Origin of the sequence: Pseudonocardia sp. TRM90224 (assembly GCF_021245725.1) — a bacterium.
Taxonomy (GTDB): domain Bacteria; phylum Actinomycetota; class Actinomycetes; order Mycobacteriales; family Pseudonocardiaceae; genus Pseudonocardia.
The window spans coordinates 1-230,686 of record NZ_JAJGSX010000001.1; the positions used below are offsets into that span (position 1 = coordinate 1).

Below are 230,686 nucleotides of genomic sequence, written 5' to 3' on the forward strand. Positions count from 1 at the left end.
GTCGACGTCGTCGGAACCGGGGTGGTCGGAGTCGTCGTCGGCACCGGCGTCGTCGGAGTCGTCGTCGGCACCGGCGTCGTCGGCGTCGTCGTCGGAACCGGCGTCGTCGTCGGAACCGGCGTCGTCGTCGGCACCGGCGTCGTCGAAGTGGTCGGCACCGGCGTGGTCGGCGCAGGCGTCGACGTCGTGGTCGACGGCGGCGGGCTCGTCGGCTGCGCCCTCGCCGCCGGCGCGAACCACAGAGCAAGGATCGCCACACCGGCCACAACCGCGGCAACCACCAAGCCTCGCCGCACCGGCGAACCGCGGATCCCACCAGCCCGCACGAACTCCCGCAACCGCCACGCACCCGCGGCCAGCACCGACCCACCGGCCAGCAGCATCAGCGCCGGCCCGAGCCACCCCCTCGAAGCGACAGCGCCGGACCCGTCATCCGCACTCGCCGAACCGGCGAGGATCACCAGCAGCGCCACCGCGGTGCCCACCAGCAGCGCCCACCGGCGAACGCGAGCCGACGTCACCCAGCTCCACACGCCGGCCGCGATCAGCCGCAGCGGGTGCACGTTCGCCCGGCCGGCGGGACCGGGGCGGGTCGTCCCGCCGCCGGACGGCGGCCGGCGCCCGGTGACACCCCAGATGACGGCCGCAGCTGCGCCGACGGCAGCGCCGAACGGAGGCACCGGGATGGCGGGCCGCAGCACGGCGAACCCGACCACCGCCACGACCATCGCCACCGTGAGGGCCCGGTCCGGCCCCCGCCCGCCGGGCAGGAACCACCAGCCGTCGAAGGGGCCGCCGGACAGCAGCCGCTTGGCGCCGGGGAACAGCGGCGCGCGGCCGGTCGTGCGCCGGATCGTCGCGACGGCGGCCAGTGTGACCGCACCGCCGGCGACCGCATCGGCGATGAACGCCGAGTACCCGAGCGCCATCGGCACCGACCAGGTCATGACCACGCTGGTGGCCAGGGCGCCGGCCATGGCGACCAGCACCGCGATCCGCACCTTCGACCCGACGGCCGGCCGCGCTGCCCCGCGGTCCATGCCGAGCACGACGAGCGTCGCGCCCAGCGCGAGCAGGCCGGTCACGCCGATGTGCAGCGACGCGCCCGACCAGGCCGCCAACCCGTAGATCACGTGACCGAGCTCGGCGCCCAGCGCCCAGCGACCGACCGATTTGAGGATCTGCAGCGCGTCCTTCGCCGCGGTCTGCTTCTCCTCGTTACCGGGGTAGAGCTTCTTGACCACGGCCATGATCGCCAGGATCAGCCCGGTCGTGCCGGCCTCGCCGAAGACCGCGTTGACGCTGATGCCGAGCACCGGCGCCCCCAGCAGGTGCTGGGACACCACAACCGCGAGCGAGCCGAAGGCGAGGAACGCGCCGACCGTGACCAGGAAGCTCATGGCGTTGCGGGTGAGGAAGTCCTCCTGCTGCTTGCCGGCGGCGCGGGCCTTGCGGGTCGCGCGGTCGCCGAAGATCGCCAGGCCGAGCAGCACGAGGTCGCCGGTGACGAGGCCGTAGTTCAGGCCGAGCTGGACGATCTGGGCCGCGTTCTCCTGCTTCACGACGATGGGCCACAGGTCGTCGAAGACGCCGAGCATCGCGGCGCCGGAGATGTAGGCGACGGCGGTGACGGCGATCCGCGGGTCGCGCAGCGCCTTGGCCGGGTCACGCACCGCACCCCAGGCAGCTTTCCGGAGGCCACCGGCCTCCGCGATCGTGCGGATCGGCACCCCGGGCTGCGACGGCACGGTCAGACCGAGCACGACCGCACCGATCACGGCTAGCCCCGCACCGGTGAGCGCCGCAACGGCCAGCCCCTGGTGCATCAGGACCGTCAGCACCACGAGCATGGTGGGCAGCAGCGCCATCTGGCCGACCCCGATCAGCGCGATCATCGTCGTCGGGTAGGACACGGCCTCGTTGCGGGCCCGCCGCATCAGGTTGCTGACATCAGCCCACGCGTCGGACTGGTCGAAGACCTTGAACCACGCCGTCGACGCCAACCCGAGCGCGAACGCCGCCGCCTGGTAGCCGAACGGGGTCGAGACGAACGCGAACGTCGAGAACGCGGCGGCCGTCAGCAGCAGCGCCGCCACCGCCCGCGCGCGACGCGGGAGGTAGTTCAGCGCCTGCGCCCACAGCACGATGCCGACCGCGTCGCCGGCCAGTGAGCGGGCGAGCAGCACCCCGTCCGCCACCCCGGCAGCACCCTCGGCGAACACCCGCGGTGCGTAGAGCGCGCCGAGGTTGATCGCCGTCCCGTACGCCACCGCCAGCAGGTAGGAGACCCGGTGGCCGGCGGTGTACTGCTCCCGCGGGCCGACCCCCGTGGCGCTGTCGACGGCCGCACCGAGCTTGGCCGGGCCGGCCCCGGCGGCCGCCGCCTCGTCACGGGCAGCCGCAACCGCCAGCTCGAGAGCGCGGCGGGCAGCCGCAACCGCACGCGCCACCTCGGCCAGCTCGGCCTCGGTCGCGTTCCCGGCGAAGAGCAGCTCCGCCTGCTCCTTCTCGACCTTCGTCAGCGCGACCAGCGGCTCCAGGATCTGGCGCACCGCCTGCCGCACTGCCTGCCGCACCGCGCGGCCGCCGCCACGACCGGTCGCGAAGGCCAGCACGATCCCACGCAGGACGGCCTGCAGCGCGCGGGCCTGGTCGGCCAGCGGCACGCCTGCGGCACCCACCAACCCGACGAGGGCAGCCGGGTTGCGCAGCAACGCCTCGACGGCCGCCGGCGGGGCGCGGGCCAGCAGCGCTCCGAGGATCCCATCGAGCCGGAACCTGCCCTCGCCCGCCGCGTCGAGCATGCCGGCGGCGGCAAGGGCGGTCAGGTGGCCGCCGATCTCCGCCTCTGCCCGGGAACGGCCGAGCCCGTGCGCGCGCAGCTGCGCGACCAGCGCCACCATCCAGGCCGGCGACCCGGCCGGGAGACCGGAGCGGACGACCGTGGCGACCGACGCCGCGGTCACGGTGCCGGCGCCGCGCAGCAGGAGCCCCACCGCGAGCCGCCACACCGCCCACGCCACGGCGGCCGGCGAGCCGAGGCTCGGCAGCGCTGCGGTCTTCACCTCCTCGAACTCCACGGCGAGCTCGTCCCGCCCGGTTGCCGGGCCGCTCACGCGCGTGTCCGGGGCCAGCACGTCGGCGATCACGACGGCGCGGGCGAGCAGCTCCGCGCGCTCGGCTGGACCAGTGCCGGCGCCGGTGCCGAACACCGCAGCGTCGTTGCGGATCGTCGGGTTGTCGAACTGCCCGGTGGTCTCCGCGAACACCGACCGGTACCAGGCATCGAGCAGCTGCGCGAGCTCGGCGTTCGGGTTGCCGGCCAGGATCCGCTCGATCCGCAGGACCGTGGCGAAGGTGTCGCGGTCGACCGCGACCCACCGCTCGCCGCTGCTCACCCACGCGTACACGTCGAGGGTCGCGACGCCGATCCGCCGCGCGGCCCACCGCACCAGCCCGCGCACCGGGTGCAGCACGACCGTGCCCACGACCCCGCCGCTCTCGTCCCGGACCGCGCGGGGCAGGACGACCGTCTCGCCCTTGCGGTACCCACCGCGCAGCCACCGCTCGAGGCGCCCGATCCGCCAGATGGTCACCTTCGTCGGCTTCGTCGAGGCCGTGGCGGAGCGGCGCTTGAGGACGAAGGTGACAACACCGGCCACGGCCAGCACGCCACCCGTCCCGAGCAGCACCCACACCCCGACCGACGGCCCGCCGGGCTGCCCGACCTGCGCGGTCTGCTGCACGGCCGCGCTCGCGACGCCGGTGAGCACGAGCAACAGCACGACGGTCGTCACCGCCACGACGGCGATCCGCAGGAGGGTTCGGGCGCGGGTGGGCCCGCGGATGGAACCCGCACCGTGCAGCGGGCCGGGCAGGAAGCTCGTCGCGCCCCGGCCGAGCAGGTACAGGCGGCCGCCGGCCAGCAGGACAGCCGCGGCGGCGAGCGAGGTCAGCGCCTGCGTCGTCGTCGGGGCCGCGCCCGTCATCAGCGACGGAGCCAGCCCCAGCGTCGCCACGACACCCATCAGCACTGCACCGCGCACCATCAACCGGACGGCGGGGACGGTGCCCCGGGTGGTGTTCGAAGGGGTGGGGTCGTTGCTGCCCATGGGGGTCGACGCGGAATCGGGTTGGCGCGACAGTGCTACCGCCGCCCAGACGGCCAGCCCGGCAACAACGGTCATCAGTGCCGCGACACCGCGCCAGCCGGCCGCGTTGAACACCACCGCGGCCGCCGGTGCACCCACCATGCCGAACAGCGCGGACGTCACAACCGTCGCGGCCAGCGCCGCCGCCCCCTGCTTCCCGAGCTTGGCGTCGGCGAGCCCGTTGACCCCCAGACCGACCCCCGCGTTGGCGAGGTTGAACATGAGGGCGGCGGCCCCGATCCCCCACACCGCAAGGCCGGCAACCGGGACGAGCGCGGTGACCAGGACGCTCAACGCGCCCGCCCCCAGCACCACCGCCATCGTCACCAGGAACTTCCCGGCGCGATCGCCGAGCAGGTCGGCCTTCTTGAACTCCGCACCCGATCGGAGCGCCTCGATGCGCCTCGCGTGGTTCTTCCGATCCGCTGGGATGAACAGCATCAGCAGCAGGAGGTTCCCGATGACGACGCCACCGTTGAACAGCACCAACAACGCGTCGTTGTACGAGCCGGTGGCGAGCAGCGCCTCCCGCCAGACGGCGTTGAACGCGTTCTGGACGAACGCCGTGAAGCCGAACACCAGCGCCGCGAGCTGCACCAGCTTGTTCCTGAGCGACACGGGGACGGATCTCAGCGAGTCCTTCGCCTTCCTGGCCATGCGCGTCACCGGATTCCCGGCCGTTTCGCTTCCGGTCCGCTCGGCGGGCGGCAGCATCGGCGACCTCGGGAGTGCAGGCGGCATCGTCAGCCACAACAGACCCGCCCCGACAACAACCGATCCCGCCGTCGCCCAGGCGCTGAACGTCGCCGACGTCAACGCCGGAAGCGACAGCGCCCCCCACGTCAACAGCCCGGCGAGGGTCCCCACCACTGCGATCACCGAGTCGAGCCAGCGCGGCTTGTCGCCGTTGTCCCAGCGCGCCTGCGTGGTGTCGCCGACCCACCTCTTCACGTTGCCGTTCAGCATCGGGAACGAGCTGGTCGCAACCCCGAGCAGGAACGCCGCACCGAACACCAGGACCGGAGCCCAGCCGACCACCACCGCGAAGACGACGTACGCAGCCGCCGACAACATCGAGAACCGCAGCGCCAGGGTCCGTCCGGGCAACCGGTCCCACAACGGGCCGAACAGCAGCGAACCGGCCAAGAACCCGGCCGACACCAGAGGCATCACCAGCCCGGCGTCCATCGGGGAACCAGCCAGCAGCGCCGCCAGGCTCGAGTAGCCGGTCGCGATCGCACCCAACGCCCAGGCGGCACCGAACCCGAACGCGAACCGGAGCGAAGCGCCGAGCTGGACCCGCCACCGCGCCACCCGCCCCGGTGGCACCCACCGATCGAACCCGACCAGCAGCTCGAACGCCGACGCCAGCAGCTCCTCCTGCCGCGCCTCGCCGGGGTTACCGTCGAGCTCCCTCAGGATCAGCAGCAACCTGGCGAACAGGAAGGTCTGCGCCTGGACCTGCGCCGGCATCCACCGCTTCCCACTGTTACGCAGGATCGGCAGCAACGCGCGGTACAACGACAGCCGCACGTCCCGCTGCTGAGACGCCTGCACGCCCGCCCCAGCGCCCAGGATCCGCGCGCTCAACTCGACCAGCGCAGACTCCAACTGGGCCGCATTCCGCGGCGGTGACCGCGCCGAACCGGCGCCCACCGACCGCGCCCGCAACGACCGCACCATGAGCACGACCGTGACGGTGCCTGCCACGGCAAGCAGACCGCCCGTCCCGAGCAGCACCCACACCCCGAGGGACGGCCCGCCGGGCTGGGCGATCGGTGTGGTCTGCAGCGTGGCCGCGCTCGCCATGTCGACGAGCACGAACACCAGCACGATGGCGGTCACCGCCACGACGGCGATCCGCAGGTGGGTCCGGGCGCGGGTGGGCCCGCGGATGGAACCCGCACCGTGCAGCGGGCCGGGCAGGAAGCTCGTCGCGCCCCGGCCGAGCAGGTACAGGCGGGCAGCGGCCAGCAGGACGACCGCGCCGGTGACCAGCGTCAAGATCGGGGCCGCGCCCGTCGTCACGAACGGCGCCAGCACCATCGCCGCCACCACACCCATCGCTGCGGCACCCTGCGCCACCCGCCGGACGACCGGACGGACGCGAGCGCCTCGGCCGCCCTGCTTCGTCCGCGGAGCGGCCCCGTAGCGGCGCTGCAGCAACACCGCGACGGTGACGGCTGCGAGCGAGCCCACGGCCAGCTGCACGGTCACCGCCGGCCAGCCGCCCGCGGCGTAGAGCAGGGTGCCCAGCTGCGTGCCGCTGTACTGGCCGGCCGCCTTGGCGATGCTGGCCAGCCCGAACACCACACCGACCTGCGCCGGGGTGATCACACCGCCGCGGGCGGCGATGACGGCGACGAACGCACCGATCGCCATCCCCATGCCGGTTGTGCCCGCTTCGCCGAAGAAGGCCGCCGCCACGATCCCACCGGTCGGATCGAGCAGCACCCACTGGGTGAACCATGCGGCGAAGCCACCCGCGAACAACACACCGGCCAGAGCGATCATGAACATGGCCGGCGCCTTCTCCACGAGGTTGCCGGCAACGGCGTTGGAGCCGACGGCCGCGCCACGCCGTCCGGAAAGCCGGTTCCGCAGCGCCGCGACGATCTGGCTGCCCTGCTCGGCGACGACCAGCACCAGCCCGCCGAAGACCAGACCCAGCGGCAGCAGCCAAGCGATGCCCTGCGCGGACGCAGGGAGCGCGGCACGCCACAGCGCGTCGAACGGCGCGATCGTGAACGCTCCCAGGAACGAGTACACCGCAACCGTCTGCGCCAGGCGATGACGTGCCATCTGCCACGGAGCGGCCTCGATCTGGACCACGCTGCGGCCGGCCCGGCTCCCCGGCAACCGCGGCGCCACAACGGCCAGCAGCACCGCCGCAGCCGCCACCAACAGCGCCGACACCGCAGCCGCGGTCCCGACCGAGGGCAGCAGCGCCGTCTGCAGGGTCTGCATACCGGACTGCACAACGGTGATGCCGCCCCACACCACCGTCACCATGAGCGCCGTGCGCCGAACCGAGCCCGGATCGCCGGCGCGCGTCGCGTTCAGCCACCCCTGCGCACTGCTGGCCAACAGGGTCCAAACCCCCGCCGCCGCGCCGAGCCCGAACGCGCCGATCCACAGCAGGGCCGTGCTCGGCGCGACGGCGAACAGCACGAACGCCGCCGCTGATGCCCACAGCGCCCCGACCCCGAGCCGGTTGGGTGCCACCGGCATCCACGGCGCCGCGACGAGCACCAGCGAGAGGAAGAACCCGAGGAACGTCGCCGAGGCCAGCACCCCTTCGCCGACCCCGTGGATGCCCGGGGCGAGCGTGGCGGCCGTGTAGACACCCGAGGACACCATCCCGGCCGCGAACGTCGCCACCGCGACGAACGTCCAGCGGTGTGCCGGTGACCCGCTCTCCCGCCAGTCCCGAACGCTGTCGGCCCGGTGCCCGACCTGGCGCCGGAGCTCCTCGATCCCCCGCCGCAGCACAACCTGCAGCCCCAGCGCGCGCCCCACCCCGACCACCAGCACGGCGCCGGCCGCCCCGAGCGCGACCACGATCGGCACCGACCAGCCGAGGATCAGCCCGGCCGACGCAGCGAGCACGACCACCGGGGCAGCCACCGCAAGCGCCACCCGCATCGGCACCCCGATCCGGCGACCCGGCACCGCAAGCACTCCGGCCACCGCGAGCACGGCGCCCACCCCGGCCAGCAACCACACCCCACCCGGCGTCCCACCGGCCTGCGCCACCTGCTGCAGCTCCGGCGTCCGCACGGTCACCGCACCCGCCTCGCCGGCGAACCCGACCATGACGGCCGGCGGGATCGCCGCTACCAGCAGCACGCGGATCAAGGTCGGCAGCGACCTGACCTTCGCGAGCACAACTCCGAGCAGGGCGGCGAGCCGGCCGCCCCGACCGCTCTCGACGTCATCGGCGATCGTGCTCAGGGCCGTGACCACGGCGGCGAGCTGCTGCGGGCTGAGCTTCTTCTTCGCCAGCTCCTTCCGCCGGTCGATCTCGGCCGGGCTCAACACGTGCACGACCCCGACCTCGGCGATCTCGGCCTGCTCCTGCGCGTTCTGCACGACCGTGTCCATCAACCGCTGGTGCAGGTGCTCCTTGCCGGCCCTCGGCGCCTGCACGAACGCGGCGATCATCGACCCGATGTCGCCGAAGCCGGCGTTGCGCAGCGCTTCGAGGATCGCCTTCGCCCCGGCCTCGGGCAGCAGGCCCTCCAGGGCGCGCCACGGCGCGATCCGGTACCTGCGGAACCCGACCGCCCACACGATCTGGACCGCCGCGACCCCGACGGTCAACCAGAACAACCGCTGCCCGGAGTCGCCGACCAGCGCCCACACCGCCTCCGGCGGAGCACGTGCCGAGATCGCGTCCGTGACCCGCTGGATCGGCCCGGACATCACCAGGTTGCCCAGCGACACCCCGACCCAGAACGCGCCGCCCTTGGCCGCGTTGATCAACGTGGTCGTGGACGAGTTCGGCGCGTACGCGCTGGAGGGGACGCGGCCCCATCCGGTGTAGACGGCGCCGTTGACCCACAGGACCAGCAGCGCCGACAGGGCCGGGGTCGCCCAGAGCCACGCGGCCGGCGCGATGACCATGACCGCGCCCAGCACCGTCATCGCAATCAGCATGCGCGTGTGCCCGGTCCAGTCCTTGCGTCCATCACGCGGCTTGCCGATCGCGCCCAGCGGCTTCTCCAGCTTCGGCCAGATCGAGCTGGTGAACACCGCGATCGCACGGGGCAGGAACACCATCGCCGCGACCAGCGACACCCCGATCGCCCCGAGCACCAGATCCAGCGGCCACACCGCAGCACCGCCGGCGCCGGACGAGAACAGGCCGACCATCGGCTTCACCATGCCGCCGCCCAGCGCGTAGAGCGGCAGCCCCGTCAGCAGCACACCCAGCGGGTTGGAGAAGAACAAGAACCGGACCCAGCCGCTCTTGGTGGAGCGGACCTTGTCCGACGCCCGCACCACGGACTCGGGGATGCTCGGCGGCTCCGCGGTCTCGACGGTCGGGTCGACCGACCGCACCAGGAAGACGAACACGCCGATCGCGTATATGCCGACGACAACCGCCGCGATGACGGACGTCCCGCCGACCCCGATCAGGCCGTAGCCGACGAGCATGAGCTGGATGAACACCATCTGACCGGTCTTCAACCAGGTCTGGATCGCTGCCGAGCGCTGCGCCGCCAGCTCCTGCACGACCGGGTTGTAGATCTCGAATCGGGCCCGCATCGGACCGACGGTCGGGATCCACGTCGCGATCAACACCGTCGACAGCAACAAGCCCAGCAGGCCACCGCCGAGGCTGACCAGCGAGAGCCCGATCAGCCCCGCCGCCGTCGTGATCATGACGACGGTCAGCTTCTTGATCAGCTTGTCGCCGAACAACGCGTAGACGACGTTGCCCAGCGGGTCCAGGATCGCCAAGCGGCTGCCCCAGTCGGTCACCCACTGGCCGCTCTGACCGTATTGACGGCCGATCACCTCGGGGTCGGCGGTGAACGTCTTCGACGCCTCGCTCGGCAATGCCGAGTACAAGCCGAAGATCTTCGCGAAGTAGTGCCCCACGACACCCAGCGACGCGATCCCGGTTGCCGTCTCCGCCTGCTTGCGGCTGAACCCGGCCAGCACCGCCGCGCTCAACGCCGCCCGCAACGCCGCCGTCTGCCGATCGACGACATCCTTGACCAACTTCCGGATGTCCGTCGGGTAGTTGAGCTTTTCGTCCAGCAGGCGCAACCGCTCGGCCAGCTCGGCATCGATCGCCGCCAACCGCGCACCGATGTCACCGCCGCGCCGGGCCGCGATCCGCCGCTGCCACCACGTGCCGGACGACTGCCAGGTCCGCAGCCGCTCCAGCTCGACCCGCTCGCGCAGCTGCTCCTGCAATGCCCTGATAGCAGCGCGAGCCGTCCGCAGATCGCCCATCAACGCCCGCAGCTCGCGCAGCCGCGCCGGCTGCAGGAACAGCGGCACCAGCGCGCGGAAGCCACGACCGCTGGTGCGTGCGTGCTGCCACCACAACCCGCGCAGCGCCTTGAACAGCTCCCGCGACAGGTCCTTGGTCTCCGCCTTCGCCGCGTCGAGCTTCGGCAGCACGAACGTCGCATCCGCGACGAACGCCGCCTCGACACCAGGCGGACCCCGCGCCAACAGCGAGATCAACATCGGCGACGGCGACCACGACACCCCACCATCACCACTGACCAGCAACGGCTCCACATCCGCCGCCAACTTCGCCGCCAACTCCGCAACCTCGGTCGGCGACCCGGCACCCGAACCACCCACGATCCGAGCCGCAACCTGTTCCACAGTCGCCGGTCGGCCGCCCGTCGCCTTCCACCACAGCGCGTACACCGCGTGCACCACAGCCAGCCCGGTCACCACCGACCCGGCACCCGCCGGGGCCATCGCCCGCGCCCGATCAGCCCAACCCGCCACCTGCTTCTTCCACGCCCGCGCCCGCAGCACCCGCCGGCCGAGCGAGACCGCCCACAGCACACCGACGGCGATCAGCGCTCCGCGGACCGTGACCACCGCGTTCACGACGTCGCCCAGCAGCGGCCCGGCCTGCGCCCACACCGCCGTCCGCACCGCCGGGAACACCACCAGCACCGCGGTCGCGGCGATCACCGCAACCTGCGCGACGCTCCACACCGTCCGCAGGCCCAGCACCCGACCCACGCCGACGACCAGCAGCGAACCGGAAACACCGAGCGTCGCCACGACGGGCACCGACCAGCCGAGGATCAACCCTGCCGAAGCAGCGAGTACAACCACCGGGGCCGCCACCGCGAGCAGCATCCGCGGCAGCACACCCACCCGTCGACCGGTCGCTGCGAGGACCCCGGCCAGCGCAAGCACCGCGCCGACCCCGGCCAGCAACCACACACCACCCGGCGTCGCACCGGACTGCGCCAACTGCTGCAGTTCGGGCGTCCGTTCGGTGACCGCACCGGCATCACCCGCGAGCGCCACCATCACCGTCGGCGGGATCCCCGCCACCAGCAGCACACGGATCAAGGTCGGCAGCGACCTGACCTTCGCCAGCACGATCCCCAGCCACGCGGCGAGGCGGCCGCCCCGACCGCTCTGGATGTCGTCGGCGATCACCCGCAGCGCCGCGATCACCGCTGCCAGCTGCTGCGGGTCGAGCTTCTTCTTCGCCAGCTCCTCCCGGCGCTTGATCTCCGCCGGGCTCAGCACATGCACGACCCCGACCTCGGCGATCTCGGCCTGCTCCTGTGCGTTCTGCACGACCGTGTCCATCAACCGCTGGTGCAAGTGCTCCTTGCCGACCCGCGGCGCGTGCACGAACGCCGCGATCATCGACCCGATATCGCCGAAGCCGGCATTGCGGAGCGCTTCGAGGATCGCCTTCGCCCCGGCCTCGGGCAGCAGGCCCTCCAACGCGCGCCACGGCGCGATCCGGTACTTGCGGAACCCGACCGCCCACACGACCTGCACCACGGCAACACCGACGGTCAACCAGAACAGCCGCTCCGCCGCGTCACCGACCAGCGTGTGCACGACCTCCGGAGGCGCCCGCGCGAGGATCGCGTCCTTGACCCGTCCGATCGGCCCGGACATCACCAGGTTGCCCAGCGACACCCCGACCCAGAACGCCCCACCCTTGGCCGCGTTGATCAACGTGGTGGTCGACGAGTTCGGCGCGTACTCGCTGGACGGAACCCGTGCCCAACCCGTGTAGACCGCCCCGAGGACCCACAGCACGAGCATCGGCGGCAGCGCGGGGTTCGCCCACAGCCAACCGGCCGGTGCCACGACCATCACGGCGCCCAGCACCGTCATCGCGATCAGCATCCGCGTGTGCCCGGTCCAGTCCTTGCGATCCGCGCCCGGCTTCCCGACCTGCGTCAGCGGCTGTTCGAGCTTCGGCCAGATCGAGCTGGTGAACACCGCGATCGCCCGCGGCAGGAACACCATCGCCGCGACCAGCGACACCCCGATCGCCCCGAGCACCAGATCCAGCGGCCACACCGCAGCACCGCCAGACCCGGACGAGAAGAGCTCGACCATCGGCTTCACCATGCCGCCGCCGAGCGCATAGAGCGGCAAGCCGGTCAGCAGCACACCCAGCGGGTTGGAGAAGAAGAGGAAGCGCGCCCAGCCGCCCTTCGTAGAGCGGACCTTGTCGGACGACCGCACCACGGACTCGGGGATGCTCGGCGGCTCCGCGGTCTCGACGGTCGGGTTGACCGACCGCACCAAGAAGACGAACACACCGACCGCGTAAGCGCCGACCACAACCGCCGCGACAACCGACGTACCGCCGACCCCGAGGATCCCGTAGCCGACCAGCATCAGCTGGATGAACACCATCTGACCGGTCTTCAACCACGTCTGGATCGCCGCCGAACGCTGCGCCCTGAGCTCCGGCAGGACCGGGTTGTAGAGGTCGTACCGCGCCCGCATCGGGCCGACCGTCGGGATCCACGCCGCGATCAACACCGTCGAGAGGAGCAGGCCCGGCAGCCCGCCGCCGAGGCTGACCAGCGACAGGCCCAGCAGCCCGGCCGCGGTGGTGATCATGACCGCGGTCATCGACTTGATCAGCTTGTCGCCGAACAACGCATACAGGACGTTGCCCAGCGGGTCCAGGATCGCCAGCCGGCTGCCCCAGTCGGTCACCCACTGACCGCTCTGACCGTAATGACGACCGATCACCTCCGGGTCGGCGGTGAACGTCTTCGACGCCTCGCTCGGCAAGGCCGAGTACAAGCCGAAGATCTTCGCGAAGTAGTGCCCCACCAAGCCCACCGACGCGATCCCCGTCGCCGCCTCCACCTGCTTGCGGGTGAACCCGGCCAGCACCGCCTCGCTCAGCGCCGCCCGCAGCGCCGTGACCTGCAGCGCGACGACCTCGTCGACCAGCTTCCGGACGTCCGCCGGGTAGGTGAGCTTCGGCCCCAGCAGGCGCAGCCGCTCGGTCAGCTCGGCGTCGATCGCCGCCAACCGGCCCACGATGTCGCCGCCGCGGCGCAGCGCGATCTGCCGCTGCCACCACGCCCCGGACGTCCGCCACTGCTGCATCCGCTCCAGCGACGCCCGCTCCGCGAGCTTCGCCTGCAGTTCCCTGAGCGCGGCGCGCGCCGTGCGGAGGCCGGCCGTCGCCACGCGCAGCTCGCGCAACCGCGCCGGCTGCAGGAACAGCGGCACCAAGGCGCGGAAGCCACGACCGCTGGTGCGTGCGTACTGCCACCACAACCCGCGCACTGCCTTGAACAGCTCACGCGACAGGTCGCTGGCCTTCGCACCCGCCGCGTCGAGCTTCGGCAGCACGAACGTCGCATCAGCCAGGAACGCCGCCTCGACCCCGGGTGGGCCGCGCGCCAGCAACGAGATCAACATCGGCGACGGCGACCACGAACGCCCACCGTCACCGCTGACCAGCAACGGCTCCACATCCGCGGCCAAGGCCGCAGCGAGCGTCCCGACCTCGGCCGGAGAACCGGCACCCGAACCACCGACGATCCGAGCCGCGACCTGGTCGGTGCCCACGGGCGCGCCGGTCGCCTTCCACAGCTCGTACACCGCGTGCACCACGGCCAGCCCGGTCACCGCCGACCCGGCACCCGCGGGCGCCATCGCCCGGGCCCGATCGGCCCAACCCGCCACCTGCTTCTTCCACGCCCGCGCCCGCAACACCCGCCGGCCGAGCGAAATCACCCACAGGGCCCCGACCCCGATCAGCAGCGAGTCGACCGACGACACCGCGTGCACGACGTCCCCGAGCACCGGCCCGACCTGCGCCCACACCGCCGTCCGCACCGCCGGGAACACCACCAGCACCGCGGTCGCGGCGATCACCGCAACCTGCGCGACGCTCCACACCGTCCGCAGGCCAATCATCCGGCTCACGCCGACGACCACCACGGCACCGGCCACACCGAGCGTCACCACAACCGCGTTCGGCCAGCCGAGCACCAGCCCCATCGCCGCCGCGAGAACGACCACCGGCGCCGCCACCGCGAGCACCACCCGAGTCGGCGCCCCGACCCGGCCGCTCGGTACCGCGAGCACCCCGGCCACCGCGAGCACCGCGCCCACCCCGGCCAGCAACCACACGCCGGGCGGCACGCTGCCGAACGCCGCGAGCACGTCGCGGACCAGCTCGCCGATCGCTCCCGGCTCCAGCCCGACCGCCGGGCCGAACAGCGGCACGAGCATCAGCAGCGCGACGACGCTCAAGAGCGGGTTCATCTGCAGGCTGCGCAGCCGATCACCGGCATCCCGCGCGGGCGCCAGCAAGGTGGCGGCCAACCCCAGCACCGCGGAGACGATCATCGCCACGGCGGCGGCCAGCGCAAGGCCGGACGAACCCGGCATCGCCAGCACGATGGTCCCGGCGAGTACGAGAACAGCTGTCGCAAGCGCGACCAGCGGTGGCCCGCGCGCCCGGGCCAAGCCCGGGAAGGCGAAGACGAGCGCGAAGGCGGCACCGGCGAGACCGACGAAGAGGAACGCCGGGCCCGACCCGCCGCCGAAGATCACACCGATCCCGCCACCGAACCCGAACCCGCCGGCGATGCCGCCGAGCGCGCGGGCCAGCGGACCGCGGGAGCCGGGTCGCCTGCCTGCGGCCGGGGCCACCGCACCGGGCTCGACGCCCTTCGGAGCGGGCGGAGCAGGAGCAACTGGAGCCGGAACTGCCGGAACCGCAGGAGCGGTCGGAGCCGTGGGATCGGTCGGCTCCTCACCCGCGCCCGTCGTGGGCCCGCCCGGTGTCCCGGGCACAGCCGGCGCCCCGGCGTTCTGCACCAGCGGCACGGTCGTCCCGGCGTCGTCCGTCGTGGCCGTCGCCGTGGTCGTGCCGGTGGTCGTGGTCGTGCCAGTGGTCGTTGTCGTGGTCGTGCCGGGCTCGCCGGCAGCCGTGGCGCCGCCCGTCGCGGACGTGGACGTCGTCTGGCCGCCGCCCACGTCGTTCGAGCCCGTGCCATGGCCTTCGCGCGCGTCACCGGTCGGTGCGCCGGTGCCCGGCTCACCCGTGGTCGTTGCAGCAGCGGAGCCGGTGGCGTCGCCCGGTGTGGTCGCCGCTGTTGCGGAACCGGCCGTGGACGTCTCACCGGCGTTCTGGGTCGTCGTGTTCTGGGTCGTCGTGTTCTGGGTCGTCGTGTTCTGGGTCGTCGTGTTCTGGGTCGTCGTGTTCTGGGTCGGCTCGTCCGTGGCCGCGGTCGCATGCGCCTCGGCGGAGGACGTTCCGGACGGGAGTGTGCGGGAGGTGCCCGCGCCGATCCCGTTGCGCTTGTAGAGCTCGTACAGCCCGCGGACGGTCAGACCGCCGACCACCACTCCGGCGATCACCGGTGCGACGTGCAGGCTCGGGTCGGACCCGTGGAGGCTGTTGGTCGCGAGCACGAAGGCGGCGACGACCATCGGCAAACCGGGTGCCGGTGCCATCAGCGGGGCGAAGATGGAGTTCTGCCCGTCCCGTGGTGGGCCGCGCAGCCTGCCCAGCTTGACCATCGCGTTGGCCAGGCCGATGCCGGCGACGAGCGAGATGCCCGTGAGGCCGGTCGTCAGCTGGTCGGGTGCGTCGAGGAGCGCGCCGGCGAGGAGACCGCTCAGGGAGGCCAGCAGCGCCGTCATGGCGGCCGCACGGGCCGTCCGGACGGCCCGGACCGCCGCGGCGCGCTTCTCCGTCTGCTCCACCACGGTCGCGGCGGGGTCGTCAGCCTGCTCCTCGGGCGCGACCTGCTCCGCGTGCAGCTCGGCCTGGATCTCGGAGTCCTCGGCCAGCGCGCGGAGCGCGGCCAGCTCCTCGGGCGACCGGGTGTTGTTCTCCTCGGCGTCGGTCACCATCTCGTTGAGCATCGCGGCGCGGTCCGCCCAGTACGCGGCGGCCTCTTCCCGGTGCTCGGCGACCTGCTCCTCGGTGGGCTCCAACGAGACAGCCGCATCGACGGGCAGCGCATTCAGCACCCCGACGAGCGCGCCGATGGCCGCGTGGAACCGGACGCGGTCGGTATCCCCGTCAACGCCGGCATCCTGGGCTGCGGCGAGCCGTTCGAGCGCGGACGCGGCGCTCATCGCCGTCATCCGGACGAGCCCGCCACCAGGCCATGCTCCGTTGTCGTCGACGAGCGCGGCGCCGGCCCCGGCGAGCCTGCGCAGCTCCGCCGCCGCCTCGCCGAACCTGCCGCCGGCGGCGAGCGACACCACCGTGCGGACGTTGCCGCCGGTCAGGCCTGCCTCGTGTGCCGGAGTGGTCGGTCGCAGGGTCGGGACGTCACCCAGCTCGCCCGTGACAGCAGCGAGATCGGTGGCGGCGACGGTCTCCGCCGACGGCGGACCGGTCGCGCCCACCGCGGCGAGGTAGTCCGCCAGCGCTGTGCCGAGCTGCTGGGACGTCTCGGCGAGCGTGGTGTAGGCCGCTGTGCGGGCGGCACCAGGCAGCGCGCCGGCGATCTGGGCCCGCACTTGCGCGATCCGCTCGTTCAGCGCGTGCACGACGTCCGCCGCGTCGCGGACCTGGGTCGCGGCGGGACCGGTTGTGCTCCCGCCGCCGTCGCCGATGCGCGGGCCCGCCCGGCCGGTCTGCACGACGACCGTGTCCGACTTCGTGGGGTTCGCGAGCACCCGCTTCAGGGTCTCGAACTGGTTCTTCTCCGAGTTGCGCTGGGCGTCGAGGAAGTACTTCTCGACCACGGGATCGCCGTCGATGCTCTTCGTCGCGCCCTCGTACTTGGCCAGCAGCTGCGCCCGCACCTTCGGGTCACCGAACTTCATGGACAGCTCGCCGGTGAGGGAGGCCGTCGCGACCGCGTCGCCGGGGTCGCCCTGGCGGCCGGCCCGCCCGTCGTGCTGGCCACCGATCCGGCTCGACATCGACATCGTTCGCACGACCCCGAGACCGCCGGCGTCGACCGCGGCCTGGCGGTCCGCGGCCAGGACGATCACCGTCTCGCCGTCGTAGCTGCCGCCCAGCTTGATGTCGGTGCCACGACCGGCGGTCAGGTCGGCCAGCGTCACCGCACCGACGCGCCCGGCCTCGCCGACGGTCTCCGGCCGGATCATCATGTCGTCGGCCGACGCGGTGACGGTCTGGTAGCTGATTCCGTACTCGTCGCGCAGCAGGTTCGCGAGCGCCGTCGTCTCGGCGATCGAGCCCGAGATCGCGAGCACCGGCCGGCCTTCGCGGTGCGACTGCGCGACCATCTCGGCCGTCGCCGCGAGCTCCGCGCCGTCCGATGCGTAGTAGAGGACCTTGGTCGGGCCCTTGCTCCCGTGCGCTCCGGGGACCGTCGCCACGTCGAGCCCGTACAGCCCGAACGACTTCACCGTGTAGTCCGTCGCGCCCTTCTCGGTGGGCAGGCCGCTGCGGGCGGTGCCGGTCATCCCGGAGACCGAGCCGTACCGCGCGTAGTGCTGCTGGCGGGTGAGCGTCAGGTCGGTGTTCTGCTCGGGCTTGATCGTCACACCCTCCCGCGCCTGGATCGCCTGCTGCTTACCGTCCCGCAGCGACTGTCCTGGCAGCTGGTGCCCGGTGATGCGGCTGAGGAGCACAACGGTGTCGCCCTCGACCAGGTAATGCTTGCCCTTCACATAGCCACTGATGCTCAGCGCCTGCTGCACCTGGTACTGCGTCGCCCCGCGGGTGTCCTCGGCGACCAGCCGCCGACCGGCCGCGCTGAGCTTCACCCGTCCGAGGAACTTCGAGTAGTGCTGGCCCCGGACCATGTTCTCCGCGATGTCGTTCGCCGCGTAGTAGGTCTCGTCGCGCCGGACGAGCGCCTGGTCGGGGCGCGAGGAGATGAAAGGCGACGGGCTGTCGACGAACGGCGAGTCCGCCTCGTCGACGTTCACCGCGTCGCGGCCCTCCTGCACCAGCTGCTGCGCGGCGAGCTCCACGTCCTCCGGCGAGAGCCGCGAGCCTTCCTCACCCGGCTTCGGCCACGGCTGGGGCTCCAGGCCGTTGCGCTCCGCGAACTTCGCGGACTTCTGCTCGGCCTTCGCGTCGGCCGCCACCCGCTCCCGCGCCGCGAGGATCTGCCGGTCGTGGATGCCGTCGAAGACGAACGGGTTCTCCGCGCCGTAGGTCTCGGACATCCGGTATTGGGCGTTCTGGTCGGCCACCGAGTACTCCGGGTCGCTGACGTCGCGCAGCAGGCCGACCTCCTCGCCCTGCCGCTGCGCGATCCGGCCGCCGACCTCGGCGCTCGCGCGGGCCAGCTCGCCGTCGGGTGCGACGTGGTGCACGCCCCGGCCGGGCTGCACGGTGCCGTCGGGCTCCATGGACCGCAGGCTGGCCCACCGGCCCCACACGACGTCGACGAACGTCTTGCCCTCGCCGGGCGGCAGCTCGACGACCGTGCCCTTGCTGCCGTTGCGCTTGTTGAACAGCTCGAACGCGGCCCGGAGCTGGGCGTCGGTGAGCACGGCCCGGGTGCCCTCTTCGCGGCCGGGGAACTCCCGCCGGATGCTCTCGAGGGCCAGCCCGACGGATTGGCCCAGCTCCGCCTTGTGCGCCTCGGTCGTGCCGCCGGCCTCGTGCACCCGGGCGATCTGGGCCCGGCGTTCCGCCGTCTCCTGTGCGATCTCCTCGGCCCGGGTGAACGGTGTCCCGTCCTCGTGGAAGGCCTCCGCCCGCAGACGCTCCCCCACGGAGCGGGCCTCCGCGATCTCCGACGTCCACTGGCCGGCTTCGCGGGTCTCGCGCGACCCCCGCGAGAAGATCCGCGACCAGAATCCGCCGGTCGACGCCGACGGCGTGGGCGCCGGGGTCGACGGTGGGGACGCCGGCACCGCGGGCGACACAGGGGTGGTCGGTGCGGCCGGATCGCCCGTGCCGTCGGTGGCGCGGACCTGCGGACCGTCCAGGCCGCCGCTCTTGGTCGTGCCCGCCGCGGAACCGCCCGCCTCGTCGAGCGGCTTGCCGTCCAGGCCGAGGCCGTCGACCCCGAGCTCGTCGAACAAGGCTGCCATCTCGTCCCGGCCCGCTGCCGCCGCGGCAGCGCCTTCGCCGTTCTCCTGCGGGGTCGACGTGCCCCGCTCGCCGTCGTGCGCCGCGACCATGCCGAGCTCGCCGTCGGGCCGCTGGTAGGTGAGGCGCCGGGACTCGAGGCCGTTCCAGGTGTCCGTGACGACGTTGAACTGCGCGAACTCCTCCGGGTTGGCCGCCATGGTCGCGGCCAGCTCGTCGACGGTGACCCCGAGTTCGTTCGCCACCGCCTGGGCATCGCGCGTCGGCTTGCCGTCCATCACGGTGTGCACGTCGGCGGCGGTGAGGGGTTCGGTCCGGGCGGGAACACCCTCGCCCGGTCGGGCAGGCACGGGCACGCCGTCGACCGCGGTGGTCGGGGCGCCGCCCTGCTCCGGAACGACCCGCAGGGTCGGGGCCGCAACCTCGGGTGCGGCGCCCGTGCGAACCGGCGCAGTGCCCGGCTGACCGTCGGTGGGCAGCGGTTCGACGACCCGCAGCCGCGGCCCAGTGCCAGGCCGCCCGGCGCCCGGCTGCCCAGTGATCGGCGCAGCGGTCGGATCGTTGGTGGTCGGCCGGGCCACCGGGGCCAGCTCGCTCGGTACCGGTGCGGACGTCTGCGACCGCGACGGGGTTCCCGGCTCCTCGACGACCGGCTTCACGGCCCGGCCGGTGCCGGCCGGCGCCGGCTGGCCCGTCACGGAGACCTGACGGTCGGTGGGTGCGGCAGCAGGCTGCCCGTCGCCCGCCCCGACCGCACGCTGGGTGCCGGAAGCCGGAACCGTCGTGCCGGTTTCGGTCGCCCCGACGCGGACGGTGCCCGCACCGACGACGTCGTCGGTGCCACGCCCGGTACTCGGGCCGGTGCGCTCGTCGCCCATGCCGAGCGGCGTGTCCGTCGTGCCGGCAGGGAGTGTGGTCTCCGGTTGCCCGGCGCCCTGCCCGCCCGTGCCGTTGCCCGACGGCTTCCCGCCGGCTCCGCTGGATGCGCCGGTGCCGGTGCCACCGCCGCCACCGGTGCCGCCACCGCCCTGGCCGGCCGGTGGTCTGGCCGGAGGCTGCGCGGGGACGGGGTTGCCACCGCCACCGCCAGCGCCACCACCACCGACGGTGGGCCCTTGCGGCCCGCCTTGGGGCGGGGGCGGCGGGCCGCCCGGAGGCGGACCCATGCCGGCGTTCTTCGCGTTCATCCGGTTCTTGAGGATGGTCGGCCCGACGAGCATGGCGATGTTGAGCGCGATGCCGCCGACCGCCTCGATCTTCTCGCCGGTTTTCATGTCGTGCCAGCGGTCGACGGTCTGGTTGATGGTGTCCACGGTGGCGACGGCGAAGGTGCCCATCGCCGGCACGTTGACGATGTTCGCCGTCGTCGCGAACCGGCTGGCCATCGTGAACCGGCTGGTCGCGCCGAGCGCGTTGCCGGCTGCCGCCATCTTGGCCGCACCGCTGGCCAGTTTCGCGCCGATCCCGGCGGCGCCGAGCGTGACGACCGACAAGCCGTTGCCGACGAGTGTGAAGACGGCACCGCGCGCCGCGGGCGACTCGAAGATGTCGTTGCTCTGGCCGTGCGCGCTGCGTGCGCTCAACGTGTTGTACGCGTCGATGCTCGACCCTGCGATCCCGCCGGCGAGCAGGACGCCACCGATGATCGGTGCCGCCGTGCCACCGGATCCGATGATCAACGCACCGGTGCCGACGACCAAGAGGCCCGTGAAGACCCATCCCTTCGCCTTGTCCCAGCCGGAGACGTACTTGCCCGAGACGTTCTCCAGCCGGATCTCCCCGGCGGCCGTCTTGGACCAGTCCGCGGCACCCAGCAGGCGTGTGTCCTCCCTGAAGAGGTCGTTCTGGACCCTGAAGTCCCACTTGTTGTTGAAGTAGGAGCCGTCCGGGGCGAAGAACCGCTCGCTGCCGTCGGTGTTGGTGACCCGCTGGATCGGCATGCCGCTCAGCTCGCCGGTTGTCGGGTCCACGTACAGCTCGATCAGCTCGTGGATCTTCGCGCCGTCCTTCGCGAACCCCTTGATGCCGTTCCTGATCGTGTTGCTGCTGAGCGCCTCGAGATCCTTCGGGGTGAGGGTCCGCTCGGCCAGGCGTTCCCCGATGACCAGGTCCGGCGCGCCCTGGGAGGCGAACTGGGCGCGGCGGTCGGCCGGGGTGCGTCCGATGAACGGGTCGCCGGCCAGGCCGCCCTGGTCGAGGAACTTGATCTTCAGCGCGTCGGTGACCGCGTCGTACTGCGGCTTGAAGTACGCCGACCGCATGGCGAGGTAGGCATCGGGCCGGCCGGTGCTCGGCAGCGCCATGTCGTCGAGCAGGCTGGTGGGCGCGCGGGCGCCCCGATCCCGGGCGATGGTGTTGTAGTTCAGCTCGGCGAGGCCGGTGAGCTGCTTGTACTGATCGGCCAGCTTGACCTGGCGCGGATCGCCGGACGCGGCCATCTGCTCCTGCAGCGCAGTGGCCTCGGTCAGCAGCCCGCCCCACTGGCGCAGCCGCGCGGCCATGGCGGGGTCGCCCGCGGAGTCGGCGAACTCGAGGTCGGCGTTGCGCCGGTCCTGCAGGGATGTCGTACCGAGCTGGACGGGCTTCGGCAGCCGCCCCTCGACGCCGGCGATGCCGTCCTTGATGGCCGTGATGGCCGCGAGCTCCTGCTCCATCCGGACGACGTCCGCCAGCTGCACGTTCTTGCTGTCCTTGAGCCTGCCGACCTCGGCGTTGTAGGCCGCGGTGCGCTCGTTGATCGCCTTGCGCCGCGGGACGAGGCTCAGGCTGGCGATCTGGGCGGCGTCGGCCTTCGCCTGGTCTGCGGGCGACAGCGGCGGCGCCAGCGGCTTGCCCCGCTCGTCGAACCCGAGCCCGTTCAGGCCCTGCTCGGCGGCCTTCTTGCGGTCCTCCGGGGTGTTGCCGGGGGCACCGAGCCGGCCGGGCAGGGTCGGGTCGCCGCCGAGCTGCTGCTCGCGGGCGCCCGTCAACGTCTGCTGGGAGAGGGTCGTGATGCCGTCGATGACCGCGCGCGCGTCGCCGAAGCCCCGGCTCTCCGCCGCCGCCTTGTCGATCACGTCGAGGTAGGGCTTGAGGTCGCGCTCCTCGGTCGCGGTGAGGCCGCCCTCGTTGGCCGCGCGCTGCTTGGCCAGTGCCTCCTGCAGCTGCGGGAACTTCTGCTGGAGCTGCTGGCTGGTGACATCCAGCTGGCTCAGCGTGCTCGTCACCTTGATCGAGGACAGGCCACGCTCCAGCGAGCCCATCGGCGTGCGCTTGTCGAGGTACTCCTTCGCCTTCGCCGGGTCCTGCTTCTGCAGCTCGCGGAGGGCGGCGTTGCTCAGCTCGGGCAGCGGCGCACCCGCCGGCAGCCCGAGGTAGTTGGCCAGCTCCTTGTCGACCTGCGTGTCCTGCGCGGGGCGGGTCGCGGTGGGGTCGAGCACGATCCGCCACGACTCGTCCGGGTCGCCGATCCAGCCGAGGTCCTTGACGGTCGGGTCGCTGCTCTTGCAGCTGCCCAGCCCGCCGCGGCAGCCGATGCCGCTGTTACCGGTGATCTTGCCCGCGGCGTCGACGGTCGGGAACAGCTGCACACCCTCGGTGCTCGGGACGGTCTGGCGCTGCTTGGCATCGGCCTCGCTGACCGGCTCGATCGTCTGGCCGAGCACGTTGCGCCCGGTGCAGCCCAGCTGGTCGCCGCGGCAGTCGGAGCCGCCGCCGGGACCGAACTGGAACACGACGTTGCAGTCGATCTTGCCGCACTGCCGCTCGTTGCCGAACGGGTCGACCCACTTCTGCGTGGTGCCGCCGAGGTTCGTCATCGCGCCGCCGAGGCCCTGCCCGTTGGTCCCCGCCGGGGCGACCTGCTCGACGATCCTGCAATTCGGGCAGTCGGGGGGCTGGACCATGCCCTTCGGGCGGGTCAGCTTGCAGTCGCCCTCACAGGTGATCGTGCCGGGCTTGGTGGGGTCGGCCGAGCCGACGGCCTCGATCCCGTTGGCGGTGCCGGCCTCGAGGTCGGGGATGTGCACCCCGTTCAGCTTCGCGCCCGCCCGGTCGAGCAGATCACCCTCGATGGGGATCGGGATGCCCGCCTTCTTCATCGCGAGGATCTGCTCGGTGGTGAGCATGACGGTGTGGCTGGCCTCGCGCTGCTCTATCCCGTAGCCCTCCGGGCCCAGCCAGATCGACCCCGTCTGGCCGCCCTCGACCTTGAAGTCGTAGAAGTTGTTGAACGGGTTGCGCGTGATGATCGTGGTCCAGGTGCCGTCCGGCTTGATGCCGTTGCCCGCCGCCTTGATGACGTCGCCCTCGGCGGTCGTGACCTCGCCGAAGCCCTTGAACGAGAGGTTGGCGGCGTGGCCGAACCCGTCGCGGCCGGTGAGCGCCTTGTTCGTGTCGGCGATCTTGATCGTGTCGGTCCACACGCCGTGGCCGATGTCGGGGTTGCTGACCTTGCCGGCACAGCCGCCCGCGCAGGTGAACTGGAACGGCGCACCCATCGGGTTGGCGAACGACCCGCTGTTCGTGACGGGGCCCTTCGGCAGCGGCGCGTTCGGCACCTGCGGCTCGAACTTGATGGTGGAGCCGCTGCGGCCGTCGTACACCTCGCCGCGGTACGGGTTGCCCGGCGCACCGACCACCTTCCAGTAGCCGCGGCCCTGCTCGTCGCGGTACGAGACGGCTTCCTGGGTGCCCACGACCCGGTCGGTGGCCGGCTGGCCGATGACCACCGGGTTGGTGACGGTGATGTCCTTGGTGCCGGTCGGCCGGGGGTTGCCGTTGCGCTCGCCGTAGGTGGCCGTCACCGTGATCTGCTGCCCGTTGGCGCCGGTCACGGTGCACGGCGCCCTGCACGTGGTGGTCTTGCTGCCGGCATCGCCGTTGCCGGGGCCCTTGACCGTGATGGTGCAGTTGCCGGCGGCGTCGCACGCGCCCTCGCCGCCGTGGATCTGCCCCTGCAGCTTGCCGTCCGGGCCGACGACGCCGGGGCCGTTCCCGCTTCCGGGCCCGCCCTCGGGAACCCACACCACCACCGGCTGGAGCGGCGGGACGGTCGGGGTGAACGTCGAGTCGCCGTCGCCGTGGTAGTGCGAGCAGTCGCCGAAGCAGCTGCCGACGCCGCCCTGGGGGTGGCCCGGGATCGCCTGCGAGGAGACGCCGCAGCCGGTGCCGCTGGTGCCCGAGCAGGTGTCCTGGCGCCACGCCGACAGGATGCCGCCCCACACCCCGATGTCCGGGGGCAGGAACTGGCTGGCCTCGTCGCGTGAGACGGCCTTGTACCGGCGGTCGCAGTGGGAGAGGTCGGAGCAGCCGATGTTGGCCTGCGCGAACCCGGGGCCGGCCACGGCCTGCGCCCACACCCAGCCCCCGCCGCCACCGATCCCGCCGGTCCCGGAGTCGTGCGCGTACGCGTTGGCGTACGAGCCCGACGGGTCGCGTGCGGAGTCCCGTGCCGTGACCTCCCACTTGTACGAGCAGCCGGCGTTCTCGCTACCGGCGCAGGCCGCATAGGCCTCGGCGATCCCGTCGGTGGCGGAGGCGAAGGCGCTCGTGCCGCACCAGCCGGCGCCCGCCGCGCCGCTCGTGCCGCAGGAGGCGTCGGCCGTGGCCGAGTTCTTGCCCGCCGCGCTCTTGGACGTGCTCGCAGCCGAGAACTTGAACGTGCAGGTGGAGCCTTCGGCGGCCGCGCAGCTGGCCGCCACCTGGGCGCCGGTCTCGTTCGCGGCCGCGCGGCTCGAACCGGCGCACTGCCCGTCGGTGCCGCCGACGCAGTCGGTGACCGACCGGGCGGTGTTCGTGCCGACCCCGCCGACACCGGCGTGGTCCGCTGCGGCTTCAGTGTGCGTCCGGCACGCGGTCCCGTTGCAGAGCGCGTTGGTCTCGGCGATGAACTGGCCTGCGAAGCCACCCGTCGCGGCCTCGCAGATCCCGGCCGCCTCACAGGTGGCCGTGGCCGATGCCGTCACCTGCGGGGCGCCGACGGCCTCGCTCGACGAGGAGGCGCGCGTCGCGCAACCGCTCTCGGTGCCGTCGTCGCAGCCGGCCGAGACGTACGCGTTGGTCATCGCGAACTGCTGGGCGGGCTCGCCGCCCGGCGCGCTCGCGGCGGCGCTGCTGCCCGCGGTGATCTGCGCCTGGCACGGGGTGGTGCCGTCGCAACGCGTCGAGCCTTCGGCTGTGCTGCGCGCCTGCTGGCCGGCCGGCCCGGCCACGACGTTCGCGGAGCCCGTCAGCGAGCCCGTGCAGCCCTTGTCGGGGCACTGGATCTCGGACGTCGTCTGTCCGCTGCCGGAGTAGCCGGGCAGGTTCGGCGCGTTCGCCTCGGCGCCGGCCGGCTGGCCGGAGTCGCGCTCGACGACCGCCGTCACGTCGCTGGCGGCCACGCAGCCACCCTTGCCCGCCGTGCACGTCGCCGCGGTCTTCGCGTCGCCCGCAACACCCGAGGTCGAGCCCGTCGTCGCCGCCGTGCACCGCGGACCCGCGCACGCGGCCTGCGCGTACGACTTGGACATCGCGGCCGGTACGTCCGTCACCGGCTTCGCGGCCAGCTCGGCAGCCTGCTTCGCCGCCTCGCCCGCCTTCTTCGCCGTCTCGGCCGCATCCGCGGCCAGCTTCTTCTGCTCGGCGGTCGCGCCCGTGCGGGCGGCCACCTGTGCAGTCTTCTTCGCGTCCTGCTCCGCCTGCTTCGCCTGCTCGGCGAGTGCATCGGCGGTCTCGTTCTGCTGCTCAGCCACGATGTCGGCCACAACCTGGCCGGCGCCCGCGCTGGAGCTCGTCTGGACCTGGCAACCACCCGTGCCGGTGCAGCTGCCGCTGGAGTTCGAGACACCCTCTGGTGGGCCACGGGCCCCGTTGGCCCCTGCCACCGCCGTCGGGCCGTCCGAGCCGGCCGCGCTGCTGCGCGCCGTGCCCGTGCACTTCTGACCCGACGCGCAGTCCAGCGTCGCATCGGCCATCGACCAGCTCGACGCGCCCTGCACCGTCGGGGCGCCGGAGTTCGCGGACGAACCGGGCGCGGTCGGCGCCGGCGGGACGGCCGGCTGCTCGCCCTGCTTGCCCTGCACCGGCTCCTCGGCCGGCGGGCCGGTCTGCTCGCCGGTCTGCTCCGAGCTGACCGTCGCGTTCGCGGTCGACTTCGCCGCCACCACCGGGACGATCACGTTCGCGTCCGGGCCCGTCGAGGCACCCGAGTTCGTCACCGCCTGGCACACGCCGCCGCTGACTCCCTCGCAGGAGCCCTCGGAACGGGAACCGCGTGCGTCGGGCGAGACGCTCGGGTCGGTCGCGGACGCCGAGCTGGTCACCTTCCCGGAGCACGTCGCCGTGCCCTCGCAGAGCATCGCCGCACCGGCGACCGATGCCGCCGACGGGCCTGCCGGCAACCGGGCCGCGTTCACCTTCGCGTCCTCACCGGCGAACGCCAGCGCGGCGCCCGGGCCGGTCGTCGCGTTGGATGCCGCCTTCAGCTCGCAGACGCCGTCGCACGTCGCCGTGGCCTCCGACGTCCGCGGCACACCGGCGTTGATCGCCCCGTCCCATGCCGTGCTCGTGGTCTTCACCGAACCGGTGCAGGCCTGCTCGCACGAGATCGTCGCGTTGGAGGAGGACGTCGACGTCGGCCCGCTGAGCGGCTGGCCCGCGAGCGGCTTGCCGGTCGCCGGGTCCGTCACCACGAAGTCGGGAGCGCTGGACGCCTTCGACGACGACTCCCCGAGGCAGTCTCCGCCGTCCACAGCGCACTCGGCCGAAGCCGACGTGCCGCGCGCCTCCGGCGAGACCGCCGTGTCGCGTGCGCTCGTCGCCGCGGTCGCGGTGCCACCGCAGCCGCGACCGCCCTCGCAGCGGATCGTCGCGTCCGCCGTCGAGACCGCGACCGGGCCCGACACCGCGACCACCGCGGCGGGGTCGGTCTTCTTCGTCGTGCTCACCGGGGCCCGATCGGCAACTGACGTCTCGCCGGCCAGGTCGCACCCGCCGCCGACCCCCTTCGTCGAGCAGTTCGTCGACGACGTGCTGTCGCGCACCCCGGTGATGTCGCCCGACGCCGCACCCGACGTGTTCGCCGCGCCCGTGCCGGTGCAGTCGACGCTGTTGCAGTCGACCCGCACCTTGGTGGTGCTGCCGGCGGTCAGCGCCCGGGTCGCCGGCTTCTCCGCGGTGCCCGCGCTGGCCGCCGTGAACAGTGCCGAGGTCGTGCGCTCGCTCCTCGGGGCCGGCTCGTCACCGAGCTTGGAGCCCGACTCGGCGCGGCAGTCGCCGCCGGCGGTCGTGCAGTTGGTGCTGCCGGCGGTCTCGCGGACCGCGGCGCCGGCAACCGTCTTGCCGTTGGTGCTCGTGGCGCCATTGCCCTTGCAGGTCGCTGCGGCGCAGTTGACCTCGACCGCCGCGCCGCCCTCGCCGGAACCCTCGGTGCGCCCCTCGGCCGCGTCGGCGCCACTGACCGCCTTGCAACCACCAGCGGTCACCGCGCAGTTCGCCGCACCGCCGGCGACGACCTGCCGGTTCTCGACCGTCGGGGCGGGCGTCGCGGGGGCCGCAGTTGCCGCCGCGGCCGGCTCGCCGAGCGCCGGCGCGGTCGCTGCCGTGTCACGGACGACAGGAGCGGGGGTGGTGACGGTGGCGGTTGCGTCGGCCTTCGTGTCGGTGCCGGCGGTGCCCGTGCAGTCGGCAGCCCCGCCGCCGCACGTCACCTCGGCCGTCGCCAGGGCCTCGTTGCGGCCGCCGGAGTGGGTACCGCCGTCCACCTCGACGCGCACAGCGGTGCCGCAGCCGTCGGTGGCCGCATTGCACGTGGCCGTCGCCGCGCCGGAGTGCTTGTCGGTACCGGTCACTTCGGGGCCGGTCATCGTCACCGCACGGGTCGTCGTCCCGTCGAGCGCGGCCTTCTCGGGATCGGTCTCCCCACCGCCGACGCCGTTGCCCGACGTGCGGCAGGAACCTGCCGAGGTGCGGCAGTCCGCCTCGGCACCGGACAGATCGGCCCTGCTGGACTGGGAACAATCACCTTGGCCCAGCGAGCACCACCCGTCGGCCTTGTTCTCACCCGCCGAGGCGTTGCTCCCGCAGCCCTGCTCGGCGCCGCTCAGCACACAGGAGGCGGAGGCCTTGTTCTCACCGGATCCGGTGGACGCACCACACCCGCTGGAGACCCCGGCCAGCGCCATGCACCGGTCGGATTCCTGCTCGTGGTCGGCCGAATCGGTGACCGAACGGCACTCGACGAACGCCCCGCTCGATCCACACCCGGCGGCGGACCCGTCCTGCGGCGCCCACGTGGGCAGCCCGGCCGGACGGTCGCGCTCGGTCATCGCACGCAGCTCGTCCGTGGACTTGTAGAGCTCGCTCCGGTCCTCGTCCAGCTGCGCGGCGTTGCGGTCGTACACATCCTTCGCCAGCGTCCCGGCGGCAACCTGCTTCTCCTCGGCAGCCAGCGCGGTCTCACGGGCGGAGATGTCGCGGTGGCCGTCGACCACCTCGTCGATCAGGTCGGCGCGGTTGCTCGAAAGCTGCGCCTTGTCCGCTTCAGCCTGCGCGGAAAGTTCGTTGTGCGCGGTCTCGCGCTTGGCCAGCTCGTCGGCGGTGATCGTCCCGGCAGCAGCCTGCTTGCGGGACTCCTCCAGCTCGGTGGCGGACTTGTCGGTGTTGATCCGGCCTTCGAGCGCCTTCTCGGTCTGCTCGGCGTACCAGGACCGGTACTGCTCGGAGTCTTCGTCGCCGGCTGGTGGGCCGCGACCCGACAGCATCGACGCGAACCGGGTGGTCGGTTCGTCCGAGACGCCGGTGCAGCTCTCGGAAGCCGCGCACATCTGCCGCTTCCCCGAAGGCTCCAGGCCGGCCGGGGCGCCACCACCGGTCGGATCCGAGCCGAACCGCTTCCGCAGCTGCTCCACCGTCGCCGGGTCGCCGCCGTCCGGCAGCCGGCTCAGGATCTCGCGAGCCTGGTCGATCGCACGATCCGCGTCCTCGGCAAGCCCGGCCGCCCAGTCGGTCACCCGCTCGATCAGCTCGCCACCGGGAGTCCCGCCCAGCCACTCGGCCAGCCCGGAGCGGTCGCGCCCGCCGTCCTGCCCGGCCTCCCGCCCGGCTTCCCGTGCGGCCTCGCGCAGCCAGCTCGCCACGTCGCCGTCGAGCTGCTCACGCAACGCTCCTGCCCGCTCGGCGACGTCCGCCGCCCAGCCGTTCGCCTGCCGGACCAGCTCGGCGACCTCACCGGATCGATCCGAGCCACGGCCGCTGTCGGCTCCCCAGCCGTCGGCCTGCTCGTCCCCGATCCAGCGGGCGAGCTCGCGCCCGTCCATCCCGCCGGTACCGCCCTCTCCGAATGCACCAGCACCGAACTCACCAGCACCGCGTTCCTGCAGCCGCTCGGCCCACTCGGCGGCGCGCCGACCCATGTCGAACGCGTCGTCCGGGCCGTCGGCGCCCGTGCCGATCCGATCCGAGATGCGCTCGGCCCACTCGCCGGCCCGCTCGGCCCATTCGGCCATGCGGTCGCCGTCCCCGTCGCGTCCGGTGAAGCTCTTCGCCCAGTCGACCACCCGGCGGGCGAGCTCCGCACCGCCGGCGCCGCCACGAGGCGCATCGGCGTCGGCGCCGCGGTCACCCGCCAGCTCCTCGATCCGCCGGGCGAGATCGGCGCCCTCACCGGTCAGCCGATCACGCAATTCCTCGGCCTGCTCGGTCAGCTCCGCACCCCGACCCTCGACCCGCTCACGCAACCGATCGGCCCACTCCGCGCCACCGGGCGACTCCCCGTCGGCACTGAACTTCCCATCGACGCTGTGCTTCCCGAGCCACTCGCCGACCCACCGCGCGAGTTCGTCGCCGCCACTTCGGTCAGCGCCGTCACCGCGGTCGCCCGCCAGCTCCTCCATCCGCCGAGCCAGATCAGCGCCCTCACCGGTCAACCGGTCACGCAATTCCTCGGCCTGTGCGGTGAGTTCCGCAGCCCGACCCTCGACACGCTCACGCAACCGATCGGCCCACTCCGCACCATTGGACTGTGCTTCCGGATTATGGGCGTCCGCATTGTGTTCCCCGAGCCACGCCGCAAGCTCGTCCCCGCCACGGCGGTCAGCACTGCCGCCTTCGTCGCCCGCCAGCTCCTCGATCCGCCGGGCGAGATCAGCACCCTGTCCCGTCAGCCGATCACGCAATTCCTCGGCCTGCTCGGTGAGTTCCGCAACTCGGCCCTCGACCCGCTCGCGCAACCGATCGGCCCACTCGGCACCATCGGAATCCGGGTCACCACGGTGCTCCCCGAGCCACGCCGCGAGCTCATCGCCACCACGGCGATCGGCGTTGTCACCGTCGTCGCCGCGATCGCCCGCCAGCTCCTCCATCCGCTGGGCGAGATCAGCGCCGTCACCGGTCAACCGGTCACGCAATTCCTCGGCCTGTTCGGTGAGCTCGGCAGCTCGACCCTCGACCCGTTCGCGCAAGCGGTCGGCCCATTCCGCGCCGTCCGACGAATCCCCGTCCTCGTCGCGGTCACCGGCCCACCGGGAGATCTCGTCCCGGATCCGATCCGACAGATCCGATTCGACATCCGAACGCCCGCGTTCGGTGGCGGTCCGGTCGTCAGTGTTGGAGTTGGAGTCGGAGTCGGAGTCGCGTGACCCGGCATCCCGAACCCATTCGGGAAGGCGCTCGTCGATGTTGTTGCTCAGCGCGGCCCGAATTCGCTCGGCCCGATCGCCATTGGCCGAGTCAGCAGTGGCCGAGTCGTCGCCGTTCGAGTCCGAATCCTCGTCGGTGCTCGCCCAGCGGTCCGTGATCCGCTTGTCGAGCTCCGCGCGAATGCGCTCCGCGAGATCGCCGCCGCGCTCGGTTTCCTGCTCGCCGTCGCCGTAAGCCGCATCGCGCTTCCGGTCGGCGCCGTTGTCCGCGCCGTTCTCCGGGTCGTTGGCGTCGTTGTCCGCGTCGTCACGTTCGGTCGAGCGCGCCCATTCGGTCGCGTCGTCCTCCGATTCGGGCCGCTGCTTCGCTTCGACGTTCGACTGCTCGTTGTCATCGGGCTGCGAGTTGTTGTCGGCGGCCTTCGCGGAACGGTCGGAGCGCGCGCCGCGGTCCTCCCGCGGCTCGTCCGCCTTCTCGTTCCAACGCTTCTCGCTCGATTCCTCGCCGGACCCCTTGTCACCCTTGTCCGCGTTCGAGCTGTACTCGTCCGAGCGCTCATTGTTCGGGCGATCGTTGTTCGAGCTGCTGCCGTCCGAACGGTTGTCAGCGGCCGAACCGTTGTCATCCGAGCCGTTGTCGTCCGACCCGTTGTCCGAGCCGTTTTCTGGGTCGCTCTTGTAGTTCGTGTCGTCGCCCGAGTCGCCCGCACTCGAGTAGTTCTCGTTCGAACCGTTGTCGTTCGAACCTTCGTCGTTCGAGCTCGAGCCTTCCGACTCGTTCCCGTCCGACCCGTTGGACGACCCGCCGGAATCGCTTCCGCCGGAATCGCCACCTCCCGAATCGCCGCCCCCGGAATCGCCGCCCCCGGAGTCGCCGCCCCCGGAGTCGCCATCGCCGGAATCGCCGGAATCGTCCCCGCCCCCGCCGTTCCCACCGCTGCTTTCGGTGCCCGCGATCGGCATTCCGGCGGCGCGCTCCTTGCTCGCCTTCAGAATGCTTTGGGTGAACGACACGGCCGGTGCGGCCGCGGCTGCGGGAGTGGCGAGCAGTGCCGCTCCGGCCCACAGCGCGGCGACCGCAAGGGCGAGCCCGGCGGCCCACCGCAGGACTTCCAGCACAACCTCGACGGGGCGCATGCGCAGCCGTACGACGCGGACGGACACGGCAGGGCTGGCGCCCTCACCGTGTTCGACCTGGCGTCCGTACATGCTGTGCTTCTCCCTGTGGTTTGCCGCTGCTGCCCGGGTGGGCGGCGACGGACCGCTGAACCTGCTGGTGGAGGCGCCGTAGCGCGGAGACGAGCGTGAGACATCGGCCTGCGGCACCAATGGGCGATTGCGCGGAATCAGCAATCGTCGGGCAAGCCGAGGCAGGCTCGCCGGGCGGCGAGCCGAGTTTCGGGACACGCGTCGCGTCTGAGACACAACCCGTGTTCCACGAGCATCACGCGGCCGGTTGCGAAGCGACAGCAATCAACCGATCGAGCCCATCCTTGGCGGCCCGACGCAACGATGATGCACCTTCTGGCCGCTCAAAGCCAGTCCAATCGGTACTCAACTTCGCGTCACCGATGGCCACTTTCGGCCACCACCACGTCTCGCCGCCGACCGGTCAGGCGGCGCCGGCGCCCTCCGGGGCGCTCGGTGCCCGGCCCCGCGGACCGTCGGACGGGTGTCGATCGGGGGCGTCGGCAGGACGGTGCCGAGCCGCCGACCCTCCTCGGGTGCGGGACCCGAGCGCGCTCGCCGGCCGGGCGTCGACGGATCGTGGCCATGGTCCGTCTTGTCGCTCGGAATCCTCGCTTACGGACGAATGAGCGCCGCCGCACGAGCATCGTTGTCCCAATTTTCCAAGACCGGGCCGCCGGCCCGCTCGTAGCCTCGGTCGACCCCGAAAGGATGGTCGGACGTGCCTGGAATTGAGGTGAGGGACCCTGTCTGGTCAAACACGGAACGACGCGACGCCGGCTCGGTGCCGCACCGCGTTCGTGCAGATGAAGATGCATATCGAGGCGATGAGCAGCGTCCACGAGGACCTGCTCGCAAAACTGCTGCAGGCGGGCTCCGATCGGGACGAGCTCGAGCGCGCGCCGACCCGCGTGCTGGAGAGCGTCGACAACGGCGACATCACCGACATCGCGGCTCTCCGCTCCGCGGTTCGCGACACGGTCCGCACCGTCGCAGGTATCCCGAGGAGCCGAACGTGAACGCTGGGCCGACTCCCTTCCGGATCCTGGAATGCGCGCCCTGCTGATCGCCAACGACGATCGGGACCGGGGCCCTCTCGCCGAGTCGTTGATCCGGCACCGGCTGGATCTGACGATCGTCCGTCGTGGAATGCACACGCTGGACGACATCTCCGCGACCGACGTCGTGCTGTTCGAACTCGGGCTCCCCGACTTCGACGGTCTCATGGGTTGCCGGGCCATCAGGGCCGCGAGCCGCATCCCGATCGTCACGTTGACGGTTCGGTCCGGCATCGACGAACGCAACCGCAGCATCCGCAACGGAGCCGATTCCTTCGTGGTGGGCCCGTTCGCAGTCGGTGAATTGATCGCGCGCATCGTCGCCGCCCGGCGACATCCGCCCCGGCCGCGGATCGAGACGGTGTGCCGCCGTGACGATGTCGTCGTCCATCTTCTGCGACAACACGTGACGGTGGCCGGAACGCCGGTGCTGTTGTCGAGGAAGGAGTACCAGATCCTCGCGATGATCTGCGTCGAGGACGGCGCGATCTGCAGCAGGGAACGGATCGTCGCCGAGAACTGGAATCCGGGGTGGCTCGGCGTGGACAACACGCTGAACGTGCACGTGGCAACGATGCGCTCGAAGTTGGGTCGGCCCGGGCTGATCGAGACCGTTCGTGGATCGGGCTATCGACTGGCCGGCACCCGGCCCGGACCTCCGCTCGGGCCCGAAAGGAGCAATGGCAGCGCGGCCAGGATCGGGCATCCCCGGCTACACGACCTCGCGATCCGCGGTCGGCAGATGGCCCAGGAGCGCTGGCGCAGAGAGATGGCGCAGAAGAGCCGGCCTGCTGAGTCGCGGGACGTCAGCAACGAGCAGGCCGGCTCTTCTGGTGGGAACGAACCGGGTTGCGCGTGTTCAGCAACCCGGGTACGTCGACCACGAAACGAAGTTGGCGATCGGGAAGCACTGCGAACAGGCGGTCCTTAAATCGAATTCCGGCAACGCGACGTCGCAGAAACGGTCGAGCGATTTGCCCCTGTTGCACCCCTCGACCTGGGAAGACAGAATCGGCGGATGGTGAGGGCACCGGCCCGGAAGGCGCTCCGCGTCCATTTCACGGCCGCGGACCTGGCCCGGACGACCGTGGCCACCGGCCACGACGCGGTGTGGGAACTCGTTCTCAGCGTGCAACGACTGCAGCACCGACACCCCGTCGGCAGCCGCCTGGCGCCCATTCCGGGGGAGATCCTCGACTGGCGGTCGAACGTCGTCACGAACCTGGCCGGGCAATCACTCGGCCACACGGTCCGCGACCACCTCCTGCCCCTGCTCCCGCTGTCGACGTACCTCCCCGATTTCCTCACGCCGCACAACGCGGAGCCCGGGTTCGGCGGCTTCCCGACCGGGATCGACACCGTCCTGTCCACGCCGCGGCTGCGGATAGCTCATGAGCTCGATCGCCTGACGACCCGCAGCGGAGCGCCGAGCTGGGGTGCCGAGCTCGCCACCGGGGACCAGGCGGCGCTTCGGGTCCTGCACGAGACGACGCAGTCGTACTTCGCCACCGCGATCGCCCCTTACAGGGCGCATATCGAGCAGCGGGTCGCGATGGAGGCGACCCGGCTCGCGGGGATCCATCGCCATCACCCACGGCACCACCACCGCGGAGATCCGACGACGGACCGGGATCTCCCCACCGCAGATCTCCCGGCATGCCGCCGTGCTCCGCGACAACAACCTCGTCGTCGAGGCCCGCCACGCCGGCCGGCTCTTCTACTCGCGCACCCCGCTGGGCGAGATCCTCATCGGGGACGTCTCGAACTCGGGCCGATCGGGCCGGTGAGCGAGAACTCGACGCCGCTGCGCGGCGTGAGCAGGCTCGGCGACCGGCCGGTCAGCTCGACGAAGTCGTTGTGGAGATGCGGTTGGTCGTAGTAGCCGCAGCGCATCGCGGTCTCGGCCATCGACGTTCCCCGGTTCAGCAGCAGCATGGCCTGCTGAACCCGCAGGAGCCGGCTCATCCGCTTCGGGGAGATCCCGATCTGCTGTTGGAACGCCCGCGTGAGGTGCCGGCGGCTCAGGCCGACCTCGTCGGCGACACGTGACACCCGGGCGCGGCCGTTGCTCGCGCGCATGCAGGTCGACGCGTACGTCAATCGCGGATCAGCGGGCGCGCCCGTGAGCACGGCGCGTTCGACGCTCGATCGCAGCAGCGCCACTCGCATGCCCTCGTCGGCGGCGGCGACCCGTTCGGCCAGCCGGCGGCCGCGGGCGCCGAGAACGTCGCCGATGTCGGCGATCGTGTCCGTCAGCTCCGACATGGGCATGCCGAACGCCGCAGCCGCCGCGAGCGGCGTGAGGTGGACGAACACGCAGTGGTGCAGCCGGCTCCACTCGGTCGCGGCCGGGACCGTCGTCGGACCGACGACCCACGCGGTGGTGTCGGCCGATGCGCGCCAGAGCCGACGCGGTTCCAGTACCTCGATGGGACTGCCGAAGTTGATCACCAACTTGACCAGACCGGACGGCACCCTCCACTGCCGGACCGGTTGCGGGAGGTGCGTGCGGATCCCCGCCGCGCGCACCACCCCGGGGACCGTCGACGCGGAATGCTCGTGCCCACCGGCCAGCTGCATGTCGCCGCGCAGCACAGCGACGTCGATCTCGTCCACCTCGGCCTCACTCTGCACCGCGGCGCTTCTCCTCAGCGAGGGCCCGAGTAGCGAGAGTCACGTCGTGGCCGGGACCGAACAGCCGCTCCGCTTCGGTGTGGAGCTCGTCGGCCGCGGTCGCGGCACCGGTCGCGTCGGCCGCCCGTGCGCACCAGGTCACGAGTCCTACCCGCGCGTGGAAGGTCAGCGGGTCGTCGGGTCCGAGCACCCGGAGTGTGTCGGCGAGCAGCTCTTCGAACCTGGTGGCGGCGCCGGCCGGGTCGCCCGCCTCGCCCCAGGCCGAAGCATGGAACAGCCGGGCGACCAACGTCTCGGGATGGTCGGCCGGGTACTGCCGCAGCCGGGCGGCGAGCACCTCCTCGTTCGCGCCGAGCGCACCGTCCAGGTCACCGGCCCGGCCCCGCCGATGGGCGACCTTCCCCCAGAGATCGACGGTCTCGCGATCGTCGCGGCCGTGCAGACGCACGTGAGCGGCGAGCAGCTCCTCGTACGCCGCCGCGGCGCCGGCCGCGTCGCCGGCCCGGCCCCGCCCGTGAGCAACGGTGTTGCGGGTGGCGAGGACGTCGGGGTGGTCCGGCCCCAGCAGCCTCAGCGCCTCGACGAGCAGCTCCTCGTGCACAGCGAGAGCGCCGGCTGGGTCACCCGCACGCTCCAGGCAGAACGCGAGGTCGTTGCGAGCCTGGAGCGACCTGACGTCATCGGGACCGTGCACCCGCAACACTGCGGTGAGCAGCGTCTCGTAGTCGGCGAGCGCGCCGACCACATCCATCGTCCAGTGCCGCTGGCTGGCCAGGTCGTGGCGGGTGACGAGGGTGTCCGGATGATCGACGCCGAGCACCCGCAACCGATCGGCGAGCAAGCGCTCGTAGGCGTGGACCGTGTCGATCCCACCGACCGTCCGGCCCAGCCAGTGGCAGAGGTTGTGGCGCGTGGCGAGCGTCTCGGGATGATCGGCTCCACGCAGCCGCACGACGTCCGCGAGCAGTTCCTCGTACGCGGATCGAGCGTCGTCTTCGTCGCTCGACATGCCCCTGCCAGTGGGCGAGGTTGTTACGGGTGGCAAGGGTCTCGGGGTGATCCGGCCCCAGCACCCGCCGCATGTCGTCGAGCAGCTCCGCGCAGTCGCCGGCAGCGCGGAACTCGTCACCTTCCTCGCCCATCCGGTAGGCGAGGTTGTTGCGCGCGGCGAGCGTGAGGAAGTGGTCGGGGCCGAGGTGTTCCTCGGCCTGTGAGCGGATGACCGTCCAGCGCTGCACCGCGATGGAATCGCACTCCGACTCGGCGAGGCAGCGCCATGCGTGCCACAGCGCCGGCCGCCACCGCGGAGCCGAGGGCGGGCTGGCCCACCGCGACGGGGCCGGCTCAAGCGGCATGGGAGAAGCCCCTCCCACCGCGCACCCGCACCTCGCTCGGCGACCGACCGGTCAGCTCCCGGAACTCGCTCTCGAGGTGCGACTGGTCGTAGTACCCGCAGATCGCTGCCGTCTCGACCGGCGAGGCACCGCTGCTCATCATTCCCAACGCCCGCCCCACCCGCATGATCCGACCCATCTTCTTCGGCGGCAGCCCGACCAGCCGGTGGAACTCGCGGGTGAGGTGCCGCCGGCTCACCCCGACGTCCTCGGCGAGCGGACCGACCCGGACGTCACCGTGGCTGGTGTACATCCGGCGCCACGACTCCGCGAGCCAGCCGTCGACCGCCGGCCCCTGCAGGACGGCCTGCTCCGCCATGAAGCGCAGCATCGGCACGCGGTCGCGCTCGGGCGCGTCGGCGATCCGCTCGACCAGCCTGCGGCCGCGCTCCCCCATCACGTCACGGATGTCGGTCATCGCGTTCGTGAGCTCCGCCATCGGCACCCCGAACATCGCGTACGCCCCGAGCGGCGTGAGCTGGAGCTGGACGCCACTCTGCGAGCCCGACCATTCCCGCAGCGACGGGCTGTCCATGGGGCCGGCGATCATCGCCGGCGCGTCGGCACCCGCCCGCCAGTCCAGCGGCCCGCCGCCGATCACCCGTGGCAGGTCGCCGAAGCTGATGATCAGCTTGACGTTCGCTCCGGGCACCTTCCACTGCCGCCGGACCCCGGCGAGCTGCGCCTGCACCCCGACTGCCCGGACCACACCCGGGACCTGCGAATCCGACCACCAGACACGTGCTCCGTCCACGTGCATGTCACCGCGTAGCTCCATCGTCCGCACGCTGTACATCGCGATCCCCCCGATCGCTGCAACCAGGCCGAGCAGCTTTTCCGGCCCACGACCGGAAATCATGGGAAGGCGCACGCCCGACGTCCACGGACTTGCGCCCAGACGCAAACCGGCACGCAGGAGCCGCAGCGCGGGCTTAAGGAAGGCCTTCTGGAATCGGTGCCGATGGATCTAGCCTCCGCTGGAGGGCTTGAGCCGAATCGGAGGGCACTGCCGCTGAGCGCCACGCACCGAGACGATCCGGCGCCCGCCAGGTCCGCCGGGTCGTTCACGCTGCGCATCCACTTCACCTCGGACGACCTCAGGCGCACACACGTCAGCTCCGGTCCCGATCCGCTGTGGGAACTCGTGCTGAGCCTGCACCGCCTGCAGCACCGGCGCCCGCTCAACCACAACGGGCCACCCGTTCCGCTCGACATCCAGGAGTGGCGTGCCACCACCACATCGCTGCTCGCCGGTCAGCCGCTCGGCCGCGCAGTGCGGGATCACGCCCTGCCGCTGCTCCCCCTGGCGGCGTACTTCCCCGACTTCCTCACCCCGCACACCGCAACCGCCGGATTCGACGAGCTCGAATCCGGGATCGACGACGTGCTCTCGACCCCCAAAACGCGGATCTCCGACGAGCTGGGGCTCCTCTCGACGCGCAGCCCGGCGCCGGGTTGGGGCGCCGATCTGGCCAGCGGACGCACGGATGCGCTGCGGACGTTGAGCAGAACGCTGCGGACGTACTACTCGACCGCCGTGGCACCGCACCGCCGCTCGATCCACCGGACCGTCGCGGCCGAGTCGGCCAGGCTCTCCGGGATCCGGACCGAGCTCGGCATCGACGCGATGCTCGCCGGGCTCCCCCCGCCGAGCATCTGGCACCAAGCCGAACGAGTGCTGGAATCGGCCTACCCGTTCGACGCCGACGTCCACCTCGACGGTCGCGGCATGATCTTGGTGCCCTCGTGGTTCTGCTACAACATGCCCGTCAAGCTCGCCGATCCGGGCCTGCCTCCGGTGCTGGTCTACCCGATCCCGCGGGAGCCGCCCCGGCCGCCCGACCCGGAAGCGCTGGCCAAGCTGATCGGCCGGACCCGCGCCCAGATCCTCCTCGCCGTCACCCACGGCACCAGCACGGCGGAGATCCAACGCCGGACGGGCGTGTCGGGCGCACAGCTCTCCCGCCACGCCGCCGTGCTCCGCGACAACGACCTCATCGTCGAGGCCCGGCACGCCGGGCGGGTCTACTACTCACGGGGCCCGCTGGCGGACGACCTGACGTCACAGCCGCCGGGCACTTGACCCCGGCCTGCCCTCCCCACCCGGCGTGCGCGATGGCGAGATGGGTGCGGGACGCACACGTTGCCTGGAAAGCCACGTTCCCAGCACTCCCCGACCCAGCCGCTGGCGCCGGGCAGGCCGCGTACCCGGCCGGCGCCCGTGGCGAACGGGATGCGTGCTTTCCGCACGCGGTGCCAGGAAAGCCACTTTCCTGGCACTCCGGTGACACCTCCCCGGGTGCGCCGGCGGGGTGCCCTGGGAAGGGCACCCTTCCTTGGCCCAGTCCCGGCCGAGCTTGGTCGGATCCCGGTCTGGCTGGATTGAGGATCCAGCCGCCCGCTGCCCCTGGGTCAGGAAGTGAACGAACGGCACTTTCGTCCACTAGGTATGGACGAAAGTGCCGTTCGTTCACCGACCCCACCGCGCCCGGAGAACAGGTCGTGCGTCGGCCACGCGTCACCTTGCCGGCGGCGGTCCAGAGGAGGCCGTCGACATCAACCGAGAGCACTGCCACCTCGACGCCGCTCCCGGGGAGCTGCGCAAGCAGGACGCTACGCAGGCGACGGCCGACTGAGGAGGTTTACCTTAAGTCGGGATCGACCCCGTTCGAGGCGACGGACGATTCGGGCTGCGCAGCCTCCGCGGCTGTGGCCGCTCCGGATCGATAGCCCAGCCGTCCCCGGGTGGCGACAATGCAGACGACGGCCAGCACCATCGACGCGATGAGCAATGCGGTCAGCGAGTCGCGGCCGGCATCCATCGTCGGGAACATCGGCGCCCACACGAGCGACGCGACGCTGTTGAGGCTGCAATGGAAGAGCATCACGATCGGCAGGCTCTCGCCGGTTCGATTGAACAGCCAGGTCATCACGATGCTCAACGCGATCGCGGCGAGCATGAACTCGCCGAATTGACGAATCGTGACATCCGGCCACCCGGCCCACCCCGTGAAGAAGAGCGGGAGGTGCCAAGCACCCCATAGCGTGCCGACGACGAGGGTACCGGCGAATGGACCGAACCGGCGTTGCAGGAGCGGCAGCGCAAAATCCCGCCAGCCCGGTTCCTCGGCAAGGCCCGTCGTCGCCAGCTGCGCCAGCAGCATCGGGACATACGCGAGCAGCAGCCCGAGAGTCGGCGGCCGCAATGCCTCCCAACCGCCCGGCAGGAGCAGCGTCGCGAGCACGTATACGACGGGCACACCGACCAGCACCGCCGCGTACCAGTGCCATCCGACCCGCAATCGAATCAGCCGAGCACCCCACCTGCGCAACGCCGGGCGACCGCCGGAGAGCGCTGTCACGAGGAACGCCGCACCGATGGGGCCGACGAACGAACCCGGCATGACACCGAGCGTCTGCGCGCTGCCCCATACCTCCGGGACGCGGATCGGCACGATGCCGAGCCCGGTGCCGCCCAGCACGAACGGCGACCAGGCGAGCCAGCTGAGCAGATAGCTCAGCGCGAAGAAGGACAGGAGCGGGTGTCGACGGATGAGCACGGAACGATCACAGCAGCGGCTGCGGCGGCCGACATCCTCGCCAGCACCCCGATGCGTGGTAGCGCCCGGGCTACCGCTTCTGGACGGTGTAGGTCAGGTGCGTCACCTTCGGCGAGGACACCGTCCGGACCGGTTCCAGCGCGATCCGGTCCGCGTCCACGCCCTCGAACAGGCGGGTGCCGGCGCCGAAGAACACGGGCGACAGCGTGATCGAGAACTCGTCGACCAGGCCGGCGTTGAGGTATTGCAGGACCGCCGCGCCGCCGCCGGCGATGCGGACGTCGCGGTCATCGGCGGCCTCGCGAGCCCGGTCGAGAGCCTGCTCGATGCCGTCGTTCACGAAGTGGAACGTGGTGCCGCCGGGCCGCTCCCACGGGTCACGCTCGGTGTGGGTCACGACGAAGACCGGGGTGTGGAAGGGCGCCTCATCCGGCCAGGCCAGCTCGCCGGCGTCGAACATGCGCTTGCCCATCACGTTCGCGCCGGTGCGCTCGTGGGCTGCCCGCACGATGTCGTTGTCGACTCCTTCCTCGCCGCCCTCACCGATCTTCAGGTTCTCCCGCATGAACCGCTGCGGGAAGGCCCACGCCTGCAGCTCCGACCACTTCGTCCGCCACCGCTGGACCTTCGGGTCGTCCTGACCAGTGGACGAGAAGACGTCCTCGAAGGGCACGTCTTCGGGCGCGATGAACCCGTCGAGCGACATCGTCACGCTGAAGAACACCTTGCCGCCCATCAGCCCTGCTCCCCCTTCTGAAGGGTCTCGGCGACGTAGGCGGCCAGGTTGTTCAAGGTCTGCTTGCCGGCCTCGATCGCGCGGTACTTCTCGACCGCCTGATCGCGCTGCTGCCTGGTGGCGAACACCGTGCGCATCTCGACCCGGGTCGTCGCGGCGTCCGGTTCGAGGGTCAGCACCGACTCGAAGGCGTCCGGGTCATCGCGGGACTCACCGTGCATCAGCACGATCCGCTCAGGCGGCACGATCTCGGTCCACGTGATCCACTCCGGGTAGTCGGTGCCGTCCGGCCCGTGCAGCACGAAGTCCCAGACCCCGCCCTCGCGGAACTCGAAGGACCGCGTGGTGGTGGTGAACCCTTCCGGACCCCACCACCGCGACAGGTGCCGAACCTCGGTGAACGCCTCGAACACCAACTCCCGCGAGGCGTCGATGACCCGGGAGACCATGATCTCCCGATCGGCCGGCGCCGACTCCCGCGCTTCCTGCCTTGCGCTTGCCACTGTTCACTCCTCCTGCCGTGTCCGCTTCAGGTCCTGCACGTAGGTGTCCAACCGGTCGAAGCTCTCGGCCCAGAACCGCTCGAACCCGCCGGTCCACTCATGGATCGGCCGCAGCCCGCGGGCGTCCAAGCCGTACAGCCGCTGCTTGCCCGCTCCACGGACCCGCACCAACCCCACCTCACGCAGCACCCGCAGGTGCTTGGACGCCCGCGGCTGGCTCATCCCCAACTCCACGGCCACCTCGGTCACCGGCCGCTCACCCGCCCGCAACAACACCAAGATCTCCCGACGCTGCGGCTCAGCGATCGCGTTGAACGCATCCGACGTCGTCGCAGCCCGTGCCATGCCACGATCATATTCCCATATGGGCATGCGTCAAGCCCTGCCGGTGAGCGCCGGGTCCGCGGCCACGGGCAGGCCGAGGCCGAGGGTGGCGAACGGGTGGGCGGCCGGCGCTCCATCGTGCGCGCATGAGGCCGCGCGACCTTGCCTGCTTCGATGTACCGGATTGCCCTGGGACTGACCCCAGCGCGCTCCGCAAGTTCATGCTGTGAGAGGCCCAGAGTCAGTCGCGCTGCTCGCAGCTGCGTCCCGAACATCCTTCTCCTACTCCTTTCCAGGAGAGACTTTCCGGAGGCAAATTCGGTCCCGCTGCGTCGACGACTACCCGAGCTCGACAACCCCGACGATCACCGAAGATGAGGATGTACGTCCGTCCTTGCACAGCGATTGAAGCTCGCTGCAATCGCCTGGGCAGTCAGCCGCGACCCCGCGACACGTCGCTCACCGTCCACCGGCGACGGCTGTTGTCGCACCGGTGACGTAGGACGCGGCGGGCGAGAGCAGCCAGAGGATCGCCTCGGCGACCTCGGAGGCCGTTCCGGCACGGCGCAGGGGGATGCCAGAGGCAAGATCCCGGGCTCGGGTGGGCTTACCGGCCTCGGCGTGCAGGTCGGTGTCGATGAGGCCGGCGGCAACACCGTTGACGCGGATGCCTTCACCAGCCACCTCGCGCGCCAGCCCAACGGTCAGGCTGTCCAGCGCTCCCTTCGACGACGCGTAATGCACCCATTCCCCGGGGCCGCCGAGCCGAGCAGCCCGCGACGAGACGTTGACGATCGCACCGCCTTCGCCTCCGGCGAGCGTCGACATCCGCCGCACGGCCTCTCGGGCGCACAGGAACGCACCGATGACGTTGACGGCGAAGACCCTTTCGACCACGTCGGCGGACAGTTCGCTCACGCGCCCGAACCCGCCCGTGATGCCCGCGTTGTTGACGAGCGCGTGCAGGGTCCCGAACTCGCGCTCCACGGTCGCGAAGAGGCGCATCACATCCGCTTCGACGGAGACGTCGGCCTGCACCGCGATCGCCGCACCGCAGTTGTCGCGGATATCGGCGACGACCCGCTCGGCTGCGGTCGCGTCCTTCGCGTAATTGACCGCGACCACGTATCCGCGTTCAGCGGCGAGCCGTGCCGTAGCGGCGCCGATGCCTCGCCCTCCACCGGTCACGAGCAACGCTCCCGGAACCGTCATTCGAAGCTCCCATCCCCGTCGGCGAAATCAACTCGAGCGATCGCCCGTCGGATCACCGCGGCGACCTCGACGGGCACCTCGCGCTGCGGGAAGTGCCCGATGCCCGGGAGGTCGACCCGGTGGTAGGGCGCGCTGATCCGGCCCTCGAACTGAGACGCGGTCTCGGGCCGGGTGCAGAAGTCCGCACCTCCCTGGATGTGGGTGGTGGGAACGGTGATGTCCGGCATCGACTCGACGTGGCGTTGCGTCTCGACGTAGCGGCCGGCGGCCGGCGCGCCACCCCACCGATACCGGTAGTAGTGCAGAACGGTGTCGACGAACTGCGGGTTCGCGAAGGCGGTGGCGGCAGCCTCGAACTCCGCATCGGAAAAGCTCCACGACGGCGACCAGACCCGCCAGAGATGGCGGCAGAACTCCGTCGTGCGCGCCCGCAGCAGTTCCTCGCCGTGCGGCGTGTTGAAGAGCCACTGGTACCAGAAGGACGACACCTGCGGCATCGACAGGTCGGTGATCGGCGTCGCCTCGTTGTAACCGGTACCGACGGTGACCATTGAACGCACCCGGTCCGGCCACAGTCCGGCCAGCGCATACGCGGCTCGGCAGCCCCAGTCGCTGCCGACCAGGTGGAAACGGTTGATGCCGAGGTGATCGGCGAGCTGGACGACGTCCTGGGCCAACGCCGAGGTCTCCGCGGTGATGGGGAGGCCCTCGTGGACCACCGTCGGGCCGTGTCCGCGGATGTAGGGCCGCACGATCCGCAGCCCAGGGTCGTGCCGCAGGAGATCACCGACAACGCCGTCCCACGTTGCGACCGCGTCCGGGAACCCGTGCAGGAGCATCAGCGGCCGACCATCCGACGCGCCGTCGCACTCGAAGCCGACGGTCACGGATTCGAGGCCCACCACATGGACCTGATGACCGGGCCCGGCCGTCGACGAACTCATCGCTCTCCCCCTCACCGCAGCTCGAGTTCGCAGAATGTAGAGCTGGCCTCGATATCCGGGAACCAGCAGACTCACTCAATGAGTCACGACGGGGTGCTGGCCCGGGCGCTGTCGGTGCTGCAGGCCGTGGCATCCGGCGACGGCGCCGTCTCCCGGGCAGCGATCGCCGAGCGGACCGGGCTGCCGAAAGCGACGTCGAACCGCATCGTCGGGCAGCTCGTCGCGCAGCGGATGCTGCAGCCGACCCGGGGCGGAGTTCGCCTGGGGATGCGGTTGTTCGAGCTCGGCAACCTCGCCGAGCAACGTGGTCTCGGCCTGCGGGACGCCGCGACGCCCTACCTCGCCGACCTGTACGAGGTCCTGCGGGAAACGGTTCAGCTCGCCGTCCTCGACGGCTTCGACGTCGTCTACCTGCAGAAGATCTCCGGCCGCACCAGCACCAAGATCGACACCCGGGTCGGTGGACGGATGCCGGCCACGTGCACCGGTTCGGGCAAGGTGCTGCTCGCCTTCGCCGACCCGGAGTTCCGCCAGCAGCTGATCGTCGAGCGCGGACTGCCCGCCAGAACGGCCCGGTCGATCACCGACCCCGATGTGCTCAACGCTGAGCTCCAGCTCGTCCGCCAGCGCAAGTACGCGGTCGACAAGGAGGAGTTCCAGATCGGCACGACGTCCGTCGCCGCACCGATCTTCCACGACTCCGTGGTCGTGGCGGCCGCCACCATCTCCATCCAGGCCGACCGGCTTGCGGTGCAGGCCGTTGTCCCGACGCTGCTGGCAACAACCGCCGCCATTTCGCGGGAACTCCTAGACGGCAAGCCTGGTACTTCGTCGTGGAATTTGGTCCGGGTCGACCCATTTGGGCGGAATGAACTCCGGTAGCCCATCAACTATTCGCACAAACCATTCCGTGGCATGGACTTCTCGGTGATGCATCCTGCACAACATCACCAGATTGTTGATTTCGGTCGGTCCACCGTTCTGCCATTCGATGATGTGGTGGATGTCGCACCAACTCGGCGGACGGCCACACCTCGCACATCCCCGGTCACGGGCGGCGACGGCTCGTCGCATTCCGTCGGGAATCACGCGGTTTGCGCGGCCGATGTCGAGTGGTTGGCTGTCGCCGTTCATGACGATCGGGATGACAGCGGCGTTGCAGGCGAGCAGCCGCAGATCCTTGGTGGCGATGGCGCCGCCGAAGTCGAGGACCGCGGTCCGGACCCGGGTTTCCAGCTCTGCGAGTGGGATGTGCACGTTGAGGTGCGGGCGGTGCCCGCCGGCACGGGGGACGTCGCCGTGGTCAAGGACATACCCACAGACGTCAGCCAACGCCTCAGCCTGACGCTGCCCAGCACTGCGCCGATCATCGCTGGTGGTCGGCTTCGACTTCGCGTCGATCAACGTCGCGATGCTGGCGAACAGGACCGCGTTGTCGAACCGACCCTTGATGGTTCCGCCGGCCCGGTCGGGGTGGCGGGTGATGGTCAGCTCGTTGACCTCGGACTCCGGTCCGTCGTCAGGTTCGGGTCCGTCCTGGTCGAACGACCGGACCACCCGCATCCCCAGGGTGTAGAGGCCCTGCGGGTCGAACACAGCCGCCTGGTCTGCGAGCTGGATCTCGACGTACGCGCACGTCGCCGGTGTCAACCGCCCGGCTTCCTTTGAACCGAGGACTTCGACGATCTTCTCCACGTGCCGCAGGCTCATCGCCCCCGCCTCGAACGCCGCCGCACTGGCAGGCAGCCGCGGCGGCAACACCTGACCGCCCAGGGCGATCCGAGGACAGACATGCTCGGCGGCGGTCACGTACCGCCTGGCATCGTTGCGGTCGAGATTCCACAGATCCCGGATCGCGTGGATCGGCGACGTGTACCCCCGCGCGTGAAAGCCGCCCTCACGAACAAAAGCACTGATCGCGCAAACCTTCGCAAAGTCCACCCGCCGCCCCAGAACCTCTAACTCACGGGTCGCGGCGCACCGTTCTTCGAACGCCCCGACCAGGGTGTCTGCCTGCAGTTGTGCCACCCCGTCGAGGGCGGTCTGCAGGTTCTCGGACATATCTCCATTTTAGACGCGGTGAAGATCCATAGCCACTCCAATTTCGACTTCTTCCCTCTTCTTGAGGTGGCTGGGTTGGGTGAAGAGCGTATTTCCTGGTTGCGTCGCCTGCCGTCCCCGACCTGCACTCCAGTCCCGACGATCAGCCTGCGGGTAGTGGGTGGTCCTCTGTCCTGTGGTGCCGTCCAAAGACGATTTTCACACCGCGCAGACCCTGCTGAGGTCTACAAGGTCACCAAAACCGGCGTGCCGTCACCCGCACACCGACGGGGAGACCGTCGACAACGACGTTCTGGTCGTTTGTGAGCGCTAACAACAGCCAAAACGTCGTTGTCGACGCCCAAGCCCGGGCCGGCCGAAGGCGTGCCCGCCACCCACAGGTGGAGCAAGAGTGCCATCCCGTCGACCTGGTGAAACCCCCACCACACGGCCGCCCGTGGGCGGCCCTCAAACCAACGCAACACAACGGACGAAGCTCCGCCCACGGGCGGCCGTGTGGTATCCCCCAAGAGGTCGACGGGATGGCACGACCCAACCCATCCCGGAGACTTGCCCGCCCGGCGAGGGCCCCCTTGAAAAACGCAACCACCAAGACCAACGCGGAAGAGCTGCATTTCGGCCGGACCGCGGAACGGCTCGGCATCTCGGTCTCGTACGTGAGCCAGCGCATCAGCTCGATAGAGCGCCGGTTGGCCGCCAAGCTGTTCGAGCGGACGAGTCGACGGGTCCACCTCACCGTGGTCGGCCCGATCTTCGCTCAGGACATCGCGCCGATCGTCGCGCAACTGAACAGCACCCTCGCCGCCGCAACCGGCATGGCTGCCGGCATGAGCGGGGTGCTGCGGGTCGGACACGTCATGACCGTCGACGGTTCGGTGGCCGTCAGGAGACTCGTCGACGAGTTCCGGGCGCGAGTCCCCGGCACCTCTGTTCGTCGCCTGCGGGTCGACATCATCGACTACGTCGACGCGCTCCACCAGGGCGATCTGGACGTCTGGTTGACGTGGTGGCCGAGCCCGGCACCTGGTGGCGACCCGGCCGAGGGGCTGCGTTGCGGGCCGCCGATAGCCCGCGAGCGACCAGCGCTGCTCATCGGCCGGAACCACCCGCTGGCAGCGATCATCGATCGGCATGGACGACCTGACCGAGCACCCGATCATCGCGCTGCCCGAGTTCGGCCCGCTGCTGTTCCGACAGCACTGGAACCCGACCACCGCACCGAATGGTCGACCGATCGCCCAAGCCGCGTTCCCGGAGTGGCAGGGCCATTTCCACGAGCTCGCCCCCGTCCTCGATCAAGGTCGGCTCGGGTGGTTCACGATCACCTCGTCCTCGAAACCGTCTCCTTGCGCCACGACCCGGTCACCGTTCCGATCGAAAACGGAGCCGACTTCGTCCTGCTCCCCTGGTGGTCCGCGGAACACGAGAACCCCTGCGATCAGAGCTTTTGTCAACCTCGGCAGCGAGTCGGCGGAAGAGGCCGACTGAGGCCCTCTATCGGGAGAGGGCGGCAAGAACAGCGGCAAGGCTGTGCGGGTCGCGGCGGGCGATGTTGTGCCCCACAGGGATTTCGTGGACCTGCCAATCCGGCTCGTTGCGCAACCGCTCGGTCAGGGCGACGAACGGGCTGCCCGGCCAGGCGCCTCCGCTGATGTACGTCCGCCCGAAGGCGGGTCCGGGGTTGTCGGCCAGCCTGATCGACTGGACGAAGCTCGGCAACGGGTGCGCCCGGGCGCGCGGGTCGAGCCCGTCGGGGACCGCGACCCACCGACCATCGGCGCCGACGCCGGCGATGAACATTTCCCGGAAGCTGTCGCTGGTCAGGCTCCAGCACGAGTCCCCATCGGCCGGGACGTAGGCGTCGATGTAGACGAGCTGGTCGAGATGCTCGCCGATCCGGTCGGCGACGCCCGCGATCACCATCCCGGCGTAGCTGTGTCCGCAGAGTGCGATGGGAGTTCCGGCGCTGTCGTCGACGATCTTCGCCACCTGGTCGATGTGGTCGTCGAGGTTCGGCGGCCTGCTCGCATCGGTTGGGCTGTCCGGCGCCAGCCCCGCCAGCGTCACCGCCTCCACCTGGTGGCCGTCGCGGCGCAGATCCGCGGCCACCTCGTCGAACACCCATCCGCCCTGCCAGCCACCCGGCACCATCACGAACTTCATCGCCACCTCCGGTTCGAGCTGGATCCACGATCACCGACTCGGGCGCCACGGCCCGCGCTCATCCCGCCGAGCCTTCCATCTCCACCGCCCACCATTCGGCCGCCGCGCGCGGGGTCACGCGGCCGCCGCACCGATCGGTCGCCACCGCGGCGGCGACCCGGTGGTGCCCGTCTTCCACGAAGTGCAGCCCGCCGACCCGGATCAGCTGGACCGGCGGCAGCACCGCACCCGCGGCCTGCAGCCGGGCGATGCGATCGGCGTGCCGCACAGCCCGCGCCGTGAGTGGCCGGAACCCGCGGTCGAACTGACCGGGACGCGCGACGGTGCCCACGATCGACGCCACCGGGACCAGCGTCCCGGGCACGGGGGCGCCGGCAAGTCGATCGCATCGGCCCCACCGTGGTCCGGCCGCGGTCACCACTTCGTCCAGGACGAGCGCAGGCTCATCCATCCCCGACCTCCGACGCTCCCGTTCGCGGCATCGCCAGCGCCGCGACGACCCCAGCCAGCACCACACAACCGGCGCACACCGCAAACGCTACGGAGTACCCGTGGGCGAGCGCAGCACGAGGATCGGAGTCGCCGGAGCTCGCGACGATCGTCACGACCGCGGTGAGCGCAGCCAGCCCTGCGGCGCCGCTGGTCTGACGAACCGTGTTCAGCACTCCGGCCGCCACTCCCGCACGTGAGGAGTGCACACCGGCGGTGGCGGACACCGTGAGCGGGGTGAACGCGGCCGCCGTCCCGAACCCGAAGGCGATCACCGGCCCGGCGATCGCCACCAGCGAACCACCACCCCACAGCACGGGTGCCAGCCCGAGCAGCCCGGCGGCGCCGATCGCGGTGAACAGCACGGTCGCGCGCCGCGGCCCGAGCCGGACCGTCAGCCCGCCGGCAACCCGTGCGCCCACGAACATCGCCACCCCGACCGGGAGGTAGCGCAACCCGGCCACGAGCGGCGACCAGCCCAGGAGGGTCCTGAACAACTGGGGCCGTAGCGAGCGGCGTCCAGGTGGTGCCCTCGCAAGGCGCGCGGATTCGGCGATACCGCTGTTGTATCGACGTATTCGCGCAACGCCGCGAGGGCGCCGCCTGGGCGCCGCGCAGTAGGTCCCAGTTGTTCAGGGCGCTCCAAAGACGTCCTGCATGTAGAGCGAGAGCAGCACCGGGCTGGCGAAGAACCCGAGCCCCACCAGGAAGATGACCATGTTGCCGGCCCGCACGGCGCGCACGGCGAACAGGTCCAGCGGCAACAGCGGCGCGCTCGCCCATCGACCCTGGTGCACCAGGAACAGCGCAAGCAGGGCGACGCCACCCAGCAACCAGAGCCAGAGCTGGCGCACGGAATCGCGTTCTGCATGGGGAAGGCCATCCTGCAGGTCGCGTTGTGCCGGGCCGTCGGGATCCCGGCCCGGATCGCCTTCCAGGTGCTGGACTCACCCGACAAGGAGTTCCTCGATCCGGCGGTGCGGGCCGTCTGGGGCGGTCGCCCCGGCCGGCCGCTGCCCTGGCACTCGCTCGGTGAGGCACGGCTGGGCGAACGCTGGCTCAAGCTCGACGCCACCATCGACGCACCGACCGCCGCCGCAAAGGGCCGGCCCTACCAGCACGAGTTCGACGGGATGCGCGACATCCCCACCGTCGAGGGGCCGATCCTGCGCGACAACGGCAGCTACCTGGACTACCCGGCGGAAGTCGCAGAGTGGTACGAGCGGCTCGCCGTCGAGGTGGTCGGCGCACTCGACGCACCCTCGGCCCGCCGCCGGCTGGCCGACGACGACGCGCTCTGGGCCGGGCCGGACCCCACCGCCGTCCGGCGGGCGGCCGTGGGGTGAGACGGGGGCCGCACGCGCGCGCCTGGAAAGCCACTTTCCCGGCGTGTGGGGACGGGAAAGTGGCTTTCCCGGCAACGATGGCCCTCCCGCGGCGGTCGTGGTCGGTCGAACGTGGCGGCCAGCACCGATCCGCGCCGGCGCCCCTCTTCCTAGCCTTCGTTCAGGCCTGGCGATGTTCGGGGAAGGACCTGTGATGACGCTGCTCGTGAGTGCCGTCCGATACCCACCGAGCGCGCCCCGCTCGACCCTGTCAGTCAGGGTGCTGGGCTCGCTGGAGATGAGGGACGAGCGCGGTCGTCCGATTCCGCTGCCGGGGCGTCAAGTGCGGCGGCTCGTCGCGGTTCTGGTCGCACATCATGGCCATCCGGTCGATGCTGTTGTCGAGCTGGAATCCCTGATCCGCGAGAACCCCTTTCGGACCATGCGCGGGCGTCCCTCATGCGGGCATTGTGTGCCACCGGGCGGCAGGTCGAGGCCCTTCGCAACTTCGCCGAATACGCGAGGCTCGTCACCGTCGAACTCGGCCTGGAGCCGTCCCCGTCGCTCCGTGACCTGCAGCGCGACATCATTCGCCAGAACGCAGGGCGGACCGCGGCCACGGCAGACGCGTGAAAGCTGGCAGACATCCCACTCTCCGATGCTTCGGGAGCACCGCGCTCCCCCGGCGCAGAAGGAGAGAGATGAACCTCGACCAGCGTGCCCGATTCCGGTCCGCCCTCGTCGCCACCGCGCTCGCGGTCGCGACCCTGCTGCCTGGCGGCACGGCGGCCGCTCAACCGAGCCCGGCCTGCCAGGTGGATCCAAGCTGCGACGACTTCCGCCCGATCTTCTACCAGGATCGCGTGCCGGAAGACAGCTCGCCGCAGCAGCGCGCCATCTTCCGCATCAATCCCGACGGAACCGGCCGCACCGAGATCATCCGCAACGCCACCGCCCCGTCGGTTGATCGGGACCGCAGCCGGATCGCCTTCGTCCGCGACTCCGAGATCTGGATCGCCAACATCGACGGCAGCGGGCAACAGCGCGTCACCGACCGCAGCAAAGGCGGCGCGGTCGACGTCAGCCTCAGCCCCGAGGGCGACTACGTCGCCTACCACGTCGACTCCTCGGGCAAGATCGTCGTGCAGGGGTTGACCAACTCGAGCCGTTGCGATCGCATCACCGACTCGGAGGACACGAACGCGCCCATCGGGCTCTTCCCGCGCTGGTCGCCGGACGGGCTGCACCTGGCCTTCATCCTCTTCGGCGAGGAGCCGGGCATCGGCGTCATGCGCTGCGACGGCGGCGATCGTCGAGTCCTCCTCCGCGGGGCGACCGGGGCTTACCTCGACTGGTCGGCCGACGGACGGAGCGTCGTCTACGAGGGCAGCTCCTTGATGCGCTGGGTCGAGGTGCAAGCTCCCGGGGCCGCGCACGACATCCCGGGCACCGGCTCGATCAAGGACGGTGTCAGCGCGTCGCCCGACGGGAAGCGGATCGTGATCAGGCGGAACACGGCCGCCAATCGCGGCCTGTGGGTGCTCGGCATCGACGGCACGGGCCAGGTGCGGATCGCCGACATCCCCGATCATTCCGGCCGACCGGACTGGGGCTACCCGAGCGCGCCTGTCGTCTCGAACCCGACTTCCTGATTTGCGACGCACGCGTTGCGCACGCGAGGGCAGGGACTGCGCGAACGGCACTTTCGAACGATAGGTTGGCCTGAAAGTGCCGTTCGTGCGCATACGGTGCTCGCCGAGCGGGAGGTACTCGTAAGGCCGGGAATCGGCGACCTCGCAGAGCGGTCATGCTCGGTCGCACGCGGCCGGGGCCGGGCTGGGTGCGATTCGGACCGGTCCGGACCCCGTATGCCGTTCGGGAGACGCGACGGCCGGCGGAGGTTCATAACGTCGGGCGGGTGAACCTGAATCCGATGATCGGCCTCCTGATGGCCGCGGCCGTGACGGTGTCATCCGGTCTGGAGCTGCCGGACCGGTCAGCGGCGGTGTGGCGGCCGTGTGCACAGCCGGACCTACCGGCGGAGCTCGAATGCTCGACGATCTCGGTGCCGGTGGACTGGAGCGACCCGGTCGGCCGGACGATCACGCTCGACATGGCGCGGGCGCCGACCGTCGGGGCGAACCGGGCCGGGTCGGTCGTCATGAACCCCGGCGGTCCGGGCAACTCCGGCATCCAGGCTCTCGGTGCACAGTTGTCGAAGTTCGCGGGGCTGCGCAAGCAGATGGACGTCGTCACGTGGAACCCGCGGGGCACCGACGGAACGGTGCTTCCTTACGAGAAGTGCCGGGGCGGGCCTTCGTTGATGGCCTTCCCCGCCGATCGTGCCGAGTACGACGCCGCCGCGGAGGCCGGGCACCTCGCGATGCAGCCGTGCCGCGACGTCGACCCGGTCCTGTTCGACCACATGGATTCCGCGACGCAGGCACGTGACATGGAGGCGATCCGCGCCGCCCTCGGCGACGGCGACCTGAACTACTTCGGGAACTCGTACGGCGGGGTGCTCGGCGAGTCGTACGCCCGCCTGTTCCCGGACCGGGTCAGGACGATGTTCCTCGACAGCATTGTCGACCACGTCTCGCCGGTGCGGGACTACGGCTTCGGCCAGTACCGGGCGGCGGAAGAGCTGTTCGACCGCTTCGTCGCATGGTGCCGGGAGGCGCCAGAATGCCTGCAGCACGGCGCGGACCTCAGCCAGGTGTGGCTCGACCTCCTGGCCGACGCCGACCGGAAACCGATTCCGATGGTGGGCGCGAACCCCCCGATCCAAGTCGATGCCGACGGGCTGAAGTTCTTGGCCATGGGACTTCTCATCGTCACCGAGTGGCCCGAGTTCTCCAAGGCCATCGCAAGCGCGCAACGTGGCGACGCGGCATCGTTCGACTGGACCGGACAGCTGGTCGTACCGCACTTCGCCGCGATCGGTGTGGCGACGCAGTGCGCCGACGGCTTCCGTTTCGACGACTTCGACGACTTCGCCGCCGCCAGGGCGCAGGCAGCGACGATGTCACCGCATTTCGCCGGGGAGAGGGAGTACTACGCCTCGCTGTGTGCTGCGTGGCGCATTCCCGTCGCCAATCCGAGCGGCCCGCTCCCGGGTGACCGGCTGCCGCCGTTCCTCGGCGCGGCACCGATCGTCGAGCTGGCTGCGGTGCGTGCGGCGGTCGATCAGGTCCCCGGTTCGTCGCTCATCCGCTTCGACGATGTCGGGCACGGCCTCTATCTGAACGAAGGCAACCGGTGTGTCGTCGAAAAGGCCGACCGGTACCTGATCGATGGTGTGCTGCCGCCCTCGGACACCGTCTGCCCGCCCAACGAGTCCTGATAATGGGCCGATGAACGGGGTGGCGGAGGCGTGGCGCTCACGGGCGCCGCTGACCTGGGACGCGCTGACGGCGCTTGCGCTCGCGGCCGTCCCGGTGCTGCTGGTGCTGCCTCAGGAGCGGCACCTCACGGGCGGCACCTGGGCGCTGTGGCTGCTCATCGTCGCCATCGCGGGGCTCGCGCTCGCGTTCCGCCGCCGCGCTCCACTGGTCGCCGTCGCCGTCTCCGCAGTGGCGACGACATCGGCGGCCGTCCTCTCCGGCACCGACGTCACATCGCCGGTCACGCTGGTGGCGATCGTGTCCGCGGCCTACCGGATCCGGCGAGGACACCTGTGGCTGGCGCTCGGTGCGCTGGTGTGGTTCACGGCGCACGCCGTGCTCGGCGGCATCGGCGTGGATCCGCTCGGGCTGATGATGGTCGTCCTGATCCCGTTGGCATCGGTGGCGCTCGGCTACGCCTTGCGGTTGCGGACCGACCGCGCCGCAGACGCCGTGCGGCTCGAACGTGCGCGCGCCGCGACCGCGCGCGCCGACGAGCGGACCCGGATCGCGCGCGACGTGCACGACGTCGTCGGCCATCACCTGAGCGCCATCCGTCTGCAGGCGGTGGGTGGGCGGCGCAGGCTGGCCACGGCGCCCGGTGATGCCGACCGCGTGCTCGAAACGATCGCCGATCTCGCCGTCCGCGCCCTCGGCGACATCAGGGACCTGCTCGAACGGCTTCGGGAGACGGCAACCGACGAGCACGGGCTCGCCGATCTGCGAGAGCTGGCCGAGCGGCTCGGCGGCGACGAGCTGCGGATCACCGTCACCACAAGCGTGCACCGGGAGATCGCGCCGCCGGTCGAGTCGTGCGTCTACCGGCTGGTTCAGGAGGCCCTCACCAACGTCGCTCGGCACTCGCGTGCGCGCTGGGCGGCGGTGCGGGTCGACGGCGAGGCCGAGACGCTCGCGGTGAGCGTCGACGATCCGGGACCCGCGCGCGGCGAACGTACCAGCGGCGGTGCCGGCCTGCGCGGTATGCGCGACCGGGTGCTCGACCAGGGCGGCAGCTTCGAGGCGGGACCGCACGGCACGCGGGGCTGGCGGGTGCGGGCCGAGCTGCCGGTGGGCACACCATGATCCGGTTGCTCATCGGTGACGACCAACCGGAGGTCCGCGAGGGACTGCGCATGCTGCTCACCGACGAGGACGGCATCGACATCATCGGCGAGGCCGTCGACGGCGCCGATCTCGTCGCGCTCTGCACCCGCAGGCGTCCCGATGTGGTGCTGACCGACATCCGGATGCCGCGGATGGACGGGCTGACCGCGATCCGGCAGCTCGTCGCGCTCGACCCCGCGCCGGCCGTGATCGCGCTGACGACCTTCGACATCGACGAGTACCTGTTCGGTGCGCTGCAGGCCGGTGCGGTCGGGTTCTTGCTCAAGGACGGCGATCCCGCGCTCTACGCCGACGCGGTCCGCGCCGCGCACGAGGGGAACGGGCTCATCGACCCGCAGGTCACCGGGCGGCTCATCGCACGGTTCGCCGCGACCTCACCCCGGCCGCCGACCAGGGCGATGGCGGAGCTGACCGCTCGTGAGACGGACGTGCTGCGCTGCCTCGCCGAAGGGCAGAGCAACGCCGAGATCGCCGACGCCCTGCTGATCTCGCCGGGCACCGCGAAGGTCCACGTTGCACGGATACTCGCGAAGCTCGACCTCGACACCCGGGCGCAGGCCGCCGTCTACGCCTACCGCCACGGCCTGGTCACCTGGGCCGATCCCTGATCGCGATCCGTGGTGTCCCGTCGACAACGACGTTTTGGTCAATGTTAGCGCTCACAAACAGCCAAAACGTCGTTGTCGACGCGGTCTGGCTCTTGGGCACGAGCCCGGATGAACCCGTACCAGCCCGAGCTCGCGCTCCTAGGTCCTGGCCGGCACCTCGGCGTAGTCGGGCAGCTCGACACCGTTGATCGCACGCTCGACCAGCGCCATGAGCGCCTCCATGTCCGGCTCCGGAGCCGGCTCCGCGTCCGCCGCCGGAACCTCGCGGCTCTGCACGTGCATCCGGCCGATCTCCTGGTTGGCCTCGACGAACGGGCGCATCCGCGCCTCGTAGGCGGCGAACCCGGCCTCCGGGTCCCACCCGGCGGCGGCCAGCTCGCCGGCCAGCAGGTAGGCGCCGACCAGGGCCAGTCCGGTGCCGCCCCCCGACATCGGGGACGAGCTGAACGCCGCGTCCCCGAGCAGCGCCACCCGCCCACTCGACCACCGGTCCATCACCACCTGCGCGACCTGGTCGAGGTAGAAGTCCGGGGAGTCGTCCAGGTGCGCGAGGATGCGCGGGGTCGACCAGCCGAGGCCGGCCATCTGCTCGCGCAGCAGCCGCTTCTGGGCTTCGACGTCGCGGTAGTCGACATCGAACTCGGCCGAGGTGAACGAGAGCATGGCCATCGCCCGGGTGAGGTCCGGGAGTGGCCGCAGGCCTGCGGAGCGCCCGGACGCCGGGTCCTGGTAGTCGATCAGCCAGCGGTCCACCTCGAACTCGTTGGGCACGGTGTAGAAGGCCAGCACCATCCCGAGGTGGCGGATGTACTGCTCGCGCGGCCCGAACACCATCGCGCGCAGCGCCGAGTGCAGCCCGTCCGCCCCGATCACCAGCTCGAAGCGGCGCCGATCGCCGCTCGCGAAGGTCACGTCGACGCCGTCCGCGTCCTGGGTGAGCTCGGCGATCCGGTCACCGAACAGGTACTCGACGTCGTCGCGGGTGTTGTCGTAGAGGACCTGGGACAGGTCCCCGCGCAGGATCTCGATCTCCGCGATATACCCGTCGCCGCCGTGGTCCTCGGCGCTGAAGGTCTCCAGCACGTTCCCGTCCACGTCCACGGTGTACGCGCCCGCGGTGTCGGTGCAGGCCGCGCGCACCTCCGCGTCGAGCCCCATGCGCCGGATGACCTCCTTGGCCACCCCGCGCGCGTCGACGGCCTGGCCGCCGGGACGCAGCTCGGGCGCCCGTTCCACCACGGTCACCTCGGCACCGCGCCGGTGCAGCCAGTGCGCCAGCGCCGGCCCCGCGATGCTCGCCCCTGCCACCAAAACCCTGATTCCGCTCACCGTTGCTCCTCGCTTGTCCGATTCGTGTCAATGGTGTGGAATCGGCCGAGGCCGCGGTCCGCTCCATCCAGACGGTCAGACCCGGGCATCGCCCGGAACTCATCGCTGCGCCGTCTTCGGGATCAATATCAGACCGCGCTGGAGCCCTCGTCGAGAAACGGCTCACCTGGAACCCTTTGGCCGATGCTGGGCCGAAAGGTTCGAACGAACGGCACTTTCGTCCAATAGGTGTGGACGAAAGTGCCGTTCGTTCGACCACCCGGCAGCCGCGGCGCAGACGTGGGCGGGACGATCTCAGCCCACCAGGCCACCACCGGTCTCCTGCCCGCCGACCACCGTTCGCAGGACCCGTGCGTCGAGGAGCGCCTGCGGGCCCTCGGTGAACGGGTCACGGTCGAGGACCACGAGGTCGGCGAGCATGCCGACCACCAGGCGACCCTGATCGGCGGCCCGGCAGGACCATGCCGCGTCGGCGGTGGCGTGGCGGATCGCGTCGACGAGCGGGAGCGCGTAGCGCGGCACGTTCGGGGGCAGCGCGGGGTCGATCGCGGACCGCCTGGTCGCGGCGACGTACATGTTGCGCAGCGGGTGATAGTGCGCCGTCGGGGTGTCGGTGCCGAGCGCGAGTGTCGCGCCGGCATCAACGAACTCGGGCCAGGGGAAGCCGCGGTCGACGCGCGAGTCGCCGAGCATCGCGCGCCAGTTGTCCTGGATCGCGGGGTCGGCGTGCACCGGCTGCACGGACGCGGTGACACCGAGCCGCGCCAGCCTGGGGACGTCGGCGGGGTCGGTGTACTCCAGGTGCTCGATGCGATGCCGGCGTGGACGCGGACCGTTGCGCTCCGCAGCGTGTTCGAGCGCGTCGAGCGCGATCCGGACCGCCTTGTCTCCGATTGCGTGCATGGCCACCTGCAGCCCGGCGGCGTCGGCCGCGGCAACGACGGGCGCGAGGGCGTCGAGGTCCCAGATCGGCTCGGCGTTGTTGCCGTTCGCGTACGGCTCGGAGAGCGCGGCGGTGCATCCGTCGATCACGCCGTCGACGATCAGCTTCACCCCGGTGACCCGCAGCCAGGGGGACCGGTGCCGCTCGGCGAGCGCGGCGGCCTCGGCGACCTGCGCCAGGTGGTCCGCCGCCGAGCCGCCGCGCGGCACGAGCCAGTGCGCCGCGACCCGGACCGTCGAGGCGCCGGCCCGCTCCGCGCGCGCCATCGCGGCGAGACCGTCGCCGTCGAGCGCCATCTCGACGGCCCCGGTGACACCGCAGCCCGAGTACGCGGCCATCGCCGCGGCCAGGTGCGCGTCGCGGTCGGCGTCGGTGGCGATGCCGGCGAGAAAGGGCCAGACCAGCTCCAGCCCCGCCGTCTCGACCAGGTGTCCCGTCGCCTCGCCGGAGGCGTCACGAACGATCACACCGCCGACCGGGTCCGGGGTGGCCGCGGTGACGCCGAGCTCGCGCAGCGCCGCTGTGTTCACCCAGACCGAGTGGTAGTCGGCGGCGTCCAGGTACGCGGGCCGGTCGGGGACGATCGAGTCGAGGAGCTGCCGGGCCGGCCGGCCGTCGGGCACCGCGGAGAACGACCATCCCTGCCCCAGCACACGCGGCGCGTCGAGGTGCTCGTCCGCCCACGCTCGAATCCGGCGCGCGATCTCGGGCATGTCCGGTGCGCCGTGCAGGTTCGCCCGCAGCTCCGCCGCACCGCTCATCAGCAGGTGTGCGTGCCCGTCGACGAACCCGGGCAGCACCACTCCCCCGTCCAGCTCGACGATCTCGGCGCCGGACCCGGCAGCCTCCCGGGCGCCCACCTCGTCCCCCACGTAGGCGATCCGCTCCCCGACAACCGCGATGGCGTCCGCCCATGCCGGCTCGCCGGCGGTGAACACCCGGGCGCCGACGTAGACGGCCCTCACCGGTACCCACCCTTTCCCGCGGGCACCACGACCAGCCGCGTGAAGGCGTAATGCAGCACCCCGGCGACGAGGAACGCCGGCACGGAGGCGCTCGTCCAGCGGAACAGCGACGACGACTCGTACGTCAGCGGGTTGAGCAGCAGGTAGTAGGTGAGCGCCCCGGCACCGACGGCGACCAGTGCGAAGGGGTTCACGCCGCGCCAGTACGAGTACCGCGACACACCATCCGGCTCGTACAGGCCACGAACACACAGCGTGCGGCGGCGCAGCAGGAAGAAGTCGACGAAGTGGACCCCGCACAGCGGCGCGAGCACGAGCGAGATCCAGGCGATGAACTTGAAGTAGTTGTCGTACAGCGCCCCGGGCCAGAACACGACAACAGCCGCAGGCAGGAACAGGAGTGCGGCCAGCACCGGCCAGGGCAGGCGGCGCGCGGGACGGCCGCCGACGCGCAGGAGCGCGAGGCTGCCGGAGTAGGTCTGACCGACCATGCTGGTGAGGTTCGCAAACCCGACGAACAGCAGCGCCAGCACGCCGAGCAGCGCGCCGCCGAGCGGCACCATCCAGACGGTCGGGTCGGCGTTGCCGAGCACGAGCGCGGCGAAGGTCCCAGCCAGACTCGCCACCAGGCTGGCGAGGAACAGCCCGATCAGGTTCGGCCAGAACGCAACCCGTTGCGTCGTCGTGAGACGAGCGAGGTTGCCCATGATCGTCCACCAGGAGAAGCCGGTGCCGAGGCCGAGCTCGATGGCGATCATCCAGTCGAGCCCCGGGTCCCCGAACGGCTGCAACGGCGGCGCCGCAGCCAGCTCGCTCCAGGGGTGCTGCACCAGGATCAATGCGAGCATCGCGACCGACATCACCGCGAGCAGTGGCGCAACGATCTTGTTGACCCACTCGATGGATACCGGCCCCTTCACCAGCACCACCCAGGCGGCGACGATCGCGAGCAGCGCCATCGTGATCACCAGCCCGCCGTTCGGGTCGAACCCGGTGCCGGCGACCGCATTGATCACGTTGACCATCGCCCGACCGCACATCACGGCGAGGATCGCGTTCCAGCCCGCCGCGACGAGCGGGAACAACACGAGCACGAGCGCCCGTACACCGTTCGCTCCGAACACGCTGCGCAGCCCGGTGAACTGCTCGACCCCGTACTTCGCCGACGGGATGCACGACGCGAGCGACACGAGGACGACCGCAATGAGACCGCCGATCACGCCGGTCGCGATCGCCGTCCGCGCCCCGGCGAAGAGGGCCACGGTGCCACCGGTGAGGAACGACCAGGTCGCGATCGCCAGCCCGACGTTCACCGAGGTGAACGACCAGAACCCCCAGATGCGCTCGCCCGGGAGCGAGGGCAGCGCGCTGAACGCCGCGTCGCCATCGGCCGGCGTCGCCTGTTGCGGTGTGGTCATGCCGGGTACCCCCAGAGCCACATCGCGACCACGACGACCACCACGCCCACCGCGAGGAGGATCCGGTCGGCGCGCGGCAGATCCGCTTGCGCCGGGTCGTCGTGCGCCGGGCTCTCGATCATGGCGAGCCGGCGGCTCAGTTCCGCTTCGTACCAGTCGGAGTTCATCGTCGAACCACCCGTCTCCAGCAAAACTATCTAAGATAGTTTGCGACTGTAGCCAGCAGCCGAGCGATTCGGAAGGGCCGGCCAGGAGAGGATCGATCGCATGGGACGCAGAACCGATCTCGCTCTGAGCCGGGAGAGCATCGCGCGCGCCGCGCTGGCGATCCTCGACGAAGGCGGCGCCGCTGCCGTCACCCTGCGGAACATCGCCACCCGGCTCGGCGTCCGATCACCGTCCCTCTACAACCACGTGACCTCGAAGGACGACATCCTCGACGCCGTCACCGAGCTCATCGGCCGCGAGATCGACGAATCCCCGCTCGCCGACCCGGATCTGCGCCGCGGCCTCACCGGGTTCGCCCGCTCCTACCGGCAGGCGTTCCGCCAACACCCCGACGCGCTTGCTGTCATCGCGCAGCGCGCCGTCGAGACCGACGTCGCGCTGGCCGCGTACGACACCGCCATCGGCAGGCTGCAACGCGAGGGTTGGCACCCCGTCGCCGCGTTCGAGACGATGGCCGCGCTGGAGTACATCGTGCTCGGATCCGCACTGGTGCCGTTCACCAGGGGTTTCATCCGATCTCCCGCCGAGTACGCGGACCGCTACCCGGCCCTGGCCCGATCCCTGTCCGCCGCCGAGCTCGACGCCGTCGACGACCGCGGCTTCGAGCTGGCCCTGGACCTCTTCCTCGACGCTCTCATCGCCCGCGGCCCGGCATCCTGAGGGCCTGGCTCCGCCGATTCATCAGCTCGAACGCGTGAGTGGTGGCCGACCGGCGGAGGCTCGGCAGCTCCGGGCGCGTCGACCGACGTCGAGCAGTAAGGACGGGACTGGTCTCGTCGGCGGGCGGGTGGCCATCTCCCATCTGGCGGGAATACCTTCGAGCATGCACACGACACGGCGGCGGATCGGGCGTGGTCACGTCTTTCCGCCGCATGCGCATCCGGGCTGGTCGGTGGCGGTGGTGGAGGCCGGGAGCGGATACATCCGCCTGCGACGTGGCTCGGTGGCAGCTGGTCGTGGGGCCGTGACGGTGCTGTACCCCGGCGAAGCGCACAGCAGCACCGTGCACCGCGAGGACGGACTCGGCTACACCGTGTTCGACCTCGACGAGGCCGAGGCTGCCGCGATCCACGGCAGTACCTCGACCCCGGCATTCGACTCGGCGCTGGTCGACGACGCCGGCATCGCACGTGGACTGCGCAAGGCGGACCGGCTGCGCCGTGCTGGCGAGGACCTCGGTGCGGATTCGATCCTCGCCCTCGCATTGCGTGCGCTCTTCGCCAGGCATGCCGGAGCCGACCAGGCGGATCCGGCGCCGAGCTCAGCGGGTGTCCGGGCTGCGCGGGATCTCCTGGACACCGTCCCAGCCGGACCGATCACCCTCGCGGAGCTGGCAGCGGCCGCGGGCGTGAGTCCTGCGACGCTGGTGCGGCGATTCGTAGCGGAGACCGGGCTCACCCCGCACCGCTACCTCGTCTCCCGACGCGTCGATCGAGCGAAGATCATGCTGGCGGGCGGAATGCCGGCGGCCCAGGTGGCGGCACTCGCCGGCTTCGCCGACCAAAGCCATTTGCACCGGCACTTCACCCGTGACGTCGGTGTCACACCGGGCCGGTTCCAGGCCGCCACCTGACCAGATCGTCCAAGACGCATGCCCGGACCGGCGTTTGAATGACTGCATGGATCTGCCTCCGCTCCGCCTGACCTCCGAGGAGATGCGCGCTCTCGGATACCAGGCGGTCGATTCCGTTGTCGAGCACCTCACGACGATGCCCACCCGGGCCGTCGGCCGACCGCCCGACCCTGCCGAGCTGGCCCGCCGGTTCGACCCGGCGCTGCCGGCCGGGGGCAGCGACCCGGCCGAACTGCTCACGCGAACGATCGACGACCTGATGGCAACGATCGTCCACACCGACCACCCGCGGTTCCTCGCCTACGTGCCCGGCCCCAGCAACTACATCAGCGCACTCGCCGACTTCCTCGCCGCCGGGTTGAACGTCTTCGCCGGCCAGGGCCTCGTCGCCGCCGGGCCCGCGGTGATCGAGCGGATCACCGTCGACTGGCTGCGTCAGTTGTGCGGCCTGCCCGCCGGCGGCGGCCTGTTCGTGAGCGGCGGCACCATGGCCAACCTCGTTGCGCTCCACGCCGCCCGCGTCGAACTCGGCGCGGACCTCGCCGTGTACATCACCGACCACACCCACCGCTCGATCCGCAAGGGTCTGCGCTTCCTGGGAATCGACGACGCCCGCGTCCGGACCATCGCGCTCGACACGGCCTTCCGCATGGACGTTCGCGAGCTCGACCGTACGCTCGCGGCCGACCGCCGCGCCGGAACCCGGGCGCAATGCGTGATCGCGACCGCCGGCACGACCGGCACCGGAGCGGTCGATCCGCTGAACGACATCGCCGACGCCTGTGCGGCTGACGCGGTGTGGCTGCACGTCGACGGTGCCTACGGTGCCGCGGCCGTGCTCTCCGAGCGGCAGCATCCGCTGCTGGCCGGACTCTCCAGGGCCGACTCGATTGCGCTCGACCCGCACAAATGGTGGTTCCAGCCCTACGAGATCGGATGCGTGCTCGTCCGCGACCCCGCGCTGCTGACCAACGCCTTCTCCATGGAGGCGGAGTACCTGCGCGAGACCCGCTCCGAGTCCGTCCCGCTCAATTTCTACGACCTCGGACCGCAACTGACACGCAGTTTCCGGGCACTGAAATTGTGGATGTCCGTACACGCGTTCGGCATCGATGCCTTCCGGCAGGCGGTGGAGCACGGTATCGAGCTGGCCGAGCACGCCCAACGCGTCATCGAGGCCGCCCCGGAATGGGAGCTGGTGACGCCGGCGCAACTCGCAGTCCTCACCTTCCGGCCGCGAGTACCGGACCGATCGAGCGACGAGATCGCGCAGCTGACCCGGCGGGTCGCCGCCGCAACACTGCAGGACGGGTACGCGCTGGTCACAACCACCGAGGTGGACGCGGAACCGGTCCTGCGACTGTGCACCACGCACCCGCAGACGACGGTCGCCGACATCGAGAGCACGCTGCAACGACTCGGCCGGTCGGTGGCGAATCTCTGATGTCATCAGACCTCTCCCACGGCATCTCGGCGACGAGGGGCCAACGTTCCTGCATGCCGTAGGCGTTCCACGGGTGCGGGAAGCCGTCCTCCACCTGGATCTCCGGGATCAGGCGTCAGCAACGGTACGTAGGCGGATACGAATCCCCGCAGAGGCATGAGCGGAGCCGCGCCAGGCCGGACGGTCGATCGTCGTACCTGCCACGATGAAGAGCATGACCATCGATCGACGAAAAGAGTTCAAGCCTGGTGACATCTACGAGGACTGCTCCTTCCATCCTGTCCTCTGCACGTACATAAACGACGGCGATGAGATCGGCGGCATCTCATTGATCGACGCGAGCTATCCACGCGCATGTTCGCTGTCGGGCTGCGCGGTCATCAAACTGTCGATCGAAGACGTGATCGCCGCCCACTCGGACTGGCCTGCATACCTCGCGCGACGCAAGGAAGAGTTCGCAGCCGAACAGGACTCCTGACGGGCGGAGTGGCCACCGCGACCCCGGGCAAAGTGGCCTTCCAGGCACCCTCGCCCGCGCGGCCGGCCGTACACCCGAGCCGCCGAGCCGCCGGCCATCTCGGAGCCGCCCGACGATTGCCGACGCCACCACGCCGTCGGCCAGCTCTACCGCACCGCGCGCAAGATCGACTCCAGCTCGTCGGTCGTCTGCCTGGCCGCGACCTGATCCGCCGTGGTGCTCCAGCCCTGATGCCAAGGGCCGTCAGGACCGCCGACCACGGCGAGCGCATCCAGCGCGACCGCTGCCAGCGCCGACGTCGAGGTCGGCAGTGCTGCCGCGCTCGCCTCGGGAACGGCGTCCAGCAGGTGTCCCCCCGCAGGCGTGGCCGCGGCGACCAGCGCTACCGCTGCGACCACCTCATCGGGGAAGTAGTCGACCGACATCGCCGCGGGCTCGTCGAGCACACGGATCAGCAGCCTCTGGATCTCCCGCTGCCGCTCGTCGGGCGGCCGACGAGCCCAGCCGGCAAGGGCGTCGCAGGCCCCGTCGCTGCCGAACGGCCCCGTGCCCCACGTGCCCATTCCGTCCTCCTTCGACCGCCGGGCCTGCCACGAGCCGATCTCGCCATCATCGCTCCCCGGTCCGAACGAGTCGTGACTGCATGGGCGGATGCGCTCGGATTCCACTACGGAACGGGCGACGTCGAGGACCCCGCGCTGCCCTCCGGCGCCCCGGGCACGCGAGCGGCGCACCTGCGTTTGCGAGACGGTCGCAGCAGTCTCGACCTCATCGACCCGACCTCGTTCACCACCGTCGACCTGAGTTCGGACCAGGTCGTGACCGACCACCTCGACCGGTGGCGTCGCGTCTACCAAGGCGGCATCGTCGTGCGACCGGACGGCGTCATCGCCTCACGTGGCATCCCGCACGACGAGCAATCCGGCGTGAACGGTCGTCCTGCTCGACGGAGGTTTCCTCGGTGACCAGGGCAGAGGTGCTCGGCGGTGGCGGCCACACCGGATCCGGGTCTGGCCGCTGGGTCGCCCGCTGTTCGTGCACCCACCTCATCCCACGGCGATATCACCTTGGTGTGGGCGACGTCCCCAGGCCGAGATCAGTGGAGCGAGGGTGAGGTCGAGCTCGCCGGCGCCGACGGCCGCGATGTGCGCGTCGATCTCGGCGTCGTCGGCCAGCCGGGCGGTGATGAGCTCGGTGCGGATCTGCCGGATCGTTGCGAGCTCGAGGCGATTGCAGACCGCGCCGCCGATGGGGAAGCTGCCCGCCGCCGCGACGTCGACCAGGCCGGCCTCGCGCAATGTCGTGGGCAGCGTGCGGCCGTAGCGCAGGTCGGCGCCGCGGCGTGTCATCAATTCTCGGAAGGCGCGTCGTAGCCGGTTGGCGCGCTGCTGCGCCGGTCCGGTCTCGTCGAGGCACACCAGCGGCTGCAGCTCGGTGTCGGCGTCCTCCACCAGGAGCCAGCCGCCGGGCCGCAACGCCGCCACCATCGTTGCCAGCGCACGGGCGCGGTCGGGTACGTGGACGAGCACGAGTCGGGCGTGCACCAGGTCGAAGGTGCCCGGTGGCGGGTCCGCGGCGATGTCATGCCGGCGTACCTCGTAGGCGCCGTCCGGGTTCAGCCACGCGGGATCGATGTCGGTCGCCAGGACGTACCCCGTCGGTCCGACGGCCGCGGCGAGCGCCTCGGGGATGTTGGGCCCACCGGCCCCCACTTCCCAGCATCGCCATCCCGGCCCCACCCCGAGGCGGTCGAAGTGCCCGCGGGTGCCGTCGTCGAACAGCTCGGCCAGCGCGACGAACCGCTCACCCGCCTCGGCCTGGGCGTTGTCGAGCAGGTAACGATGATCAGGACCGGGTTCGGCGTCGGAGGTACGAGCCTGCGGCGAGGAGTCCATGGCCCATCTTCCCCTGCCTTCCAGGTCGTTCCGCTGGGGTGTGTGCGGCAGCGCGCCACATTGTCAGGAACGGCAGCACGACGGCCGACGACGACGCCCGGGGGCGTCGAGGGGGGTCGGGGCCGTCGGCCGTCGTGCTGCCGCTGCTCTTCGGGGATCCATCACCTCCTCGCGGAGCTGGGAGCCGCATAGGGCCAATGGATTCGTATCTCGATTGTTCGGCCGCCGGACGAGGCGGGCATCGGGGGAACCCGCAGTCCGTTCGTGGTGGCGGTGATCGCCGACGTGAGTACTTCCACCCCTGCGATGAGCGATCTTGGGGCGACGTTGTGGTTTCCACCGATGTCTCCGGCGCTCCGGAGCGCCGACCATCGCGGTGGCCAACCGCCGACCGATGCTGGGAGCACCTTGTGGTCGATCCGCCGCGCCGCCGAGCGCGCACCGGGATTGCGTCGCCCGACTGGTGGCTGCGGTTGCCGTTCCTGCCACTCGTCATCGTCTACGCATTCGTGCTGCCGGAACCGGTGAACTTCTTCTGCCTCCCGCTCGGCTGCTGGACCCTGGCTGCGGTCGGAGTGACGCTCGGTAGGTACCACGAGTCCCTGCGCTGGGAAGGGTTCATCTTCGTCGCGGTCGGGGTGTGCTTCCTCTCCGGCACTATCACCTGGTTGCTGACCAGCAGCGTCGGGCTGACCCTCCTTTGGACGTTCGTCATCCCGTTCGGCGTGACGATGCTCGGGTTCGTCGTGTTCGGCGTCGTGACCGGGGTGCGCAACAGCCGCACCTGAGTCGGCGGAACCCGCCGCCGCAGATCACGAAAGGTCCGCACGGATCGGCGGGGCATCTCCCCCGAGCTCGTGGTGCCACATCCAGCCGGCGATCCGCGCGACGGCTCGGTCGCGGTGCCGCCGGTAGGTGTTGTAGGGGATGCCGAGCTCCGCGGCCGCGCGTTCGTGGGTCCTGGCCGGCCGCAGATATGCCTTGTCGACGCAGCGGAACAGGCCCTCACTGCGAGGTTCGGTCCTGAGCACCTCCGCTGCGGATCTCAGAAGGGCCTGAACCGCGGCCACCGGGCTCCCCTCACCCGTGACCTCCTCGACGATCTTCGTTCGCACGAGCGGGTTGCCGGCCAGTCGTTCCCGGACATGGAAATCCCGCAGCGCGCACCGAACCGCTTCCGCGAACTGCGCTTCCGAGAGGACCTCTTCCGCTACCGCCTCCGATCGGGGCGGCGAACGGCGGCCGAGCTCGCCGCCGGAAGTCCGTTCCAGCCAGTCGTCGAGCGAGGCACGCCGCCAGTCCCGCCCGAAGACGGAGTACTCACGTCCCGCGGCGGCGTAGGTGGCGCCCACGTCGTCGAAGTCCAGCTGCTTCATGAGTGGCCCCCAGGCCTCGACCTCGTCGATGAATCCGACGAGCTCCCACGCGCAGCGACGGCGCAGGCCACGTTCGATGCGCCAGGCAACGGCCAGGGGCAGCACCGGCGATTCTGCGTCGAGGCGCCTCTCACGATCGACGAGGAAGCGCCACGCCAATACCTCCTCACCCGGACGAGGAGGACGGCTGCGGGTCGCCTCGAGCCACATCGCACGGGCGCCCTCGTCCCTGTGCAGATCGTCCGCAGAAACGGCGTGCAGATCGAGGACACAGGCGAAACCGACGGCGTCCCCGGCCGCGTCCCGGAAGACCCGAACCGTTTCCGGGCGACGTTGCACCCAATGCGCAACGAGTTCGGTCTGTTCCCGTCCGAGGTGCTGAAATGCCATGTCGAGTAGGGCGGACCGGTCCCGTGGTCGGAGCTCGTCGTGGGACAGCTCGTGCTGGATCGGTCCCCGATGGCCGCCCACGGCGTGGTGCCAGCGGGCGGCGAAGATCGCGTCCTGGATGCTTCGGCGGGTTTCCCCGGCCTCGGAGCTGCGACGCGCCCGGTCCACGGCGTCGCGCCTGACCCGGCGGTGCAGCGCGGCGTACCCCTCGACATCACGCCACCGAAGGTCGGCATCCACGACGGCCCGCACGAGCGGGTTCGGTTGCAGACCCGACGGACCCTCTTCGATGAACGGGAGCGTCCGGAGCCAATCGAACAGCAGGTGCACGTCCTCTTTCGCATCGAGCGCGGAGCGCAATCTGCATTCCGTGGTGGACCGCATGTGTGCGCACGCCTCGAGCGCCGCCCGGTGATCAGGAGAGGGCAACGTGTCGACGACCCGTTCCAGCAGCTCGCGGACGACACCCGGGAACTCCGCCAGCGACGCCGGCTCCACCGTGCTGCGGCTGTTCCGCCGTGATGCATCCACCAGCAGCGACAACGCCAGCGGCTGTCGACCACTCAGCTCGACGAACCGGTGCCGCATCTCCTCGGGCACCTGCTCCGCCGCCAGGTAGGCGACCGCGTCCTGCGGCGACAGCGGCCCCAACCGGATCGTGGTCAGGAGTTCCCGCCACGCCGGATCGGCCGCCCAACGTGGGCCAGGAGGCCTCCGGCCGGCGATCACGACGACCGTCCGCGCCGGGAGCAGCGTCGCCAGCTCCTCCCGCAGGCGTTCGTCGGCGTCGTCATCGACGAGGTCGTAGCTGTCGACGAGGAGCACCGTTCGGCTCGAACGCTCCGGCTTGGAGCGGAGCCCCGGGTGGGGCAGGTCGGTGCCCGCGGAGTCGCGGATCGCGGACAGCACCGACTCCGGCGTCGGGCCCGACCGGCGGACGTCGACCCTGACGACCGCGACGTCCGCGGCCTTGGCCGCAGACGTCGCGGCCATTTCGTCCAGCAGCCAGGTCTTCCCGGTTCCGGCCAACCCGTGCACGAAGAGGACCGACGTTCGCTCCGTCGCGGCAAGAGCCACCTCGAAGCGGGTGATCTCCTGGCCGCGCCCGACGAATCGGCGCCTACGCGTTTCCCGCAGCAGATCGCTGAGCGACCTCACGACCGAGACCCCCTCTCGCAGCAGTGGTCGATGCGGGCCGAAGGACGATCCGAACTGCCGCGCAAAGAGCCGGTGAGCATGTTCAGCGTCATCCGCCTGCGTTCACATCCGCGGAATCCGCAGATCGAGCCGTTCCGATACCCAAACCACCACGTGGGTGCCGCCGCGGCGGGCCGCGGAACCCGGCCCGACCCTGATCACGGGGCGCACACTGGCATCCTGCTCGTGAATCGTGCTGCGTTCAGCAGCGCGGGAAATGTCCATGTGGATGGCGGGGGCGTGACACATGAGCACCATCGGCAAGGCTCGCACGCTCTGGCGTGCTGCCGAGCTGACGAGCCTCGTCGGGCGCGACACGCTCCTGCGCGACGCCGAGCGCCTCCTGTGCACAACCCGGTTGCTGACGCTGGTCGGCCCCGGTGGGGTCGGCAAGACCAGGCTCGCGATCGAGGTGGCGCGGCGCAGCCCGCACGACCTCTCCGTGGCGTACCTCGCGGACGTCGACACACCGGTCGGCCTGCACCGGGAGGTGATCCGCGCAGCGGGCATCATCGACCAGTCGAGCAAACCCACCATCGACGTACTGGTCGAACACCTGAAGGACCGCCGTCAGCTGCTCGTGCTCGACAACTGCGAGCATCTCTGGGACGACGTCGGGGAGCTCATCGACGTGCTGCTCCCGGAGGCACCCGGTCTGCACATCCTGGCGACGAGCCGGCGGAGCCTGGATCTCGTGGGCGAGCACGTTCTCCGCGTCGAGCCGCTGAGGGTGCACGCCGACGGGCCCGAGCCCGGTGCCGGGCCGACAGAAGCCATGATCTTGCTGCTCGACCGCACTGCAGCCACGGGCCGGCCGGTCGATGTGGGCGACCCGCACGTGCAGCAGCTCGTCGAATGGTCGGGCGGGCTACCGCTGGTGCTCGAGCTCATCGCCGTGCGCATCGGCGGCGGGCTCGCGCCGAGCGCGATCCTCGATCGCCTCGACGGCGGCCGGCTCCTCACCGCAACCGCTGGGCCACGCCTCGTCCAAGCCCACCACCACACGCTCCAGCACGTGCTCGACTGGTCCTACGAGCTGTGCTCCGAAGGAGAGCAGACGTTGTGGGCGCGGGTTTCGGTGTTCGCCGGTGGCTTCACCCTGAACGCCGCCGAGGAGGTCTGCTCCGACACCGACGGCGCGATCGCCGAGAGCGACGTGATCAACCTCCTCGACGGGCTCGTCCGACAGTCGCTCGTCGTCGCGAACGAGGACGGCCGCTACCAACAGCTGCAACCACTGCGCGAGTACGGCCGACACAAGCTCGACGAACACGGCGAGGAGTGGCTGGCACGGGAGCGGCACTGCGCCTATTTCCAGAGGGCGGCGGCCGAGGCCGCGCGGCAGTGGTACAGCGGCGAAGAGCTGACCCGGATGCACGAGGCCGCCGATGAGCTCCCGAACCTGCGCGCCGCCCTCAACCACTGCGTCTCAGCACCCGAACTGGCCCAGACCGGTCTCGTGATCGCAACGGATCTCGTGCGGCTGCGGTTCTGCTTCTTCTTCTCGTTGATGGGCGAGTTCGGCGACTGGATCGAGCGGCTGCTCTGGCAGGCGAAGGGCGACGCGACCCCGGCCCGCGTCAACGCGATGATCATGCTCGGCTGGATCCGGCTCAACCAGGGCGACCTGGGCCAGGCCGCTGAGCTGCTGGAAGCCTGTCGCCGGCTCACCATGGAAGCCGCCAACGGCGAGCACCCCGGAATGTATTTCCTCAACGGAGCGCAGAACCTCCTGCACGATGCCTCCGCCGACTCCGTTGCGCTGCTGGGCCGGTCCCGCGAGCTCTTCGCCGCTGCCGGCGCCGAGTACGTCGGCGATCGGGCGATGGCCGGATTGATCCAAGCGGTGGCCGCGGCACTGTGCGGGGACGAGGAGTCCGCGAGCACGCTGAGTCGCGAGATGCAGATCGACACCGAGGCCGCCGGCGCCGTCTGGACCGCGAGCTGGGCGAACTGGGCCACCGGCCTCGTGGAGCTGCGCTTCGGCGAGCCGTCGGCCGCGACGAAGCGCTTCCAGGAGACGCTGACCCAACAGTGCACGATGGACGACGAGTGGGGAACGATCTGGAGCATCGAGGCCATCAGCTGGTCGCTCGCGGCCGTGGCCGAGGCGACCGCGGCACCCGGATCGGAGGGTCTCGCCGAGTGGGCGGCCGAGATCCAAGGCGCTGCCGAGAGGATGCAGGACACCACCGGCGTCAACATCGCGGGCCTCAAGCCCCTACGCGATTTGCACGACTCGGCCCGCGACCAGCTGCGCGCGATACTCGGCGAGACCCGCTACGACGACGCCAATCGCCGTGGAGCCACGCTCGCCCGCCCCGCGGCCTACGCCCTCGCCCGGCGTGCCCAGGAAGCCGCCGTACCGCACTTCCGCCACATCACCGTCGGCGCGCTCACCGAACGCCAGCAACAGATCGCCGAGCTCGTCGCGGCCGGTATGCGGAACCGCGAAATAGCCGAGAAGCTGTTCGTCTCGGTCCGCACCGTCGAACACCACCTCAGCGACATCCTCACCAAGATCGGCGCCACGAACCGCGTCCAGCTCGCCCGCTGGGTGGCCGAGCAGCCGTTCGGCCACTGAGCTGGGCCCCAGCGCTGTTCCGACAGCGCTCGGACCCATCTCGCGGCCAGCGCCCGCCTACCTACCAGCAGGCGGTTCGAACGTCCACGACGCCGTCCTGCCCCGTTCCATGTCACCGGCGAACGCGGTGACGTAGGAGGGGCCGACGCCGACCACCGGTACGACGAGCGTCTCCTCGTACGCACCGTTGCGCGCCTCGCGAACCACGAGGTCGTAGACGACGCGGTTGCGGACGGTGGGCGCGGTGCCCCGCTCGAAGAGCGATTCCTCCTCGCGCAACCCGAACTGCGCCCCACGCCGGACGGAGTCCGGCGCTGCTCCTGAGAACCCGATCTCGACACCGGACGTCGCCCCACCGTCACGTCCGAACGGTCGCTGGCGGGTGGAGGTGCGGGCGGTTGCGGTGAGCCACTGCGTCCGGGACACCGAGCGGATCTCGACGTTGCCGCGGCCGGCCACCACCGTCTCCTCCTCGAAGGGGTGCGCACGCAGCGCGAGATCGATCTGCACGTCCCGGCCCATCCTGTTGTGCACGACGAGCGGTGCCATCCCGGCCCCATCGGGTGTGGCGAGCCCGTGCAGGAACGCGGTGAGGGCATCCGGCTCGAACATCCGGTGGACCCGTGCGCGGTTCCGGTTCGCCTCGGCCTTGGTCAGCACCCCGTGGCGCACGAGCTCGGCGAGCACGTCGGTGACGAGCTGGTCGACACCGGGGGCCGCTCCCGGCTTCGTCGAACTCGCACCACGCGCGTCGGCGTAGGCGTGCAGGGGGATCCGGCCTTCGCGCGACCCGGCCAGCCGAGCGGACGAACCGGTGTCCGACACAGCCGGTGCCGCCAGGCCGTTCGGGATCAGCCGCAGCGCGCTGCCCTCGACGGATGTGGTCCGCACCTCCGTACCGGGCAGCGGCCGGCCGTGCAGCGACGCGCTCAGCCACGTCGAGATCTCGAGCGTGATGCCCTGCCGGACGAGTTCGACGCCGTCGAAGGAGGCCAGCCCGCGCAGGTCGGTCTGCTGCAGGGTGTCCTCCGCCGACCGCCCGCCGCCGACCGTCGAGCTGATCGAACCCTTGCCGATGCCCGTAGCCGCGATGCCGACCCTGCCCCCGATCGCTCGGCTGCGGGCAGCTCCGGCCGTTTCCTGGCCGTACCCGTACGCCTGCAGCAGCAACAGCACCGAGTTGTCATGCCCTTCGCGGACGGCGGTTCCGACGTATCGGAAACGGAGTCGCTGCACGACGAACCGGTGGCGGTACGCGTCGGCGACGGTGTTGCCGAGGCGGACGGGGATGCTGGTGACCATCCCGTCTTCGGCGAGCATCCGGTCCCGGTGACCCCACACCCGGTTCGTCGCGTAGAGGTTCGACAACGTCGTGTGGACGACGGGGTCGCGGTCGCTCAGGCCGGGCACCAGCTCGTCCAGGTGGCGCAACGCCTCCGGCAGGACGACCTGGTCCACAAGCACGACCGGGAACCCGTACTCGGCGGTGTAGTGCCGCTGCAGCTGCGGGGTCAGCACGACGGAGTCGTCCTTCGAGTCGGCTGCCCCGTTGCGGTACTGCTCGGCGAGCTGGACCTCGACCGGCGCGAATCGGACGGCCGCGAAGGCGAGCACGTCGTCGAGAGCTGGTGGGACGGAACCGGCGAGGAATCCGACGGCCTCGGCCAGCCTGGCGGCGAGCAACTCGGGAGCGTGCTCCTCGGACAGCTGCGGAGCCGACCCGCCCGCGGCCTCGCGGTCAGCGGCATAGCGGCCGTACAGCCCGGCGAGGGTCGGCTCGTCCACCACGAGGTCGTACTTCTTCTTCCCGCTGTCGTCGAGGTGGAACCGCAGCGTGCGCTCGACGGCGTCCGCGATGTGTCCCAGCGGGACGAGCACCGCTTCCCCCGCCGCGTAGGCACGCAGCACATCCCGTTCGGGCGTCACCAGCACCGCCGTGCCGTCGACGGCGTCCGTGCGGGTCCGGTCCTCGACCCGGACCGCGACGGTCGTCGTGAACCGCAGCAGACGCAGGACCTGCTTGCCGAGCTCGACCACCAGCCGCTCGATGCCCATGATCCGCAGCAGCCCGGTGGACCAGCTGCGCCCACGTGACCACGACCCCGACGGACTCGCTGCGAACCCGAGATCGCTCTGCTGCCGGAAGGCGCCGCCGAGCCCGAAGCTGAACTTGTGGCCGCGGGACCGCCCCCGGCTGCTCCCGAGGCTGCCCATGGTGAAGTTGATGAACCCGTGCACCATGTCGAGCAGGGCGACGACCTTCGACTTCCCGGCCGTGGCGCGCAGCGTCACGACGACCTCGACCGCTCGGCCGCCCGCCCCGCGCGCCACCACGGTCAGCCGCTGCTCCACCTGCAGGAGGTCCAGGAAGGACGACTGGACGGTCTCGACGCTGGTCGCCTCGATCAGCTCCTGCTCGACGGCCGGGTCGAGGCGAAGGCCCTGCGCGTCCAGCAACCGGCGGACGGTACCCAGCAGGTCGCCGGGATCGACGGCGTAGGGGTTCGCCCGGTACAGGAGCGTCACCGGCGTGTCCTGCCATTCGGCGTCCACGAACGGATCGGCGACCCGTCCGGTGTCGACGGGCAGCATGTCGCTCGGGAACAGGACGTCGAGGGTGATCGCGCCCCGCGCGATCTCCGTCGTCCCACTGCCGTCCGGCGTGAGCGCGACGACCATGTCGAACCGGCTTGAGAAGGCCGCGGTGTCCGTCGTGGGTTCGGTGAGCGAGACCGCGTTCCCAGTCGCTCCTTGTGAGTCCCCGGCGTTGCGGCCGCGATCCTGCGCGAACCCGCCCTCCCCCGACATCGCGGTGTCGGTCTGATCGCCGTCGAGCACCGGGTCCCTGTCCTCACCGAACAACACCGTGCGCGCCATCGAGACCGCCCAGCCGAACCCGCGCGACCGCGACCTCGACGTCACCGACGTCGCGGACATGATGCTCAGCGCAACCGGGACCCTGGCGAGGCCGCGGCCGCGGTAGGAGAGCTCGCCGTCACCCTCCAGCCGGACGTCCAGCCGGAATCGGCGCGCGACAGCGTCACGTCCCGGCACCCGCACCCGATCGGTCGCCGCCGCCGGCACCTCCAGCACGACCGTGCGGCCCGCCCGCCGCATCTGTCCGGTACCGGCCGCAACACGAGCCGGCGACACCACATCGCGGACCCTGCGCCGGTTCTCCAGCTGGGCGACGATGACGTTCTCGTCGGTCGACCAGTCCTTCGGGTCCTCCGCCGGCAGCAGTCCGAAGGCAACAAGATCGGCCTCGACCCGCGCCCGGACGTCGTAGACGCCGTGCACGTTGCGGGTCGCGGCCATCCCGGTGTCGGCGACCTGCTCCGAACCGCTGCCGTGCCAGCTCGGCGCCAGTGGCAGCCGACCCGGCGGCGCCGACGGGTCGAGTGCACCGGCGACGACCGGTGCCCCGTCCGGGCCGGGCGAGACACCCGACGCGTCCACCGGGAACCCGAAGGTCCACGCGTCGTGCTCGTCCATCCGGACCAGGAAACCGACCACCCGCTCCACGGCGATCGGCGTCCGGTCGCCCGACACCGGCGTGACGACCACGCGGACCCTCGTGTGGATCTCGTACCCCTGGGTCTGCGGGCTGCGGTGCACCTCCGGGCTGATCGCCTCGCGGTAGACACCCATCGAGACACCACGGCTCCGCGACCAGGCGCCCCGCATCGACACCCGCAGCCGGAACACGTGCAGGACCGCGGCCACCACGGCAACCAGCACCGACGCGGCGGCGAACGCCGGCCCCGGCAGCGTCGTCAGCCAGAGCGCCCCGAGCACGGCCTCGGCGAGAACGGCGACCGCGACGCCGAGGGAGATCCCGCGCGAGCGCGAGCTGCTGCTGGTGGTCCCGACCTTCGAGAACCCGACGTAGAGGTCCTCCACCTTCTCGTGGTCCGACCGCGGGCCGGTCGGCCGCGGCTGGTGCGCCGGGTCGGACCGGCCGTCGAGGACGTCGGCGGTGACCGTGATCTCCCCGAGGGCCGTCCCGTCGTCGGTGGTCAGCAGCTCGGGCAGCAGCCCGGCCGGGTCGTTGACCGCACGGGGCAGGTCGCCTCGCAGCACACCCTCCACCTGCGCGAACACCTGCTTCCGGGTGCGGTCACCGCTGTCCGGACGCTGCTCGCGCAGCGCAGCGTCCACCTCGCCGGCCAGCTCGTCCAGGCCGGTCGCGCCGACGACCACACCGGAGAACGCGGCGTCCGCGGCGCGGCCACCGGGGGCCTGCGCCGTGCCCGGCGGGCCGCGCTCGATGCCTGCGTGCGAGACCAGGAAGGACACGACCTCGGCAGCCGCCTGTCCGCTCACGCCGCCGATGACCCGCGGTTCCGACGCCGTCGCTCCTGGAACGTCGAACCAGACCGTGGTGGAGACCTCGCTCTCCCAGACCTCCGAGGAGCCGCGGTTGTCCTGGACGCCACCGCCCTGCCAGCTCTGGTTGGCCTCGCTCGTGAGGCTCGCCGACGACCCGCCGTCGATGTTCACGGAGATCGACGCCGGTCCGACGTCGAACGCGCCCCCGAGGCTCATCCCGACCACCCGGGTCTGCGTCGCGGACGCGCCGGCCCCGCCCTGCACCATGTTGCCGGTCATCGTCTCCGACGCAACACGCTCGGGCGCGGGGACCTCCGCGGCTGGTCCGGCGACCATCGAGACCCGCATCTCCTGGCCGTCGGCCAGCGGGATCGACACGCCCGACGGCGAGAACAGCCGCGACACCTGCGCCAACAGGTGCTGCCGGATGTCGTGCTCCGAGTAGCGGCGCCGCGAGCCGAGCGCGCTGAGGCGCTCGTTCGCCAGCTCCGTGATTGCAGCGACCCCCGGGAGCGCGCCCGTGACCTTCGCGTTGGTGTACGCGTCCCGCGCCGGTGCGGCGCCGGCCAGCACAGCCTGGTACCTCGTCACCTCCGCGGTGGCCGCGACCACTCGCGCCTGCAGCGATCTGACCCGCTGACGGCGACCGGCCGGGGGGCCGCGCAGCTGCCCGAGCAGCGCGCGGATCTCCGCGTACGCCCGCAGCGCCTGCTCCGCCTCCCGCCGCACCGCGACGTACGCGTCCGCCCGGCGCTGCATGCGGGCGGCGTCCGACTTCCGGGCAACGGCCTCGGCCGCGTGCTTGCGGGCCCGTTCCGGCGCCCCGACGTCGCGGCCGGACGCGGCATCCCCGGCGAGCCGGAGGGCCACGGCTCGTGCCTTCCGCGCCTTCCGCGCCTCCGACTTCTTGACCTTGACCAGCGCTGCGGCCGCGCGGGAGGCGAGCCGCAACCGACGCTCCAGCACCACGATCCGGCGCTCCAGCGCATCCACGCCGGCCCTGAACTCCGCCGATCCCGGGTTCAGCGCGTCCGCCAGCGCGAGCACCCCCGACGCCAGGCCGGCCATGTCCCGCCTGAGCGCGGCTCGCCGATCCGCCTCGTCCACCGCCGCGGTGGCGACCTCCGCGACCAGCTGTGCACCGCGGACGGAAAGGCCGCCGCGGTCCGCGTGGAACTCGCCGTCCCGGAGCACGTCCTGCGCGACCGCGACCGCCACAGCACGACGGGACGGTTCCCACAGCGCGACGGCGGCCAGCTCGTTGATCGCGCCGACGATCGGCGGCGTGCCGGCGCCGATCGCGCGCAGGGCACCCAACCAGGCGACCGCCTCGACCTCGACCCGCGCGTGCTCGACCTGGTCCCCGATCCGGATCGCGAGCCAGTGCGCGGCCGCGAGCACGCGTTCCGCCGGCAGCTCGCGACCCGGCCGGTCCCGTCCGCTGATCAACACCGTGCCCCGGCCGGTCCACCGCAGCTCGACGCCGAGGCCGGCGGCGACGCGGCGGAGCAGGTCGTGGCCTTGCCACCCGCCGTCGCTCAGCGCAACCAGCTCGGCCAGCAGGGCATGCGCTTCCGCGGACGCCTCGCCGGCGCGCCCGGCCAACGCCCCCAGCTCGGCGAGCACTCGTTCGTAGGTGGCCTGGCGAGGCGCGGCGTCGACCGGCGCGGGCTCCCTGGCCCACCGCTCCTGCACGCCCGCGGCAACCACCGCCGCCTGCACCACGACGACCGGCAGACCGGCCCGGCGGGCGATCCGACGGGCCGACCACCCAGCCGTCGCGGCCGCCCCGACCGCGCTGACCAGCTCGGGCAGCTTGGCCGCCCGCTCGACGGCGTCGGCAGCCGCACGGACCGCACGGCCGGCCGCAACGACGTCGTGCCCGATCCGGAGCCGCAACCGCAGTCGGCCGGGCGGTGCGCGGGCCAGCACCGACCGCACGACGTGCACGACCACCAGCGCACCGACCACCGCGCCGAGAACCCACGTCGCCGGCTGGCCTGCCACGAGGTCGAGCAGGGTGGCCCACCACGATCCGCCATCCGCCACGGCCGTACCGCCCACCGGACCGCCGACCGCACCGGCCTCCCCGACTCCCGGCAGCAGCGTGTTCGACGCACCGAGGCCCGTCGCGAGCAGCCCGATCACCGCGAGGCCCCTGCCGAGCCATCCGACCGGCCGAACGCCCGCCTCGGTGTTTTCGACCTGCACGACCTCCGGGAAGCCGGGCCGGACCCGACGCAGGAGCTGCTCGGAGCGCGACATCGCCGCCCACGTGCCGGGCAGGTTGAGCGGGGTGGTCGACGGGCCGCCGATCCGGACGACGAACCGGCCTCGCCCGACGAGGTCGAACTCCAGCACACGCATCGCCGGGTTGCGGTCCAACGCGATCTTCAACGCGGAGATCGCCGCGATCTTGGGGCGGGACGCGGCTTCGGCGCGGCCGCCGAGACCGCGGTTCCAGATCTGGAACGCGAGCCAGGAGATGCGTCCGTACGCGCGGTGCACGACCCCGGCCGTGGCCGGGGATCCGTCCCACGGGGCATCGCGGTGCGTCGACGGTCCGTCGGGCCGGGTGATGTCGGCCGGGCTGCCGGTCACGATCCGGGCGATGTTCCGCAGCCCGATCGAGCCCCGCACGAAGTAGCCGCTGTGCGGGAGCACCACTCCGCGGCCGCCGGTGCCGGAGTCGAACACCCGAGCCCCGAATCGGGTGGCGGTGGGCACGACGTCGTGGAACCGCGCGGAAACCCGCCCCACGAAGTCGCGGTCCGTGGCACTCGCCCACACCTGGCCAGGACGCATGCGCAGCACCGAGACGTGCCCGGCGCCCACGCCGGGGCTGCCGACGAGAACGAGTGCGTCAGCCGGGAGGCCGAAGCGTTCGTCGGCGGCGGTGAGTCCCGCCGTCAGCGATCCGTAGCTGTGCGCGACCACGGTCAGCTGTGCCGTGGAGTGGACGCGCAGCCCGCCGAGGAACCGGTGCAGGAGCGGTGCCGCGGCGCGCGCGGTCGTGCGTGCTGCCGCACGGGCGAACCCGGACGGCGGCTCGTAGCCGAGCCACACCACCGCGGCGAGGTCGCGCTGCCCCTGCGACCCCGCCTCGTCCACGAGTGCGTCGATCCACTCGATCATGACGTCGGCGGTGGAGAGGTCGTTGCCCATGCCCGGGATGTAGACCGCGACGTGCCTGGCGGTGTCGGGATTGCCGATCGAGACCGCGAACCGGCCCTTCCCGGCGAGGTCGAACGCGAGCAGCAACGCTGCGGGGTCGGCGTCCAGCCGGGCCATCAGCGCGTAGATGCCCGCGAACTTCAGCCGTGCGTTGCGAGCCGCGACGTGCCCGAGCCGCTGCCGGCGGACCTCGGCGGCGAGCCAGGGGATCCGGTTGTACGCCCGGTTCAACGCTGCTCGGTTGACCCGGTCCCGAACCTCGACGGGGATCCCGTCGAGGTTGCCGATGTCGAACAGGCTCCCCTCGATGACGGCCGCGCGCTGGACGTCGTCGAGCCGCTGCCACCAGCCGGCGACCTCGGCCGGCGCGGCGCCGGCCGGCGGCCCGCGCGGATCCGCGTCGTGCGCGCCGGAGCGCCCGGACCGACCGGCCGGCGTCGGACCCGCCCGCTTCGCCGAGAGCCCGGCCCGCCCCACGACGATCACGGCCGTCGCGGCGACCACGAGCACCGCGACCCACACCATCTCCGGCCGCGCCGCCACTGCGTCGAACGCCCTCGCCCCGACGTCGCTGCCGCCGATCCGCGCGGCCTCCTGCGCGCCGGCCGGCCGGACGCCGCCGAGCAGAGCGGGGAGCGCCAGCATGGCGCCGACCAGCCCCACCACGGAGGCACCGCGCCGCAGGACGTCGGCGGATGGCTTCCGGGCAGCGCGACGGTCGGAACCACCCCGCTCGCGCAGCTGCTGCTCCAGCCTTGCGACGGCCGCGTCGTTCGCCGCGGCAGCCATGTCGAGCAGCTTGAGCAGCCGTTCCAGCCGGACCCGGGCACCCTGGTCGCTGGCCGGGTCGGCGAACGCGGGATCGATCCCGAGTAGCTGCAGCCGGACGCGCAGCTCCAGCTGCTCGGGGGTGCTCCGGTCGGTCCAGGCGGCGAGTGCCGCGCGCACCGCAGCGCGCAGTGCCGCGTTCCGCCGGCCCGCGTCCGCGTACCGGGCGAGCGCACCGCGGATCTGCCGGTCGCTCGCGCGCCACGGGAGCATCGCGAGCAGCCGGTTGCGGGCCTTCCGAACCGGTTGCGATCCGACGATGCGCGGCGCGGGAGCTGCCGCGGGCCTGCGGGCCGCTGCGCGTTCCGCCATGAACAACTCCAGTGCCGCACGCAGCAGCTCCAGCTCGTGCGGCTCGAGGCCCAGCGCGGCGATGCGTCGCTCCCGCCACTGCGGCGCGGACCGCAGGAACCACGGCGCCCATTCGCCCGCCTGCAGCAGCGCCCGCACGGAACCGAGGTCGTGCAAGCCGTTGGCCCGCAGCGCGCCCGTGATCTTCGACGGCGCCGCCTCGTCGGCACCCGCCCGTTTCAGCACGGGACCGAGCTCGTCGAGGATGCCGAGCCGCAGGTGCGCGACGACGTGGCCGACCACTGCGGTCAGCGCTCCCGTCACGATCGCCAGCACGAGCAGGGATCGAGCGAGCGAGCCGGCGGCCGCCACCAGCACGGCCACGGTGGCGCCGAGGCCGACAGCCGCGATGGAGGCTCCCATGACCAGCACCGAGACCTTGCTCCCGACGACGAAACTGCTGGTCTTCGCGATGTTGGTGAGGCTCGCCGCCGTCGCGCCTTCCGCCCATCGGCGCAGCGCCAGCCGCGGCAGTGCGACGACCACGCTCCCGACCGTGAGCAGCAGGGTCACGGTCACGAGGTTCTGCGCGTACGCGAACGCGGCGGCCGGGAGGATCACCAATGAGGGCAGCAAAGTCGCCGCGCGCAGCAGCCTCGACTCCTGCACTCCGCCGACCGCACGCTTCCCACCGACCGCAGCGGCGATCGCGCCCTTGCGCGCAACCAGCGCCTTGAACGCCTCGTAGCGGCTGCTCAGCAGGATCGTCGCCACGCCGCGCACGAACGCGACGACGCCGGAGGCGATCCCGAGCGCGGCGAGGGTCGCGATCGGGTCGCTGACCCGCACCATCGTGTCGAACAGCGCCCCGCCGAGCAGGACACCCGGTAGCCCCGTCAGCAAGGTGACCAGCGGGATCGACATGACGGCTCGCAGCAACCCGCGAGGGGTCGCGAGGACCTGCCGGAACCAGCCCTTCAGCGCGGCCGGCCGCGACACCGACACCCCCGGTTCGAGGCCGGGCTTGCGGCCGCGGAGCACCAGGAGGGTGAGCGACGTCAGCGCGGCGGCGACCACCGACATCCCGATCAGCGTCGTCGGCACGCCGAAGGCCTGGACGCTGCCGGTGACGGCGAGCGGGAACACCAGCGCCATGACCCGGTTCGCGAGCTCGTTCCGCCCTGCCCGCTGGTCCTTCAACTCCGGCGCCGCCGGGTGGTTGCGCTCCGTCCACGCCTGTGCCAGTGCTGCGGAGGTACCCATGGAACCGATGGCGGCGAGCGCAGGCATGAATGCGTCTTGCGTCGGCGAGAGGCCGAGCACCAGCAGAGCTACCGCGCCGGCCGCACCGAGCAGCGCCATCGGCCACATGGTCTTGATGCTGCGGTCGCCCAGCAGCGCGAAGAACCCACCGACCAGCGCAGCCGCGACGGCGGCGTTGGCGCCCTCGTTCGCGACCCACCCCGCCTCGACCCCGAGCGTCGCCGCGATCGCCATTCCCGCGATGGAGGCGATGCTCGTGGCCTGGCCGGGAAAAGCGCCGAACAGCCCGACGACGGTCGGGATGAACCGCTTGCCGCCTTCCCGCGCGCGGGCCTCCGCCTTCTTCGCCTGCTTGCGGCCGACCCCGGCAGCGGCGGCAGCGTGCGACGCCGCGACCGCGGCACAGGACTCCGCATCCGCCAGCCCGGCGAGGGATGCTTCGACGGCTGCGGCGCGATCGGTCAGTGCGGCGCGGACCGCCTCCGGCGCCGTCCGGCGCAGGTCCGGCGGGAGCCTGCGGGTCAGAAGGTACAGCGCCGCGGTCCGGACGAGCGCCGGCACGAACGCCACCATCCGCGCGGGGAAGGAGCCCGCAGCCCGCCAGCGCGCTGCGGCACGTGCCTTCGCGGTCAGGCGGGCACGCAGCACCGGTTCGATCTTCTCGAGCGCGCTCAGCTGCGTGCGGAGCCGGTCGAGCCTCGCCACCGCTGCCAGGTACGCCCGCGCGGCGGTGCGGGTCGGGCCGTAGAGCTGCTTCGGGCTCGCCTTCGCCGAGCCGCGCCCCGCCGGCGCGGCCCACACCCCGTCCCGCAGCGCGACCAGCACCGCTGCGGCGACCTCGGAGGCCGGGAGACCACGGCCGCCGATGACGGCGCCGAGGTCCCGGCCCATGGCCGCCAGCAGGTCCGGCGGTGCGCGGGCCAGCAGCTCGGCGAACGCACCCGACGGTACGAGCAGCCTGCCGTCCGTCCCGGTCTCGACCCGGATCAGGCCGGCGGCGACCAGCTCGGCCACCAGCTCGGCGACGGCACCGTCCCCGTTGGACAGGCCGGTGCGGAAGGCATCCAGCCGCGGATCGCCGAGGTCGGCGCCGTCCAGCCGGGACATCCGGACGCCGCGCGGGTCGAGGGCCAGCCGCCCGATCAGCCACTCCACGAGCGCAACCGCACCCGACACCCGGCCCTGCCCCCGACCGATCCCACGCCACGTGACACGCAGCTGCGCCCACGCCTTCGCGCGCTTCGCCGCCGCGCGCCAACGGGCCAGCACCAGCAGCCCGATGGTCGCCGCCGCGCCCCCCAGCCACGTCCGCCACCCCGGGGTGACCCCGTTGTCGGTGACCACCGGCACCGGTGGCGGTGGCACCTGGGACTGCTCCACGTCTGGCTGTGGCGCAGGAGCGGGGTCCGGCAGCCGGAGCCGTTCACCCGCCCGGATCCGGTCCTGGCTCTTCCGGGTCGGGAACCGATCGGGGTTGGCTCCGACGAGCGCCTTGCGCGTCGTACCGGCCCGCTCGGCGACCTCGCCCAGCACCTCACCCGGCAGGACGACCACCGTGGCCGCACCGGGCTGGACGGGCGCGCCCGATCCGGACGCGTCCGCATGGCCCGAGAGCAGCACGCCGAGCCCGAGGACGCCGGCCGCGATCGCGCCCACGACCACCCGGCGGACCGCACCGGGATCCGGCGGCCCGCGGATCCTGATCAGCGCGGCCACCGTGCGGACCGCCGCCACCGTGATCACGACCCCGGCAGCCCACGAGAGCACGGGTGCGGCCGCGCCGACGGCCATGACGCCGAAGCCGTCCGACGACGCCGTGTTGTGCAGCAACGGCCCGGCCACGGCAGGAGCGAACCCGAGCAGGGCCGGCAGGACCATGCCGACGACGGTCGACCCGAAAACGATCGCCGCGGAGCGCCAGCGCCGCGAGGGCGGGGTGGCGGGTGCGGATTCCAGCCCGCCCGGGATCGTGCCGAGCGTCCGGCCAGCGCGCTCCAGGTCTGCGAGGAGTGTCCGGATCCTGGCCTGTTCGGTGACGAGTGCCCGGATCCGGTCCGCTGCGGGCACCTTCGCCGACCGCTCGATCGCGAGCGCCGCGTCCAGCTCGGCCAGCGCCGCCCGCAGTCGCGCCTGCCTGGCCAGGTTGCGTGCCACGGCCCGGTCCAGGTGCCGGCCGCGGTGCAGCCGCGGAACCACCATGCCGCGCCCCGCCGCCCGGACGCGGTCGAGCTCCGCGTCGAGCCTGGCCCGCCGCCGCCCGGTGGCGGCCGCAAGCTTCGCCTCCAGCCGCTCCTGCTGGATCCTGTTGCGGGCCTGCATCCGTTCCTCGAACGCACCTGGCAACGCCTCGATCGTCGCGCGGATCCCGGCGCGGTTCACCGCGTTCACGGAGAAGTCTGCGAGCAGCCGCAACCGTGCCCAGAATGAGCGGGCCCCGCCGCGCCGTTCGCGCTGCGACGCCTGCTCGGCCATCGTCCGCACCAGCATCCGCTGCGCGTGGTTCAGCCGCTGCACGAACGCGCGGGCGATCCGCCGCTCCGGCATCCCGCGCAGCCAGCGACCGGCCCCGCCGGGCAGCAGCCGCGCCACGCCGCGCGACACCCAGAACAGGACCCTGTACAGCTGCCGGCCGGGGCCCATCAGCAGGTCGAAGGTCAGCTTCCGCTCGCGGACCTTCGCCTCGGCATCCTTCCCCGAGAGCCGGAGGTGGGCGGCCCAGACGTTCCCGAACCCGACCGCGAGGCCGATCTGCCAGAACACGAACAGGTCGAGGCTCTTGTCCGCGGTCCCCTTGTAGTAGGACGCCAGCCAGTACAGGAGCCGCTGTCGCAGCCGCGGTCCGGTCACCTTCGGCGCCGGCACCCCCGGCATCGGTGTGAACCCGGTTCCCAGTATCTGGTACGCCTGCGCGAGCAACGCGATCCGGACGAATCCGAAGAAGGTGAACCCGGCGAACACCTGACCGTCGGCCACCACCGTGAACGGGTACTTCTCCCGGTTCGCCGATTCCTCGCGCAACCCCTTGCTCATCGACGTCGAAAGGACCCCGAGCAGCAGCGCGCCCGCACCGACGACCTCGAACGCGAGGAACGCCAGCAGGGGCCACGAGACCAGCGGAACCTGCCACAACGGCACGGTCAGCGCGAGCATCCACGCCCGCTCCCACCGCAGTTCCTTGAGGTACGCGACCAGGCCACGGCCCTCCCGCGGCCCCAACTTCGCGTGCGGGAACAACGCGATCAGCGGCAACAGCAGGGCCGCCACCACCGGACCCACCAGCCACGCCACCGCCGCGAGCACCAGGACAGGCACGATCGGCAGGTAGATGCGCCGCTCGGCCCGCTCGATCGCCGAACGGACCGCGCCGGGGACGGCCCGGACCGGTGGCGGGGCCCGCGCCCACACCGCCCCGACCGCCTTCAGCACCAGGGGCACCGCGGCGATCAGCACCAGCTCCCCGATCCCCGGACCGTTCGCCGCGAGGAACGCCGCGAGGTCGCCCCAGAGACCGCTGTTCAGCACCGTCTCCAGCCAGGCGGGGGTGGCCGACGCGTCGACCGGCAACGCCTCACCTGCCGGCGCGAACACCGAGTTCGAGAGCCCGAGCCACCCGAGCGCCAGGCCGACCAGCGAGAACGCCTTCCCCAGCCACCCCTTCTTCTGGTGGATGGACTGCAGGATCTCCTTCTGCGCCTGCGACGCCCAGGGCAGCATCTTCTCGATCAGCGCCCGTCGCTCGGTCGGGCCCATATGGCTGAGCAGATCGCTGATCCGCTGCTTGAACGCCTGCCGCTGATCGGGGTGCCGCTGTGCCTGCGCCCATTCGGACATGACCAGCTTCGCGAACACACCGGGCAGGACCTTCGCGAGACCGCGCGCCGACCGGCCGGCGGCTCGGACGGCCTCGACCCTGCTCCGGTCGTCGAGCCCCTTGATCATCGTGACGAACCTGCCGATGGCGGCCCCTTCCAGCCTCGGCCGCTTGCCGACGACACGGGCGTTGTGGGCGGACCGCCACTGGTCGAGGACGGCCGCGAACTCGACCGGATCGACGCCGGCAGGCAGCCCGCCGAAGGGCGCACCATCGCCTCCCGGCGTCCCCCGAACGCCCCCGAGCCCGTCGATACCGGACTCCCGCAGCAGCAGCACGTGCAGCAGCGCACCCATCTCGCTGCGATCGATCCGGTCGCCGTACGTCGCGAACAGAACGGACCGATCTGTCAGCCCCAACTCGACGAGCAACCGCTCGGCAACCTCGTGCCTGCGGACGAGCTGCTCGCCGTACTCCTTGCCCTTCGGGACGTCGAGGACGGCTCGTGCGGCGGCCCGCAGCCGGTCGACCGCTGCACCCGACGCCGCCGGGGGTTCCGATGTCGTCGTCTCCTGCAGGTACCGGGCGGCGAGCCGGCGCACCGACGCGATCAACAGCGCGTCGATCTCCGCGGGGGTCCACTCCATCTCCCGGCCGTCCCCTTGGCCCTTCGCGGTGATCAGGACGATCGGGTTGGTGGGGTCGGCCTGCCGAGGATGATCGCGGGAGAACTGCTCGAACGGGATGTCCGCCGCACCGTTCGACCTGATCACCGCACGGACGACCCGGTCGAGCGTCGACCGGCCCACGTCCGGCTTGATCTCGCGATAGGCCTGCCGGAGGCTTTCCGGATCCGACCGGGTGGCGAAGACGAACCGGCGATGCTGCTCGTCCTTCTTCCGCTGGAACAGCTTGCGCTTGACCTTGACACTCACCACCGTTCCGCCGACCAGGTAGTCGATCTCCGCGAGCTCGCCGAGCACCTCGTCGTCAGCCCCGAGCAGGAGCAGGCGTGCGTTCTTCAACACCCGCTCACCACGACCGGCCAGCGTCCTCGCCTCGTCGAGCGCCAGGTCCTCCGCGACGAAGCCACGGGCCGTGCCCGCCCAGCCCTTCTTGACCAGTGCGGTCGCGGCGGCCCCGCTCACCTGCAGCCACAGTTGCGCGTTCCGGCGGATGACGTCCCCGCCGTACCTGCGCAGGTGCGCGTCGACCTGCTCCTCCTGGGCCGGCGTCAGCTCCGGCCCAGCGCGAACCGGCGGCCCGCGCGGCACGATCGGCGACGCCACACCGGGCGGTCCCACCCGCACCGCACCCGCCAGGGCCGTGCGTGTCGTCAGCACCGGCGGCGCCGGCACCTCGAGCATCGACCCCGAACCGTCGGCCTGCATCCAGCGGCCGCCACCGGTGACCCAGGAGATGCCGTTCTCGTGGTGCACCCATACGTCCGAATCAGGCGCCACGACGAGCGCGTTCAGATCCCGCTGCAGGCGCGCCATCTCGACGCTGCACCCGCCCAGCCCGCAAGCCGGGATCACCACGCGCGCCCGCTCACCGGCCCGCGCCCGCCACTTGCGGAACTCCGGCAGCGCGTTCAGCAGCGCAGCCAGCTGCCCGGCCCGCAGCCGGATCGTGATGCCTCCTTCCACGACGTAGGCGCCGTCCTGATCACCGTGCAGGACCACCACGAAGTCGGATCCCCCGCCACGCAGGTACCACCCGCGCGCCCGCAGCGGATCACCTTCCGCGGCCAGCACGACACCGGCTCCGTCAGGGTTCACCACCATCCGACCTGCGATCCACCGCAGGTCGCTCCTCTTCGCCAATCGCACGGCGGGTGGACCGCGAGCGCGAGCGAGGTGAACCGCGACCACGACCGCAACAACCAGGGCCGCCACGACCGCGAGCACCTGCGGCACCGGCGAGGACCACAGCCACTCCATGATCCCGTCGATCGGGCCGCTGTTGCCCACAGGCGGCACCCCGAGCAGCAGCCCCGCCTTGCCCGTCCCGTTCCGGCCGTCCGGCGGCCCGCTCGTGCCGGATCTGCCGCCATCGCCACCGCTGTTGCCGCCGCTGCCGCCGCCGTTCCGATGCGGTCCACCGTTGGCCGGCGGAGTGGCCGGCGGGGCAGCCGGCGGAGTGGCCGGGGACGGCGGTGCGGGGAGGCCCGACCCAGGAACCGGGCGACCGGCCGTCGCCATGCTCCAGCCGGGCGCGCCACCGGTTGCAGCGGCCGTGGTCGAGCCCGGTCCCGGCAGCACCGAGGTCGCCGCAGCGGCGCCGGCAGGGTCGGCGGGGCCGACTGCGGGCACCGGGTGGATCGAGGCCTGCGCCGTCAACAACACGCCGAGCGAGGCCGGCTCGTTCTGCGCAGCAGCTCCGATGACCGGTGTGCCCGTCGAAGATCCGGCCGACACCGTGGATGCGGACTGCGTGCCGATCGGTTCGGCCGATGCCGCCAGGGAACCGAGCAGCGGGTTGCTGGACGGGCCGGACGTGCTGGACGGAAGGCCACTGAGCCCGGCCAGCGGATCGGTCGACGCAACCGCGGGCGCGGTGCCGGTGCCGGACCAGGAGTTGGCCGCACCATGGCCGACCCTTCCGGGCACGATCAGCTGCGCGCTGCTGTGCTGGACCACCGGCACCACACCGGTCTGCAAGGCCATCGAGCCGGTCGGTGCGAACGCCTGCTGACCAGTGGTCACCGCCGGGCCGGCTACGGCGGGCGGCCCGTTCCGGGGCTGTGTCGCCGACGATGATCCGGTCGCCGACGATGATCCGGGAAGCACCAGTGCCGAGCTGCCGCTCGGCGCGGGCCCCGGGTTGGTCTGCGCGATCGACGACGGCACCAGCAGCCCGGTCGAGTTCACCGCCCATCCCGCAGGTGGTGGCGTCGACCCGGGCGGGAGTGCCGACCCGGGCTGCCGCAGCGGCGCCGGGTTGACCGACGGCGGCACCAGCAGACCCGACGACGTCGGCACCCACCTAGCCGGCGGGGCCGGCGGCACGGCTCCCGGTGCCGTGATCGGTGGTACCCCCTGAGCGGCGGCCGGCAGCAGGTACGACGGGAACGGCAGTGGGCCGTCCATCCAGCCGTCGTTGAGCGGGCTCAGGGCCAACCCCAGGTTCCCCCGGAAGGCGTGCGCGGCGTTGTCCATGGCTCGGCGGGCCACCAGCCCGGCCGGGCGAGCGGACAGCATCATCCCGCCGAGCATCAGGCCCTCCATGGCGCTGGCCCGGGTCGCCGGAGTCATGGTGTTCCACTGCGAGTAGGTCTGGTAGACGCCCGCGGCGTACAGGCCGACGTCGCCGACTTCGCCCGCGACGTCGAAGCTGTGCACGATCGCTCTGTGCGCCTTCGCCCCCTTGGCGGCCAGTCCGGCGAGTCGGCCGACGAAAGGCAGGGCGGTGACGGCCATGTCGGCCCAGATCCAGCCCGCCGTCGGGTCGTCGAAGGCGATGCTCTGGTTGCGTTTCGCCCGGTTGTACAGCGTTATCCCGGAACGCGTGAGATCGACGGCCGTCGCCGCGCCCGCAGCGAAGGCCCCCGCGGCCGCAACGCCGCCGGACCCGACGGTCATCACGACGAGCCCGCCGGTGACGACCACAGCGGTGCCGATGTCGAGCACCCGGTCCAAGGTGGACGTGTAGCGGGCGGCCTCGGTCACGGAGCGGATCGACCCCGATGCGTCGTCGGCCAGCCAGGTGAGCTTCCCGTCCTCGGCGTAGAGCTCGTTGTTGTTGCGGAAGTTGTCGATCGACGGGTAGACGGCCCCGGTGCGGTCGACGTAGACCTCAGTGCCATCGGCCTTCTTCACCCGGAACAGCGTCGAGTCGTCGAACCTCGCGTCCTTGCTCGACCCCGGGCCGGGGTCCGAGTACATCATCGGGATGGCCGTGACCACGCCGCCGGCGTCGGCGATCGCCTTCGCAGCCTTCGCCACGGCCGCCTCGTCGACCTTGCCGCCCGCGCCGGTGTTCTCCTGTCGCAGCCGCTCGACGACCTGGTCCTGCGACATGTCCCCGCGCCGCATGTTGTCCTTGAGCCACTGGTCGGCCGTCCTGGTGGCCGCGGCACCGGCGAGCACGTCGGCGTCGTACCTGACCTGGAACTGATCCCGCAGGCCCTTGTCGGGGTGGTACAGGTACGACGGCATGTTGATCGCGGCCTGCTGGTCGTACAACGTGTCGCGGCTCATCGTGGATGGCAGTGCCCTGACCCGGCCGAGCCGGACCTGCGGAAGGACGGGGTTCTCCCGCGCATGCGCGTAGGCGAGCTCGGATGCTGTCGCGTAGCGCCCGATCGTGGGTGCATAGGGCACCTGGTTCGGGTCGCCGGAGGCGGCCATCGTCCTCGACAACGAGTCGAACCGCCTGATGTCGGCATCGATCTGCGTCATGCGGCCGGCCCACGCCGGATCGCCGGCACCGGACACCATCGCCATGTCGGCGCCGCGCAGCGCGGCGTCGGCCGCCGTGACCCGGTCCTGCACGGAACGGAGGTTCCCGTTGTAGGCCTCGGTCGCCGCGTTGAGGCTCCGGATGCCCGCGTTGAGCTCGTTGGCCCACTTCTGCGTCTTGTCCGGTGAAGCGTCGAACGCCGCCCTGTCCTTCGCCAGCTGGGTGGCGAGCCCGTCGAGCCGCGCCCGCTCGCCACCGAGGCCGAGCGCGGCGTTGTCCGCGAGCGCGCGTTCACGCTGCAGGTTCTGGAGGTTCCGCTGCGCGATGTCGATCAGGTTCGGGTCGCTGTCGCGCTCCTTCGCGGACAGGCTCGGGTTGATGTCGACCAGCTTCTGGACGACCTGCGGGTTGCCCTGCAATGCGATGTCGGCGTTCTTGGGGTCCTGCGGCATCTTGACGGCCCGGTTGACCCCGTCGATCACGCCCCGCGCGGCAAGCCATTCCTGCAGCGCGCCGGCCTTCTCCGTGCCCATCTCGGCATCGATCTCACGCATCGTCGGCAGGATGCCGCCGAGCTCCTTGGCATCGATCTTCTTGTCGTTGCGGCGGCCGTTCTCGAAACCGCCCGCGACATCACGCATCTTCTGCACGACGGTGGGGTGCTTGGCCGCCATCGAGTCGTCGGTGATCCGCGCCCCGTAGTAGGAGGCGGCCGCGAGGTCCTGCTCGACGCCCGACATCGGGACGAGCTTGTTGTACCGCTCCTTCTCGGCCGCCGGCAGCGACTCGTACATCTGCTTGGTCAGCGGCGGCAACATCAGGTTCGGGTCGTCCGGGTTCGCCACCCCCATCTGCCGTGCGAGGTCGTTGTCGAGGGCGTTGTGCAGCGAGGGGCGCTGCCTGACCTTGTCGGCACCCAGCCACCAGCTTGGGCCGACCTCGCCCTTCCACTCGTATTGCTTGCCGCTCAGTTTCGTGGGGTAACACGCGCCGGCACACGGCTGTGCGGGGTCGAACCGCCCGCCGGAGCAGTCCTTCGCGTCCGTGCAGTAGTAGCCGCGGCTGGCGGGGTCGTCCATGCGCGGTGGCCCGATGTTGTTGCCGTAGTGCATCCCGATGCCGCAGGTCGCGGCCCGGCAGCCGAGGTACTCGTTGGTGCGGCTGCTACCGGTGGTGCATGCTCCCTTGCAGATCACCACCTCGCCGTCGCCGTTGGTGTCCGGGGTGATCGTGGTGATGCGGCAGCCCTTGGCCTTGCATTGGGAACCGACGCCGGTCGGGCTCACGTAGCTGATCGGGACCTCGGACCTGTTCGTGTACGAGAAGTAGCCGTTCGGCGCGCCCGGCCGGGCGCGGAACTCGTGGTCCATCTCGCAGTTGAGGCACGCGGTCACGCCGGGTGTCGCGCCGAGGCTCGAGTAGGGCTTGCCCTTGGCACCCGGGTAGGGGTGGGTCGTCACGCCGTAGAGGCATGCCCCGGTGCAGGTGTCCTTCGTGACGGCTCCGGGAGGCGCGGTCTTCGTGCACTGACCGGTGCACTGCAGCCGGCCGCCCTTGCCGTTCTCGTCGGTGAACTCCCCGCTCAGGACGTCGCCGTCGCGGCCGATGCCTGCGTTGGCCATCTTCCACCCGTTGGCGAGGGTGATCTCGCCGGCCTGACCGGTGATCCGGATCGAGCCGTCGGTCATCGTGCCGCGTGAGTCGAGCCCTCGGGTGAACACCTGGGTGAGCCCTGCGCGGCCGCCCTGCGCCACGATCTTCGTGCCCTCGGCGGAGGTCAGCTCACCCGAACCGGTCCACGTGAAGGCGCCGCGGGTCCCGTTCTCCGACCGGCCCGTGATGGCGGCGTCGATGCCGCGGATGTCGAACTTCTCCATCTTGTCGCCGAAGCCGACGCTCCCGCTGCACCCGTCGGGACACGTCGTGCTGAACGGGTTCCCACCCTTGTCCGAGAGGTTCGCGACGTGCTCCTGCCCGGGCCGGGACGGCTTGCCGAACTCGACCCTCGAACCGCTACGACCGTCGACGGCTTCGCCGGTCCCCTTCACCCGGATCTGGCCGCGACCCTCGGCGTCCCGGGCGATCCGCAGCCCCTCGACGCCCTTGCCCCGGTCCCACTGGTCGCCCTTTCCGTTCTTGCCCGCAACGGTGGGGATCGCTCCCTCGAACCCCTTCCCCGGCGTGTACGAAACCGTCTCGCCGCTCGGCGAGGTGGCCTTCGCCACGGGACACGATCCGTGGCAGACGTCCTTGACGACCTTCCGGTCCGTGCCGCGCGCCTCGACCGTGCAGACAGCCCCGTCGCAGAAACCGGTCACGTACCGCTGATCCGGTCCCAGCTCGGAGATCTTCACGACCTTGCCGTCCTCGGTGATCGCCTCACCCGGTCCCAGCGTCTTCACCACCGTCTTCGGGGTGAACGAGACGTTGCCCGGGTTCCGGCAGGACGTGTAGGTGCCGGTGCAGCCGCCCTGGACGATGCCGTTCACCACGGTCACGTACGCGCCGCAGCCACCACCAGAACGACCCCCGCCGCTGCACCGCGGCCGCCGCCACGAGTCGTAGGTGCCCTCGGCCGTCTCGAACCTGTTCGCCCCGTACGCCTCCGCGGTGTAGCTGGTCGAACAGTTCGCCGCACCCACGCACGTCGCCCCCGCATAGGCCTGACCGGGCCCGGCCGACGCCTGCGCGGTCACCATCACCCCGCCGCCGCCCATACCGCCGCCGCCGGAACCGCGCGCTGAAGCACGAGCCCACGAACCCGACTTGTGCGAAGCCGACGCCGACACCGAAGCCGAATAGGAGTGCTTGCAGTTCGTCCCCGGCGTCCCGTAGCAGGACGCACCGGCCTGCGCGAACCCCGGCCCGGACGCCGCCGAAGCCGTCGTCATCACCTGGCCACCGCCGAACGTGCCCGCCCCGAACCCGACAGCGTTCGCACGGGCGGCGCCCGCGGTGGCGGCGCTCTCGGCCCGGTAGGCGTAGGAGCACGTGGAGCCCGCGGTGCCCTGGCAGCCCGCAGCGGCCACGGCGAAGTCGCCGCCCGCGCCGATCTTCGTGGTAGCGGCGCACTCGCCGTCGGCGCCTGCGGTGCAGGCGGCGTTCCCGGTTGCCGTCGAACGACCGTTGCCCGCGACGGTGAGCGCGTTGCCATCGGTGCGCGCAATGCAGCCGGTGCCGGCGCACCCGGCCATCACCTCCGCGGTGTCCGCGGTGGCGGAGCCGCTGGTTCCGCTGCGGCACACCGGACCCGTGCAGTCCGCCGTCGCGATGGCGCGCGCCACCCCTGGCATCGGCGCGGCCGTACCGCTGCCTGCGGTTTCGGGGAGAACGGCGGGAGTGTTCGCCGCGACCGTGCGGCTGCGGGTGGTGACCGAGCACCCGCCCGAGCCGGACCCGCAGGATCCCTCGGCCGTGGCCGACGTCGACCCGGAGCTGCCGGTTCCCGTCGGGGCGACCGCGCTCGTCGCCGAGGTGGACAAGGAGATCCGGCAGGGGGCGACCCCGGTGCAACGCGACTCGCCGGAGGCGACCGATGCGCTGGTCGAGTCGGCACCCGCCCTGCGCTCGTCCGCGCCGGCAGCCGGGGTGAGCGCAGCAGCCGCGGCCTTCGCCCCACCGTCGGCGCTCGCCCCGGCAACGGAGTCGACTGCGGCGGTGGCCGAGCAACCCGTCGGACAGTCGATCTGGACGCCGGCCTGCGTGGCACCGGACGCGCCCGGCAGCATCCGGGGGTTCTTCTCGTCAGGGCTGGCCGGGTCCGCGGCGCCGGAGTCGACCGAGGTGGTGGTGGCCGCGTTCGCCACGACTCCGCATCCGGTCGTCGCGCCGGTGCAGGTACCGGTTGCGCGCGAGCGGTTCGTGGCGACGTCGTCAGCTGTGAAGGTCGCGTCCGCCGTGACGGCAGCGGTGCAGCGTGGCCCGGTGCAGCGGGCGAGCGCGGTGGACTCGCTCATCGTCGCAGGCACGCCGGTCACCGGCCGTGCAGCGACCTCGGCGGCCGTGCGGGCCAGCACTGCCTGCTGCTCCGCGGCCATGGCAGCCGCTTCCGCCCGATCCGCAACCGCGACGGATCGATCGGTGCTGCTCCCCGTCGTGTTCTTGCGTGCCGCGGTGGCCGCCCTGCGGGCCTCCCGTGCGGCCCTCTCTGCTGCGGCTGCCTGCGCCTCGGCCTGCGCTACCTGCGCGGTGTTCTTCTCGGCGACGATGTCGGCGACGACCTGGCCGGCACCGGCGGTGGAACTCGTCTGGACCTGGCAGCCACCCGACCCCGAGCAGCTACCACTCGATGTGGAAGCACCTTCCGGTGGGCCGCGCGCACCATTGGCACCGGTCACGTTCGTAGGGCCGTCGCTACCGGCGGCGGTACTGCTCGCGGAACCGGTGCAGGCCGTGCCTTGCGTGCAATCCAAGGTCGCATTCGCGATCGACCAACTGGATGCGCCTGCGACCGTCGGCGCAGCGGAGTTCGCGGACGAACCGGGCGCGGTCGGCGCCGGAGGCGTCATCGGCTGCTGGTCGTTGCCATGCTTCTCCGGGTGTTCACCGGTCTGTTGCTGCTTCACCGTCGCGTTGGCCGTCGACTTCGCCTGCACGACCGGGACGATCACGTTCGCGTCCGGTCCGGTCGAGGCGCCCGAGTTGGTGACGGCCCGGCAGTCCCCACCGGAGACCCCGTCGCAGGTGCCCTCGCTGCGTGAGCCACGCGGATCCGGCGACACCGACGGGTCCGTCGCGGTCGCCGAGCTGGTGACCTTCCCATCGCAAACATTCGCGCCATCGCAGACCAGCGCCGCACCGGCGACCGACGCCGCGGACGGACCTGCTGGCAGCCGCGCCGCATTGATCGTGGCGTCCTTGCCCGCGAACGCAAGCGCCGCACCCGGCCCGCTGGAAGCGTTGGAGAGCGACTTCAGCTCGCAGCCGCCCGTGCCACCTGTACAGCTCGCGGTGCCCTCCGACGTCCGCGACGCCGTACCGCCCTCGAACGCCGTCGTTGTCGTCTTCACCGAGCCCGAGCACGAAGTGCCGGCCACGCACGTGATCGTGGCGTCCGACGAGGCCGTCGACGTCGGGCCGGTGAGCGGCTGGCCGGCAACCGGCTTGCCCGTCGCCGGGTCGATCACCTGGAAGTCGGGAGCGCTGGAGGCCTTCGAACCGGCCTGCCCGCTGCACTCGCCGCCGCTCACCGTGCACTCCGCCGACGACGACGTACCGCGCGCGTCCGGCGTCACCGCGGTGTCCCGGGCGCTGGTCGACGCGGCCGCCGTGCCACCGCATCCGCCCTTGCCGCCCGTGCACTTGATGGTGGAGCTCGCGGTCGAGACGCTGACCGGGCCGGTCACCGTGCCGGTGTCGAGCTGCTTCATCGTGACCGCGGCCCGGTCGGCGACGGTCGTGCCGGAAGTGGCAGTGCAGTCGCCGCCGGTCGCCGAGCAGTTCGTCGAGCCCTTCGAGTCGCGCACGCCGGTGACGTCGCCGGAGGCGCCGCCGGTCGTCTCGGCGGCGGCAGTCCCCCTGCATGCCGGGTTGTTGCAATCGACCCGAGCGGTGCCGCTGCTGTCAGCCATCAGCGCACGTGCCTTCGTGCCGACCGCGGAGCCCGACTCGCTGGTGCAGCCGCCGCCGGCCGCGGTGCAGTTCGCCCCGCTGGTCGTCTCCCTGACCACGGCACCCGCGACGAGCTTCCCGTCCGTGACGGTCGCGCCGGTCCCGACGCAGTCCTTCCTCGCGCAGTCGACCCGCACCGACGAACGGCTCTCACCGGCTCCCGTCGCGCGCTGCGCCGCCTTCGCCCCGCTGGACGCCTCGCACCCACCGCTGGTGACGGTGCAGTTCGCCGCGGCACCCGTACCGGCCTCCCGCTGCTCCATCGCCGCAGTTGCAAGGGCGGGCCCCGTGCCGGCGGTGATCGCCACCGGGGCCGGGATGGTCACGGTGGCCTTGCTGCCCGTCTTGGTGTCTGTCGCCGCCGCACCCTTGCAACCCGACGCACCACGACCACAGGCGACGTCGGCGGTGGCGCGGGCCTCGTTGCTGCCCCCGTTGTCGAGATCAACCTCGATCTTCGTGGCACACCCACCGGTCGTTGCCGAGCAGTTCGCCGACGCCGCGCCCGAACGGAAGTCCGCGCCCACGGTCGACGCCAGCTGCGTCTTCTCACCGCGGTCGCCGGTCTGACCGGTCTTGCTCCCGGTGCTGTTGGACTCGCACGCACCCGCAGCGCTGCGACAGCCCACCTCGGCACCGGAGCGGTCCGCCACCGCGTCCACATCACAACCACCGGTGCAGCTCACCGCAGCAGCAGCACGCCCATCACCCGGCGGGGCATCCGTCGGAGCCGTGGCGGAGCCACGACACGATCCCGTGCCGGTCCTGCACTCCATCCCAGCACCGCTCTTGCCCGCCTGCGACGACTGCTCGCAATCCCCGCCACCGATCGAGCACCACGCGTCGGCCTTGTTCTCAGCTGCCGACGCATTGCTGCCGCAGCCCTGGTCGGCGCCGGTCAGCACACACGACGCCGAAGCCTTGTTCTCGCCTTCACCCGTCGATGCGCCGCAACCCGACGACACCCCGGCGAGTGCGACACAGCGGTCCCGCTCGGTCTCACCGTCGGCGCGGTCGGTCACCGAGCCGCACTCGACGAACACCCCGCTCGACCCGCACCCCGCAGCCGAACCATCCCGCGGTGCATCGTGCGGCACCCCGGCCGGACGGTCCCGGTTCGCCGCCTCACGCAGCTCGTCGGTCGACCGGTACAGCGTCTGGCGGTCCTGCTCCAACTGCGCGGCGCTGCGGGCGTACTCGTCCGCGCCCATCTTCGCCTTGCCCGCCTCCAGCGCGGTCTCCCGCGTGGAGATGTCACGGTGCCCGTCGACAACCTCATCGACCAGCTTCGCGCGGTCCTCCGACAGCTTCGCCTTGTCCTCGTCGGCCTTCGCCGCGAGCTCGTTGTGCGCGGTCTCCCGCGCGGCCAGCTCGTCCGCGGTGATCCGACCGGCAGATGCCTGCTTGCGCGACTCCTCCAGCTCGGCGGCAGAGGTGTCCTTCTCGATCCGGCCTTGCAGTGCCTTGTCGACCTGGTTGGCGTCATCCCAATGGTCGTGGTCGTGATCGTGGTCGTGGTCGGACGGTGGGCCGCGCGCGCTCATGGACGAGGCCGGCCGCGAGCGCAGCGAGTCCAGATCACCGCACGCGGACATCGACCGGCACTGCGCACGCGCCGACGACTCGTCCAGTTCGGTTCCGGCGAGCGGCTCCCCGCCCCCATCGTGGGAACGCTTCATCTCCGAGCCCGCGGCAACGAGCGCCGCACCGACCTCGTCCTGCAGGCGGCGCGCCGAACCGGCCCCGTCGGAGGGGTCACCGGAGGACAGCACGTCCTTCGCCAACGTCGAGATCCGGTCCACCACATCCGGGTGCTCGCGTTCGATCGCACGATCAGCCAGATCGAGCGCCCAGTCCACATCGACGGAGAACCTCTTCGCCGCTTCACGAGCGATGTCGAGCGCCCGCTCCACCGCGGCGCCGCGATCACCCGAACCGGCCGCCTCGTGCAGGTCCTCGAAGTCTCCCTGCAACTGCTCGGGCAGCTCACCCGCCCGCTGCGCCACGTCCGCGGCCCACTCGGCGGCGTCCTGCTCTGCGATCTCGCCACGTCGATCCCCGTGCGCCCGCTCCCCGGCGTCCCTCGGATCGTCGTCGTCCCGGCGCTCGCCACCGGCCTCGTCGACCAAGCTCGCCGCCCATTCGCGGACGTCGGCCTCGATGTCCTCACCGTCGACCGCTCGCTCCGCGAGGTCGACAGCCCGGTCGGCATCCACCGACAGCCGACGCCCATCGTCGTCCGGCTGCTCGCGGTCGGCTCTCGACTGCTCGACCAGGCCGGTCACCCACTCCTGAACATCACCGTCGTCGTGCTCGCCACGTTCGTCGCCGCCGTGCTCGTCGGGCCGACCCGAGCCGCCTGTGGGACGGTCCGTCGGCTCGCCCGACAGCCACTCCCGAAGCTCGGCGGACAGCTCGTCGCCATCATGCGCAGCGTGTTCTGCAAGCTCCGACGCCCACCGGCCCGCCTCATCGGCAGCCTTCTCCGCGAGCTCGGGTTCGAGATCGTCGTCCCCAGACGCACCCGAGTCGGAGAGATCATCCGAGTGGTCCCTGATGTCGTCCGCCTGCTCGGGCTCACCATCGCCGTCATCGCCCACCGCTGAACGCGTCTCGGGCGCAACGTCCTCCTGGACGCTTTCGGTCGCCTCGCTGGAGCCGCCCGACTCGGTGTCGTCGTCATCCACGACCGGCAAGTCCGACGGGTCCGGATCTTCTCGAGCGGCGTTCTCGTCGGCGCCTTCTGAATAGCTCGACGATTCCGTTGATTCGTCGTTCTCCGGAGATTCGGAATCATCCGACCCGCCACGGTCGTCCGCCTCAGAATGGTCGGACCCGGAATCTTCCGAATCCGCGCCGTCGGCCGACCCGGAATCGTCGGAGTCATCTCCGCCAGCAGCATTGAACTGGTTTCCGGCGGGTCGGTCCTTCGCTGCCCTCAGTACCGACGTGGTGGGCACCACCACGACGGCAGCGGATGCGGGAGTTGCCAACAGCGCTGCCCCCATCCACAGCGTGCCGACCGCAACCAGGAGACCGAGGGCCCAACGCACGATCACCCAGAACCGACTTCTCGCCGTCATTCGCAGCTTGACCGGCCGGACGCCGGCGCGCACGGCGAGCCCACAGGCTCCACCACCGCACACTGCGCGTCCGAACATGTCAACAGCCTCACAAATCGACGAAGGAAGAAGGCGAGAATGGGCACACCAAGGCCCATCAGTCGTCCCCCGTCTGCCGTTTGCGCATCGTCAGCAAGCTGGCCATCAACGGGGGCGGCGCCCGCACTGCACAAGGCCTGCGACCTCGGGTTGCGCAACGTCAGCAACCCAGCGCCGGCAGGCCTTGCACAGCTGTGCGGGACCCTATTCACAGCCCGAGCCATCCGGGCTGCGATACGAGAAACGTAGATCGGGGAAAGGCCCAGATCCAGACCACGAGGGGCCCAACCCCGGTGCGGACCGGCCCAATCAATGCCCAGCATCCTGGAGCGCTGGCGGCCGGTTCGGCCACTGAGATGGGCCCCAGCGCTGTTCCGGCAGCGCTGGGGCCCATCTCGCTGCCGGTACCCGGTGTCAGGACCAGGTGACGGGCAGCGCGTGGACGCCGTAGATGTTCATATCGGTGCGCAGCGCCACCTCACCGGGCGGGACGGCCAGCGCGAGTGTCGGGAATCGGCGCAGCAGCCCCGCGAAGCCCGCGCGCATCTCGATGCGGGCGAGCTGCTGGCCGAGGCACTGGTGGATGCCGTGGCCGAAGGCGACCTGACCGCGAACCTTTCGGTGCACGTCGAGGGTGTCGGGGTGCTCGAAGCGCAGCGGGTCGCGGTTGGCGGCCAGCAGGGAGACGACGACGGTCGAGCCTGCGGGGATCGTCTCGCCGCCGACCTCGATGTCCTCCACGGCGTAGCGGTAGAAGATGTCGGCCACCGACAGGTAGCGCAGGAGCTCCTCGACGGCGTCGGGCAGGAGCGACGGGTCTGCGCGCAGCTCCGCGAGCTGATCGGGGTGTTGCAAGAGCGCGAACGTGCCCAGCGCCAGCATGTTCGCGGTGGTCTCGTGTCCCGCGAGCAGCAGCAGGAAGGCCATGCCGGCAAGCTCTTCGAGGGTCAGTTCCTCGTCGCGGGCCAGGTCGGAGAGGATGTCCTCGCCGGGCTCGGCGCGCTTGGCCGCGCACAGCTCCCCGAGGTAACCCATCATCGCGCCGAACGCGGCCATCTTGGCGTCGAGGTCGATGTCGCGCTCCATGAACCTCGAGGAGTTCGACTGGAACGTCTCGCGGTCGGTGTAGGGGACACCGAGCAACTCGCAGATCACCAGCGACGGCACCGGGAGCGCGAACTCGCCGACCAGGTCGACCGGCGGGGTCAGGCGGGCCAGCGCGTCGAGTTGCTGCTCGGTGATCGCGATGATGCCCTCTTCGAGCTGCTTCATGCGTTTGACGGTGAACGCGCCGGTCAGCTTGCGCCGCAGCCGGGCGTGGTCCGGCGGGTCCATGCTGATGAACAGCCCGGGCACCTGCGGGGACGGGTCGGTGGCAGCCGGCATCCCCGGCGTTTCGAACGGCACATGGATCACGCCGATGTCCTGGCGGCTGCTGAACCGGGTGTCGGACATGACCTGCCGCACCGCGTCGTAGCCGGTTACCAGCCAACCCCGGTGGCCGTCCGGGAAGACCATCGGGCTCACCGGGCGGGTTGCACGCAGCGCGGTGATCTGGCTGGGCGGGTCGAACGGGCCGGCGTCGCGGTCCATCGGCAGGCCTTGGGGCACGGAAGCTGTCTGAAGCATCGGGGTCTCCCTCGTGGTGATGTGCCACCACGATCACGGGGAGCCCGGACACGGGCCTGTCACCGCCCTGACACCGCCGGCTAGTGCCCCGTCACGGAAGTTTGGCGCGGGAATCGGGTGATCCAGTCGTCTGCTGGCAAGGCGCCGCCCGCAGCTCAGACCGGGCGTCTTTGCAAGGGCGGCAACGCCGCCAGCGGGCGACTGGGCGCCCGAGTTCCGTGGTGAACCTTTCGTGACGGGGCACTAGCAGCGTCAGGGCACCGGTCAGGCGGTCAGCGCCGCCGCGACCAGCTCGCTCCAGCTCGTCTTGGCGCCTTCCCGAGCTGCCGCGTCGAACGCCGCGTCGCCGAGCCGGCAGCGTGCGGCCTGCTCGATCCGCGAGACGTCCGGGTTGGATCGGTCGGTCATGCCGAGCACGCTCGCGCTCGCCGCCAGCAGCCGTGCGGCCTGCTCGTACCGGTCGCACCGCAGCGCCAGGTCCGCAACCCCGACGAGCACCTGCGCGATCACGGGGGGATGCTCGACCTCGGCTGCGGCCTGACACGCCGCTGCCCGATGCTTCCGCGCCTCGTCGAGATCGTCGGCGAAGTAGCCGTACAGGTCGTGGCTCGCCGCGCGGATGAACGGCTGCTGAGCCTCTGCACCCAGCAGCGACACCACGACGTCGAGCTGGCCCAACCCTTCCGACGCATCGCCGTTCCACCGGGCGAGCTCGGCCTTCACCAGCGCCAGCGCGGCCAACGTGCCCGGCCAGGTGACCCCCTCGGCACGATGCTGCGCTTCAGCCACGGCAGCCGTGCTGGCGGCCGTGTCGCCCATCAGCCAATACAACCGTGCCTGCCGGGCGTCCAGCAGAACGACGTCGTCGAGCGCGCCGATCTCGGTGACGACCGCGATCGCCTGATCGAAGTGCTCGCACGCCTCGACGAGCTCACCGCGCAGGGCGATGCGATCGGCCAGCTCGGTCTGCGCGAACGAGATGCCGAACCGCTCGCCGAGCACCCGGAACTCGACCAGCGACTCCTCGAAGCATGCCTCCGCCTCGTCACCGAGGCCGAGCATCACCCGCAACTTGCCGATGTGCAGGCGGGACAGCGCACGCACCCAGGGGTCCTCGTCGTCCAGCAGCTCCTCCCACGCGGGCAGGACCGCATCCGGTTCGCGCAGCATCCGTTCCAGCGGAACGACCAGCCGCAGCCCGGGGTGGTGGCGCCGAGCGGTTCTGCCGAGCTCGTAGGCCTTGTGGACCCATTCCGCGGCCTCGCCGAGGTCACCCGGACCGGAGGTGACGAACATCGAGGTGAGGGCGTACACGACCGCCTGGATCTCGTCGGGCACGTCGCCGGGGGTGTTGATGGCCGCGGTGATCAGCTCCATGCCCTCGGCCTTGCGGCCGACGAGCCACCAGTACCAGCCGGCGGCCGCCGCCAGCCGCATCGCGGCATGCGCCTCACCGGCGGTGAGCGCACCGCGCATCGCCGCGGTGATGTTGTGGTGCTCCGCGCTGAGCGTGGCGAGCCATTCCAGTTGCTCCGCGCGGCGAAGCCGCGGCTCTGCCGTCTCGGCGAGTTCGGTGAACCACGCCAGATGGGCCTGCCGCGCCGGCTCACCCTCCCCTGCCTCGGCGAGCCGCTCGGCACCGTATTCCTTGATCGTGCCGAGCATCCGGTAGCGCGGTGCGCCGTCACCTGTCGCGACCAGCAGGGACTTCTCGGTCAGCGAGCCGAGCAGGTCGAGGACCTCGTGGTCGGAGACGAGATCGCCCGCGCAGACGCGTTCCGCTGCCGCCAAGCTCGCGCCGCCGGCGAACACCGACAGCCTCCGCAGGACCACGCGTTCGGCGTCGGTCAGCAGCTCCCAGCTCCAGTCGACCATCGCGCGCAGCGTCCGGTGCCGGGGCAGCGCGGTGCGGCTGCCGCCGGTCAGCACCCGGAACCTGTCGGCCAACCGGTCGGCGAGCTGGTCGATCGACATCGTGCGCAACCTGGCTGCGGCGAGCTCGATCGCCAGCGGCACCCCGTCCAGCGCTCGGCAGACCCGCGCCATCGTCTGCTCGTCGGCGGCGAAGCCCCTGCGCACCACCGCGGCGCGGTCGGTCAGCAGCGCGACCGCGGCCGGGAGGGCGAGCGGCTCGACGGACCAGAGCGCCTCACCCGTGATGCCGAGCGGTTCCCTGCTCGTCGCGAGGATCCGCAGCCGCGGGCACTCCCCGAGCAGGCGATGGGCGAGCGCGGCAGCGGACTCGATCACGTGCTCGCAGTTGTCCAGTACGAGGAGCATCGCGCGGTCGCGCATCGCTGCGACCAGCCGGTCCACCGGCTCCAGGCTCGACACATCCCCCAGCAGCGCATCCCGCAGACCGAGCCCGGACAGCGTCGCCTGCGCCACGTCCGCGTCGGGGCCGATGGCGGCGAGCTCCACCAGCCACACCCCGTCCGGCAGGTCGCCGAGCAGCGTGCGCGCGGTCTCCGTGGCGAGCCTGGTCTTCCCGGAGCCACCGGGGCCGGTCAGGGTCGTCAGTCGGTAGCCGGCGACCAGGTCGCGCACTGCGGCGACATCGGCGTCCTTGCCGACGTAGCTCGTCAGCTCGGCACGCAGATTGGTCGTGCGGGTGTCCTCGCGGCGTCCGAGCTCACCCCGCAGCAGCGCCACGTGCAACGCGGACAGCTCGGGAGCCGGGTCGACCCCCAACTCGTCGGCAAGGGCTTCGCGCACGCGCTGGTACGCCTGCAGCGCCTCGCTGTTGCGGCCGGCCGCGACCAGTGCCCGCATCAGCGCCGCCACCAGCTTCTCCCGTATCGGATGCGCGGCCACCAGGTCGGACAGTTCAGTGACGAGGTCCGCCCCACGACCGAGGTCGAGCTCGGCGTCGAAGCGATCTTCCGTCGTCGCCAGACGCAACGCGTCGAGCCGGGTGGCCGCGGCGTCGAACGCCTCACTGTCCTGCAGGCCGACGTCCTGCATGGCCGGTCCGCGCCACAGGTCCAGCGCGTCGCGCAGCCACTTCACCCGCAGCGATCCCTGGTCGTCACGGGCATGGGCGCAGAGCCGTTCGAACCGCACTGCGTCGACCGCGTCGGGCGCCACCACCAGGCGATAGCCGTCCGTCAGGCCCTCGACGGCCGCTCCCGGAACCGCCTTGCGCAACCGGGAGACCAGGCGCTGCAAGGCGTTGACCGCGTCAGCGGGCGGGTGCTCGCCCCAGATCCAGTCGACGAGCGTCGCCTTCGGGACCACCTGGCCGGCGCGGAGCGCGAGGGCGACCAGCAACCCGCGCAGCCGCGCCCCCGGCACGTCGACGACGCTCCCGTCGTCGGCACGCACCTCGAACGGGCCGAGGATCCTGATCTGCACCCCGTCGATCCTGCCAGCGGTGGCCGGAGCGGCACCGCATCGGCGCCGCGGCGGCCATCTCTCAGGCCGCCGGATGGATGACGATGTCGTCGAGCCGCGTCCGGGCGAAGACCGCCAGGTCCTCGCCGGTGCCGCCCTGAACAGGGAGGGAGCTGCGCACCAGCCCCTTCGTGCTCCTCGCATCCACCGCGGCGGCGGCGCTCGCGCTCACGCCGATCTCGATGCCACCGGACGCGTTCATCAGCTCCACCTGGCCGCGGGCGACCCGCCGGATCCGGATCGGGCAGTCGGCCGCCTTCGCGATCACGCTGCCGTCGGCTCGGTCGACCTCGAACCGACCGCTCGCCCCACTCAGGTCGACGTCGGCGCGGGCGTGGCCGATCCAGACCTTGCCCGACGTGCCCCGGTACCGGACGGCACCCTCGACCTCACCGATGCGCACCCCCGCCGAGCCACCCTCCAGCACAACGGATCCGGCGACGTGCCCGACCTCGAGCCCACCGGTCCCGAGACCGCCGCGCAGCGCGGCGACCCGCTCGAGGCTGACCTGCCCCGACGCGAGGTTGACCTCGCAGTCGCCGAAGACCCCGTCCGCTCGGACGTAGGTCCATGCGGTGTTCAAGACCAAGCCGGACCCTGCGGGCAGTTCGATGGTGATGGCGACGGACCCGTTCCGGTCGCCCGACTTGGTCGTCTTAACCTCCAGCACGCCCGCGGAGAAACCGACGTTGGTCTTCGCAGCGACCAGCGCATCCTTGCGGCGGGCTCTGTCGACGGGCTCGACCCGCACCACCGTGTCGGTCCGCTCACCGGCGACGATCCGCACGAGGGCGCCCGCGGTGGTGATGGTGGCGGTGATCGGGGTCGGTGTGGTGAACGTGGACATGTCGGATCTCCCGTGGTCGGACTTCGTGGTGTCGCGACCACGCTCACCGACACCCCGGACGCCCGGCTGTCACGGTTCTGACATCGATGACACCGACAACACCGCCGGTGTCAGGCCGGTGACTCCGGCCTTCGGCCCCACCAGGGGGAGCGCCTGACCCGGGGCGTCGTCGATCCGCTAAGAATGGATCTGTCCCGCAACGAGGAGGTCTCGTGTTCCAGGTCACCGTGCTCTACAACCATCCCGAGGATTCCGCCCGGTTCGACGAGCACTACGACGGGGTCCACGCGCCGCTCGCCGCCACGATCCCCGGCCTGCAGCGCTACACGGTCACGAGGCCCGGACCGGGCCCGGACGGCACGTTGCCCCCGTACTACCTGGTGGCGGTGATGGAGTACGAGTCCGAGGCGGCCTACGGCGCGAGCATGGCGGAACCGGAGGCTCGGGCGACCCGGGCCGACCTGGCCAACTTCGCGACGGCAGGCGTCACGTTGCTGGCAGGTTCGGCCGGCTCCGTCGTCTGACCGGTCGCCCGCTCGACCACAGATCACGCCCCGACAGCATCCTGACCAGCCGATCCACCAGATCGGCGCGGGCTCAGTAGGCTCGATCTCTGATGAACAGACCCGAGCTGCGGGTGGCGTTCCGTGTATTGGGGTCACTCGAGGTGTTGCGGGACGGCGTCCGCGTGGAGCCCAGCGGGGCGATGTTGCGCCATGTCGCGGACCGCGCCGCTCGCAGAACGTCGCCCGTCACCGGTTCGTGGGAGGAGCCGGGTGCAGTGCCCGGTCGAGGGCATCGGCGAGGTCATGGGCGAGGTCGGGCGCCGACGCGGCCCGCGTGCTGCACCAGGCGACGTAGCCGTCGGGGCGGACGAGGACGGCACCGGAGCCGTACCGCTCCGCCCAGCCGTCCGCGTGGTCCGCGCGATGGGCGCGCACACCCGCCGACCGGGCCGCTTCCATCCACTCCGGACTGTCGCACAGGAGCACGAACTCGTCGACGAACAGGTCGTGCGCGGCGACCGCACCGAGCCACAGGTGCGGGGCCCGGTGGCCGACGCACGGCCGTCCGGCCGGGCCGGGTTCCGGGCAGGGGGCGTAGCTCGCACCGAGCACCGCAGCGCGGTTGTCCAGCTCAGCGCCGCCCGACCCGCCGTCCGACCCGCCGCCCATCCTCGCTTCCTGGTGGGCGACGATCGCGGGGGCCAGCGCCTCGGCCACCGGTCGGCGCTCGGCGTCGTAGGTGTCGAGGAGGTCGTCCCCGGCCCGGCCGCCGAGCACGGCGGCAAGCTTCCACGCCAGGTTGTGCGCGTCCTGCACGCCCGTGTTGGCGCCGAGCGCGCCGGCCGGCGGCCACACGTGGGCGCTGTCGCCGACGAGGAAGACCCGGCCGCGCCGGTACTGTTCGGCCACGCCGACCGCCTGCTCCCACACCCCGACGCCCTCGATCTCGACGTCGATTTCCGCGCCGACGGCGGCCCGGACGAGCGCGGTGCAGCGGTGCTCGGTGAAGTCCGCAGCGGACTCGACCGCCGGGTCGTACGCCACCGACGCCTGCCAGCGGTTCGGATCGGCCGCGCTGACCAGCCCGCCGGAGAACCCGCCCGGGTTGGCGATGATCCAGAACAGTGCCCGGCGCGGGACGAAGGGCGCGAGATCGGCGCGGAAGACGATGTTCGCGGTGTGCATGAACGTCCGCTCCATCGTCCGGGCGATGCCCAGCCGGCTGCGGATCGTGCTCCGGTTGCCGTCCGCGGCCACCAGGTACCGGGCCCGGACCTGCTCCCGGTCGCCGGTGCTGCGGTGGTGCAGCGTCGCCGTCACGCCGTCGGCGTCCACGTCGAACGAGATCATCTCGGTGTCGCGCAGGTGCTCGGCACCGGCCGCGCGGGCGGCTTCGATCAGGACGGGCTCCACGGTGTTCTGATCGGCCATGCAGAACTCACCGGCGGTGAGGTCCGGCCAGGCCCGCGGTTCGTCCGCGTCGACGAGCCACTTCCATTCGCCCGCGAGCGACTCGCAGAAGGCGACACCGGACTCCTCGTCGAACGGTGCACCTGCCCGCGCGACGGCATCGGCGATCCCGTACGCGCGGTAGATCTCCATCGTCCGCTGGTTGATCCCGCGCGCCTTCCCGTGGATCGACACGCCAGGGTGCCGGTCCACCAGCAGCGACGGCACCCCTTGGCGCGCGAGGAACAGGGAGCTGGTGAGGCCGGCGAGGCCACCACCGACGATCAGGACGGGGACGTTCCTCATGATTGTTCTTCCTCCTGCTTCGCAGCGAAGTCGGCGGCCTGTCGGCGCAGCCATTCGTCGGTCCAGGTGATCGCCCCGCCGCGGAGGTCCGCGATTAGCCCGCGGAGCCAGCGCTGCTCGGCGACCAGTAGCGCCTGCTGGTACTCCTCCTCCACCAGGAAGATGCGGGCGACTCCCGCGGAGCCTTCGAGCGCCGTGGCCATCTCGGCGAGCTGGGCGTCGACCCCCGCCGCGCGGATCTCGAGCTCGGCCACTGCCTCATCAGGGGTCAGCATCGTCAGGAACGACAGGCCGACCGGGAACTCCGGGAACTCGGCACCGGTCGTCGCGAGCATCTCCTTGATCCACGATCGCGCCGTCGCGCGCCCGGCATCGGTGATCGCGTAGGTCGTCCGCTCCGGCCGACCAGCGGCGCGGTCGACGGCCTCCGCCCTGATCAGCCCGAGCTTCAGCAGCCGCTCTATCGCCTGGTAGACGCTCGCCCGCTGCCGAACGTTGACGACCCGGTCCTTGCCGTAGTCCTTGATCAGCTTCTGGATCCGGTAGGCGTGCATCGGCTCAGCGGCGAGGAGCCCCAGCACGGTCAGCCCCAGGGTCGAACGCCTGTCGAGTGCCATAGTCATGACCTTACTAGTCAGATTATGACTATGGCAAGCCGATGAGAGTCGAGTGGTGCAGCCTGGGGCAGTCAGATCCGTCTGCACAGGTGCGCGCATCCTGGTGCTCCGGGATTGCGCCAGGTCATCCGGTCAATGGACCAACTGCCAGTGAAACGAGCTCCTTGTCCAAGAGCCAAGGGGTCGCGGTTGGCCGGATCGGTCGTGCCGACACGCGCACCGGCGACGGACAGCATCACGACGCGACGCGTCCACCGAGTTGGTCAGCATCTGGGAGCCGATCAGCGATGGAGGAACGGCTCGATGCCGTCGAGCAGCCGCTGGAGTCCGATCTCGAACTGCCGATCGAGATCCGGCACGAGCTGCCTCGACCCAGGCAAGGCGCGCAACGCCCGGGAACGACCCGATCACGTCGACCGCTCGCACCCCGTCTCCAGCTCCGCATCAACCGCGAGAGCCGATCCCATCGCAACACCACGCACGAAACTGCAGCGACGACAGCACTGGTGGTGCTTTTGCAAGTGTGCCGTTGCGGCTGGCCGGGCTGGGCGGCTGACACCCAGCCGCGGTGTGCTGTGCCGATCCGACCGACGTGCCCGGTCAGCGGTCTGCGGCGCGTCGTGTCAGGGATCAGCACATCGTCCAGCCAGTCGTAGATCGCGCCGGCGGCGCAACGCAGGACGTCGACCTGGTTGTGCAGGGCGCCGCCGAAGCAGGCGTTGAACTCCAGGAGCGTGGCCGGCGCGGTGAGGTGAGCGAACAACTGCTCGGGCTGACCGGCGAGCGTCTGATCGTGCTCCCCTTGGCCACCAGCACCGGACAGGTGATCTTCTCCGCGACCCCGTCCCCGACGGTGAAGTCGGCCCAGGTCATGCCCTATGTGACGATGCCATCACCTGTGTGCGGTCGCATCAGAACGACGCTGTGTCGAGCGGCAGGGCCGGCCAGGGAGGCCAGCGCGATCGGGTCGTGGGCGACGGTGACGTCGGGTTCGACCATCCGCAGACCAGCGCCTCAGATCGCCGACTGCAGTCCTAGACCCCGCGGAACACCCCGTCATCGTCGACGCTATCAGCGAACTCTTCCCAGTCCATGTTCGAGATGGACAGGTTGTTCTCCACCGACCACAGGCTGGTGACCACAACCCGGAACTCGGCACGTGGTGGCTCGTTGTGATCAACTTGCTCCGGCCCGCGGGAGGGGGCCGGCACGAGGAGAGGGTGCTCGGCCGACGCCATCGCGGCGGTGTCGGCGACGAAGAAGACGCTGAGGCTGCTGCAGTGCGGTTCGGGGTGCAGGTCGCGCAGCTGGGATGCGGTCAGGTTTCGGTATGCCACGTCGTCGACGATGTCGACGACGGCCAGGAAGTCGTCCTCCGATGGAGTTCCGACGGCTTCGCGGAGGGCCTCCCACGATCGCTCGTCGCTGAAGTCGGTGCGTATGAGAAGCGCGCACGTAGAAGGTCGCAGCGGAGGCGGTGGATGGGGCGACGCCACTGCGGCACTGTAGCCGTGGCCATCGACCTGGCGAACAGTCGCGAACCTGCCCCAACATCACCCGAACCGACCAAGAAGTCTGGAGCAGATCCTGACCCCATTTCGTCCAGCTTCCATCGCCTGCTCCAGTTTTGCTCCAGTTGAACGCTGAACGATCCACTGTGAACATCAACTAGAGATCGACTACGAACGCAGAAAACCCCGCCTGACCTGCAGTGATGCAGATGGCGGGGCTTCGGATGCAAGAGTGGAGCTGAGGGGATTCGAACCCCTGACCCCTTGACTGCCAGTCAAGTGCGCTACCAGCTGCGCCACAGCCCCTTGCCTGGACGACGGTACACGACCGGCCGCCACGACTTCGAACCGGGTCGCCGAGCCGGGCGCGCTGCCCTACGGTTCGGTTGGTGCAGCCTGCCGATATCGGACGTCTCGTCACCGTCAAGAACCCTCGACTGTCGCCGGACGGAAGCCAGGTGGCTTTTGTCGTCAGTCGGGTCGACCTGGAGGCCAATCGGTACCGCAGCGCGGTCTGGCTGGCGGCCGCCGACGGCTCGACCCCGCCGTACCAGCTGACGGGGGGCGAGCACGGCGACGGCAGCCCGATCTGGTCGCCCGACGGCCGACGGATCGCGTTCACCAGCAGCCGCGGTGACGGTGGGAAGAGCACGCTGCAGGTGATCCCGGTGGGGGTGCCGGGCGAGACGGTCACGTTGTGCGAGCGGCCGGAAGGCATCGAGGAGCCGCGCTGGTCGCCGGACGGCAGCCGGATCGCGTTCGCGTCGCGGGAGCGGGCGGAGCGCTACTCGGAGGGTGACGACGAGCGGGCGCGCCCGCCGCGCCGGATCGACAGGCTCTTCTCCCGGCTCGACGGCGTCGGCTGGACGATCGACCGCCCGCGCGGGATCTTCGTCGTGCCGGCGGACGGGTCGGCGCAGGCCCGGCTCGTGGTCGGCGGGCCGTACGAGAACGGCGCCCCGGTCTGGTCCCCCGACGGGCGCACGCTCGCGTTCACCGCGGCCCGCGCCAAGGACTGGGACATCGCCGACAACTCCCAGGACATCCACGTCATCGACGTCGACGAGCCCGACGCCGAACCGCGGACGCTCACCGCGCGCACGCGCTCGCACTTCCAGCCCACGTTCTCCGCCGACGGCCGCAAGATCGCGACCCTGGCCGACAGCGAGCAGATCATCCCCACCCACGCGCAGGTCTCGCTGCTCGACGTCGAGTCCGGCGAGCAGACGCTGCTGACGGCCGCACTCGACCGGCAGTGCGCGCCGTCCAGCTGCCGCGAGCTCATCTGGGACGGCGACCACCTCGTCTTCGCTCTGGAGGATCACGGCAACACGCACGTCCACCGCGTCGCGACCGACCTCTCCGGCGACGTCGAGTTGCTCATCGGCGGCACGCGAGCGGTCAACGGGTTCGACGTCGCGGGCGGGACGATTGCGTTCGTCGCGTCGACGCCGAGCGCGCTGCCGGAGCTCTTCGTGCTCCGCGACGGCGGGGAGCGGCAGCTCACGTCGCTCGGGTCGGCGTTCCACGGCACCGTCGCGTCCCGTGTTCCCGAGCACTTCACGGTGCCCTCCCCCGCCGGCGACGGTGACGTCGACGGGTGGCTGATCCTGCCCGAAGGTGCCGACGAGCGGGTCCCGGTGCTGCTCTCGATCCACGGCGGCCCGATGACGCAGTACCAGAACAGCTGGTTCGACGAGTTCCAGCTGTGGACGGCGGCGGGTTATGCCGTCGTCTACTGCAACCCGCACGGTTCGACCGGTCACACCGACGCGTGGGCCCGCTCGATCCGCCCGCCGGAGGCCGCGGACTTCCCGGGGACGGGCTGGGGCGGGATCGACGCCGACGACGTGCTCGCCGTGCTCGACGCCGCGCTGGAACGGCAGCCGCGGCTCGACCCCGACCGGGTGGGCGTGCTCGGCGGCTCCTACGGCGGCTACCTCACGAGCTGGCTGATCGGGCACACGAACCGGTTCGCCGCCGCGTGCAGCGAGCGTGCGGTCAACAACATGGAGTCGGAGGAGTGGAGTTCCGACGCCGCCGGGTTCTTCCGGCACGAGCTGGGTGTGAACCACGTCGACCGGCCGGACGTCTACCGCCGGATCTCGCCGGTCACGTACGTCAAGGACATCGAGACGCCCGTGCTGATCCTGCACTCCGAGGACGACCTGCGTTGCCACATCGAGCAGGCCGACGCGCTGTTCGTCGCGCTGCGGGTGCTGGGCAAGCCCGTGGAGTACTGGCGCTTCCCCGAGGAGGGCCACGAGCTGTCCAGGAGCGGATCCCCGCGCCACCGCATGCAGCGCGCGGAGATCATCCTGGACTGGTTCGGGCGCCACCTCGGCGGGAAGCGACCGACGATCACGTGGTCGCACCCCTCCCGAGAGGGCTGAACGACCGGGTTCTCAGCCGCCGATCGCCGTCGTCAGCCAGTTGGTGTCGTTGAGGTCGATCTTGGCGCCCTTGACGGCGACGGTCGGCGTGCCGAACGTGCCGTTCGTGGTCAGCGCGGGCGTGCCGGCAGCGGCGTCGGTCTCGGTCTTCACACTGGCCGAGTGGGTGCCGCCGCGCACGCAGGTGGCGAAGTCGGCCGGCGCCTTCAGCTCGGTGCCGAACGCGATCAGCTGGTCGTCGGTGAGGCCGGCGCTGCGCTCGGACGGCTGGTTGTCAAAGAGCTTCTTGTGGAACGCCGGGAAGATCCCGGCGGGCACCGAGCAGAGGGCCGCGTTCGCTGCGCGCGTCGAGTAGCCGGCCGGGCTGGTCAGGTTGTCCAGGATCGCGATAGCGTGGTAGCGGACGGTGATCTGCCCCTTGTCGAGCGCGGTTGTCAGCTGGGCGCCGTAGCGCTGCTCGAAGCGCTCGCACTGCGGGCAGAGGAAGTCCTCGTACACGTCGATGACGACGGGGCCGTCGCCGACGGTGACGACCGGGCCGGACGCGCTGGCCGCCTTCGTCGTGACCGCACCGGTCGAGGCGCCCAGCTGGCTGAGCCAGATGCCACCACCGACGAGCACAGCGATCACGACCACGACCGCCACCATGATCATGGGCACGCGGTCCTTGGCGGCCTTGGTCTTGCCCGGCTTGATGCCCGCCGCGGCGAGCCTGCGCTCGGCGGCCTCCTGCCGGCGCTTCTTCTCGTTGCGCGTCGCTCCGCCCATCAACCGGTCCTTCCCGTGTTCACCAGCCGCGCGTCCAGCGCGAGCAACGTGCGAGGCCGCACGATCAACCAGGCCGCGAGCAGCACGAAGCCGATGTCCCGCAGCAGTTCCTGCACATAGGTCGTCTGGCCGGGCTCCACGGTTCCGCCGCCGCCGAAACAGCCGCAGTCGATCGAGAGTCCTCGTGCCCACGCCTGCGCCACACCCGCGATGAACAGCAGGAACAGCAGCGCGGAGAGCACCGCGACCACCCGCACACCGATCCCGACGAGCATGAGCACCCCGAACGCGATCTCCACCCACGGGAGCATTGCGGCGACGACGCCGACGGCGTCGCGGGGCAGCACGTCGTAGGCACGAACGGCGACGTAGGTCTGGTCGGGGTCGACCGCCTTGAGGATCCCCGAGACCAGCCAGATCGCGGCGAGGCCGAGCCTGGCCACGGTGCCGATGACGTCCAGCACACGACCTTTGTCCACGTTTCGAGAGTAGCCGCGCCGGCGTTCCACGATCGGGTCCCCCGAGGCGGCCTAGTCCCTAGAGTTACGGGATGACGGAACTCCCTGGGCCGGCGGAGTTCGCGGAGCACGCCGCCGACCACCACCACAGCGACATCTCCGGCGGTTGGCTCCGCGCCGCGGTGTTCGGGGCGATGGACGGCCTGGTCACGAACATCGCGCTGGTCGCGGGCGTCGGCGGCGGCGGGGCCACCCGCGAGATCATCGTCCTGACCGGCATGGCCGGGCTCGTGGCCGGCGCGTTCTCGATGGCGCTGGGCGAGTTCGCGTCGGTCGGGACGCAGAACGACGCCGTCGCGAACGAGGTGGCCGTCGAGCGCGACGAGATCCGCCGGCATCCGAACGCGGAGCAGGCCGAGCTCGCCGAGATGTACGAGCAGATGGGGCTCACCAAGGCGACCGCGGAGGCCGTCGCCCGCGAGATCCACGCCGATCCCGACCTCGCCGTCAAGGTGCACATCGCGCAGGAGCTGGGGGTCGACGTCGACGAGCAGCCGTCGCCGTGGACGGCCGCGATCTCGTCGTTCCTCTGCTTCGCGGTGGGCGGGGTGATCCCGCTGGTCCCGTTCCTGCTCGGCTACTCGTCGCTGGCGCTCGGCCTGCTCGTCGGCGCGGTCGGGTTGTTCGTCGCCGGCGCGCTGACCTCCCGCTTCACCACGCACACGTGGTGGATGAGCGGTGTGCGGCAGCTGTTCTTCGGCGCGATCGCGGCCGGCGCGACGTACCTCGTCGGCATGCTGATCGGGGTCAGCGTCGGGGGTTAGCCGGGCATTCCTGCATCGAGCACTCCGGCAGGGCGTCCTCGGCCGCCTTCGGCCGCACGGCCTGCGGCAAGGTCTCCGGTGCGCGGATCCAGAAGAGCAGCGCGACCAGTGTGACGGCTCCGGTCACCGCGAACGCGCTGCCGTACCCGCCGCCTTCGGCGAGCGCCCCGGCCGCGATCGGGCCGATGATCGCGCCGAGGTCGGCTGCCATCTGGAACCCGGCCAGCACGGTGCCACCCCGGCCCTTCGCCCCGATCACGTCGGCGACGGCCGCGTTCATCGGTGGGTTGACCAGCCCGCTCCCGACGCCCGCGACCAGGCTGACCACGAGGAACAGCATCGGCGACGTGATGAAGCCGAGCCCCGCGGTGGCCACCGTCGAGACGACGAGCCCCGCGACGACCGGTGGTTTGCGACCACGCCGGTCGGCGAGCCGCCCCGAGATCTGCAGGGCCGCGGCGTTGCCCGCGGCGAACACCGCGAGCGCGATGCCGCTCCACGACTCAGCCTGTTCGAGCACCTCGACGACGAGCAGCGGCACGAGCGCGACCCGCACCCCGAACACCGCCCACCCGTTCGCGAAGCTCGCGACGAGCGCCGCGCGGTAGGCGGGGTGGCGAAACGCCGTGGAGAACCGGGCCGGCTCGACGGGATCACCGTCCACCTCGCCGACCTCGCCCGGACGGGCACGCAGCAGCAGTCCGCTGACGATCACGACGACCACCAGCAGCGAGGCGTAGGCGAGGAACGGCGTGCGCAGGCTCACCACGAGGAGCACGCCGCCGACCAGCGGCCCGATGATGTTGCCGAGCAGGAAGCCGGTCGCCCACATCCCCGACGCCCTGCCGCGCATCGTGACCGGCGCGATCCGCAGCAGCAGGGTCAGCGCGGAGACGGTGAACATCGTGGAGCCGATCCCACCGACGCCGCGCAGCACGAGCAGCTGCCAGTACTCCTGGGCGAACGCGCAGGCGCCCGTGGAGACCGCGACCACCGACAGCCCGACCATGTAGGCGGGCAGCTCGCCGAACCGGGCCACGATCCGGCCGCTGACCGGTGCGAACGTCAGCCGCGAGAACGCGAAGATGCTGATGACGAGCGACGCCGCGGTGATCCCGACGTCGAAGCTGCGCACGAACATCGGCAGCGTCGGCGCCACGATCCCGTATCCGATGGCGATGAGGAACGACCCGAGCACGAGCACCCAGATCTCGCGGGGCAGCCGTTCCTTCGGGCGCACGACGACGACACCCACACCGCCCTCGGCCACGCGCTTGCCCCCTCCGTCCCTTCGAACCTACGCGCGAGATGCGTCAGTCGGAAGGCACGCGATGGAGGTCACGCCGCGGCCCGCTCCTTCTCCACCGCTTCACGGATGGCCGGCGCGATGTCGAGCCCCCATCGGCGCAGCGCGGTGAGCCCGTACTCGCCACCGCCCGGGGAGAAGAGGGTGAAGCCGGACGCGCCGTGATCGAGGACGGCGCCGGTCAGCTCCTCTACCCATTGGTCGACCGAGCCGCCGACCCACCGCCCGTCACGGTCGCGCGTGGCGGCCAACGGCCGCTCGGTGATGGCGCCGGGAAAGTTGAAGATGGTGCGGATCTCGCCGGGATCGCGCCCGGCCGCCGCCGCCTCGTCGATGACGAGCCTCGACGTCCGGTAGCGCTCGCTGAGCCAGTCGGCCGCGTGTCCGGGGATCCAGCCGTCGGCGACCCGTCCGGTGACCGCGAGCGACCGCGGCCCCACCGAGCCCGTCCATACCGCAGGTGCCGGTACGGGTGCAGGTTCGACCTGGTCGACGCGGTAGTGACGACCCTCGAACGTCACCGGCCGCCCACCTCCCGACAGAGCTTTGACCAGCACGATCGCTTCTTCGAACGCCTCGACGGCCGCGCCGGGCGTCAGCAGCGGGACACCCATCGTCGCGATCCGGCCGAGGCGTCCGCCCGCCCCCATGCCGAGCACCACCCGCCCTCCGGAGAGTGCCGACAGCGACGTCACCGCCCGCGAGAGCATGGGCGCCGGCCGCGTCGGCAGGTTGGTGACGTTGACCAGGCCGGCGAGTTGGCGCGTCCGTCCCAGCAGGAAGCCGATCGCCGAGTAGGCGTCGAGGTTGCCGCCGATGTAGGGGTGGTCGGCGACCGAGACGAGGTCGAGCCCGTCCTCGTCGGCCTGCACCGCTGCGCGCAGCAGCACCGACGGATCCTCGATCCCGGTGTCGCCGCCGAACCCGAAGACGATGTCACGCATGGCAATGCCTCCCAGAAGAAATCAGTTCGCACCACGAACAATATTGGTTCGTGGTGCGAACTACAACTGGTCGAGCTCCTTGAAGACCACCGGGACCTTGTTGTCCAGCACGATCCGACCCAGCAGCGCGGCGAGCTCGTCGCGTTCGGAGGTCTCCAACGCGGCCGGGAGCCGCTCGATGCGCCGGCAGGTCTCGGCGTAGAAGGTGTCGGCGAGCTCGGCACCGTGCGATGTGAGCGCGACCCGAACCGAACGGGCGTCGTGCGCGTCGAGCTCGCGCTGGACCAGCCCGTTGCGCTCGGTCCGATCGACGAGGCCGGTGATGCTCGACTTCGCGAGGCCCAGGATCGTGCCCAGCTCGCCCATGCCGTACGGCTGCGCCATCAGCACGCAGAGCAGCTGACCCTGCTGCTGGGTGATGCCGTGCTCGCGTGCCGACTCGGCGTATACGGCGTTCACGAGGAACGCCGAGCGGACCAGCCCGGCGACGACCCCGATCCCAGCCTGTGCAGCCACTCCGCCCTCGGCCACGCGATTGCCCCCTCCGTCCCTTTCGAACCTACGCGCGAGATCCGTCAGCCGGAAGCACGCGAGGAGGCGACGTCAGGTCAGCGTCGCCCAGAACCGCGTCAGAGCTGTGGCGGCCGCGGCCGGGTCCTGCAGCATCCACCAGTGCCCGAGCCCGTCGAGGCGTTCGGTGCGCGCGCCCAGCCGGGTCGCCATCTCGGTGGACGCGGCCTCGTCGTCGAACTCGTCGGCGGTCGCCTGCAACACCAGGCCTGCCCCACTCGTCGGGGCGACCAGCTGCGCGCCCCAATCGGCGAACGGGTTGGGCACCGCGGAGCGGTAGAGCGCCAGGATGCACTCGCCCATCGTCTCGTCGTAGGCCGCCTGCATGGCCTCGGCGTCCGCCTCCGGCGCGCCGGCCCGGAGCAGCATGGCCGCGATCTCGCCTCGGTCGCCTCTCCTGGCGAGGCGGGTCTCGGCCATCCGCTTCTCGCCGACGCCGGGCGTCTGCCACACCTGAGCGATGTCGTGCCAGACGTAGTCGGGATGGAACACCGCGGCGACGTCCACGGCCCAACTTCGCACCGGGACGCCGAGGCCCGTGACCGCACGAAGCACCAGCCCCGCCCCCCAGTCGTGTCCGACCAGGTCGATCGGGCCCCCGATGCCCTGCAGAGCTTCGGCCAGCCATGCCGCATACGCGTCCTTGGTGGACGTGAAACCTGCTGGTCGTTCGGCGCCGAACCCCGACAGGTCGACGGCTACCGCATCGCCTCCCGCGCTACCGAGATGGGCGCGAACGCCGTTCCACAGCGCGCTCGTCTCGGGGACGCCGTGCACGAATATTGCCGGCATTGTTGCCGCCTTCCGATCAGTGGGGCGCCGATCCGCTCACGGCGCATCGTCACTGGTGAGGCCCGGTACAGACGGTCGGTGGCACCAGGTACGCTCCGCGCACACCAAAGAGTCTGGGGGGATTCCAGTGGTTCGAATTGGCACATTCCTTGCCGTGGTCGGGTTCCTTTCGGTGATCTTGTACTCGTTCACCGATTACCGGATCGCGATCCTGAGCTGGGCCGACCCGTACCAGCCGCTGCTGGGCATCGTGGTCGGCATCGTCGGCGTCGGCCTGATCGTCGTCAACAAGTTCATGAGCAAGCCCCGCGAGGAGCCCGCTTCCTGATCTGCCTGGGTGGTCACCCTGGGTCGACGACCCGGGTGACCACCCAGCGGTGCGGTGCGATCGGCCTGGTCCGCACGAATCCGTGGTTCTCGAACGCGGCCATCGGTCCTGTGTGCAGGAAGGAGCCGGCGACCTTCCGGTCGTCGGTCTCCTCCGGGTAACCCTCGACGCGCCCGCCGCCGTACCGGCTGATCTGGAGGAGCGCACCGCCGAGGGCCGCGTCCGCGACTCCGCGGCCGCGCAGGCCCTTGCCTGTGAAGAAGCAGGTGACGCGCCAGTCGGGCAGCGTGGTGAGCTCCTTCTCGTACCGACGTCGGCTCTTGACCTCGGGGAGCTCCTCGGGCGAACCGAACTGGCACCAGCCCAGGCAGCGTTCGCCGTCGAACACGAGTGCGGCGTGGGTGCGGCCTTCGCGGACCCGTTGCTCCTTCTCGGCGCGGTTCTGCGCGGGGGTGCGTCCCTTTCCCAGCTTGATGTGGAAGCCGACGCACCAGCAGCCGCCCCACACCCCGTTGTTCTCCCCGACGAGCTGGGCGAACGCGACCCAGGTGGTCTCGTCGAGCGGCCGAACCACGTAGGCCATCACCGCACCCCCAGGTCAGAGCTTCGCCGACGCCCCCGGCGTCAGGTCGACGAGCACCTCGGACCTGCCCGCTTCGGCGAAGGCCTTGATCACGTCGTCGGCGCCTTGGGTGAAGTGTGCCCAACCGTCCTGGTGGACGGGAATCACCGCGCGGGCGCCGAGCAATGCCGCTGCCCGCGCGGCCAGCTCGGCGGTCAGGGTGAGGAAGACGTCGCCGCGGGCCGCCACTTTGGCCGCGCCGACGTTGAGGACGGCGATCTCGATGTCGGGGAACCGCTCCGCGACCACGGTGACGACGTCGAGCGCGGCGTTGTCACCGCTGATGTAGACCGTCGGCCAGCCCCCGGCCTCGAGCACGAACCCGATCACGGGCCCGTTGCGCAGCCCGACCTCCGGGGATCCGTGCACGGCCGGCGTGGCGGTGACCCGCACATCTCCGACGTCCGCGTGGTCGAAGGCGCGCAACCCCGTCGCGGGCGATCCAAGCCGTGCGGCGCCGGCCGCGGTGGTGAACACCTGCGGCGCCTGCAGCGCGAACTCGCGGCCGGCGGGGTCGAGGTTGTCGGCGTGGTGGTCGTGCGAGATCAGCACCGCGTCGACCGGCCCGATCTCGTCGGGGGTCGCAGCGGGCCCGACGAGCTTCGTCAGCGTGACCGGCCCACTCTGCTTCTCCCCCGGCTCGTCGAACGTCGGATCAACCACGAACCGCAATCCGGCGTAGTCGATGACCGCCGTCGGCCCACCCACCGCCCACACACCCACTGTCGTCTGCACACCCCCGACGCTACGAGCCCAAACCTAACTGGTCAAGAGCCCTGAACTGGTTAGCCAGCAGGAACCGGCCCCCAACTTCCCCACCGTTTTGTGCACATGCGCGCTCCCCAACCGCGCAAGTGCACAAAACGATGGGGAACTTCGCAACGGGAGGGACGCAGGGAACTCAACCCACGGCGCGAGGAGCGAAGCGACCTCCCTCCAGGAGAGGAGCGAAGCGACCTCCCGCCAGGAGAGGAGCGAAGCGAACTCGCAACCCCACGCGAGGAGCGAAGCGAACTCCCGCCAGGAGAGGAGCGAAGCGAACTCGACCACACGGGAGGAGCGAAGCGAACTCCCGAACGGGCGGACCGAAGCAAACGCAACCACAAGCGATGGGGGTCCGGGGGCGCAGCCCCCGGCTGGGGGGTGTGGGGGGCTCGGCCCCCCACAGCAACACCGAACACAAGACAAAGGTGAGCGCCCCCCGCGAACAGGGGTCGCCCACCTTGTGGAGGTGCCGGGAATCGAACCCGGGTCCTCCGTTGCTTCACAAGGGCTTCTCCGTGTGCAGTCCGCGTTGCCTCTACTCGGATCCACCGGTCATGCGGACGAGCCGGTGTGACGATCCCAGTCGCTGTTTGGTGTCCCTGACCGCCCCGCGACCGGGCGGTCAGGTTAGTTCCCTAGCTGATGCCGGGCTCCGGGGCGGGAACGCCCCCGGTCCGACAGACCGTCAGCTCAGCCCGCGAGGGCGTAAGCAGTCTGGTCGTGCGACTTTTCAGTGGCACTTATTGTTTTGCGACACATGGTTAACGAGATCATCGTCGCCTTCCTCGACACGCTTCCCCTTGATCGACAGCCGGAGTCGAAACCGTTCACCCCCTTGCACGCCCGGCGGTCGGGCGTCCGGACAGGATAACGCGTTCGGGGCGGGGGATCATCCCGGTTAGCCCGGAGGGGCGCAGCGGCGCACCCGAGTGACGCGGCTCACACCTGGTTCACCCAACGGTTCGGCCGCGGATCACGTCATCCCGCATATGCCGGCTCCGCCCGAGCGAGGGGATCGGGCGGGGTCGGCAACCCAGGGGTCAGAGGCCGAGGAGGCGGGCCGGGTTGTCGTGCAGGACGCCGCGCAGGAACGGCGCACCGAGTCGCTCGTCGGCCGCGGCCCAGCCTGCGATGGCGCGCACCTGCTCGGCGTAGTCGTACGGGATGTTGGGGAAGTCGGTGCCGAGCACCACGCGGTCGGCCACGTCGGCGAGCCGCGCGGCCCAGTCGGGCGGGAGCGGGGCCATGTCCTCGCTGAACGCAGTGCCGACCATCGTCGTGTCGATCCGCACGTTCTCGAAGCGGTGGACGAGGTCGAGCGCTCCGACGTAATCGGGCATGCCCGCGTGCGCGAGCACGACGGGCAGCCGCGGGTGGGCCGCGAGCACCTCGCCGAAGACGTCGAGCCCGGTGTAGGTGCCGCGCAGCGGCCCGTCGCCGCAGTGCACGACGGCGGGCACGCCCGCCTCGGCGAGCAGCCCCCACGCGTCGCGCAGCAGCGGGTCGCGCGGGTCGAACGCGCCGACCTGCACGTGCACTTTGACGATCTTCGCGCCGGCTTCGACCGCCGCGCGGAGGTACTCGACGACGTCCGGTTCGGGGTACAGCGTGGCGGTCGGGACGGCGGCCGGGGTGCGTGCGGCGAACTCGGTGACCCACTCGGTGAGCCAGCGCCCCATCCCCGGCTTGTGCGGGTAGACGAGCGGCGCGTAGGTGCGCACGCCGAGCTTCTCCAGCACCGCAACACGTTCCGCCTCGGGCAAGCGGTAGTGCACGGGCCAGGCCGCTCCGTAGTGCGTCTGCGCCTTGTCGAAGTAGGCCCAGACCTTCCGCATCACCGGCTCGGGCAGGAAGTGCACGTGCACGTCGACGAGCCCCGGCAGGCCGAGCTCGGCCGTGAACCGCGGGACGTCGTCGTCGGAGACGGGCGGAGCAGGCAGCGCCGTCACCGGGTCACCGGCGCAGCTCCCGCGCCCGCCCCTTCGCAGCGCGCCCGTAGGCGCGCTGGATCTCCCGGTCGGCGTCGCGCTTGGCGAGGTCGGTGCGCTTGTCGTAGGTGCGCTTGCCCTTGGCGAGCGCGAGCTCGCACTTGACCTTGCCGTCGGAGAAGTACAGCGAGAGCGGGACGAGCGTCAGGCCGCCCTCGCGGATCTTGCCGATGAGCCGCTCGATCTCGCCCTTGTGCAGCAGGAGCTTGCGGGTGCGGCGCGGCTCGTGGTTCGTCCATGTCCCCAGCGCGTACTCGGCGATGTGCAGCGCACGCAGCCAGACCTCGCCGTCGTCGACGGTGGCGAACGCGTCGACCAGCGACGCCCTGCCCAGGCGGAGGCTCTTGACCTCCGTGCCCATCAGCACGACGCCCGCCTCGTACGTGTCGATGATCGTGTAGTCGTGCCGTGCCTTGCGGTTCTGCGCGATCACCGAGCGGCCCTTCTCCTTCACCGCTCCAGCCTACGCGGAGGGCGATGATCCGCCGACCGGGTTCGGGTCAGAGGCGCACGTAGAGCCGCAGCGTGATGTACCCGGTGATCGCGGCGATGCCGGCGCCGATCATCACGAGGATCGGCGAGACCCAGATGATGTCGGCGATCTCGATCGGCGGCACCACGCCGTTGGAGACGATCCCGCTCAGCAGCGAGTCGATGAACAGGAACTTGCCGGTGATCAGCCCGCCGACCGCGATCAGCGCGCCGATCACGCCGGTGACGACGGCCTCGATGAGGAACGGCAGCTGCGTGTACCAGCGCGTCGCGCCGACGAGCCGCATCACACCGACCTCGGTCCGCCGGGTGAACGCGGAGACCTGGACGGTGTTGGAGATCAGCAGCAACGCCGCGATCGCCTGCACGAGCGCCAGCGCGAACGTCACGTTGCGGACGCCGCCGAGGAAGTCGAACAGTTTCGAGACGACATCGCGCTGGTCGATCACGTTGTGCACGCCGACCTGGTCGGTCATCGCCTGCCGCACGGCCTGCGCACCCGCTGCCTGGTCGGAGAGGCGCACGCGCAGCGTCGCCGGCAGCGACTGCGGCCGCACGAGGTCGGCCAGCGTCTGCCCTGCGAAGAGCTTCTGGTAGCGCTCGTACGCCGACTGCTGGTTCTCGAACCGGACCGACTCGACCCCCTGGGTGCCCTCCAGCCGCGACTTGACCGCGGCACAGATCGCCTGGGTGCAGTCGGTGTCGGATGCGGAGACGTCGGCGGTGAGCGCGACCTGCACCTCGACGCGGTCGCTGTAGAGCTCTTCGGTGCGGTCGATGGTGCGCACGGCGAGCAAGCCGGTACCGACGAGGCCGAGCGAGATCGCGGTGGTGAGCACCATCGCGATCGTCATCGTGACGTTGCGGCGAAGGCCGGTGAAGACCTCCCTGGCGACAAAATCAGCGCGCACCGCTACCGCCCCACGCCGTAAACGGCGCGCGACTCGTCGCGGACGACCTGCCCCATGTGCAGCTCGACGACCCTGCGGCGCATCGAGTCGACGATCGAGTGGTCGTGCGTCGCCATCAGGACGGTCGTGCCGGTGCGGTTGATGCGCTCCAGCAGCAGCATGATGTCCTGGCTGGTGTCGGGGTCGAGGTTCCCCGTCGGCTCGTCGGCGATCAGCACCAGCGGCCGGTTCACGAATGCCCGCGCCATCGCGACTCGCTGCTGCTCGCCGCCGGAGAGCTCGTGCGGCATCCGGTCGGCCTTGCCCTCCAGCCCGACCAGCTCCAGCACCTCCGGCACCACCTTGCGCACGGTGCTGCTCGGCTTGCCGATCACTTCGAGCGCGAAGGCGACGTTGCCGCCGACGGTCTTGTTCGGCAGCAGCCGGAAGTCCTGGAAGACGCACCCGATGCGCTGGCGCAGCCGCGGGACGCGGCGGCGGGGGAGCTTCGCCACGTTGAGATCGGAGACGAAGATGTTGCCCTTCGTGGGGACGTCCTCACGCAGGAGCAGGCGAAGGAACGTCGACTTCCCGGAACCCGAGGGCCCGATGAGGAAGACGAACTCCCCCCGTTCGACGTTCACCGACACGCGATCCAGCGCGGGGCGCGTGGACGTCTTGTAGAGCTTGGTGACGCGTTCGAGGCGGATCACGACGGAGGACGGTACCCGCCGCGGCTCCCAGGTCCTTCATCAGACCCGCCCCCTCGGCGACCAGCTCGTACCGCTCGGCACATCGAACCCGATCGCCCTGCATCGTGTGCGTCTCGCACGCGAGGGCAGGAAAGCCACTTTCCGGCCCTCACAGGGCAGGAAAGTGGCTTTCCTGCCCTCCCCAGCACCCACCTCGCCGGCACACCCGTGGTGCCGGGTGGGGAGCACCAGCTACGCGTCGGCGGTCTGGCTGCGCCGCCAGCGGATGCCGGCCTCGATGAACCCGTCGATGTCACCGTCGAGCACGGCGGTGGGATTGCCGACCTCGTACTCGGTGCGCAGGTCCTTCACCATCTGGTACGGGTGCAGGACGTAGGAGCGCATCTGGTTGCCCCACGACGAGCCGGTGTCCTTGAGCGAGTCCATCAGGGCCCGCTCCTCCTGCCGCCGCCGTTCGAGCAGCTTGGCCTGCAGCACCATCATCGCCGAGGCCTTGTTCTGGATCTGCGAGCGCTCGTTCTGGCAGGAGACGACGATGCCGGTCGGCAGGTGCGTGAGCCGCACCGCGGAGTCGGTCGTGTTGACGCCCTGCCCGCCGGGCCCTGAGGAGCGGTATACGTCGACCCGCAGGTCCTTCTCGTCGATCTCGATGTGGTCGGTGGTCTCGACGACGGGCGCGACCTCGACGCCGGCGAACGACGTCTGGCGGCGGGCCTGGTTGTCGAACGGCGAGATCCGGACGAGCCGGTGGGTGCCCTGCTCCACCGAGAGCGTCCCGTACGCGAACGGGGCGTGCACCTGGAACGTGGCCGACTTGATGCCGGCCTCCTCCGCGTAGGACGTGTCGTAGACGTCCACCGAGTAGCCGTGGCGCTCGGCCCAGCGCAGGTACATCCGCATCAGCATCTCGGCGAAGTCGGCCGCGTCGACGCCGCCGGCCTCCGAGCGGATCGTCACGAGCGCCTCGCGCTCGTCGTACTCGCCGGAGAGCAGCGTGCGCACTTCGAGCGAGGAGATCTCCTCGCGCAGCTTGCCGCGCTCGCTGTCGGCATCGGCGATCGCCGACTCGTCGGACTCGTCCTCGGCCAGTTCGTAGAGCACCGGCAGGTCTTCGAGCCTGCGGCGCAGGTCTTCGAGCCGCCGGAGCGTGCCTTGGGCGTGCGCCAGCCGGCTGGTGACCTTCTGCGCCGCGTCGGTGTCGTTCCACAGGTCGGGTTGGCCGGCCTGGTCGGACAGGTCGTCGATCTCGGCGCGCAGCGCAGGCAGGTCGGTGACCGCCTCGATGCTCCCCAGCGTGTCGGAGAGGTCCTTCAGGTCGGCCGCGGCGTCGGGGTTCACAACGGTCCAGGCTACGCGTCTACCGCCGGTCGACTCCCCGGCACCGGGCAATCACTCCTCCGGCGCGGCGGGCTCCGTGTCGATCGGGATGGCGTCGAGCAGCTTCAGCATCGCCCTGGTGTGCGCGACGGTGAAGTCGGCAACGGCCTTCCGGTACGGGTCCGTCTCGCCACGCGCGGTAGTTCTCGATGCCTCCAAACGGGCGACGTAGGCGTTGCGGCTGACCCCCACCAGTTCGGCACGCTGCTTCTCGGTCAACGACCCTGCGTGCAGCAGCCGCAGCACCAGCGGGCTGCGCACGGCGTCAGCGCCGCCGCCGCCCGCGAGCCACGCCTTGAACGACCGCTTGCCGGCCGCGGTGATCGCGTACTGCTGGGAGGCGCGCGGGCCCTGCTTACCGAGCCTGAGCAGGCCTGCGTCAGCCAGCACGGGCAGCTCGCGGTAGACCTGGCTCCGGGTGACGGAGAAGAACGATCCGAACCGCTCGCTCGCCACCGCGACGAGCTGGCCACCGGTCATGGGGCCCTCGTGCAGGAGACCGAGCAACGCGGCAGCTGTGGAGTTGACGGCGGTCGCACGTGCTGACGGCATGCTCATACCGTGCCACCCGATCGGGTCAATTGCATCCATAGTAGGCCTAGAGACGGTCCGATGTGGGCTTCATCCCGGCAGGACAGCCGGTATGACAGGTAGTACACGACCCCGTCCACCATGCCCTCCTTGCACCACGCTACCTGCGGAAACACGCTCCGGAATGGTGTACGGCTCGGCCGCCTCGATATCGATCTGATAACCGAGGTCGCCGAGGCTCGCGGCTGTGAGCTTGCTGAGGGGGTTGCCGGGCCGCGAGATGAATCCGCTCATCAGCTCGTGGCCGAAGACCGACTCCCGCCAGTGCCCCTCACGGGTGCCCGGACCACCCTCGTTCTCGACGGGGACAGCGCCGCTGCGGCCGAGCGCGGCGTACTGGGCGACGGCCCCGCTGCCGGTGAACGTCGGGTTGTTCGTGCCCGAACCTGCCAGCAGCCGCTTGCGCGACCACAGCGTCCCGATCCCGAGCACGTGGCCCATCTCGTGCGCGATGACGTCGTCGAGCGTGCCGTCCGACTCCATGTTCGCGAGATCGGCGGTGTCGAACGACATCACGCCCTTCACGGGCAACAGCGCGGCGGCGCCCGCCGACGCCGGCCGCAGGTCGGTCGGCCCGGCCTGACCGAGCACCCGGCCGGGCCCGTCGATCGCGGAGCCCTCGGCGAGGATCAGGACGTCGTCGATCTCCTCGCCGTCGACGACCGCCGTCGGCAGGTCGCCGACGATGACCGTCGTCCAGCGGTCGGCGGCAGCTGCGAACGCGGCCCGCTGACGGTCGGTCAGCCCACCGAGGAACCGCACCTCGATGGAGAACGGCGAGTCGGTCGCGGCAACCACCGCGGCTCGTTCGACGTCGGCGGTAGCGCGGTAACGCTCCACATCGGCCGCCTTGTGTTCGGTCATTCGCCGATCTGAACACGAACACGCATCGAAATGCTACGACCACGCCCCGCAGCGACGATAACTCACACGGATCTCACGGGATCGTCTACAAGGTACCGCCCATCAGGCAGAAGGTACGGTCGTTGGGTCAGGGCCGTCATCGGTCAGCGGGAGGGGCATGGCTCGGTTCCTCGTCCGCCGGCTCCTCAACTACGTCGCGCTGTGCTTGATCGCCACCTTCCTCGCGTTCGGCTTGGCCTCGCTCACGTTCAACCCGCTCGCCGCCTACGCCGAGCGGACCCCGCCGCCACCGCCCGCCGCGATCGCAGCGAAGCGCGCTGAACTGCGGCTGGACGACCCGATCCCGGCCCGGTTCGTCGGCTGGATCGGCGATGTGGCGCTGGGCGACTTCGGCACCACCACGACGGGGACACCGATCGGCGAGCAGCTGTTCAGCCGCATCGGGGTGAGCCTCCGGCTCTTCGCGCTCGGGACGGTCATCGGGGTCGTTGTGGGCGTTCTCGTCGGCGTGACGGGGGCCGTGCGGCAATACCGGTTCACCGACTACGCCTCGACGGTGTTCTCGTTCGTGATCCTGTCGATCCCGGTCTTCGTGTTGGCGCAGCTGCTCAAGTTCGGCGGCCTGCAGCTGAACGCCGCCGCCGGCACGACGATCCTCTACTTCCAAGGTGAGGTCACCCCGAGCTTCCGCGGCAGCGCGGGCGCCGAGCTGCTCGACCGGCTGCAGCACCTCGTGCTGCCGACGCTCGCCATCGCGCTGCAGCAGATCGCCTACTACAGCCGCTACCAGCGCAGCGCCATGCTCGACGTGCTCGGCTCCGACTTCCTGCGCACCGCGCAGGCCAAGGGCCTGACCCGGCCCAGAGCGCTGTTCAAGCACGGGCTGCGCACCGCGTTGATCCCGATGGCGACGCTCTTCGCGTTCGGCTTCGGCCTGCTGCTGACCGGCGGTGTGTTCACCGAGCGGATCTTCGGCTGGTTCGGCATGGGCGACTGGCTCGTCTACGGCATCCAGCGGCAGGACACCACGATCGTCGCGACCGTGACGCTCTTCGTCGCGGTGCTGGTGCTGCTGTCCGGATGGCTCTCGGACGTGCTGTACGCCGCGCTCGACCCGCGGATCAGGATCAGGTGACGCGGTGACCGCATCGACCGACCTCGGGACCGGCGCTGGTGAGCAGGTCATCGACCAGCCGCGGCGCGGCGCGCTCGTGCTGCGCCGGCTGCTGGGCAACCGGCTCGCCGTCGTCGGGCTCGGGGTGATCGTGGCGCTGTTCGTTCTCGCGTACACCGCGCCGCTGGTCTACCACTGGGACTACGAGGAGCTGGACTACACGGCGTTCCTCGCCGCGCCGTCGGCCGACCACTGGTTCGGCACGACGCAGGTGGGCGGCGACGTGTTCGCGCAGACGATGCGCGGGCTGCAGAAGTCGCTGGTCATCGGGCTGCTGGTGGGGGTGATCTCGACCGCGGTGGCCGCCGTGGTCGGCGCCGCGGCCGGCTACTTCGGCGGCTGGGTCGACCGATCGCTGATGTGGCTGGTCGACCTGTTGCTGGTGCTGCCCTCGTTCCTGGTCATCGCGATCGTCTCTCCGACGTTCCGCGGGCAGACGTGGCTGGTGTTCGTGCTCCTGCTGGCCTTGTTCGCGTGGATGATCACCGCGCGGATCGTCCGCGGCATGACGCTGACGCTGCGCGAACGCGAGTTCGTGAAGGCCGCGCGGTTCATGGGCGTGCCGCCCTGGAAGATCATTTTCCGGCACATCGTGCCCAACATGTCGTCGCTGCTGATCATCGACGCGACCATCACGGTGGGCACCGCCATCCTCGCCGAGACCGGGCTGTCGTTCTTCGGGTTCGGCGTGCAGCCGCCCGACGTCTCGCTCGGCTCGCTCATCGCCGCGGGCGTGGACTCGGCGCAGACGTTCCCGTGGCTCTTCGGCTTCTCAGCGGGCTTCCTGATCCTCGCGGTGCTCTCGGTGAACCTCGTCGGCGACGGCCTGCGCGACGCGCTCGACGCCGGTTCCGTCCGCAGCCGCAGGGCCGATCGGCGAGCCAGGGGGTCGGCGACGTGACCGCCGCGGAGCAGTTCCTCGACCCCGTGTTGGCCGAGGGACCCGTCCTGACGGTCAGCAACCTCTCGGTGTCGTTCCCGAGCGAGGCGGGCCGCGTCGACGCCGTCCGCGGGCTCTCCTACGAGATCGCGACGGGCGAGGTGCTCGGCATCGTCGGGGAGTCGGGCTCGGGCAAGTCCGTCTCGTCGATGGCGGTCATGGGGCTGCTCCCGGGCAGCGCGCGGATCTCCGGCTCGGTCCGGTTCCGCGACACCGAGCTGATCGGCAAGCCCGACGTCGAGCTGTCCCGGATCAGGGGCAGGCGGATCGCGATGGTGTTCCAGGACCCGCTATCCGCGCTCACCCCGGTGTTCACGGTCGGCGACCAGGTCGCGGAGGCACTGCAGGTGCACCGCCGCGAGCTCTCGGCGAGCGCCGCGCGCAACCGGGCCGTAGAGCTGCTCGACCTGGTCGGAATCCCCAACGCCGGCTCGCGCGCGAAGGCGTTCCCGCACGAGTTCTCCGGCGGGATGCGGCAACGTGCGGTGATCGCGATGGCGATCGCGAACGACCCCGATCTGATCATCGCCGACGAGCCGACCACGGCGCTCGACGTCACCGTGCAGGCGCAGGTGCTCGACGTGCTGAAGACCGCGCGTGAGGTCACCGGCGCCGGCATCCTGCTGATCACCCACGACCTCGGCGTCGTTGCGGGCGTCGCCGACCGCGTGCTGGTCATGTACGCGGGGCGCGCGGTGGAGTCGGCGCCGGTCGACGAGCTCTTCGCGCGGCCGCGCATGCCGTACACGCTGGGGCTGCTCGGGTCGCTCCCCCGCCTCGACGACGAGGAGCGCCGGCCGCTCGTGCCGATCGAGGGCCAGCCGCCGGCGCTCACGAACCTGCCGGCGGGCTGCCCGTTCACCCCGCGCTGCCCGCTCGCCGTCGACCTGTGCCGGGAGGTCGAACCCGAGCTGGAGATCGTCGCGATGGCGCACCGGGCAGCCTGCCACCGCAGCAGCGAGCTGGTGCGCAGCGACGCGACCGACGTCTACGGGGTCTCGACGCTCGCCGAAGCAGGAACGGGCGAGGTGCCGCGCGGGGAGCGGCCGGTGGTGCTCGCCGTCCGGGACATGATCAAGCACTACCCGATCACCCGCGGCACCGTCCTGCGCAGGCGGATCGGCACCGTGCACGCCGTCGACGGCGTGAGCTTCGAGGTCCGGCAGGGCGAGACGCTCGGGCTCGTCGGCGAGTCGGGCTGCGGCAAGACCACGACCCTCATGGAGATCCTCTCGCTGACGCAGCCGGAGCGCGGCAGCGTCGAGGTGCTCGGGCGGGACGTCACCGGCCTGGACCGCAAGGCGCGCACACGGCTGCGCCGGGACGTCCAGGTGGTGTTCCAGGACCCGGTCGCTTCGCTCGACCCGCGCATGCCCGTCGCGGACATCATCGCCGAGCCGCTGGTCACGCATGGTGTGCTGCGTTCCGAGATCCGCACGCGGGTGCCCGAGCTGCTGCGGCTGGTCGGGCTGCGACCGGAGCACGCGAGCCGGTACCCGGCGGAGTTCTCCGGCGGGCAGCGGCAGCGGATCGGGATCGCCCGCGCGCTCGCGCTGGAGCCGAAGCTGCTGGTGCTCGACGAACCGGTCTCCGCGCTCGACGTCTCCATCCAGGCCGGTGTGGTGAACCTGCTCGAGGAGCTGCGGGTGCGGCTCGGCCTCGCGTACCTCTTCGTGGCGCACGACCTCTCGGTCGTGCGGCACATCGCCGACCGCGTCGCCGTCATGTACCTGGGGCGGATCGTCGAGATCGGGGAGGTGCGGACGGTCTTCCGCGCGCCGCAGCACCCGTACACCCAGGCGTTGCTCTCCGCGATCCCGGTGCCCGACCCGGCCGTCGAGCGGGCGCGGGAGCGGATACTGCTGACCGGCGACCTGCCCAGTCCTGCTGACCCGCCCGCCGGCTGCCGCTTCCGCAGCCGGTGCTTCCGCTACACCGCTCTCGACGCCGCCGACCAGCGGCGATGCGAGCAGGATGATCCGGCGCTGGAACGCACAGATGCGCCGGACCAGCAGGTGGCCTGCCACTTCGCCGCCCCGTACGCCGTGCTGTGAACGAAGGGAACCCGAGATGCGAACCCGACCGAAGATAGTCGCGGTGCTGGCGCTCGCCGCGCTGGTGCTCACCGCATGCGGAGGGGGCGGCGGTGGCGCGGGCGCGCCCGGCGCGGCCGGCGTCGACGAGCTGCAGCGCGGTGTCAACGACGTCAACCCGGTGCCGCGCGACCAGGTGCGCGACGGCGGTGACATGCGCTGGCCGCTCGACGCCATCCCCGACAACTTCAACATCAACCACGTCGACGGGAACCTCGTCGAGACCCGCGACATCGTCGACAGCCTCCTGCCCGGCGCGTTCAAGCGCCAGGCCGACGCGAGCGTCGTCGTCGACACCGACTACTTCACCTCGATCGAGCTGACCTCGAAGAGCCCGCAGGTCGTCACCTACACGATCAACCCGAAGGCCAGCTGGGACGACGGCACGCCGATCACCTGGAGCGATCTGCAGGCGCAGTGGCAGGCGCTCAACGGGAAGAACGCGGCGTACCGGCCGGCCAGCACCTCGGGCTACGAGAACATCGGCTCGGTCGAGCGCGGCGCCGACGACAAGCAGGCCGTGGTCACGTTCGCGTCGCCCTACGGTGAGTGGAAGGCGCTGTACGAGTTCATCTACCCGGCGGCGACCAACCGCGACCCCGAGGCCTTCAACAAGGCCTGGGTCAACACGATCGGTGTGACGGCGGGCCCGTTCCGAACGGAGAACGTCGACACCACCGCGCAGACCGTCACCGCGGTGCGCAACGACAAGTGGTGGGGCGACAAGTCGAAGCTCGACCGGATCGTCTACCGCGTGGTGGAGCGCAGTGCGCTCGCCGACGCGCTCGCCAACAACGAGCTCGACTTCTACCAGATCGGCTCGGACGTCAACCTGTTCACACGCGCGCAGAGCACGCAGGGCGCGACCGTCCGGCAGGCCGTCGAGCCGTTCTACAACCACATCACGTTCAACGGCGGCGAGGGCCGCATCCTCGCCGACCCGGCGCTGCGGCGGGCGGTCACGAAGGGCATCGACCGGCAGTCGATCGCCAAGGCGTTGATCGGGCAGATCGTGCCCGACACGACCCCGCTGGGGAACCACCTCTACCTGCAGGGATCCGCCGACTACGTCGACAACGCGGGCCCGGTGGCCTTCGACGCCGCCGCTGCCGGCGCCGACCTGGACAAGCTGGGCTGGGTGGCGCCCGCGCCGGGCCAGCCGCGGGCGAAGAACGGGCAGCCGCTCAAGATCCAGTACGTGACGACGGCCGGCAACCCGATCAGCGAGCGGCTGCACGCGTTGATCTCGCAGCAGCTCACGTCGATCGGCGTGCAGGTCGAGACCGTGCCGGCATCGGCGTCGGACCTGTTCGACCAGTACGCGACACCCGGCAACTTCGACCTGATCACGTTCGCCTACTTCTCGTCGCCGTTCCCGATCGACGCCACCAAGTCGATCTTCACTACGGGCAGCGAGTCGAACTTCTCCCGCATCAGCTCGCCGGAGGTCGACGCCATGTACAAGCAGGCGGCCGCCGAGCTCGACGACGCCGCGCGCACGAAGCTCGGCCAGGAGATCGACAAGAAGCTCTGGGACAACATCGGCGTCCTGCCGACGTACCAGGTCAGCGGCGCCTATGCGGTGCGGGCGACGCTGGCGAACTTCGGTGCGAAGGGCTACGCCGACGACAACTACAAGGACATGGGCTTCGTGAACCAGTGACCCGCACCGGCGTGAGCGGCACCGCGGCGTTGCGCTACGGGCTGCTCACGTCGGCGCTCGTGCTGGCCGTGTGCGCCGTGCTCGCCGTCGTGGCGGGCACGGCGTTCGCGTCTGCGGCGCGGGAGCTCGACGCCGTGACGGCACGGACGTTCGGGGAGCTGGAGCAGCGTGCCGGCGTGGTCCTGCTGCGCTGGACGCCGGCCGGCGGCGGGGAGCGGCTCGATCCCGTCGAGCTGACCGGCACGCCGCCGCCGTCGGGAACGGTCGCCGAGGTCGCGTACGACCCCGCCGCCCCGCAACGACCGCTGGTGCCGGGCGCTGCCCTGCTCGCCCGCGCCGACGCCGCACTCGGCACGATCTACCTGACCGCGACGGTCGCGCTGCTCGTCGTCTCGACCAGCGCGTGGCAGCTCGTGAGTCGGCGCCGGGCGACGGCACGGCCCGCGCGGACTCTCGCCGTGAGGCGGGTCAGGATCCAGAACGGCATGCTCGGGCGGTCGTGGCTGGAGACCGAGAACGAGCCGCACCGGTGGATCCCCGTGCACTTCGACCCCGTGCTGGTCACGCTGCCCTCGCCGACCTACGTGCGGGTGCACGGCGACCCGCTGGCCGACCGGCTCGTCGCGGTCGAGGTCGAGGGCCGACTGCTGCACCCGTCCGGCCCGGTGCGCGCGAGCGAGCCGCGCGGGCACCGACGGGACAACCCGGCACAACCCGACGCGGCGTCCGTCGAACGCTCCGCACGAATCGCCCCGCTGCGGCCGCGGCTGCAGGCCGACCTCCCGCTCGTGCTCGCAGCGCCCGTCGTCGCGGCGCTCTGGGCGTACGTGGACGGCGGCGGCCTCACGACCTGGGCGGGCGCAACGGCCCTGCTCGCGGCCGCGACCCTCTGGGTCGGCGCGCTACGCGGCTCCGACCCGAGCTGACCCAACTTCCCCACCGTTTTGTGCACTTGCGCGCCGATTTGGCGCGCGTGCACCCAAAACGGTGGGGAACTTCTACGGCACGTCGACGAGCGGGCTCGTAGGGTCCGCACACGAGGGCAGGAAAGCCACCCCGAACTTCCCCACCGTTTTGCCAACCTGCACACCCGAAAGGCCATGCAGGTTGGCAAAACGGTGGGGACTTTCTACGCCGTGTCGACGGGGCCGCCGCTGCGCCAGTACTCGCCGCCCTCGCGGGAGAGCCGCACGTCGTCGACGAGGTAGCGGCGCAGCGCGGCGTGGTCGGTGTTGCTGCCGTCGGTCCATGCGCGCAGCACGTCGTTGACCTCACGCTCGGTGTAGCGCACGCCCGGTTCGAAGCTCTGCGCGATGTGGTCGAGCACCTGCCGGCGCTTCGGCCCTTCCGCAGGCATGACGAGCAGCCGCCCGTCCCGCACGAACCGGGCGACGACGTCGCCGCGGTCGGCCTCGCCCGCCGGTGCCGCTGCCCTGGCCGCGTGCTTGATCAGCTCGTCGCGGACGGCGAGCCCGTCGTCGACGAGCCCGCCCGCCTGCAGCTTCTGCAGCGCTTTACCGACCTCGCGCACGTCGAGGCCGGTCGCGGCCACCACGTCCGACGGGGTGCGGGCGCCGAGCACCAGCGCGGCGACCACCCGCAGCCGGGCGGGTTCCGCGAGCAAACCGACGATCTCGACCGGATCCACGTCGGACGACGCTACCGACCGTGTGAAGCGGTTATCCGATGGTCAGCTCCGCGATCCGCTCCCGCTGGGCCTCCGCGCCGCCGAACTGGCCGGCGAGCCGCTTGGCGCGCTTGTAGAAGAAGTGCGTGACGTGCTCCCACGTGTACCCGATGCCGCCGTGGTACTGGATCATGGCGGCGGTCGCGTCGAGCGCGACGTCGGACGCCTTGGCCTTCGCCACCGCGACGGCGAGGTCGGCGCCGTCGAGCCCGGCGTCGACGGCGTGCGCCGCGTACAGCGCCGCGTGCTCGGCCATCGTGACGTTGACGTGCAGGTCGGCCAGCGCGTGCTTGATCGCCTGGAACGAGCCGACGGGCACGCCGAACTGCTCGCGCTCGCGGTCGTAAGCGACCGTGCGGGTGATCGCCTCGCGGGCGATCCCGACGAGATCGGCCGCGACCAGCACGGTCGCCCGCGCGGTCAGCTGCGCGACGACGTCGGCGCTCGCGCCGGGTAGCGCCGTTCCCGCGTCGGCGTCGAGGTCGGCGAGCCGGACGGTGCCGTCGAACGAACCCCGCGGGGTGCCCGTAGCGCCCTCGACGAGCACCAGCCCGTCGCCGGAGCGGGCCACGACGACGTCCGCGATCCCGCCGTGCTCGACGGCCGGGAGCGTCCCCGGCGCCTCGCCGCGCAGCGTGAACGCGCCGACGGCCGCACCGGCGGCCAGCCGCGGCAGCCACGCCCCCTGCTGCTCGTCGGAGCCGGCCAGCCGGATCGCCTCCGCCGCGAGGACCGTGCCCCGCCACGGCAGCGGCGCGACGCCGGCCCCGAGCGCCCTGGCGATCACCTGCGCCTCGACGAGCCCCAACCCCAGCCCGTCGTGCTCCTCGGGGACGAGCACGGCGAGCCAGCCCTGCTCGCCCGCCGCCTTCCACAAAGAGGCGGGATTCCCGTCGCCGGCGGTGTCCTCCACGACGCCGCGCACGGCGTCGAGGTCGAAGCGTTCGGCGAGGTACGACCGGACCGCCGCGTCGAACTCGCGCTGGTCCTCTGTGAGTGCGAAGAACACGGTCGACGCTCCTATCGCGGCAGGCCGAGCACGCGCTCGGCGGTGATGTTGCGCTGCACCTGCGACGAGCCGCCCCAGATCGTGACCGACCGCGACCACATCGCCTGCAGGTGCAGCGGGCGCAGGTCGATGCCGTCGAGCTCGTCGAGCGTGGCGTCGTCGCCGAGCACGTCGTCGAAGACCTCCCAGAGGTCCTGGAACGCCTCCGACCAGATCAGCTTCGTCATGGACGCCTCGAAGCCCAGGTCCCGGCCCTGCTCGACCTGCGTGAGCACGTGCATGGCGTGCAGCCGCAGGCACTCCAGGTCGGCCAGCACCTTCGCGAGCTTGCCGCGCAGCACCGGGTCCTTGTCCTTGCCGAGCTTGCGCGCGACCTCGACGATCTCGTCGTACTGGCGGCGGAACTCGGTGTACTGCGCGATCCCGGACGCCCCGCGCTCGAACGAAAGCAGCAGCATCGCCGTGCGCCACCCCTCGCCGATCTCGCCGAGGCAGTCGCTCGCGGCCACCCGCGCGTCGGTGAAGAACACCTCGCCGAACTCGCTCGCGCCGCTCATCTGCTTCAGCGGGCGGGCCTCGACGCCGGGCTGGTGCATGTCGATCAGCAGCATCGAGATGCCGCGGTGCTTGGCGCTGTCGGGCTCGGTGCGGACCATCGTGAAGATCTTGTCGCCGTGCACGGCGTTGGTGGTCCACACCTTCTGGCCGTTGACGACGAAGTCGTCGCCGTCGCGGACGCCCTTGGTGGACAGCGCCGCGAGGTCGGAGCCCGCGCCGGGTTCCGAGAAGCCCTGGCACCAGATCACCTCGTTGCGCAGCAGCGGCCCGATGATCTCCTTCTTCTGCGCGTCGGTGCCGATCGCCATCACAGTCGGGGCGAGGAAGGTGAGCCCGAGCGGGTTGACGGTGCCGGGCGCGCGGGCGAGCACCATCTCCACGTCGTAGATCGCCTTCATGCCAGGGGTGCCGCCCCGGCCGCCGTACTCGGTGGGCCACTGGATGCCGGCGAATCCGGCGAGCGCTTTGTCGCGCTCCCATTCGCGGCGCAGCCGGAACGTCTCGTCGTCGTCGAGCGAGGCCCAGAATCCGGGACGGCTCCACTCCTCGGGAATGTTGGCGCGCAACCAGGATCGGAGCTCGCTGCGGAACTCCTCCTCCGCTGCGGTGTAGGTCAGGTCCATCGCGGCCTCCTCGACGCCGGCACCACTGCTGCCCCCACCTTGGCATACCGACGGGTAACAACGGCAGCTCCGTCACCGGTCCGACTGTGGGTGATCACTGACCGCACCGCCGGTACTCTCCGCAACATGGGCAGCGAGCGGGTGACTGTGAACCTGCCGGCCGATCTCATGGCCGAGGCGCGCAGCGCGGTGCGACGCGGGGCGGCGACGAGCATCTCCTCCTACATCGCCGAGGCGGTGCGGTCACGCCAGCGGCGCGATCGGTCGCTCGCCGCGCTCGCCGACCTCTACGGCGGCCCGCCGCCACCCGCCGAGCTCGCCAAGGCCCGTCGCACGCTGCGCCTCGTCCCACCTGCGGCAGCCGTCTGATGGCCGCATGATCGGGGGACGGGTCCTCGACAGCACAGCGCTGGCAGCGTTCGCGATCGGACGACCGGTGTACATGCGTGCACTCGTCTGGGCCGCGGTCGAGGAGAACATCGTGCTCGCGATCCCGAGCGCCGCGCTGGGCAAGGCGTGGTCGCTGCTCGAACCGGAGCACCACGCCGCGCTGCAGGTGCTGCTCGACCTGCCCATCACCGTGATCGACGAGCTCAGCACCGCCTCCGCGCAGGAGTCGGGGCTGCTGCTGGCCGAATCCGGCCTCGACGACATCGCGGCCGGCCAGGTGGCCCTTTCGGCCCGCCGCCGCGGCTGGCCCGCCGTCACGGGCGAGCCGGGCTTGCTGCGCAAGCTCGATGCATCGGTGACGATCGAAGAGCTGCCGTAGCGTCGACAACGACGTTTTGGCTGTTGTTAGCGCTCACAAACGACCAGAACGTCGTTGTCGACGCAGCTCCCTATGGCGTGAGCCGCTTGCGGAGCCGGTCGAGCTCCTCCTGCGTCAGGCCGTTCGCCAGCAGCCAGCCGGCCGCCCCGCCGTGCTCCTCGTCGAGGTGCTTCAAGACCGCCGCGATCACCCCGGCGCGCGGCTTGTGCGCGTCGAGGTTGGTGGGCATGGGGTCGCCGGAGACGGACGTCCAGCGGCGGAACATCGCTTCGATCTTCTCGCCGGAGAGCACGTAGTCGGCGATGATCGCGTCGCGCTCCACGCCGACGGCGTCGAGCACCAGCGCGACGAGCGTGCCGGTGCGGTCCTTGCCGGCGGCGCAGTGCACCAGCGTCGGCCCCGCGTCCTCGGCGGCGAGCCTGCGCACGGCCGTGACGACGTTCTGCGGCATGTCGGCGAGGTAGCCGCGGTAGATCGAGACCAGCGGGTCGAGATCGTCCCCCGCCTCGGGGAACACCTCGCCGCGCTCGCCGATGAACGTCAGCGGCACCGTCTCGACGCCAGCGTTCGCAACCGGGGTGGGCCCGTCGCGCTCGATCTCGAACGGCCTGCGCAGGTCAAGCACCAGCTTCAGGCCGAACGCCTTGACCAGCTTGTCCACGTCGTCGGCGGTCGCGTGGCGCAGCGAAGCGCTGCGCAGCAGCACACCCGACCGGGTGGCTCCACCGTCACGCAGCGGCAACCCGCCGACGTCACGGACGTTGTCGAGACCTTCGAAGTCCAACCATCTGTCGATGTCCGTCGGCACGTACACCACCCTAACCCGGCGCCCCGGCACGACGAGGCCCCGAATCTCCCCACCGTTTTGGGCACATGCGCGCCGAATCGGCGCGCATCCACCCAAAACGGTGGGGAAGTTCGGGTCAGTAGGTGGCGAGCAGGCGTGCGACGCCGGTGCGGGAGAGCGCGATCGGGTCGGCGATGGTCTGGTCGACGCCGGTCGGGGTGATGAAGGCGAAGTTGACGACGTGCTGTTTCGCGAGAACCGAGACCAGGACCGTGCTGAACCGGTCGGACGACATCGTCCAGAGCGTCGCCCGGTCGCCGCCGACCTTCGACTGCACGTCGGCCGCCGCGGTCAACGTCACCGGCGTCTCGCCGAGCTTGCCCTCCTGGCACGCGAGCCCCGCGCTGGTCGCGTTGAAGGCGGCGTAGGCATCGGCTTCGCTCGGGTAGACGCTGAGCGTCTCCTGGAGCAGCTCGCCCTGCTCGCTCTCCAGCGCCGCGGCGGTGCGCTCGGCGTTGGGGAACTGCGAGACCACGCCGGGGCCGCCGCAGACGGCGGCCGCGTTCGCGTCGGGCTTCGGCTGGGCACCCGCCGACTTCCACGTCGGCCCGACCTCGGTCGGGCGCAGCAGCGAGGCCACGAGCAGCTCGAGATCGACGGCGGGTGGCGCCGTCGTCGTGACCGGTGCCGGGGTCGGGGCGGGGCGCGGCGCCGAGTCAGGCGTGCCCTGCACCGGTTGCGAGCACGCCGGCAGGACGAGAACGATCATGGCAGCCAAGACCGCAGCGCCGCGACGCACGTCACGTCGGTACTCCCGGGACATCGGTTTCACGCGATGATCCTCCCGTGGGGGCTCATCGGGGAGTCCTCGGGGAGGACATCGATGGCTGACGTACCGCTCGGCACCGCGTTCGACCAGCTCGCGGAGATCGCTCCGGACACCGTCGCGTTGATCGGCCCCGACGGCGAGATGACCCGTTCGGAGCTGGCAGCGGCGTCGAGCCGGGCCGCACGCGAGTTCGCGGCGCTCGGCGCGAAGCTCGGCTCGCTGGTGACGATCGGCCTCCCGAACGGCACGGCCTTCTACGCCGCGGTGCTCGGCGCGTGGAAGATCGGCGCGATCCCGCAGCCGGTCTCGGCGAAGCTCCCGCCGGCCGAGCTGGCCGCGCTCGTCGAGCTCGCCGACCCGGCGGTCGTCGTCGGGCTGGAGTCGCCCGGGCGGCCGTGGCTGCCCGCGACGTGGACGCCCGACACCTCGCTCCCTGCTGGTCCGCTCCCGCCGGCCGTCCCGCCGAGCTGGAAGGCCCCGACGTCCGGAGGCAGCACCGGGCGCCCCAAGCTGATCCTCGCCGGGCTGCCCGGGATGCGCGACGACGTCGTCGCGCGGGGCGACACGATCCGCATCGGCGGCGACGGCGAGGTCTTCGGCGTCACAGCGCCGCTCTACCACAACGGGCCGTTCATGTTTTCGCTGATCGCGCTGCTGCGCGGGGCGACGGTGCTGGTGCTCGACCGGTTCGACGGCGCGCACGTGCTGGACGCGGCGGTCCGCCACCGCGTCACCTGGCTCTACGCCGTGCCGACGCTGATGGGCCGGATCCTGCGGCTGCCGTCGGACGTCCGCGAGGCCGCCGACCTCTCCAGCTTGCACACGCTCTTCCACCTCGGCGCGCCCTGCCCGGAGTCGGTGAAACGCGCCTGGATCGACTGGCTCGGCCCCGAGCGCGTCTACGAGCTGTACGCGGGCACCGAGTCGCAGTCGGTCTGCGTGATCAGCGGGACCGAGTGGCTCGAGCACCCCGGTTCGGTAGGCCGCCCCACCTCCGGCGAAATGCGCATCGGCGACGCTGACGGGCGACCGCTGCCCGTCGGCGAGGTCGGTGAGGTGTGGATGCGGCCACCGGAGGGCACCGTGACCTACACCTACATCGGCGCGGAGGCGCGCGAGCGCGACGGGTGGGAGTCGCTCGGCGACCTCGGCCGCATGGACGCCGACGGCTACCTCTACCTCGCCGACCGCCGCGCCGACATGGTGCTCGTCGGCGGGTCGAACGTGTACCCGGCCGAGGTCGAGGCCGCGCTCGAGTCACACCCGCGGGTGCTTTCCTCCTGTGTCATCGGCCTGCCCGACGACGACCTCGGTGCCCGCGTGCACGCGATCGTCCAGCTGGACGGCTCGGGCGCAGAGGTTTCGGACGGCGAGTTGCGTGCGCACGTCGCGAGGTTGCTGGCCAGGCAGAAGGTGCCCTCCTCGTTCGAGCGGGTGGATCACCCGCTGCGCGACGACACCGGCAAGATGCGCCGGTCGGCGCTGCGGGCGGCCCGGCTCGGCGACCCGGCGGGCACTCCGTAGGCTGCGCCACTCCAGCGATCTTCACGAGGTACCGATGAACGATTCCAGCACCGCAGTGATCCGCGAGCAGCTCGCCGAGCTCGGCAGGCGGCACGCCGCAGAGGCGAGCGTCGACGCTGCCAGGCCGCGCGCCACCCGGGTGCTGATCATCGGCAACTTTGGCAACGGCAACACCGGCGACGAGGCCATGCTGGCCCGCACGCTGCAGGAGCTGCCGCCGGATTCCGAGGTGAAGGTCGTCTCGCGCAACCCGCGGATGGTCGAGGCGCTGCACGGGGTGCCGGCCGTCGCGATGGAGGGCATCTCCTTCACCAAGGCGCTGAAGTGGTGCGACGGCATCGCCGTGGTCGGTGGAGGAATGTTCGGCACGGGCGCGTCGCCGCTGGTCAGGGCACTGCCGGCGATCGTCTGGGCGGCGACGGCCCGCGGGCGCGACATCACCTACCTCGCCGTCGGCGTCTACCCGGGCACGACGGAGCGCACGCTCGACCTGCTGCGCCGCTCGGTGCGCAAGCCGGGCCGGATCTCCGTGCGCGACGAGGTCTCCGCCAAGACGCTCGGCACCTCGGTGCGCGCCCCGGTCGTCGGCGACCTGGCCATGGGCCTCGACCCGGCCGCACCCGCGGAGGCCGAGCACGCGCTCGCCGCCGCCGGCCTGGACCCGGCCGTCCCGCTGCTGATCGTTGCGCCGAAGGCGCTGCCCAACCCGATCCTCGTGGAGAGCCTGCAGGACGCGGCCGAGACGTTGGCCCGGCGCTGGATCGAGCGCGGCGGCGCCGTCGCGGGGCTGGCGATCAGCACGCACGCCGACTACGGGCTCGGGCTCTCCCGCCGCGACGAGGTGCTGATCAACGAGCTGGGGCACCGCCTCGGCCGCCACGTTCCCGTGCTCGGGCCGCAGCTGCCGCCCGCGCTCGCCAAGGCCATCGTCGGTGAGGCGGACGCGCTGTTCGGCCTGCGCCTGCATGCGCTCGTGTTCGCGGCGTCCATGGGCGTGCCGTGCCTCGGCGTCGGCTGGGAGGAGCGGACGATCGCCTTCCTCGCCGAGCACGAGCAGTCGGCGATCACCACCCGCCCGCCGGCCGACGAGCTGGTGGCCTGGGTCGACCGCACCCTGCCGGCGCGCTGGTCCAGCCGCCCCCGCCTGCTCTCCTCGTAACGAAGTTCCCCACCGTTTTGCCAACTTGCACACCCGAAAGGGCGTGCAGGTTGGCAAACGGTGGGGAAGTTCGGCGGTTCAGGTGCCTTCGGCCGGGGTGCGGCGCAGCAGCGGCGGCAGGAAGCTCGCGCCCGCGCCGTTGACGGACGCCCGGTCGCCGGGGTTGGAGAGCAGGCAGCGCTTCAGCGAGAGGCAGCCGCAGCCGATGCACGACTCCAGCCCGTCGCGCAGCGCGACCAGCGCCTCGATCTGCTCGTCGAGCCGCCCGCGCCACGAGCGTGAGAGCCTGCTCCAGTCGGCCTTGGTCGGGGTGCGCCCCTCCGGGAGCTGTTCGAGGCCTTCGCGCACCTCGTCGAGCCCGACGCCGATCGTGCGCGCCGCCCTGATGAACGCCAGCCGCCGCAGCACCGAGCGCTCGTAGCGCCGCTGCCCACCGGACGTCCGGGTGGTGTGCAGCAGCCCTTCGCGCTCGTAGAAGCGCAGCGCCGACGGCGGGAAGCCGCTGCGGTGTGCCACTTCGCCGATCGTGAGCAGGTCTTTCGCGTCCATCGCCGGCCGGGCTCCCTTGACTTAAACTTGACTTCAAGTCGGACAGTAGCCCAATGACCGCGACCACCGCCATCGTCACCGGTGCCGGCCAGGGCTTCGGCCTCGCCGTCACCACCGCACTGGCCGCCCGCGGCGCCACGGTGATCGTGTGCGCGCGCGACGGCGCCCGCTTGCGGGCCGCGACCGGCGACCTGCCGGGCGTGATCCCGATACCCGGCGACATCACCGATCCGAGCCTGCGCGCCCGGCTCGTCGCCGCCGCACGCAGCAAGCTCGACCTGCTCATCCACAACGCGGGCGAGCTCGGCCCGTCGCCGCTGCCTCCGCTCTCGGACTACCCGGTCGGCGCGTTGCGCGACGTGCTGGAGACGACCGTGCTCGCCCCGCTCGCGCTGACCAAGCTGGCACTCCCGCTGCTGCGGATGTCCCGCACGGGCACGGTGATCACCCTCAGCTCCGACGCCGCCGTCGAGGCGTACCCGGGCTGGGGCGGCTACGGCGCAGCCAAGGCGGCGACCGACCAGCTCACCGCCGTGCTCGGGGCCGAGGAGGCCGACGTGCGGGCGTACGCGTTCGACCCCGGCGACATGCGGACCGCGATGCACCAGCGCGCGTTCCCCGGCGAGGACATCTCCGACCGGCCGGAGCCGGAGACCGTCGTGCCCGCCTTGCTGCGACTGCTCGACGAGCGCCCGGAGAGCGGCCGCTACCGCGCCGCCGACCTGCTGACGGGCGCCGGGTGAGGACGTGAGCCCCGAGCCGCCGGCCGTCCGCTCCGCGACGGAGCCGCCGGAGTCGCGCGGGCTCGCCCGCGACGGCGTCCGCCTGCTCGTCGCCCGTTGGCGGCACCGGGTGGCGCACCGGCGCTTCACCGACCTTCCCGCGGCGCTGCGCGCGGGCGACCTGCTCGTCGTCAACACGTCCGCGACGGAGCCCGCGGCCGTCGAGGGCCACCGCGCCGGGGGACAGCCGGTCGTCCTGCACATCTCCGGTCCGGCGCCGACCGACGGCGCGCAATACGGCAGCGCCCTGCACGTCGTCGAGCTGCGGACGCCCGACGGCCACCGGTTGCTCGACGCCCGGGCCGGCGAGCGCGTCCACCTCCCGCGCGGCGTGACCGCGGTGCTGCACCGCGCCTACCCCGACGGCTCGGCGACGACCGGCAACAGGCTCTGGCTCGCCAGGATCCCGGTCGAGGGCGGGCCGGCCGGGTGGCTGACGGCGGTCGGCCGCCCGATCACCTACTCCTACCTGCGCGGACGGTGGCCGCTCAACGCGTATCGGACGATCTTCGCCACCCCGGACGGGACGTTCGGCAGCGCCGAGATGCCAAGCGCCGGACGGCCGTTCTCGGCCGATGTGCTGGCCGGCCTGCACGCCCGCGGTGTCCGGATCGCCGAGATCGTGCTGCACACCGGCGTCTCTTCGCTCGAGGCCGGCGAGACACCGCTCGCCGAGCGCTACCGGGTGCCGTGGGCCACGGCCGATGCCGTCAACGCGACCCGCGCAGCAGGCGGCCGGGTCGTCGCGGTCGGCACGACGGTCACCCGCGCGCTGGAGACCGTCGCCGACGAAGACGGCACCGTGCGCCCCGGATCGGGCTGGACGGACCTCGTGCTGGGCCCCGACCGCCCGGCACGGGTGGTGACGGGCCTGGTCACGGGCTGGCACGAGCCGGAGGCGTCGCACCTGTTGCTGCTGCGCGCGGTGGCGGGCGACGCGCTCGTCGAACGGGCGTACGCGGCCGCGGCCGAACGGAGGTACCTCTGGCACGAGTTCGGCGATTCGGCGTTGCTCCTGCCTAGTGCGGTGGCCACGAACGTTGCCGGGTTGATCGCGTGACCCAGGCGGCGCGTCGCAAGGCGCCGCCCGCAGCTCAGACCGGGCGTCTTTGCAAGGGCGGCAACGCCGCGAGGCGTCGTCTGGGCGCGCGAGCGACCCGGATGACGTTTGTGGCCGCCGCACTAGTTACCAGGCGGAGGCCGTTCGTCGCCCACTGTGACCGTCGGGCGTTGAAGTCTAGGTATGCCCTTCCCTGACGCGCGTGAGCCGAACGGCAGTCGAGCTGCGCCGACAGGTCGTTCATGACCTTGTCGTGCTGGGACGGCTCTCGTAAAGTGCTCGCCTAGCGTCACGATCCGATCACATGCGCAACGACCAGGGACTCCCCACCCTGATCACCGGACCCCCGACCGGCTGCGCATGTGGAGGATCGCTCCCCCAGCGCTGAAGGGCAGGTTCGTGGCAGGACACCGCTCCCCCCGTGGTCGTCGTGCGCGTCAGGACTCCGGTCTGATCCCCGCACGCCAGGTGATGGCCAGGGCACAGCAACAGGCGGCCCCCGCACCGTCGCTGCGCACTTCCATGATCGCCACAGCGGCCGCCGTCGGCGCCGTTGCCACGGGCACCTTCACCGCGCTCATCCCCACCGCCGACGACACCGCCGCAGTTGCGGCCGCCGCCGAGACCCCGCTCCAGGCCAAGCTCGCGTCCAACGCGATGGCGCTGAAGATCGATTCCGGGCCCACGGCGGAAGGCGATCTCGTACCGGTCGGCTTCACCTTCGAGAGCGATTCCTCTCCGGACGACGACGAGGACGGCGCCGGCAGCTTCAACTCCGTCGAGGACCACCTCGCCCTGCTCGGCAAGGCGACCGACCTGGCGCAGCAGCTCGCCGAGGAGCACGCGGAGCAGGAGCGTGTGACGGCCGAGAAGGCGAAGCTCGCGAAGGCGATCGCCAAGGGCGGCGTCGACGGCTGGATCGCGGAGGCGCTGCACATCCTGGAGCTCCCGCAGTCGTACGCCCCGGCCGTCAAGAAGATCATCATGAAGGAGTCGGGCGGCAACCCGAGGGCGATCAACAACTGGGACTCGAACGCCCGCGCCGGCACGCCGTCCCAGGGCCTGATGCAGACGATCCCGTCGACGTACAGGCACTACGTGCACCCGGACCTCGCGGACCGCCCGATCACCGACCCGATCGCGAACATCACCGCCGGCATCCGCTACATGATCGACCAGTACGGCCTCAGCACGCTCTCGGCCGGCGGACGCACCAACAGCGCCGGGCAGTACGTCGGATACTGACCTCGCGAAGGGCGCTCTCCCCGCAGCGCCCGCCCGTACATTCCGACCCGAGCTACAGGGTCTGCGCGCTCTCGCCGTCTCGCTCGTCGTCGTCTACCACGTGTGGTTCGGCCGGGTCTCCGGCGGCGTCGACGTCTTCTTCCTGATCACCGGCTTCCTGCTGACGGGCCAGCTCGCCCGCGAAGCCGAGACGGGCACCATCCGGCTCGCGCGCCGCTGGATCCGCACAGGCCTGCGCCTGCTGCCCGCCGCGCTCACGGTGCTCCTGGCAACGACGGTCGCCGCGGCGCTCATCCTGCCGGAAGGCCGCTGGACCCAGTCGGTCCGCGAGATCGTCGCCGCCGCGCTCTTCATGGAGAACTGGCAGCTGGCCGCCGACTCCGTCGACTACGCGGCACGCAACAACGCGCTGAGCGTCGTGCAGCACTTCTGGTCGCTCTCGATCCAGGGCCAGTTCACGCTGGTCTGGCCCTTGCTCGTGGCGCTGATCGCGCTGGTGGCCCGCGGCGGCGCCGCCCGGCTGCACACGAACCTGACGCTGGCGCTGCTCGGCGTCTTCGCCAGCTCGCTCACCCTCTCGATCGCCATGACCGAGACGAACCAGCCGCTCGCCTACTTCAACTCGCTCACCCGGCTGTGGGAGTTCGCGCTCGGCGGGCTGGTCGCGCTGTGGATCGACCGGGTCGTGCTCACCAACCGCGAACGCCTCCTCGCCGGCTGGGTCGGCGTCGTCGGGCTCGTGGCGTGCGGCGCCGTGCTGCAGGTCAGCACCGCCTTCCCCGGCTACGCCGCGCTCTGGCCGACGGTCTGCGCCGCGCTGGTGCTCGTCGCAGGCAACAGTCGGCGGCGTTTCGGCGCCGACCGGCTGCTCTCGTCGCGTCCGGCGCAGTACCTCGGCGGGCTCGGCTTCGCGCTCTACCTGTGGCACTGGCCGGTGCTCGTGCTGTTCCTCGCCGGCACCGGGGTGGAGGACGCGGGCCTCGCCGGCGGGATCCTCGTGATCGCTGTATCGCTCGTGCTGGCCGTGCTCACCCACCACGGCGTCGAGATGCCGGTGCTCGCCCGCTCGTTCGGCGTGGCCAACGGCCTGCGGTTGTGCGCGTGCGGGCTGGTCGCGGTGCTCATCGCGGCGACGATCTGGCAGGTCGCGGCCGCGCACCGGGCCGTCCCCGACGGGCGGTCGGGCGACAACTCCCACCCGGGGGCGCTCGCGCTCGGTGAGGCCGTCCAAGAGGCGCCGCTGCTCCCGCCGCCGGTCTCGGTCTACGACGACTGGGTCGACGTCGAGCACTGGAACTGCGGCCAGATGCCGACGTTCGCCGCCGACGTCTGCACCCAGCCCGTCGCCGACCCGGACCGGCGGATCGTGGTCGTCGGCGACTCCCACATGCAGCAGTTCCTCGCCACGCTGCTGCCGATCGCCGAGCACCGCAACTGGCAGCTGACGTTGATGGTGCGGGGCGCCTGCCCGTTCTCCACGGCGTCCGAGGTCCTCCCCGAGGACGCCGAGTGCGTCGAGTGGAACACCGCGGCGCTCGCGGAGATCGCGGCCATGCGCCCCGACGCCGTGGTCACGCTCGCCTCGCGGGACGCGCGGACCGGGCTGACCGAGCAGACGCCGCCCGGGTTCGTCGAGCAGTGGCGGCGGCTCGACGAGCTCCACATCCCGGTGATGGCCGTGCGCGACAACCCGCGTTTCGAGTCGTCCGTGCCCGACTGCGTCGCCCGGCACGAGCGCCGCGACCCGGCCTGCAACATGGAACGGTCGACCGTCTACGCGTCGACACCGCCGTACCTGCTGCTCCCCGACGTCCCGCGCAACGTCCGGTTCGTCGACATCGCCGGGGCCGTCTGCGACGCGACGGTCTGCCCGGCCGAAGTGGGCAACCTGCTGGTCTACCTCGACGACAACCACCTGACGGCTGCGTATGCCACCACGATGGCCAAGCCCCTGGAGCAGCAGGTGCTCGACGCGCTCGGCTGGTGACCCGGCCGGAGACCCGACTGGAGGACCGGTCAGGCCGGCCGCACCGGTCGCGCGCGCTGACCTGCGACGGCGACCACGTCGCCGTACCCCAGCTGCGCACCCCTCCGCGTCTCGACCCGGCCGTTGACCTGCACGTTCTCCGCCTCCAGCAGCGCCTTGGCATGGCCGCCGTGCTCCGCGAGGCCGGCGAGCTTGAGGAACTGGCCGAGCCGGATGGGCTCCTCGGCGAGCTCGACGTCGATGATCGGGGAACGGGACACGTCGTAGGACGGTAGCCGTCCTAACAGCGGCCTACCGTTCGGGTCATGGACACGATCACGCCGTTCAGCGTCGACGTCCCCGAGTCCGAGATCGACGAGCTGCGGCAGCGCATCGCCGCGACCCGCTGGCCCGACCAGCTCCCGGGCGTCGGATGGGGCTACGGGGTGGCGCTCGACGACGTCCGCGAGCTCGCCGAGTACTGGCGCGACGGGTACGACTGGCGGGTGCACGAGCGCAAGCTCAACGCGTACCCGCAGTTCACCACCACGATCGACGGCCAGAACATCCACTTCGTGCACGCCCGCTCGCCGGAGCCCGACGCCGTGCCGATGATCATCACGCACGGGTGGCCGAGCACCGTGCACGACTTCGTCGACATCATCGGGCCGCTGACCGACCCCCGCGCGCACGGCGGCGACCCCGCCGACGCCTTTGACGTCGTCGCGCCGTCGTTGCCGGGGTTCGCGTACTCCGGGCCGACGACTGCAACCGGCTGGGGCACCACTCGCATCGCCGCGGCGTGGGCGGAGCTCATGTCCCGCCTCGGCCACGAGCGGTACGTCGCGCAGGGCGGCGACTTCGGCAGCATCATCGCGCCCGAGCTGGGCCGGATCGTCCCCGACAGGGTGCTCGGTGTGCACGTCAACGCGCTGGCCACGGCATCGACGGCGCACGACCCCGCCGACGCGGAGAAGCTGACCGACGAGGAGCGGGCCCGTTCCGAAGCGAGCTCGGCGGAGTGGATGGAACGCTCCGGCTACGCGATGATCCAGAGCACCCGACCGCAGACGCTCGCGTACGGGCTGCTCGATTCGCCGGCCGGGCAGCTCGCGTGGAACTACGAGTGGTTCGCCGATTACGACCCGGCGGCGTCGAAAACGACACCGATCGACCGCGACGCGATCCTCACCGACGTCTCGAGCTTCTGGTTCACGCGCACCGCCGGCTCGGCCGCCAGGATCTACCGCGAGTCGAACGCGTGGGGCGCCGCGCCGCAGCCGTCGGGCGTCCCGACGGCGGTGGCCAACTTCGCCGGCGACGGCGCCATCCGCGGGCTCGCCGAGCTGGCCGACAACGTCGTGCGCTGGACCGAGTACGACCACGGCGGCCACTTCGCCTCACTGCAGGCCCCCGACCTGCTCGTCGCCGACATCCGCGAGTTCGTCCGCACCCTCCGCTGACGAAACTTCCCCACCGTTTTTGCCAACCTGCACACCCCTGCAGGTCTGTAAGTAGGCAAAACGGTGGGGAAGTTCGGGTCAGTCGTCGAGGAGGCCGGCGTCGTGGCTCAGCAGCGCGATCTGGACGCGGTTGTTCAGGTCGAGCTTGGCGAGGATGTTCGAGACGTGCGTCTTGATCGTCGGCACGCTGAGAAACAGGTCGGCGCCGATCTCGGCGTTGGAGAGCCCACGCCCGACGGCCGCGGCGACGTCCCGCTCGCGGCCGTTCAGCGTCGCGAGCTTGCGGCGGGCGTCGGTGCGCCGGCTCCCGCCGTCGGACTCGCCGACCCGCTCGACGAGCCGCTTGGTCACGGCCGGCGACAGCACCGAGAGCCCGCCGGCGACCTGCCGCACGGCCGTCACGATCTCGCCGGGTGGGGTGTCCTTTAGCAGGAAGCCGGCGGCGCCGGCGCGCAGCGCACGCAGGACGTTGTCGTCGGCGTCGAAGGTGGTCATGACGATCACCTCGGGCGCACCGCCGCGGGCCCGCAGCGTCTCGGTAGCGGTCAGCCCGTCCATCGCCGGCATGCGGATGTCCATCATCACGACGTCCGGCTGGTGCTTCTCGGCCAGCACCAACGCCTCGCTGCCGTTGCCGGCCTGACCGACGACCCGGATGTCGGGAGCGCCGCCGAGCATCATCGCGAGTCCCGCGCGCACGAGCGGGTCGTCGTCGACGAGCAGCACGGCGATGGACGCTGGTCCGGTCACGGTGGCCACGGTAGCCATGCGGCAAGACGCCACCCGCCGTCGGTCATCCGTCCGTGCTCCAATCGCCCGCCAACGAGCTCCACACGCTCGGCCAGCCCGATGAGACCCTGCCCGCTGAGACCCTGCCCGTCGCCGCTGTCCCCGTGCGCTTCCGGCACGGCGCTGTTGCAGATCTCGACGGTCAGCCCGTCGCCCGGTCGGCCGGCGAGCGTCACTTGCACGTTCGCGCCGGATGCGTGTTTGCGCACGTTCGTCAGGCCTTCCTGGACGATCCGGTACGCCACCCGCCCCGCACGTTCCGGCCCGGTGCCCTGCCGCACGTCCGCCAGGTGCACCCGCATGCCTGCCTCGTCCGATTCGGCGACCAGCTCGCTCACGTCGGCGAGCCCGGGCTGCGGCATCTCCCCGACCGGAGCCCTGAGCACACCGATGACCTCACGGAGGTCCTGCAACGCCTGGTGCGCGTTCTCCCTGATCACCTTCGCCGCGCCGGCGATCTCGTCGCGGGTGGCGTCGGAACGGAACTCCAGCGCGCCCGCGTGCACGCTGAGCAGCGAGAGCCGGTGGCCGAGCACGTCGTGGATCTCGCGGGCGATGGCGTCGCGGGCGCGCAGGTGGGCTTGCTCGGCACGCAGTTCAGCCTCGGCCTCCGCACGTGCGGCGCGGTCGCGGAACGAGACCACGAGCTTCCGGCGGTGGTAGATCATGATTCCCCAGCCGCCCGCCGCCGTCTGCAGCGACACCGCGAACAGGAACACGACCAACCACGGGATGTCGGACTCCGGCCGGAGCACGGTGTAGCCGTAGGCGGTGAGCACACTGAACCCGAGGATCATCCAGGTGATCCGGGGCGGGCGGTGCACGGCGACGGTGAAGATCGCCACGAGCATCGGGCCGGCGGTGAGCTCGGAGAACCACGAGACGGACACCAGTGCGATCGCGATCGCGAGCGGCCAGCGCCGCCGCCACCACAGCGCCAGGCAGCCCACGGCGCCGAGGACCTGGTCGAGCGGGAAGAGCCACGCGGGATCGAGCGGCGGAGAGTTGAGCCGCTGGCCGCCGATCAGCAACCCGAATCCGACGGCCAGCACGAAGCACAGCGAGTCGACGACCCAGTCGCGCGTGCTGCGCCGACCTGGAGGTCGTTCCCGTTCCGTGGTGGTGATCGCCGGTCCGCTCATCTCGCGCCGAGCGTACGGCGGGCGGGCGCACCCGGTCGTCCATCAGACGTTCGTCGATACCGATGGCTCCGAATGCAATACCTTGGTCGTAGCCGCTCGGCACCGAGGGCGGATCTGGTGGCGCCAGCCGCGGCCATAGCGTCGCGACATGCGAAAGCCCGTCCAGATACTCGCGGTCTTCCTGTTCTTCGCGGGGATCAGCGGCACCATCGACCGCTTGCTCTACCAGCCGATCCTCGGCCCGGTGCTGAACGTCTTCAACCGGTATGTGATCCCGCACATCGCCGTGCTGCACGGATACGAGGTGTTCGCCAACCTGCTCGTCGCCGTCATGGGCGTGGTGCTCGCGGTAGCGGCACAACGGATCCCCGAGGATTCGCCGTCCGCACGACCGCCCATTGATAGTGCATGACTTCTTCGTCGCCCGGCCAGGTGATCCATTCCTCGATCGCGCCGATCCGGCCCAACATCAGGCGTAGCTGCTCATCGGTGCGGATGCTGAAGAACCGGGGCGGACCGAAGTCGCAGCCGCCGCCCCAGAGCTCTTCGACTGGTTTCTCGGCCCCCCACAAGCCGACGGCGAGCGGCGCGCCCGGTCGCAGGACCCGCACGATCTCGGCGAGCGCGGCGTCCAGGTCGTCGTTGGCGACGTGCAGCAGCGTGCTCATCGTCCAGCCCGCGTCGAACGAGCCGTCGACGAACGGCAGCGCGAGCGTCGACGCCACCTCGGCCGTCAGACCTGCCGCTCTGCACACCGCGACGCTGGCCGGGGCGATGTCCACACCGGTGTACTCCAGCCCGCCGGCGACGAACGCCGCGCCGTCGCGACCGGGTCCGCAGCCGATCTCCAGCACCGACCGACGGCCTTCGCGGGCGAGCAGGTCGGCGAACGCGGCGCGTTGTGCCGTCCGCCGCGGCGGCAGGGCACGGCTGAGCCGGTGGTGCACCTCGTTGTCGTAGTACTCGGCAAGGTCGGCTTCTCGTTGCCGCTGGTTGACCTGCATGTGCAGATGATGCGCGGCCGAACACCCGTTCGTCAGCTCGATTGCTTGAGCCTGCGCCAGCCCCCAGCCCGGTTGTTCGCGATGATCTGGCGGAACATCTCGCCGAGCGCGGCCTTGTTGATCTGCTCGCCTTCCCGGAACGCCACCGTTCGAGCGGTCTTGTTGGTGTGACCGGCGGTGATGATGCCCTCCGGGTCGGGCACGATGCCGCCGTCGTACATGAAGACGTTGACGTGGTCCTTCGCCGCCAGCAGCGCGCAGATGTTGCCTTGCAGCACGAAGTACGGCTGGACGGTGCGTTTGATCGTCTCGACGACCTCGTCGTCGACCGAGTGCACCAGCTCGCGGACCTCCTGGCAGATCGACTGCTGCCACGGCGGCAGCGCGTCGATGTAGACGTCCACGCGTGGATCGACGACGTATGACATCCAACTCCCCTTCCCGTCGCTCATCTGATGGCTGACGGTAGCGTCAGAGCGGTGAGCGCTGCCGTGACGACCGCCGACGACTTCCGTCTGCTCGGTTTCACGGACGCCGACCGTGCCGACACCGAACGGATGGTCGTCGACGAGCAGGAGGTCGCCCGGTTCGCGGCGACGCTCCGGGCGCGGATCGGCACGTTCCCGAGCGCCCCGCGCGACGAGGAGATGCCGACCGATCCGCTGGTGTCGCTGGCCGGGTTCCTGCAGACCTTGCCCGACCTGCGGCGATTCCACCGCGAGCGGGGCGTGCCCGACGAGATCAGCAGGGCGACCCTCGCCGACCTCGGGCGCCATCTCGCGCTGCACCGCAGGACGCACGGCGAGTTCGGGTTGGAGACGCACTGGTGGCTCACCGCCGCTTGGAGCGGCGGCCTCTACCACCTCGGGCGGCTGCACTTCCTGCTCCAGCAGCCCCGCGAGCCCGTCCCGGGCGTCGAGCACGGCGAGTGGGTGATCGACGTGCACATCCCCGAGACCGGCCCGCTCCGGCCGGACGTCGTCGACGCCAGCTTCGAGCAGGCGAGGCGGTTCTTCGCGACGCACTTCCCCGAGCGGCCGGCGCGCACGGCGACGCTGACGTCGTGGCTGCTCGACCCGTACCTGCTCGACAACGTCGGCCCGGAGTCGAACATCGCACGGTTCGGCAGGCGCTTCACCCCGTACGGCACCCCGTGGGACGACAACGGCAGCACGGTCTACTTCGTGTTCAGCACCAGGGACCTCGACGACCTCGACCGGCTGCCCCGCAACACCGCGCTGCAGCGGCTCGTGCTCGACCGGATCGCGGCGGGTGGGCACTGGCAGGTCGCGCACGGGTACATGCCCTTCCGGTAGCCCCATTAGGGTGGCGGCCATGGTGGACGTGCGGCTGCGCCCCGCAACACCCGGCGACGCCGCCGCCGTCGCGCGGATCTGGCACGACGGCTGGCGCGACGGTCACCTCGGCAACGTCCCCGACGCGTTGCTCGCCGTCCGGACACCGGAGTCGTTCGACGTGCGAGCGCCGCAGCGGGTCGCTGACACCACCGTGGCCACCGTCGACGGGACGGTCGCCGGCTTCGTCATGGTCGTCGACGACGAGGTGGAGCAGGTGTACGTCGCGTCGACCTTCCGCGGGCTCGGGGTGGCCGACCACCTGCTCGCGGAGGCCGAACGGCTCGTCGCCCAGGCGGGGCACGCAGCCGCCTGGCTCGCCGTGGTCGCCGGGAACACCCGGGCGCGGCGCTTCTACGAGCGCAACGGCTGGGCCGACGAAGGCCCCTTCGGCTACGAGGCATCCGCCGAGGATGGCGTCCTCACCGTCCCGTGCCAGCGCTATGTGAAGCCTGCTCAGGAGGGTCCTACCGCGCCGGACGGTACGTCGCGATGATCGTTCCGCTGCTGGTCGGCTTGGCCTCGACCAGCTCGAACGTGGTCTGAGCGGTGTCGTCGGTGAACAGCCGGCTCCGGCCGCCACCCGAGACGACCGGGCTGATCATCAGCGTCAGCTCGTCGACCAGCCCTTCGGCGATCAGGGAGCGCACCAGCGACGGGCTGCCGGCGGTGCCGATGTCGCCGCCGTCCTGCTCGCGAAGGTCGCGCACGAAGTCCGCGACCGAGCCCTTGATCAGGGTGCTGTTCGACCACTCGTCGACCGAGTCGAGCGTCGTCGACGCGACGTACTTCGGGGCGTTGTTGATCCAGGTCGCGAACGGCTCGTCGGTGGACGTCGGCCAGTACCCGGCCCACTCGGTGTAGGTCACGCGGCCCAGCAGCACGGTGTCCTGCGCCTCGAGCATGCGGGAGAGCTCGGCGCCCATCTCGTCGTCGAAGGCGGTCTGCCACTGGTCGGGGGACTCGACAACACCGTCGATCGTGCTGAAGAGGCCTGCGGTCACCTTGCGCATGAGGAGTCCTTTCGGGGAAGGGGGTTCGTTCTAGTTGCTTGCGAACTCGCGAAGGGCCTGCGCGAGCGACTTGGCCTCGAAGCTGTGATCGGCGCCGTCGACCACGCGCAGGGTCGCGGTCGGCAGCAGCTCGACGAGCGCGCGTGGCCCTGACATGAGCGAAGGCGGCGTGCGATCGCCGTGCATGACCAACGTGGGCACGGTCAGCGCCCACCGGTCGGTCGGGAGCGGCGCGCCGGACATCGTCGTGCCCATGAAGCGGCCGTCGTAGGCGATCGTGTGGGCGATGTCCTCCAGCCCCGACCAGAACGGGCTCTGCCGCATCCCGGCCACGAACTCCTTCGGCACCCCGGCGGCCGCGGTCATGAACAGCTCGACGGCGTCGCCGCGACGACCCTGCGCGACGAACGCGTCGAGCTGCTCGACGTAGTCGGACGGCAGCGGCGGCCGGGTGCCGTCGACGACGAACGGGGGCTCGAACAGCGCGAGCCGGCTGATCGGCAGCCCGGCCGTGGCCGCGTCCAGCGACAGAACGCCGCCCGACGAGATCCCCAGTACCGTCGCCGAACCGCCGGCCTCCTCGATGAGCGCTGCGAGGTCCTCGATCTCGCGCTGCATCGCATACGGGGCGGTGTCGCCGCTCTCACCCCGCCCTCGCCGGTCGTAGGTGTAGATCCGGAACTCGTCGGCGAGCTGTTCGCCCAGCTCGGTGTTCCAGTTCGCCACCGCCCGGTGCGCCGTCGCGCCATCGACGACGATCAGGGGCTGACCTGCGCCGATGACGTCGAACCGGATGCTCGTGCCGTCTGCTGAAGTGACCGTGCCCATCGCCGTCTCCCTCGTTCGTGGCAAGTACTGAACGGTACCGCACCTGAACACGTACGGTACTGTACAGTACTTGTCAGGCTGTTCATCAGGAGGACACGTGGATCGTCAGGAGCTCAAACGGCAGGCGATCATCGACGCCGCCGCCGACGTGTTCCAGCAGAACGGCTACCTGGGCGCCACCACCGACGAGGTGGCCACGCGCGCGTCGGTGTCGAAGCAGACGCTCTACAAGCACTTCCCCGACAAGCAGCGGCTGTACGCCGAGACCATCCTCGACACGACCGTCCGGGTGGTCGACGGGCTCTCGTCGACGGCTGCCAGCACCCTCGACGACGCGGACGACGTGCGCGTCGCGCTGCGCGAGCTCGCCGGCAGCTACCTGCGGAGCCTGTTGCGGCCCGAGGTGTTGAAGCTGCGCCGGCTGGTGATCGCGGAGGCCGACCGCTTCCCCGACGTCGGAAAGGCGTGGTTCGACCGCGGTTTCGACAACGCGCTGGTGATCCTGGGCGCAGCGCTGCAGCGCCTCGCGGAGCGCGGCCTCTTGCGCGAGCTCGACGACCCGACCCTCGCCGCCTACCAGTTCGCGGGCCTGGTCATGTACCAACCGATGAACCAGGTCATGTTCTCCGGGACCGAGGCACTGCCCCCCGAGGAGAAACTCGACCGTATCGCCGACTCCGCCGTCGACGTGTTCCTCAAGACCTACGGACGCGACTGAGCCGACCGGAAAGTCGCGCGCCTTCGACAGCGGATGGTGTTACGGTCGCGCTGTTCCGAGTTCTCGCGAAAGGGGTGGGTTGATGACCGCGCCGGCGGCCGCTGCCCCCACCCATGGGGTCGTGGCCTGACGTCCACCCACCGATCGGCCTTCTGAACGGCCGCTCGGACCCAAGACGACGCAGAACGGAACAACAAGCCATGTCCCATGAGTGGACGACGCGCGCCGAGACCGGCGCCGACATCACCGCCATCCACCAGATCAACCTCGCGGCGTTCGACACCGCGTTGGAGGCCGATCTCGTCGACGCACTGCGTGCCGACCCGAGCTGGGTCCCGGAGCTGTCGATCATCTCCGTCGACCCGGCCGGCACGCCCGTCGGCTACGCGCTGCTCACTCGGGCCCACGTCGGCGACACGCCGGTGCTGGCCCTCGGGCCCTGCGCAGCCCTGCCGAGTTCGCAACGGATCGGGGCCGGATCTGCCGCGATCCGCGCGGCGCTGGCCGCCGCGACGGAGCTGGGCGAACGGTACGTCGTGGTGCTCGGGCACCCGACGTACTACCCGCGGTTCGGGTTCGTCCGGGCGGCCGAGCACGGCATCACGATCTCGATCGATGATGTCGGCGACGCGTTGATGGCGCTCTCGCTCGACGGCAGCCCGCTGCCGAGCGGGCGGATCCGCTACGCCGAGCCCTTCGGCGTGGAGTAAACACCCGGTCGTTCGGGTGCTGCCCTCCTTGGGACCGGCGGCCCCCTGCGCGGACGATTGGCCCGCGCAGGGAGCCTCCGGCTCCGCCTCGGATGTGGGAGGTCGCCATGTCGATGTCGGTCCCACCGTTCGCCGTGCCGGCCGGCGAAGGCACGACACTGCCGACCCCGACGGGCAGCTCCGTCACCATCAAGGCCGGAACGTCCAGCACCAGCGGCAGCATGACCGTGCTGGAGATCCTGAGCACTCCGATGGACGGGCCGGCGGCGCACGTCCACCACCGCGAGGACGAGCTGTGGTGGGTCCTCGAGGGCGACTACCGCTTCAAGCTGGGCGACACCATCATCACGCTTTCCCGGGGCGGCATGGCCTTCGGCCCGCGCGGGATCCCGCACGCGTTCCAGAACCTGGGTGCCACGCCAGGTCGCCTGCTCGTGATCACCGCACCGTCCGGTCTCGAAAGGTTCTTCGAGATGTCGGCCGAGCTGGCGTCCGGCCCGCTCGACCCAGCTCAGCTCGCCGCCGTCGGCTCGGCAGCCGGGATCGACTTCGTCGGCCCGCCGCTCGCCGTCTCCGACCCCCTCGGGTGATCCGGCGTCGACAACGACGTTTTGGCTACTTGGAACGTTTCAGAACAGCCATAACGTCGTTGTCGACGCTATAGCCGTGCTCATGGACGGGCTTCGAAGACGAGGTTGAACGGGGTCTCGGCGACCCGGTGGAAGCCGCGGAACCCGGCGGCGTCCACCACTTCACGGATCGCCGCCTCACCCCCTTGCGAGCCGATGGCGTACCCGCCGGGCTGCGACATCGCACTGGGGACGCACAGATACGTGGAGAAGCAGTAGGACGTGCGGCCGAGCGGGTTGAGGTTGTCCTGGAAGGTGTCGCCCGCGAACGGCTCCACGATCATCCAGGTTCCGCCAGGGCTGAGCGCCTCGCGGATGTGCCGGGCGGCACCGACCGGGTCGCCCATGTCGTGCAGGCAGTCGAACGTCGTGACCAGATCGGCCCCAGTGGTGGAGAAGTCCTGGGCGGAGGCGACCTCGAACTCGACCCGCCCGGTGACGCCCGCTTCCACGGCGCGCTTGCGGGCCAGTTCGATCGAGCCTTCGTGCAGGTCCGAGCCGACGATCGTCGCATCGGGGAAGGCACCGGCGAGCAGCATCGCGGACGCGCCGAGGCCGCAACCGACATCGGCGACCGTTGCGCCGGCGCGCAGCTTCTCCTCGACACCGTCGAGCGCGGGGATCCAGCTGGTCAGCAGGTTGGCGATGTAGCCAGGACGGAAGAACTGCTCGCAGCCGATGAACACGTCCTGGTCGTGCTCGTGCCACCCGATGCCGGCCCCGGTCCGGAAGGCCTCGGTGAGCTGCGGCTCCGCGCGCAGAGCACCCAGCGCGAACACGAACGCCCCCGGCAGGTACACGCCGTTCTCCGGGTTGGTGAGTGTGAACGCCTGCTCATCGTCGAGCCAGTACCTCCCGGTCTCGGGCTCAACGCAGACGTACCCGCCGGCGGCCTGGCCGCGCAACCATTCGGTGAGGTAGCGGGCAGCGCATCCGGTCCGGGCCGCGAGCTCCTCCGCCGTGCAAGGCTGCGCGGCGAGCGCCTGGTACAGGCCGAGCCGGTGCCCGACGACCATGTTGCCGGCGTGCATCGTCGCGCCGAGGTCATTGATGAATCTGCCGAGCAGGTCGTGCAGTCGGCCCTCGTCGATCATGATTCCTCCGCGGTGCGAGAACGAGTTTGTTCCCGCAAGGCTGGAGGCGGTACATGTCAGGGCAATGTCGCGCCGCTGCCACGCGGCGCGACACCCCTGCTCAGCCCGACTTCACGAGCAACGGTCGCCTACCTCCTGGTAGCACTGCTGGTTCGAGTTGCGGCAGCTGCGCTTCCACCAGAGGTGGATGGTGCTGCCGTTCTGACAGCAGGTCCAGTCGTAGCAGCCCGAGCCGGGACACAGGGTCGGATTGCAGGTCCCCACGGCAGCCGAAGCCTCGGACTTCGGAACTACAAACTCAAGGGCGCGGTCGGCGACCAACCCCACAAATTTGATCATGATTCCCCCAACTCGTCGGAAATACGACTAATAGCATGCCGGCAAATCTTCGGCAATGTTTGCGCAAATCAGCTGCGGCAACTCGCGTATGCTTTCCGTCCAGCGCATGTCAAGAATGTGGTCGGCCTGACCGAGCCGGGTCGGGTAGCGACGACAACCTGAAGCGGGTCCACCGCAAGATCGATCGGAACCTGAAGTCCGGCGTCGGCCTCGTCGACAACGCTCCGCGCGTCGACCCGCGCACCGGCCGCGCCGTCCTGCCCGTCGCACCCAGCCTCAAGGCGAGGGCGGTCCAGCAGGGTGGCGTCGCCACGGTGGCTGCAGCGGTCGCGGTAGCCGGGCATCACACCCTGATCCGCTGACCCGATACAGAACGGGCCTCAATCCCGTCCGGAGCGTTCGAGGGCGGCTCGGACATTGTCGAGCCCTTCCCGACGCCACCGGTCGCGGTCCGGGAACTGGTCGTCCCGGCGGAAGCGCCATGTCGTGAACATCGCCCAGTTCAGGACGCGGCACCGGTGAACGAGGGCGTCGTCGACGCCGGGATAGTGCGCTGCAACGTCCTCGGGAGCATGGGCGAGATCGAACTCGATCGGCCCGCGGCAACAGGTTGCGAGGTCGATGAAGAGCGGCCCGCGACGCGTGTCGAGCAGGTTGCCCGGGTGCGGCTCGCCGTGCAGCAGCTGCTCCTTGCCGTCCCCGTCGTTCAGGCCGCTGAGCGAGCCGAGGAGGAGCTCCCGGTCGGGTTCACACAGCGCCGGCGTCTGCTCCCGCTCGCCCAACGCGCTCAGCGCGCCGGCAACCCGGTCCGTGAAGCGCGGTGCCACCAGATCGACCTGGCGGAGAGCGGCGTGGACCTGCGAGAGAGCTTCGGCGTAGTCGACGGGCGCGATCTCCGACCCCGACGGTTCGTAGTACGTCCACAGCGAGATGGCGAAGCCGTCGCGGACATGGACCCGCGGTTCGACACGCGGGTCGAGCTCGGCCACCGGGCCATCGACGGCAGCGAGCCGGCGGGCGACCTCGACCTCGAACTCCGACTCGACCCGATGCGCTGCTGGCGCCACTCGCGCAAGAACGTCGCAAGGGAGCATGCGCATCGCGATGCGGTCGGAGTTGTGGACGACAACCGCGTCGTCGGCCCGAAGACCCGCTGCGGAAGCCGTCGCCCGCCCTGCCTCGATCGCGCGTCGGACGTCCGGCTCCTCCATGTGACTTGCCCCCTCGAAGATCGTCTGCACCAGCAAACCCGACCGCTGGCATGACCGTCGACGGGTTTGCGGCCGGTACGACGGAGTGACGGCGCGCGGAGTTGCTCAGACCACGGCGATCGCGTCGACCTCGATCAGGTAGCCGGGCGCGGCGAGGGATTGCACCCCAAGCAGGACGTCGGTCGGCTTGTGGTCGCGGAAGAGGGTGATCCGGGCCTGCTCGATGATCGGCAGGTACTCCTGGCGGTGGCCCACGACGTAGATCGTGATCTTGCTGACCTGGTCCGGCTGTGCCCCCGCGGCAGCGAGCGCCTTACCGAGGTTGGCGAAGACCTGGACGGCCTGAGCTGCGAAATCGCCGGAATGCACGAGGTTGCCGTCTTTGTCGTCCGACATTTGCCCGGCCACGAACACCATTCGGCTGCCCGTCGCGACGACGACGTGGCTGTAGGTATCGGGGTCGTCCAGCCCGTCCGGTTGGATGATCTCGATCGTCATCGATGCGCCCTTCCGAGATGTCGGGACAGCGTCTCCAGCGCACCGAGGACCTCCTCGATCACGCGCGGGTCCTCGGTGCCGATAGCCGCGCGGACAGCGGCGTCGACCGGCTCGGCGAGGTGCTCGGCGACCCGCTGCTCGGTGTCGGGATGGGGGCGGGCGAGGGTGCGCCGCCGGTCCACGGGGTCGGGCGCGGTCACCACCACCCCGAGCTCACGCAGCCGCTCGAGCCCGGCCGAGACCTGGCTCTGCCGGTAGCCGGTGCGCTGGACGATCTCGGTGACCGAGCTGTCCGGGTGCTCCGCGACGTCGACTGCGATCGCCCGCACGCCCGGCGGCAACCGGTGGTAGAGCGCGCGAGGCAGCGCCTGCTCGCCGATCTTCGTCAGGGCGCGGCCGAGCAGGAAGAGTTCGAGCCCGTGCACCACCGAGACGCTACACCAGAATCTGATGCATCACTTATTGATACATCATGAAGAGATGCATATCCTGGCGCAGGTGAAGCCGTCCGAGGGCGTCCTGCCCGTTCCTGGTGCCGACCTCTATTACCGCCGGCGCGGTGCCGGTCCACCGCTGCTGCTCATGCAGGGCGGATCGGGCGCTGCCGAGCACAGCGATGCACTGGCGGCCGGACTCAGCGACCGCTGGACCGTACTGACCTACGACCGGCGGGGTCTTTCCCGCAGTTGCCTGCACGGTCCGGTGGGCGCGCACGGCGTGGCCGTGCACGCCGATGACGCCCGCCGGCTGCTCGACGCGCTCGCCGAGGAGCCGGCCGTCGTCGTCGGGGCCAGCATCGGCGCGCTGATCGGGCTCGACCTGCTGGCCCGCCATCCCGATCGCGTCCGCCTTCTGGTCGCACACGAGCCACCGGCGGTCGGACTGCTCGGCGGAGCCGATCGCGCCGCAGCCGAGCAGCTCGAAGCCGCGGCGGCGAGCGCCTACCGCGTCGGGGGTCTGCCCGCCGCCGTCCCCCACCTGATGGCCATGGTCGGATTCTCGGCCCCTGAGGGCCCGCCACCGGCACCCCAAGCAATCCGCGATCTCGCCTTCTTCCTCGAGCACGACCTCCCAGCGGTACGCCGGTACGAGCCCGATCGCGATGCGCTGCAGGGCGTTGCCGAGCGGATGCTCCCGGCGGCCGGTGAGACGTCGACGGACGTGTACGCACACCGATGCGCGCGAGCTCTGGCCGCGGCGCTCGGGCGCCCGCTGGCCACGTTCCCGGGCGGCCACAACGGGTTCATCTCGCACCCTCAGGAGTGCGTAGCGCGCCTGCTGGAGCTGCTCGATGCGCACTGAACCCATGCACGACCAGCAAAGACGAGAGGCCCTCGACCGTGTCGGTCGAGGGCCTCTCGTCGTGGTAGCGGGGGTAGGATTCGAACCTACGACCTCTGGGTTATGAGCCCAGCGAGCTACCGAGCTGCTCCACCCCGCGTTGCATTTAGAACTGTACACCCCCCGGACACCCGCTCGCAGCGGGGGGTCCACTCTGCCGTTCTAGCAGGTCAGAGCGGGTGGGCGGCGGCACCGCGGGGTGCCGCCGCCCAGCTCGCTCAGCCGCCTGGCCCGGGCGCGGGTGTCGGGTTCGCCGGCGGTGCGGCCGGCGGAGCGGCCGGCGGAGCCGCCTGCGCAGCCTGGAACTTCGCCACGGCCGCGTCGAGCGCGGCCAGTGCGTCACCCTGCGCGGCGAAGTTGCCGTCGCGCTGGGCCGCCTTGAGGTTGTTCAACGCGGTCTGGATCTCCGTCGCCGCCTGGGCGAGCGCAGGTGAGGCCGTGCCGCCCGCGTTGGGTGCGGGTGGCGTCACACCCGGGGCGGGTGTGCCGCCCGTCGAGCCGGGCACTTGTGTTGCGCCCGCCCCCGCCCCAGCGCCGAACACCTGGTCGAGCGCCTTGCTGATGTCAGGGCTGAACCCGACCCGCCCGTTGAAGTACACGAGCACCCTGGCCAGCTGCGGGTAGGACGTCGCGGCCTGCGAGCCCGTCCGCTCGATGTACACCGGCTCGACGAACAGCAGCCCGCCCGCCACCGGCAAGGTCAGCAGGTTGCCGTAGACGATCGAGCTTTGCCCGTTCCTCGTCAGCAGCGATATCTGGCTGCTCACGTCGGTCGAACCCAGGAACGTCGTCTGCACCTGCTGCGGGCCGAGCGTCTGGTTGTTCGACGGTAGTTGCAGCAGCGATATTTGCCCGTACGTATCCGGATCGGCGCTCGCGGACATGTACGCGGACATGATCTGCCGGTCGCGGAACACCAGCGGGCTGGTGAGCTGGAATGTCGCCTCGCCCTGGTTCGGCCCGCTCGGCCCGCTCGGGTCGCCGGCGAGCACGTAGTACGGCGGCTGCGCCGCGCCGGTGGTGTTGTTCTGCACCGTCGGGTCGGAGGGCACGTCCCAGAAGGAGACGTTGCCGTAGAACTCGATCGGGTTGTCGACGTGGTACTTCGTCAGCAGCTCCCGCTGCACCTTGAACTGGTCCTCCGGGTACCGGAAGTGCGACTGCAGGCTGGCGCTGATCTCGGCCTTCGGCTTGACGGTGCCGGGGAAGGCCTTCATCCAGGTCTGCAGCACCGGGTCCTGCTCGTCGAACGCGTAGAGCGTGACGGTGCCGTCGTACGCGTCGACGGTCGCCTTCACCGAGTTGCGCATGTAGCTGACCTGCTGGTCGAGGCGATCGGGGCCCTGCAGCGCGTCGGCGGTGGCCTGCCCCAGCGAGGTCCGCTCGGCATAGGGGAAGTTCTTCAGCGTCGTGAACCCGTCGACGATCCACTGGATCCGCCCGTCGACGATCGCGGGGTACGGGTCGGTGTCGGGCGTGAGCCACGGCGCCACCTGCTGCACCCGGTCGCGCGGGTTCCGCACGTACATGATCTTCGAGTTGTCGTTGATCGAGCTGTTGAACAGGATGTTGCGCTCGCCGTAGTAGATCGAGAAGACGAGCCGGTTGACGAAGTTGCCGAGCGAGACGCCGCCCTTGCCGGTGTAGGTGTACCGGCGGGTGTCGGAGTCGTACTCGAGCGGCGTCGTGCCCTGCTGCGCCCCGACGATCGAGTAGTTGTCGATGAGCTCGCCGTAGTAGATCCGCGGCTCCGGCACGCGCATGCTCTCCGGGACCTTGTCCCCGGTCGAGCTGTCGATGTCGATGCTGGTGAACGCCGGCAGGCCGCCTGCACCCGTCGACTCGTTGAGGATCTGGTCGGGCCGGTTGGCCGGCGCGACGACCATGCCGTTGCCGTGGGTGTAGACGAGGTAGCGGTTGATCCAGTCGGTCTGGTTGCCGGTGAGGCCCGCGCTGTTGAGCTCACGCGCGGCGACGACGTACTCCTCCGTCTTCCCGCCGACGTTGTAGCGGTCGATGTCGAGCTTCGGGGCGAAGCCGAACACCTGCAGGCCGGCCTGGCGCTGGGTGAACGTGTCGGAGATCTTCGCGGGGTCGAGCAGCCGGATGTTCGGCACCGTCGCCTTGTCGTTGCGGATCTCCGAGGGCTGCCCGACGGCGCTGCCGCTGTAGTCGACCCTCTTCACCTTTTCGGGGCCGATCCCGTAGGCGAACCGGGTGGCGGCGATGTTCCGCTCGATCGAGACTGCCTCACGCTCGTTGGCGTTGGGCGCGACGACGAACTGCTGCAGCACCGCGGGCCAGGCCGCGCCGATCAGCACACTGGACAGCACGAGCAGCACCGTCGCGATCGCGGGCAGCTGCAGGTTGCGCCGGAAGACGGCGACGAAGAAGGCTGCGGCGCAGATGATCGAGATGAACAGCAGGATGAGCTTCGCCGGCATCACCGCGTTGAGGTCGGTGTACGTGGCACCGGTGAAGACGTCGCTGCGGTCGTTGTAGAGCAACTCGTAGCGGTCGAAGTAGTACGCGACGGCCTTGAGCAGCACGAAGATGCCGGCGATGATCGCGAGCTGGGCACGGGCGGCGGTCGAGACCTGCCCGGCCCGGCCGGTGAGCCGGATCCCGCCGAAGATGTAGTGGGTGACCAGCGCGACCGCGAAGCTGACCGCGACCGCGACGAACAGCCAGTCGAGCACGTGGCGGTAGAACGGCAGCTGGAACGCGTAGAAGCTGACGTCGAGGCCGAACTGCGGGTCGGGCACGTTGAACGGCGTGGAGTTGAGGAACAGCTGCACGGTCTGCCAATCGCCGACCGCGGCAAAGCCCGCGATCAGGCCGATGGCGACCGGGATGCCGACCGCGAAGACCCGCAGCCGCTGGATGATCAGCGTGCGGTAGCGGGCGATCGGGTCCTCCGGCCCGGTGACCGGCACGAACACCGGCCGCGAGCGGTAGGCGATCCACAGCGAGAGCGCCACGAGCCCACCGACCAGCAGCCCGCCGACGATGAACTGCACGATCTGGGTGAACAGCCGCGTGGCGAACACCCCGCGGAAACCGACCTCGCCGAACCACAGCCAGTCGATGTAGAGGCCGATCATCCGGGAGCCACCGAGCAGGAGCAGCACCAGCACTCCGGCCGCGACCAGCAGGATCCGGGTACGGCGGGTCAGCGACGGGGCTCCCACCGGGGGCCGCATGGCCACGGGACACGCTCCAGTGATTCGGGATTTCGGGTGCTGGGCGTACCGTCGGCGCCGATGCCGTGGCTCTCCGTGACTCCATAGCATCAGGCCTGACAGTGCACTCTGCTAACCCAACTCTACGGACGTGGTGTTGGGTTCCCGTTCGGGCCTCGAATGTACGGTTCGCCCGCTTCCGCCGTGGCTCTGCCCGGTAGCTCAGCAGGCGACGGGTTGGAGGCCCTCGCGGAGCGCGTCGAGCCCCTTGATCGCGTCGTCGAGCGTCGCCGCGCGGACGAGCGACAGCCCGTCCGGCTTGTTGGCGGCGGCCTCGACGCAGTTGTCGGCGGGCACGAGGAACTCCGTGGCACCGGCGTCGCGCGCGGCGCGCATCTTGAACGGGATGCCGCCGATCGGTCCGACCCGGCCGTCCTGGGTGATCGTTCCGGTTCCCGCGATGAACCGACCGCCCGTGAGCTCGCCCGGCGTCAGCTTGTCGACCACCGCTAGCGCGAACATCAGCCCGGCCGACGGGCCCCCGATGTCGCCGAGGCTGATGCTGATGTCGCCCGCCTGCGGCTCGACCTCGGGCCGGACGCCGAGCAGGCCCTGCGGGCGGTCGGGGCTGGAGCCGAGCACCACGGAGGCGTCGCGCTGCACCCCTGCGCGGCGCAGCGTCACCGTCACCGTCTGGCCCGGCGTGGTGCTGGACAGCGCCTCCGACACCGCGAGCGACGTCTGCACCGGCCGCCCGGAGACCGCCACCAGCTCGTCGCCGACCTCGAGCGCGCCGGCCGCGGGGGAGTTCTCCACCAGCTCGCCGACCACCACCCTGGTCGGGATCGCCAGCTTCATCAGCGCTGCGACCTCGGCGTTGGCCTCCGACGCCGCAAACGCCTCGGTGTTCTCCTTCTGCACCTCGCTGTCGCTCTTCTCGGGCGGGAAGATCTGGTCGCGCGGCACGACCCTGCGCTCCCCCGCCGCCCAGAACCCGAGCACCGAGAACAGCGTGAGCCGGTCGGTCACCGACACGGTGGTCATGTTGAGGTGCCCGGAGGTACCGAACTGGGGGAGGCCGTCGACCGCCACGACCGGCTTGCCGTCGACGTCGCTCAGCGTGTCGTAGGTGGGACCGGGGCCCAGCGCGACGAGCGGAACGGGGACGGTCACACCGATCACGGCGATCGCCAACGCGATGAGGCCCGCGGCGAAGGCGGTCAGCGTGCGGCGGTTCACGATCACGAGCCTATGCGGGCCACCGGTGGGATCCCCGTACGGTACCGCCGCGGGCTCGTGCCACCGCAGGGAGTCGACAGTTCCCGCAGGCAGTCGGTGCAGGTTCGACGTCCGGTTGACGCTGACAGCGAACGCACGTCCGGGCGGTCCCGCGTACCGTGGTGCCCATGAGCGATACCCCGTTCGGCTTCGGGCCCGCCGACCGTGACCGAGACAAGGACAAGGAGCCCGAGCGCCCATCCGGTGAAGGCCCCGCTGACCCGTTCGGCCTCGGCAACCTGCCCGGCATGCCGGAGGGAGGCATTCCCGGGTTCCCCGGAATGCCCGGTATGCCCGGCATGCCGGCCGGTTTCGACGTCAGCCAGCTCGGACAGATGCTCACGCAGCTCGGACAGATGCTGAGCCAGTCGCAGAGCGCCGGCGGCGGCCCCGTCAACTACGACCTCGCCGCCCAGATGGCCCGCCAGCGCCTCGCGGCGACGACGTCGTCGCTGACCGGCGCCCAGCGAGCCGCTGTGAGCGACGCCGTGAAGCTGGCCGAGCTGTGGCTCGACCCCGCCACCGACTTCCCGGCCGGCGCGACGGAGGTCAAGGCCTGGTCGGCGAGCGAATGGGTCGACGCGAGCCTGCCGACCTGGAAGCGGCTGTGCGACCCGGTGGCGCAGCGGGTGTCCGGGGCGTGGGTCGACGCGATGCCGGAGGAGGCGCGTGCCGCCGCCGGCCCGATGCTCGCGATGCTCGGCCAGATGGGCGGGCTCGCGTTCGGCAGCCAGCTCGGCAACGGTCTCGCCCAGCTCGCGGCCGAGGTGCTCACCTCGACCGACATCGGGATCCCGGTCGGCCCCGATCGCGTCGCTGCGCTGATGCCGGAGAACGTCGAGAAGTTCACCAAGGACCTCGGCCGGCCCGCGAGCGAGGTCATGATCTTCCTCGCCGCCAGGGAGGCCGCCCACCAGCGGTTGTTCGCGCACGTCCCGTGGCTCAAGGAGCGGCTGATCGGCGCCGTCGAGGCGTACGCCAGCGGGATCAAGGTCGACAGCTCCCGCATCGAGGAGCTCGCGCGCGGCATCGACCCCTCCAACCCCGCCGCCATCGAAGAGGCCATGCAGACGGGGATGTTCGAGCCGGAGACCACGCCGGAGCAGAAGGCTGCGCTCGCGCGGCTGGAGACGATGCTGGCGCTGATCGAGGGCTGGGTCGACGCCGTCGTCGCCGAGGCCGTCGGCGAGCGCCTCCCCGGCGCGGAAGCGCTGCGCGAGACGCTGCGGCGCAGGCGCGCCTCCGGGGGGCCCGCCGAGCAGACCTTCGCCACCGTCGTCGGGCTGGAGCTGCGCCCGCGCAGGCTGCGCGCGGCGGCCGAGCTGTGGCGGCTGCTCGGTGAGCAGCGCGGCATCGCAGGGCGCGACGCGATCTGGGCGCACCCGGACCTCATCCCGTCGGCCGACGACCTCGAAGACCCTGCGGCGTTCGTCTCACGCGCCGAGCTCGGCGACCCGATCGCGGAGCTGGAGAAGCTCGCGGGCGAGAAGCCGGCCGACGACCCGGAGCGGCCGAAGGACGACCCGCAGGAATCGTGAGCCTGCGGGGCTGAGCAGGCTCGGTCAGAGCGTTCGATCAGGAGGCCGGCGCCGCCTCTGCGGCGTCGGTGTCCTCGGCGTCTTCGTCCAACGCGTCCCCGCCCAGCCCGTCCTCGCCGTCGATCCCGACGAGACCGAGGCCGGCCGCGGCGGACAGCCCTTCGAGGTAGCCCATGGCGCGCTCGGTGCGCGGGTAGCGCCGCACCCACGTCCAGAACGACTCGTCATGGCCGGGTTCGAGCAGGTGCGTGAGCTCGTGCACGAGCACGTAGTCGACCACCCAACCCGGCGTGTCGCGCAACCGCTCGCTGATCCGGATGGTGCCGTCGGCGGGCGTGCACGATGCCCATCTGGTGCGCATGGGCGCGACCCACCGGACGGTCGTCGGCACGGCCAGCCCGTCGAGGTAGCGGCGCGAGAGCTCCATGCTGCGGCGGCGCAAGGCATCGTCCCCGGCGCGACCGGGCGAGCGGCGGCGGGCCTCGCTGCGTTCGAGGCGGCGCACCATCTCGTCGACCCAGCGGCTTTCCTCTTTATCGGTCATCCAGCCCGGGATGAAGACGATCACCGTGTCGCCCTCGCGTCGGGCACTGACCATTCGCCTGCGGCGATCACTGCGTCGAACTTCGACGACCGCGGGGTGCGCCATCGCCCCAGCCTAATCCGAAACGGGCGCCAGGAGGGCGCTGAACGTCCCTTGAGCGGTCCAGGGCACACCGGTCGCGACCGCCACCCGGACGGCCCATCCTGTTCCGATCGGGCCCGGAATGCGCAGCGAACGCGGATGATGGCAGCCGTGCCGACGTCGCGTTCCCTGCCATCGGTCGTCCGCCTTCCGCAGCACCGATCGGTGCTGCGGCTCGCCGATGGGTCGCGGATCATCGGGCTCGATCCCGAGTCGGCGCTGGTCGTCGACGAGCTCCCGCCGGCGCTCGGCGAGATGCTGGACGAGCTGCGGATGCCGTCCGATCCCGCCGGTCTCGTGGACCGCGCCGTCGCGCGGGGCGCCGACGCCCGCGCGGCGCACGACCTGCTGTGCGAGCTGCTCGACGCGGGCGTCCTGCTCGACTCCACCGCGTTCGATCGCTCCGAGGCGCTGCGCCGGGTCTGCGAAGTGCTCGTCGAAGGGTCGGGCCCGCTGACCGTCGGGCTCATTTCCGGCCTCGCCCGAGCAGGGCTGGCGGTGCACGTGGTGACCACCGGGCGGGTGCGCGCCGCCGATCTCGGCACAGGTTTCGTCGAGTCGGACTGCGGGCTCGACCGGCTCGGCGCCACCCGGGCCGTCGCGCGAAGGCTCGTCCCGACCGCGCAGGTCCTTGCTGCCACGCAGCGGCTCGCCCCCGATCTGGTGATCTTCGCCGACGAGACGCCCACGCCGGAGCGGCTCGCGACGGTCACCGGTGGGCGGCACGCGCACCTGCTCGTCCGGATGCGCGACGGGGCCGGGATCGTCGGGCCGCTCGTGCTGCCGGGCAGGTCGGCGTGCCTGGCCTGCGTCGAGCTGCACCGGCTCGCCCGGGACGGGCGGTGGGCGGATGTTGCCGCCCAGCTGCACGGACGCGCAGGTACAGCGGACCATGCCGCGCTCGCGGCGACCGCCGCGCTGGCCACCGCGCAGGCGCTGGCCGCGCTCGACGGCATCGTCTGCTCCGGCGGCCCGCCGCCGACACTCGGCGCCAAGCTGGAGATATCGCCCGCGGCGGGCACCCTCACCAGGCGCGAATGGGCCGTCGCTCCCGCCTGCGGATGCGCAGCGTCACCCCTCGACGTGGCAGGCGACACGGAGGAGCGACGAGCGCCACATCACGCGATGGGGACACAATGAAGTGGTGAACGAACATTCCGGTTCGCCCACGGGCGTGCGATCTGCAGGTGCGATGTCGTGACCGACATCCCGCGGCGTACTGCCGCGCGCACCGCGAAGCTGGCCAGCCTCCCGTTGGGGGTGGCCGGACGGGCCGCGGCGGGATGGGGTCGCAGACTCGTCGGCGGCGACGGCGACGAGATCACCGCGCAGATGATGGCCAAGAGCGCCGAGCAGATATTCGCCGTGCTCGGCGAGCTCAAGGGCGGGGCCATGAAGTTCGGCCAAGCACTGAGCGTGTTCGAGGCCGCCGTGCCCGACGAGCTCGCCGCGCCGTTCCGCGAGTCGCTCGTGAAGCTGCAGTCGGCGGCGCCGCCGATGGACACCAGCGACGTCCACCGCGTGCTCGCGGAGCAGTTCGGTCGCGGATGGCGTTCCCGCTTCCTGGAGTTCGACGAGGTGCCGGCCGCCGCCGCCAGCATCGGGCAGGTGCACCGTGCCACCTGGCGCGACGGCCGCGAGGTGGCCGTCAAGGTGCAGTACCCCGGCGCGGAGGAGGCGCTGCGCTCCGACCTGCGCCAGCTCTCCCGGATGAGCAGGCTAATCCAGCCGCTCGTGCCCGGCCTGGAGATCAAGCCGCTGATCGCCGAGCTGCGCGAGCGCATGGAAGAGGAGCTCGACTACCGCGACGAGGCCGACAACCAGCGCGTCTTCGCCGCAGCCTTCGCCGGCGACGACAAGGTGGTGGTGCCGCGGGTCGTCGCGTCCGCGCCGCGCGCCATGATCACCGAGTGGGTCACCGGCCGGAAGCTCTCCGACGTGATCCGGGTGGGCACGCAGGAGGAACGCGACGCCGCGGGCGCGCTGCTCGCCGAGTTCCACTACTCCGCACCGGCCAGGGTCGGGCTGCTGCACGCCGACCCGCATCCCGGCAACTTCCAGGTGCTGCCCGACGGGCGGCTCATGGTGATCGACTACGGCGCGGTGGCGCGGCTGCCCGACGGGCTCCCCCGGCCGCTCTCGCTGATGACGAGGCTCGCGCTGGAGGACCGTCCCGACGATCTCATCGAGCTGCTGCGCTCGGAAGGATTCGTGCTCCCGCATTCGGCGATGACGGGCCAGGACGCGCTCGCCTACCTCTCGCCGTTCACCGAGCCGCTGCGCTCCGAGGTGTTCCGGTTCAACCGGCGGTGGCTGCAAGGCCAGGCCGAGCGCGTCGGCGACCTGCGCAGCCCCGAGTTCAACACCGGCCGGGAGCTGAACCTGCCGCCGCAGTACCTGCTCGTCCACCGCGTCACGATGGGCACGCTGGGAGTGCTCTGCCAGCTCGACGCCGACGTCCCGCTGCGCGGGATCGTCGGACACTGGCAGCCCTGGATCTTCGACACCGCCGGCTGACGCGGCGCCGAGAGCGCAGACCGTGCTCAGACCAGTCGCTTGATCTCGCCCTTCGCGCGGTAGAACGTGCCGTCGACCGAGCTGTGGATCTCGGTGACGACGTACCGCGCGCCGGGCCTCCGGATGTCCTTGGGGAACTGCACCCTTCGGCTCCGGTCGTAGCCGTCCGACAGGACGCGCATCCGCAGCTTGCCGGCCTCCTGCACGCATTCGACCACCACACCGCCGTTCACCGGGACCGAGGCGACCGACACGGTCTCGACCTCCGCGGTGGCCTCCACCCGCCGCCAACCTTCGGCCTTGATGTCGCTTCGCTGCGGCAACTGGCCCCGCTCTGCGGCGTGCACGGCGGCCGTGCTGGCGTCCACGCAGGCCAAGGAGCCGTCGGTGGTGACGAGGTAGAGCCGCTCGTCCCGGTACTGCATCGAGTAGGCCGAGCCGCAGCCGGTGGCGAGCTTCCACAGGCGCGTGCCATCGGCGGCGAAGCAGTAGACCGAGGACTGGTTGTCGCCGGCGAACACGTACGCGCCGTCCGGCGAGGTGGCGCACGAGAACACCGCGGCATCGCAGCGGTAGCGGCCGGTCTCGCGACCGTCCGACTTGGCGAGACGGTGGACCCAGCCCGATGACGTGCCCGCGAACACTTCTGCCGGCTCCTGCCAACCGAACAGGACGGTGCCCGTGGTGTTGGCGTGCCAGACGGGATCGCCGGAGCGAGCTGCGTAATGGGTGACGCCCCGCGAGTGCCCGTGGAACACACCCTCCTCCGCGCAGCGGACCATCCAACCCGCATCACCCGTGCTGCGGCGCGACCACTGGAACTCGTCCTCGTGGTCGACGAGGGTGAGGCCGCCGTTTCGGTCGGAAACGCCGAGCACACCGTCGTTGATGTCGAGCCAGTAGATGTCGACATCGCTGGCGATCTCGTACGCGACCCGGGGGACCTTGCCCCCGAGGTCGTAGACGCGGCCGTCGTCGCAGCCCGCGTAGATCCAGAAGTCGTCGGCGACGATGCATTTGACGCCGTCCGGCAGGCCGAACCGGCCGGTGACGATCCCGTCGTGGGTGAGTGTGTACACGTCGCCGTTCTCGTTGCCGACCCACGCCTGCTCGGCGCCGACGAAGATGCCGAACGCGGGGGCGCCGGAGTTGAACCGCCACAGCACCGGTGCCTGCCGCGCGGTCGAACGGGTGCTGAGGATCTGCCGCCGGCTCACGGCGCGGCGGGCTCGCGCCCCCTTGACCGCGGGCGCGTAGCCCTTGCGGACCTTCTCGCCGATCTTCTTCTCGGCTGCCGCGACCGCCTTGGCCGCATCGCTGTAGGACGCGGTGCGGACCTGTCCCTGCTCACCGATGCGCCCGAAGGAGATCGTGACGGTCGAACCGTCGACGGTCACCTCGTAGAACTTGTGCGCACCGCCGCCCTGTTCGGACAACTCGAGATACGTGGCAGCGCCAACCATGACCGTGTTCCCCCCTGGAACCTATGGGCCGAATCATGATCACGCTATCGGGTGATGCCGACAGTCCCCGTCGAACGCCGATGGCGCCCCCGCGGGAGGCGGGGGCGCCATCGGTTTCCTGGAAGTGCGGCGCCTATGTCAGACGGCGCCGCGGAGCCCGCTCACCGCGGGGGCGAACCCGCGCTCGAGCTCGGCCTGACCGGCGCGGGCGCGCTCGGCACGGCGTGTGGCGAACCTGGCGAGCAATGCCCACCTGCGTCCAGCCGTCACGCTGCGGACGAGCGCGTGCTGCCGAGCGGCCGCTTGGGCCTCTTGCTGTCGAGATCTGGCAAGTGCTTCATGAAGCAACATCGCGGTTCCTTTGCGGTCACGAACTGCCGGTCGGGGCTGGTCGAGGAAGCTGGTCGTGCCGAGCTCGGTCGTGGAAATCACTGGGTCCTCCAACGGGTTCTGATGGCCCTCGCGGGGCCGACTGGTGTGGCGTAGCTCGTCAGGCGGACATCGCCGCGGCGTATGCCCGGTCGCGAGCCAGGTCAGCCTTGCTCGGGCGGCCACGAGGCCTCTTGCGCGGGATGACAGCTCCACGCTCGAAGATCTCGCCACCCCAGACGCCCCACGGCTCTTCACGGCTCACTGCTCCGGCCAGGCACTCGGCCCGGATGGGGCATTGACCGCAGAGGGCCTTGGCGCGCTCCAGCTCGGCAGGAGCCTCCGCGAACCACAGGTCCGCATCGCCAGAACGGCATGGCAGGTCGAGCCCGTCGCGGGGTGCCGCGTCGAGCAAAGACCCGAGCTGCGTGGCGGTGTCGCCACCCAGCTCCTCTGGGCTGATCATTCCGCCGTCCAACGGAACTGATCGGACTAGCACTTCTACCTCCTGAGAACGGTGATCAGGCAGGACAAACAAAAAGGCCGCGGACCCTGTCGGGGTCCGCGGCCTGAAACTTGGGGCCGGTAGGCGGGTCGCCTACGTATGGCGACTCTCCGGTACCGCGGACACACTTATGCTGTTATCGGTCGTCGGGAATCCGCCGAGGATCACCTCGAACGGTCGCTTCTGCCATGCGGCCTGCAGCGCGTACTGATGCGCCGAGCCGGCTTCGGCGGACAGGCGGATGCCCCGGACGCTGACCAATGTGGTCATTGTGATCATCTGGAGCACCCCCTTCGAGGGTTTGAGTCGTGACAGAGGACGGGCTGGTGAGTCCGTCCTCGACTACGTTAGAGACACCGCGGCAGGCCGCACAACTTATTTACGGGAACTTCTTGGATCAACTATCCAGCAGGTCACCGTCGGCTACGAGCGCGAGCACTGCGTGGCCGTAGCGGTCGAGTTTACGTGCTCCGATGCCCGGTATGGCAACCAACGACGCCCGATCGGAGGGGCGTTGCTCGGCGATCGCCACCAGCGTCGTGTCGGTGAAGACCACGAACGCGGGCACCTGCTGCTCGCGGGCCTCGCTGCTCCGCCACTCCTTGAGGCGGTCGAGCAGCTCGACGTCGACGTCGGCGGGGCAATCGGCGCAGCGGCGGAACTTCATCGCGTCGATGCCGATCAAGGGTGATCCGCAGACCCGGCACCGCGGCTTGCTCCCGCCGCGCCCGCCGCTGCCGCTCGCGACCCTCGACGCCGAGTGGTGCTCCGGGATCAGGCCGTAGAGGAAGCGGCTGCGCCGCCGGCGTCGAGCGCCGCCGGGTTGCCGCGAGAGCGCCCACGACAGCATGACCTGCCGCCGGGCGCGCGTGATCCCGACGTAGAGCAGCCTGCGCTCCTCCTCGATCGCCTCGTCGTCGCCCTCGGCGTGCTGGATCGGCAGGGTCCCGTCGACCAGCCCGACGAGGAAGACGACGTCCCACTCCAGGCCCTTCGCCGCGTGCAGCGAGGCGAGCGTGACGCCCTGGACCGTCGGCGGGTGCGCCGCATCGGCACGGGTCTCCAGCTCGGCGGCGAACCGCACCATGTCGGCCTCGGGCTCGACGGCGAGCAGCTCTTCCGCGAGTTCGACGATCGCGAGCAGCGACTCCCACTGCGCCCGCTGCACCGCGCCGCCCGGCGGGTCGGGGGTGAGCCCGACCGGGGCGAGGGCCGCCCGCACCGCCTCTACGAGCGGCGCCGAGGGGTTGCCCGCCATCCGCAGCACGCTCATCGCGCGACGCACCTCGGGGCGCGCGAAGAACCGCTCGCCGCCACGCACCTGGTAGGGGACACCGACCTCGGTGAGCGCCTGCTCGTACACCTCCGACTGCGCGTTGATGCGGAACAGCACGGCGATCTCGCTCGCCGGTGTGCCGTCGGCGACCAGCCGCTTGATCCGGGTGGCGACAGCGGCCGCCTCCGCCGGCTCGTCGTCGTGCTCGGTGAAGTCCGGATCGGGCCCCGGTGGCAGCTGGCCGATGAGCTGGAGCCTGCTGCCGGCCACCCGACCCCGGGCCGAACCGATGAGCGTGTTGGCCGCTGCCACCACCTGCGGGGTGGAGCGGTAGTCGCGTTGCAGCCGGACGACGACGGCCTCGGGGAAGCGGCGGGGGAACTCGAGCAGGTAGCGCGGCGACGCACCGGCGAAGGTGTAGATCGTCTGGTTGGCGTCGCCGACCACCGTCAGGTCGTCGCGCTCCCCCACCCAGGCGTCGAGCACCCGCTGCTGCAGGGGCGTGACGTCCTGGTACTCGTCGACCACGAAGCACCGGTACCGCTCATGGAACTCCTCGGCCACCACGGTGTTCTCCTCCAGCGCCCCCGCGGTGTGCAGCAGGAGGTCGTCGAAGTCGAGCATCTCCGCGCGGTTCTTGAGCGCCTCGTACCCCGCGTAGACGGCGGCAACCTGTTCGGCCGGCCCCGGGATGTCGCGACGGAGCTTCGCGACGGTCGCCGGGTACTGCTCCGGTGTCACGAGGCTGGCCTTCGCCCACTCGATCTCACCTGCGAAGTCGCGCAGCGACGCCGCATCGGTGCCGGCCTTGAGCCGGGCCGCCGCCTGTCCGACGACCTTCAGCTTGCCGTCGAGCAGCTGCCACTGGTCGCCACCGACGACCCGGGGCCAGAAGTACCGCAGCTGCCGTAGCGCAGCGGCGTGGAACGTCCTCGCCTGCACCCCGGCGACACCGAGCGTCCGCAGGCGGGTGCGCATCTCCCCCGCCGCACGCGCCGTGAACGTCACCGCGAGCACCTGACCGGGCGCGACGTGCCCGCTGCGGACCAGGTGTCCGATCCGCCTGGTGATCGTGCGCGTCTTGCCGGTGCCTGCACCGGCGAGCACGCACACCGGGCCACGGGGCGCCGTCACCGCCGCGAGCTGCTCGTCGTCGAGCCCTTCGGCCGGGGAATCGAGAACAGGCGCGCGCACCGTCACATCCTGACACCCCCTCCTCGGGAAGAGAGCCGCGACGCGGGTGGTTGGAAGTGACATGGCTCAGGTGACGATGTACTCGACGTCGTGGTGCGGCTACTGCCGCCGACTCAAGCTGCAGCTCGAGCAGGCCGGCATCGCGTACAGGGAGATCGACATCGAGCGTGATCCCGCCGCCGCGAGGTTCGTGGAGGGCGTCAACGGCGGGAACCAGACGGTGCCCGTGGTGCTCTTCCCCGACCAGTCGACCGCGACCAACCCGTCGCTGCGCGAGGTGCAGGCCCGCCTCGCCGCCTGAGCTGCGTCGCGTTAGCGGAACTGCTCACGGTGCAGCGCCAACGCGACCGGTCCGAAATGATCCAGATCGGGCCACGTCCAGCGGACGACGCTGAATCCCGCCTCCTGCAGAACGAGCTCCCGATGCTTCTCCTCGGCCACTGCCGGTCCGGTGTCCTGGCCTGATCGGCTGTGGCGGAGGCGGGTCCCGTAGGCGACGAGGCCGTCGTACTCGCCGATCGTGCGGGATTTCGGCCACGCGAACGTTGCTCGTCCGATCGGGCGACCCTCGGCGCTGATGGCGTCCCAGTGCAGCACCGGGGGCGGCAGCCCGGCCGCGCTGATGGCGATCCGGCTGCGCGACTCCCCGACGGTGCCCGCCAATGGGGTCGCGAAGCCGATGGCTCTCCTGGCGTCGTTGATCCCACGCCAGCCGTAGGACCATTCCAGCATCCGTTCGAGCTCCGAGCTGTCGGTGTGGTCGCCGGCGAGCGCGGCATCGGCCGTGACGACGGCACCCTCGAACGAGGTGGTGCGTGCGAGATCGACGACCGTGCGGGCGACCGAGGTGACAGCGACGCCGGCTAACAGGTCGACCTGCCCGTCGAGCGGCGCGACGTGCACGTGGAGGTGCCGACCGCGCCGTCCGCCCGAGGCCCGGTCACGCGTGACGTGCACGCGCGCGAGCGGCACGTCCCACACCGGTAAGCCGTGCAAGAGCGCGGCCGAGACATGGCTGACCACGGCGTCGCCCGACAGCTCCGGCAGCGTGCTTCTGAGCCGCGCGAGATGCGCGGCCACCTCCGCATCCGACGGTGGGCCGAGCGCGGGGCGGGACGGGCGTGGGGAGGTCGATGTGTCCATGCGTCAAGCCTCGACGACGGGAGGCGGGCCGAGAACCCGTCACTCCACAGCCTGTGGACAACTGCCTCACGCAATGTGCGTGAGGCAGCCGTCCACACACGCCCTCACGCGGCCCGTGGCGCCGCCGGGCCGGGAGGTCTGAACGAACGGCACTTTCGTCCACACCTATTGGACGAAAGTGCCGTTCGTCCACCACGTGCCTGCGCTACCCCTGCGCCGCCCACGACTCCAGCATCGTCCGCGCGATGCTGACCGAGCCGGGCAGCAGCAACGGCCGTTCGGCCCCGCCGGTCCAGTCGCCGGATTCCAGCGCCTCCCGCACGACGCTGCGGCGCACCCACATCGCCTCGGCGATCTCACCGTCGGCCGGGTACAGCGTGGCCTCCGGGTCGGCGACGGCGTGGAACCCGACCATCAGCGACCGCGGGAAGGGCCAGGCCTGGCTGCCGAGGTAGACGATGTCGTGCACGACGGCGCCCACCTCCTCGTGGATCTCCCGCGCCACGCACGCCTCGAGCGACTCGCCGCCCTCCACGAAGCCCGCGAGCACCGAGAAGCGACCCTCGGGCCACGTCGGCTGTCGGGCCAGCAGCACCTGGTCGGCGCCGTCGTGCACGAGGCAGATGACGGCCGGGTCGGTGCGCGGGTACTCCTCGTGGCCGGCCGCCTCGCAGTGCCGGTGCCACCCGGCGTGCGCGGGGTGGGTCGGGGAGCCGTCGCGCGAGCAGAAGCGCGCGGTGTCGTGCCAGTTCAGCACTGCCGCCGCGGTGGTGAAGAGCCCGGCACCGAGCGAGTCGAGCACCGCACCCGCCCGGCGCAGGTCGATCCACTCGCTGGGGTCGTCGCCGGCCACGAGATCGGGTCGGCCGCGCATCCCCCAGTACGCCACGCCGTCGGCCTCGCCGAGCAGCACGGCGTCGGACGGCGGAGCGTCACCGCTGGTCGAGCGGGTGCGCAGGCGAGCGCTGTCGAGCCCGATCGACGGCGCCCCGTCCCACTCGACCGGCGTGCGCCCCTCCTCGTCGACGACGACGAGCCGGGCCTTGGGCCAGCCCGCCACCTGCCGCCCGGTGTCGGTGCGCAGCGGCTCGTCACGCAGCACCGCGGAGCGCGAGAGCACCGGGGGGTGCAGCAGTGTGAAGCCGGTCGGTGCGGTCACGGTCCGGTGATCCCGCCCAGCGCACGCACTCCCTCGCCGATCACGTCGGCGTCGCCGACGACCACGCCGGTGAACGCCGTCGGAGTGAAGTAGCGCAGTGCGGCCGCCGCGACCTGCTCGGTGGTGACCGACTCCAACCGCGCGGGATGCCCGCGCAGCCAGTCGAGGCCGAGCCCGTCGGCGGCGAGCGCGGAGATCGTCGAAGCCAGCCCGCCCTGGCTGTCGAGGGAGATCAGGAGCGAGCCGATGGCGTAGGCGCGCCCGGAGTCGACCTCCGCCGCGGTCGGCGGCACGGCCGTGAGCTTGCCCAGCTCGTAGCGCGTCTCCAGCAGCGCGGCGGCGGTGACGTTGCTCGCGACGTCCGTGTCGACCCCGAGGACGGCACCGCCCGGGACGAACTCGACCCCGGAGTGCGCGCCGTAGGTGTAGCCCTTGTCCTCCCGGATGTTCTCCATCCAGCGCGAGGAGAAGTAGCCGCCGAACACGAGGTTCGCCAGCTGCAGCGCCGCGTAGTCGGGGTCGGTGCGGCGCACGGCGGGCGCGGAGAGCCGCAGCTGCGACTGCACCGAACCCGGTCGGTGCACGAGCTCCAGATCGCCGGGGACGATCGCCGGCGGCGCGGAGAGCTCGCGGGCCGAGCTGTCCGACGTCCATCCGGCCAGCTGCTTCTCGACGTGCGCGATCGCTTCGGCCGGCTCGATGTCGCCGACGATCGTCAGGATCGAACCGCGCGGCACGAGCGCGGCGGCCTGCAGCGCCCGGACCTGCTCTGCGGTGACGGCCGCGACCTCGGCCTCCGTCGGCATCTCCCGGGTGATCGGGTGGTCGCCGAACCGCTTGCGCTGCAACGCCTCCCGCGCGACCGTCCGCGGCTGCGAGCGCGCAACCGTGATCCGCTCGACGAGCCGCTCCCGCTCACGGTTGACCTCGGCGTCGGGGTGCGCTGCCGCTGTGAGCACGTCGCCGAGCACGGCCAGCACCTCGGAGAGCCCGGACGCCAGCCCGGAGCCGCTGACCATCAGGCGTTCCGGGTCGACGCTGACGCCGAGGTCGGCGCCGACGGCGGCCAGCTCGTCGTCGATCCCGATCCGGTCGCGGGTCGCGGTGCCGGTGAGCAGCGTCGACGAGAGCAGCTCCGAGACGGCGGAATGCGTCGGGTCGTCGCCCGCGAACGGGACGCGCAGCCGCACCTCGGCCATCGGCACGCTCGCGCGCCGCGCAGCGAGCACCCGCAGGCCGTTCGGCAGGGTGCTCTCCTCGACGTTCGGCAGCGGCACCTCGCGGGTGCTGCCCAGCGGCGGCAGCGGGCGGGGACCGGCCTCGGTGCGGCCGATCTCCTCGGCCGTGCGGTGCGACGCGGTGCCGGTCATTCGTTCTCTCCCTGGTCTGCGGCGGGTTCCACCAGCAACACGCCACGGCCTGCCGAGCGCAGCGCGGCAGCGGCCGAACGCACCTGGTCGGGGGTGACGGCGGCGAGCCTGCCGGGCAGCTCGTCGGCGATCTCCGCGCGGCCGTAGAGCAGCTCGCGGGCGCCGAGTCCGAGCATCCGGTACATCACGCGGTCGTTCTCCTGGTGCAGCCCGGCCGACCAGCGCGCCACCTGGCGCGAAAGCTCGTCGGTGCTGGGGCCTTCGGCGGCGAGCTTGTCGAGTTCCTCGTCGACGGCGGCCACCACCCGGTCCGGATCGACGCTCCCCGGGTGCACCGCGGTGATTGTGAACGTGTCGGGGTCGCGCGCGTCGAGCTGGCCCATCAGGCCTGCACTCGCCGAGATGTCGGTGACGAGCCCGTCGGCGTGCACGAGCCGGCGTTGCAGCCGGGCCGCTTCCCCGTCGCTCAGCACCGACGCGAGCAGCATGTGCCCGAGGTAACCGTCGAGGTCGGCGGCGGGGTCGGGGAGGCGGTAGCCGAGGGCCAGCGCGGGCAGCGGGGCGTGCGCGTCCGGCACCGCCTGGCGGCGTTCCGCACCGGGGATCGGCTCGAAGAAGCTCGGCCGATGCGGGGTCGGACGGGCCGGGATGTCCCCGAAGTGCTTCTCGACCAGGCGCAGCGTCTCCTCGACGTCGAGGTAACCGGCGACGGTGACCTGCGCGTTGCCCGGCGCGTAGTAGGTGTCGAAGAACGCGGCGGCATCGTCGAGCGAGGCCTGCTCCAGCTCGGAGAAGTCGCCGTAGCCGTTGTGCGCGTTCGGGAACGTGTCGTAGAGGACCGGCGGCAGCAGGATCCACGGGAACCCGCCGTACGGCCGGTTCAGCACGTTGAGGCGGATCTCCTCCTTGACCACGTCGACCTGGTTGCGCAGGTTCTCGATGGTCAGCTTCGGCGCGCGCAGCCGGTCCGCCTCCAGGAACAGCGCCCGCTCCAGCCCCGCGGCCGGGAGCACCTGGAAGTAGTCGGTGTAATCCTGGTGGGTGGAGCCGTTGAAGACGCCGCCGGAGCCCTGGACGTGCCGGAAGTGCGCGAGTTTCTCCAGGCTCTCGCTCCCCTGGAACATCAGGTGCTCGAAGAGGTGCGCGAAGCCGGTGCGCCCCTCCGGTTCGGAGCGGAAACCGACGTCGACGTGCACGGCGACACCGACTACGGGGGTGTCGGGATCGGGGACGATCAGAACGCGCAAGCCGTTGGACAGCGTCGCTCTGTGCAATTCCGGGCTGGGGAGTTCGGCGGGCACGAACCGAATCTAGGCCATCCTCGCCAAAGGTGCGTTCGGCATCATCGAAGCGGCGGGCGGGGCCCGGGCCGGGGCGTCCACACGGTGGGCAGGAAAGCCACTTTCAGGCCCTGTGGGGGCAGGAAAGTGGCTTTCCTGCCCTCCCCCGGGCCGGGCCGCGCCGGCCCCGTCAGCCCTGGGAGAACACCCCCGAACCATCGGCGCAGTCGACGTACTCGAAGTACTGCTCGTCGGCGGTCGCGACCGACACCTCGTGGTAGAGCCGCAACCGCGCGGCCGGGCCGAGCGTCGAGAGGTAGCGCATCGCCGCGCCGAAGATCGCGAGGTGCGTCGGGTGCTCCTTCGCCCATCCCTCCAGCGCCGCGAGGCTCCGCCACCAGCTCAGACCGAACGTCCTGTCGACCGGCTCGCCGTCCTCCAGGACGGTCAGGTAGCGGTTCGTGTAGCAGCCGATCGACGCGCCTTCGGCGGTCAGGAAGTCCATGCCGGCCCGCAGCACCGGCTCGACGTCCTCCAGGTACATCCGGCGCTCGTCGCCGTCGGTGTCGCTCCAGTCCTGCCCCGACCGGATCAGGCAGACGCCGTCGGCGGGACGCACCCGCACCCGCCCGCCGTCGCGCTCGACGACGGGCTCGCCGGCCGGCCCGAGCGCGTCGGTCTGCGAGAGCGGGATGCGGTCGCGCATCCCGCCCCAGTACGCGTGTTCGAGCACCTCGCCGCTGAGCTGGTCGGTGAGCGCGGCAACACCCTCGTTGCGCCCGACGGAGGACAGCAGCGTCTCGTGCTCCTCCACGGTCGGCCGGATGATCTCCGCGAAGCGGCCGTTGCCGTCGCGCACACCGTCGCCGAGCCAGATCTCACGATGTGCGGCGAACCAGCGGTCGAAGGCCGCTGGGTCGTCCCAGTAGGCGATGGTGACGACCTCCGTCGTGCCGGCAGGGCCGCTGCCGCGGGCGCGGTCGTGGTGCCCAGGGCCGTCGGGAGCGGCCAGCGCGGCGTCGAGCAGCTCCGTCGAGGGTTGCTCCCCCGCGAACTGCACGCCGAGGTAGGCCATGACGACCTGCCGCACGTCCGTCCGCATTCGCGCGACGTACGACGGGTACGGAGGCGCGAAGCCCGCCGGCACGCCCGAGGGGCGGGTGCGCTCGACCGTCAGGTGCGCCGGGATCGCCGCCTCGACGCTCATACCGGCACCGCGCGCGTCGCGGCCGGCGGCTCGACGTCCTCGCCGATCTCCACTCCGGGAGCGGCGAAGGGCACGACCCGGTCGCCCGGCGTCTTGTTGAGCAGCAGCCGCGTGACGTCGGGCCGCGCGTAGTGCCCGGCGGGATCGGCCGCGGCCTTGGCCAGCGAGATCATGCCGAGGTCGAGGTCGGCGTAGACGATCCCTTCCTCGTCCTCCGGCAACGGCTCGTGCATCACCTGGCCGTCCGGGGCGAAGATCCGCGCGAAGCCACCGCCGGGCAGCAGCAGCGCACGCTTGGTGTCGTCGGTGCACATCAGCTCGACCATCTCGGGTGAGACCGTCGCGCAGGGTGCGACGACGAAGCAGCCGCCCTCGACGGCGTAGATGCGGCTCGCGGACGTGTTCACCTCGGCTCCGAGCGCGTACGCGCCGCCCCGGTACAGCGAGAAGCTCGGCCAGGCCCCGACGTGCACCTGCTCGTCCTGCGCGTACATGGCGTACTTCGAGAGCGGCTGCAGGTGCTCCCAGCAGCAGAGCCCACCGAGCCGACCGAGCGGGGTGTCGTGCACGGCGAGGTCGCTGCCGTCGCCGTCGCCGAACACCGTCCGCTCGACGTGCGTCGGCTTGAGCTTGCGCCTGCGCGCGATCGTCGAGCCGTCGGGGCCGATCAGCCATTGCGCGATGTAGAGGCTGCCGCCGTGGCGTTCGGAGAGACCCATCACGACGGTCATGTCGTGCTCCCGAGCCGCCGCGGCCAGCCGGTCGGCCTGCGGGGAGCCGTACGCGAGCGAGTTGTCGTGGTAGCGCTGGAAGAACCCGAGGCCCCACGCGGGCGAATCGAGCCAGACGAACCACGGGTAGCCCGGCAGCCACGTCTCGGGGAAGCCGATCAGCTTCGCGCCGTTCGCCGCCGCCTCGGCGATCAGCGCGATCGACTTGTCGATGCCGGCGTCCAGGTCGAGGAACGCTGGCGCGGCCTGCACGGCGGCGGCGCGGAAGCGCGGGTGTTCGATGCTCATGCCAGCCGAGGGTCCTGGCCGGACGGGCGGGCCGCTGGTCCCTCCGTGTCGACTTCTTGACTCAGCGCCGCAGCATCTTGCCTGGTGGAGGGCACGTCCCTACCGTCGATGCATGCCGCGCCTGCTCACCACGGACGAGGTGGACGCGCGCGACCGGCTGGCCTACTGGAACGAGGCCGTCTCCGACGCGTACGTGCGGCTGACGTGCGACGCCCCGGATTCCGACGTCGTCGGCGACATCAACGTCGACTCGCTCGCGACGCTGGAGCTCTCCAGGGTGACCGCGACGGCGCAGCTGGTGCGCCGCACGCCCGCGCTCATCGCGCAGGCCGCCGAGGACTACTTCCTGGTCAGCATCCAGACGGCCGGCGTCGGGCGGATCACCCAGGACGGCCGGACGGCGGTGCTGCAGCCCGGCGACTTCGCGTTGTACGACTCCACGCGGCCCTACGAGCTGCGCTTCGACAGCGACTTCCAGCAGTACGTGCTGATGCTGCCCGGCCCGACGCTGCGCTCGCAGCTGCGCGGCACGTCCCGGCTCACGGCACGCGGTGTGCACGGCACCAGCGGCGCCGGCCACCTCATGATCGAGATGATCCGGACGCTCGCGTCCGACATCACGGTGCTGGAGCCGGCCGCGGCCGCCGCGGTCGCGCAGAGCGTCGAGCACATCGTGGTCGCCGGGCTGAGCTCGCTCGCCGACCACGCGGCGCCGGAACCGTCGCTCGCCGCCCGTCGCGAGCAGGTGAAGGCGGTGGCCCGGGCGCGGCTGCGCGATCCGGGGCTGACCGTGGCGACGATCGCGGCGCAGCTGCACACGTCTGTGAGCACGTTGCACAGGGCGTTCGCCGGCGAGCCGAGCTCGATCACCGAGTGGATCTGGGCCAAGCGGCTCGACGCGGTGCGTGCCGACCTCTGCGACCCGGCGCTGCGGCACCGGACGATCAGCGACCTCGCCTTCTCGTGGGGGTTCGTCGACGCCTCGCACTTCAGCCGCGCCTTCCGCGCACGCTTCGGCTGCGCGCCGCGGGCCGTCCGCACCTGAACCCCGCAAACTTCCCCACCGTTTTGTGCACTTGCGCGCCGTTTTGGCGCGCAGATGCACAAAACGGTGGGGAAGTTCTAGTGCGGTGGCAGGACGACGAACTGGCGCAGCGAGAGGTCCGGGTAGGTCACCGGGCCGCGCGGGCCGGGGGTGTGGTCGACGTTGATCCCGGTCTCCGGGAGCCCGAGCAGCTTGTAGCCGTCGAGCAGGCGGGTGGTGGCGTTCCAGAACACCCCGGTGCCGGTGTAGGCGTCGATGAAGGCGGTCGCCGCCTGCTCGTCGGTCGCGCAGACCGTCGCGGCCAGGCCCGACGTCTCGCGGGCCGCGGTGACGGCCGCGTCGACCGGGCCGTCGACGGCGGCGACGGTCACATGCGACTCGGCGCCGGAGTCGAGCGCCCATTCGTGCCCGAGCGCGTGGTCGTGCGGGGGCAGCGACGGCTCGATGCCGCGCTCGTCCAGCGCGCGCTGCGCGACCGGCCAGAGCCGGTCGTACGCCGGCCGGTCGATCAGCAGCAGGTTGAGGCGGTTGCAGACGCCGAGCCGGTCGGTGCCTGCGAGCACGAGCCGTTCGATGTCGATGTCGGCGGCGCTGGAGTCGAGGTAGAGCACCCCGCCGCCGTCGGCGTGCGCGAGCACGCGGGTGCCTGCGGCCGCGCCGAGCGCGGAGAGCCTGCGGGTGACGTCGCCGCTGCCGCGCACGACGACGAGCGGCACCAGCCCCGGCAGCCCGACGAGCGCGTCGGCGCCGGCATGACCGGGTGTCGGCACGAGCTGCACGGCGCCCTCCGGGATGCCGTTGGCGTCGAGCGCGGGCGCGATCACCCGCTCCACCAGCGCCGTCGCGCTGCGCAGCGCGGCCGAACCGGTGCGCAGCACGGCGGCGCTGCGCGCCTTGAGCACCTGCGACGCCACGTCGACGGTGACGTTCGGCCTGGCCTCGAACACCGCGCCGATCACACCGACCGGCACCCGGCGCTCGAACACCCGCTCCCCCGTCGGCAGCGTGCGGACCTCGCGTTGCAGCGGCGGCTCCGGCGTGTCGGCGAGCACCTCGAGCTGCCCGGCGATGTCGGCGAGCCGGTCGGGGCCGAGCCGGAGCCGGTCGAGCAGCCCAGCGGCCATCCCGGCCTGCTCACCCGCCTCGACGTCGGCGGCGTTCGCGGCCAGCAGCTCCGCGGATCGCTCCCTGATCAGGCCGGCGGCGGCGCGGAGCGCGGCATCGATCGCCTCGGCGCCGGCGGCGCGCACACCGGGCGCCGCGGCGGCCGCGCGTTCCGCCGCGGCCCTGACGGCGACGGCCTCAGGGGTGATCGTGCTGGTGCTCTCGGCGCTCGTGCTCACCGGGCAAGGTTGCCACGCGGCTTCCGGGCCAGCTCGGCGCCCTCGACGAGCGACCGCAGCTTCGCCCACGCGATGCGGGCGTCGACGCCGTCGGTGCCGGCCGCGAACGTCGCCATCCCGCAGTCGGTCGATGCGATCACCCGATCCGGCCCGACGAGCCGCGCGTAGCGCTCCACGCGCTGCGCGACGACCTGGGGGTGCTCGACGTAGTTCGTGGTGCTGTCGACGACGCCCGGCATGATCCGCTTCTCCGCCGGCAGCTCGAACTCGGAGAACAGCTCCCACTCGTGCTCGTGCCGCGGGTTCGCACCCTCGAACGAGAGCGTGCCGGCGCGGGCCGTGAACAGGATGTCGATCAGGTCGCGCAGCGGGACGTCCCGGTTGTGCGGGCCTTCGTAGTTGCCCCAGCAGGTGTGCATCCGGATGCGCGCGGGCGGGATGTCGCGCAGCGCGTGGTCGAGCACCGCGAGGTTCGCGGCGGCGAACCGGCGGAACTCGCGCAGGCCGGCGTCGTCGTTCTCGAAGATGTTGCGCGACACCGCGAGGTCGGGGCAGTCGACCTGGAGCAACAGGCCGGCGCGGTGGATCGTGTCGTACTCCACCTTCATCGCGTCGCCGATCGCTTCGAGGTAGGTCTGCCGGTCGCCGTAGTGCTCGTCGGGCATGAACATCGCGATGACGCCCGGGGACGCAGCCGTGAGGAAAGCCTCCTGCTCGGGCCGGTCGACCAGCGCGGCCTGCAGCGCCTCGATGTCGGTCTCGACCGCGGCGGTGTCGCGGTACGCGACGGGGCCGACGCACGCCTGCCTGCGCGAGACGTTGCCGGCGTCCTTCTCGCTCTTGCGCTTCGCGAACTCCGGGAAGTCGTCCATCGCCCGGTTGCGGACCGCCGGCGACGCCTCGCTCGGCGCGAACCCCGCGAGCCGGTCGGCGGCATACGTCACGTAGCTGATCTTCGAGCTCTCGCCGTCGTTGACGACGTCGATGCCCGCCGCGAGCTGCATGCGGACGGACTCCGCCACCGCGGACCGCACGGTCTCCGGGTCGGGCCCCTCGCCGCCGCGTTCGCGTTCGACGAGCGCGGCGAGCACAGCCTCGGTGCGGGGAAGGCTGCCGGTGTGGGTCGTGCGGATCCCGTTCATGTCCTTCGACTACCCCACCGGGACGGCGTGCACCACCACGTTGTCGGTGTAGTGCCGGGCCGCCTTGTCGAACCGGCCGCCGCAGGTGATCAGCACGAGCTGCGGCGGGCCGGTCGAGGAGAACACCTCCGGTGGCAACTCCGCCTTCGTGTACTGGCGGACCGCGACGACGGCATAACGGACCTCCCGCCCCTCCGCACCGCGCAGCACCACCTCGTCACCAGGCCGGGCCCGGCGCAGGACCGACAAGACACCCATGCCCTCCGCCGCCGAGTCGACGTGCCCCGCGATCACCGTCGTGCCCCTGCGCCCTCCCGCGAGCGAGCTGGGCGACCACCACCCGACCGTCGACGGGGCGTCCGGCACCACCAGCGCGCCGTCGGCGCCGGTCGCGACGGGAACCACGGGCGCGCTGACGCCACCGGCCGGGAGTTCCAGCTGGGTCGGGATGGTGCCTGCTGGCGAGGCCGCGGACACCGTCACAACCGGTCGGGACGGCGTGGACGGCGCCGGCAGCGCGCCGAGCTCGACGGGAGCGGGCGGGTTGCCGAGCAGCGCCAGCCCGAACGCGAGGCACGCTGCGCCGGTGCCGGCCTGCCACCGACCGGCGTTCCGTGACACCGACACGGTCGCCCGGGCTAGATCGAACGCCGCCGCCACAGCGCGCCACCGAGCAGGAACGCTCCTGCCGTCAACAGCGCGATCACGGTCAGCGCCTGGTCGCCCAGCGCGGCCTGCCCGCCGGTGCCGGCATCCACCTGCGCCGGTGTCGAGGCCCCCGCCGAGGCGGTCGCCTGCCGCAGCGAGGCACCGAGCGCGTCCAGCTTCGCCAGCGCGGCACGTGCGGCGGCCTTGGCCTCCTCGGTCGCATCCGGCGAAGCGAGCACAGCGTTCGCGGCATCCCGCGCCTGCTGCAGCGCCTCGCCCGCGGCACGCAGCCACGCCTGGTCGAACTGCTCGCCGGACCGGCTCTGCAGGTCGGCGAGCATCGCTTGCTGCTCGGAGCTCGGCTGGTCGCCCAGCGTCACACCCTGTGCCGCGGCAACCTCGTTCATCTGCTCCGCGAGCGCCTTGCCATCCTCGGCGAGCTGCGAGCCGAGATCACGGACCGGCGCACCTACCCCGTTCGACGCGCCGAGCGCCCCCAGCGCGGCGAGCCCGGCCGCGCCCTGACCGGCGGCACCGAGCACGGCGGGCTGCGCGTCGCCGGCGTCAGCGGGGGCCGCGGGCGGCGCCGCGGGCGCGCCGGGCACGGCCGGCGGCAGCGGCGGAGCGGTCTGCGGGTTGGCGCACGAGACAGCGCCGAGGAGCGCGAGACAGGCGATCGTGCCGGCAACAGCCTGCCGGATCGGACGGGTGCTCACGGGTGACCTCCCAGGGCGTCGATGACCTGCAGGTTCGTCCCGTGCGGCCGGACGCGCAGCGTGAGGCGGCGACTACCGCTCGAACGGGTGACGTTGCGGCGGGGGCGGCGTCCACTGCTGCTGGGCGAACGGGAGCGGCTCGAAATGCTGCACGCGACGACGCCTCCCGGCGACCATCAGCACGATCAACGCGACCAGCGCGACGGCGCCCGCGGCGAGCAGCAGCCATGCCCCGAAGCCCAGAGCGATGCCGTACTGGTACTCCGCGATGGGGCCGTCCAGCTCCATCCGCGCGGCGGTGCTCGTCCACTCCGCGACCAGGTCCAGCCAGATCGACACCGTCACCCCGACCAGCAGCGCACCGGCGGCGACGCCCAGCGTCCGGCCCGGTTGCCGCTGGTCGGGCCCGGATGGAGCGCTCTTCGCCAGCATCACCGCCGCCGTCAGCGCCATCGCCGCACCGATCGCGAGCGTGATCCCGTGCAGCGGGACGTACTCGATGTTGACGGCGGGCGGCGGGTCGATCGTGTTCCACCAGCCGGAGGAGGATGTAGTGATCGTGCCGGACGACGTCGTCAGCGTGCTGACAGTGAGCGCGCCGAAGCTCCCGCCGACGGCCAGCCCGGCCGCGACGACCAGCAGTGCGGCGGAGAAGAGACGTGACCCGGAACCCCCCATGTGTGCACTCTCTCAGTACGGATGATCAGATCGGAAGCAGAGGTGACTTGACCTGAACCCGTGTCGAACTTGCAGGCTTCAACCATGACCTCGAACCCGCCGGCACCTTCGGTGCGCGCCGACCTGTTCGGTCCCCACCGCAGGGCGACCACCTTCGGAATCGTCCTGCTCGTCACGCTCGTCGCGTTCGAGGCGATGGGCGTGGGTACGGCGATGCCGGCGCTGGTCGCCGACCTCGGCGGGGTCGCGCTCTACTCGTGGCCGTTCGTGACGTTCATGGCGGCATCGGTGTTCGGCACGGTGGTCGGTGGACGCTGGTGCGACGTCGCTGGGCCGCGGATCCCGCTGATCGCGGCGCCGCTGCTGTTCGGCGCCGGCCTCCTCGTCGCCGGCGCGGCGCCGACGATGGGCCAGCTCCTGGTCGGCCGGCTGCTGCAGGGCTTCGGCGCGGGGGCGCTGACCGTCGGGGCGTTCGTGCTGATCGCGGTCTTCTACTCCCCCGGCAGCCGGCCCGCGGTCTTCGGTCTGATCTCCTCGGCCTGGGTGCTGCCGACGTTGATCGGCCCGCCGGTCTCCGGCCTGATCACCGAGGCGTTTTCGTGGCACTGGGTGTTCTTCGGCCTCACGCCGTTCGTGCTGCTGGCGCTGGCGCTCGTGCTGCCGGCCGTCCGGACGCTGGAGACGCCCGATCCCGACCGTGAAGGCAGCGCGCCGCGCCGCGGGCTGGTGCTCGCGGCGTTCGGTGCGGCGCTCGGCGTCTCGGCGCTGAGCTGGGCGGGACAGCAGGTCGGCGTGGTCGCGGCGGTCGTCGCTCTGGTCGCGCTCGCGGTGCTGGTGCCGGCACTGCGACGGCTGCTTCCCGCGGGTGTCGTCTCCGCGCGGCGGGGGATCCCGTCGGTCGTGCTGACGCGCGCGCTGCTCGCCGGCACGTTCTTCACGCTGAACTCGTTCATCCCGCTGATGCTGACCAGTACGCACGGCTGGTCGACGACGGCCGCCGGGATCCCGCTGATCACGGCATCGCTCGGGTGGTCGTCGGTCTCGTTCTGGCAGGGCCGCCACCCCGACCTGTCGCGGACGAGGCTCCTGCAGATCGGCCTGGCCGCGGTCGCGATCGGCAGCGCGGGCCTGCTGCTCGTCGCGCCGGCATGGGGGATCGCGTGGCTCGCGCCCGTGTTCTGGGCGATCGCCGGCTCCGGGATGGGGCTGGGCATGTCGTCGATCTCGTTCCTCGTCATGCAGCAGTCCGCCCCCGGTGAGGTCGGGTTCCACACGTCCGCCGCGCAGATGGCCGACCAGATCGGCACCGCGATCCTGATCGGTGCTGGCGGTGCGCTGATCGTGGCGTTCGTGCTCCCCTCGACGGCACTGCCCGTCCTCGCGGCGGCGATGGCCGTGCTCGCGGGCGTCGGCGCGCTCCTCGCCGGACGGACCGCGGCGCCGGTACCGGCCGACGCGTAACCGTTGACAACGACGTCTTGGCTGTTTGTGAGCGCTAACAACAGCCAGAACGTCGTTGTCGACGGGCTACTGCGGGCGGTGCGGCAGCTTCGCCGGCGTCGAGGGTGGAGGGACGACCGGGCCGATGTCGCCGTCGGGGGCCTCGTCGATGTCGACGATCACGGGGGCGTGATCGCTCGGCCCCTTGCCCTTGCGCGCCTTGCGGTCGACCCACGCCGCCTGCACGCGGCCGGCCGGCTCGGCGCCGGCGAGCACGAGGTCGATCCGCATGCCCTTGTCCTGGTGGAAACGCCCGGCGCGGTAGTCCCAGTAGGTGAAGACGCGCTCGGTCGGCCAGCGGTCGCGCACGACGTCCTGCAGGCCGAGGCCGAGCAGCTCGGCGAGTGCCTTGCGCTCCGGCGGCGTGACGTGCGTCGAGCCGACGAAGAGGCTGGGATCCCAGAGGTCGTCGTCTGTGGGCGCGATGTTCATGTCCCCCGCGACGACGGCGCTGCCAGGTGCGGTCACCGACGCGCGCAGCGCCGCGAGCCACTCCAGCTTGTAGCTGTAGTGCGGGTCCTCCGGCGTGCGCCCGTTCGGCACGTACACCGAGGTCACGCGCAGGCCACCGCACGTAGCGGTGACCGCGCGCGCCTCGGCGGGCGAATCGGGCTCGGGGAAGCGCGGCTCGTCGGGCAGCCCGCGCACGACGTCGTCGAGCCCGACGCGCGACAGCAGCGCCACGCCGTTCCAGCGGCCCTCACCGAAGTGGGCCACCGCGTAGCCGCGCTCGGCGAGCGGCGCCGCGAACGACTCGTCGAACGCCTCGTCGGAGAGCTTCGTCTCCTGGAGGCACACGACGTCGGGCGCACGCTCGTCGAGCCACGGCAGCAGGCGGGGCAGCCGGGAGACGGCCGAGTTCACGTTCCAGGTAGCCAGGCGCACGGGGCGACGCTACCCCCGATCCCCGTCAGCCCGCCTTGGGCAGGATCCGGATCCCGTCGGCCGCGATCGTCGTGCCGTTGGTGACCGTGCCGGTGATCTCGACGAGATCGCCGACGGCCGGCTTCTGGCTCAGCTTCGCGGTGTCGACGGTCGCGGGCAGGCCGTCGAAGCCCGCGACGGTCGCGGTGTCGCCCGCGACAGCCGTGACGGTGCCGGTCACGCGGCTCTGCACGGCCTGCACGACGAGCGCGACCGCGCTGTCGCCCGTGCCGTTCACCCTGATCACTACCCGCTCGCCGGTCTGGAGGTCGCCGACGCGCTCGTTGCCGGCGCCGACGACCCGCGTGCGGTCGTCGGTGCGGACGGTGCGCTGCGCGCCGCCGTCCTGCGTGACGACGATCGAGTCGGCCGTGGTCGACGCGACCGTGCCGGCGACGATCGGGGCGTCCGGACCGCCACCGCCGTCGTGCCACCGGCCGCGCTCACCAGGACCACCGGGACCGCCGGGACCACCGGGGCCGCCCCAGGGGCCGCCCGGTCCGCCCCACGGACCGCCGGGCCCGAAATCGCCGCGTTCGCCGGCGATCGCGCCCGGGCCGCCCCAGTGGCCGCCCCGGTCGCCTCGCCACGGACCGCCGCCGGGGGTCAGCAGCGCGAACGCCACTCCGGCGACGACCACGAGCGCGACGAGCGCCGCTCCGATGATCAAGCCACGGCCGCGTGGCCGCTGCCATCGCGGGCGGGTCTTGGGCTCTTCCGACGGTGGCACCTGCTCGGTCGGTTCGGTCATGTCGTCCTCCTCGGGAAGTGGTTGTCTGCTACCGAGGTTCGAGGCGGCGGCTGAGCGCAACCTGAAGCCGGGGCCACCTTCAGCCGATCTTCAGGCGTGGCGGCGCGGGCCCGTCCACAATGGGGCAGGTGGGAGCACGTGTACTGGTGGTCGAAGACGCCGATGCGATCCGCACGGCCGTGCTGGCCGGCCTCACCGAGGCCGGGTTCGGCGCGACCGGGCGGGTCGACGGGCGCACGCTGGAGGACGACCTGGCGGCCTTCCGGCCCGATCTGGTCGTGCTCGACGTGATGCTGCCGGGGCGCGACGGGTTCGCGCTGCTCGACGTCGTGCGGCGCAACAGCGATGCCGGGGTCGTGATGCTGACCGCGCGCGACGCGGTCGACGACCGGCTGCGCGGGCTGCACGGCGGGGCCGACGACTACGTGGTGAAGCCGTTCGCGCTGGCCGAGCTGGTCGCGCGGGTGACGGCGGTGCTGCGCCGGATGGGCCGCACCCCGTCGACGATCGAGGTCGGCGACCTGCTGATCGACGCCGCGGCCGGCTCGGTGCGCCGCAGTGGCGTGCCCGTCGAGCTGACCGCCACCGAGCTGCGGCTGCTCGACTACCTCGCGGCCCAGCGCGGGCGGGTGGTCAGCAAAGGGCAGATCCTGACGCGCGTGTGGGGGTACACCGACTACGACCCGAACCTCGTCGAAGTGCACGTGTCGGCGCTGCGCCGCAAGCTGGGCGAGCCGCGGCTCGTGCACACCGTCCGCGGCCTCGGGTACGTGCTCAAGGCCGACGGGCCCCCGTGAACCGGCTGCGGACCGTCTCACTGCGCCGTCGCGTCACCGCGTTCTCGATGCTGGTGATGGCGGCGGCGCTGCTCGTCGTCGGGGTGCTCACCGATGTCGTCTTCTCCGTGCAGAGCAGGGCGGACATCCGGGAGCAGCTCGGGGCCCGCGCCGCGCTCGCCTCGCAGCTCGTCGGGCAGGGGCTGAGCGGGCCGGAGGCCGCGCAGCAGGTGACGGGGCCGGGGGTCAGGGCGGTGGTCGTCGGGCCGGACGGGAAGACGTACCGCACGAGGGACGAGGACGCCTGGGGGCCGCCGTGGGCGCCGCACCGGGGCGAACGCGACAAGCCCGATGGCCCCTGGCGGCCGGACGATCACCTCGACGAGACGCTCGTGCAGCCGCTCGCCGACGGTTCGCAGCTCACGCTGGTGGCGAGCGACGCGCAGGTGACGGGCGCGCAGTCGCTGCTGCGACGGACGTTGTTCCTGCTCAGCGTCGGGGCGCTGGCCGTCGCCGGGGTCGTCACGCTGCTCACCACGCGCCTCGCGCTCGCCCCGCTCGACGCGATGACGGCGCTGGCCCGCTCGATCACCCGTGGCGATCGGGGGCGGCGGCTGGCGCCTTCGCGCACCGACACCGAGCTGGGCCGCACCGCCGCCGCGTTCGACGGGATGCTCGACGCGCTGGAGGGCGCCGAACGGCAGGCGCGCTCGGCCGAGGCTGCCGCGGTGGCGTCCGAGGAGCGGACCCGGCAGTTCGTCGCCGATGCGGCGCACGAGCTGCGCACGCCGCTGGCCGGGGTGCAGGCCGTGGCAGAGGCCGCGATGGCGCCGGGGCTGCCGGTCGAGGAGCGCGAGCGGCTGCACATGCTCATGCTGCGGGAGAGCCGCCGGGCCGGGCGGCTGGTCGACGACCTGCTGGCGATGGCCAGGATCGACGCGGGCATCGAGCTGCGGCGGGCCCCCGTCGACCTGCTCGAACTCGCCAACGGCGAGGCCGACCGGGCCCGTCTGCTCGTCCCCGACCGGACGGTCACGGTCACCGGCTCGCCCATCACCGTGCTCGGCGACTCAGCCCGCCTCGGCCAGGTGCTCGGCAACCTGCTGGACAACGCCTGCCGTTACACCCCGGCCGGCGGCGCGGTGACCGTCGACGTGGGTACGGGACCGGCCGGCGCCGTCGTGCGGGTCTGCGACACGGGGCCGGGGGTGCCCGCCGCCGACCGCGAACGGATCTTCGACCGGCTGGTGCGGCTCGACGAGGCCCGCTCCGACGGCGGCGCAGGCCTCGGGCTGGCGATCGCCCGCGGCATCGCCCGCGCGCACGGCGGCGACCTGCGCTGCCAAGAACCGGTGACACGCGCCGGAGCGTGCTTCATCCTCACCCTGCCGGAAGCCCCGGGAGAGCGTTGACAACGACGTTCTGGCTGTTTGTTAGCGCTCACAACAGCCAAAATGTCGTTGTCGACGGTCAGTCCTCGTCCGGTAGCGAGGCCTTGCGGACGTAGAGCAGCCGGTCGCCGCGTTCGAGCGCGTCGACGGCGGAGGCGTCCACGCGGTACAGGTCCTCGCCGCGCACGACACCGAGGACGATGTCGTTGAGGTGCCGCGGGGAGCCGCCGACCTCTTCTTCCTCGACGGGCCGCTCGCTGATCGCGAAGCCGGCGTCGGGGGTGAGCAGGTCCTCGATCACCTCGACGACGCTCGGGGTCGTGGTGGCGGCGCCGAGCAGGCGGCCGGCCGTCTCCGCCGAGACGATCACCGAGTTGGCGCCGGACTGCCGCAGCAGGTGGACGTTCTCCGACTCCCTGACCGAGGCGACGATCCGGATGGTCGGCGCCATCTCCCGGGCGGTGAGCGTGACCAGCACGGCGGTGTCGTCGCGGTTCGTCGCGACGACGATGGCCGCGGCTCGGTCCACCCCGGCGACCCGCAGGACGCTCGACCGGGTCGCGTTGCCGGTGACGGTCACCAGCCCCAGTGCGGAGGCGGCGTCGAGCTGGGCCCGGTCGGTGTCGACGACCACGATGTCGGTGGGCTCGGCGCCGTCGCCGAGCAGGGTGTCCACGGCGGCGCGACCCTTCGTGCCGTAACCGACGACGACGGTGTGATCACGCACTCGGGACCTCCAGCGCTGGATCCGGAAGCCTTGCCGGGACCGCTCGGTGAGCAGCTCGACGGTCGTTCCGACGAAGGTGATGAGGAAGATCAGCCGCAACGGCGTGACGACGATCGTCGTCCACAGCCTCGCGGTGTCGCTGACCGGGACGATGTCGCCGTAACCGGTGGTCGAGACCGACACCGTCGAGTAGTAGAAGGCGTCGAGCAGGCTGATGCCGTCGGAGTTGTTGTTGTCCAGGTAGCCGTCGCGTCCGAAGTACACGATCAGCGCCGTCGCCACCAGCGCCCCGAGCGCGATCGCCAGCCTGCGCAGCAGCGACATGAGCGGGGTGACGGTCGAGTCCGGCATGCGGACGGGCCCGAACAACGTCGGATCGACGATCGCACCGCGTCGCCGTTCTCTCCTCACGGCGCGTGACGATAGCGCCCCCGTGCAACGATCACGCTCGTGACGTCACGGTTCGCAGGTCCGCTCGCCGGCTTCCTGATCGGGATGGGTGCTATGCACTTCCTCGTCCCGAAGCCGTACGACGCGCTCGTGCCCAGGCAGATCCCCGGTTCGCCGCGGTTCTGGACGCTGGCGTCGGGGGTCGCCGAGATCGGGGTCGGGGTGGCGGTCGCCGTCCCGCGCTCCCGGCGCGTCGGCGGCCTCGCCGCGGCCGGGCTGTTCGCGGCCGTGTTCCCCGCGAACGTCAAGATGGCGATCGACTGGTCCGACCGATCGCCGCGCGAGCGGGCCATCGCCTACGGGCGGCTTCCGTTGCAGATCCCGCTCGTCCTCTGGGCGCTGAAAGTCAGGAAGGACACCGGTCGATAGGCGTTATGCTCGGCCGGTACCGCACCGGTGGCGGCTCCTTCCGACGTCCGTTCGTCCAGGGATGTGCCATGCCACCGATCGAGATCCGACCGTTCCGCCGCAGCGACCGCGACCAGCTGACGGCGCTGGTCAACGCCCACATCGACGCCGTGCTCCCCGGCGTGAGCGTCTCACCCAACGCCGTGCTCGGGCAGCTGGAGCGCAGCCCCGACGAACCGATCGTCGGGCCGTGGATCGTCGCGCGGGAGACCCTCGTCGCCCTGCGCGACGGCGTGCTCGCCGCCGCCGTCCACCTCGTCCGCTACGGCGACGACAACCGGGTCGGCGCGGACATGCGCGGCACGGGTGAGCTCACCTGGCTGCTCTTCCGACCGCAGGAAGGGGCCGTCGCCGACGCGCTCTGCGCGGCCGGGCTCGCGACGCTGCGACGATTGGGCGTCACCTCCATCCACGCCGACGGCGGCCTCCCGGCGCCCGCGACCTACGGCGTGCCCGCCCGGTGGCCGCACGTGGCCGCGGCGCTGGACCGGGCCGGATTCCGCCCCGGCGAGCGGATCGAGGCGGTGCTCGTGGCCGACCTCGCCGACCTGCCCGGCGCGACCGGCCGGCCGGACCTGGCGTTGCGCTTCGAGCTCGGCGACAACGCGCCGCGGTTCAGCGCGGTGCACGGCGACCGGGTCGTCGGGCACTACGAGGTGCAGTCCGACCTCACCGCCGGCGGCACGCTCTCCCGGCTGGACGGCTGGGCCGACACGTGGAGCCTCTACGTCGAACCCGACTTCCGCCGCCGCGGCGTCGCCACCTGGCTGGTCGGGCACGCCGCCGACCGCCTCCGGTTCGGTGGAGCGCGCCGGCTGCTCGACTACGCCGTCATCGCACCCGAGTCGGACGTCGAGCCGGGGCTGCTGCCGTTCCTGACGGCGATCGGGTTCCGCGAGCTCACCCGCACGACGCGGGGCTGGACGTTGGGCCGGTAGCCACGCGCGCTCCCAGCCGGCCCGTCGGCTCGTGCCCGGGCGTCCGTGGGATGGGTGCGGGTCGCACGCGTTGCCGGGAAAGCCACTTTCCCGGCCTCACACGCCGGGAAAGTGGCTTTCCAGGCACCCCCGCCCACCGCGCCGGGCCTACAGTGGCGCGGTGCCCCGGTACGCCGTTCTCCTGCGCGGGATAAACGTCGGCAAGGCGAAGCGGATCGCGATGGCCGATCTGCGCGAGCTGCTGACCGATCTCGGCTACACGGCCGTGCGCACGCACCTGAACAGCGGGAACGCGGTCGTCACGGGCCCCGAGGCGGATCCGGCCGAGCAGGCGGCGCGGATCGAGGCGGCCATCGAGGCGAAGGCCGGGTTCAGCTCGCGCACCGTCGTGCTCACCGCGGAGCACGTCGGCGAGATCGTCGCCGCGCACCCGTTCACCGAGGTCGCGGACAACGGCTCGCGGATGATGGTGCACGTCCTCGCCGCCCCCCCCGACCCCGCGCTGGTCGCCGAGCACGACCCGGTCGCGCTCGACCCGGAGTGGACCCGCCGCGGCGACCGCGTGTTCTACCAGTGGTGCCCCGACGGGCTCCTCGAAGCGCCGCCGGTCGGTGGGTACGCGGAGAAGCACCTCGGTGTCGCCGTCACCACGCGCAACTGGAACACGATGAGCAAGCTGGCCGAGCTGCTCACGCCCGCCGGAACGACGACGCCGCCAGCATGATCGCGGAGGCGGCGAACACGGCGGCCGCTACGACCAAGGCAGGACGCATGCCCGCGCCGTCGGCGAGCAGCCCGCCGAGCGGCGCGACCACGACGATCACGGCCCGGTTGAACGAGCGCATGGTCGTGTTGGTGCGGGCCTGCAGCTCGTCGGGGGTGCGGGACTGCCGGTAGCTCATCTCGTGCGAGTTGCTGAACCCGATCCCGAACCCGTGGCACGCCTGCCCGACCCCGAGCACCGCCGCGGCGGCCCACCCGCTGGTACCCAGGCCGGCGACGACCATCAGGCCCACCCCGAGCGTCGTCACGAGGTGGGCCGTGATGACGGCGCCGCCGGTACCGAGCCGCCGCCCGCCCGCGCCGGTGGTGCTCGCGCCGACCAGCGCGCCGACGCCGCCGGCCGCTGCCACGACACCGAACTCGAGCGGGCTCAGCCCGAGGGTGATCAGCGCGAAGGGCGCGACGACGGCGCCGAGCACGGCGTTGGCCGCGAACCAGACGTGGGTGGCGATCGCCAGCACGGCCAGCCCGGATTCGCGGTAGACCCACACCATCCCGTCGCGGATCTCACGCCGCAGGTTCGGTATCCGGGTGGCGCCGGCCGGGCGCTCCGGCACCGGGAGCGTCGCGACCGCGACCGCCGCGAACAAGTAGCTCGCCGCGTCGACCAGCACCGCGAGGGGCGCACCCAGCAGCTTGACCAGCAGCCCGGCCAGCGCCGGCCCCGAGGTCTGGGCCACCGCGTCGGCGCCGTCGATGCGCGAGTGGGCGCGTTGCAGGTGCTCGCTCGGCACCAGGCGGGGCATGAACGACTGCGACGCCGCATCGTTGACGAGCGACGCGGTGCCGTAGGCCACGACGATCACGAGCAGCACCGGCATCGACAGGATCCCGGCGGCCCACGCCGCCGGGATCATGACGAGCAGCGCGGCCCTGATCAGGTCGCTCGTGACCATGATCGGACGCCGCCGGTAGCGGTCGACGAGCGCGCCGACCACCAACCCCAGCACCAGGTACGGCAGCCAGCGGGCGGAGCTGAGCCAGCCGACCTCCTGCGCCCCTCCGCCCAACGTGAGCACGACGAGCGTCTGCAGCGCCAGCTGCGTGATGTAGGTGCCGAACGACGAGACCGATTCACCCAGCCAGAACCGGGTGAACCCGGGCGGCGGGAAGCCGCTCGCCGGGTCGGAGGCGTGCACCGTGGTCAGGCAGCGGCGATCACCTCGATCTCGATGAGCCACTCGCTCAGCAGCGTCTGCACGACTATCGCGGTCGTCGCCACCGCACGCCCGTTCAGCGCCGCGACCCGGGCCTTGGCGTTCGTATCGGCGTACGAGCCGTCACGCAGGTAGCTGGTGACCCGCACGATGTTGTCGAGGGTCATCCCGGCGGAGCCGAGGATCACCCGGATGTTCTGCCACACGAGGTCGAGCTGCTCTTCGAGCGTTGCGCCCGGCGCCCCGGCCGGGTCGAGCCCCATCGTGCCGCTGACGTAGACGGTCCGCTCGGCGCCACGGACCTCGACGGCATGCACCCAGTCGCCGTCGGTTGCGTAGACACCGTCGGTCGGGTTGTGCACATAGATATCCACACTCCGATCTTCCCGGCGGAGGGAAGCGGTTTATCCGCCGGCGGGAACCGAGGTCAACAGCGCGCGCAGGCCGTCGGCGTCGAGCAGGTCGGTCGGCCGCACGGTCAGGTTCGAACGCACGAAGTGGAACACCGCCCGCACCGACTCCGGGGAGCATCCGGCGAGCGCCGCCCACGCCACCCGGTACGCCGAGAGCTGCACCGCGAGCGCCGGGTACTGCGCGGGATCCGGCATTGCGCCGGTCTTCCAGTCGACGACGATGTAGCCGCCGTCGGGGTCGACGAAGACGGCGTCCATCCGGCCGCGCACCCCCACCCCGGCCACCACGGTCTCGAACGGCACCTCGACCTCGACCGGCCGTCGGTCGGCCCAGTCGGATGCCAGGTAGGCGTCCTGCAGCTCCTCGAGCAGGTCGTCGGAGACGGCCCCCTCGTCGGCCGCGCCGGGGAGCTCGTCGAGGTCGAGCAGCTGGGCGGCGCCGAAGCGCATCTCCAGCCAGGCGTGGAACGCCGTCCCGCGACGGGCGTGCGGGCTCGGTGGCAGCGGCAACGGGCGGCGCAGCCGGGATGCGAGCGCGGCCGGGTCGGCGGCGAGCTCGACGAGCTGGCTCACCGTCAGCTGCGACGGCAACGCGACGGTCGGCCGTGCCCGCGCCTTCGCCCGCTCGGCGAGCAGGACGTCGACGTCGGACGCCCAGCCCTCCGGATCGTCGAGCTCGGGGTCGGACGGTGGCTCCTCGCCGAGCAGCTCCATCTGCTCGCCCGGCTCGGCCGCGTCGGCGCGGGCGGCCCGCAGCTCGGCGAGCTCACGCATGGCCGCGCGCACCAGATCGGCACCGGCGTGCACGTCGGCGGACCGCGCCCCCAGCGGGTCGCTCGGCCACAGCCCCGTCGGCGGCTCGACCGCGGCGGGGTTGGCGGTGCCGGCGTCCGGCTCGTCGGCCCACTGCTCGCTGCCGTGCACCGCGGCGATCTCGACGAGGAACTCCGAGGGCTCCTTCGGCCGGTCGCCCGCCGCGGGCCAGCGGTGCCCCGAGCACAGCAGCACCCGTTCGGCCCTGGTCACGGCGACGTAGAAGAGGCGCCGCTCCTCGGTGAGCCGGCGCTCGTCGAGCGCGTCGGAATGGTCCTTCACCGCCGTCTCGACCTGCTTGCGGTCGCCGTCGACCGGCAGGTTGATGCCGGGCAGGTCGGCGGAATCACCGCGCAGCGCGACGGGCAGTTCGGCGGCGCTGGTCAGCCACGTGCCCCCGATCTTGCGGCCGGGGAACACCTGCGCGACGAGGTGCGGGACGGCAACGACCTCCCACTCCAGCCCTTTCGCGGCGTGCACGGTGATCACCTGGACGCGGTCGGGGGCGACGTCCACCTCGCCGGGGGTGAGCCCGTCCTCCGCGCGTTCCGCGGTCTCCAGGTAGTCGAGCAGGGCCGGCAGCGTCGGGACCTCCGCGCCTGCGGCGAACTCGGCGACGACGTCGGCGAACGCGTCGAGGTGCGCGCGCCCGACAGGCCCGGGCCGGGCCGCGGTCTCGGCGTCGAGCAGCAGCACCCGCTCGGCGTCGGCGACGAGGTCGGTCAGCGGTGCCGCGCCGCGTGAACGCAGCCACTGCAGCTCGCGGGCCAGCCGGGTGATCCGCCCGTAGCCCGCGGCCGAGTACGCGGCGGTCGGGCCGGGGTCGTCGAGCGCGTCGACGAGCCCGGCCTGCTCGGCCTGCTCGCCCGGCAGCGCGCCCATCGCCAGCTCCTCCGGCGAGAGCGGGCCGCGTCGTGGCGGCAACGACGGCACGAGCTCGCGCGCCCGCGCCCAGAGCGCCGCGATGTCGGAGACGCCGAGCCGCCAACGCGCGCCGGTGAGCAGCCGCACCGCGGCCGGCCCGGCGAGCGGGTCGGCGACCAGCCGCAACGCGCTGACCAGGTCGCGCACCTCCGGGGTGTCGAGCAGCCCGCCGAGCCCGACGACCTCGACGGGCAGCCCGCGCGCCCGCAGCGCTGCCGCGATCTGGTCCATGTCGGCGCGCCTGCGCAACAGCACTGCCGACGTCGGCGGCGCCGCACCGGCCTCCTCGTTCGCCTGCCACTGATCCGCGATCGCGTCGGCCATCCACGCGATCTCCGTGCCGACGTCGGGCAGCAGCGCCACCCGCACGTCACCCGCCGCTGCCCCGGGACCCGCCTTGAGCGCGCCGACCCCGACGGCGCCGGGGGCCTCCCGCATGGGCGCCGAGACCACGTTGGCGAGCGCGAGCACCTCCGGCGGGTTGCGGAAGCTCGTGAGCAGGCCGTACTCGTCGGCCGGGCTGCCGTCGGCCGCGGGGAAGTCGGTCCGGAACCGCACGAGGTTGCCGGCGCTGGCGCCGCGCCACCCGTAGATCGACTGGCAGGGGTCGCCGACGGCCGTGACCGCGGGTGCGTCGGGCCGGGCCGCCTCCCCCGGAGGCGTCCCGAACAGCGCTCGCAGCAGCACGCGCTGCGCGTAGCCGGTGTCCTGGTACTCGTCGAGCAGCACCGCCCGGTACGTCGTGCGCTCCGCCGTCCCGACCTCCGGATGGGCGTCGGCGACCCGTGCGGCGATGGCCAGCTGGTCGGCGAAGTCGACGGCCCGCTCGGCGCGCTTGCGCGCCGTGAACGCCTCCACCAGCGGCAACAGCACCACACGCTGCCGCTGCGCATCGACCCAGCGCCGGTAGGTCTGCGACGGCTCGGCGCGCTGGCCCTTGCCGCGCGGGGCGTCGGCCATGATGTCGATCATCTGCTCGGCGTGCGCCCGCACGGCACCCGGCTCGACGAGGTGCTCACCCAGCTCGCCGGCGAGCGCGAGGAGCCGCTCGGTGACGGTCGCGGGCATGACGTCGACGTCGAGGTCGTCGGACCAGCTGCTGACCACGCGGTGGGCGAGCTGCCACGACGCCGTCTGGCTGAGCAGCCGGGCGGCCGGCTCGGCCGGCAGCCGCAGCGCGTGCTCGGCGACGAGCCGGCCGGCGTAGGCGTGGTAGGTCGAGACGGTGGGTTCGCCGGCGAGCACGGCGGCCCGGCGCTCGCCGCTGGGGTCGAGCTCGTCGAGCAGCCGCGAGCCGGCGAGGCGCCGCAGCCGCGAACGCACCCGCGCACCGAGCTGCTGGGCCGCCTTGCGGGTGAACGTGAGGCCGAGCACCTGCTCGGGGAGCACCTGCCCGGTCGCGACGAGCCAGACCACTCGGGCGGCCATCGTCTCGGTCTTGCCGGCCCCGGCGCCCGCGACCACCAGCGCGGGACGAGCCGGCGCGGAGATCACCGCGGCCTGCTCGTCGGTCGGCGGCGGCAACCCGAGTGTGGTTGCGAGCGCGCGCGGGGACAGTTCCACGCTGTACTTGTACTGCACACCCCCGTCGCAACGGCGAGAGGAGGAGCGGATGTCGCCCGACAACGGGCTCTTCGGGCCCGGTTCCGTCAGCTGGCGCGTGCACAGCGACCCGGTCATGTGGGTGGCGGCGTTCTACGCGCTGGCGATCCAGTCGCTGCACCCGCACACGCTGTGGGGCACGTACCAGCACTCCACGCTCTTCGTCCGCAAGCACGCGCTGGCGCGGCTCTTCCGCACAGCCGACTACGTCTCCACCCGGACGTTCGGCAGCACGGCCGAGGTCGAGCGGGCCGGGCGGCGGGTGCGCGCGATCCACGATCGGCTGCGCGGCCGCGACCTCGACACCGGCGAGGAGTACCGGCTCGACGAGCCGGTGAACCTGATGTGGGTGCACTGCGGTGAGGTGCTCGCGTACCTGCGGGTGGCGCAGCGGGCCGGGGTGCCGCTGACGGCCGCCGACACGGACGCCTACGTCGACGAGCAGCGCCGGGCGGCCGCGGTCGTCGGCCTCGACCCGGCCACGGTGCCCGGGTCCGTCGCCGAGCTGGAGGCGTACTTCGAACGGATGCGGCCGCAGCTACGGCTCACCAAGGAAGCGGTCGCCGGCATCCGGATGTGGTTGGTGGTGCCGGCGCCACCGCGGCTGGCCGCGCTGCTGCTCGTCTACCCGGTGCTGGCCGGGCTCGCGTTCGCGCTCCTCCCGCCATGGGCGCGGCGGCTCTACCGGCTGCCGGCCACCCTGCCCGGGCTGGACGCGGCCGCGACGCTCGCGCTGCGTGCCGTCCGCCGCGTGATGCTGGTGCTCCCCGCGCGCTACCGGGGCACCACTCTGCAGATCCGCCACATCCGCACGGCCCGCGCCCTCGAACACCGCCCCAACTTCCCCACCGTTTTGGGTGGATGCGCGCCGAAATCGCGCGCAAGTGCCCAAAACGGTGGGGAAGTCGGGTCTACGGCTCGGTGACCGGACGTCCGGCCTCGCTCACGGGGCAGCTGGTGCGCACGGGGCAGCGGTCGCAGTCGGGCCCGACCCGCGCGATGAACGTCGAGCCGGACGTCTCCTCTGCCGACTGGTGCACCACCTGCTGCCACCGCGCCAGCTCGGCGGGGTCGAGCGGCGGCTGCACCGGTTCCTTGGCCTGCCCGCCGGCCTTCTGGTCGGCGAGGTAGACGAGGCGGGCGCCGCCGGGCGGGACGCCGGGTTCGAGCAGCTCGCCGAACGCGCCGAGCGCGGCGGCGAGCTGGTAGACGGCGAGTTGGGGGTGTTCCGCCGCCGCCTTGACGCTGACGGCGACCTTGCCGGTCTTGACATCGACCACAACTGGCCGCCCCTCGGCGTCGACCTCCAGCCGGTCGACCCGCCCGCGCAGCCGCAACGTGCGCCGGGGCACCTCGGTGGCCATGTCGAGCTGCACCGGCTGCTCGACGGCGACCAGCCGCAGCCCGTCGGCCCGGCTCGACCGCACCCAGCCGTCGAACGCGGCGAGCATGCCCCGTACGCGCGTCAGCTCGCGGCGACCGAACCACGGCGCGCCGGCGTCGAGCTTGTTCCACGCCGACTGCAGCGCCCCCTCCAGCTCGTTCTCGCCCGCGCCCGCCGCGCTGGCCTGCACGAGCGCGTGGACGAGCGAGCCGGTGACCGCCGAGAGCGCGCCGACCTCGCCGCCGCCGTGCCGTTCCATCACCCAGCGCAGCGGGCAGCGCATGATCTTCTCGACGTCCGAGGGTGAGACGGGAACGACCTCGCCCTCCGGCCGCAGCGGGACGGTCGTGGAGACCGGTTCCAGCCCGTACCAGTCGTCGGGACGCGCGCCGGGCACACCGGCCTCCGCAAGGCGCGCAAGCGCGAGCGCGGCCCGCCGGCGCCGCGCCGGATCGGTGCCCTCCGGCGCGCTGACGGCCCGTCGCAGCTCACCGACCAGCTCGGCCAGCACGAGCGCGCGGCCAGGTTTGTACACGGGCCGGTCGGCCTGCCCCGCCGGCACCGGGTCGAGCTCGTCGAGGAACCGCGACGGCTGCTCGTCCTCTCCTTGCACGCCGCTGACCAGCAACGTGCGTCGCGCGCGCGAGCAGGCGACGTAGAACAGCCTGCGCTCCTCGGCCAGCAGCGGAGCCACCCGCGAGATCGGCGCGCCACCGGGCTCCGCAACCCCGGCGATGAGGTCGACGAGCCGCTCGTTGCCGAGCAGGCTGCCGCGGACCCGCAGGTCGGGCCACGCGCCCTCCTGCACGCCCGGCACCGCAACGACGTCCCACTCGCGGCCGCGCGCGGCGTGCGCGGTGAGCAGCATGACGGCCTCGCCGCGCGGGGCGCGCGGGGCCAGGGAGTCGCCCGGGAGCTGCTGGTCGGCGAGGTACTCGGTGAAGCCCGCGACGTCGGCACCCGGCAGCCGGTCGCTGTGCCGGGCGGCGGCGTCGAACAGCGCCAGCACGGCGTCGAGGTCGCGGTCGGCCGCAGCGCCGACCGGGCCGCCGCGTGCGCTCGCCTCGCTCCACCGCTGCCCCAGCCCGCACGCCTGCCAGACCCGCCAGAGCACCTCTTCCGCGCTCTCGCCGTCGCGGGCGGCGTCACCCGCGATGGCGAGCAGCGTGCCGATGCGGCGCAGCGGGGCCGTCTCGTTCGGCGGCAGCGCGACCAGCGGGTCGGGACGGCCGCTCGCTGCCGCGCGCATCGCCTCGACCAGCAGCGGGTCGCTGCCGAGCCGCTCGTCGTCGCGGATGGGCTGGTCGGGCGACTCGGCGGCGTGCAGCCGCAGCAGACCGCGGCGCAGCCGTCGCATCCTCATCGGGTCGGCCGAGCCGAGCGGCGAGGTCAGCAACGCCGTGGCGGCGTCGGCGTCCAGCTCGCGCGGCTTGGTGGCGTACCGCAGGATCATCAACAGCGGGACGACGGCGGGCTGCTGCGCGAGCGGCAGCTCGTCGGGCGGCGCGGCGATCGGCACGCCGGCCGCGAGCAGCGCGCGCCGCAACGTCGGCAGCGAGCGGCGTGTCGAGCGGGAGAGCACGGCCATCCGCGACCACGGCACGCCGTCGGTGAGGTGCGCGCGACGCAGCTGGTCGGCGACCCACCCGGCTTCCTGAGCAGCGGAGTTGAAGATCCGCACGGCAACCGTGCCCTCCGGACCGTCCACCTCCGGCCCGATGCGCTCCCGGCCCTCCCCCGCCCCCGGCAGCCGCGCGACGAGCCGTGCGCACGCCTCCCGGACGGCCGGTGCGCTGCGGTGATCGGTGCCGAGCACCACCGTCTCGGCCTCCACCGCCCGCATGCCTTCCGGGTCGGCGCCGCGGAAGTTGAGGACGGCCTGGTCGGGGTCGCCGGCCAGCAGCACCGACTGCGCCGTCGAGCCGAGCACCCGCACCAGCTCCATCTGCTGCGGGTCGAGGTCCTGCGCGTCGTCGACGACGAGCCTGCGCACACGCTCGCGTTCGGCCGCGAGCAGCTCGCGATCGGCGGCCAGCGCGTCGAGCGCGGCGGCCACCAGCTCGGCGGAGTCGAGCGCGGGTGCGGTGGCCTGCGGCGCACCGCGACCGGCCGCGCCGCGCAGCAGGTTCACGTGCTCGTAGCTGCGGAAGAAGCGCCCGGCCGCCCACCACGGCTGCATGTCGTAGCGCTCGCCGAGCTCCGTCAGCTCGTCGGGGCCCAGACCGCGTTCGGCGGCACGCAGGATCAGCTCGCGCAGCTCGGCGGCGAATCCCGGCAGCACGAGCGCGGGCCGCAGGCGCTCGGGCCAGCCGGAGTCGGGCGCCTCACCCGACTCCTCGCCGGCGAGCAGGTCGCGGACGACGGCGTCCTGCTCGGCGCTCGCGAGCAGCCGCGGCGGCGGGTCGCCGTGGCGGGCGGCGTGCAGGCGCAGGACCCCGAACGCGTACGAGTGCACCGTGCGGACCAGCGGCTCGCGGGACGTGCCCTCCGGCCCGTCGCCCTCGCCGTGCACCAGGTCGCCGATGCGTTCCTTCAGCTCGGCCGCCGCCCGGCGGCTCCCGACGAGCAGCAGGATCCGCGACGGGTCGTCGCCCGCGCGGATCTGCCGGGCGATGCTCGTCAGTAGGAGCGTCGTCTTGCCCGTCCCGGGCCCGCCGACGATCCGCAGCGGCCCGGTGGTGTGCCCGAGCACCTTGAGCGCGGCGGCGTCCCACTCCGGCTCACCCGCGCCGGGGTGACGGGGTCTGCGGACGAGCCCGGGCGCCAATTCAGCCGCTCCAGGTGCTCGCGGGGAACGCGACACGCACCGATGCAACCACGCCGCCTGCGCCAACCCGCGGCGACCCACCCAACTTCCCCACCGTTTTGCCAACCTGCAGGCCCTGGAGGGCGTGCAAGTCGGCAAACGGTGGGGAACTTCGGCTGGCACGATGGCGGCGTGGCCGCTCCCCCGTTGCACGTCCGCTCGTTCGGCCCCGACGACGGGGTGCCGCTGCTCGCGTTGCACGGCGTCACCGGGCATGCGGCCCGGTGGGCGGGGCTGGCCGCCGAGCTGCCGTCCGTCCGGGTGCACGGCGTCGACCTGCGCGGGCACGGCCGCTCGCCGTGGGCGCCGCCATGGGGCATCGAACAGCACGTCGCCGACCTCGTTTCGGTGCTCGACGCGCTCGATCTCGAGCGGGCCGCGGTCGCCGGGCACTCGTTCGGCGGGCTGATCGCCGTGCACCTGGCCCGGCTGGCGCCGCAGCGGGTGGAGCGGCTGGTGCTGCTCGACCCGGCGATCGGGCTGGATCCGATGCTCATGCTGGAGCGCGCCGAGTCGGGACGGACCGACGAGTTCTTCCCCGACCGCGCGGCTGCCCGCGTCTACCTCGAATCGCAGTGGACGGCGATCCCGCCGCACGAGATCGAGTCCGAGCTCGCCGAGCACCTCGCCGAGGAGAACGGGCACTTCCGGTTCCGCTACTCGCGCGCGGCGATCATCGCGTCGTGGAGCGAGATCGCCCGGCCGGCCGTCCCCCCGCCCGCCGGCACCCGGACGTTGCTGCTGCCTGCCGGCAAGGCCGAGCTGGTGCAGCCGGAGTGGGTCGCCGCATGCCGGGCGGAGCTCGGCGACGATCTGACCGTCGTCGACATCGACGCAGGTCACAACCTGTTCCTCGAACGCCCCGCCGAGGTCGCCGCGCCGACGCGGGCATTCCTGGAAGGCTGAGGGCGTGGACGAGGAGACGCTGGAGCGGGTGCGGGCCGAGGTCCGTGCGATCCCGCCGGGTGAGACATCCACCTACGGGGAGATCGCCGAACGCGCCGGGCTGCGCTCACCCCGGCTGGTCGGGCGGATCCTCGCCGAGGACGGGCACGACATCCCGTGGCACCGCGTGCTGCGCGCGAACGGCACCTGCGCGCCGCACATCGCGGCCGAGCAGAGCGCGCGCCTGCGCGCCGAGGGCGTCCTGCTCGTCGACGGCCGCCTCCCCAAGCCCCGCCGGTGAGCGTCGACAACGACGTTTTGGCTGTTTGTTAGCGCTCACAACAGCCAAAACGTCGTTGTCGACGGTTACCGGCCGCCGACGCGGGCCGTGATGGCGCGCGCGGTGCGGGCGACCTCGTCGACCATCAGCTCGCGCAGGTCGTCGCCGTCGAGCACGCTCGGGTAGGTCACGGCGACGCTCGCGACGGGGTGGCGGGTGTGGTCGAGCACGGCCACGGCGATCGATGCGAAACCGGGCGTGACCTCGCCGTCCTCCCACGCGTGTCCGGTGCGGCGGGTGTCGACGAGCAGCCGTCGCAGCGCCGAGAGCGAGCGCGGGCCCGTCCCGTGCCGGGTGACGAACGCGCCCGCGTCCGGGAAGAGCGCCCGGACCTGAGCGGGTGGCAGCGCGCCGAGCATCGCGCGGCCGCTCGCCGTGAGCTGCGCCGGCAGCCGCACCCCGACGTCGGTGACGAGCGGCGGCCGGCCGGGCGCCCGCTCCTCGATCACGTAGACCACCTCGCGCCCGTGCAGAACGGCCATGTGGGCGGTATGTCCGGTGCGGTCGACGAGCCGGGCGAGCGGCACCCGCGCGAGCCGCTGCAGCGGCGCCTGCCGCGCGTACCCGGTGCCCAGCTCGTGCGCCGCGAGCCCGAGCGTGTAGCGCCTCTCGTCGGTCAGGTGGGTGACGTAGCCGGCCGCCTCCAGCGTCGTGAGCAGCTGATACGTCGTGGAGCGCGGGAGTTCGAGGTCGCGGGCGATCGCGGCGGCCTGCACCGGGCCGGCCTGCCGGGCGAGGTAGCCCAGTATGGCGAGGACCTGTTGCGCCGCCGGCACCTTCACCCCACCGGTCATGTGCCGCACCGTAGTGGGCCTGGGCCACTGTCCGGTATCCCGGACAGTCGTGGCCGTCCGGCCATGGTGTGAGGCCCAGGCCAGGGTGTCCCATGGACCGATGCATGTTGTAGATGTCGGCATCGGCCCGCTGTCCCCCGAACAGATCGTCGCCGTAGCTCGGGAGGGTGCCGGCACGGCGCTCACCACCGAGTCGCTCGACGAGATCTCAGCGAGCCGGAAGGTCGTCGAGGCGCTGGCCGACGACGTCGTGCCGCACTACGGCGTGTCGACGGGGTTCGGCGCGCTCGCCACCCGGCACATCCCGGTCGACCGCCGGGCGCAGCTCCAGCTCAGCCTGGTCCGCTCGCACGCCGCCGGCTCCGGCCCCGAGGTCGAGCGCGAGGTGGTGCGCGCGCTGATGCTGCTGCGCCTCTCGACGCTGGCCACCGGACGGACGGGCGTGCGTCCCGAGACCGCGCAGACCTACGCCGCCATGCTCACCGCCGGCATCACCCCCGTCGTGCGCGAGTTCGGCTCGCTCGGCTGCTCCGGCGACCTCGCGCCGCTCGCGCACTGCGCGCTCGCGGCCATGGGTGAGGGCGAGGTGCGCGACCGCAACGGCGAGCTGCGCCCCGCGGCGGACGCGCTCGCCGAGGCCGGCATCGCCCCCATCGCGCTGAAGGAGAAGGAAGGGCTGGCGCTCATCAACGGCACCGACGGCATGCTCGGCATGCTGGTGCTGGCCTGCCACGACCTGCAGATGCTGCTGCGCACCGCCGACATCACCGCAGCCATGAGCGTCGAGGCCCTGATGGGCACCGACGCCGTCTTCGCCGCCGAGCTCCAGGCGTTGCGCCCGCACCCCGGGCAGGCCGCGAGCGCGGCCAACATGCGCAAGCTGGTCGCCGGCTCCGCGATCATGGCGAGCCACCGCAACCCGGAGTGCACGCGCGTGCAGGACGCCTACTCGCTGCGCTGCGCGCCGCAGGTGCACGGTGCCGCGCGCGACACGCTGGCCCACGCCGAGACGGTCGCCGGTCGCGAGCTGTGCGCCGCCGTCGACAACCCGGTCGTGACGCTCGACGGGCGCGTCGAGAGCAACGGCAACTTCCACGGCGCCCCCGTGGGGTACGTGCTCGACTTCCTCGCGATCGCCGCCGCCGACATGGCCTCGATCAGCGAGCGCCGCACCGACCGGTTCCTCGACCCGTCGCGCAGCCACGGCCTCAACGCGTTCCTCGCCGACGACCCCGGTGTCGACTCCGGCCACATGATCGCGCAGTACACGCAGGCCGGGATCGTGTCCGAGCTCAAGCGCCTCGCCGCGCCGGCCTCGGTCGACTCCATCCCGTCGAGCGCGATGCAGGAGGACCACGTATCGATGGGTTGGGCCGCGGCCCGCAAGCTGCGCCGTGCCGTCGACGGCCTCACGCGCGTCCTCGCCGTCGAGCTGCTCACCGCCGCCCGCGCGCTCGACCTGCGCGGCCCGCTCGCCCCCGCCACCGCCACCGCCGCCGTCCGCGCCGGCCTGCGCACGTTCGTCGCCGGCCCGGGACCCGATCGATACCTTGCGCCCGAGATCGAGGCCGCGGTCGGCTATGTGGCATCGGGCACCGCGCTGGCCGCCGCCGAATCCGTCACCGGCCCACTCGACTAGGAGATCAGTTCCATGGAAGGCGCCCGACCCGTCCGCGCAGCGCGCGGCACCACGCTCACGGCTCGCAGCTGGCAGAGCGAGGCCCCGCTGCGGATGCTGCAGAACAACCTCGACCCCGAGGTGGCCGAGCGGCCCGACGACCTGGTCGTCTACGGCGGCACCGGCCGCGCCGCGCGCGATTGGCGTTCGTTCGACGCCATGGTGCGCACGCTCACGACGCTCGCCGACGACGAGACGATGCTCGTGCAGTCCGGCCGCCCGGTCGGCGTGCTGCGCACCCACGAGTGGGCGCCGCGCGTGCTGATCGCGAACTCCAACCTGGTCGGCGACTGGGCGACGTGGCCGGAGTTCCGCAGGCTGGAGCAGCTCGGCCTCACGATGTACGGCCAGATGACGGCCGGTTCGTGGATCTACATCGGCACGCAGGGCATCCTGCAGGGCACTTACGAGACGTTCGCGGCCGTCGCGGACAAGCGGTTCAACGGCACCCTCGCCGGCACGCTGACCGTCACCGGCGGCTGCGGCGGGATGGGCGGCGCGCAGCCGCTCGCGGTGACGCTCAACGGTGGCGTCTGCCTCGTGATCGACGTCGACGCCGCCCGGTTGCGCCGCCGCGTCGAGCACCGCTACCTCGACGAGCTGGCCACCGATCTGGACGACGCGATCGAGCGCTGCTCGGCCGCGCGCACGGCACGCAAGGCGCTCTCGGTCGGGCTCGTCGGCAACTGCGCGAGCGTCCTGCCGGAGCTGCTGCGCCGCGGCGTCGAGGTCGACATCGTGACCGACCAGACGTCGGCGCACGACCCGCTCTCCTACCTGCCGGACGGCGTCGACCTGGAGGACTGGGACGACTACGCCAAGAAGAAGCCGGAGGAATTCACCGACCGCGCCCGCGACTCGATGGCGAAGCACGTCGAGGCCATGGTCGGGTTCCAGGACGCCGGCGCCGAGGTGTTCGACTACGGCAACTCGCTGCGCGACGAGGCCCGCCAGGGCGGATACGACCGCGCGTTCGCGTTCCCCGGGTTCGTCCCCGCCTACATCCGCCCGCTGTTCTGCCAGGGCAAGGGTCCGTTCCGGTGGGCGGCGCTCTCCGGCGACCCCGCCGACATCCACGCCACCGACGACGCCGTGCTGGAGCTGTTCCCCGACGACGACCGGCTGCACCGCTGGATCAGGGCCGCGCGGGAGAAGGTGGCGTTCCAGGGCCTCCCGGCCCGGATCTGCTGGCTCGGACAGGGCGAGCGCGACAAGGCCGGCGCGCGGTTCAACGAGATGGTCGCCTCCGGCGAGCTCTCGGCGCCGGTCGTGATCGGGCGCGACCACCTCGACACCGGCTCGGTCGCCTCGCCGTACCGGGAGACCGAGGCCATGGCCGACGGTTCCGACGCCATCGCCGACTGGCCGCTGCTGAACGCGCTGGTCAACACCGCGTCCGGGGCGACGTGGGTGTCGATCCACCACGGCGGCGGGGTCGGCATCGGGCGCTCGCTGCACGCCGGGCAGGTCACCGTCGCCGACGGCACCGAGCTGGCCGCCCAGAAGATCGAGCGGGTGCTGACGAACGACCCCGCGATGGGCGTCATCCGGCACACCGACGCCGGCTACGAGGACGCCGCCGCGGTCGCCGAGGAGCAGGGCATCCGCGTCCCGATGGCGGAGAACGGCTGATGGAGTACCGCTCCATCGACGTCATCCCCGACGCCGAACGGCACGGCTCGCCGCGCAACCAGTTCACGCTGTGGTTCGGCGCGAACATGCAGATCACCGCGATCGTCGACGGCGCGCTCGCGGTCGTCTTCGGCGCGGACGCGCTCTGGGCGATCATCGGGCTGCTGATCGGGAACCTCGCCGGCGGCGCCGTGATGGCGCTGCACTCGGCGCAGGGGCCGCGGCTCGGGCTGCCGCAGATGATCTCCAGCCGGGCCCAGTTCGGCGTCTACGGCGCGGTGGTGCCGCTGCTCCTGGTCGTGCTGCTCTACCTGGGCTTCGCCGCGACCGGGACGGTGCTCGCCGGGCAGGCGATCAACGAGATCCTGCAGGTGCCGGTGCCCGCGGTCGGAATCCTGATCTTCGGGGCGCTGACGGCCGTCGTCGCGACGCTGGGGTACCGGCACATCCACATGATGGGGCGGATCTCGACCGTCGTCGGGATCGTCGGGTTCACCTACCTGGCGATCCGGCTGTTCACGCAGCACGACGTCGGCTCGCTGCTGGGCGTCAAGCCGTTCGACCTGGCGACGTTCCTGCTCGCGATCTCGCTCTCGGCCGGCTGGCAGCTGACCTACGGCCCGTACGTCGCGGACTATTCGCGCTACCTGCCGCGCGAGACCCCGGAGCGCACGACGTTCCACGCCACCTTCTGGGGCAGCGTGATCGGCTCGCAGTGGTCGATGACGTTCGGCGCGCTCATCGCGGCGGTGCCGGCATCGGGCTTCCTGAGCAGGCAGGTCGGGTTCCTCGGCGATCTCGGCGGCGGCGGGCTGCTCGCCGTCGCGATCTTCCTGGTGATCGTCGTCGGGAAGCTCACGGTGAACTGCCTGAACGCGTACGGCGGGTTCATGTGCCTGCTCACCACCGTCACGTCGTTCACCAGGGCCGCGCGGGTCTCCCAGGCCGGCCGGGTGGCGTTCATCGGCGGGTTCCTGCTGGTCTCGGTGCTGATCGCGCTGCTGGCGTCGGCCGATTTCCTCGGCAGCTTCCGCCAGTTCATCCTGGCGCTGCTGATGGTGTTCACGCCGTGGAGCGCGATCAACCTCGTCGACTACTACCTGATCTCCAAGGAGAAGGTGGACGTCCCCGCGCTCTACGACCCCGACGGGCGCTACGGCCGGTGGAACACGGTCGCGCTGGTGACGTACGCGGTCGGTGTGGTCGTGCAGGTGCCGTTCATGGCGCAGGCCCTCTACACGGGCCCGGTCGCCGTCGCGCTCGGCGGCGCCGACATCTCGTGGCTCGTCGGGCTGGCGGTGACGGCAGGGCTCTACTACCCGTGGGCGAAGCGGACCACCCGCCCGCCGGCGGAGATGATCTACCCGGCCGGGACGGTGGTGTCGTGAGCTTCCGGTCGATGTGGGCCGACATCGAGCCGATCGGCAGGCACCGAGGCACCGGCGGGTACCGGCGCTTCGCCTGGACCGGTGAGGACGCCACGCTGCGGGAATGGTTCAGCGGTGAAGCCGCGGACCGCGGGCTCGACGTCATCGAGGACCGCGCTGGCAACCAATGGGCGTGGTGGGGCGACCCCGACGCGGACGGCCCCGGTGTGGTGCTCGGCTCGCACCTCGACTCCGTCCCCGACGGCGGCGCGTTCGACGGCCCGCTCGGCGTCGTCTCGGCGTTCGCCGCGCTCGACGAGCTGCGCGCGAAGGGGTTCACGCCCGCGCGTCCGGTCGCGATCGCGAACTTCGGCGACGAGGAGGGCGCGCGGTTCGGCGTCGCCTGCGCCGGATCGCGGATCATCACCGGCGCGATGACGGCCGACCGCGCCCGCGCGCTGACCGACGCGTCCGGGATCTCGATGGCGGAGGCGTTCTCCCGCGCCGGCCGCGATCCGGCCCGGGTCGGCGCCGACCCGGAGGCCGTCGGCCGGATCGGGACGTTCGTCGAGCTGCACGTCGAGCAGGGCAGGGGGCTCGTCGACATCGGGCGGGCCGTCGCCGTCGGCTCGTCGATCTGGCCGCACGGGCGGTGGCGGTTCGACCTGCCGGGCGAGGCCAACCACGCGGGGACGACCCGCCTGGAGGATCGCGCCGACCCGATGCTCGCGTTCGCCGCCGTCGTGCTCGGCGCCCGCGCCGCGGCGGTGCGCCACGGCGTCGTCGCGACGTGCGGGAAGGTCAACGTCGAGCCGAACGGGGTGAACGCGATCCCGTCGCACGTCACGGGCTGGCTGGACGCGCGGGGCGCCGACACCGAGCAGGTGCGCGCGGTCGTCGCGGAGGTCGCCGATCTGGTCGGCGAGCACGGCGGCACGGTGGCCGAGGAGTCGTGGACGGGGTCGACCGCCTTCGCACCCGCGCTCGCGGACCGGCTGGCGGCGCTGCTCGACGACGCTCCGGTGCTCGCGACCGGCGCGGGCCACGACGCGGGGATCCTCGCCGCGGCCGGGGTGCCGACCGCGATGCTCTTCGTCCGCAACCCGACGGGGATCTCGCACTCCCCCGCCGAGCACGCGGAGGAGGCCGACTGCGAGGCCGGCGTCGCCGCGCTCGCACAGGTGCTGGAGGAGCTCGCCCGATGAGCCGTTTCTGGGCCGCCGACGCGCTGCTGCCCGGCGGGCCGGCCCGCGACGTGACGTTCGAGGTCGCGGACGGCCGGTTCGTCGCCGTCACCCCCGGCACCGCGGCGGCGGACGCCACGGTGCTGCCGGGGGTGGCGCTGCCGGGGTTCGCGAACGCGCACAGCCACGCCTTCCACCGTGCCCTTCGCGGGCGGACGCACGACCGCGGCGGGACGTTCTGGACGTGGCGCGAGCGCATGTACACGGTGGCCGACCGGCTCGATCCGGAGTCGTACCTCGCGCTCGCCCGCGCCGCGTACGCGGAGATGGCGCTGGCCGGGGTGACGGGCGTCGGGGAGTTCCACTACCTGCACCACGACCGCGGCGGGCGCGCCTACGCCGACCCCAACGCGATGGGCCACGCGCTGACGCAGGCCGCGGCCGACGCCGGCGTCAGGCTGACGCTGCTGGACACGTGCTACCTCACCGGCGGGTTCGGGAAGCCGCTCGACGACGTGCAGGTCCGGTTCTCCGACGGCTCCGCGGAGGCCTGGGCCACGCGGGTCGCCGGTGGGTCGGCCGGCGGCGTGGCGGTGCACTCCGTGCGTGCCGTCCCGCGCGCCGACCTGCGGACCGTCGTCGAGGCGGCGGCCGGCCGACCCCTGCACGTCCACCTCTCCGAGCAGCCCGCGGAGAACGCAGCCTGCATCGAGCACTACGGCCTGACGCCGACGGCGCTGCTCGAAGCCGAGGGTGTGCTCGGCCGGTCGACCACGGCGGTGCACGCGACGCACCTGACCGACGCCGACGTCACGGCCCTCGGCGCGTCCGGCACGGGTGCGTGCCTCTGCCCGACCACCGAGCGCGACCTCGCCGACGGCATCGGCCCGGCTCGGGCCTTGCACGACGCTGGCGTGCCGCTCTCGCTGGGCAGCGACCAGCACGCCGTCGTCGACCTCATCGAGGAGGCGCGGGCGCTGGAGATGCACGAGCGGCTCGCCACCGGGGAGCGGGGGCGGTTCACTCCGATGCAGGTGCTCGAGGCCCTGACCAGGCACGCCGCGATCGGACGCCCGGATGCCGGGGCGCTCGCCGCAGGCGCGGTCGCCGACCTGGTCGCGGTGCGCACCGACACCGTCCGCACCGCCGGGAGCGACCCTGCGCAGATCCTGTTCTCGGCGACCGCAGCCGACGTCGACACCGTGATCACCGGTGGTGAGATCGTCGTCAGCGGCGGGCAGCACCGTCTCGGCGATATCGGGCGGCTGCTGGCGGACGCCATCATCCCTCTCTGGAAGGACGCATGAACCCACAAAGCAGGCCGGCTCCGGTTGCCAGGAAAGCCACTTTCCTGGCGCCGGTTGCCAGGAAAGTGGCTTTCCTGGCACTCCGGCAGGGGGCGGGCGAGTGAGCGTTCTGGTGAGCGGGATCGGTGAGCTCGTCACCCACGACGACGGGCTCGGCGTGCTGTCCGACGCCGCGCTCGTCGCCTCGGCCGACGGGATCGTCGAGTGGATCGGGGCCGCCGCCGACGCCCCGGCCGCGGATCGCCGCATCGACGTGGGCGGGCGCGCGGTCGTACCCGGGTTCGTCGACTCCCACGCCCACCTGGTGTTCGGCGGCGACCGCTCCGCCGAGTTCGCGGCCCGGATGGCCGGTGAGCGGTACGACGGCGGCGGGATCGCGTCGACCGTCGCGGCCACCCGCGCGGCGTCCGACGCCGAGCTGCGCGCGCTCGTCGGGCGCCGGATCGCCGAGATGCGGGCCCAAGGGACGACAACGGTCGAGGTCAAGAGCGGGTACGGGCTCACCGTCGCCCACGAGGAGCGGGCGCTGCGGATCGCGCGCGAGCACACCGCGGAGACGACGTTCCTCGGCGCCCACGTCGTGCCCTCCGGCGCCGACCGCGCCGCCTACGTCGAGCTGGTGAGCGGCGAGATGCTCGCGGCCTGCGCGCCGCACGCCCGCTGGATCGACGTGTTCTGCGAGCCGGCGAGCTCGCACGCCTTCGACGAGGACGAGTCGCGCACCGTCCTGATGGCCGGCCGAGCGGCCGGGCTGGAGCTGCGGGTGCACGGCAACCAGCTCGCCGCCGGTCCGGGCGTCCGGTTGGCCGTCGAGCTCGATGCGGCGAGCGTCGACCACTGCACATACCTGACCGACGCCGACGTCGACGCGCTGGCCGGCGGTGACACCGTGGCGACCCTGCTGCCCGGCGTCGAGTTCTCCACGCGGTCGCCCTACCCGGACGCCCGGCGGCTGATCGACGCCGGCGTGACCGTCGCGCTCGCGACCGACTGCAACCCCGGCACCTGCTACTCGTCCTCGATGCCGCTGATGATCGCGCTCGCGGTCCGTGAGATGGGCATGACGGCGCAGGAAACGCTGTGGGCAGCAACAACAGGCGCGGCGCGTGCGCTGCGGCGCGACGACATCGGCGTGCTGGCCCCCGGCAAACGCGCCGACCTGACCGTCCTCGACGCACCCTCGTACCTGCACCTGCCGTACCGCCCGGGGGTGCCGATCGCGAAGGCCCTCGACCTCACATAGCCAAAACTTCCCCACCGTTTTGCCAATTTGCAGACCCCGGAGGGCGTGCAGGTTGGCAAAACGGTGGGGAAGTTGGGGTCAGTTCTGGGACGAGCCCTCGGTGTTCTCCGAGTTCGACTGGTCGTGCTTGTCGGGCTCGTGCTTGTCCGGTTCGTGCTTGTCCGGCTCGTGCTTGTCCGGCTCATGCTTGTCCGGCTCATGCTTGTCCGGCTCATGCTTGTCCGGCTCATGCTTGCTCGGCTCGTGCTTGTCCGGCTCGTGCTTCTGCGGCTCGTGCTTCGGCTCGGTGGTGGGCGGGTAGATCGGGTCCGTCACCGGGGCGCGGGTCACCGGCTTCTTCTCCGGCGCGGGCTGCACGGCCTTCTCCACCTCGGGCTCCGGCTCGGGCAGCGGCGCGATCTGCGCAGCCGGCTCCGGCGGGGGCGGGAGGAGAGGCGGCTTCGCGGCCGCGGCCGGCGACCTGAACGGCGCCGGCAACACCTCGTCGATGCCGGCACCGGCGGCGACCCGGGCGATGGCGGGCGCCACCCCGACCACACCGAGGGCCACCAGGCACGTCGCGCCGAGGACGACCCCGGTGATCCGCAGGCGGCGAGCCCGGCGGGCACCGTCGTCACCATCGAAGAGGCGAGCCCGCACGACGGTGGTGCGCTCGTCCGCACCCGCCATGTCCATCCAGGTGGTGTCCTCGTCCATCTCAGAGCTTCTCTCCCGAGTGGGGCGGACACTTCCGCCCGATAGGAGAAGGCTCCCTGCTTCGCGGCCTCTGCGTAACGGCGCGAATGGCAGAGTTACCTACCTCTGCGGAACGCCGACCTCACCACCTGGCAACCCCGCGCAGTAGGTCCCAGTCGTTCAGGGCGCTCCTTAGGCGGTGCGGCGGGCGCTGCGAGCAGCGCGGTAGCGCGCGACGACCGTCTCGATCACGGCCGGGTGGTCGGCGAGCGGCGCGCCGACGACGTCGGCCCCGCAGGTGTCGAGGCTGCGCTGGAAGAGGCCCGGTGCAAGCAGCCAGGACGCCACCGCGATCCGCTCGGCGCCGGCCGCACGCAGCTCCGCCACGGCCTCGGGGACGCGCGGCCCACCCGCGGCGATCGTCGCCAGCGTGACCGGCCCGCCGAGGCGACGCCCCAACCGCCGCGCCGCGGTGCGCGCGTCGGCCTGCGCATGCGGGTCGCTCGAACCCGCGACGGCGAGCACGACGGCGTCCGTGTCCAGCCACCCGGCTTCCCGCAGCCGCGCGGCAACCCCGTCGACCAGCGCGGGGTCGGGCCCGAACGCGTCGGCGAGCACGACGTCCGCGCGTCCGGTCGCCGCGAGCTGCGCCGGCACGTCGACCCGCACGTGGTACCCGGCCGCGAGGAACATCGGGAGCGCGACGCAAGGCCCCGGCTGCCCGGCGAGCGCCTCGGCGACCGTCGGCCCACGCACGTCGGCGAAGCACACCGCAACCCCGACCCCGGGCAGCGCCGCCCGCACCCGCTCCGCCACCTGCTCCGTCGCCGCCGCTCCCGCCGGATCACGGGTGCCGTGCGCGACGAGCAGCAGATCAGCGCTCAACGGGAGGTGCCGTTCAGGCAGTGCCCGCTCGCCGGGAACGGCCCCGCCGCCGGGTCGAGCGCCAGCCGGTAGCCGCGCTTGACGACGGTCTGGACGAGCCTCGGCTCGCCCAACGCCGAGCGCAGCCGGGCCATGGCCGTCTCCACCGCGTGCTCGTCGTTGCTGCTACCGGGCAGCGCCCGCAACAGCTCGGTTCGGGCAACCACCCGCCCTGGGCGTCTGGCCAGCGCCCGCAACAACGCCATTCCCGCTGGTGGGACGCTGCGCAGCACACCGTCGACCAGCACGGCCTGCCCGCGCAGCTCCAGCCACCGCCCGGCGACCGGCAGCTGCCGAGCCCTGGCCGGCATCTCCGACTCCAACCGCCGCACCATCGCCCCGAGCCGTGAGCGCTGCGGGGCGAGCGTCGGGACGTCGACCGCAACCAGCGGCGCCGCGGTCACGGGCCCGACGCACAGCGCGAGCACCGGCCCGCGCATCGCCGCGAGCAGCTCGTCGCGCACCCCACGCTCGTCGGCCCGCGCCAGCATGCTCGCCGCCGCGGGCGCGCTGGTGAACGCGAGGACGTCGACGCCACCGGCGAGCACGGCGTCGGTCAGGCGGTCGAGCGGCCCGATGTCGACCGGCGGCAGCCACCGGTACACGGGCACCTCCACGACCTCCGCGCCTGCGAGAGTGAGCGCCTCGACCACGTCGGGGAGCGGCTCGCCGTGCAGCTGAACGGCGATGCGCTTGCCCTCGACACCGGCGTCGAGCAGGTACTCCAACACCTCGGCCGACGACTCCGAGGGCGGCGACCACGCGTCGACCAGCCCGGACGCCCTGATCGCTCCGCGCGCTTTCGGGCCGCGCGCGAGCAGCGTCCCCGAGCCGAGCGCGGCAAGCAGGTCCTCGCCGAGCCCCCAGCCGTCGGCCGCCTCCACCCAGCCCCTGAACCCGATGCCCGTGGTGGCCACGGTGATGTCCGGCGGTTCGGCGATGAGCGTGCGGGTTGCGTCCTGCAGCTCGGTGTCGTCGGCGAGCGGAACGATCCGCAGTGCGGGTCCGTGCACCACGGCGGCGCCGCGGCGCTCCAGCATGCCGGCGAGCTCCTCGGCCCGGCGTGCGGCGGTGACGCCGACGGTGAATCCGGCGAGCGGCGGGATGGGGACAGGTTCTTGGATGGTCACGGCGAACGTCACGGTAGTCCGATCTGGATCGTGCCGCCGCGCGCCCGCACCGCGTAGACCGGCACGGACACGGTGGGTTCGTCGAGGCAGCGACCCGTCTGCAGATCGAACACCTGCTTGTAAACGGGCGAGGCCACCGTCGCAACACCGGCGCGGTCGCCCACCAGCCCGCGGGAGAGCACCGCCGCGCCGGAGAACGGGTCGATGTTGCCGATCGCGTGGACGGCGCCGTCGTGCGTGAGGAAGACAGCCACCTGTTGCTCACCGAGCAGCACTGCGACGCCGCGCTCCGGCATCAACCTGTCTACGGTGCACGCCGGCTCCCACCGGAGCCCCGCGTCGATCGTGGCGGTCACGACCGCACCGCCGGCAGCCCGATCGGCACCGGGACGGGCTGGCCCCGTTCGGTGACGAAGCTGATCGTGGGGTCGGGCGTGTCCGGCGCGTTGACGAACGAGACGAAGCGCGCGAGCTTCTCCTCGTCCTCCAGCACACCACGCCACTCGTCGGCGTAGTTGCCCACGTGGGCGTCCATGGCGGCCTCCAGGTCGGCGCAGATGCCGAGGCTGTCCTCGACGACGACGGCGCGGAGGTGGTCGAGCCCGCCCTCCATCGCCTCGATCCACGACGCCGTGCGTTGCAACCGGTCGGCGGTGCGGATGTAGAACATCAGGAACCGGTCGATCACGGCGATCAGCGTGTCGGTGTCGAGATCGGACGCCAGCAGCTCGGCGTGGCGCGGGGTGAACCCGCCGTTGCCGCCGACGTAGAGGTTCCACCCGTTCTCGGTGGCGATCACGCCGAAGTCCTTCGAGCGGGCTTCCGCGCATTCGCGGGCGCAGCCCGACACCCCTGACTTGATCTTGTGCGGGGCGCGCAGGCCGCGGTACCGCAGCTCCAGCGCGACCGCCAGCCCGACGGAGTCCTGCACCCCGAACCGGCACCACGTGGTGCCGACGCACGACTTCACCGTGCGCAGCGCCTTGCCGTAGGCGTGGCCCGACTCGAACCCCGCGTCGACGAGCCGCCGCCAGATCGCCGGGAGCTGCTCGACGCGCGCACCGAACATGTCGATCCGCTGCCCGCCGGTGATCTTGGTGTAGAGCCCGAAGTCGCGGGCGACCTCGCCGATCGTGATCAGCCCGTCCGGGGTGACCTCGCCGCCGGGGATCCGCGGAACCACCGAGTACGTGCCGTTGCGCTGCAGGTTCGCCAGGAAGGCATCGTTCGTGTCCTGCAGCGCCGCCTGCTCGCCCGCCAGCACGTGCCCGTTGCCGAGCGAGGCGAGGATCGAGGCCACCGCGGGCTTGCAGATGTCGCAGCCGCGTCCGGTGCCGTGCCGCTCGACCAGCTCGGAGAAGGTCGTGATCCCCGTGCCGGCGACGATCTCGAACAGCTCGGCACGGCTGTGCGCGAAGTGCTCGCAGAGCGCCGTCGACTGCTCGACGCCCGCCTGCGCCAGCAGCTTCTTCAGCACCGGGACGCACGAGCCGCAGCTCGTGCCCGCGGCGGTGCAGGCCTTGAGCGCCGGCACGTCGTGCGCCCCGTCGTGGATGGCCGCGCAGACGGCGTCCTTGGTGACGGCGTTGCAGGAGCAGATCTGCGCGGTGCCCGGCAGCGCGTCGGCGCCGATCTCGACGCCGCCCGGCGCGATCATCGCCACCGGGTCGGCCGGCAGCGGCGCGCCGACGAGCGGCCGCAGCGTCGCGTACTTGGACGCGTCGCCGACGAGCACCCCACCGAGCAGCGTCTGCGCGTCGTCGGAGACCACGAGCTTGGCGTACGTGCCGGCCACCGGGTCGTTGACCACGACCTCCAGCGCGCCCGGGGTCGTGGCGTGCGCGTCGCCGAAGCTGGCGACGTCCACCCCGAGCATCTTGAGCTGCGTGGACATGTCCAGCTCGGCGGGCGTCATCGTCGCCGAGCCGTCCAGCAGCCGGTCGGCGACCACCTCGGCCATCGCGTACCCGGGCGCGACCAGCCCGTAGGTGCGGCCTTCCAGGGCCGCGCACTCGCCGATCGCCCACACGTTCGGGTCCTGGGTGCGGCAACGCGCGTCGACCAGCACGCCGCCGCGTTCGCCGACGGGCAACCCGGCCGCCCTGGCCAGGGCGTCGGCCGGGCGGATCCCCGCGGAGAACACGACGACGTCGGCGTCGAGCTCGATGCCGTCGGAGAGCGCCGCGACGAGCCGGCCGCGCTCCTGCGAGATGCCCGCGACCGACACCCCGCACCGCACGGCGAGCTCGCTCGACTCGACCAGCCTGCGCAGCAACGCCCCGCCGCCCTCGTCGACCTGCACCGGCATCAGGCGCGGCGCGATCTCGACGACCTGCGGCGAGAGTCCGAGCGAGCGCAGCGCGCGGGCCGCCTCCAGCCCGAGCAGGCCCCCGCCGACGACCACGGCCGAGCGGCGACCGGGCCGCGGCTCCGCGATGCTGGCCTCGGCCGCCTCCATGATCGCGTCGAGGTCGTCGAGCGTGCGGTAGACGAAGCATCCGGGCAGGTCGCGGCCCGGCACCGGCGGGACGAACGGGAACGAGCCGGTGGCGAGCACCAGCGCGTCGTACCGGAGCACGCGGCCGGACGCCGTGCGCACGCTGCGCGCGGCGCGGTCCAGCTCGACGACCGGGTCGCCGAGCCACGTCCGCAAGCGCGGGTCGGTGCGCTCCGGGAGTGTGAGCTGCTCGGCCGTGGTGCCGTCGACGTAGGAGGAGAGCGCGACCCGGTCGTACGCCGGACGCTCCTCCTCGCCGAGCACGGTGATCCGCCACGCGTGTGTGGTGTCGCGATCGAGCAACGCAGAGACGAGCCGGTGCCCGACCATCCCGTTGCCGACGACGACGAGTTCGCTTGTCATGCAGCTCCCTCCGTGGGGACGAGCGAGGGCGGGTCGGCCTCGGCGAGCCACGCGCAGATCCCGGCGACGGTGTCGCCGCAGCCGCCGCAGCCGGTGCCGGCGCGGGTGGCCTTGGCGAGCGCGGCGACATCGGTCGCGCCGGCCCGCCAGGCCGTGACCAGCGCACCCTTCGAGACCGAGTTGCAGCGGCAGATCACCGCCGCCGACGGGAGCCGGCCGGGGTCGGCGGTCTCGGGGGCGCCGGGCAGCGCCCTGCCGAGCAGGAGCGCGAGCCGGTCGGTCGGTGCCGGCACGCCGGTGTCATAGAACTGGATCATCGACGCGGCCGCGTCGGGCAACCCGATCATGGCGCCGCCGACGACCTTGTCGCCGCGCAGCGCGAGCGCCGCGTACCGGCCGCCTGCCGGGTCGGAGAACCGCAGCACCTCGGCCGCACCGATCAGCTCGGCCGGGTCGCCGACGGTGGCGAGGTCGACGTCACGGGCCTTCAGGCGGGTGACGGCGCGGGTGCCGAGGTACCGCGCGGCGTGGTCGTCGCCGGTCAGCAGGTCGGCGAGCACGGCGGCCTGCTCCCATCCCGGTTGCACGAGCCCGGCGGCCGAGCCGGCGTGCTGCGCGCAGTCGCCGATGGCGTGCACGCGCGCTGCCGAGGTGGCGAGCCGGTCGTCGACCAGCACTCCCCGGTCGACCTCGATGCCGGCGGCCTGCGCGAGCCCGGTCTCCGCACGAACGCCTGCGGCGACGACGAGCGCGTCGGCCGGCACCAGCTCGTCGTCCGCCATCCGGACGCCCAGGCCCGGCTCCCACGCGGTGGCGAACCCGCCGAGCCGCACGTCGACACCGAGCCGGTCGAACGCCGAAGCGAGCACCGCTCCGCCCGCGGGGTCGAGCTGCCGCTCCATGAGGTGGGAGGCGGGATGCAGCAGGGTGACGTCCATCCCGCGCGTGACCAGCCCGCGCGCGGCCTCACACCCGAGGAGTCCGCCGCCGAGCACCGCGAACCGGGCGCCAGGACGGGCCAGCGCGATGATCCGCTCGCAGTCGGACATGTCTCGGAACGGGACCGCGCGCTCGTCGTCGAGGCCGTCGATCGGGGGCAGCCACGCGCGGCTGCCGGTTGCGAGCACCAGCTCGTCGTAGCGCAAGGAGCTGCCGTCCGAGGTGCGCACGAGCCGGCTGCCGGTGTCGATCGAGGTCGCCGCGACGCCGAGCCGCAGGTCGACGCGGTTGCGTGCGGCCCAGCCCGCCGGGTGCAGCTCCACCGACTGCGGCGTGAGGCCGCCGGCCAGCACCGTGGAGAGCAGCACGCGGTTGTACGCGGGCCGCGGCTCGGCACCGAGAACGGTGATCCGCAACCGCGAGCCGTCAGGGTCCCGGCGCCGAACATCCTCGACGAACCGGGCACCCACCATCCCGTGCCCGACCACCACAACACGTCTGCTCACGGCGACCGAGGCTAGGTAGCCGGAATTACGCCCACGCGACGCCGGATGACGAGGAGGTAACGCGTCCCGCACACCGGCCGGCAGCGGGCGTGCGGGGCTCCGGCGTCCGGAGGTAACCCCTCCCCGGATCCGCCGGCGAGGGTGGGCGCCCTGGGGAGGGCAGGAAAGCCACTTTCAGGCCCTGTGAGGGCAGGAAAGTGGCTTTCCTGCCCTCGCATGCGGTGCGCACGCATCGTGCCGTTCGAATCCAGCAATCGGACAGCGCTCTGACCAGCTGTGAACGCCCTGGCCGTGCCTACTCCGGACGGTGACCACGCCGAGATCACCCAGCGTGATCGACCGTTCGGCGATAGGTCCCCGCCCTGTTCACACTAGTGAACGGTGGCCCGCTCCAGACGAACCGCACATACCTTGAACTCGGGCATCCGGCTCGTCGGATCGAGTGCCGGGTTGGTCACCAGATTGGCCGACTGCAGCCCGCCGAAATGAAAAGGAAGGAAAACGGTGTCCGGCCGGAGGGTGCCGACGCACCGCACGCGCGCCCGCACCACACCCCGGCGGGACACGACCTCGGCCCACTCGCCGTCGTCGAGGCCCGCGCGCTGTGCGGTGTCGGGATGCACCTCGACGAACGCCTCCCGCGCGACGGCGGCCAGCTCGGCCACCCGCCGGGTCTGCGCACCGGACTGGTAGTGCACGAGCACCCGCCCGGTCGTCGCGCGCAGCGGGAACTCCGCATCGGGCAGCTCGGCCGACTCGACATGGTCAACCGCAACCATCCGGGCCAGCCCGTCGGGGTGCGCGAACCGCTCGGCGAACAGGCGCGGCGTCCCGGGGTGGTCCGGGGTCGGGCACGGCCAGTGCAGCGCCTCACCGGCGTCGAGGCGCTCGTAGGTGATGCCGGCGTAGTCGGAGATCCCGCCGGCCGAGGCCGCGCGCAGCTCGTCGAACACGCTCTCCGGCTCGGCGGGGAAGCCCTTCATCCCCAGCTCCGCCGCGAGCCCGGAGATCACCTGCAGGTCGGTGCGCACCCCGGCGGGCGGGGACATCGCGCGGCGCCGGCGCTGCACCCGGCCTTCGAGGTTGGTCATCGTGCCCTCCTCCTCCGCCCACTGGGCGACGGGGAGCACGACGTCGGCGGCCATCGCGGTCTCGCTCGGCAGCACGTCGGCGACGACCAGCAGGTCGAGCGCGGCGAGCCGCTCGGCGACGCTGCCCGAGCCCGGCGCGGAGACCAGCACGTTCGAGCCGAACACCAGCATCGCCTTCGGTCCGCCCGGGCGACCGAGCGCGTCGAGCAGCTCGGTTGCGCTGCGCCCGGGGCCCGGCAGCGTCTCCGGGTCGACGCCCCACACCGCGCCGACGTGCGCGCGAGCGGCGGGATCGCTGATGTGCCGGTAGCCGGGCAGCTGGTCGGACTTCTGGCCGTGCTCTCGGCCGCCCTGCCCGTTGCCCTGCCCGGTGATCGTCCCGAACCCGCTGCCCTCGCGTCCCGGCAGGCCCAGCGCGAGCGCGAGGTTGATCCAGGCCGTGACCGTCGCGACGCCGTGCGCGTGCTGTTCTGCGCCGCGAGCGGTCAGCACGTACCGCCGCCGCGAGCGGCCGAGCCAGCCCGCGACCGTGCGGATGTCCGCCGCCGGCACCCCGCAGAGCCGCTCCACCCGCTCGGGCCACCACCCTGCGGCGACCCGCCACACGTCGTCGAAACCGTTGGTCCGGTCGTCGAGGTAGGCGCTGTCGACGTGCCCGTCGACGACGGCCGCGTGCAGGAGCCCGAGCGCGAGCACCAGATCGGTGCCGGGCACCGGCTGCAGGTGCAGCCCGCCCGACGCGATCGCCCGCTCCGCCGTCGGGGTGCGACGCGGGTCGACCACAACCAGCCGGGCGTTCTGCAGCCGCCCCATCAGCGGCGGCATCGTCTCGGCGACGTTCGCGCCCGCCAAGACGACGAGGTCGGCGCCGTCGAGGTCGGAGATCGGGAACGGCAGCCCGCGGTCGACCCCGAACGCCCGGTTGCCCGCCGCAGCCGCCGACGACATGCAGAACCGGCCGTTGTAGTCGATCTGCGACGTGCCGAGCGCGACCCTGGCGAACTTGCCGAGCAGGTACGCCTTCTCGTTGGTCAGCCCGCCCGCGCCGAACACGGCGACGGAGTCGGGCCCGTGCTCGGCCCGCAACGCGCGCAGCCGATCGGCGACGAACCCGAGCGCGACGTCCCACGACACCGGCTCGCCGTGCAGCAACGGCGTGGTCAGCCGCTCCGGGTGGCCGAGCAGGGCGCCCGACGTCCAGCCCTTCTGGCAGAGGCCGCCGCCGCGCGCATCGACGGTCCCGTCGCCGGACACCCACTGCCCGCACTGCAGCGCGCAGTACGGGCAGTGGGTCGCGGTGCGCGTCATACGCCCGCGTACGCGAGGCGCGGGTGCGTCGCCTCGGCCGGGACCGGCCGCAGGTAGACGACGTAGGTCACGACCGCGCACACCACGTAGAAGGCGAGGAACGACCAGTACGCCGGCGCGCCGGTCTGCGCAGTGAGGAACGACTGGCGGAACGCCAGGTTGATGAAGAGCCCGCCGAGCGCTCCGACGGCGCCGGCGATGCCGATCACCGCGCCGGAGATCCGCCGAGCCCGCAGCATTGCCGGCCCCTCCTCCGCGCCGCCGGCGACGGCCACCTTCGCCTGGCCGTTGAAGATCGCGGGGATCATCTTGTAGGTCGAGCCGTTCCCCAGCCCGGTCAGCACGAAGAGCAGCACGAACCCGACCGTGAACAGCGTGAGCGAGCCGATCGCCGACGCACCGATCACCACCGCGGTGGCGAGCACCATCGCGATGAAGTTCCAGAAGGTCACGCGGCCCCCGCCGAACCGGTCGGCGAACCGGCCGCCGATCGGGCGGATCAGCGAGCCGAGCAGCGGGCCGATGAACGTCACGGCAGCGGCCTGCAGCGGGGTGCGGCCGAACTGGTTCTGCAGTACGAGCCCGAACGCGAAGCTGTAGCCGATGAACGAGCCGAAGGTGCCGATGTAGAGGAACGACATCACCCAGGTCTGCCGCTCTCTGATCGACTCGACGAACGCGCCGGTGTCGTTGCGCACCGAGGTGATGTTGTTCATCGTGGTCGCCGCCAGCACCGCGGCGACGACGATCAGCGGCAGGTAGACGCCCAGCAGCACCCTGGGCGCGCCGGTGCCCGCGGTCGCGATGATCAGCAGGCCGATCAGCTGGATCACCGGGACGCCGATGTTCCCGCCACCCGCGTTGAGCCCGAGCGCCCACCCCTTGCGCGATTCGGGGAAGAACGTGTTGATGTTGGCCATCGAGGATGCGAAGTTGCCGCCGCCCAGCCCGCCGACCGCGGCCACCACGATGAACACCCAGTACGGCGTGCCCGGCTGCATGACGAACGCGGCCAGCGTCGTCGGCACCAGCAGGAGCAGCGCGCTGACGATCGTCCAGTTGCGGCCGCCGAAGCGGGCGACGGCGAACGTGTACGGCAGCCGCAGCACCGCTCCGACCAGCGTCGGGACCGCCACGAGGAAGAACTTCCCCGCCGCGTCGATGCCGTACTCGGGGCCCATGAAGAGCACCAGCACCGACCACATCGTCCAGACCGAGAACCCGATGTGCTCGCACAGGATCGAGAACCACAGGTTGCGGTTGGCGATGCGGGCGCCGGTTCGTTCCCAGAAGCCGGCGTCCTCGGGGTGCCAGTCGTCGATCCAGCGCGAACGGGCCGGCTGTGCATCAGGTGCCGTCGTCACGGCGGACCTCCGGGGTCGGGAGCAAGACCCCGGTGACGCTAAGGACGTCCCGTTACCGACTCGTCGTCATCGTGTGACACGCGCGCAAACCGGCACTCACAGCCGTCGCCGTCACGTGTGAGAACCCTCAGACCAGGGTCCGGACGAGCGCGGCGGTGCGTTCGAGCCCCGGAAGAGTACGGGTGGAGCCCTCGGGGTGCTGCGCGTGCAGGGCGAGCCGGTGCAGGACGGCCCGCAGCAGCATCTGCGGCCACTCGTCGAGGTGCGACCAGCGCTGGACCAGCGACGCGTCCGCCCCACCCCAGGCCAGTGCGTCGACGACGATCACCGCCGCGGCCCACTCCTTCGGCCGCCAGCAGGGCACGAGGTCGATCACCGCAGGCACGCCGTCGTCGTCGAAGAGGACGGCGCCGAACAGCTCGGGGTGCACCACCTGCGGCGCGACCCGCACCGGCTTGCGCAGCGCGGCGATCTCGTCGTAGCAGGAACCACCCCGGACCGGGTCGAGCTGCAGCCGCTGCTCGCCGAACGCGCCGGCCGCCGAGCGGCTGACCAGGTCCTCCCGGTCGTCCAGCACGCGGGGACGCAGCACGGTCACCGTCGCGGCGTGCAGCCGCATCGCGGCCTCGACGACGGCGTCGTAGCGCGGTTCGAGGGTGCCGGGCACGTACCGGCTGGCCGCCCATCCGCCGATCACCCAGCGCCCGTCGGACGAGCGGACGGGGCGTGACACCCGCAGGCCGTCGACCTGCAGGGTGTCGAGCACGCCTGCCGACCACGCCGCCACGGCGTTGTCGGGCACGGCGCGGATGAGGACGTCCCCGCAATGCCACGCCCTGCGGCCCGCCCACACGACCGGCCTCGGTTCGACGTCCTTGACCCCGAACGCGGAACGGACGTGCGGCGGCAGCACAGCCTGGCCTGCAGCGGGTCGGACGGGTGCTGTGGTCACGATCGGCACGCTACCGGCGTGTGCGCGCCGATCAAGGCTGCCACGCGGGCGCGCACGACCCCAACCAGCAGATATGGTGATCTTGGGTGGCCGCAGGTCGCCGCGTGACCGTCAGTCGTCGGACTCATGGGACTCATCGCCCTCATCTGCGTCGTCGACGTCACCGCGGTGCTCGCCGTCCTGGTCGTCGTGGTCGCCCCCGGACCGCTCCCAGTGGTCGGAACCGGCGTCCTCCTCGTACTTCCATGAGTTGTCGTCGTCCTGCTCCCCTCGGTTGTCGTCCGAGCCGCGCTCCCGCCATTCGTCGCCAGCCTCGTCGCCAGCCTCGTCCCCATGTCCGGCCTCGTCGGATCCGCCATCGCTGTCCTGGTCGGCGTCCCGGTGGTCGCCGCGATCACCCTCCGATCCCCACCGGTCGGAACCGCCGTCGGCGGAGTGCTCGTCGTTCGAGCGCTCGATGTGCTCGTCGTCGCTGTTGTCGTCGTTGTCGCCGTCGGCGCTGTTGTCATCGGATCCGCGCGAGTTGTGATGGTCCTCGGCCCGGTGTTCATCGGCCTCGTGCTCGTCGGCCTCGCTGTCTTGGTCGCGATGGTCGTCGCCGTTCCTGTCCCCTGAGCCGCCGAACAGCGATTTCAGCACGTCGTAGGTCTCGGACGCGCCGTCCGATCCGCGGGAGTGGGAGGACCGGTCGTCGGATTTCGCGTCGCCGTGGTCCGAATCGTCGGGGTCGGATTCGTCCCGCTCAGTGCCGCCCCAGCCGGAGCCGTCCCGACCAGCGTCGTCCCGACCAGCGTCGTCCCGGCCGGAGGCGTACCGGCCGGCGTCGTCTCGATCGGAATCGCCCCGGTCAAGGCCGTCCCGGATGGAGCCGCCCCAATCAGGGCCGCCCCGGTCAGAGCCGCCGTCCCGGTCAGCGTCGTCCCGGTCAGAGCCGCCGTCCCGGTCAGCGTCGTCCCGGTCAGAGCCGCCGTCCCGGTCAGCGTCGTCCCGGTCAGCGTCGTCCCGATCGGGACTGCCCTGGTCAGGCCCGACCCGGGCAGAGCTGCCCCAGTCGGAGCTGCCCCAGTCGGAGCCGTCCCGGCCGGAGCCGTCATCCCGGTCGCTGTCGCGTGAGCGGCCGCCACGCGGGTCGTCATCGCGGGAGCTGCCCACGTCCCAGGCGGTCTCACGCTCGGAGCGGTCGGCGCTCGGGTCACCGTCCAGCAGATCCCCGACCTCACCGAGCAGCCCGCCGTCCGACCTCCGGGATTCTGTGCCGTCCGCTGCGTCGTCCGCACTGCCACCCTTGCCGAACAGGTCGTCGATCTCTTCTGCCGGTCCGGTGCCGGCGGCATCGCGCAGCGCCTCACCCACGCCGTCGACGATCTCCTTCAGCGGCCCCTTCCGCCCCTGCGCTCCGGCGTCCTGCTCCTTGGTGTCGTCACCGGGCCCTCGTGGGTCGGGCGGCCCGCTGATGCCGGTGTCCTCGCGCTCCGGGGCCTCCTGCTCGCGCCCGCCGACGATCTCGGGGAGGGTCGGCGTCGGATCGGGCGCCGGCTCGTCGTCCTCGTCGTCGCTCCCGACCTTGCTGTGGTCGGAGCCCTGGTCGACGGCCGCGAGGACGTCGTCGCTGATCTCGGCGGTCTCCTCGCCGTCGGCGGGCAGCGGGGTGCGGGCGGCGTTCGCGACGTTGTCCTCCAGCACCTCCAGCTCGTCCCGCTTGGCATCGCGCTGGCGGATCCGCAGGTCGCGCTGCTCGTTGAGGGCGGCGAGCTCCGCGTCGTCGGCGGAGGTGCGCCCAGCGCTCTCGCCGTACGCCTTCTCGACGGATTCCAGGTCGTGCTCGGACTTGTCCAGCTCCGACTTCGCCTCGTCGAGCGCCCGGTAGCTGTCGAGCTGCGACTGGATGGTCGCCTTGCGCCGCTCCAGCAGCGCCTTGCGCTCCTTCAACCGCTGCGCCGCGACGGGGATGATCGCCTTCCGCGCCTCCGGCAACCGGTTCAGCGCGAGCTCGGCGCGGGCGATCTCCTCGAGCTGACCCTGGACCGACGCCAACGTCACCTGCGCGCGGGCCGCCCACTCGTCGTGCGTCGTCGGCTCCGGCATCGTCGACGTCCCGCTCGCCGGCGGCGAGGGCTCGGCGGCCGTGATGGCGAACCCACCGGCCAGCAGGCCGACCGCACCGAGGACGGCAAGCGAGCGGCGTCGCCGCAGTGCAGGGAGGCTCACCTCCGGCGCCGGTGCGACGACCTGCGACTCAGGGCCTGGGACGTCGGCCGGCTCCACGAGCCACGGCAGGGCGGCCACGAGCCGCGACCCGCTGTCGGGCTGCACGGCGGACCGTCGAGCATGCCGGGCAGCCACGCGGTGGGCGGCTGAGCAGTACCGCCGCGCAGGACGGTCGGGCACGTCCTCGATCTCGACCTCGCAGCCGGACAGCGCACAGCGCCTAGCGTCTTCTGCCACCGATGCGACCCCTATCGCCACCCGACGTCATGATCAATCGGGTTCGGGACGCTACCTGCAGGAATGACGCGTTGTCACCGCCCAATCACAGGCCCTGACCTGGGCATCACCGTGACGCTGCGTACCGGCGAGGAGCCGCCGCTACGCGGGGTGACCGCTGCGCGGGGCGTCAGGAAAGCCACTTTCATGCAACGTGGTTGCATGAAAGTGGCTGTCAGGTGAATCGCTGCAGCCACCGCGGTGGACCGGCACCCGAGGTTCCTGGCGTTGGCCGATCGAGAGTGCCGTTCGCGCCGTCGCCCAAGGGTTGGGGAGGGCAGGAAAGCACACAACCCGACCGGCCGTCACGGCCCGGGTCAGGCCGCCGGGGCTGGTCGTGCACAGGTTCGCCTCCCCGTGCACAGGTTCGAACCTGTGCACGAAGGCATCAACCTGTGCACGAGCGCCCTACGCCGGCTGTCCGTGCACCCACCCGTCGGGCCGGAACGAACGAACGGCACTTTCGTCCACTAGGTATGGACGAAAGTGCCGTTCGGTCACCGACCCCTACCGCGGCGTACCCCCGAGTGCCGCACCCAGCACCGATTCTCATCCCTCGTGGCGGCCCGGAGGGCCATGGCGGACTTTCCTGACCTTCCACGCGCACCACACCGAGCCGGACATGCGAAACGGCGCCCCCCGACGGATTCGTCGGGGAGCGCCGTTCCGGCTGCCGAACGTCAGTACACAGGCAGCGACGGGTCGATCTGCTTCGCCCACGCCAGCACGCCACCGCCGACGTGCACGGCGTCGCGGAAGCCCGCCTTGTGCAGCGCCGCGAGCGCCTCCGCCGAGCGCACGCCCGACTTGCAGTGCAGCACCACCGGCTTGTCCTGCGGGATCTCGGCGAGCGCCTCGCCGGAGAGGATGCGGTCCTTCGGGATCAGCGTCGCGCCCGGGATGCTGACGATCTCGTACTCGTTCTGCTCGCGGACGTCGATCAGCGCGAAGTCCTTGCCCGCGTCGATCATCTCCTTGAGCTCGAGCGGCGTGATCGTGTGGCCGGCCGCAGCGAGCTGCGCGTCGTCGGACACAACACCGCAGAACGCGTCGTAGTCGATCAGCTCGGTGATCGGCGCGGTGTCGGGGTCCTTGCGCACCTTGATCGTCTTGTAGCTCATCTCGAGTGCGTCGTAGACCATCAGCCGCCCGAGCAGCGGCTCACCGATGCCCGTGATCAGCTTGATGGCCTCGTTCACCATGATCGAACCGATCGATGCGCACAGCACACCCAGCACGCCGCCCTCGGCGCAAGACGGGACCATGCCGGGCGGCGGCGGCTCGGGGTAGAGGTCGCGGTAGTTGAGGCCCTTGCCGTTGGGGGCGTCCTCCCAGAACACGGAGGCCTGGCCCTCGAACCGGAAGATCGAGCCCCAGACGTACGGCTTGCCCAGCAGCACCGCTGCGTCGTTCACCAGGTAGCGCGTGGCGAAGTTGTCGGTGCCGTCGAGGATGAGGTCGTAGTCGCGGAAGATGTCGAGGACGTTCGAGCTGTCCAGCCGCGTCTCGTGCAGCCGAACCTCGACGAACGGGTTGATCTCGCGGATCGAGTCGCGGGCCGACTCACCCTTCGAGCGCCCGACGTCGGACTGGCCGTGGATCACCTGCCGCTGCAGGTTCGACTCGTCCACGACGTCGAACTCGACGATCCCGAGCGTGCCCACCCCCGCGGCGGCCAGGTACAGCAGCGCGGGGCTCCCGAGCCCTCCGGCGCCGACGACCAGCACCTTCGCGTTCTTGAGCCGCTTCTGACCCGCCATGCCGACGTCCGGGATGATGAGGTGGCGGCTGTAGCGCTCCACCTCTGCCTTGGTCAGCTCGGCGGCCGGCTCCACGAGCGGCGGTAGCGCCATGGTTCAAAGCTCCTCGTATCGACGTACTGGCCTGTTCGGG

At 71.7% G+C, this 230,686-nt stretch carries 165 protein-coding genes, 2 tRNA genes, 1 other RNA gene and 2 pseudogenes; 68 read left to right on the forward strand and 102 right to left on the reverse strand.

Annotated elements, in window-relative coordinates:
* Nucleotides 1-31,940 (reverse strand): preprotein translocase subunit SecA (locus LL648_RS00005; protein WP_441344295.1); only part of this gene is annotated, 31,940 nt, incomplete at its 3' end.
* A gap of 785 nt (nucleotides 31,941-32,725) precedes the next feature.
* Here LL648_RS00005 and LL648_RS00010 point away from each other — a divergent pair.
* From LL648_RS00010 to LL648_RS43635, 3 genes are all read left to right on the forward strand, one after another.
* On the forward strand, nucleotides 32,726-32,938 hold the full coding sequence (locus LL648_RS00010; protein WP_232660258.1) for a hypothetical protein: 213 nt from the start codon (nucleotides 32,726-32,728) through the stop codon (nucleotides 32,936-32,938).
* Between the two features lie 31 nt (nucleotides 32,939-32,969).
* On the forward strand, nucleotides 32,970-33,908 hold the full coding sequence (locus LL648_RS00015) for a response regulator transcription factor (protein WP_232660259.1): 939 nt from the start codon (nucleotides 32,970-32,972) through the stop codon (nucleotides 33,906-33,908).
* 733 nt (nucleotides 33,909-34,641) lie between these two features.
* Nucleotides 34,642-34,764, forward strand: coding sequence for a hypothetical protein (locus tag LL648_RS43635; protein WP_255684279.1), 123 nt, complete (start codon nucleotides 34,642-34,644; stop codon nucleotides 34,762-34,764).
* On the opposite strand, the gene LL648_RS44915 is transcribed toward LL648_RS43635, so the two are convergent.
* Nucleotides 34,724-35,611 carry a helix-turn-helix transcriptional regulator gene (locus LL648_RS44915; RefSeq protein WP_232660260.1) on the reverse strand — a complete coding sequence of 296 codons (888 nt, stop codon included), beginning with the start codon at nucleotides 35,609-35,611 and terminating at the stop codon, nucleotides 34,724-34,726. The genes LL648_RS43635 and LL648_RS44915 overlap by 41 nt on opposite strands.
* Nucleotides 35,601-36,620, reverse strand: coding sequence for a tetratricopeptide repeat protein (locus LL648_RS00025; RefSeq protein WP_232660261.1), 1,020 nt, complete (start codon nucleotides 36,618-36,620; stop codon nucleotides 35,601-35,603). The genes LL648_RS44915 and LL648_RS00025 overlap by 11 nt, the downstream gene beginning before the upstream one ends.
* Between LL648_RS00025 and LL648_RS00030 the strand changes: the two genes are divergently transcribed.
* The gene (locus LL648_RS00030) at nucleotides 36,619-36,825 is read left to right on the forward strand and encodes a hypothetical protein (RefSeq protein WP_232660262.1); all 207 of its coding nucleotides are present in this window, start codon (nucleotides 36,619-36,621) and stop codon (nucleotides 36,823-36,825) included. The two genes, LL648_RS00025 and LL648_RS00030, sit on opposite strands and share 2 nt — an antisense overlap.
* Before the next feature lie 130 nt (nucleotides 36,826-36,955).
* On the opposite strand, the gene LL648_RS44920 is transcribed toward LL648_RS00030, so the two are convergent.
* Nucleotides 36,956-37,759 carry a helix-turn-helix domain-containing protein gene (locus LL648_RS44920; RefSeq protein ID WP_232660263.1) on the reverse strand — a complete coding sequence of 268 codons (804 nt, stop codon included), beginning with the start codon at nucleotides 37,757-37,759 and terminating at the stop codon, nucleotides 36,956-36,958.
* 390 nt (nucleotides 37,760-38,149) lie between these two features.
* Between LL648_RS44920 and LL648_RS00040 the strand changes: the two genes are divergently transcribed.
* Nucleotides 38,150-39,088 carry a winged helix-turn-helix domain-containing protein gene (locus LL648_RS00040; protein WP_232660264.1) on the forward strand — a complete coding sequence of 313 codons (939 nt, stop codon included), beginning with the start codon at nucleotides 38,150-38,152 and terminating at the stop codon, nucleotides 39,086-39,088.
* 559 nt (nucleotides 39,089-39,647) lie between these two features.
* Here the strand turns inward: LL648_RS00040 and LL648_RS00045 are convergent.
* The 7 genes from LL648_RS00045 to LL648_RS00070 all read right to left on the reverse strand — a co-directional run bounded on the left by LL648_RS00045 (nucleotide 39,648) and on the right by LL648_RS00070 (nucleotide 44,284).
* Nucleotides 39,648-40,565, reverse strand: a complete 918-nt coding sequence (locus tag LL648_RS00045; RefSeq protein ID WP_232660265.1) for a CPBP family intramembrane glutamic endopeptidase — start codon at nucleotides 40,563-40,565, stop codon at nucleotides 39,648-39,650.
* A gap of 70 nt (nucleotides 40,566-40,635) precedes the next feature.
* Entirely contained in the window at nucleotides 40,636-41,301 is a 666-nt protein-coding gene (locus LL648_RS00050) for a dihydrofolate reductase family protein (protein WP_232660266.1), read from the reverse strand.
* The gene (locus tag LL648_RS00055; protein ID WP_232660267.1) at nucleotides 41,301-41,804 is read right to left on the reverse strand and encodes an SRPBCC family protein; all 504 of its coding nucleotides are present in this window, start codon (nucleotides 41,802-41,804) and stop codon (nucleotides 41,301-41,303) included. Before LL648_RS00055 ends, LL648_RS00050 begins: the two co-directional genes overlap by 1 nt.
* A gap of 3 nt (nucleotides 41,805-41,807) precedes the next feature.
* Entirely contained in the window at nucleotides 41,808-42,149 is a 342-nt protein-coding gene (locus LL648_RS00060; RefSeq protein WP_232660268.1) for an ArsR/SmtB family transcription factor, read from the reverse strand.
* A complete protein-coding gene (locus LL648_RS45665; RefSeq protein WP_374111946.1) occupies nucleotides 42,050-42,403 on the reverse strand; it encodes a helix-turn-helix transcriptional regulator in 354 nt (117 codons plus the stop codon). The genes LL648_RS00060 and LL648_RS45665 overlap by 100 nt, the downstream gene beginning before the upstream one ends.
* 184 nt (nucleotides 42,404-42,587) lie before the next feature.
* Nucleotides 42,588-43,340, reverse strand: coding sequence for an SDR family oxidoreductase (locus tag LL648_RS00065; protein WP_232660269.1), 753 nt, complete (start codon nucleotides 43,338-43,340; stop codon nucleotides 42,588-42,590).
* Nucleotides 43,337-44,284 (reverse strand): alpha/beta fold hydrolase, encoded by a 948-nt coding sequence (locus LL648_RS00070; protein ID WP_232660270.1) that lies wholly within the window; start codon nucleotides 44,282-44,284, stop codon nucleotides 43,337-43,339. The genes LL648_RS00065 and LL648_RS00070 overlap by 4 nt, the downstream gene beginning before the upstream one ends.
* 78 nt (nucleotides 44,285-44,362) lie before the next feature.
* On the opposite strand from LL648_RS00070, the gene LL648_RS00075 reads away from it, so the two are divergent.
* On the forward strand, nucleotides 44,363-45,166 hold the full coding sequence (locus LL648_RS00075; protein ID WP_232660271.1) for an IclR family transcriptional regulator: 804 nt from the start codon (nucleotides 44,363-44,365) through the stop codon (nucleotides 45,164-45,166).
* On the opposite strand, the gene LL648_RS00080 is transcribed toward LL648_RS00075, so the two are convergent.
* On the reverse strand, nucleotides 45,092-46,345 hold the full coding sequence (locus LL648_RS00080) for an HNH endonuclease signature motif containing protein (RefSeq protein WP_232660272.1): 1,254 nt from the start codon (nucleotides 46,343-46,345) through the stop codon (nucleotides 45,092-45,094). The genes LL648_RS00075 and LL648_RS00080 overlap by 75 nt on opposite strands.
* A gap of 521 nt (nucleotides 46,346-46,866) precedes the next feature.
* Here LL648_RS00080 and LL648_RS00085 point away from each other — a divergent pair.
* Nucleotides 46,867-47,079, forward strand: a pseudogene (locus LL648_RS00085) (helix-turn-helix domain-containing protein); the annotation flags it as partial.
* A 760-nt stretch (nucleotides 47,080-47,839) separates the two neighbouring features.
* On the opposite strand, the gene LL648_RS00090 reads toward LL648_RS00085, so the two are convergent.
* The 4 genes from LL648_RS00090 to LL648_RS00105 all read right to left on the reverse strand — a co-directional run bounded on the left by LL648_RS00090 (nucleotide 47,840) and on the right by LL648_RS00105 (nucleotide 49,851).
* On the reverse strand, nucleotides 47,840-48,508 hold the full coding sequence (locus tag LL648_RS00090; protein ID WP_232660273.1) for an alpha/beta fold hydrolase: 669 nt from the start codon (nucleotides 48,506-48,508) through the stop codon (nucleotides 47,840-47,842).
* A gap of 58 nt (nucleotides 48,509-48,566) precedes the next feature.
* Nucleotides 48,567-48,851 (reverse strand): hypothetical protein, encoded by a 285-nt coding sequence (locus LL648_RS00095; protein WP_232660274.1) that lies wholly within the window; start codon nucleotides 48,849-48,851, stop codon nucleotides 48,567-48,569.
* 100 nt (nucleotides 48,852-48,951) lie between these two features.
* Nucleotides 48,952-49,494 carry an MFS transporter gene (locus LL648_RS00100; RefSeq protein ID WP_232660275.1) on the reverse strand — a complete coding sequence of 181 codons (543 nt, stop codon included), beginning with the start codon at nucleotides 49,492-49,494 and terminating at the stop codon, nucleotides 48,952-48,954.
* Between the two features lie 135 nt (nucleotides 49,495-49,629).
* Nucleotides 49,630-49,851: a hypothetical protein gene (locus LL648_RS00105; RefSeq protein WP_232660962.1), complete on the reverse strand. Its 222-nt coding sequence runs from the start codon at nucleotides 49,849-49,851 to the stop codon at nucleotides 49,630-49,632.
* Here LL648_RS00105 and LL648_RS00110 point away from each other — a divergent pair.
* The 6 genes from LL648_RS00110 (at nucleotide 49,789) to LL648_RS00130 (ending at nucleotide 55,438) form a co-directional block, all read left to right on the forward strand.
* On the forward strand, nucleotides 49,789-50,343 hold the full coding sequence (locus tag LL648_RS00110) for a transglutaminase domain-containing protein (RefSeq protein ID WP_232660276.1): 555 nt from the start codon (nucleotides 49,789-49,791) through the stop codon (nucleotides 50,341-50,343). The genes LL648_RS00105 and LL648_RS00110 overlap by 63 nt on opposite strands.
* A 390-nt stretch (nucleotides 50,344-50,733) precedes the next feature.
* The gene (locus LL648_RS45670) at nucleotides 50,734-50,955 is read left to right on the forward strand and encodes an AfsR/SARP family transcriptional regulator (protein ID WP_374111968.1); all 222 of its coding nucleotides are present in this window, start codon (nucleotides 50,734-50,736) and stop codon (nucleotides 50,953-50,955) included.
* A 68-nt stretch (nucleotides 50,956-51,023) separates the two neighbouring features.
* Nucleotides 51,024-51,974, forward strand: coding sequence for a hypothetical protein (locus tag LL648_RS00115; RefSeq protein ID WP_232660277.1), 951 nt, complete (start codon nucleotides 51,024-51,026; stop codon nucleotides 51,972-51,974).
* Between the two features lie 266 nt (nucleotides 51,975-52,240).
* Nucleotides 52,241-53,665 (forward strand): alpha/beta fold hydrolase, encoded by a 1,425-nt coding sequence (locus tag LL648_RS00120; RefSeq protein ID WP_232660278.1) that lies wholly within the window; start codon nucleotides 52,241-52,243, stop codon nucleotides 53,663-53,665.
* Between the two features lie 10 nt (nucleotides 53,666-53,675).
* Nucleotides 53,676-54,788 carry a sensor histidine kinase gene (locus tag LL648_RS00125; RefSeq protein ID WP_232660279.1) on the forward strand — a complete coding sequence of 371 codons (1,113 nt, stop codon included), beginning with the start codon at nucleotides 53,676-53,678 and terminating at the stop codon, nucleotides 54,786-54,788.
* Nucleotides 54,785-55,438 carry a response regulator gene (locus LL648_RS00130; RefSeq protein WP_232660280.1) on the forward strand — a complete coding sequence of 218 codons (654 nt, stop codon included), beginning with the start codon at nucleotides 54,785-54,787 and terminating at the stop codon, nucleotides 55,436-55,438. The genes LL648_RS00125 and LL648_RS00130 overlap by 4 nt, the downstream gene beginning before the upstream one ends.
* A 138-nt stretch (nucleotides 55,439-55,576) precedes the next feature.
* On the opposite strand, the gene LL648_RS00135 is transcribed toward LL648_RS00130, so the two are convergent.
* The 4 genes from LL648_RS00135 to LL648_RS00150 form a co-directional block, all read right to left on the reverse strand.
* Nucleotides 55,577-56,767, reverse strand: a complete 1,191-nt coding sequence (locus tag LL648_RS00135) for an FAD-dependent monooxygenase (protein WP_232660281.1) — start codon at nucleotides 56,765-56,767, stop codon at nucleotides 55,577-55,579.
* A gap of 294 nt (nucleotides 56,768-57,061) precedes the next feature.
* Nucleotides 57,062-58,675, reverse strand: coding sequence for an amidohydrolase (locus LL648_RS00140; protein WP_232660282.1), 1,614 nt, complete (start codon nucleotides 58,673-58,675; stop codon nucleotides 57,062-57,064).
* Nucleotides 58,672-60,093: a purine-cytosine permease family protein gene (locus LL648_RS00145; protein ID WP_232660283.1), complete on the reverse strand. Its 1,422-nt coding sequence runs from the start codon at nucleotides 60,091-60,093 to the stop codon at nucleotides 58,672-58,674. The genes LL648_RS00140 and LL648_RS00145 overlap by 4 nt, the downstream gene beginning before the upstream one ends.
* On the reverse strand, nucleotides 60,090-60,260 hold the full coding sequence (locus LL648_RS00150) for a hypothetical protein (protein WP_232660284.1): 171 nt from the start codon (nucleotides 60,258-60,260) through the stop codon (nucleotides 60,090-60,092). Before LL648_RS00150 ends, LL648_RS00145 begins: the two co-directional genes overlap by 4 nt.
* A 100-nt stretch (nucleotides 60,261-60,360) precedes the next feature.
* Here LL648_RS00150 and LL648_RS00155 point away from each other — a divergent pair, with 100 nt between their 5' ends.
* From LL648_RS00155 to LL648_RS00170, 4 genes are all read left to right on the forward strand, one after another.
* Complete coding sequence (locus LL648_RS00155) at nucleotides 60,361-60,981, forward strand: TetR/AcrR family transcriptional regulator (protein WP_232660285.1); 621 nt, start codon at nucleotides 60,361-60,363, stop codon at nucleotides 60,979-60,981.
* 163 nt (nucleotides 60,982-61,144) lie between these two features.
* Nucleotides 61,145-61,894 carry a helix-turn-helix transcriptional regulator gene (locus LL648_RS00160; RefSeq protein ID WP_232660286.1) on the forward strand — a complete coding sequence of 250 codons (750 nt, stop codon included), beginning with the start codon at nucleotides 61,145-61,147 and terminating at the stop codon, nucleotides 61,892-61,894.
* A 46-nt stretch (nucleotides 61,895-61,940) separates the two neighbouring features.
* A complete protein-coding gene (locus LL648_RS00165; protein ID WP_232660287.1) occupies nucleotides 61,941-63,338 on the forward strand; it encodes a pyridoxal phosphate-dependent decarboxylase family protein in 1,398 nt (465 codons plus the stop codon).
* A gap of 214 nt (nucleotides 63,339-63,552) precedes the next feature.
* Nucleotides 63,553-63,816, forward strand: coding sequence for a hypothetical protein (locus LL648_RS00170; protein WP_232660288.1), 264 nt, complete (start codon nucleotides 63,553-63,555; stop codon nucleotides 63,814-63,816).
* Between the two features lie 146 nt (nucleotides 63,817-63,962).
* Here the strand turns inward: LL648_RS00170 and LL648_RS00175 are convergent, their stop codons facing one another.
* Entirely contained in the window at nucleotides 63,963-64,379 is a 417-nt protein-coding gene (locus LL648_RS00175; RefSeq protein WP_232660289.1) for a DUF4259 domain-containing protein, read from the reverse strand.
* A 72-nt stretch (nucleotides 64,380-64,451) separates the two neighbouring features.
* Here LL648_RS00175 and LL648_RS00180 point away from each other — a divergent pair, with 72 nt between their 5' ends.
* Complete coding sequence (locus LL648_RS00180) at nucleotides 64,452-64,781, forward strand: hypothetical protein (protein WP_232660290.1); 330 nt, start codon at nucleotides 64,452-64,454, stop codon at nucleotides 64,779-64,781.
* A gap of 81 nt (nucleotides 64,782-64,862) precedes the next feature.
* Here the strand turns inward: LL648_RS00180 and LL648_RS00185 are convergent, their stop codons facing one another.
* Nucleotides 64,863-65,711 carry a methyltransferase domain-containing protein gene (locus tag LL648_RS00185; protein ID WP_232660291.1) on the reverse strand — a complete coding sequence of 283 codons (849 nt, stop codon included), beginning with the start codon at nucleotides 65,709-65,711 and terminating at the stop codon, nucleotides 64,863-64,865.
* Nucleotides 65,712-66,121: 410 nt separating this feature from the next.
* On the opposite strand from LL648_RS00185, the gene LL648_RS00190 reads away from it, so the two are divergent.
* Entirely contained in the window at nucleotides 66,122-66,499 is a 378-nt protein-coding gene (locus LL648_RS00190) for a hypothetical protein (RefSeq protein ID WP_232660292.1), read from the forward strand.
* A 24-nt stretch (nucleotides 66,500-66,523) separates the two neighbouring features.
* Here the strand turns inward: LL648_RS00190 and LL648_RS00195 are convergent, their stop codons facing one another.
* Nucleotides 66,524-68,635, reverse strand: a complete 2,112-nt coding sequence (locus tag LL648_RS00195) for an AAA family ATPase (protein ID WP_232660293.1) — start codon at nucleotides 68,633-68,635, stop codon at nucleotides 66,524-66,526.
* Nucleotides 68,636-68,921: 286 nt separating this feature from the next.
* Between LL648_RS00195 and LL648_RS00200 the strand changes: the two genes are divergently transcribed.
* Nucleotides 68,922-71,258, forward strand: coding sequence for a helix-turn-helix transcriptional regulator (locus tag LL648_RS00200; protein WP_232660294.1), 2,337 nt, complete (start codon nucleotides 68,922-68,924; stop codon nucleotides 71,256-71,258).
* Nucleotides 71,259-71,315: 57 nt separating this feature from the next.
* On the opposite strand, the gene LL648_RS00205 is transcribed toward LL648_RS00200, so the two are convergent.
* Entirely contained in the window at nucleotides 71,316-96,944 is a 25,629-nt protein-coding gene (locus tag LL648_RS00205; RefSeq protein ID WP_232660963.1) for an alpha/beta hydrolase, read from the reverse strand.
* Here LL648_RS00205 and LL648_RS00210 point away from each other — a divergent pair.
* Nucleotides 96,918-97,577 carry a hypothetical protein gene (locus LL648_RS00210; protein ID WP_232660295.1) on the forward strand — a complete coding sequence of 220 codons (660 nt, stop codon included), beginning with the start codon at nucleotides 96,918-96,920 and terminating at the stop codon, nucleotides 97,575-97,577. The two genes, LL648_RS00205 and LL648_RS00210, sit on opposite strands and share 27 nt — an antisense overlap.
* 969 nt (nucleotides 97,578-98,546) lie before the next feature.
* On the opposite strand, the gene LL648_RS00215 is transcribed toward LL648_RS00210, so the two are convergent.
* The 3 genes from LL648_RS00215 to LL648_RS00225 form a co-directional block, all read right to left on the reverse strand.
* Nucleotides 98,547-99,761: a cytochrome P450 gene (locus LL648_RS00215; protein WP_232660296.1), complete on the reverse strand. Its 1,215-nt coding sequence runs from the start codon at nucleotides 99,759-99,761 to the stop codon at nucleotides 98,547-98,549.
* Nucleotides 99,762-100,025: 264 nt separating this feature from the next.
* The gene (locus LL648_RS00220; protein ID WP_232660297.1) at nucleotides 100,026-103,115 is read right to left on the reverse strand and encodes a BTAD domain-containing putative transcriptional regulator; all 3,090 of its coding nucleotides are present in this window, start codon (nucleotides 103,113-103,115) and stop codon (nucleotides 100,026-100,028) included.
* Between the two features lie 61 nt (nucleotides 103,116-103,176).
* The gene (locus tag LL648_RS00225; protein ID WP_232660298.1) at nucleotides 103,177-104,001 is read right to left on the reverse strand and encodes a DUF4097 family beta strand repeat-containing protein; all 825 of its coding nucleotides are present in this window, start codon (nucleotides 103,999-104,001) and stop codon (nucleotides 103,177-103,179) included.
* 212 nt (nucleotides 104,002-104,213) lie between these two features.
* Between LL648_RS00225 and LL648_RS00230 the strand changes: the two genes are divergently transcribed.
* Complete coding sequence (locus LL648_RS00230) at nucleotides 104,214-104,525, forward strand: EthD family reductase (RefSeq protein ID WP_232660299.1); 312 nt, start codon at nucleotides 104,214-104,216, stop codon at nucleotides 104,523-104,525.
* 228 nt (nucleotides 104,526-104,753) lie between these two features.
* Here the strand turns inward: LL648_RS00230 and LL648_RS00235 are convergent, their stop codons facing one another.
* From LL648_RS00235 to LL648_RS00250, 4 genes are all read right to left on the reverse strand, one after another.
* Entirely contained in the window at nucleotides 104,754-106,262 is a 1,509-nt protein-coding gene (locus LL648_RS00235; RefSeq protein WP_232660300.1) for an FAD-dependent monooxygenase, read from the reverse strand.
* Nucleotides 106,259-106,879: a PadR family transcriptional regulator gene (locus LL648_RS00240; RefSeq protein ID WP_232660301.1), complete on the reverse strand. Its 621-nt coding sequence runs from the start codon at nucleotides 106,877-106,879 to the stop codon at nucleotides 106,259-106,261. Before LL648_RS00240 ends, LL648_RS00235 begins: the two co-directional genes overlap by 4 nt.
* Nucleotides 106,880-107,913: 1,034 nt before the next feature.
* Complete coding sequence (locus LL648_RS00245; RefSeq protein WP_374111947.1) at nucleotides 107,914-108,375, reverse strand: DUF6924 domain-containing protein; 462 nt, start codon at nucleotides 108,373-108,375, stop codon at nucleotides 107,914-107,916.
* Nucleotides 108,376-108,623: 248 nt separating this feature from the next.
* Nucleotides 108,624-108,696, reverse strand: a tRNA-Ala gene (locus LL648_RS00250).
* An 83-nt stretch (nucleotides 108,697-108,779) separates the two neighbouring features.
* Here LL648_RS00250 and LL648_RS00255 point away from each other — a divergent pair.
* Nucleotides 108,780-110,783: a S9 family peptidase gene (locus tag LL648_RS00255; protein WP_232660303.1), complete on the forward strand. Its 2,004-nt coding sequence runs from the start codon at nucleotides 108,780-108,782 to the stop codon at nucleotides 110,781-110,783.
* A gap of 12 nt (nucleotides 110,784-110,795) precedes the next feature.
* Here LL648_RS00255 and LL648_RS00260 read toward each other — a convergent pair whose 3' ends face one another.
* Together LL648_RS00260 and LL648_RS00265 are read right to left on the reverse strand one after the other, a co-directional pair.
* The gene (locus tag LL648_RS00260; RefSeq protein ID WP_232660304.1) at nucleotides 110,796-111,551 is read right to left on the reverse strand and encodes a DsbA family protein; all 756 of its coding nucleotides are present in this window, start codon (nucleotides 111,549-111,551) and stop codon (nucleotides 110,796-110,798) included.
* On the reverse strand, nucleotides 111,551-112,030 hold the full coding sequence (locus tag LL648_RS00265; RefSeq protein ID WP_232660305.1) for a MauE/DoxX family redox-associated membrane protein: 480 nt from the start codon (nucleotides 112,028-112,030) through the stop codon (nucleotides 111,551-111,553). The genes LL648_RS00260 and LL648_RS00265 overlap by 1 nt, the downstream gene beginning before the upstream one ends.
* 71 nt (nucleotides 112,031-112,101) lie before the next feature.
* On the opposite strand from LL648_RS00265, the gene LL648_RS00270 reads away from it, so the two are divergent.
* On the forward strand, nucleotides 112,102-112,833 hold the full coding sequence (locus LL648_RS00270; protein ID WP_232660306.1) for a VIT1/CCC1 transporter family protein: 732 nt from the start codon (nucleotides 112,102-112,104) through the stop codon (nucleotides 112,831-112,833).
* Here the strand turns inward: LL648_RS00270 and LL648_RS00275 are convergent.
* The 4 genes from LL648_RS00275 to LL648_RS00290 all read right to left on the reverse strand — a co-directional run bounded on the left by LL648_RS00275 (nucleotide 112,817) and on the right by LL648_RS00290 (nucleotide 116,445).
* A complete protein-coding gene (locus LL648_RS00275; protein ID WP_232660307.1) occupies nucleotides 112,817-114,103 on the reverse strand; it encodes an MFS transporter in 1,287 nt (428 codons plus the stop codon). The genes LL648_RS00270 and LL648_RS00275 overlap by 17 nt on opposite strands.
* Nucleotides 114,104-114,171: 68 nt before the next feature.
* Nucleotides 114,172-115,083, reverse strand: a complete 912-nt coding sequence (locus LL648_RS00280) for an LLM class flavin-dependent oxidoreductase (RefSeq protein ID WP_232660308.1) — start codon at nucleotides 115,081-115,083, stop codon at nucleotides 114,172-114,174.
* Between the two features lie 60 nt (nucleotides 115,084-115,143).
* Nucleotides 115,144-115,599: a MarR family winged helix-turn-helix transcriptional regulator gene (locus LL648_RS00285; protein ID WP_232660309.1), complete on the reverse strand. Its 456-nt coding sequence runs from the start codon at nucleotides 115,597-115,599 to the stop codon at nucleotides 115,144-115,146.
* A gap of 87 nt (nucleotides 115,600-115,686) precedes the next feature.
* On the reverse strand, nucleotides 115,687-116,445 hold the full coding sequence (locus tag LL648_RS00290; RefSeq protein ID WP_232660310.1) for an alpha/beta fold hydrolase: 759 nt from the start codon (nucleotides 116,443-116,445) through the stop codon (nucleotides 115,687-115,689).
* Nucleotides 116,446-116,599: 154 nt separating this feature from the next.
* Here LL648_RS00290 and LL648_RS00295 point away from each other — a divergent pair, with 154 nt between their 5' ends.
* Nucleotides 116,600-116,773: a hypothetical protein gene (locus tag LL648_RS00295; protein WP_232660311.1), complete on the forward strand. Its 174-nt coding sequence runs from the start codon at nucleotides 116,600-116,602 to the stop codon at nucleotides 116,771-116,773.
* Between the two features lie 13 nt (nucleotides 116,774-116,786).
* On the opposite strand, the gene LL648_RS00300 is transcribed toward LL648_RS00295, so the two are convergent.
* The 10 genes from LL648_RS00300 to LL648_RS00345 form a co-directional block, all read right to left on the reverse strand.
* Nucleotides 116,787-117,356, reverse strand: coding sequence for a GNAT family N-acetyltransferase (locus LL648_RS00300; RefSeq protein ID WP_232660312.1), 570 nt, complete (start codon nucleotides 117,354-117,356; stop codon nucleotides 116,787-116,789).
* A gap of 15 nt (nucleotides 117,357-117,371) precedes the next feature.
* Nucleotides 117,372-118,130: an MBL fold metallo-hydrolase gene (locus LL648_RS00305; protein WP_232660313.1), complete on the reverse strand. Its 759-nt coding sequence runs from the start codon at nucleotides 118,128-118,130 to the stop codon at nucleotides 117,372-117,374.
* A gap of 488 nt (nucleotides 118,131-118,618) precedes the next feature.
* Nucleotides 118,619-118,995, reverse strand: a transfer-messenger RNA (tmRNA) gene (gene ssrA, locus LL648_RS00310).
* A gap of 205 nt (nucleotides 118,996-119,200) precedes the next feature.
* Nucleotides 119,201-120,100 carry an amidohydrolase family protein gene (locus LL648_RS00315; protein ID WP_232660921.1) on the reverse strand — a complete coding sequence of 300 codons (900 nt, stop codon included), beginning with the start codon at nucleotides 120,098-120,100 and terminating at the stop codon, nucleotides 119,201-119,203.
* A 13-nt stretch (nucleotides 120,101-120,113) separates the two neighbouring features.
* Nucleotides 120,114-120,602 carry an SsrA-binding protein SmpB gene (smpB, locus tag LL648_RS00320; protein ID WP_232660314.1) on the reverse strand — a complete coding sequence of 163 codons (489 nt, stop codon included), beginning with the start codon at nucleotides 120,600-120,602 and terminating at the stop codon, nucleotides 120,114-120,116.
* Nucleotides 120,603-120,648: 46 nt separating this feature from the next.
* Nucleotides 120,649-121,551, reverse strand: coding sequence for a permease-like cell division protein FtsX (ftsX, locus tag LL648_RS00325; RefSeq protein WP_232660315.1), 903 nt, complete (start codon nucleotides 121,549-121,551; stop codon nucleotides 120,649-120,651).
* Nucleotides 121,552-121,553: 2 nt separating this feature from the next.
* Complete coding sequence (gene ftsE / locus LL648_RS00330) at nucleotides 121,554-122,243, reverse strand: cell division ATP-binding protein FtsE (RefSeq protein ID WP_232660316.1); 690 nt, start codon at nucleotides 122,241-122,243, stop codon at nucleotides 121,554-121,556.
* A gap of 231 nt (nucleotides 122,244-122,474) precedes the next feature.
* Complete coding sequence (prfB, locus tag LL648_RS00335; protein ID WP_232660317.1) at nucleotides 122,475-123,581, reverse strand: peptide chain release factor 2; 1,107 nt, start codon at nucleotides 123,579-123,581, stop codon at nucleotides 122,475-122,477.
* A 51-nt stretch (nucleotides 123,582-123,632) separates the two neighbouring features.
* Nucleotides 123,633-124,172: a PadR family transcriptional regulator gene (locus LL648_RS00340; RefSeq protein WP_232660318.1), complete on the reverse strand. Its 540-nt coding sequence runs from the start codon at nucleotides 124,170-124,172 to the stop codon at nucleotides 123,633-123,635.
* 69 nt (nucleotides 124,173-124,241) lie between these two features.
* Nucleotides 124,242-125,075, reverse strand: a complete 834-nt coding sequence (locus LL648_RS00345; RefSeq protein ID WP_232660319.1) for a leishmanolysin-related zinc metalloendopeptidase — start codon at nucleotides 125,073-125,075, stop codon at nucleotides 124,242-124,244.
* Nucleotides 125,076-125,232: 157 nt separating this feature from the next.
* On the opposite strand from LL648_RS00345, the gene LL648_RS00350 reads away from it, so the two are divergent.
* Genes LL648_RS00350 through LL648_RS00370 form a run of 5 tightly spaced genes read left to right on the forward strand, consistent with a single transcriptional unit; the run spans nucleotide 125,233 to nucleotide 131,871 of the window.
* Complete coding sequence (locus tag LL648_RS00350; RefSeq protein WP_232660320.1) at nucleotides 125,233-126,210, forward strand: ABC transporter permease; 978 nt, start codon at nucleotides 125,233-125,235, stop codon at nucleotides 126,208-126,210.
* Between the two features lie 4 nt (nucleotides 126,211-126,214).
* Entirely contained in the window at nucleotides 126,215-127,150 is a 936-nt protein-coding gene (locus tag LL648_RS00355; RefSeq protein ID WP_232660321.1) for an ABC transporter permease, read from the forward strand.
* On the forward strand, nucleotides 127,147-129,243 hold the full coding sequence (locus LL648_RS00360) for an ABC transporter ATP-binding protein (protein ID WP_232660322.1): 2,097 nt from the start codon (nucleotides 127,147-127,149) through the stop codon (nucleotides 129,241-129,243). The genes LL648_RS00355 and LL648_RS00360 overlap by 4 nt, the downstream gene beginning before the upstream one ends.
* 16 nt (nucleotides 129,244-129,259) lie before the next feature.
* Nucleotides 129,260-130,945 (forward strand): ABC transporter family substrate-binding protein, encoded by a 1,686-nt coding sequence (locus LL648_RS00365; protein ID WP_232660323.1) that lies wholly within the window; start codon nucleotides 129,260-129,262, stop codon nucleotides 130,943-130,945.
* Nucleotides 130,942-131,871 carry a hypothetical protein gene (locus LL648_RS00370; protein ID WP_232660324.1) on the forward strand — a complete coding sequence of 310 codons (930 nt, stop codon included), beginning with the start codon at nucleotides 130,942-130,944 and terminating at the stop codon, nucleotides 131,869-131,871. Before LL648_RS00365 ends, LL648_RS00370 begins: the two co-directional genes overlap by 4 nt.
* A 203-nt stretch (nucleotides 131,872-132,074) precedes the next feature.
* Here the strand turns inward: LL648_RS00370 and LL648_RS44925 are convergent, their stop codons facing one another.
* Genes LL648_RS44925 through LL648_RS00385 form a run of 3 tightly spaced genes read right to left on the reverse strand, consistent with a single transcriptional unit; the run spans nucleotide 132,075 to nucleotide 134,822 of the window.
* Nucleotides 132,075-132,593, reverse strand: coding sequence for a DUF2087 domain-containing protein (locus LL648_RS44925; protein ID WP_232660325.1), 519 nt, complete (start codon nucleotides 132,591-132,593; stop codon nucleotides 132,075-132,077).
* Between the two features lie 31 nt (nucleotides 132,594-132,624).
* On the reverse strand, nucleotides 132,625-133,641 hold the full coding sequence (locus LL648_RS00380; RefSeq protein WP_232660326.1) for an acyl-CoA dehydrogenase family protein: 1,017 nt from the start codon (nucleotides 133,639-133,641) through the stop codon (nucleotides 132,625-132,627).
* Between the two features lie 11 nt (nucleotides 133,642-133,652).
* The gene (locus LL648_RS00385) at nucleotides 133,653-134,822 is read right to left on the reverse strand and encodes an acyl-CoA dehydrogenase family protein (RefSeq protein ID WP_232660327.1); all 1,170 of its coding nucleotides are present in this window, start codon (nucleotides 134,820-134,822) and stop codon (nucleotides 133,653-133,655) included.
* 126 nt (nucleotides 134,823-134,948) lie between these two features.
* Between LL648_RS00385 and LL648_RS00390 the strand changes: the two genes are divergently transcribed.
* Nucleotides 134,949-135,191 carry a ribbon-helix-helix domain-containing protein gene (locus LL648_RS00390; protein WP_232660328.1) on the forward strand — a complete coding sequence of 81 codons (243 nt, stop codon included), beginning with the start codon at nucleotides 134,949-134,951 and terminating at the stop codon, nucleotides 135,189-135,191.
* A 7-nt stretch (nucleotides 135,192-135,198) separates the two neighbouring features.
* Complete coding sequence (locus tag LL648_RS00395; RefSeq protein ID WP_232660329.1) at nucleotides 135,199-135,591, forward strand: hypothetical protein; 393 nt, start codon at nucleotides 135,199-135,201, stop codon at nucleotides 135,589-135,591.
* Between the two features lie 70 nt (nucleotides 135,592-135,661).
* Here LL648_RS00395 and LL648_RS00400 read toward each other — a convergent pair whose 3' ends face one another.
* Both LL648_RS00400 and LL648_RS00405 read right to left on the reverse strand, forming a co-directional pair.
* Entirely contained in the window at nucleotides 135,662-136,399 is a 738-nt protein-coding gene (locus LL648_RS00400) for a tyrosine-protein phosphatase (protein ID WP_232660330.1), read from the reverse strand.
* 115 nt (nucleotides 136,400-136,514) lie between these two features.
* Nucleotides 136,515-137,147: a hypothetical protein gene (locus LL648_RS00405; RefSeq protein ID WP_232660331.1), complete on the reverse strand. Its 633-nt coding sequence runs from the start codon at nucleotides 137,145-137,147 to the stop codon at nucleotides 136,515-136,517.
* Nucleotides 137,148-137,261: 114 nt separating this feature from the next.
* Here LL648_RS00405 and LL648_RS00410 point away from each other — a divergent pair, with 114 nt between their 5' ends.
* Both LL648_RS00410 and LL648_RS00415 read left to right on the forward strand, forming a co-directional pair.
* A complete protein-coding gene (locus LL648_RS00410; protein ID WP_232660332.1) occupies nucleotides 137,262-138,731 on the forward strand; it encodes an AMP-binding protein in 1,470 nt (489 codons plus the stop codon).
* Nucleotides 138,732-138,765: 34 nt separating this feature from the next.
* Complete coding sequence (locus LL648_RS00415; protein WP_232660333.1) at nucleotides 138,766-139,890, forward strand: polysaccharide pyruvyl transferase family protein; 1,125 nt, start codon at nucleotides 138,766-138,768, stop codon at nucleotides 139,888-139,890.
* Nucleotides 139,891-139,968: 78 nt separating this feature from the next.
* Here LL648_RS00415 and soxR read toward each other — a convergent pair whose 3' ends face one another.
* Nucleotides 139,969-140,439 carry a redox-sensitive transcriptional activator SoxR gene (gene soxR / locus LL648_RS00420; protein ID WP_232660334.1) on the reverse strand — a complete coding sequence of 157 codons (471 nt, stop codon included), beginning with the start codon at nucleotides 140,437-140,439 and terminating at the stop codon, nucleotides 139,969-139,971.
* 53 nt (nucleotides 140,440-140,492) lie between these two features.
* Between soxR and LL648_RS00425 the strand changes: the two genes are divergently transcribed.
* The 4 genes from LL648_RS00425 (at nucleotide 140,493) to LL648_RS45675 (ending at nucleotide 145,513) form a co-directional block, all read left to right on the forward strand.
* Nucleotides 140,493-141,182 (forward strand): SDR family NAD(P)-dependent oxidoreductase, encoded by a 690-nt coding sequence (locus LL648_RS00425; protein WP_232660335.1) that lies wholly within the window; start codon nucleotides 140,493-140,495, stop codon nucleotides 141,180-141,182.
* A gap of 4 nt (nucleotides 141,183-141,186) precedes the next feature.
* The gene (locus LL648_RS00430; protein ID WP_232660336.1) at nucleotides 141,187-142,281 is read left to right on the forward strand and encodes an S-adenosylmethionine:tRNA ribosyltransferase-isomerase; all 1,095 of its coding nucleotides are present in this window, start codon (nucleotides 141,187-141,189) and stop codon (nucleotides 142,279-142,281) included.
* Nucleotides 142,282-142,803: 522 nt separating this feature from the next.
* Nucleotides 142,804-143,526, forward strand: a complete 723-nt coding sequence (locus LL648_RS00435) for a transglycosylase SLT domain-containing protein (RefSeq protein WP_232660337.1) — start codon at nucleotides 142,804-142,806, stop codon at nucleotides 143,524-143,526.
* A gap of 61 nt (nucleotides 143,527-143,587) precedes the next feature.
* Nucleotides 143,588-145,513: an acyltransferase family protein gene (locus LL648_RS45675; RefSeq protein WP_374111969.1), complete on the forward strand. Its 1,926-nt coding sequence runs from the start codon at nucleotides 143,588-143,590 to the stop codon at nucleotides 145,511-145,513.
* A gap of 29 nt (nucleotides 145,514-145,542) precedes the next feature.
* Here the strand turns inward: LL648_RS45675 and LL648_RS00445 are convergent, their stop codons facing one another.
* Nucleotides 145,543-145,773: an RNA-binding S4 domain-containing protein gene (locus tag LL648_RS00445; protein ID WP_232660339.1), complete on the reverse strand. Its 231-nt coding sequence runs from the start codon at nucleotides 145,771-145,773 to the stop codon at nucleotides 145,543-145,545.
* Nucleotides 145,774-145,818: 45 nt separating this feature from the next.
* Between LL648_RS00445 and LL648_RS00450 the strand changes: the two genes are divergently transcribed.
* Nucleotides 145,819-146,955 carry an epoxide hydrolase family protein gene (locus LL648_RS00450; RefSeq protein ID WP_232660340.1) on the forward strand — a complete coding sequence of 379 codons (1,137 nt, stop codon included), beginning with the start codon at nucleotides 145,819-145,821 and terminating at the stop codon, nucleotides 146,953-146,955.
* A gap of 78 nt (nucleotides 146,956-147,033) precedes the next feature.
* On the opposite strand, the gene LL648_RS00455 is transcribed toward LL648_RS00450, so the two are convergent.
* Both LL648_RS00455 and LL648_RS00460 read right to left on the reverse strand, forming a co-directional pair.
* Complete coding sequence (locus LL648_RS00455; RefSeq protein ID WP_232660922.1) at nucleotides 147,034-147,714, reverse strand: response regulator; 681 nt, start codon at nucleotides 147,712-147,714, stop codon at nucleotides 147,034-147,036.
* Nucleotides 147,702-148,886 carry a sensor histidine kinase gene (locus LL648_RS00460; RefSeq protein ID WP_232660341.1) on the reverse strand — a complete coding sequence of 395 codons (1,185 nt, stop codon included), beginning with the start codon at nucleotides 148,884-148,886 and terminating at the stop codon, nucleotides 147,702-147,704. Before LL648_RS00460 ends, LL648_RS00455 begins: the two co-directional genes overlap by 13 nt.
* A gap of 148 nt (nucleotides 148,887-149,034) precedes the next feature.
* Between LL648_RS00460 and LL648_RS00465 the strand changes: the two genes are divergently transcribed.
* On the forward strand, nucleotides 149,035-149,298 hold the full coding sequence (locus tag LL648_RS00465) for a hypothetical protein (RefSeq protein WP_232660342.1): 264 nt from the start codon (nucleotides 149,035-149,037) through the stop codon (nucleotides 149,296-149,298).
* Here the strand turns inward: LL648_RS00465 and LL648_RS00470 are convergent.
* Nucleotides 149,216-149,890 carry a class I SAM-dependent methyltransferase gene (locus tag LL648_RS00470; RefSeq protein ID WP_232660343.1) on the reverse strand — a complete coding sequence of 225 codons (675 nt, stop codon included), beginning with the start codon at nucleotides 149,888-149,890 and terminating at the stop codon, nucleotides 149,216-149,218. The two genes, LL648_RS00465 and LL648_RS00470, sit on opposite strands and share 83 nt — an antisense overlap.
* Nucleotides 149,891-149,922: 32 nt before the next feature.
* Complete coding sequence (locus LL648_RS00475; protein WP_232660344.1) at nucleotides 149,923-150,318, reverse strand: DUF1801 domain-containing protein; 396 nt, start codon at nucleotides 150,316-150,318, stop codon at nucleotides 149,923-149,925.
* A 51-nt stretch (nucleotides 150,319-150,369) separates the two neighbouring features.
* Between LL648_RS00475 and LL648_RS00480 the strand changes: the two genes are divergently transcribed.
* Nucleotides 150,370-151,206: an acyltransferase domain-containing protein gene (locus LL648_RS00480; protein WP_232660345.1), complete on the forward strand. Its 837-nt coding sequence runs from the start codon at nucleotides 150,370-150,372 to the stop codon at nucleotides 151,204-151,206.
* A gap of 19 nt (nucleotides 151,207-151,225) precedes the next feature.
* Entirely contained in the window at nucleotides 151,226-151,741 is a 516-nt protein-coding gene (locus LL648_RS00485) for a GNAT family N-acetyltransferase (RefSeq protein ID WP_232660346.1), read from the forward strand.
* On the opposite strand, the gene LL648_RS00490 is transcribed toward LL648_RS00485, so the two are convergent.
* Together LL648_RS00490 and LL648_RS00495 are read right to left on the reverse strand one after the other, a co-directional pair.
* Nucleotides 151,713-152,258, reverse strand: a complete 546-nt coding sequence (locus LL648_RS00490; protein WP_232660347.1) for a dihydrofolate reductase family protein — start codon at nucleotides 152,256-152,258, stop codon at nucleotides 151,713-151,715. The two genes, LL648_RS00485 and LL648_RS00490, sit on opposite strands and share 29 nt — an antisense overlap.
* Nucleotides 152,259-152,288: 30 nt before the next feature.
* Entirely contained in the window at nucleotides 152,289-153,110 is an 822-nt protein-coding gene (locus LL648_RS00495) for an alpha/beta fold hydrolase (RefSeq protein ID WP_232660348.1), read from the reverse strand.
* A gap of 73 nt (nucleotides 153,111-153,183) precedes the next feature.
* Between LL648_RS00495 and LL648_RS00500 the strand changes: the two genes are divergently transcribed.
* The 3 genes from LL648_RS00500 (at nucleotide 153,184) to LL648_RS00510 (ending at nucleotide 155,104) form a co-directional block, all read left to right on the forward strand.
* Nucleotides 153,184-153,804 carry a TetR/AcrR family transcriptional regulator gene (locus tag LL648_RS00500; protein ID WP_232660349.1) on the forward strand — a complete coding sequence of 207 codons (621 nt, stop codon included), beginning with the start codon at nucleotides 153,184-153,186 and terminating at the stop codon, nucleotides 153,802-153,804.
* Between the two features lie 200 nt (nucleotides 153,805-154,004).
* Entirely contained in the window at nucleotides 154,005-154,514 is a 510-nt protein-coding gene (locus LL648_RS00505) for a GNAT family N-acetyltransferase (protein ID WP_232660350.1), read from the forward strand.
* A gap of 107 nt (nucleotides 154,515-154,621) precedes the next feature.
* Nucleotides 154,622-155,104, forward strand: coding sequence for a cupin domain-containing protein (locus tag LL648_RS00510; RefSeq protein ID WP_232660351.1), 483 nt, complete (start codon nucleotides 154,622-154,624; stop codon nucleotides 155,102-155,104).
* 80 nt (nucleotides 155,105-155,184) lie between these two features.
* Here the strand turns inward: LL648_RS00510 and LL648_RS00515 are convergent, their stop codons facing one another.
* The 4 genes from LL648_RS00515 to LL648_RS00530 form a co-directional block, all read right to left on the reverse strand.
* On the reverse strand, nucleotides 155,185-156,237 hold the full coding sequence (locus LL648_RS00515) for a class I SAM-dependent methyltransferase (RefSeq protein WP_232660352.1): 1,053 nt from the start codon (nucleotides 156,235-156,237) through the stop codon (nucleotides 155,185-155,187).
* 719 nt (nucleotides 156,238-156,956) lie between these two features.
* Entirely contained in the window at nucleotides 156,957-157,787 is an 831-nt protein-coding gene (locus LL648_RS00520; RefSeq protein WP_308190217.1) for a phosphotransferase, read from the reverse strand.
* Nucleotides 157,788-157,892: 105 nt separating this feature from the next.
* Nucleotides 157,893-158,285, reverse strand: coding sequence for a RidA family protein (locus LL648_RS00525; protein WP_232660353.1), 393 nt, complete (start codon nucleotides 158,283-158,285; stop codon nucleotides 157,893-157,895).
* On the reverse strand, nucleotides 158,282-158,710 hold the full coding sequence (locus tag LL648_RS00530) for a MarR family transcriptional regulator (protein ID WP_232660354.1): 429 nt from the start codon (nucleotides 158,708-158,710) through the stop codon (nucleotides 158,282-158,284). The genes LL648_RS00525 and LL648_RS00530 overlap by 4 nt, the downstream gene beginning before the upstream one ends.
* A 73-nt stretch (nucleotides 158,711-158,783) precedes the next feature.
* On the opposite strand from LL648_RS00530, the gene LL648_RS00535 reads away from it, so the two are divergent.
* A complete protein-coding gene (locus LL648_RS00535; RefSeq protein WP_232660355.1) occupies nucleotides 158,784-159,587 on the forward strand; it encodes an alpha/beta fold hydrolase in 804 nt (267 codons plus the stop codon).
* 62 nt (nucleotides 159,588-159,649) lie between these two features.
* Here the strand turns inward: LL648_RS00535 and LL648_RS00540 are convergent.
* The 3 genes from LL648_RS00540 to LL648_RS00550 all read right to left on the reverse strand — a co-directional run bounded on the left by LL648_RS00540 (nucleotide 159,650) and on the right by LL648_RS00550 (nucleotide 164,047).
* Nucleotides 159,650-159,726, reverse strand: a tRNA-Met gene (locus LL648_RS00540).
* 118 nt (nucleotides 159,727-159,844) lie between these two features.
* Nucleotides 159,845-162,829, reverse strand: a complete 2,985-nt coding sequence (locus LL648_RS00545) for a UPF0182 family protein (protein ID WP_232660924.1) — start codon at nucleotides 162,827-162,829, stop codon at nucleotides 159,845-159,847.
* A gap of 201 nt (nucleotides 162,830-163,030) precedes the next feature.
* Nucleotides 163,031-164,047, reverse strand: a complete 1,017-nt coding sequence (locus LL648_RS00550) for a YlbL family protein (RefSeq protein WP_232660356.1) — start codon at nucleotides 164,045-164,047, stop codon at nucleotides 163,031-163,033.
* Nucleotides 164,048-164,214: 167 nt separating this feature from the next.
* Here LL648_RS00550 and LL648_RS00555 point away from each other — a divergent pair, with 167 nt between their 5' ends.
* Entirely contained in the window at nucleotides 164,215-165,624 is a 1,410-nt protein-coding gene (locus tag LL648_RS00555; RefSeq protein ID WP_232660357.1) for a zinc-dependent metalloprotease, read from the forward strand.
* A gap of 37 nt (nucleotides 165,625-165,661) precedes the next feature.
* Here the strand turns inward: LL648_RS00555 and LL648_RS00560 are convergent, their stop codons facing one another.
* Nucleotides 165,662-166,273, reverse strand: coding sequence for a M48 metallopeptidase family protein (locus tag LL648_RS00560; RefSeq protein ID WP_232660358.1), 612 nt, complete (start codon nucleotides 166,271-166,273; stop codon nucleotides 165,662-165,664).
* Nucleotides 166,274-166,420: 147 nt separating this feature from the next.
* Between LL648_RS00560 and LL648_RS00565 the strand changes: the two genes are divergently transcribed.
* Together LL648_RS00565 and LL648_RS00570 are read left to right on the forward strand one after the other, a co-directional pair.
* Complete coding sequence (locus tag LL648_RS00565; protein ID WP_232660359.1) at nucleotides 166,421-167,449, forward strand: hypothetical protein; 1,029 nt, start codon at nucleotides 166,421-166,423, stop codon at nucleotides 167,447-167,449.
* A 57-nt stretch (nucleotides 167,450-167,506) separates the two neighbouring features.
* The gene (locus tag LL648_RS00570; RefSeq protein WP_232660360.1) at nucleotides 167,507-168,826 is read left to right on the forward strand and encodes an ABC1 kinase family protein; all 1,320 of its coding nucleotides are present in this window, start codon (nucleotides 167,507-167,509) and stop codon (nucleotides 168,824-168,826) included.
* A 26-nt stretch (nucleotides 168,827-168,852) separates the two neighbouring features.
* Here LL648_RS00570 and LL648_RS00575 read toward each other — a convergent pair whose 3' ends face one another.
* From LL648_RS00575 to LL648_RS00590, 5 genes are all read right to left on the reverse strand, one after another.
* The gene (locus LL648_RS00575; RefSeq protein WP_232660361.1) at nucleotides 168,853-170,289 is read right to left on the reverse strand and encodes a WGR domain-containing protein; all 1,437 of its coding nucleotides are present in this window, start codon (nucleotides 170,287-170,289) and stop codon (nucleotides 168,853-168,855) included.
* Between the two features lie 138 nt (nucleotides 170,290-170,427).
* Nucleotides 170,428-170,559 (reverse strand): hypothetical protein, encoded by a 132-nt coding sequence (locus LL648_RS43655; RefSeq protein WP_255684284.1) that lies wholly within the window; start codon nucleotides 170,557-170,559, stop codon nucleotides 170,428-170,430.
* A gap of 220 nt (nucleotides 170,560-170,779) precedes the next feature.
* Entirely contained in the window at nucleotides 170,780-171,124 is a 345-nt protein-coding gene (locus LL648_RS00580) for a WhiB family transcriptional regulator (RefSeq protein ID WP_232660362.1), read from the reverse strand.
* Between the two features lie 132 nt (nucleotides 171,125-171,256).
* Entirely contained in the window at nucleotides 171,257-171,442 is a 186-nt protein-coding gene (locus tag LL648_RS00585) for a hypothetical protein (protein ID WP_232660363.1), read from the reverse strand.
* Between the two features lie 118 nt (nucleotides 171,443-171,560).
* A complete protein-coding gene (locus tag LL648_RS00590; protein ID WP_232660364.1) occupies nucleotides 171,561-173,633 on the reverse strand; it encodes an ATP-dependent DNA helicase UvrD2 in 2,073 nt (690 codons plus the stop codon).
* Between the two features lie 61 nt (nucleotides 173,634-173,694).
* Between LL648_RS00590 and LL648_RS00595 the strand changes: the two genes are divergently transcribed.
* Nucleotides 173,695-173,934, forward strand: a complete 240-nt coding sequence (locus LL648_RS00595; protein WP_232660365.1) for a mycoredoxin — start codon at nucleotides 173,695-173,697, stop codon at nucleotides 173,932-173,934.
* An 11-nt stretch (nucleotides 173,935-173,945) separates the two neighbouring features.
* Here the strand turns inward: LL648_RS00595 and LL648_RS00600 are convergent, their stop codons facing one another.
* From LL648_RS00600 to LL648_RS00625, 6 genes are all read right to left on the reverse strand, one after another.
* Complete coding sequence (locus tag LL648_RS00600) at nucleotides 173,946-174,776, reverse strand: hypothetical protein (RefSeq protein WP_232660366.1); 831 nt, start codon at nucleotides 174,774-174,776, stop codon at nucleotides 173,946-173,948.
* 205 nt (nucleotides 174,777-174,981) lie between these two features.
* Nucleotides 174,982-175,935, reverse strand: coding sequence for an NAD(+) diphosphatase (nudC, locus tag LL648_RS00605; RefSeq protein ID WP_232660367.1), 954 nt, complete (start codon nucleotides 175,933-175,935; stop codon nucleotides 174,982-174,984).
* A complete protein-coding gene (locus LL648_RS00610; RefSeq protein WP_232660368.1) occupies nucleotides 175,932-177,305 on the reverse strand; it encodes a M16 family metallopeptidase in 1,374 nt (457 codons plus the stop codon). The genes nudC and LL648_RS00610 overlap by 4 nt, the downstream gene beginning before the upstream one ends.
* The gene (locus LL648_RS00615; protein WP_232660369.1) at nucleotides 177,302-178,606 is read right to left on the reverse strand and encodes a M16 family metallopeptidase; all 1,305 of its coding nucleotides are present in this window, start codon (nucleotides 178,604-178,606) and stop codon (nucleotides 177,302-177,304) included. The genes LL648_RS00610 and LL648_RS00615 overlap by 4 nt, the downstream gene beginning before the upstream one ends.
* A gap of 169 nt (nucleotides 178,607-178,775) precedes the next feature.
* Nucleotides 178,776-179,792, reverse strand: a complete 1,017-nt coding sequence (locus LL648_RS00620) for a phenylacetaldoxime dehydratase family protein (protein ID WP_232660370.1) — start codon at nucleotides 179,790-179,792, stop codon at nucleotides 178,776-178,778.
* Nucleotides 179,789-180,811, reverse strand: a complete 1,023-nt coding sequence (locus LL648_RS00625; protein ID WP_232660371.1) for a carbon-nitrogen hydrolase family protein — start codon at nucleotides 180,809-180,811, stop codon at nucleotides 179,789-179,791. Before LL648_RS00625 ends, LL648_RS00620 begins: the two co-directional genes overlap by 4 nt.
* 112 nt (nucleotides 180,812-180,923) lie before the next feature.
* Here LL648_RS00625 and LL648_RS00630 point away from each other — a divergent pair, with 112 nt between their 5' ends.
* Nucleotides 180,924-181,856: a helix-turn-helix domain-containing protein gene (locus LL648_RS00630; RefSeq protein ID WP_232660372.1), complete on the forward strand. Its 933-nt coding sequence runs from the start codon at nucleotides 180,924-180,926 to the stop codon at nucleotides 181,854-181,856.
* Nucleotides 181,857-181,933: 77 nt separating this feature from the next.
* Here LL648_RS00630 and LL648_RS00635 read toward each other — a convergent pair whose 3' ends face one another.
* The 5 genes from LL648_RS00635 to LL648_RS00655 all read right to left on the reverse strand — a co-directional run bounded on the left by LL648_RS00635 (nucleotide 181,934) and on the right by LL648_RS00655 (nucleotide 186,383).
* On the reverse strand, nucleotides 181,934-183,199 hold the full coding sequence (locus tag LL648_RS00635) for an aldehyde dehydrogenase family protein (RefSeq protein ID WP_374111948.1): 1,266 nt from the start codon (nucleotides 183,197-183,199) through the stop codon (nucleotides 181,934-181,936).
* Entirely contained in the window at nucleotides 183,196-184,341 is a 1,146-nt protein-coding gene (locus LL648_RS00640; RefSeq protein ID WP_232660373.1) for a cobalamin-independent methionine synthase II family protein, read from the reverse strand. The genes LL648_RS00635 and LL648_RS00640 overlap by 4 nt, the downstream gene beginning before the upstream one ends.
* A 9-nt stretch (nucleotides 184,342-184,350) precedes the next feature.
* A complete protein-coding gene (locus LL648_RS00645; RefSeq protein WP_232660374.1) occupies nucleotides 184,351-184,968 on the reverse strand; it encodes a class F sortase in 618 nt (205 codons plus the stop codon).
* A gap of 11 nt (nucleotides 184,969-184,979) precedes the next feature.
* On the reverse strand, nucleotides 184,980-185,705 hold the full coding sequence (locus LL648_RS00650; protein ID WP_232660375.1) for a DUF4142 domain-containing protein: 726 nt from the start codon (nucleotides 185,703-185,705) through the stop codon (nucleotides 184,980-184,982).
* 72 nt (nucleotides 185,706-185,777) lie between these two features.
* Entirely contained in the window at nucleotides 185,778-186,383 is a 606-nt protein-coding gene (locus tag LL648_RS00655; protein ID WP_232660376.1) for a hypothetical protein, read from the reverse strand.
* Nucleotides 186,384-186,467: 84 nt separating this feature from the next.
* Between LL648_RS00655 and LL648_RS00660 the strand changes: the two genes are divergently transcribed.
* The gene (locus LL648_RS00660) at nucleotides 186,468-187,844 is read left to right on the forward strand and encodes an MFS transporter (protein ID WP_232660377.1); all 1,377 of its coding nucleotides are present in this window, start codon (nucleotides 186,468-186,470) and stop codon (nucleotides 187,842-187,844) included.
* Between the two features lie 66 nt (nucleotides 187,845-187,910).
* Here LL648_RS00660 and LL648_RS00665 read toward each other — a convergent pair whose 3' ends face one another.
* Both LL648_RS00665 and LL648_RS00670 read right to left on the reverse strand, forming a co-directional pair.
* Nucleotides 187,911-188,768 carry an exodeoxyribonuclease III gene (locus LL648_RS00665; protein WP_232660378.1) on the reverse strand — a complete coding sequence of 286 codons (858 nt, stop codon included), beginning with the start codon at nucleotides 188,766-188,768 and terminating at the stop codon, nucleotides 187,911-187,913.
* 25 nt (nucleotides 188,769-188,793) lie between these two features.
* On the reverse strand, nucleotides 188,794-189,558 hold the full coding sequence (locus LL648_RS00670) for a hypothetical protein (protein WP_232660379.1): 765 nt from the start codon (nucleotides 189,556-189,558) through the stop codon (nucleotides 188,794-188,796).
* Between the two features lie 119 nt (nucleotides 189,559-189,677).
* Between LL648_RS00670 and LL648_RS00675 the strand changes: the two genes are divergently transcribed.
* Entirely contained in the window at nucleotides 189,678-190,355 is a 678-nt protein-coding gene (locus tag LL648_RS00675) for a response regulator transcription factor (protein ID WP_232660380.1), read from the forward strand.
* Between the two features lie 5 nt (nucleotides 190,356-190,360).
* Nucleotides 190,361-191,746 (forward strand): HAMP domain-containing sensor histidine kinase, encoded by a 1,386-nt coding sequence (locus LL648_RS00680; RefSeq protein WP_441344298.1) that lies wholly within the window; start codon nucleotides 190,361-190,363, stop codon nucleotides 191,744-191,746.
* Nucleotides 191,747-191,804: 58 nt separating this feature from the next.
* On the opposite strand, the gene LL648_RS00685 is transcribed toward LL648_RS00680, so the two are convergent.
* Entirely contained in the window at nucleotides 191,805-192,803 is a 999-nt protein-coding gene (locus tag LL648_RS00685) for a potassium channel family protein (protein ID WP_232660926.1), read from the reverse strand.
* Between the two features lie 144 nt (nucleotides 192,804-192,947).
* On the opposite strand from LL648_RS00685, the gene LL648_RS00690 reads away from it, so the two are divergent.
* The 3 genes from LL648_RS00690 (at nucleotide 192,948) to LL648_RS00700 (ending at nucleotide 194,972) form a co-directional block, all read left to right on the forward strand.
* Complete coding sequence (locus tag LL648_RS00690) at nucleotides 192,948-193,271, forward strand: DoxX family protein (protein WP_232660927.1); 324 nt, start codon at nucleotides 192,948-192,950, stop codon at nucleotides 193,269-193,271.
* A 68-nt stretch (nucleotides 193,272-193,339) separates the two neighbouring features.
* Entirely contained in the window at nucleotides 193,340-194,248 is a 909-nt protein-coding gene (locus LL648_RS00695) for a GNAT family N-acetyltransferase (RefSeq protein WP_232660382.1), read from the forward strand.
* Nucleotides 194,249-194,408: 160 nt separating this feature from the next.
* On the forward strand, nucleotides 194,409-194,972 hold the full coding sequence (locus LL648_RS00700; RefSeq protein WP_232660383.1) for a DUF1697 domain-containing protein: 564 nt from the start codon (nucleotides 194,409-194,411) through the stop codon (nucleotides 194,970-194,972).
* Here the strand turns inward: LL648_RS00700 and LL648_RS00705 are convergent.
* Genes LL648_RS00705 through LL648_RS00715 form a run of 3 tightly spaced genes read right to left on the reverse strand, consistent with a single transcriptional unit; the run spans nucleotide 194,938 to nucleotide 199,901 of the window.
* Nucleotides 194,938-196,170 (reverse strand): MFS transporter, encoded by a 1,233-nt coding sequence (locus tag LL648_RS00705; RefSeq protein ID WP_232660384.1) that lies wholly within the window; start codon nucleotides 196,168-196,170, stop codon nucleotides 194,938-194,940. The genes LL648_RS00700 and LL648_RS00705 overlap by 35 nt on opposite strands.
* A 5-nt stretch (nucleotides 196,171-196,175) precedes the next feature.
* Nucleotides 196,176-196,562: a RidA family protein gene (locus tag LL648_RS00710; RefSeq protein WP_232660385.1), complete on the reverse strand. Its 387-nt coding sequence runs from the start codon at nucleotides 196,560-196,562 to the stop codon at nucleotides 196,176-196,178.
* Nucleotides 196,563-196,592: 30 nt separating this feature from the next.
* Nucleotides 196,593-199,901 carry an ATP-dependent helicase gene (locus LL648_RS00715; RefSeq protein WP_232660386.1) on the reverse strand — a complete coding sequence of 1,103 codons (3,309 nt, stop codon included), beginning with the start codon at nucleotides 199,899-199,901 and terminating at the stop codon, nucleotides 196,593-196,595.
* A 49-nt stretch (nucleotides 199,902-199,950) separates the two neighbouring features.
* Here LL648_RS00715 and LL648_RS00720 point away from each other — a divergent pair, with 49 nt between their 5' ends.
* On the forward strand, nucleotides 199,951-200,865 hold the full coding sequence (locus LL648_RS00720; protein ID WP_232660387.1) for an oxygenase MpaB family protein: 915 nt from the start codon (nucleotides 199,951-199,953) through the stop codon (nucleotides 200,863-200,865).
* On the opposite strand, the gene LL648_RS00725 is transcribed toward LL648_RS00720, so the two are convergent.
* The gene (locus LL648_RS00725) at nucleotides 200,852-204,127 is read right to left on the reverse strand and encodes an ATP-dependent helicase (protein ID WP_232660388.1); all 3,276 of its coding nucleotides are present in this window, start codon (nucleotides 204,125-204,127) and stop codon (nucleotides 200,852-200,854) included. The two genes, LL648_RS00720 and LL648_RS00725, sit on opposite strands and share 14 nt — an antisense overlap.
* Before the next feature lie 135 nt (nucleotides 204,128-204,262).
* On the opposite strand from LL648_RS00725, the gene LL648_RS00730 reads away from it, so the two are divergent.
* Nucleotides 204,263-205,036, forward strand: a complete 774-nt coding sequence (locus tag LL648_RS00730) for an alpha/beta fold hydrolase (protein WP_232660389.1) — start codon at nucleotides 204,263-204,265, stop codon at nucleotides 205,034-205,036.
* Between the two features lie 4 nt (nucleotides 205,037-205,040).
* Nucleotides 205,041-205,316, forward strand: coding sequence for an MGMT family protein (locus LL648_RS00735; protein ID WP_232660390.1), 276 nt, complete (start codon nucleotides 205,041-205,043; stop codon nucleotides 205,314-205,316).
* Between the two features lie 65 nt (nucleotides 205,317-205,381).
* Here the strand turns inward: LL648_RS00735 and LL648_RS00740 are convergent, their stop codons facing one another.
* Nucleotides 205,382-206,149 carry an IclR family transcriptional regulator gene (locus LL648_RS00740; protein ID WP_232660391.1) on the reverse strand — a complete coding sequence of 256 codons (768 nt, stop codon included), beginning with the start codon at nucleotides 206,147-206,149 and terminating at the stop codon, nucleotides 205,382-205,384.
* A 100-nt stretch (nucleotides 206,150-206,249) separates the two neighbouring features.
* Between LL648_RS00740 and hutH the strand changes: the two genes are divergently transcribed.
* The 8 genes and pseudogenes from hutH (at nucleotide 206,250) to LL648_RS45685 (ending at nucleotide 214,861) form a co-directional block, all read left to right on the forward strand.
* Nucleotides 206,250-207,788, forward strand: a complete 1,539-nt coding sequence (hutH, locus tag LL648_RS00745) for a histidine ammonia-lyase (protein ID WP_232660392.1) — start codon at nucleotides 206,250-206,252, stop codon at nucleotides 207,786-207,788.
* Nucleotides 207,789-207,800: 12 nt separating this feature from the next.
* Nucleotides 207,801-209,459, forward strand: a complete 1,659-nt coding sequence (gene hutU / locus LL648_RS00750; RefSeq protein ID WP_232660393.1) for a urocanate hydratase — start codon at nucleotides 207,801-207,803, stop codon at nucleotides 209,457-209,459.
* Nucleotides 209,459-210,847, forward strand: coding sequence for a purine-cytosine permease family protein (locus LL648_RS00755; protein WP_232660394.1), 1,389 nt, complete (start codon nucleotides 209,459-209,461; stop codon nucleotides 210,845-210,847). The genes hutU and LL648_RS00755 overlap by 1 nt, the downstream gene beginning before the upstream one ends.
* Before the next feature lie 11 nt (nucleotides 210,848-210,858).
* Entirely contained in the window at nucleotides 210,859-212,031 is a 1,173-nt protein-coding gene (locus LL648_RS00760) for an allantoate amidohydrolase (RefSeq protein WP_255684339.1), read from the forward strand.
* Nucleotides 212,028-213,317, forward strand: coding sequence for a formimidoylglutamate deiminase (locus LL648_RS00765; protein ID WP_232660396.1), 1,290 nt, complete (start codon nucleotides 212,028-212,030; stop codon nucleotides 213,315-213,317). Before LL648_RS00760 ends, LL648_RS00765 begins: the two co-directional genes overlap by 4 nt.
* 100 nt (nucleotides 213,318-213,417) lie before the next feature.
* Nucleotides 213,418-214,560, forward strand: a complete 1,143-nt coding sequence (gene hutI / locus LL648_RS00770) for an imidazolonepropionase (RefSeq protein ID WP_232660397.1) — start codon at nucleotides 213,418-213,420, stop codon at nucleotides 214,558-214,560.
* A pseudogene (locus tag LL648_RS45680) lies at nucleotides 214,557-214,763 on the forward strand (hypothetical protein); the annotation flags it as partial. The gene hutI and the pseudogene LL648_RS45680, both read left to right, overlap by 4 nt.
* Nucleotides 214,733-214,861, forward strand: coding sequence for a hypothetical protein (locus LL648_RS45685; protein ID WP_374111970.1), 129 nt, complete (start codon nucleotides 214,733-214,735; stop codon nucleotides 214,859-214,861). The pseudogene LL648_RS45680 and the gene LL648_RS45685, both read left to right, overlap by 31 nt.
* A gap of 566 nt (nucleotides 214,862-215,427) precedes the next feature.
* On the opposite strand, the gene LL648_RS00780 is transcribed toward LL648_RS45685, so the two are convergent.
* The 10 genes from LL648_RS00780 to moeZ form a co-directional block, all read right to left on the reverse strand.
* Nucleotides 215,428-216,120: a sirohydrochlorin chelatase gene (locus tag LL648_RS00780; protein ID WP_232660399.1), complete on the reverse strand. Its 693-nt coding sequence runs from the start codon at nucleotides 216,118-216,120 to the stop codon at nucleotides 215,428-215,430.
* Nucleotides 216,117-217,289, reverse strand: coding sequence for a uroporphyrinogen-III synthase (locus LL648_RS00785; protein ID WP_232660400.1), 1,173 nt, complete (start codon nucleotides 217,287-217,289; stop codon nucleotides 216,117-216,119). The genes LL648_RS00780 and LL648_RS00785 overlap by 4 nt, the downstream gene beginning before the upstream one ends.
* An 8-nt stretch (nucleotides 217,290-217,297) precedes the next feature.
* Nucleotides 217,298-217,645 carry a nitrite reductase small subunit NirD gene (gene nirD, locus LL648_RS00790; protein WP_308190218.1) on the reverse strand — a complete coding sequence of 116 codons (348 nt, stop codon included), beginning with the start codon at nucleotides 217,643-217,645 and terminating at the stop codon, nucleotides 217,298-217,300.
* Nucleotides 217,642-220,149 carry a nitrite reductase large subunit NirB gene (gene nirB, locus LL648_RS00795; protein WP_232660401.1) on the reverse strand — a complete coding sequence of 836 codons (2,508 nt, stop codon included), beginning with the start codon at nucleotides 220,147-220,149 and terminating at the stop codon, nucleotides 217,642-217,644. The genes nirD and nirB overlap by 4 nt, the downstream gene beginning before the upstream one ends.
* Nucleotides 220,146-221,594, reverse strand: coding sequence for an FAD-dependent oxidoreductase (locus LL648_RS00800; RefSeq protein WP_308190219.1), 1,449 nt, complete (start codon nucleotides 221,592-221,594; stop codon nucleotides 220,146-220,148). The genes nirB and LL648_RS00800 overlap by 4 nt, the downstream gene beginning before the upstream one ends.
* A 371-nt stretch (nucleotides 221,595-221,965) precedes the next feature.
* Nucleotides 221,966-223,993 carry a molybdopterin oxidoreductase family protein gene (locus LL648_RS00805; protein ID WP_232660402.1) on the reverse strand — a complete coding sequence of 676 codons (2,028 nt, stop codon included), beginning with the start codon at nucleotides 223,991-223,993 and terminating at the stop codon, nucleotides 221,966-221,968.
* Complete coding sequence (locus tag LL648_RS00810) at nucleotides 223,990-225,357, reverse strand: nitrate/nitrite transporter (protein WP_232660403.1); 1,368 nt, start codon at nucleotides 225,355-225,357, stop codon at nucleotides 223,990-223,992. The genes LL648_RS00805 and LL648_RS00810 overlap by 4 nt, the downstream gene beginning before the upstream one ends.
* 127 nt (nucleotides 225,358-225,484) lie before the next feature.
* Nucleotides 225,485-226,309, reverse strand: a complete 825-nt coding sequence (locus LL648_RS00815) for a TIGR02569 family protein (RefSeq protein ID WP_232660404.1) — start codon at nucleotides 226,307-226,309, stop codon at nucleotides 225,485-225,487.
* 111 nt (nucleotides 226,310-226,420) lie between these two features.
* Nucleotides 226,421-228,754: a hypothetical protein gene (locus tag LL648_RS00820; protein WP_232660405.1), complete on the reverse strand. Its 2,334-nt coding sequence runs from the start codon at nucleotides 228,752-228,754 to the stop codon at nucleotides 226,421-226,423.
* 719 nt (nucleotides 228,755-229,473) lie between these two features.
* Nucleotides 229,474-230,646 (reverse strand): adenylyltransferase/sulfurtransferase MoeZ, encoded by a 1,173-nt coding sequence (moeZ, locus tag LL648_RS00825; RefSeq protein ID WP_232660406.1) that lies wholly within the window; start codon nucleotides 230,644-230,646, stop codon nucleotides 229,474-229,476.
* Nucleotides 230,647-230,686 lie beyond the last annotated feature (40 nt).

Bases quoted from the DNA above. Each gene is read 5' to 3' on its own strand.
- LL648_RS00010 (WP_232660258.1), top strand. From the start codon at position 32,726: ATGAAGATGCATATCGAGGCGATGAGCAGCGTCCACGAGGACCTGCTC.
- LL648_RS00015 (WP_232660259.1), top strand. From the start codon at position 32,970: ATGCGCGCCCTGCTGATCGCCAACGACGATCGGGACCGGGGCCCTCTC.
- LL648_RS00030 (WP_232660262.1), top strand. From the start codon at position 36,619: ATGCCCCTGCCAGTGGGCGAGGTTGTTACGGGTGGCAAGGGTCTCGGG.
- LL648_RS00025 (WP_232660261.1), bottom strand. From the start codon at position 36,620: ATGTCGAGCGACGAAGACGACGCTCGATCCGCGTACGAGGAACTGCTC.
- LL648_RS00050 (WP_232660266.1), bottom strand. From the start codon at position 41,301: ATGGGCGGCAAGGTGTTCTTCAGCGTGACGATGTCGCTCGACGGGTTC.
- LL648_RS00060 (WP_232660268.1), bottom strand. From the start codon at position 42,149: ATGGCACGGGCTGCGACGACGTCGGATGCGTTCAACGCGATCGCTGAG.
- LL648_RS45665 (WP_374111946.1), bottom strand. From the start codon at position 42,403: ATGTTCGGGACGCAGCTGCGAGCAGCGCGACTGACTCTGGGCCTCTCA.
- LL648_RS00065 (WP_232660269.1), bottom strand. From the start codon at position 43,340: ATGACGGTTCCGGGAGCGTTGCTCGTGACCGGTGGAGGGCGAGGCATC.
- LL648_RS00070 (WP_232660270.1), bottom strand. From the start codon at position 44,284: ATGAGTTCGTCGACGGCCGGGCCCGGTCATCAGGTCCATGTGGTGGGC.
- LL648_RS00075 (WP_232660271.1), top strand. From the start codon at position 44,363: ATGAGTCACGACGGGGTGCTGGCCCGGGCGCTGTCGGTGCTGCAGGCC.
- LL648_RS00080 (WP_232660272.1), bottom strand. From the start codon at position 46,345: ATGTCCGAGAACCTGCAGACCGCCCTCGACGGGGTGGCACAACTGCAG.
- LL648_RS00090 (WP_232660273.1), bottom strand. From the start codon at position 48,508: ATGAAGTTCGTGATGGTGCCGGGTGGCTGGCAGGGCGGATGGGTGTTC.
- LL648_RS00115 (WP_232660277.1), top strand. From the start codon at position 51,024: ATGAACCTCGACCAGCGTGCCCGATTCCGGTCCGCCCTCGTCGCCACC.
- LL648_RS00125 (WP_232660279.1), top strand. From the start codon at position 53,676: ATGAACGGGGTGGCGGAGGCGTGGCGCTCACGGGCGCCGCTGACCTGG.
- LL648_RS00130 (WP_232660280.1), top strand. From the start codon at position 54,785: ATGATCCGGTTGCTCATCGGTGACGACCAACCGGAGGTCCGCGAGGGA.
- LL648_RS00145 (WP_232660283.1), bottom strand. From the start codon at position 60,093: ATGACCACACCGCAACAGGCGACGCCGGCCGATGGCGACGCGGCGTTC.
- LL648_RS00150 (WP_232660284.1), bottom strand. From the start codon at position 60,260: ATGAACTCCGACTGGTACGAAGCGGAACTGAGCCGCCGGCTCGCCATG.
- LL648_RS00155 (WP_232660285.1), top strand. From the start codon at position 60,361: ATGGGACGCAGAACCGATCTCGCTCTGAGCCGGGAGAGCATCGCGCGC.
- LL648_RS00160 (WP_232660286.1), top strand. From the start codon at position 61,145: ATGCACACGACACGGCGGCGGATCGGGCGTGGTCACGTCTTTCCGCCG.
- LL648_RS00165 (WP_232660287.1), top strand. From the start codon at position 61,941: ATGGATCTGCCTCCGCTCCGCCTGACCTCCGAGGAGATGCGCGCTCTC.
- LL648_RS00170 (WP_232660288.1), top strand. From the start codon at position 63,553: ATGACCATCGATCGACGAAAAGAGTTCAAGCCTGGTGACATCTACGAG.
- LL648_RS00175 (WP_232660289.1), bottom strand. From the start codon at position 64,379: ATGGGCACGTGGGGCACGGGGCCGTTCGGCAGCGACGGGGCCTGCGAC.
- LL648_RS00185 (WP_232660291.1), bottom strand. From the start codon at position 65,711: ATGGACTCCTCGCCGCAGGCTCGTACCTCCGACGCCGAACCCGGTCCT.
- LL648_RS00200 (WP_232660294.1), top strand. From the start codon at position 68,922: ATGAGCACCATCGGCAAGGCTCGCACGCTCTGGCGTGCTGCCGAGCTG.
- LL648_RS00215 (WP_232660296.1), bottom strand. From the start codon at position 99,761: ATGCTTCAGACAGCTTCCGTGCCCCAAGGCCTGCCGATGGACCGCGAC.
- LL648_RS00225 (WP_232660298.1), bottom strand. From the start codon at position 104,001: ATGTCCACGTTCACCACACCGACCCCGATCACCGCCACCATCACCACC.
- LL648_RS00235 (WP_232660300.1), bottom strand. From the start codon at position 106,262: ATGAGGAACGTCCCCGTCCTGATCGTCGGTGGTGGCCTCGCCGGCCTC.
- LL648_RS00240 (WP_232660301.1), bottom strand. From the start codon at position 106,879: ATGGCACTCGACAGGCGTTCGACCCTGGGGCTGACCGTGCTGGGGCTC.
- LL648_RS00260 (WP_232660304.1), bottom strand. From the start codon at position 111,551: ATGGGCGGAGCGACGCGCAACGAGAAGAAGCGCCGGCAGGAGGCCGCC.
- LL648_RS00270 (WP_232660306.1), top strand. From the start codon at position 112,102: ATGACGGAACTCCCTGGGCCGGCGGAGTTCGCGGAGCACGCCGCCGAC.
- LL648_RS00280 (WP_232660308.1), bottom strand. From the start codon at position 115,083: ATGCGTGACATCGTCTTCGGGTTCGGCGGCGACACCGGGATCGAGGAT.
- LL648_RS00290 (WP_232660310.1), bottom strand. From the start codon at position 116,445: ATGCCGGCAATATTCGTGCACGGCGTCCCCGAGACGAGCGCGCTGTGG.
- LL648_RS00300 (WP_232660312.1), bottom strand. From the start codon at position 117,356: ATGGCCTACGTGGTTCGGCCGCTCGACGAGACCACCTGGGTCGCGTTC.
- LL648_RS00340 (WP_232660318.1), bottom strand. From the start codon at position 124,172: ATGCCGTCAGCACGTGCGACCGCCGTCAACTCCACAGCTGCCGCGTTG.
- LL648_RS00345 (WP_232660319.1), bottom strand. From the start codon at position 125,075: ATGACCGAACACAAGGCGGCCGATGTGGAGCGTTACCGCGCTACCGCC.
- LL648_RS00350 (WP_232660320.1), top strand. From the start codon at position 125,233: ATGGCTCGGTTCCTCGTCCGCCGGCTCCTCAACTACGTCGCGCTGTGC.
- LL648_RS00365 (WP_232660323.1), top strand. From the start codon at position 129,260: ATGCGAACCCGACCGAAGATAGTCGCGGTGCTGGCGCTCGCCGCGCTG.
- LL648_RS00385 (WP_232660327.1), bottom strand. From the start codon at position 134,822: ATGGACCTGACCTACACCGCAGCGGAGGAGGAGTTCCGCAGCGAGCTC.
- LL648_RS00390 (WP_232660328.1), top strand. From the start codon at position 134,949: ATGGGCAGCGAGCGGGTGACTGTGAACCTGCCGGCCGATCTCATGGCC.
- LL648_RS00395 (WP_232660329.1), top strand. From the start codon at position 135,199: ATGATCGGGGGACGGGTCCTCGACAGCACAGCGCTGGCAGCGTTCGCG.
- LL648_RS00405 (WP_232660331.1), bottom strand. From the start codon at position 137,147: ATGATCGTTCTCGTCCTGCCGGCGTGCTCGCAACCGGTGCAGGGCACG.
- LL648_RS00410 (WP_232660332.1), top strand. From the start codon at position 137,262: ATGGCTGACGTACCGCTCGGCACCGCGTTCGACCAGCTCGCGGAGATC.
- LL648_RS00415 (WP_232660333.1), top strand. From the start codon at position 138,766: ATGAACGATTCCAGCACCGCAGTGATCCGCGAGCAGCTCGCCGAGCTC.
- soxR (WP_232660334.1), bottom strand. From the start codon at position 140,439: ATGGACGCGAAAGACCTGCTCACGATCGGCGAAGTGGCACACCGCAGC.
- LL648_RS00425 (WP_232660335.1), top strand. From the start codon at position 140,493: ATGACCGCGACCACCGCCATCGTCACCGGTGCCGGCCAGGGCTTCGGC.
- LL648_RS00435 (WP_232660337.1), top strand. From the start codon at position 142,804: ATGATCGCCACAGCGGCCGCCGTCGGCGCCGTTGCCACGGGCACCTTC.
- LL648_RS00450 (WP_232660340.1), top strand. From the start codon at position 145,819: ATGGACACGATCACGCCGTTCAGCGTCGACGTCCCCGAGTCCGAGATC.
- LL648_RS00460 (WP_232660341.1), bottom strand. From the start codon at position 148,886: ATGAGCGGACCGGCGATCACCACCACGGAACGGGAACGACCTCCAGGT.
- LL648_RS00465 (WP_232660342.1), top strand. From the start codon at position 149,035: ATGCGAAAGCCCGTCCAGATACTCGCGGTCTTCCTGTTCTTCGCGGGG.
- LL648_RS00470 (WP_232660343.1), bottom strand. From the start codon at position 149,890: ATGCAGGTCAACCAGCGGCAACGAGAAGCCGACCTTGCCGAGTACTAC.
- LL648_RS00475 (WP_232660344.1), bottom strand. From the start codon at position 150,318: ATGTCATACGTCGTCGATCCACGCGTGGACGTCTACATCGACGCGCTG.
- LL648_RS00485 (WP_232660346.1), top strand. From the start codon at position 151,226: ATGGTGGACGTGCGGCTGCGCCCCGCAACACCCGGCGACGCCGCCGCC.
- LL648_RS00490 (WP_232660347.1), bottom strand. From the start codon at position 152,258: ATGCGCAAGGTGACCGCAGGCCTCTTCAGCACGATCGACGGTGTTGTC.
- LL648_RS00505 (WP_232660350.1), top strand. From the start codon at position 154,005: ATGTCCCATGAGTGGACGACGCGCGCCGAGACCGGCGCCGACATCACC.
- LL648_RS00510 (WP_232660351.1), top strand. From the start codon at position 154,622: ATGTCGATGTCGGTCCCACCGTTCGCCGTGCCGGCCGGCGAAGGCACG.
- LL648_RS00515 (WP_232660352.1), bottom strand. From the start codon at position 156,237: ATGATCGACGAGGGCCGACTGCACGACCTGCTCGGCAGATTCATCAAT.
- LL648_RS00520 (WP_308190217.1), bottom strand. From the start codon at position 157,787: ATGGAGGAGCCGGACGTCCGACGCGCGATCGAGGCAGGGCGGGCGACG.
- LL648_RS00525 (WP_232660353.1), bottom strand. From the start codon at position 158,285: ATGACGATCGAGATCATCCAACCGGACGGGCTGGACGACCCCGATACC.
- LL648_RS00545 (WP_232660924.1), bottom strand. From the start codon at position 162,829: ATGCGGCCCCCGGTGGGAGCCCCGTCGCTGACCCGCCGTACCCGGATC.
- LL648_RS00555 (WP_232660357.1), top strand. From the start codon at position 164,215: ATGAGCGATACCCCGTTCGGCTTCGGGCCCGCCGACCGTGACCGAGAC.
- LL648_RS00560 (WP_232660358.1), bottom strand. From the start codon at position 166,273: ATGGCGCACCCCGCGGTCGTCGAAGTTCGACGCAGTGATCGCCGCAGG.
- LL648_RS00575 (WP_232660361.1), bottom strand. From the start codon at position 170,289: ATGGTTGGCGCTGCCACGTATCTCGAGTTGTCCGAACAGGGCGGCGGT.
- LL648_RS00580 (WP_232660362.1), bottom strand. From the start codon at position 171,124: ATGATCAGCCCAGAGGAGCTGGGTGGCGACACCGCCACGCAGCTCGGG.
- LL648_RS00585 (WP_232660363.1), bottom strand. From the start codon at position 171,442: ATGATCACAATGACCACATTGGTCAGCGTCCGGGGCATCCGCCTGTCC.
- LL648_RS00595 (WP_232660365.1), top strand. From the start codon at position 173,695: ATGGCTCAGGTGACGATGTACTCGACGTCGTGGTGCGGCTACTGCCGC.
- LL648_RS00600 (WP_232660366.1), bottom strand. From the start codon at position 174,776: ATGGACACATCGACCTCCCCACGCCCGTCCCGCCCCGCGCTCGGCCCA.
- LL648_RS00610 (WP_232660368.1), bottom strand. From the start codon at position 177,305: ATGACCGGCACCGCGTCGCACCGCACGGCCGAGGAGATCGGCCGCACC.
- LL648_RS00620 (WP_232660370.1), bottom strand. From the start codon at position 179,792: ATGAGCGTCGAGGCGGCGATCCCGGCGCACCTGACGGTCGAGCGCACC.
- LL648_RS00625 (WP_232660371.1), bottom strand. From the start codon at position 180,811: ATGAGCATCGAACACCCGCGCTTCCGCGCCGCCGCCGTGCAGGCCGCG.
- LL648_RS00630 (WP_232660372.1), top strand. From the start codon at position 180,924: ATGCCGCGCCTGCTCACCACGGACGAGGTGGACGCGCGCGACCGGCTG.
- LL648_RS00640 (WP_232660373.1), bottom strand. From the start codon at position 184,341: ATGAACGGGATCCGCACGACCCACACCGGCAGCCTTCCCCGCACCGAG.
- LL648_RS00655 (WP_232660376.1), bottom strand. From the start codon at position 186,383: ATGGGGGGTTCCGGGTCACGTCTCTTCTCCGCCGCACTGCTGGTCGTC.
- LL648_RS00660 (WP_232660377.1), top strand. From the start codon at position 186,468: ATGACCTCGAACCCGCCGGCACCTTCGGTGCGCGCCGACCTGTTCGGT.
- LL648_RS00670 (WP_232660379.1), bottom strand. From the start codon at position 189,558: ATGACCGAACCGACCGAGCAGGTGCCACCGTCGGAAGAGCCCAAGACC.
- LL648_RS00675 (WP_232660380.1), top strand. From the start codon at position 189,678: ATGGGGCAGGTGGGAGCACGTGTACTGGTGGTCGAAGACGCCGATGCG.
- LL648_RS00685 (WP_232660926.1), bottom strand. From the start codon at position 192,803: ATGCCGGACTCGACCGTCACCCCGCTCATGTCGCTGCTGCGCAGGCTG.
- LL648_RS00690 (WP_232660927.1), top strand. From the start codon at position 192,948: ATGGGTGCTATGCACTTCCTCGTCCCGAAGCCGTACGACGCGCTCGTG.
- LL648_RS00695 (WP_232660382.1), top strand. From the start codon at position 193,340: ATGCCACCGATCGAGATCCGACCGTTCCGCCGCAGCGACCGCGACCAG.
- LL648_RS00720 (WP_232660387.1), top strand. From the start codon at position 199,951: ATGTCGCCCGACAACGGGCTCTTCGGGCCCGGTTCCGTCAGCTGGCGC.
- LL648_RS00740 (WP_232660391.1), bottom strand. From the start codon at position 206,149: ATGACCGGTGGGGTGAAGGTGCCGGCGGCGCAACAGGTCCTCGCCATA.
- hutH (WP_232660392.1), top strand. From the start codon at position 206,250: ATGCATGTTGTAGATGTCGGCATCGGCCCGCTGTCCCCCGAACAGATC.
- hutU (WP_232660393.1), top strand. From the start codon at position 207,801: ATGGAAGGCGCCCGACCCGTCCGCGCAGCGCGCGGCACCACGCTCACG.
- LL648_RS00755 (WP_232660394.1), top strand. From the start codon at position 209,459: ATGGAGTACCGCTCCATCGACGTCATCCCCGACGCCGAACGGCACGGC.
- LL648_RS00760 (WP_255684339.1), top strand. From the start codon at position 210,859: ATGTGGGCCGACATCGAGCCGATCGGCAGGCACCGAGGCACCGGCGGG.
- LL648_RS00765 (WP_232660396.1), top strand. From the start codon at position 212,028: ATGAGCCGTTTCTGGGCCGCCGACGCGCTGCTGCCCGGCGGGCCGGCC.
- nirB (WP_232660401.1), bottom strand. From the start codon at position 220,149: ATGACAAGCGAACTCGTCGTCGTCGGCAACGGGATGGTCGGGCACCGG.
- LL648_RS00805 (WP_232660402.1), bottom strand. From the start codon at position 223,993: ATGACGCGCACCGCGACCCACTGCCCGTACTGCGCGCTGCAGTGCGGG.
- moeZ (WP_232660406.1), bottom strand. From the start codon at position 230,646: ATGGCGCTACCGCCGCTCGTGGAGCCGGCCGCCGAGCTGACCAAGGCA.